This is a genomic window from Streptomyces sp. NPDC001100, from assembly GCF_053598575.1.
Map to the genome: position 1 here is coordinate 113,845 of NZ_JBSFKO010000006.1, position 227,611 is coordinate 341,455.

A 227,611-nucleotide genomic window follows, 5' to 3' on the forward strand; every position below is an offset into this window, starting at 1 on the left:
CTGACGTAGAACGCGACCATCGACGCCAGCAGCAGCGTGAGCAGCACGGCCGGGACCGCGATGATCAGCGTGTTGACGAAGTAGTGCGTCATGTCGGACTGCTGGAACGCGTTCTTGAAGTTGTCGAAGTTCAGCGTGTCCGGCCAGGAGACGTAGCCCTTGTTGCTGGTCTCCGAGTACGGGCGCAGGGCCGCGTAGATCGCCCACAGCAGCGGGGCGAGCCAGGCCAGCGAGGTGACGACGAGGAACGTGTGCAGCAGGACCCGGGCGGGGCGGAGCGGGGTGCGCTGCTTCACGCCGAGCGCGGCGGTGGGGGTGGTCATGCGCGCCGCTCCTTCCGGAAGGTCGCGATCAGGTACGGGATGATGACCGCGAGGGAGATGACCAGCAGGACGACGGCGATCGCCGACCCGTAACCGATCCGGCTGGACTCACCGATGATGTTGTTGGTGATCAGGATCGACAGCAGCTCGGTGCCCTGGGCGCCCTTGTTGAAGACGAAGACCAGGTCGAAGGCGCGCAGCGACTCGATGATCGTGACGACCAGGACGACCGTGTTGGTGGGGCGCAGCGTCGGGAAGATGACGTTCTTGAACGTCTGCCACTCGTTCGCGCCGTCCAGTGCGGAGGCCTCCCGCAGGGACGGGTCGACACCCTTGAGGCCGGCCAGGTACAGGATCATCATGTAGCCGGCGTGCCGCCAGGACGCGGCGATCAGGACGGCCCACAGGTTGAGCTTGGGGTCGCCGATCCAGTCGATGTAGTGGCCTGGCTTGTTGGCCCCGATGAGGCTGTTGATCAGGCCGGTGTCCGGGTTGTAGATCAGCTGCCAGACGAAGCCGGTGACCGCCAGCGACATGACGACCGGCAGGAAGAACGCGGTCTGGTAGATGCGGCTGAAGCGGATGTTCTTGTCCAGCTGCACGGCCAGGAACAGGCCGAAGGGCGTCGGCAGCAGGATGAGCACGACGAACCAGATGATGTTGTGCTCAAGGGCGGGCCAGAACTGCGGGTTGTCGGTGAACAACTGCTTGAAGTTGTCCAGCCCGACCCACTTGATCGAGTCGAAGCCGATGCCGTCCCAGCTGGTGAAGGCCAGGGCGATCGAGGCGAGGGCGGTGACCCAGACAAGGGCCACGTGCAGGACCGTCGGCACGCCCGCCATGAAGGCGAGCGTGATGCGGTCACGGCGGGTCAGCAGGCGCTTGGCGCCCTGCGGGACGCGCTTGTCGGCAGGCGCGGGGCCCGGAGGCGGAACGGCGTCCGCCTCCGGGCTCGTCGTAGTCGTCTCGGAGATCATGAGGAGGCGAAGATCGTCTTCTTCTGGCGCTCGATCGAGGACAGCAGACTGTCGACGCCCTTGGGGTTCTGGAGGAACTTCTGCAGACCGGGCTGCATCACCGTCGAGGTGAAGTCCGGGCGGGAGTCACGGTCCATGAACTGGGTGAGGCTCTTGGCGGCGCCGATCATCTCGAACGCCTTCTTCTGCAGCGGCGAGTACGCGGCGGTGGAGGCCTTGTTGGAGGCGGCGACCACGCTCGGGTCGGTCTTGAGGTAGAGCTCCTCGGCCGCCGGGCTGCCCAGGTACTCCATGAGCTTCACGACACCGTCGTGGTTCTTCGGGGCCTTGCTGACCATGAAGCCGTCGGTGGGCGCCTCGACGGTGTCCTGGCCGTACGCGGAGTTGATCTCCGGGAAGGCGAAGAAGTCGAGGTCGTCGAGGTCGGCCTTGTTGGTGAACTGCTGGGCCACGAAGGAGCCGAGGAGGTACATGCCGGACTTCTTCGACACCAGGCCCTGGGCGGCGTCCTGCCAGGTGCGGCCCATGAAGCCGTCCTGGTGGTACGGGAGCAGCTCGGCCCAGTGGTCGAAGACCGCCTTGACCTTGGGGTCGGTCCACGACTCGGTGCCCGCCATCAGCGCCTTGTGGAAGTCGTAGCCGTTGAGGCGGAAGTTGATCTGGTCGAAGGTGCCCATCGCCGGCCAGGCGTCCTTGTCGCCGAAGGCGATCGGGACCAGGCCGTCGCTCTTCATCTTCTTGCACAGGGCGACCAGCTGGTCCCAGGTGGTGGGGACGGTGTAGCCCTTCGCCGCGAAGACGCTCTTGCGGTAGAAGATCGCCCACGGGTACGTCGTCAGCGGGACGAAGTAGTACTTGCCGTCCTCGCCCTTGCTGAGCTTCTTCATGGCGTCGGGGAAGTTGTCCCCGATCTTCGCCCACACGTCGTCGATCGGGGTGGCGAGCTTCTTGGCCGCGAAGAACTGCATGCGGTACCCGGCGAACCAGTTGAACACGTCGTCCGGCGTGCCCTGGAGGTAGGAGTTGATCTGCTCCTGGAAGGTGTTGTGGTCCTTCGTGTTGACCTTGACGGTAATGCCGGAGGTCTTCTTGAAGTCCGCGTAGACGCTCGCGAACGCCTTCTTCGGCACGGCGTCGGACGCGTTGGACCCGAGCGTCACGGTCTTCGAGTCGGACCCGCTGCCGCTGCTGCCACAGGCGCTCAGCAGGGGTATACCGGCTCCGAGGACGGCGGCGCCGCCTATGCCGCGCAGGACGGAACGGCGGCTCGCGGCGGGGAGGGAGAAGTCGGGCATGAACGGCTCCTGACGGACAGGGTTCGGCCGGAATGCGCCACGCCCCAGGTCGTCGTAACCGACCAGAAACCAACGCGACCAAACACGGTGGCGTAATAACAGTCCCATGTCTGGTCATGCGTCAACACCCGCCGCCTTCATTTGTCGAAACGTAATCGACACGCACCAGCAAGAGAAGCGGACGTACAGCCAAGTGGCCATACGTCCGCTGCGGGGCGACTGGGGCCACGGGGGCCGCGAGGGGCTCCCGTGGCACACGGGGCGACTACTGCAAGGCGGAGAAGGCCTTGGAGAACGCGGAGGGGGCCTGCGCGACCGAACTGCAGGTCGCGTCCGCGGTGGGCCTGGCTCCGCCTGCGCACTCCTTGTCGCGCGTCGCGGACCACATCGAGATACCGCCGAGCCCCTTCGCCTTGGCGAAAGCCACGAGCTGGGTCGCGTCGTCGACCTTGAATACCTCCGATGACACGTCATTCACGCCGATCATCGGAGTGACGGAAACCGCTTTCCATGCAGCACTTTCAGAGAGCCCGAGAACACTCTTGACTTGGGCCTGAGTAGCGGTAGCCGCTTGCTCTGAGTACGTTCCCATATCTCCGCTGTAGGCCGGTCCGTAGTCCATCGCCATGATGTTGACCGTGGCGATTTTCACGCCGTTGGACTTGGCATTGGAGAGCAGGTTCACACCGTCCTGGGTAAGGCCCTCGGGCATTACCGGGAGGGTGTAGGAGACGTCCAGGTTCGGGTGCTGCTGCTGGAGCCTGGCTATCGCCTGGGCGCGGATCGTGTTGGCCGACGCGTTGGGCAGCGCGGCGCCCTCGATGTCGAAGTCGACCTTGGTGAGGCCGTACGCGTCCACGACCTTGCCGTAGGCGCTCGCCAGCGCGCTCGCCGAACCGCAGGTCGTCGCCAGCTCGGAGCCGGACGCGCCGCCGAAGGAGACCCGTACGTCACCACCCTTGGCGCGCAGCGCGCCGATCTGGGAGGCCACGCCGTCGCTCGCGAGGTCCGTCACCCCGCCCCACTTCGGGGTGCAGCCGCCGCCGTCGGTGATGAAGGCGAGGTTGTAGTTCTTCACGCCGGTCGCGGTGACGTTCCCGAGCAGGTCGAAGGCCGGGTAGAGGGAGGTGTCCACGTAGGGGGCGAAGCCTCCGGCGGCCGTGGTGCCGGTGCCGCCGCTCTGGGAGGGCGAGGGGGTGGGAGTGGGGGTCGGGGTCGGGGTGGGAGTGGGCGTCGACTTGGTAGGAGTCGGTGTGGGGGTCGGCGTGGGCGTCCCCGTCGGGCGGCCGGTCGGCTCGGGGGTCGCGGTGCCGTCGGCCGAGCACTTGGCGTTGTCGATGAGGCAACTCGTGGGCTGGCCCGTGCCGTTGACCACGAAGCCGACCGTGACCGACTCGCCGGCCGCGAGCCCGTCCGTGTCCCACTTCGGCGGCTTCACGGTGACGTGCTGCCCGCTCACGCTCGACTCGGCGTTCCACAGCGAGCTCAGCTTCGAACCGGACGGCAGGTCGAACTGCAGTGTCCAGTCCGCCTTTCTGGCCCCGGTGGTGTTGGTGACGACGTACTGGGCGGTGTACCCCGTCGACCACTCGCTGGTTCTGGTGTAGGCCGCGCCGACGCTCGCCGCCTGCGCGACGCCGGTCAGCAGGATCGCGCCGCCGCCGACCACCGCCGCGGCGACCGCTCCGCCGATCACCTTGTTTCTCTTGCTGATCCTGCGCCGGTGGGTGCTCATCGCGTGCCTGCCTTCGCCGTACGGGGGTGGAGTGCGGCAGCACGCTAGCGATTCGGAATCGGGCAAAGGGCCTGATCCGGGCAGGGGTTGGCGATCTTAGGGCGCGCTTAAGGAAGAGATCGGGAACGGTTAAAGGTAGAGACCAATCTGCCGCGCCGACGCCGTCGTACGGCCCCGCGATGCCCCCGGCGCTCCGGCTCCCGCCCGTCCAGCTGGATCCAGATCCGTACCTCCGTGCCGCCGAGCATCGAGGAGCCGATCCGGACGTCCCCGCCCGTCGACTCGGCGAGCCTGCGCACGATGTCCAGGCCGAGCCCGGTCGACCCGTCGCTGCCGGAGCCGCGTCCGCGCGCCATTGCCGCCTCGGGGTCCCGTATGCCGGAGCCCGCGTCCGAGACGAGCACGATCACCGCGTCCTCGCTGTTGTGCACGTCGACCGCGAAGGCCGTGCCCTCGGGCGTGTGCCGGAACACATTGCCGAGCAGGGCGTCGAGGGCGGCGACCAGGTCGGCGCGGGCCACGGGTATGCGCACCGGCCGCTCCACCCCGGCCACCCGCACCTTGCGGCCCTCGTCCTCGGCGAGCGCGGACCAGAACCGCATCCGCTCGCGCACCACCTCGGCCGCGTCGCACCCGGCGCCGGGCCCGGCCGCCACGGTCTGCGGCTTGGCCTCCCGCGCGGTCCGGATGATCGTGTCGACCTCCCGCTCCAGCTGCGCGACGGCGGTCCGCGTCTGCTCGGCGGCCGGACCGTCCCCGAGCGAGGCCGCGTTGAGCCGCAGCACGGTGAGGGGTGTGCGCAGTCGGTGCGACAGGTCGGCCGCCAACTCCCTTTCGTTCGCCAGCAGTTGTACGACCTGGTCGGCCATGGAGTTGAACGCCACCGCCGCCAGCCGCAGTTCGGTCGGCCCTTCCTCGGGAACCCGCGCCCCCAGCTTCCCCTCCCCCAGTTCGTGCGCGCCCTCGACCAGGCGCTGCGCGGGCTGCACCATCCGTACGCCCAGCCGGTCGGCGACCGCGACGGAACCGACGATCAGCGCGATGCCGACCCCGGCGAGCACCGCCCAGGCCGTACCGACGCCGTTGCTCACCTCCGACTCGGGGACGAAGACCTCGACGACGGATATCTCGCCGGAGCTGAGCGCGACGGGCTGGAGCAGGACGGAGCCGCCGGGCACCTCGGTGGTGGAGGCGCGGCCCAGCTTCCTCACGGTCGCGATGTCCTTGCCGGCGGCGCGCTGCCGCCCGAGGTCGAGGGCGGCCTTCCCCTCCCCCGCCGGTATGTGGATCGCCATCCCGGAGTCCGTGCCCGCCGAGGCGACGACCTTCTCCAGCTGGTCCCGGTCGGTGGTGATGGACAGCGCGGGGGCGACGGCGGCGGCCTCCCGCTCGGCGTTCGAGAAGGCGCGGTCGCGGGCCATCTCCTTGATGACCAGGCCCAGCGGCACCGCGAAGGCGACGACCACCATGGCCGCGATCGCGAGACAGACCCTGACCAGTGCCCACCTCATCGCGGCGGCTCCGCTCCCGGTGGCTCCAGCTTCACGCCGACGCCCCGCAGGGTGTGCAGATAGCGCGGCCGGGCCGCCGTCTCCCCCAACTTCCGGCGCAGCCAGGACAGATGGACGTCGATGGTCTGGTCGTCGCCGTAGGACTGCTGCCACACCTCGGCGAGGAGTTCCTTGCGCGGGACGACCACGCCGGGCCGGCCGGCCAGGAAGGCGAGGAGGTCGAACTCGCGGCGGGTGAGGTCGAGTCGGACGCCGTCCAGGTCGGCCTGGCGGCGCAGCGGATCGACGGTGAGTCCGCCGACGCGGAGGACCGAGGACGGGGGCGCCTCGCCGGTGGTGGCGCGGGAGCGTCGTAGCACGGCGGACATGCGGGCGGAGAGATGGTCGACCGAGAAGGGCTTGGTGAGGTAGTCGTCCGCGCCCGCGTTGAGCAGCCGGACGATCTCGGTCTCGTCGTCCCGGGCGGTGGCGATGATCACGGGGACATCCGTGATTCCGCGCAGCATCTTCAGCGCCTCGGACCCGTCCAGGTCGGGCAGTCCGAGGTCCAGGATGACCACGTCGAAACGGAAATGGGCGACCTCGCGCAGCGCCTCAAGTGCCGTACCGACACTGCGCACCGTGTGTGCGGCGTCGGTCAGATGCCGGATGAGGGCCGAGCGTACGAACTGGTCGTCCTCGACCACGAGCACACTTGCCATGCGCCGCACCGTAGCCCATGCGGGCGACCCGCATCCGGGCCTGTGGACAACTCCCGCCCGTGGACAAAGCGATGGCCGTCGCCGCGACACCCGTGGGGCGCGTGAGGCAGTATGGCCGCGATGCCCAGAGGACTCGTCAACGGATTCATGCACGTGCTGGCCTGGTCGCTCGCCACCGGCGCGGCGGTCACGCTGTCCTGGTGGGGCGTCCACACGGTCATGACGGGCACGGCCTACGACCCCCCGCGCGCCCTGCCCATCACGGCGGCCGGCGCGACCGCGCAGGAGGCGACACCGCCCGCCGAGCCGACGGTTCGGGCCGAATCGGTCCCGAGCCCGTCGAGCACCCCGACACCGACCCGCTCCCCGAGCCCGACCCCCACGAAGCCGGCGACGGCGAGCGCGTCCCCCTCTCCCTCCACCGGTTCCGGCTCCGGCCAGGTCAAGAGCTACGACACCGACGGCGGGCGGGTGGTGCTCGAACTCGACTACGCGCCGGCCTACGTGACGCTCGTGTCGGCCACGCCGGGTACGGGCTGGTCGATGCAGGTGTGGAAGACGGACTCGTGGCTCCGGGTGGAGTTCACCAAGGGCACGGGGAAGGTGTCGGTGATCTGCACGTGGCACGACGGGGCGCCGCGGGTGGATGTGGGGAACTACTGAGGTTTTTCGGGTGGGTTGTGCCGGCTAGCGGAACACCGACGGCGGCGGTGCCGGTGAGGCGACCGCCGCGGCGTCCGTCACCGGTACGGCGCCGCCCGTGAAGTCGGTGAGTTCGCTGCCGTGTTGGAGCCGGCCGGGGTGCGGGTCGGAGGCGGCGCGCCGGGTGAGTTCGGCGAGTGGCAGCGGGTGGTCGGAGGCGACGAGGACGGCGTTGCCGAACCGTTTGCCGCGCAGCACGGTCGGGTCGGCGATCAGCGCGAGTTCCGTGAACCGGGCGGCCACGGTGGCGATCTGGCCCCGCAGGTGGGCGAGCGGGGGGCCGTCGGCGAGGTTGGCGGCGTAGATCCCGCCCGGTCGCAGCGCGCGGCGGACCTCGTCGAGGAACTCGGTGGAGGTGAGGTGGGCGGGGGTCCGGGCGCCGCTGAAGACGTCCGCGACGACGAGGTCCGCCCAGCCCTCGGGCAGTTTCGCGAGTCCCGCGCGGGCGTCGGTGGAGCGCACCCGGATCCGCGCGTTCGGGTCCAACGGCAGCTCGCGGCGGACCAGTTGGACGAGCGCCCCGTCGAACTCGACGACCTGCTGGGTGGAGCGGGGGCGGGTGGCGGCGACGTAGCGGGCGAGCGTGAGGGCGCCGCCGCCTAGGTGCACGGCCTGGATCGGCTTGCCCGCCGGTGCGACGAGGTCGATGACGTGCCCGAGGCGGCGCTGGTACTCGAAGGACAGATACGCCGGGTCGTCGAGGTCGACGTAGGACTGCGGCGCCCCGTCGATCAACAGAGTCCAGGCGCGTGCGCGGTCCCGGTCGGGTATCAGCTCGGCGAGCCCACCGTCGACTGCCTCGACGACGGCTTCGGCGGAGCCGGCACCACCTCGCCGGGTGTTCCTGGACTTTCCCATTGGCCCATTATCGGGGGGCGTGGGTGGTCCGGCGCGTTCGGCCTCGGCGCGTGGTGGTCGGCGCTCAGCGACAGCCGTCCGCCGCCTCGATCAGGCGGGCCGCCTCGTCCAGCGCGGCCCGCAGGACCGCCGGGTCGGTCGCGAGGTCGGCGTCGCCGGGGGGCAGCAGCCAGTCGGAGCCCTCGACCGGGGGTTCGGGGTCGGGGGCGAGGCGCAGGCCCCGGCCGTGGGTCTCCGTGCAGGTGCTGCCCGGGACGTCCCAGGCCGCCGCAGTGCCCGGCGGGACCAGGAAGCCGAGGGTGTCGCCGCCGTCGTCGTGCAGGACGGGGCCGACCCCGTCGCCCGTGCCGCGTCGCAGGATGTCGACGGCCTCCAGGCCCTGCCGCGTCGGCACGGTCACCAGATCGCAGGCGGAGTCCGCGAACGGTGGCGCGCTGCACTCCGCGCTCGGCATTCGAGGATCGACGCTCTGACTGGTCTCCATCCCGGTCTCCACCACGGAACCCCTCCTTGGACGAGCGGGTCGGGAGTCGGGTGGCTCCCGGATCCATGGAGTTCAACGCGTCGAAGCGTCAACGGCTACGGCACAAGTCCGCCGCAAAGGATGGCAGTTCATGGCAGATCCCGGATGAGATATCCGGTTTGTAGCCAAACCCTGCGTGGCGGGTCGTGCACAGCAGGTACGTTCTTGCCCGCTGGAAACAGGGCGTCACTCACACAAGTCACCCTGAATCCGGCATGGTTCGACGGTTCGCACGAGAGGACCCGGCCATGGCGTCGTCAACGGTGCCCCCGCCCCAGTTCCCCCAACCACCGAGACCCAATCTCGCCTTCCGGCGGCTGCGCGGACAGCGCTCACCGGCGGAGTTCGCCGCGGCCGTACGCCGGTCCGCGCGCGAGATCGGCGAGCGGGTCAGCTGCGACGCGCGCTACGTCGGCCGCGTCGAGGCCGGTGAGATCCGTTGCCCCAACTACGCGTACGAACGGGTGTTCCTGCACATGTTCCCCGGCCGCACGCTCGCCGACCTCGGCTTCGCGCCCCGCTCGTCCGTACGCGGACGCGGGGCGCGCACCGCCGAGGACGCGCCCCCCGCACACCCCACGAGCCCGGGCTGCGCCCCGGGTGAGACGGGTGGGACGAATGAGACGCGAGGGGCGTACGAGCCGTATGACACACAGGACCCGTACGACACGCACGAGAACCACGAGGAGAGCGACGTGCTGCGTCGCGCATTCATGAGGGGCGGCACCGTCACGGTGGCCGCCGGCACGCTGGGCCCCCTGGGGCTCACCTTGGACGCCGTGGCAGCGGAACGTTCCGTCCGCCGCCCCGGTACGAGCGAGGCGGGCGCCCTGGAAGAGGCCGTCCGCAGAATCCGGCTGCTCGACGACCGGCACGGCGCCGACGGCCTCTACCGGCGCGCGGCGGCCCCGCTGCGCGCCGCGTACGCCCTGCTCGACGCGGGCACCACGCGGCAGTCCGTCGCCGAGCGACTGCACTCCGGAGCCGGTGAACTCGCCATCTCGGTGGGCTGGCTGGCCCACGACTCCGGCCGCTTCGACGACGCCCGCTCGCACTACGCGGAAGCCCTCGCCACCGCCCGCATGACCGGCGACGCGGGCCTTGAGGCACACGCCTTCTGCAATACGGCGTTCCTCGCGCGGGACGCCGGACGCCCGCGCGAGGCGGTGCGCGCCGCACAGGCCGCACAGCGCGTCGCCCGCCCCCTGGGCTCCGCCCGTCTGATGTCGCTGCTCGCGCTGCGCGAGGCGGGCGGCTGGGCGGGGCTCGCCGACCGCACCGGCTGCGAACAGGCGCTGGCCCGGGCGCAGGCCCTCTACGAGCGGGGCCACTCGGACGCCGACCCCGAGTGGATGAGCTTCTACGGAGAGGCCGAGCTGGAGGGCCTTGAGGCGCAGTGCTGGTCGACGCTGGGCGACTGGCCGCGGGCTTCGCGGCACGCTCGGCGTGCCGCCCGGCTTCAGGATCCGCACTTCACGCGGAACATCGCGCTGTACACGACGGAGCTGGCCGACGATCTCGCGCGCGGGGGGCGGCCCGACGAGGCGGCGACTGCGGGGATGCGGGTGCTTGATCTTTTGGATCTGGTGCAGTCGTCGCGGATTCAGACGATGCTGGCGGGGACTGCGCGGGTGTTGTTGCCTCATCGGCGGGCTTCGGGGGTTTCGACGTTTCTGGAGAGGCATTCGAGCTTGCCTCGTACTGCTGCGTAGTTCTTTGGCCGCGAGCCGGTGGGGGCTGGGCACGCCCACGCGGCGGAGCCGCAGATCAACACAGCCCCGCGCCCCTGAGGGGCGCGCCTGTCCCTACGCGACCAGATGGCCCAGGTCGTTCCAGCTCTCGATCGCCGGTTCGTCGTAGGCCCAGCCGAGTATCGACAGGGACGTCGGGTTGAGGCGTATCCGGGACGCGAAGTCGATCGGGAGGCCGAGCCAGCGGGCGCCGATCGAGCGGAGGATGTGGCCGTGGGCGAAGACCAGGACGTCGCGGTCCTCGGCGCGTGCCCAGGCGACGACCTCGTCCGCGCGGGCGGTCACTTCCGCGAGGGTCTCCCCTTCGGGGACGCCGTCGCGCCAGATCAGCCAGCCCGGGCGCAGGGCCGCGATCTCCTGCGGGGTGAGGCCCTCGTAGGCGCCGTAGTCCCACTCCATGAGGGTGTCCCACTCGGTGGCGCGGTCGCCGAAGCCGGCGAGTTCGCAGGTCTCACGCGCGCGTGCCAGTGGACTGGTGCGGACCTCGACCCCGGGAAGGCCGTCCAGCGGGGGCCGGTGGAGTCGCTCGCCGAGCACCTTGGCGCCACGCCGGCCCTCTTCGAGGAGCGGGACGTCGGTCCTGCCGGTGTGCTTCCCGGACAGCGACCAAGCCGTCTGTCCGTGCCGGGCCAGCAGGATGCGCGGTGCCATGGGGGACCTTTCCGGGAGATGTCCAGAGGCGGGTCACTCCATCATCCCGCACCCTGGAAAAGGGCAACCCGGGGGGCGATCTCTGCGTCTTTGAGGTCCAGGGGCGCCCGAAACGGGCCGCGCGCATACGCCGTAAAGTGTCCCGACCGAGCAACCGGGAAGCCGGAGCACCGGGCACAGCACCAGGACAGAAGGGGGAGGGCGATCGGATGCCGCAGACCGAGACACCAGGCATCGAGGCGGACCGGCGAAGCCGGCTGCGCTGGTGGACCGAGCTGCCGCTGATCCTCATGGTGTATGCCTCGTACTCGGCGGGCCGCCTGCTGGCCAGGGGCGACACGGCGAGCGCCGTGAACCACGGGCTGGCGATCCTGCGTATCGAGAAGCTCCTGCACATCAACGCCGAGCACCCGCTGAACCGGCTCTTCACGCGCGAGGCCTGGCTCGGTATCCCGGCCGACTTCTGGTACGCCTCGCTGCACTATTTGGTGACGCCCGCGATCCTGATCTGGCTGTTCCGGTCACGTTCACAGGTCTACCGCGCGGCCCGCACCTGGCTGATGACATCCACGTTCATCGGCCTGATCGGCTTCACCCTGCTGCCGACCTGCCCGCCCCGGCTCCTCTCCCCGGACTACGGCTTCGTCGACACGATGGCCAAGTACAGCTCGTACGGCTGGTGGGGCGGCGACGCGAGCGCGCCGCGGGGCCTCGGCGGGATGACCAACCAGTACGCGGCGATGCCGAGCCTGCACTGCGGCTGGGCGCTGTGGTGCGGGGTGATGCTGTGGCGCTTCGGCGGCACGCGGCTCACCAAGGTCCTCGGCGTCGCCTATCCGCTGCTGACGGCGATCGTGGTCATGGGCACCGCGAACCACTATCTCCTCGACGCGGTCGCGGGTGTGGTCGTGATGGGGCTCGGGTTCCTGCTGGCACCGCAGGTCATGAAGGCCGCGGACCGGATCGGGACGCGGTTCGAGGGACGTGGCTCACTTGTCGCGGCCCGTTCGCGTGACGCCGCTCCGGGCGCCTCTCTCGGCTCAGAAACCTCAATTGTCAGTGGTGGATGCCAGACTTCCCCGGGTGAGCGAATTCCACGGCAGCGCGAGTCACAGCTCGGTACCGGAGCCGAGCCGGGTGCCTCCCCCACGGACGCGGGGGACGGCGCTGCGGCACCGGCTCGCTGAGCTGCGCGGCCCTGACGTCCCGGCCAAGGCACTGGACGCGCGCGCCCTCGCGGCCCTGGCCGCGAACCCGGGTTGCGAGCGACGGGCGATCCTGGACGGCGCGGGGGTGAACAAGGCGGTGCTGGCCGACGCGCTCGGCTCGCCGTCCGCCTTCGGGCAGTCCCAGTTCGCCTTCATGCGGGGCAACGCGTTCGAGGCCCGGGTGAAGGCGGACGGCGGCGCGGAGCTGCTGCGGCTGGTGCACGAGAAGCTGGACCCGGGCGCCGAGCCGCCGACCCGCGCGCGGGTGCCCGAGCTGACCGCGGTCGGCCCCGAGGGGCGCGCGGCGCGTACGGCGCTGGCGCTGCGCGAGGCGACCGACGCCGCCGTCTGGACGCTGCTGGACCACCCGATGCTCGCCCTGGACGTGGCGGGCTCCCCTGCCTTCCTGGAGCCGGACGCGGTGGTCGTGCACCCGGACGGCGGCTGGACGGTAGTGGAGATCAAGTCCTTCCCGATGCTGGACGGTTCGGCGGACCCGGCGAAGGTCGGCGCGGCGGCCCGCCAGTCGGCGGTGTACGTGCTGGCTCTGGAGGAGGTCGCCGCCCGCCTGGACCCCGCGCCCCGAGTCCGCCACCGCATCCTCCTGGTCTGCCCGAAGGACTTCTCGAACCTGCCCACCGCGTCCGCCGTCGACGTCCGCAAGCAGCGCGCGGTCACCCGTCGTCAACTGGCCCGGCTCACCCGCATCGAGGACATCGCCGACACCCTCCCCGAGGGCACCTGCTTCGCCCCCGACCGCCCGGCCGCCGAGCTCACGGCCGCCGTCGAGTCGGTCCCTGCGGCCTACGCCCCCGAGTGCCTGGCCGCCTGTGAGCTGGCCTTCCACTGCCGCGACCGCTCCCGCGCGTCCGGCGCGGTCACCGCTCTCGGCCGTTCCCTGCGCGCCGAGTTGGGCGATCTGACCACGGTCGACGAGGTCCTGGCGGCGGCCCACGGCGAGGCCGGCGACCCGGACGACCCGGCGGTGGCGGCACTGCGCAGGGCGGCCGAGTTGCGGGCCGAGGCGCTGGCACACCACCCGGAGGGACCGCACGGCGGACAGGGAGTTCTGGACGCCCACCCGGAGGAGCCGCACAACCAACACGCAGTCCTGGACGACGCCCGGCCGGAGGGCGCCCCATGTCGCTGATCTCAACTCTCGCCCGGCTGGAGGCCGTTCACACCGGCCGCGCCCAGCCCGCCGCCACGGTCCGGCACCGGCACCTGTCCGAGCGCCCCCTCGTCCTGGTGCCGCTCACCACCGCAGGCGAGGCCGGCGCGCCCCTCGGCGCCCTCGTCGGTACGGACCGGGACGCGCCGCGGCTGCTCGTCGTACCGCAGCCGCGCGACCGGGACCTCAGGTTCGCGTTCCTGGCCGAACTCGCGGACGTGGTCCTGCCGTACATCGACACGTTCGCCGACGCCGTGGAGGCCGCCGAGCGCAACGAGACCGATCCGGAGACCGGCAAGCGGGTCAAGGTCGAGGTCGAACTGTGCGCGGACGCACCGCAGTTGATCGTGCCGAGCCGCGCGGGCATCGAGCTGGTGCGGCTGCTCGGCCGCTCGATGCGCTTTCGCCGTACGGCCGAGCAGGACCCGGAGACCCCGCATCCCGCGCCGCCGCACGTGCCGTTGCTCGGGCGCTGGCTGACCCACTTCGGGGAGCGGGCCAGGGTGCCGGGCTCCGCGCTGCTGCTCGCGCTCACCGAGGTGCTCGGCCGGCACTGGGCGACCGGTCAGTCCAGCCTGGAGGACCAGCACCTGGGCGCGCTCCTCGCCTGGATCGACCCGCCGGACGGTGTCTCCGGTGCCGAGGCCGCACTCGACGCGGAGCTGCGGCGGGACGCGCAGGGCCAGTTGGTGTGCCCGCCCGCGGGCCCGGCCACCGACCCGGCGTTCGACAACAAGCTGCTCGCCCCCGCCATCGAGCGCTACGACCGCGCGCGTACCGCCCTCGCCGCCGCCGAGGACGGCATGGAGGCCGACGACCGGCTCGGTGAACTCACCGCCGCCGAGCGGGAGATCAGGGCCCTCGTGGAGAGTCGCACCCGACCCACCTGGGACGCGGTGTGGCACGGGCTCGACCTGTTGCGGGCACTCCCGGAGGGCGCGCACGCCGTCGACCGGTGGACGCGCGACCGCTGGTCGTTCACCGGCCACCGCGACCGGATCACGGCCGGTGAGCCCCCGCAGCCACGCCGCGACGACGCGGTGACCGCGGCCAACAAGCTCGCCACGCGCGAGCGCGAACAGGCCCGTCTGGACGCCCAGGAGGCTCTGGACGACCCTCTGGTGATGGCCGGGCGGCGGCTTGCCGGGGAGGCCTTCGCGGGCGAGGTCACGGATGTCGTCATGGCGTACAGCGAGGGCAAGAGCCCCCGGCCGCGCCCGCTGGTGACCGTGCGCACGGACGACCGGCCGCATCTCGGGGAGCGGGTGAAGGTGTTCCGGTCGCTGGGCGGCAAGCCGCAGTCGGCGGAGTTCGTGGGCCACGAGGAGGACGGTGCCCTGGTCATCCTCCGGGTCGTCGACAAGATGGGGCGGGGCAAGGAGCCGGAGACCGGTTCGGTGCCGGAGAAGGGCGACCGGATCTGCTTCACGCTCTTCGAGCACGAGCAGCGGGGCGGGGCGAAACTGCCCGACCCGGAGGAGACACCGTGGACCCACGGCGGCCCGCCCGATGAGGAGATCGCCGTACAGGAGTCGGCGGATCCGGTGACCGAGGAGGACGTCCTGTGACCCCGGACCCGACCTTCGACCCCGGTGCCGAGGCCGGCCGGGCCACCGACGCGATCCTGCGCGACACCCTGCACGGCACCGCGCGCGGGGTCGTCGTCGACTCCCCGCCCGGTGCGGGCAAGTCCACGCTCGTCGTCCGCGCGGCGCTCGAACTGGCCGACGCGGGGCGCCCGTTGATGGTGGTCGCGCAGACCAACGCGCAGGTCGACGACCTCGTCGTGCGGCTCGCCGAGAAGAACGGCGAGCTGCCCGTGGGCCGGCTGCACAGCAGTGACGCGGACCCGTACGACAAGGCGCTGGACGACCTGCCCAACGTACGGAAGTCGGCGAAGGCGGGCGAGCTGGCCGGGCTCCCGGTCGTCATCTCGACGGCGGCCAAGTGGGCACACGTCAAAGTCGACGAGCCGTGGCGGCACGCGATCGTCGACGAGGCGTACCAGATGCGCTCGGACTCGCTGCTGGCCGTGGCCGGGCTGTTCGAGCGGGCGCTGTTCGTGGGCGACCCGGGGCAGTTGGACCCGTTCGCGATCGTCGGCGCGGAGCAGTGGGCGGGCCTGTCGTACGACCCCTCGGCCTCGGCGGTGACGACCCTGCTCGCGCACAACCCCGAACTGCCGCAGCACCGCCTCCCCGTGTCCTGGCGCCTCCCCGCCTCGGCCGCGCCCCTCGTCTCGAACGCGTTCTACCCGTACACCCGTTTCCGCAGCGGCACCGGCCACGGCGACCGGCGGCTAGCCTTCGGTGTCCCGTCGGACGGTTCGGGCCCGGACCGGGTGCTCGACGAGGCCGCGGAGTCGGGCTGGGGCCTGCTGGAACTCCCCGCCCGCCACACCCCCCGCACGGACCCGGAGGCGGTGCGGGCGGTGGCGACGGTCGTACGACGGCTGCTGGACCGGGGCGGCGCCGCCACGTCGGAGCGCTCGCCCGACCCCACCCCGCTGACCGCCGACCGGATCGCGGTCGGCACCGCGCACCGGGACCAGGCGGCGGCGGTCCGCGCGGCGCTGACGGAACTGGGCGTCACGGACGTGACGGTGGACACGGCGAACCGGCTCCAGGGGCGGGAGTTCGACGTCACGGTAGTCCTCCACCCCCTCTCCGGCCGCCCCGACGCCACCGCCTTCCACCTGGAGACGGGCCGCCTCTGTGTCCTGGCCTCCCGCCACCGGCACGCGTGCGTCGTGGTCTGCCGGGCCGGGGTGAGCGAACTGCTGGACGACCACCCGTCGACGGAGCCGGTGCAGCTCGGGGTGACGGTGAAGTTTCCCGATGGGTGGGAGGCCAATCACGCGGTACTGGCGCACTTGGCGGAACACCGGGTGCGCTGGAGACCGTGAACCGGCGTTCCGGCGCCGGGCCGGCGGGCACCCGACCACCTGCCCGCCGGACGGAGTCCGGCACGCCGCCGGAGGCGGCCAAGGGATACAACCCCGATGGGTGGGAGGCCAATCACGCGGTACTCGCACACCTGGCGGAACACCGGGTGGTGTGGAGACCCTGACGGCTGGGAAGCCCCTCACAGGCGCGGATCCCGTGCCCCGGTGGTATGCCGGGGGCCTCTTGCGCGGTCGGGAGACAATGGACGGTGGTCCGGCTCGTGAGGCGGGCCATCGGTGACGTACGAGAAGGAGAAGACATGGCGGAGCACACGCCGCGTCGCAACGAATCGCGGCTACGCCCCGCGCCCCTGCTCTTCGAGCCCGCGCAGGCGGCCGAGGACCCGGAGCACTTCTTCGACCTGGAGTCGATGGACGACCCGCGCGCGCTGCTGGCGCGGGCGACGGAGCTGACGCACGCGTTCCGTGCCGCGACGGACCGCGCGGTGGAGTTCCAGGCGATCGCGGCGGCCCAGCTCGCCGACCCGCGCCGCTTCGACCGGCTGACGCCGGCGGACATCGCCGAGCGGGCCGGATGGACCGAGGACTACGCGAAGAAGATGGTCGAGTTCGGGCGGGATCTGCTGCGCGGCACCGATGGGCGGGGCAGCGGGGGCGCCGACCCGGTGTGACCCGAGGGACACGGGAGTTTTCGGCAGAGCTCTTGGCATGGCGTTTGGCATATGCCCGGCGGGCAAGATACTCCCTCCCGCCCCCTCCTGTCCCGATTTCTGGCAACCCTCGGAGAGCGCGCGCTCACGGCCGGTAGATCTGTTCGCCATGAGCCGCACTCAGGACGACCCCTTCGCCGACCGCTTCGACATCTCGGGCGTGACCCCGGACGGTGCCGCCTGGCTCGCCTCGGCAGGAACGTATCCGCGCAGCACGCTCGCCCTGTGGCGGGAGCGGCCGGACGCCCCGGTCGTGCTGCCCTGCGGCTCCGCCTTCGACGTGGTGAGCGCTCCGGCGATCTTCGGCCGCCGTATGGTCGACCAGTTGTGGGACGAGGGTCCCGGCTCCGGGCCGGTCGCGACATACCGGGGCCGGATGCTCCTGTTCGCCACCCCCGGGACGGCTCAGCGACTGCCCTCGCTGCTGGGCTGGGAGGAGTGGGGCGCGGAGGCCGCGGAGCGCGGTCGTACGGGGTCGGTCCCGCCGCTGCTGTGCCACGGAAAGGGTGACGCGGTGACCGTCCCGGCGCTGGTCGGCGCGGCCGCTCCGGCACCGTTCGACTCCCGCTGGCTGGTCGCTCCCGACACGCGCCGACCCTGGCTCCCCGGCGCGGAAATCCTGCTCTGGGCGGCCGTGCGCGCCGCTCGCGCGACCGTGCGCATATCGATTTTTCCTCCCGCCGATCAGGATGCTAAGGTCTACGACGTCAGCAGGCGCCGCTAGCTCAGTTGGTTAGAGCAGCTGACTCTTAATCAGCGGGTCCGGGGTTCGAGTCCCTGGCGGCGCACGCTAGCGATGGCGAGGCATGTTCGCGGAAAGCGCGAACGGCCTCGCCATCGTTGTTTCTGCGCGGCTTCGCCGCGCGTTGTGGGCGCTTCGCCACCCACACCCCCACGACCGGTGGCCCGGAGTCTTCAGCTCGCGTCCCCCGGCGTGACGCTCACCGTCCACGCCCCCGAATCCGTCCGTCGCTCCACCGCCACCCGTACGTTGTCGCCGGGCACGGTGAAGGTCTCGCCGAGGGAGACCGGGGCGTCGGCGAGGGGTGGGTAGACCGAGGTCTCCCAGCAGGCCTCGGTACGGGGGTGGGCGTCGACGACCTCGATCGGGCCGTTTCCGGAGGCCGCGCCGCCGCGTACGCGGTAGACGAGGATGCCCTGTTTGCAGGCCGTGCTGTCGTTGCCGACGGGGCTGCGGGCCTCGAAGGCCAGCGCGCTGTCGGCGCCGGTGCGCACCACGGCCAGTTTGACGCCGAGCCCGAGGCCGAACGCGGGCGATCCGGCGTTGCCGGCCGTCGGGGGTTCGGCGGCCAGCGGTTCCAGGGTCAGCCGGGTCGGCCCGGCCCCCCGTACGCACACCACCTGGCGCGGGTCCAGCCAGCCCAGCTTCCACTTGTGCCAGGCGAACAGGTCGGGGGACAGGCCGAATTGACTGCCCATCAGATCCCAGTCGCCGACATAGGTGTCCCAGTCGCCCTTGCCGTCCACCGGCCGGTGGTAGAGGTCGGGAAGGTCGAAGACATGGCCCGTCTCATGGGCGAGGACGAGCCGGTCCGGCGGGTGCTTCTCGAAGACGGTGACGACCCGCCGGATGTCCGTGCCGTCGGCCCGCAGCGGGGTGTCCAGGTTGACGACCTTCGTCGCGTCCGAGTCCACCCCGGGCGCGTCCGGGTCGGCCACGAAGTAGACGACGTCGTAGCGGGAGAAGTCGACCCGGGGGTCGGCGGCGGCGAGCGCGTCGCGGAGATACGCGGCTCGGTCCGCCGGGTTCCAGTCGCGCTGTATGGCGTACGACGTCGACGGCTTCGGCATGCGGATCCAGTGCCGCAGCGGGTGCGGGCGGAGCGTGAACCGGCCGTAGGAGGCGCGTTCGTAGAAGCGGGTGGTGGCCGGGAAGTGGTCGGCGGCCAGTTCGGCGGGGGTGGTGCGCGGGGTCGCGTCGGGGAAGGAGAGGAAGATCATCACCGCGTCGAGCGGGCGGACGGGGCGCGGGTAGGCGGCGTTCCAGGTGTCCAGGCCCTCGGAGTGGTGGGCGTCGGTGCGCCTGAGGGCACAGGGGGTGGACGAGTAGGGCTCGGCGACCGACTGGCTGGACATGATGGAGGTCGCGGCGAGCGCGGACATCGTGGTGAACACGGCCGCGGTGCTGCGCAGCCGGGGGCGCGTCCGCCACTGGGAGAGCCCCTGGAGCGCCGTACGGGAGAGCCCCTTGAGGGGGAGCTGACACGGCACGAGGACCTCCGGGAGCGGTTCGCGGGACACCGACACCCAGCCTGTGATGGTTTGTTGGGGTATGCCTCGTTTATCTGCACCAGATGAGTGAGGGGGACGCCCGGGACGGCTGAGACACGCCCGGGCCGACATCCGGAAACACTCACGGAACGTCACATGTGGTCGGCCATTTGGCGAACCCGCCCAGGTGCGGGCGGAATCGATCTGCCGGAACGGGCCGTTGTTCCGGGACACTGGTGAGTGGCTGGTAGGGCCGGGGGCCAACCTCTATGATCGGCACACTTTCCTGCACGGACACGGCACGGCGGCCTCCCACCCGGTCGGCCATCCCGACGAGACCCATCCGAAGATCGAGTGCACTGCGGGAGCGAGCGGTGAGCGGAACGTCCGAAGGGCCGGCGCCCGCGGCAGACCTCGTCCGGCCGGCCGTAACAGAGAGTAATGACGAGGCATCGCCTCGTGTCAGTCTTCCCGCGGACGGCCGGCTCGGGTCCGCCTTCTCCGCGTCCCCCCTCGCCATGGCCGTCGTGGACCGCGACGGGCTGGTGGTGAGCGCCAACGACACCTTCGGCGCGCTGCTCGGCAAGGGCGGTGCCGCCCTGGCCGGGCTGGTCGCGGCCGATCTGGTGGACCTGAGGTCGGACGCCCGCACCTGGCACGCCTATCGCGAGGTGCTGCGCGGCCGGCAGGCCAGGCTGAGCCGGACCCGCCGGGTCAAGCACCCCGACGGGCACTCCCTGTGGGTGCAGGTGACCGCGGCTCCGCTGCCGGCCGCCGAGCACGGGGTACTGCTGTCACTCACCGACATCAGCGACCGGCGTGAACTCCAGGCGCGGCTACGGCACTTGGAGATGCACGACCCGGTGACCCGGCTGCCCAACCGCACTCTGTTCTTCGAACGGCTCTCGGCCGCGCTGGAGGCGGAGTCGTACGAGCAGGGCGGCACCGGGCGGATCGGCCTGTGCTATCTGGACCTGGACGGCTTCAAGGCGGTCAACGACACCCTCGGCCACCGCGTCGGCGACCGGCTGCTGGCCGCCGTGGCGGAGCGGCTGACGCGGTGCGCGGACGAGGCGGGCCTCGCCCGGGCCACCGCCCCGCTGGTGGCGCGGCTCGGCGGCGACGAGTTCGCGCTGCTGGTCGAGGACTCGACCGGCACCGACCAACTGGCCGATCTCGCCGAGTCGGTGCTCAAGGCGCTGCAGGCACCCTTCGATCTGTCCGGGCAGCGGCTGTCGCTGTCGGCGTCGATCGGGGTGGTCGAGCGGCAGGCGGCCGGTACGACGGCCACCGGTCTGATGCAGGCCGCCGACACCACGCTGTACTGGGCGAAGGCGGACGGCAAGTCCCGCTGGACACTGTTCGATCCGGAGCGCAACGCGCACCGGATGACCCGCCAGGCGCTGGCCTCCACCCTCCGCCCGGCCATCGAGCGGGGTGAATTCAAGCTGGAGTACCAGCCGTTGGTGGGCATGGAGAACGGACGGCTGCGCGGGGTCGAGGCGTTGGTGCGCTGGGACCACCCCCAGTTCGGCATGCTGACGCCGAATCGGTTCATCGGACTGGCCGAGGAGGACGGCTCGATCGTGCAGCTCGGCCGCTGGGTGCTGGTCACCGCCTGTCGCCAGGCCCGCCGTTGGCAGCTCGACCACCCGGACGAGCCGCCGATCTTCGTGAGCGTCAACGTGGCCGTGCGCCAGGTGTGGGACTCGGACCTGGTCGCGGACGTGGCGGAGACCCTCGCGGAGACCGGACTGGCCCCGCATCTCCTCCAGTTGGAGCTGACCGAGTCGGCGGTGATGGGCTCGGCGGGCCGGCCGTTGCAGACCCTCCAGGCGCTCAGCGACATGGGTGTGCACATCGCCATCGACGACTTCGGCACCGGCTACTCGAACCTGGCGTACCTGAGCCGCCTCCCGGTCTCCGTCCTGAAACTGGACGGCTCCTTCGTGCGGGGCTTCCAGTACGAGGGGGAGGGCGTCCCGCCGAACCCGGCCGACGAGGTCATCGTCGAGGCGATGATCCAACTCGCCCACCGGCTGGGCCTGTCGGTGACCGCCGAGTGCGTGGAGACCTCGGCACAGGCCTCCCGGCTGCGCCGGATCGGCTGCGACACCGGACAGGGGTGGCTCTACTCCCGCCCGGTGGCGCCGGATCGTATCTCCGTGCTGCTGGACACGAAGGCCTGCAATCAGGCCTCCTGACCGGCCGTCAACTCATAGGCGTCGGCGATCAGTTCGTACGAGCGCAGCCGCAGGTCGGCGTTGTGGGCGTGGGACGTGAGCATCAACTCGTCGGCGCCCGTGCGCTTCTGCAGGTCGTCGAGGCCGGTGCGGACCTCGTCGGCGGTGCCGTGGATGACGTTGGCGTTCCAGGAGGTGATGAACTCCCGCTCCATGGGGCTGAATTCGTACGCCTCGGCCTCCTCCGGGGTGGGCACGAGTCCCGGGCGGCCGGTGCGCAGCCGGACCATGTTGAGGGCGGCGGCCAGCACCTGGCGGCGGGCCTCCTTCTCGTCCTCGGTCGCGAGGGCGGAGACACCGATGAGGGCGTACGGCGCGTCCAGCACCGCGCTCGGCCGGAACGACTCGCGGTAGAGGTCGAGGGCCGGGACCGTGTTCTGCGCGGAGAAGTGGTGGGCGAAGGCGAAGGGCAGGCCGAGCATGCCGGCCAGGCGGGCGCTGAAGCCGGAGGAGCCGAGCAGCCAGACCGGGGGGCGGTGCGGGGACTGGACGCCGCCGGGCGAGGTCGACTGGATCGGGCCGGGGACCGCGTGGATGCGGGCGTAGGGGTGGCCGCTCGGGAAGTCGTCGTCCAGGAAGCGGATCAGCTCGGCGAGTTGCTCGGGAAAGTCGTCGGCGCCCTCGTTGAGACGCTCGGTCCGGCGCAGGGCCGCCGCGGTGGCGCCGTCGGTGCCGGGGGCGCGGCCGAGGCCGAGGTCGACGCGGTTCGGGGCGAGCGCCTCCAGGGTGCCGAACTGTTCCGCGATGACGAGCGGGGCGTGGTTCGGGAGCATGACGCCGCCCGAGCCGAGGCGGATGCGGTCCGTGTGGGCGGCGAGGTGGGCCAGGATCACGGCGGGCGAGGAGGAGGCGACGCCCGGCATCGAGTGGTGCTCGGCGACCCAGTAGCGGTGGAAGCCGCGCGACTCGGCGAGCTTCGCGATCCGCACGCTGGTGCGGAGCGCGTCCGTGGCGGTGCGGCCGGCGCCCACGGTCACCAGGTCCAGTACGGAGAGGGGGACGGGGGCGGTGCCCCGCGCCGTACCCCGGATCTCGTCGGTCGCGCTCCGGACCTCGTCGTCTGCCGCCACGGTGGGTGCCTCCTGCTATGAGCTGTGCGGTGTCCTTCCGGCGCAACAGGAGGCTGTCTCCACTTATTCCCGGAACCCGGCCGGGCCGCTCAGTCGACCTGTACGAGCGGCTCCCTCGTGAACAGCGCGCCCAGCTCCGGCGCGTTGACCCTCCGGTCCGCCAGCCGCAGCGCCTCCCACACGGTGACCTGGTTGGCCGTGAGGACCGGCTTGCCCAGCTCCTTCTCCAGGTCGGTGAGATGACCGGCCGTGTGCAGGGCGGTGTCCGGCAGGAGGACCGCCTCGATATCCGGGCCGTCCACGGACCGGGCCAGTGCCAGCACCTCGTCCCGGCCCCAGGTGCCGACCTCCGCCGCGGTGATGATCCCGGAGGCTCGCACCACGGCGGGCTCCACTCCCCCGGCCCGCAGGAAGTCCGCGAACAGGTTCGCCACGTCGTCCGGGTACGTCGCTCCTACGGCCACCCGTCGCACCCCCAGCTCCTTCGCCGCGTACACGAAGCCGAAGGACGTCGACGACGCGGGCAGTCCGGCCGCCCGGGCCAGGCCGCGCGCCTGCTCGTGGGCGCCCTCCCAGCCGTAGACGAAGCTGCCGCTGGTGCAGGCCCAGACCACCGCCTCGGCGCCGGACATGCGCAGCGCCTCGACGCCCGCCGTGAGGCGCTCGGGGGAGCCCATCTCCAGGAGGGCGTCCACGCGGTGCGCGTCCTCGCCGATGTCCGTGTGGACGAGGTCGAGGCGGACGTCGCTGCCGAGGAGCTGCTCGATGCGCGGGTAGTCGTCCTCGGCGGAGTGGCCCGGGTAGAGGAATCCGAGTGCGGTCATGACCAGCCTTCCTGGTGTTCTTCCGGCAGTACCGGCCCCCGGTGGCGCGCCGACTCTCCCCCACTACCCAAAAGGGTGTGGGAGGTGCCCCCAAGCAGCGCCTGATAGGGGCCCACGGCACACGTACCCAGTCGGCGCAGGGCTGCCCACATCGTGACCTGGTTGGCGGATATGACCGGTATGCGGAGTTCTGCCTCCAGCTGGGGGATCACGTCGTACGTCGGAAGGTTGGTGCAGCTGATGAAGAGCGCGTCGGCGGCACCCTTGACGGCCCGGCGGGCCATGTCGACGACGTCCCGGTACGGCACCTTCCAGATGTGCCGGGTCAGGCCCATGAAGGCGCGCCCCGTGACCTCCACGCCGGCCTCGGCGAGGTACTCCTCCAGGGACTGGGTGACGGACACCGTGTACGGCGTGACCAGGGCGATACGGCGGGCGCCGAGTTCGGTCAGGGCGGCGAGCAGGGCGCCCGAGGTGGTCAGGGACGGGACCTCGCCGGCCCGGGTCATCGCCTCGCACATCGCGCGTTCCCCGGCGAGTCCGCCGACGAAGCTGCCGGAGGTGCAGGCGTAGGCGACGACCTCGGGGGTGATCGCGTTGAGCGTGCGGACCGCGTCGTGCAGGGTCTCGTGCTCGCTGACCAGCCGGGCCAGGTCGAGGCTGACCTCGACGGGCACGAACGGCGTCCGCGTGAGGTGCAGCGAGATGTCGTCGGGGACCCAGCGCCACAACTCGCGGTCCAGCGCGAAGTCGAAGGGGGCGACGACACCGACACCGCGCTGCGGGCGGGGTCCGCCCAGGAAGGAAACGTGCATGGCAACACCGGCCTCACCAAGAGAAACGGGGTGACAACGGTCCGTGCGGGCGTCCGTGTTGACGAAGGTAGGTTCGAGTGCGAGCGTGGTCAATCCGCGCATGTCAGACCGCCGCACCCCAGTTGTTTCCCGCGAGAAACGGCTCCGCATGACCGCAACGCCCACCGCCCCGCCCACCCTTCTCGTCCTGGACGCCGACCCGCTCCCCCGCCTCGGAAAGCTCACCGGCCGCGTGCGCGTGAAGCACGCCGACGCGTCGACACTCGCGGAGCAACTGCCGTCCGCCGACGTCCTGTTGGTGTGGGACTTCACCTCGCACGCGGTGCGCTCCGCCTGGCCGGGCGGGGGCCCGAGACCGCGCTGGGTGCACACCGCCAGCGCGGGCGTGGACCACCTGATGTGTCCCGAACTCGCCGACTCCGACACGGTGGTGACGAACGCGCGGGGCGTCTTCGACGATCCGATCGCCGAGTACGTCGCCGCACTCGTCCTCGCGATGGCCAAGGACCTGCCGAGGACACTGGACCTCCAGCGGGAGCGGACCTGGCGGCACCGCGAGGCACAGCGGGTGGCCGGGACCCGTGCCTGTGTGGTCGGCTCCGGGCCGATCGGGCGGGCGATCGTCCGCGTCCTCAAGGCACTTGGCGTGACGACCGCCCTCGTGGGCCGCACTCCGCGTACCGGTATCCACGGCCCCGGCGAACTCGACCGGCTGATGGCCCGCGCCGACTGGGTGATCTCGGCGGCCCCGCTCACCGACGACACCCGGGGCATGTTCGACGCCCGCCGGTTCGGCTGTATGCAGCCCTCGGCCCGTTTCATCAACGTGGGCCGGGGACAGCTCGTGGTGGAGGACGCGCTCGCGGAGGCCCTCACCAAGCACTGGATCGCGGGCGCCGCACTGGACGTCTTCGAGACCGAACCCCTTACCCCCGACAGCCCGTTGTGGCAGGTCCCGGGGCTCATCGTCTCCCCGCACATGAGCGGTGACACGGTCGGCTGGCGGGACGAACTCGGCGCGCAGTTCGTGGAGTTGTACGAGCGCTGGGCGGCGGGCAAACCGCTGCGGAACGTGGTCGACAAGAAGCGCGGGTACGTACCGGGTCACTGAACTCCCAATCCTGGAGGGCCGGATGACGACCGAACTCACCGAGCTGACCGCCGTGGAACTCCTGGACGGCTACCGCGGAGGGGAGTTCAGCTCCGTGGAGGCGACCCGCGCGGCCCTGGAGCGGGCCGAGGAGATCCAGCCCGTCATGAACGCGTTCGTACGGCTGGACGCGGAGGGCGCGCTGGCTCGGGCGGCCGAGTCGGCGGAGCGCTGGCGGCGCGGCGAGCCTGCCGGGCTGGTGGACGGGGTGCCGGTCACCGTGAAGGACATCCTGCTGCAGCGCGGCACCCCGACCCTGCGCGGCTCCAAGACCATTGCCGCACAGGGCAGTTGGGACGAGGACGCGCCCTCGGTGGCCCGACTGCGCGAACACGGCGCGGTGTTCATCGGGAAGACGACGACCCCGGAGTTCGGCTGGAAGGGCGTCACGGACTCCCCGCTGTCCGGCGTCACCCGCAACCCGCACGACCCCTCCCGCACGGCCGGCGGTTCAAGTGGCGGCAGCGCGGCGGCCGTTGCCCTCGGCGCCGGCCCGCTGTCGCTGGGCACGGACGGCGGCGGCAGCGTCCGTATCCCCGCGTCCTTCTGCGGGATCTTCGGTCTGAAGCCGACGTACGGCAGGGTGCCGCTGTACCCGGCGAGCGCGTTCGGCACGCTGTCGCACGTGGGCCCGATGACCAGGGACGCGGCGGACGCGGCGCTGCTGCTGGACGTGATCGGGGTACCGGACGCCCGCGACTGGTCGTGCCTGGACCGCCGGCCGGGCTCCTTCACGGAGGAACTCGCGCACGGCATACAGGGCCTGCGGATCGCGTACTCCCCGTCCCTCGGCGGCCAGGTCGCGGTGCGTCCGGCGGTCTCGGCGGCGGTACGGCGGGGCGTGGAGCGGCTGGCCGCGCTCGGCGCGTACGTCGAGGAGACGGACCCCGACTTCACCGACCCGGTGGACGCCTTCCACGCCCTGTGGTTCGGCGGCGCGGCCCGGGTGACGCAGAAACTCGCCCCGCAGCAAAGGGAGTTGCTCGACCCGGGACTGCGGGAGATCCGCGCCGCCGGGTCCCGCCTCTCGGCACTGGACTACCTCGCGGCGGTGGACGTCCGGATGGAACTCGGCCGCAGGATGGGCCTGTTCCACGAGCGCTACGACCTCCTCGTCACCCCCACCCTCCCGATCACCGCGTTCGAGGCGGGAGTCGAGGTCCCGAAGGGTTCCGGGCACCGCCGCTGGACCGGCTGGACCCCGTTCACCTACCCCTTCAACCTGACCCAGCAGCCCGCCGCCACCGTCCCGGTGGGGAACGACGGCGACGGGCTGCCGATCGGGCTTCAGATCGTGGCGGCCCGGCACCGGGACGACCTGGTGCTGCGGGCGGCGCACGCGCTGTACGGCGCCGGGGCCCCGGGGGACGCCGGAGTCAGGCCCGCCGGAAGCTGAGCGTCTCCCCCGCCGCCCCCGACCGCCACAGGTCGTTGCAGGCCTCCGCCATCTCCGCCAGCCCCTCGACGACCTCGCCCCAGACGATGCCGGGCACCCAGCCCACATCGCCGTTGAGGAGCAGGTTGTTGCGTTCGTAGAAGAGGGCCAGGTCGACGACCGTCGTTCCGGCGCGGACCTCGCGGTCGTAGCCGTAGGCCTTCGTACCGAGTTCCGTACCGGCGAAGGCGAAATAGCAGAGATCGCCCGGTATGGGGGTGACCGTGGGGTTTTCCAGCGGGGGTTCCGTTTCTGCGAATGGCGGGAAGAGGGCGTAGATCTCGTTGCGGGCGTACTTGGCGTGGTAGACCTCGCCGGCCAGCGGAAGTGCGTTCCAGATCGCCGCACAGGTCAGCGGCGCACGTTCCACCAGCAGTTTTGCCCGGCAGTGGACGTTCCGTTTTGCGAGTGAAACCTCGATGAACTGATCCGTCATGCCTTCCAGGGTGCATATCCGCGATGCGGTCGGGTAGCTGCGCGCCCATGGCTCCACCACTTGGGAACGACAGACACACATCCGGTCACACGCCGGGTCACACCCGCAGGGCACTGCTCGCCGGGGTGGCGGCGGCCGGTGCCCTCGGCGCGGCCGGCTGCAGCCGCGTGGCCACCGCGTCGGCCACCAGCGGCGGTGATCTGCTCGACCGGCTGAAGGCGCAGGGCGTCGTACGGCTGGGGATAGCGGGTGAGATCCCGTTCGGGTACATCGACAAGGAAGGCCGGCTCACCGGTGAGGCACCGAAGCTGGCCGAAGCGATCTTCAAGCGGCTCGGGGTGGACAAGGTGCAGCCCGTGCCCACCGAGTTCGGCTCGCTCATACCCGGCCTGAACTCGCAGCAGTTCGACGTCGTGGCCGCCGGGATGTACGTGACCCCGGAACGCTGTCAGCAGGTCGTCTTCGCCGACCCCGACTACCAGGTGCTCGACTCGTTCGTCGTGCGCAAGGGCAACCCGAAGGGGCTGCACACCTACAAGGACGTCGTCGCGAAGAAGGCGAAGTTCGCCACCGGCACCGGCTACGCGCAGATCCAGCATGCCGTCGACGCCGGGTACAAGCAGGGCGACATCCTGATCGTGCCGGACCAGGTCGCCGGGCTGAACGCCGTGGAGGCGGGCCGCGTCGACGTCTTCGCCGGTACGGCGCTCACCACCCGCGCGGTCGTGCGGAAGTCGGCGAAGGCGGAGTCGACCCGGCCCTTCGCACCGCTCGTCGACGGCAAACCGCGGATCGACGGAGGCGCGTTCGCGTTCCGCCCGACCGAGACGAAGCTGCGCGACGCCTTCAACGTCGAGCTGCACAAGCTCAAGAAGAGCGGGGAGCTGTTCCGCATCCTGCGGCCCTTCGGGTTCACCAAGGCCGAGATGACGGACCTCACCGCGAAGGAGCTCTGCGGCGGATGACCTCAGGACTCTGGGAACTCGTCCTCAAGGGGATCTGGACCACCGTCCAACTCCTCGTCCTCAGCGCGCTGTTGGCGACCGCAGTGTCCTTCGTCGTCGGCATCGCCCGCACCCACCGGCTGTGGATCGTCCGCTTCCTCGCCGGTCTGTACACCGAGGTGTTCCGCGGCACCTCCGCCCTCGTCATGATCTTCTGGGTGTTCTTCGTGCTCCCGGTCGCCTTCGGCTGGCAGCTCGTCCCGCTGTGGGCGGGCACGCTCGCGCTGGGCCTGACCTACGGCGCGTACGGCACCGAGATCGTGCGCGGCGCGCTCAACGCGGTCGACCCGGCCCAGCAGGAGGGCGGGGTCGCCCTGAGCTTCACGCCCTGGCAGCGGATGCGGCTGATCCTGCTGCCGCAGGCGGTGCCGGAGATGATCCCCTCCTTCTGCAACCTGCTGATCGAACTGCTCAAGGGCACCGCCCTGGTGTCCGTCATGGGCATGGGCGATCTGACCTTCAGCGCCAACCTGGTGCGGCTCGCGCTGCAGCAGAGCGCGGAGATCTACACGTACATCCTGCTCATCTACTTCGTGATCGCCTTCACGCTCACCCGGCTGATGCGCGGACTGGAGAAGCGGCTGAAGGCCGGGATCGGCAAGGCGCCCGGCGACGAGAAGACCGCGCGTGAGCTGAAGCGCGCCCAGACCACGGGTGTCGGAGGTGGCGTCGCGTGAAGTGGAACTGGAACGCCGTGAGCGACTTCATGCCGTACTTCTGGGACGGCCTGAAGGTCACCCTGCAGATCCTGGTGCTCGGGTCGCTGATCTCGTTCGTACTCGGCCTGGTGTGGGCGCTGCTGATGCGGACGCCGTCGCGCTGGGTGCGCTGGCCGGTCGGGGTCGTCACCGAGTTCGTCCGGGACACCCCGCTGCTGGTGCAGCTGTTCTTCCTCTTCTACGTGCTGCCGGAGTGGGGGCTGACCTTCTCCGCGCTGACCACCGGTGTCTTCGCGATCGGGCTGCACTACTCGACGTACACGATGCAGGTCTACCGCGCGGGCATCGAGGCGGTACCCGTCGGCCAGTGGGAGGCGGCGACCGCGCTGAACCTGCCGGTGCGCCGGACCTGGACGGCCGTGATCCTGCCGCAGGCGATCCGCCGGGTGGTCCCGGCGCTGGGCAACTACGTGATCGCGATGCTCAAGGACACCCCGATCCTGATGGTGATCACCGTGCTCGAACTGATGGGCCAGGCCCGGCTCTTCTCCCAGGAGCACTACCAGTTCACCGAGCCCGTCACCGTGATCGGCGTGGCCTTCGTCCTCATCTCCTATCCCGCCTCCCTGCTGATCCGAGCCCTGGAGCGACGCCTTGTCCGCTGACACACCCCTGATCAAGGAAACCGACGCCAACGCCAACCCCCCGGTGGACGGCAGTGAGCTGATCCGCCTGGACCATGTGACGAAACGTTTCGGGTCCAACACCGTGCTCGACGACCTCGACTTCTCCGTGGAGTCCGGCAAGCACGTCACCCTGATCGGCCCCTCCGGATCGGGCAAGACCACGATCCTGCGGCTGCTGATGACCCTGACGAAGCCGGACGAGGGGACGATCACCGTCGACGGGGAGCAGCTCTTCCCCGCGCCCGAGAAACAGATCCGCGAGATCCGCAAGAAGATCGGGATGGTGTTCCAGCAGTTCAACCTGTTCCCGAACATGACCGTGCTGCGCAATGTCACCGAGGCACCGGTCACCGTCCTGGGCCTGCCCAAGGACGAAGCGGAGGCGCGCGCCCTGGAGTTGCTCGACCTGGTCGGCCTCGCCGACAAGGCCGGCGCCCGCCCGACGCAGCTGTCCGGCGGCCAGCAGCAGCGGGTCGCGATCGCGCGGGCGCTGGCGATGCGCCCGCAGGTGCTGCTCCTCGACGAGGTGACCTCCGCACTCGACCCCGAGCTGGTCGCGGGCGTGCTCGACGTGCTCCGGGACATCGCCCGCACCACCGACATCACCATGCTCTGTGTGACCCACGAGATGAATTTCGCCCGGGACATTTCCGACCAGGTCCTGATGTTCGACGCGGGCAAAGTCATCGAATCGGGCCCGCCGGAGCGGATCTTCGGCGATCCGGAACACCAGCGGACCCGGGATTTTCTCGGCGCGATTCTTTGACGTTTGTTCAACTACGCCAAGTGAACGACCGAACACCCAAGGTCTACGCCACGTGGCATGCCGTAGGCATATGCCAAGAGTCCCGCGTCCCAGTTGGGAGGGCATGAGGAGGGACAGAATCTCGCCAACAGCCGCTCCACATCGGCCGTTTGACAGCTATCGTGGAGAGGATTCGCTGTCCGGTATCACGGCCCAAGAAGCGAGCGCAGGGAGAAACACCGTGGCGCTGATGCACGAGCCGACCGCTCCCTACCACTCGGTACAGGACGCACTGCGCATCCTGGAGACCGTCGCGGGACACACCACCGGTGTCACGGACACCGAACTGGCCCGCCGCACCGGCCTCGGCGTCGAGCGCCTGACCATACTGCTGCGGACCCTGCGCCGCGAGGGCTACGTCGAGCAGCTCACCGACGGCGCCTACGTCACCGGCGAGGCCCTGGGCCGGCTCGGGTCCGCGGCCGGCCGCGACCAGGCGGTGCGCGAGCAGATCCAGCGGACCCTGGACCGGCTGCGCGACTCCCTGGGCGCGGCGGTCTACGTCAGCCGGTACGTCGACGGCGAGGTCACGATCACCCAGTACGCGGCCGGGCCCACCACCCCGGCGGTCAACGAGTGGGTCGACTTCCGCTTCTCCGCGCACGCCACCGCGCTCGGCAAGAGCCTGCTGGGCCAGCTCGACCACAACGGCCGCCGCGACCATCTCTCCCGCCACAAGATGGCCCGCCTCACCTCGCGCACCATCACCAGCGACAAGCTGCTGCTCTCCCGCCTGGAGACCCAGCCGCCGACGGTCCCCCACCTCGACCTCCAGGAGTACGCGCTCGGCACGGTCTGCGCGGCCGTCCCGATCACGGCGGGCTCCTCGGTGGGGTGCCTGGCCCTGTCCCTCCCGGTCGAACACGCCCACCGCCTGCGCCGGGCGGCGGACACCCTGAACCGCGAGGCGGGTCCGGTACTGCTGTCCCTGGCGATCTAGCCGCTGCCCCGGACCTGGTCCGGAGCACCCCTCCGGACCAGGTAGTATTTTCTCGTCGCCCTCCGCGAGACTCAGATCCAGCGGAAGGCGTGAGTCATGCGCCGCTAGCTCAGTTGGTTAGAGCAGCTGACTCTTAATCAGCGGGTCCGGGGTTCGAGTCCCTGGCGGCGCACAGTGTGTGATCAAGGGCATCCTCCTTCGGGAGGGTGCCCTTGGTCGTTGGCGGGCCGCTCACGAGGACTGACTCATTCAGGTGACCGCACCGAGTGATCCGCACTCCCGCGCCAGGCGCTCGCCGGACTCGGACCGGGCCTTTCGAAAGCAGTCCGCCTGATGCTCTCCGGCCCGCATGGAGCCATCGCTATGGTTCGCACGAGGGGGACTTTCCGCAGGCAGTTGCTCGTTTGGAGCCCGCCCGCGGTGTGCGTCGGCCTGGCGATCGCGTACAAACGACCTGTCCGCCCGCCCAGCAGGACGGGCTTGGGGCCCGCCTCGTGACGAGCGCGGCATGCGCTGCTGCACGAGCCACGAAGGGTACGGAAGGTCGCGGATGCCGCTCAGAGCGCACCCCTCCGCACGCCGCCAGAGACGAGCGGTTCAGCGTACGAATCCCAACGGCGTGCCGCTCAAGCCGAAATCGACCACGCCGAAATACGCGATGCCTTCGAGGAAGTCGCTGAATTCTTGGGAGTCCCTCAGACCTCGCATGAGAACGCAGAGCGAATTTCTTCCGCGGCCGTCGCCGCTGAAGGACTGACGGAAACCTTTGGATCGCTCGGCCCTCCCCCTCCCGGACCCACGGAGAAGTACAAAGGCGGCGGATCCGGATCGGACGACGGCGTAGGCGCCGGCCCGAAGGAGCGGAATGCCTGAAGGGACGGCGACGGGAGAACCGAGGAACTCGCGGTCTCCTTCGCCGGAGAATGGACGCAACTACCGGCTCCGCACCTCAGAGTGGCCCTCAAAGCGTGGGAGAACGAAAGGCAGCGGCAACACGAGCTGGCACTCGTACGCGAGAACAACAGGAACCGGCTCGACGCGCTCGGCATGATCACCGGATTCGTCGTCTCACTCGCGTCCATCGGGGGCGCCATGACTTTTGACGTGCCGGACGAAAGACAAAGATGATCACGACCGATCAATTGATCATAAAATCCATAGATATCACTCTTTGCACCGACTCGACTGGAACCATCGTGCGATACCAGTAAGCATCACGAAGAGGAGCACACCGAGTGAAGAACCGTGCAATGGAGCGGTCCGCGGTACGCCAATCCCCGCGACGCCGATGGATCGCCGCAGCGCTGGGTGCCGCAGTCGTGACCGCCCTCGCCGGCGGTCTGCTGGCCGGCAGCACCCAGGAGGATTCCAAGAAGGCGACCAGCCCCGTCGCGGCCCGGCAGTTCGCGGTGAACCCGCAAGGACCGACCTCTGCCGAGTCGTCGGAGTGGGAGCAGCTGACGGCGACCCGAGAGAGCCGGGCGCGGCTCATCAGCGAAGTTCAGGCAGCCTTCGCCGGTGTGGCCACGGTCCGCACCGATGCACCGGTACAGAACACCGGGAGCATCACCTCCGCGACGTCCACCGACAAGGGACACGCCGTCCAGGCACTGGCGACCGGTGTGACCGGGGACCACTTCTGGATCATCGCTTCGTACGGAGACATCGCCCGGGGAACGATCGCAGGCGCCGTGCGTGCCTGTTCGGTCAAGGTCCCGGCCTGGCTCTGCACGAACGCGGGCAACCTGTTGACTTCTTGGAGCCGGGGCTGGGGAGCCGCGGCAAACCACGGAATCTGGGCCGCCGTCTATTGGAGGCCCGCACACGTCACCGGTGGCCGCTGGTAGTCCACCGCCGGGGGCACTGAGTCCCTTCCGAGTCAGCGGCACCGGCGCGAGCCGAGTGCCTCCGCACGCCGACGAAGCTCCTGGCAGACGGGTTCCCGAGCAAAATCCCCCGTGTCCGCCAGGAGCTTCGTGTGTTCGTTGCCGGTCAGCGGTGGAAACCAGGTCTTCTCAGGGCGGCAACCAGCAGTCCCGGGAAAGTCCGAGGCGAGATCGCCCGAGTGCGTGCCTCGTGGGTGGGCGCAGGAATCGTGCCGTCGAGACCCTCGCAGCGATTCCGCTCGCAATGGTGTGCAGCGCGGAGTCAAGCACCGTCACACCGCGCCCGGAGGTCGACGCCGGACTCGTGATGGCCCGCGCCGGGGGGATATCCCCAGTCCGTTCCTGGGGTGCACCGGATCGCGTCCCGTCGAGGGCGAAAACTAGCGTTCGGTCATGGCTTTGACTCTGCGAAAGCATCTCGCCATGGCAGTCGGTGCCGCCACGCTGCTCGCCACCGGGGTGGCCCCGGCCGTCGCCCAGCCCAGCGGTCCCTCCCACAAAGAGCAGTTGCGCCAGGACATCGAGGCGATCCAGGCCCTCGATGTCAGCGGTGTGCAGGCCCGCGTGATCGGGCCCGACGGCCGGCAGTCGGTCGCTACCAGTGGCACCGCCGACCTGAACACCGACCGCCCGGTCTCCGCCGACGGCTACTTCCGCATGGCCAGCACGTCCAAGACGCTGGTCGCCACCGTGGTCCTCCAGTTGGAGGCCGAGGGCAGGCTGTCCCTGAACGACACCGTCGACCAATGGCTGCCCGGAGTGGTGCACGGCAACGGCAACGACGGCAGCCGGATCTCCATCCGCCAACTGCTCCAGCACACCAGCGGCATCCGCGGCGACCTGCCCGGATACACCACGCCGAAGGAGTACTACCAGCAACGCCACAACGTCTACGAACCCGAGCAACTGGTCGACCTCGCCATGGCCCACGAGCCGGAGGACTTCCCACCCGGCGAGGGCTGGGCGTACTCCAACACCGGTTACGTCCTGCTCGACATGATCATCCAGAAGGCCACCGGTCGCCCCGCCCACCAGGAGATCGAAACCCGCATCCTGCGCCCGCTCGACCTCGACCGGACCCGGTGGATGGGCATCGCGCCCACCCTGCCCCGGCCCCACGCCCAGGCCTACCAGCTCTTCGGTCCCGGTTCCCGGGTGGACGTCACCGACCAGATACCGGTGGACTACGAGAACCTTTCGTGGGTCACGACCACGCGGGACGAGAACCGCTTCCTCCGCGCGCTGCTCGACGGCCACCTGCTACCGGCACGGCAGCTGGCCGAGATGAAGCAGACCGTCCCCGTGAGCGCGGAGGTCCAACAGCTGTGGCCCGACGGCCGTTACGGGCTCGGCCTGGTCGAACGCCCCCTGGGCTGCGGCGGAACCTACTGGAGCCATGAAGGCGGGGACGGCGGCTACATCACCCTCAACGGCGTGACCGACGACGGCAGACGAAGTGCCGTGGTCTCCATGTCCGAGGCACGCGGCGACACCCTGAAGCACATACTGGACCAGGAGAACGCGGCCAGCGCCCTGATCGACCACGCACTGTGCGCCGAGGGTTCCAGCACCCCGTGAGCGGACCTCGCCTCCCGCGATCCCTGGATCCCAGTACCCGGCCGTTCGTGCAGGCATGGGGAGGCCTGGCCGCCGCGGCCGCGTTACTGGGCGACTTCGACACCGCCGAGGCGGCCGTGGTCCGGATGCGGACCTACCCGGTCATGGGCCACCCGGCGGGTGAGGAGCGCCTCGGCGAGGCGTGGCTCCAGGCCGCCCGCGGACACCTGTCCCGGGCCCGGGACGTCCTGGCCGCCGCGGCCTCGGCCGCCCGCGACACCGGCCAAACCACTTCGGAGATGCTGCTGTTGACGGACATCGCCCGCCTGGGCGGCGCGAAGGAGGTCTCCGCCCGGCTGGCCGAGCTGAGCGGGCACTGCGACGGAGATCTCGCGCCGGCCCGGGTCCGCCCGAGCAATGCCCTGGCCGTCGACGAGCCGGACCCGTTGCTGGCGGCGGCACGTGAACTGGGCGCCGTCGGCGCCCAGTTGCTCGCCGCCGAAGCCGCGGTGTCGGCCGCCGCGGCCTGGCGCCGGGCCGGTCATCCGCGCCGCGCGACCGCCGCGTCCCAGCTGACCCGCACCTTCACCGCCGGCTGCCCCGGGGTGCGCACCCCCTCCTCGTGAGCGCGGAGGCCACCTACGCCTTCACGGAGCGCGAACGCGAGATCGCCCTGCTCGCCGCGGCCGACCTGCGCAGCAAGGAGGTCGCCGAGGCACCGCACCTGTCCGTGCGCACGGTCGACAACCATCTCCGGCACGCCTACGCCAAACTCGGCGTCCGTACCCGCCGCGAACTGGCCGACATGCTCAGCCGATCCGACTGGTCCCCGCCGCTACGACGGCGTCCCGCGGAGTCAGTCGTCGATACGCCGCCTCCCCCGGCGGCCGCCACCACACCGGATCGGCGCACCGGATCCCCTCCCGCCGCAGCCCCGCGCGATGGATCTTGTTCGTCGCCGTGACCGGCATCCGCCGCACCACCCGTACGAAGCGGGGTGCCATCTTCGTCCCCAAGTCCGGCTGGGCCAGCAGGAATTCGGCGAAGGCGAGCGGGTCGAAGTGCCCCGCGATCGTGGCCATGACCTGGTCGCCGGTCACCGGGTCCGGCACCGCGTACACCGCCACGGCGTCGGCGCCCTCGTAGCGGGCGAGGATGTTCTCGATCATCGCGGCGGCGAGGTTCTCGCCGTCGACGCGGAGGCGGTCGTCGGTGCGGCCGGCGAAGTAGAGGTAGCCGTCGGTGTCCCGGTAGAAGAGGTCCCCGGTCCAGTACCAGCCTCCCCCACCCTCGGCTTCGCTCGAGCGGGGGGACCCCCACCGGCGGCGTTCCGCGTCCGCCTCCGGATTGCGCCAGTAGCCCTCGAAGGGGTTGGCGGCCCGATTCACCAACTCCCCTATTGCCTCCTCCCCGTTGAGCAGCCGTCCGGCCGAGTCGAAGACCGCCCGCGGGCACTCCGCCCGCGTCTCCGGATCGAGTACGGCGAGCCCGGGCGCCGCCCGTCCGACCGCACCGGAAGGTGTCCCGGGCGACCACTGCACCGCCGCCCCGCCCTCCGAGGACCCGTATCCCTCCACCAACCGCACCCCGAACCGCCGCTCGAACGCCGCCGCGTCCACCGCCCCCGCCTCCGTGCCGAAGCCCATCCGCAGCGGATTGTCCCGGTCGTCGGGGCGTTCCTCCGTGGCCAGGATGTACTGCACGGCCCGGCCGACGTAGGTGAAGTACGTGGCCCGGTACGCCCGTACGTCGTCCAGGAACCGGGACGCCGAGAACCTGCGGCGCAGCGCCACCCCCGCCCCGGCCGCCAGCGCCGGTGCCCAGTCGGCGATCACCGCGTTGCCGTGGAACATCGGCATGCAGATGTAGTGCACGTCGTCCGGGCGGACCCCGAAGCTGTCGACCAGCGAGGCTCCGGCGGCGGCCAGGCGGCCCTGGGTGCAGATCGCGGCCTTCGGGGCGCCGGTGGAACCGGAGGTGAAGTAGAGCAGGATGCGGTCGTCGGGGGTGGCCCGGGAGAAGGCGTCCGGTTTCGTGTGCGCGTACGGCGCGAGGAGGTCGTCGTAGGCCTGGGTGTCCGTCACCATCAGCCGCACACCGGGGAGTTCGAGGCCGTCGAGGAGCGGGAGGTGTGCCCGTCCGGTGACGAGGATCCGGCATTCGGTGTGCAGGATGTCGCGGGCCAGCTCGGGGCCCCGGCGGGTGGGGTTGATGCCGGCGACGGCCGCGCCCGCGAGGGCCGCCGCGCTCAACCACAGTGGGTATTCAGGGGTGTTGTCGAGCAGGACGCCGACGTGGGGTGCGGTGCCGGGTGGCAGGAGGTCGGTGAGGAGCGCCGCTCTGGCCGCGGCGCCGGCCGCCACCTCGTGGTGGGTGAGCGTCCGCCCCTCGCACCACAGTCCCGGGCGGTGGTCCTCCCACCGTGCCTGTACGAGTTCCGCGACGGTACGCCTCCTGGACTCCATGGGGGCGCACGGTAGTTGACGTACCGTCAGATGTGGAGAGGCGTGCCGGTCAGAACCCGTCTGGGCCCGAGCCCGCGAAGGTGGTGGCGTAGGAGGCCATGAAGCCGATGCAGAACACGACGATCACGCCGAGGAAGGCCAGGATGCCGAAGGTGGCCGCCGCCTGCTTGCCCCGGCTGGGCTCGTGCGCGGTGGCGACCACCTCGCGGCCGTCGGTGTAGTACACGGTGACGTAGTCGCCCTCGATGACGGTCCCCCGGCCGCCCCCCTCCTCGAACCGCACGGAGCGGCCGTCACGGGCGGTGAACTCGTACACGTGGTGCAGTGTCGTGCGCACGGAGGTGTCACCGTGGCCGCCGCTCACCGTCGTGTACGAGCGCAGGCAACGCCCCTCGGCCGTCAGGCCGCTGTTCCAGGCACGGCGCACCTGGAGCCAGCGGCGTGTCACGCGATACCCCATGAGGAGGGCGAAGGCCATCACGAGGCTTGGGATGAGGTAGAAGATCAGGTCCATGGTGCGTCCCCCGAGGTCGGATACCGCTTGGTGGAGGGAACCTACCCCCGGGGAACACCGGACTGTCTCAAGCGAAGCTCAGAACGTGACGTCCGAGCAGGCGTAGAACGCGTTGGCCGTGTCCGCGATCGTCCACACCGCGACGATCACATGGTGGCCGGTCAGGCCGGACGGAAGCGTGCCGCTGTGCGAGAGGGTGGCCGGCGGGCGCTGGCCGTTGTAGGGGACGGTGAGGAACGGCGTGGTGTTGAGGTCCGAGCGGGCCAGGTTGTGGTTCTGGTTCCAACCCTGCCTGGTGACGTAGTACTTGAAGTCCGTGGTGGCGTGCATGGCCGTGAACTGCCAGCGGAAGGTGTACGACTGACCACCCGTCACCTTCGTCGTCGGCCAGGCGCCGCCGGACGGGGTCGTCGGTGAACTGAGCTGACTGAAGCGGCTGATCCCGCCGCTGCAGATCTGTCCGTCGGCGGGACCGGCTGCCGGGAAGCCCTTGGGGCCCTCGACGCTCTGCGGCTCGTACTGGATGTCACCGCAGTTCGTCACCGTGCCGTTGGCACAGAGTTTCTGCCTGCTGATGGGGAGGTCGGTGTAGCCGTGGCTGCTCGCGGCCCCGGACGAGAGCACGATGGCCCCGGCCGTGGTGAGCCCGAGCACGCCCGCGTACCACTTGGTCTTTTTGCGCATGCTGCCGCTCCTGGAGAACGTGTGGGGAGTTCCGTGAGCCGTGCAGGTCTAGACCAAGTCCCAGATTATTGCCCTTACTTGACCGTGTCCATACCACTCACGGCGCGGCTTCTCCGCGCCCCGAACAGAACGCGACCGTCAAGTCCTTGACCAGCGCCTTGCGTTCGTAGTCGTCCAGCTCGACCAGCCCGCGCATGGTCAGCCGGGTGACGGTGTCCTCCACCGAGTCGACGACCGACGTGAGCATCGTCGCCCGCTGTTGCGCGTCCAGCGTGGCGATACGGCGCCGGGTCATCGCCGCGGCCACCTCCGGGGCGTACTCGACGCGCAGCGGCTGCACCGAGAACACCTCGATGCCGACCGGCCCCGCGTCCGCCGCGACCAGCCGGGTCAGCGCGTCGACGGCCAGTTCGGCCGCGCCCTTCGCGCCGCCGCCCGGCGGCTCCACCGGCACCCGGGTCAGCGCCGCCTCCACGCACTCGCGCAGATACGTCTCGTGGTCCTCGACCCCGAGCGTGGCCCGCGCGGTGTCCCGCACCCGCCACACCACGAGCACGGCGACCCGCAGCGCGACCCCGTTCGCGTCGGCGGCCGGCATCGGCTCGCTGCGCCAGTGCCGCAGCCGTACGTCGACCCGGCGGCGCAGCAGCAGCGGGTTGACCCACATCAGCCCGGTGCGCCGGACGGTCCCCCGGTACCGCCCGAACAGGCCGAGCACCCAGGCCCGTCCGGTACGGCCCCGGGCCAGACCGCCGAAGCCGAAAAGACCGAGCGCGCCGGCCCCGGCGTACGCGGCCCACTGCGCGGGACCGAGCCCGGCACCGGCGTAGACCGGCAGCCGTAGCGCGTCGGCCGCGTGCGGGGGCAGGACGCCCGCCCACCACGAGGTGGCGAGACAGCCGGCGAGTCCGCAGGAGCCGGCGAGCACGCCCGCCGTACCGGGCAGCACCCGGGCCGGCCGCTCCACCAGCTCGGGGTCGACCTCCGGTGCCGGGCGCGGCTTGGCCGGCAGGGGGCGGCGGAAGCGCGGCTGTTCGCCGGTGCCCTGTCTGCGTCCCACGACAGCGGGTCGGAGCGGCAGCGACACCGGGTCGGGGTCGTCGCGGAAGAGCAGGTGGACGGGGATCTCGGTGGTCGCCTCGTTCTGGATGAGGCGCGCGGGCCGGGTCGGCGCCGCCTCGGGCGGCCCCGCGGGTTCCTCGTTCTCGGGCGTCTGTGAAGTGGTCGTCGTACTCATGGTTGCCTCCAGCCTCCGCGCCAGATGCGTCACAACGGGTGGGGGTGTACGTGCCTACGAGAAGAGCCGGCGCCAGGTCTCCGGCCCCGGGTAGCCGTCCGCCGCGCCGCCGCGCCAGCCCTGGGCGCGCTGGAAGGCCTCGACGTTGCGCCGGTCCGGCTCGCCCCAGCGCGGTCCCGGGCCGGTCGTGTAGTACTTGCCGAAGCCCTTCTTGACCAGCTGCTTTCCGAGCTCGGTGACGTACTTGTTGGTCGCGCCGGGGCGGAACATGCCCCGGCCGGGATAGCCGGGGACACCGTGCGAGGCGGGGGTGGCGGCGGGCGGGCCGGCCGCTCCCACCACCGCGCCGCCGATGTTCCTGCCCTTGCCGGTGATCAGCAGTTCCCAGGTCAGCGGTCCCGGCAGGCCGTCCGCGTCCGCGCCGGTCCAGCCCTGGGCCTGCTGGAAGGCCTGGGTGGCCAGCCGGTCCGCGTCCGACCAGACCGGGCCGGGACCCGCGGTGTAGTAGGAGCCGGCACCCCGGGCGACGAGCATCGTGCCGAGCTGGGTGACGTACTTGTTGTTGGCGCCGGGGCCGAAATACGCCGGTCCCGGGTACGCCGTCTTCGGCGTGACCGCGCCGGCCGGCGTCACCGGGGGCACCGCGGGCTTCGAAGGCACAGGGGGCTTCGGGTTCACCTCCCCCGCGCTCACCGTCAGGCCCCTGTAGCGGTAGGGGACGTAGTTGGCGGAGTGGCTCCAGTACGCGTACGGCGTGGACTGGCGCCGGGCGTGCGAGGGGGTCTCCTCCAGGGCGATGTAGTAGGTGTGCGTGTAGTCGGTCCAGCCGCCGAAAATGACGACGTGCGAGCCCTTCTCGGGATTCTCCGGATTGTGGAACAGCAGAATGTCGCCGGGCTCCAGTTCCTCCTTGGAAATACGCGTCCCGTACTGGTCGAGACTGCCGGTCCATTCGTTCCCCGGCAGCCCCCAGGCCATCGAGACGAACCCCGAGCAGTCCTGCCGGTAACCGTCCGACCAGTATTCGTTCATGCTGTACGGCACCTGCGCCGCGATCCAGGTCTTGGCCCGGTTGATGATCTCGGCGCGGGTGGTCGCGGGCGCCTTGAGGACACCGGCCGGCTTCGCCGGTTTCCCGCTCGGGCCGTGCAGCGGGGCCTTGGTGCCCTGCGGGGTGGCGGGCTCGTCGCCCGTGTCACCTGCGGGGACGCCGGGGCGGGGCGAGGTGTGGGGAGCGGCGAGGGCCGGTACGGCGTGCCCGGCTGCGAGGGTCGCGGACGCGGCGGCGGCCACGACCAGGACCCGCCCGGCGACGGTGTGGCCGGTCGGGGAATGCGGCAGGGCGCGCCGTCGGCGAACACATCCTGGGCAATCACAATCGCTCGCGGGATCGAATTCCTCGAATACCGGAGTCTCCATGCGATGCCCCTCACACTCCAGGTGGAAAATTCCGCACTCGTGCACGTCCGCCAGTTTCTCAACTGTCTTCCGGACTCGCATGTTGACGGTCCGAATGATGTACAGGGGCCCGCCGGGGGCCGGAGGGGGTGGTCGGGAGCACCCCTGGGCATCCGGTACAGTTGTCCAGGTCAGCAGGCGCCGCTAGCTCAGTTGGTTAGAGCAGCTGACTCTTAATCAGCGGGTCCGGGGTTCGAGTCCCTGGCGGCGCACAGACAGCGAGGCCCTCCGCACTGCGGGGGGCCTTTTGCATGGACGGAACACAGGCCTCACCCCGTTTGGCCGGATACCCTCTCGCCATGGCAGCCCGTGACCTCCAGGAGCGGATCAAGAAGCTCATCCTCGACCGTCGGCTGCCCTCGGGGGCACCTCTGCCGACCGAGCCCGAGCTGATGGTGTTCCTCGGCGCGAGCCGGAACTCGGTGCGCGAGGCGCTCAAGGCCCTGCAGGCGATGGGGATCGTCGAGATCCGGCACGGGTTCGGGACGTACGTCGGGCCGATGTCGCTCGCGCCGATGGTCGAGGGTCTCGCGTTCCGTACGGTCGTCGGGCACTACCGGGGCGAGGACAGTCTGCTCCAGCTCCTCGAACTGCGGGAGGCGGTGGAGTCGGGGCTCGTCGCCCGGCTCGCGGGGCGGCTGCCGGAGCGGGATCTCGCCGAACTGGACGCGCTGGTGGGGCGGATGGAGCGGGAGGCCGCCGAGGGGGTCGGGCTCGCGGCCACCGACCGCGCCTTCCACGCCACCCTCTACCGGGGGCTGGACAACGCGCTGCTGAGCGAGGTCCTGGAGGCCTTCTGGGACGCCTTCCACCGCGTCCGCGCCGATCTCGCGGCCGGCCCGCAGGACCCCGAGGTCACCTGCCGCCAGCACCGGGAGATCCTCGACGCGGTCCGGTCCGGGGATGCGAAGCGCGCCGAGAAGGCCATAAGGGAGCACTTCGACAACGTGCGCACAAGGCTGTCCACAACGACTCCACCTGATCCCCACACGCGCCCCAATGAACGCGTATGACCGGTAAACACCGCGTTTCGTGTCTTGCGATCAAGATGAACACCGTAGAACCCTGGTTTTGAAGATGCTGTCGGTACACGGCAGTTGAGGGGGTAAGGAACCGGTTGTACGGTTTCGCGGGGAGGAGGGGCCCCGCCGGGGAACAGATGTCTGAGGGGGCATCGCGCAACCGGACGGTCGCAGTCGCATGTCTTTGTGAGTGGACTGTGTGGTGACTGTGGCCACCACTGACACGCCCGTCGCGGGTCGAGGGGGACCCTGACGGACGGCCGCGACAAACAGACACGCGCGTTCTCGCGTGTGGGGGGATGACTCATGACGTCGACGCCGACGGGCGCCCGACAGGGCTTCGACCCGTCACAAACCACCGAACTCAGAGTCCCGGGACACCGGACCGGCAGCTTCCGCCGGATCAAGAACACACTTCCGAGATACGACTACGAGCACTACAGCCGCCTTGCGGGACCCCTCACCGAGCCCGCCCCGGACCGGCCGTACAAGGTCCAGTACCGGTCGCTGCTGTCGCAGGAGACGCACCGCGTCCGCGCCGCGCTGATGCTGGGTGCGGCGCCGCTGCTCTCGCTGATCCTGCTGGGCTGGCTGCTGCAGCCGGGGCACTGGACCCAACGCGACTATCCCGCCTACGACTTCCTGCCCGCGCTGGACATCGTGATGCTGGTCGCGATCGGTCTGATCGAGTTCTTCCGCTGCATGAACGTGCTGTCCAACGCGCACGCCACGCTGGTCGCCCGCGACCCGGTCCCGGTGGTGCCCGAGACCGGCACGAGAGTCGCGTTCATCACGACGTTCGTGCCCGGCAAGGAGCCCCTGGAGATGGTCACGAGGACCTTGGAGGCGGCCGTACGGCTGCGCCACCGGGGGCTGCTCCACGTGTGGCTCCTCGACGAGGGCGACGACCCCGAGGTCAAGGCGGTGTGCGGGCGGCTCGGCGTACATCACTTCTCCCGCAGGGGAGTCGAGAAGTGGAACCGGCCCAAGGGACCCCACCGCGCGAAGACCAAGCACGGCAACTACAACGCCTGGCTGGAGGCGCACGGCGACGAGTACGACTACTTCGCCTCCGTCGACACCGACCACGTGCCGCTGCCCAACTACCTGGAGCGGATGCTCGGCTTCTTCCGCGACCCGGACGTCGGCTTCGTCATCGGCCCCCAGGTGTACGGCAATTACGACACCCCGGTCACCAAGGCCGCCGAGTCGCAGCAGTTCCTCTTCCACGCCCTGATCCAGCGGGCCGGCAACCGCTACGGCTCGCCGATGTTCGTCGGCACCTCGAACGCCGTACGGATCAAGGCACTTCAGCAGATCGGCGGGCTGTACGACTCGATCACCGAGGACATGGCCACGGGATTTGAAATGCACCGGGCCAAGAATCCGGCGACCGGGAAGAAGTGGAAGTCGGTCTACACGCCGGACGTGCTCGCGGTCGGTGAAGGGCCCAGCGCCTGGACGGACTTCTTCACCCAGCAGCTGCGGTGGTCGCGGGGGACGTACGAGACGATCCTCAAGCAGTACTGGAAGGGCTTCTTCTCGATGCCTCCGGGCAAGCTCTTCAACTACACCATGATGATCATCTTCTACCCGATGTCGGCCCTCAACTGGATACTGGCCGCGCTGAGTTGCGCCCTGTTCCTCGGTCTGGGCGCCTCGGGTGTGAACATCGACCCGACGGTGTGGCTGATGCTCTACGGCAACGCGTCCGCGCTGCAGATCGGCCTCTACATCTGGAACCGGCGGCACAACGTCTCCCCGCACGAACCGGAGGGCTCGGGCGGGGTCGCCGGCATGGTGATGTCCGCGCTGTCGGCACCGATCTACGCGCGCTCGCTCTTCGACGCCGTACTGCGCCGCAAGAGCAGGTTCGTCGTGACGCCCAAGGGCGACTCGGCCAGCCCCGACACGCTGTTCGGGACGTTCCGGGTGCACTGGTTCTTCATCCTGATCTTCGGCGGCTCGCTGATGGCCGGGTTCGAGAACGGGCACTCCCACCCGGCGATGATCACCTGGGCCACGTTCGCCCTGCTGATCACCGCGTCGCCGATCCTGGCCTGGCGGTACATGCTGCGCCAGGAGAAGAAGCAGCCGCCCGCCCTGATGGGCGAACCGCAGGACGCCGTCCCGCCGCAGCCGGTGCCGGCCGCGCATGTGCCCCAGCAGAAGCCCAGTTGGGCGGCCTCGGCCACCAACAGCGAGCAGACGATGCAGATCGCGCTCGGTGGACCGGGGGGACGTAAGGAATGAAGGAAGCCGGCCGGCGCCGTGCCCGTCGACTCGCGATCAGCACGGTGGTCGTCATCGCCCTGGCCGGGATGAACGGGCCCTGGCTGTACAGATTCAGCACCGAGAGATACCACCAGTACGTCATCAACAAGCCCGAGTACAAGGCCGACAACGGGCACTGGGACATCATCCGGTTCCCGAAGAAGTACCGGCAGGACACCATCCACGCGGCGCTGCTGCGCACCGGCAAGGTGCTGCTCATCGCCGGGTCGGGCAACAACCAGGACAACTTCAACGCGAAGAAGTTCGACACCCGGATCTGGGACCCGGTCAAGGGGACCATCAAGAAGGTGCCCACCCCGGCCGACCTGTTCTGCACCGGGCACACCCAACTCGCCAACGGCAACCTGCTGATCGCGGGCGGCACCCAGAAGTACGAGAAGCTGAAGGGGGATGTGAAGAAGGCCGGGGGCGTGATGATCCTCTACAACGAGAACCCCGACAAGCCGATGACCCTGCCCCAGGGCACCAGGTTCACCGGCAAGGCGAACGGCAAGTCGTTCGTGTCGACGGACTCGGTCCTCATTCCGCGCGCCACCAAGATCTTCGACAAGAAGACCGGCAGGTTCCTGCGGAACAACCCCGGTTACGCCCGGGTCGTCGTCGAGGCGCCCAAGGAGGGCACCAAGTACGAGACCGGCACCCAGGACAACTACCGCGTCCAGGGGCTGACCGGCGCCGACGAACGCAACACGTACGGCATCGGGAACAAGTTCGGGCTCGACAAGCGGGACTTCGAGGGGATCAAGAACGCGTACGAGTTCGATCCGGTCGCCGAGAAGTACATCAAGGTCGATCCGATGAACGAGGCGCGCTGGTATCCCACGTTGACGACGCTGTCCGACGGCAAGGTGCTCAGCGTCTCCGGGCTCGACGACATCGGGCAGTTGGTGCCGGGTAAGAACGAGATCTTCGATCCGGCGACGAAGAAGTGGACGTACACGAAGACGAAGCGGCAGTTCCCGACGTATCCGGCGCTGTTCCTGATGGAGAACGGGAAGCTGTTCTACTCGGGGTCGAACGCGGGGTACGGGCCGGACAACGTGGGCCGTGATCCCGGCATTTGGGACGTCGGCACCAATCGGTTCACGAAGATTCCCGGGCTGAGTGATCCGAACATGATGGAGACCTCGGCGACCGTGCTGCTGCCTCCGGCGCAGGACGAGAAGTACATGGTGATCGGGGGCGGGGGTGTCGGTGAGTCGAAGCTGTCGACCGACAAGACGCGGCTGGTCGATCTGAAGGACGCCGACCCCCGTTTCGTGGACGGGCCCTCGCTGGAGAAGGGGACGCGATATCCGCAGACGTCGATCCTGCCGGACGACACCGTGCTGGTGTCGGGCGGCTCCGAGGACTATCGGGGGCGGAGCGACTCCGACATCCTTCAGGCTCGGCTGTACCACCCCGACACGAACACCTTCGAGAAGGTCGCCGATCCGCTGGTGGGGCGGAACTACCACTCCGGGTCGATCCTGCTGCCGGACGGGCGGGTGATGTTCTTCGGGTCCAACTCGTTGTACGCGGACAAGGCGAACACGAAGCCGGGGGTCTTCGAGCAGCGGATCGAGATCTATACGCCGCCGTATCTGTACCGGGATTCGCGGCCGGATCTGTCCGGGGGGCCGGAGTCGATCGCGCGGGGGGCGTCGGGGACGTTCACCTCGCAGCATGCGTCGTCCATCAAGAAGGTGCGGTTGATCCGACCGAGTGCGTCCACGCATGTCACGGATGTGGATCAGCGGTCGATTGCGCTGGACTTCAAGACGGCCGGGAACAAGATCACGGTGACTGTGCCTAAGGGCAAGAACCTGGTGCAGTCGGGGTGGTACATGCTGTTCGTGGATGACGACTTGGGGACGCCGAGCAAGGCTGTGTGGGTCAAGGTGCCCTGATTGGTTGTGTTTTGACGCGGGGGTGTGGGGGCTGGATACGCAGTTCCCCGCGCCCCTTCAGGGGGTTGAGGCCCGCGCCAGTTTCAGGGCGTAGGTCGGCCACCATTGGCCTGCCTTCGGGCCGCCTTTGCAGGTCCCGTCCGACTCCCCCGGGCGTTTGATCCACAGGTAGGCGTCCACCAACGGGTCTGCCGTCTTTGTCGTCGGGGTTTCGCCCAGGGAACGGCCCGGCGGGTTGCACCAGTTCTCGTCCTCGTCGCCGGACGTATACGGTCCGTTGCCGTTGCGGCTGGTGTCAATGACGAAGTGTTTGTCGCCGGTCTTGGCCGAGAGTTGTTTGCCGTAGGTGATGGAGTCCTCGGTGGAGTAGAAGTTGGAGACGTTCACCGCGAAACCGTCGGCCTTGGCGATGCCCGCTCGCTGGAGGGGCTGGTAGATCTCGTCGGGGTGGCCCCAGCCGGCGTTTCCGGCGTCGAGGTAGACCTTCGTGTGCTTGAGGGACTTGAGCTTGGTGACGGCGTAGTTCAGGAGGTCGTAGCGCTCGTCCTGGAACTGGGCGGGGGTGCAGCCGTCCACCAGGTGGAGCACGGCGTCCGGTTCGAGGATCACCGTGGCGGAGCGGTCGGCGATGCCCTGGGCGACGGCGTCGATCCAGGCGCGGTAGGAGTCGCCGTCGCCCGCGCCGCCCTGGGAGTACTGGCCGCAGTCGCGGTGCGGGATGTTGTAGAGGACGAGGAGCGCGGTGCGGCCGGCCTTGTCGGCGGCCTCGGTGAAGCCCTGCGCCTCCGCCTTCGGGTTCTCCGGGCCGATCCACTCGCCGGTCGGCTGTTCGGCGATCTTCCTGATCTGTTCGGCGTCGGCGGTCTTGCCGGCCTTGGCGTAGGCGGCGAGCTGCCGGGCCGCGTTGGTGTCCGGGTTGACCCAGATCGGGTCGCTGCCGCCGGGCTGTTGGCCGATCTTCGCCCCCGCGTCGGGTTTCCTGCCGTCCCCGCCCCCCGAGGAACAGCCCGCGAGGAGCAGTGCCGCCCCCAGGACCAGTGCCGACGCCCGTGTGCCGAAGGGGACCGGGGTCCCCTGGCTGCCGTACATCCAACTCCCCCTTGGCTGTACCGATCCAAGGCTCAATCGTGACATACGTGGCGTGCCGCCCACGAGAACGCCCGGGATGTTGTCGGCCGGTTGTTACAGCACCGCCACGTTGGGTAGGCGCCCGGCCTATGGGCAGGGGAAGGTGGCCGTCATGCACCGAACGAACCGGGAGGGCCGGCTCGCCGCGGCGCTGGTGGAGGCGGCCGACACCCTCACCGAGACCTTCGAGACCGGCGACTATCTGCGCAGGCTGTCCGACCACTGCGTGGAGTTGCTGTCCGCGTGGACGGCCGGGGTGATGCTGATCGACGGCGGTCAGGCCGTGTCGCTGGCCGGGAGCAGTCACCGGGAGGCGGTGGCGCTCGATCTGCTGACGGCCCAGCACTCCGGCGGGCCCTGTCTGGAGAGCTACGGCTCCGGGCGGGCCGTGGCACCGGTGTCGATCGGGGTGGCCCATGCCGCCGCCCGCTGGCCGGAGTTCACCGAACGGGCGCTGCGGCACGGGATCGTGGCGACGTTCGCGGTGCCGGTGCGGCGGCGGGACACGCTGCTGGGCGCGCTCAACGTGTTCGCGCCGACGCTGCCCAACGGCGGCCCGGACGGGGAGCGTTGGGACTTGGTGGTGGCGCAGGCCCTGGCCGACGCGGCGGGACTCGGCCTGCAGAACCATCGCACGTACGCCCAATACCGGTCCCTGGCCGGGCAGTTGCAGGAGGCGCTGTCGAGCCGGGTGCGGATCGAACAGGCCAAGGGGATGCTCGCGGAGCGCTGGCAGGTCGATACCGACGAGGCGTTCATGGAGCTGCGCCAGTACGCGCGACGGCGTCGGCTGCCGCTGGACCGGGTCGCGCGGTCGGTGATCGAACGGGGCGTGGACGATGCCGAGTTGAGGGGTCCGTAGCAGCGCCGACGACCTGTGCATATGACAGGGTGCTACCGCATCGGGACATGGCGTCATTCACCCTCTAGGCCCGGGCGCTCATTCGTTCTACAGTCGACTCCAACGGCCCCGGTCCCCGGCCGGTTCATACCCTCCACCACGGTGTTTTCCCATGCCTCCCGCGCAGTTCGCCGGGTTACTCCCGCAGCCCGGGCACGCGCGGTCGAGGACCAGCCCGGTCGGCGGCTTCGGGGGGAGCGGGTCGCCGGCCGGGCCAGGTACGGTCAGGAACCGGTTCCGGTGAGGTACGCGGACACGACGACGTTCGCCGTGTAGCTGCGGTCGGCGCGGTCGAAGGTGCCGCCGCAGGTGATGAGGCGCAGTTCTGCGCGGCCCGACTGCCTTGTGCCGTAGGCCTGTTGGGCGTCGAAGTGGGCGCGGGTCAGCACGCGTACGTCGTCGACGGTGAAGTCGGCGACCTTGCCGTCGTCGCGGACGACGCGGATGGTGCGGCCCGGGCGCAGCGTGCTGAGCTTGTAGAAGACGGCGGGCCGGGTCTCGGTGTCGACGTGCCCGACCATCAGCGCGGTACCGGCGGCCCCCGGCCGAACTCCGTTCTCGTACCAGCCGACCACACCCGCCTGGTCGAACGGCGGTGCGTCGATCGCACCCTTCGCGTCGAGGCCGCGGGCCACGACCGGTGCCTGTACCGCGAGGTCGGGGATGTCGATGCGCTGCGGCAGGGCGTTGCCCAACGGCTTCGCGGCGGGCGGGAGTTCGGCCTCGGCGGGGCGGCCGACCGCGGCCACGTCGCCGGTGGTCGGCGCGGATATGCCCTGCCGTATGTCGGTCAGGTCCTGGCCCCACAGCCACAGACCGAGCAGCAGCATGGCCCAGGCCACCCCGGTCAGCAGCCGTCCGGTGCCGGTGGAGCGCTCGTGCTCGGCGGGCCGGTCGTGATCGAACATGGCCGGTCAGTCCGTCCGGCCGGGCCTACGGCTCCGGCGGGCGCTGCGCAGGGCCACGGCCGTCGCGGCGAGACCGGCCAGCAACAGCCCGACCACCGCCTGCGCGGTACCGGGACCGGCCGCACGGGCGTCCACGGCGGCGAGGTGCGCGGTGCCGCCACCGCCCGCGTGGACGGGGGCGACGGGCGAGGCGGGGGGCTGCGCGGAGGGGGACCCGGACGCGTTCTCCACGACCTTGATCGCGCCCTTCACCGTCACGCTCCCGCAGGTGATCTTCACGTCGTAGCTGCCCGGTTCCAGCGAGGAGCGGACCCGGGTCTCGCCGGCGAGGGTGCCGACCGTGCCGACGAGTTTCGCGTCGGCGACGAACGCGTCCGACGCCGCCGAGCCCGTCGTACCGGAGCAGCCGCTGATCCTGAGCGCCACGTCGGCGCCGGGGGCGGGGGACGCGGGGGTCACCGAGACCGTGCCTCCGTCCGCCGCGTACGCCGTCGGGGTGAGCGCCGCCAGGACCGCGGCACTTGCACAGAGAGTGACTTTCAGTGAGCCCATCGTGAACCTCCAGATATCTGGAGACTCCTCCTGGTCACCTGGTCGCGCATCCCTGGCGGGGCCCGATTGCTCCGTATGGGGGAGGTGACATCCGGAGTGCATAGCATGGTCGCCATGACAGAGCGCAAGCCCATCGAATCGTGGCTCACCGACATGGACGGGGTGCTGATGCACGAGGGCGTCCCGGTTCCGGGCGCCGACGCGTTCATCAAGAAGCTGCGGGAGACCGGGCGTCCGTTCCTGGTCCTCACCAACAACTCGATCTACACCGCGCGCGACCTGCACGCCCGGCTGAACCGGATCGGTCTCGAAGTACCGGTGGAGAACATCTGGACCTCGGCCCTGGCCACCGCCGCCTTCCTGGACAACCAGCACCCCGGCGGCACCGCCTACGTCATCGGCGAGGCCGGGCTGACGACCGCGCTGCACGACGCCGGATACGTGCTGACCGACTCGGACCCCGACTTCGTGATCCTGGGCGAGACCCGGACGTACTCCTTCGAGGCGCTGACCAAGGCGATCCGGCTGATCAACGACGGGGCCCGGTTCATCGCCACCAACCCCGACAACACCGGCCCCTCCCCCGAGGGCGCCCTCCCCGCGACCGGCTCGGTCGCCGCGCTGATCACCAAGGCCACCGGCAAGGAGCCGTACTTCGTCGGCAAGCCGAACCCCCTGATGATGCGCAGCGCGCTGAACACCATCGGCGCGCACTCGGAGACCAGCGCCATGATCGGCGACCGGATGGACACCGATGTGCTGGCCGGTCTCGAAGCCGGTATGACGACCTTCCTGGTGCTGACCGGCCTGACGACCAGGGCCGACCTCGACCGTTACCCCTACCGCCCGACGAGGGTCGTGGACTCCATCGCGGACATCGTCGACCTGGTCTGAGGCTCCGACCGGGCGAGCAGTGCGGGCAGTTCGGCGACCGAGCCGAGGACGTGCGTCGCGCCCGCGCCGCTCAGCGCGTCCCGCCGGTGTGCCCCCGTGAGCACACCGGCGACCACGCCCGCCCCGGCGCGGACGCCGCTGAGCATGTCGTACGAGGTGTCGCCGACCACGGCCGTCTGTCCTACGGCGTCGGCGGCGCCCGTCCGCAGGAACGCGGTGAGGACCATGTCCGGGTACGGGCGTCCCCGGCCACCGGCGTCGGCGGGGCACAGGGTGAGGTGCGCGAGGTCCTGCCAGCCGAGGGCGGCCAGGATCGCGTCCTGGGTGGTGCGGGCGAAGCCGGTCGTCAACACCACTGTGCGGCCCTGCGACTTGAGGGTCTCGACGGTCTCGCGGGCACCGGGGAGGGCGGCGACCCGGCCGCCGTCGACGAGGTCGGCGTAGGCCGACTCGAAGACCCTGTTGGCCTCCCGCGCCTTTGATTCCGTCCCGAACAGGTGCCGGAAGACGGAGATCTTGGACTCGCCCATGGTGGCGCGGACGTGGTCGAGCATCGCGTCGGGTTCCGCGCCCATGTGCCTGGCGGCGGCCGTGAACGCCTCCTCGACGAGGCCGTCGTCGGCGACGGTGGTGCCGGCCATGTCCAGGACGACCAGGCGGATGTCGTGGTTCACGGGGCTCATGGGGCTCATGGGGGTGTCACCAGTCCAGTTCGTTCGCGGTGGTTTCGGCGATCGCCGGGGAGCAGGTCATGCCGCGTCCGCCGGGGCCGGTGACCAACCACACGCCGTCGCGCACCTGTTGGCGATGGACGACCCGGGCGGGGTCGGTGCACTGCGCGTACACGCCGGCCCAGCGGCGGCGGATCTTCGGCAGGGGGCGGCCGAGCAGTGACTCGACGACCTCGGTTAGGTGGTCGTAGGGGTCCTCGACGGTGTCGAAGGCGAAGGGGTGCTCGTACTCGTGGGTGTCGCCGATGGTCAGGCCACCGTCGGCGCGCTGCACCATGAGGAGTTGCATGGCGTGCGCGGCCGCGGTCGGCAACTGCGGCCGGTGTGCGGCGAGTTGGTCGAGGGCGGGGCCGCGGTACGCGGGGTAGTAGCGGAAGCTGTCCGCGTCGGCGACCGAGGTGGGGAGGGGTTCGCCGAGCGGGTCGGTCTGCATCATCTGCAAGCGGACGCGGCGCACGGGGAGTTGGGGCCCGGCGAGTTCGCGGACGAGTCCGCCGAGCCAGGCACCGGTGCACAGGATCACCACGTCGGCGGGGTGCACGTCCCCGTGGTCGTCGCGCACCGCGTGCTCGCCGACGACCTCGCGGACCTCTCGTCCCGGCAGGAAGGTGTAGTGCGGGGACTTCGACAGCTGGGCGCGCAGGGCGAGTTGGGCGGTGCGGGGTTCGACGGCCGCGTCACGCTCGCAGTACAGGGCGGCCGTGAAGTCGCCGCGCAGGGCGGGGTTGAGGGCGCGGGCCTCAACGGGGGTGAGGAGTTTGTAGCCACGGGCGGCGGAGTCCTCGCGGGCCACGGCGGCCTCGGCGACGGCGAGTTCGTGCGGGCCGCGCACCGGGGTCAGTGAGCCGTTGGCCCGGAAGCCGAGCGCGGGGACACGGCGGCCGATCTCCTCCCACAACTCCCTTGCCCGCAGGGCGGTTTCGAGTTCCTCGCCGCCCGCCCGGCCGCTCACCCAGATCTGCCCGAAGTTGCGCAGGGACGCGCCGCGCGCCTCCGTCTCGCGCTCGATCTGTACGACCTCGTGGCCGCGTTCCACCGCTTGCCAGGCGTGCATGGTGCCGACCACGCCGCCTCCGACGACTGTGACTCTCACGTCTAGAGCGTGAACCAGGGCTACCATTTGGGCTAGACCCGTTATCGATTCGTTAGCTTGGTGACGAAAGAGAAGCGGTCGCCCCGGTACAGACCCCGCACCCGTTCCAGCGGCCGCCCCTCCGCGTCCCTCGACACGCGGTGGATCAGCAGCATCGGCAGGGCGGGCGGGGTGCCGACGAGCAGGGCCTCGCGCGGGGTGGCGAGCACGGTCTCGATGCGTTCGTCGGCGTCGCCGAAGCGGATGCCGCGGGCGTCGAGGTAGCCGTAGAAGGAGGAGCCGGGCTCGAAGTCCGTGTCCAGGTGAGGGAGTCGGGCGACGGAGACATAGGTGCTTTCGAGGCCGACGCGCTCCTCGTCGGCGAGCAGCAGGCGCTCCAGGTGCCAGACGGGTTCGCCGCGGGTCAGTCCGGTCTCGGCGGCCAGCGCGTCGGGGCACGGGAAGCGGTCGAGGGTGACGAGGCTGCGGCCCGGGGTGCGTCCCTGCCGCCGTACGCCCTCGGTGTAGCTGGTCAGGGACAGCGGCTGCTCCAGTTTGGGGCCCGCGACGACCGTGCCCCGGCCCTGCCGGCGCAGCCTGCCCTCCAGGACGAGTTCGCGCAGCGCCTGCCGGACGGTCTCGCGGGCGACCTCGTACCGCTCGGTGAGGTCGCGCTCGGTGGGGATCACCGCGCCCTCCCCCAACTCGTCGAGGAGCGCGGCGAGTTGGGCCTTCACCGCGTAGTACTTGGGGATGCGGCCGTGCTCCGGGATGCCGGAGCGGACGGGGGCGCCGGGGGCCTGGTCGTTCGGGTAGTCCACGCGGAGATGGTCGCAGAAACGGCGTCCCGCGTTATCGGCGTCTCCGGGCCAGCAGCAGGGCGCCGGCGGTGACGAGGAGGACGGAGGTGGCGGCGAGGACGAGGTGGGCGGTGCCGATTCCGGTGCGGGCGAGTTCGTCGGTGAACGAGAGGTCCGCGGGGGGCGGGGTCGCGGCGGGGGCCGTAGTGGGGGCGGTGGGTGTGCCGGCTCCCGGGGCTGCCGCTTCGACGTCGAAGCGGTAGTCGTTCGACTGGCCGACCCAGTCCCCGTCGTCGGCATGGCGTTGTACGACGGCCGCGTTGGCGGTGATCTCGTTCGGTCCGGTGTCCGGGGCGAGCGCGAGGCGGACCTTGACCGTGAGGGTCTTGCCGGGGTCGACGGTGAAGCCCGGGAAGCCGTCGTCGAAGGCACCGACGAGTTCGGCCTCGTCGGTCGTGGCGAAGCGGACGGGGTGCGGGCGCGGGCCGGTGCCGTCGTAGAAGTCGAGTCGGGGCTGGGACGGCTTCAGGGCGCGCTGCTGGTCGGCGAGGACGACGACCGGGTGGATCGCGGTGCAGCGGCGGGCGGTGGTGTTGGTGAGGTCGAGGTACCAGATGCCGTAGCCGCCGCCGGCCTCGTAGGTGTCGGGGCCGTCGTGGATGCGGGTGGTGAGGGGGAAGGCGCGGGCGTCGGAGGCGGCGCAGCCGGGGGTGGTGTCGGCCGCGTGGACCGGTGGGGCGGTGACGAGGAGGGGGGCGGCTGCGGCGAGGCAGAGGGACAGGGGTGTGCGCAGTGGGGTGCGCGGTCTCAGGGGCAGTCGCATAAGCACATGAGCGTGCCGGAGACGGGGGCCGATGGAGGGTGACGCGGCCGTCGATGTGCCTCGAACGGGCGCGGCGGGACCCCTGTTCGGCGGAAGTGTCACAGTTCTCGGGGGAAGTGACACACTTTTTCAGAACACCTCCCCCGCCGGACAGCCGGAGGGCCTACCCGTCCGCCCGCCCGAACAACGGTCCGAGCAGCAGCTGCGCCGCCCCCTCCGCGACACCCCGCGCCCCGCCGGAGGCGATCCGCACCGGTACGGCGGCCTCGCCCGCGCCCTCGCGCCGGGCGCGCTCGCCGAGGACGGCGGCGACTCCGCGTACGAAGGGCTCCGGGTCGGCGGCGACGGTACGGCCGCCCAGCAGCACGAGGTCGATGTCGAGCAGGCCCACGAGGTTCGCGGCGCCCGCGCCCAGCACCCGCGCCGCCTCCCCCACGTCCCCGCGCGCCACGGCGGCCAGGCACAGGGCCTCGATACAGCCCCGGTTCCCGCAGTCGCAGGGCGGCCCGTCCAGCTGGATGACCTGGTGCCCGAACTCCCCGGCCCCGGTCCGCGCGCCCCGGTGCACTCCGCCGCCGATCACCAGCCCCGCCCCGAGCCCCGTACCGAGATGCAGATAGGCGAAGGCCCCGCCCTCACCTCCGACGGCCAGCCCGAGCGCGGCGGCGTTCGTGTCCTTGTCCACGACGGCGGGCACCCCGAGCCGCCGCGAGAGTGCGTCCCTGAGCGGAAACCCGTCCCACTCGGGGAATCCGGTGACGCGGTGCAGCACACCGTGGATGTGGTCGAGGGGTCCGGGCAGGGCCACGCCGACGCCGAGCAGGTGACCGCGGGCGGCGAGCCCGGCAGGCCCGAGGCGCACGGGCGGGGCGGACGCGAGGCGCGCGGGGCCGCCGTCCCCCGCCTCCCCCACCAGCGCCTCGACCTCCCGGGCCACCCCCTCCACGACCACCGCGGCACCCGCCCCCAGATCCAGCGGAGCACCGCGCTCCCCGACCACCGTCCCGGTGAGATCGACGAGGACGACCCGCAGTTCGTCCCGGTCCAGGTGCACGCCGACCGCGTGGCCGGCCCCCGGGACCAGGCGCAGCACCGTGCGCGGTTTGCCACCGGTGGAGGCCCGGCGCCCCGCCTCGGTCACCAGCCCGGGCTCCCGCAGCCGGGCCGTGATCTTGCTGACGGCCTGGGGGGTGAGCCCGGTGCGGTCGGCGAGTTCGAGACGGCTGATCCCGTCCGGTCCCGCGGTCCGCAGCAGGTCGAGCACCAGCGCGGTGTTGTGACTGCGCACGGCGAGCAGATTCGCACCCACCGCACCCGCTGTCGTTCCGGCTCCGCTCCCGCTCCGCGCACTGTTCACTCCCCCATTCTCCCCACCACTTGCACTTTGGCAACAGCGTTGCGAAAGTGGAGGGCATGACTGGACGCACCACTCGCACACCCCTCCGCGTCGGCCTCGTCGGCTACGGCCTCGCGGGCTCCGTCTTCCACGCCCCGCTGATCGCCGCCACCGAGGGCCTCGCCCTCGACACGGTCGTCACCTCGAACCCGGAGCGCCAGGACCAGGCCAGCGCCGAGTTCCCCGACGTCCGCATCGCCGCGTCCCCGGACGAACTCCTGGACCGCGCCGCCGAGTTGGACCTGATCGTCATCGCCTCCCCGAACAGGACGCATGTCGCGCTCGCGACGAGCGCCCTGAAGGCCGGCCTGCCGGTCGTCGTGGACAAGCCGATCGCCGGCACGGCGGCCGAGGCCCGCGAGCTGGCGGCCCTCGCCGAGGACCACTCGCTCCTCCTCTCCGTCTTCCAGAACCGCCGCTGGGACAACGACTTCCTGACCCTGCGCAAGCTCCTGGCCGAGGGCGAACTGGGCGACGTCTGGCGCTTCGAGTCCCGTTTCGAGCGCTGGCGCCCGCAGCCCAAGGGCGGCTGGCGCGAGTCCGGCGACCCGGCAGAGATCGGAGGTCTCCTCTACGACCTCGGCAGCCATGTCGTCGACCAGGCGCTGACCCTCTTCGGACCCGTGGCCTCCGTGTACGCCGAGTCGGACATCCGCCGCCCGGGTGCGGAGGCGGACGACGACACGTTCATCGCGCTGACCCACGCGAACGGCGTCCGCTCGCACCTGTACGTCTCCGCGACCACCGCCCAACTCGGCCCGCGTTTCCGGGTGCTGGGCTCCAAGGCGGGCTACGTCAAGTACGGCCTCGACCCCCAGGAGGCGGACCTGCGGGACGGCAGGCGCCCGGGCGCAGCGGCCGGCTGGGGCGAGGAGCCCGAGTCGCTCCACGGCCGTGTCGGCGTTGGGGGTCCCCCCTCTGGGGGAGAGTCCCCGCTCACCGGAGGCGGCCGCCCCGAACCCACCCTCCCCGGTGACTACCCCGCGTACTACGCGGCCGTCGCCGCCGCCCTCCGCGACGGCGCCCCCAACCCGGTGACCGCCCTGGAGGCGGCCGCCGCCCTCGACGTACTGGAAGCCGCGCGCCGCAGCGCCCGCGACGGAGTGACGGTGACCCTGTGACCCAGCACAAGCCCGCGATCACCCAGCGGATCGCCCCCGAGATCACCCCGACGGTGGAGGAACTGGAGGCGCAGGAACGCCGGTTGGTGTTCCAGCACTTCACCCACGACGACGCCTGGGCGCTGGGTTCCCTCCTCGTGGAACTCGCCCGCGAGAGCCAGGCCCCGGTCGCCGTCGACATCCGCCGCGCCGGCCAGCAGCTCTTCCACGCGGCACTGCCGGGCTCGACCCCCGACAACGACGCGTGGATCGACCGCAAGCGCAGGGTGGTCGAGCGCTTCGGCGCCGCCTCCTACCTGGTCGGCACCCGCTTCCGCGCCAAGGGCAGCACCTTCGAGGACTCCTCCCGCCTCGACCCCGACGAGTACGCGGCCCACGGCGGCTCGTTCCCGATCAGGGTCGAGGGCGTGGGCGTCATCGGCACGGTGACGGTGAGCGGGCTGCCGCAACTGCAGGACCACCGGTTCGTGGTGGCGGCGCTGGAGCGGTTCCTGGGCGACGACCGGAATTAACCCCGGGCTCCCTCCGGTTGGCACTGTCCAGCACGTCCAGCGCATCCGACACCGGAGGGAACGGGACCGATGAGCAGTGCCCTGAAGGAGAAGGTCGGCCGGTACGGCATCTGGAGCGTGGCTCTGCGCTCCGAAGATCCGTCCCGGCAGGGCGAGTTGACCGAGGCCGCGGCCGAGCTGGAGCAACTCGGGTACGGCGCGGTGTGGTTGGGCGGCAGCAGCGCCGCGCGCAACGCCGTACCGCTCATCGAGGCGACGTCACGGATCGTCTTCGGGACCAGCATCCAGAGCATCTGGCAGTACCCGGCGGCCGAGAGCGCGGCGAGCTTCACCGAACTGGAGCGGGCCCACCCCGGCCGCTTCCTGCTCGGCCTCGGGGTGGCCCACTCCGCGAACACGGCCGGGTACCGCCGCCCGTACTCGGCCCTGGTCGACTACCTGGACGCCCTGGACACGGCCGGTGTACCCGCGGACCGCCGCCTCCTCGCCGCACTGGGCCCGAAGACGATCGAGCTGGCCCGGGACCGGGCGGCGGGCTCGATCCCCTACCTGGTCACCCCGGAGCACACGGCACGCTCCCGCGAGATCCTGGGCGAAACCCCGCTGCTGGCCCCGGAGTTGAAGGTGGTCCTGGAGACGGACGCGACCCGCGCCCGCACCCTGGCCCGCGAGGCCCTCGCCCCCTACCTCGCCCTCCCGAACTACACCGCCAACTTCCTCCGCAACGGCTTCACCGACAGCGACCTCACGAACGGCGGCAGCGACCGTCTGGTCGACGCGGTGTTCGCGTGGGGCGAGGAGACCCGGATCCGGTCCCGGATCGACGAGTTCGTCGACGCGGGCGCGGACCACGTGGCACTCCAAGTGGTCGACGGCGGCTCACGCGAGTCCCTCCCCCGCGAGGCGTGGCGCAGGCTGGCTTCTCTGCTGACGTGAGCGAGGACACCTAGGCGTCCTTGAACTCCTGCCGCTGCCTGCCCAAGCCCGAGATCTCAAGCTCCACGACATCCCCGGCCCGCAGGAACGGCTTCGGCTCCGGCTGTCCCAGCGCGACCCCCGCCGGCGTACCGGTGTTGATGACATCCCCGGGGTACAGGGTCATGAACTGGCTGACGTACCGCACCACTTCGGCCACCGGGAAGATCTGCTCCGCCGTGGTGCCGTCCTGCTTCAGCTCCCCGTTGACCCAGAGTTTCAGCGAGAGCGCCTGCGGGTCCGGCACCTCGTCGGACGTCACCAGCCACGGGCCCAGGGGGTTGAACGTCTCGCAGTTCTTCCCCTTGTCCCAGGTCCCGCCCCGCTCGATCTGGAACTCCCGCTCGGACACGTCGTGCGCGACCGCGTACCCCGCGACATGCGCGAGCGCCTCCTCGTGGGAGTCCAGGTAGCGGGCCGTACGGCCGATGATGACGGCGAGTTCGACCTCCCAGTCGGTCTTCACCGACTTCCGCGGGACGAGCACGGTGTCGTAGGGCCCGACGACCGTGTCCGCCGCCTTGAAGAAGACGACCGGCTCGGCGGGCGGCTCGGCGCCGGTCTCGCGGGCGTGGTCGTGGTAGTTCAGCCCGATGCACACGACCTTGCCGATCCGCGCCAGCGGCGGCCCGACCCGCAGCCCGTCGGCGTCCAGCGCGGGCAGCGAGCCCGCGTCGGCCGCCGCCCGGATCCGGCCGAGCGCGGCGCTGTCGGCGAGCAGCGGCCCGTCGATGTCCGGGACGATGCCGGACAGGTCCCGCAGGGTCCCCTCGGCGTCGAGCAGCGCGGGCCGCTCCGCCCCTGCCGTACCGACTCGCAGCAGCTTCATCTTCACCATCTCCATCGATCGCGCGGGCCGTCGACCGATGGGTGCAGCCATCGGAGGACTGGTCGATCCTCCAAGCTCAAGGTCCAGTCCGCAATACCCGGTTCACGGACTGGACCGTGAACACTGCCCCCTACTGCCCCGCTGCCGGGTCGCTCTCGAACGGCTGGAGCAGCCGCCTCGGCTTGAGGAGGGCGCGGCTGATCGGGTCCGCCGGGTTCGGGTCGAGTCCGGGGCCCGGGTCCACGAGGACGTCGGGGACGGGGACGACGACCGCGCAGCGCGGGCACTCGCCGTACAGGCCGAGTTCGGTGCCGCAGTCGGCGTGCCGGAAGTAGCGCAGCTGGGGTTCGTCGAACTGCTCGCGGCCCCAGCGGCCGAGCGAGCGGAGCGTGGGCCACAGGGCGAGCGCGCGGCCCGTGGGGACGTACTCGTCGCGCGGCGGGGACTCCTGGTAGCGGCGCTTTTCGAGGATGCCCTCGGCGGTGAGCGCCTGGAGGCGGGCGGCGAGGACCGCGCGCGGGATGCCGAGATGAACGAGGAAGTCGTTGTAGCGCCGTACGCCGTAGAGGGCGTCGCGGATGACGAGCAGCGTCCAGCGCTCGCCGACCACCTCCAGTGCCCGGGCGATCGAGCACTCCTGCGTCGCGTAGTCCTTGCCCAGTGCCATGCCGACCACCTTAGCCATTTTCCGACTCAAGGTTCAATGAACGAACCCACAGTGCTACGGTACTCCGCATGACTAGGTTCAATGAACGAACCCTCTCCCCGGTTTCCGAGAAGCACGAGCTCACCGAGGCCGACGCGCCCCGCCCGCGCGCCACCCTCGCCCTGACCAGCGCGGCCACCGCCGTAGCACTCATGACGTACACCGCGCCGATGGTCACGCTCCCCGACATCGCCGCCGCCCTGCACACCCCGCTCTCCGCCCAGGCCTGGCTGCTGAACGGCACCCCGCTGGGCCTCGCCGCGCTGCTCCTGGTCGCCGGCAGCCTCGCCGACGACTACGGCCGCCGCCGGATCTTCCTCGCCGGCACCTTCGCGCTCGGCATCACCACCGCGCTCTCCGCGCTCACCTCCTCGACCCTGCTGTTCACCCTGACCCGCATCGCGCAGGGCGCCGCCAGCGCGGCGCTCCTCGCCAGCAGCCTGGGCCTGATCGTGCACGCCTTCCCGACCCCGCGCGGCCGACTGCACGCGACCGGCGTCTGGGGCGCGTTCGTCAGCGGCGGCATAGCCGTCGGCCCCCTGGTGACGGGCGCGCTGCCCGACTGGCGCCTCGCCTACGCCGTCCTCGGCGCCGCCGCACTTGTCGTGGCCGCTCTCGGCGTCCGTACGTTGTCCGAGTCCCGCGCGCCCCGAGGCGGACGCCCCGACCTGGCCGGAGCGGTCACCTTCGGCCTGGCCCTCGTAGCCCTCGTGGCCGCCCTGACGCTCGGCCGCGACGGCTGGCTGCGGGCACCGGTGGGCCTGCTGGCGCTGGCGGCCGTGCTGCTCGTCGGCGTGTTCGCGCTGGTGGAGCGCCGGGTCGCGACCCCGATGATCGACCTCGGCCTGCTGCGCCACCGCCTCTTCCTGGCGTCGTCGGCGGGCGGCCTGTTCACGGGCTTCGCGGTGATCGGCCTGTTCAGCTTCCTGCCGGCGCTGTTGCAGCAGACGGTGGGGCTGTCCGCGATCGACACGGCCTGGCTGTTCCTCCTCTGGTCGGGCCTGTCCTTCACGGTCGCCCTCCAGGCCCGCCGCCTCGCCGGCCGCGTCTCCTCCCGCCACCAACTCGCCCTGGGATTCCTGTTTCACGCGGCCGGCGTCCTGACGATGCTCGGCGCGCTGGACTCCGGTTCCTGGCCCCGGCTGCTGCCGGGCCTGGTGATCGCCGGGGTGGGCAGCGGCCTGCTGAACGCCGCACTGCCCCTGCTGTCCGTCGAGTCCGTACCGGCGGCCCGGGCCGCGATGGGCTCCGGCGCGCAGCAGACCTTCCGCTACATCGGCTCCTGCGCGGGCGTCGCGCTGACGATCGCGATCGCCACGTCGGCGGGCAGCGGTCTCGCCCGCGGCGCGGACATCGCGATGGTGGTGTCGGCGGCACTCGCGGTGCTGGCGGCGGTGAGTGTGGTGGTCCTGCGCGAGCGGGCGTGACCCCTCACCGGGCCCTCATTGGCTCTCACCAGGCCCTCACCGGGGGCGCGTTGACGTGAGCGTGCCCCACACCGCCATGCGGTACCGGGAGGTGAACTCCGGGGTGCAGGTGGTGAGGGTGATGTAGTAACCGGGCCGGCTGTAGCCGTAGGACGGCTTGACGGTCGAGCGCGGAACCGGCCGGATGACGCCGGAGTCGGCGGCGGAGGTCTGCGGCAGGATCTTGTCGACCGTGTAGGTGTAGGTGGCCGTGCTCGTCTCGACCTGGACGGTGTCCCTGAGCCGCAGCCGCGGGAGATACCGGAAGGGTTCGCCGTGGGTGTTGCGGTGCCCGGCGAGCGCGAAGTTCCCTGCCTGGCCCGGCTGTTGGGTTCCCGGGTAGTGGCCGACGTACCCCTTGTTCAGCACGTTCCGCTTGCTGACGCCTTCCGCGATCGGGACACGGAGGTGGAGGCGGGGGATGGTGAGGATGGCGTAGGCCTGGGAGGGGTGGGGGGTGGTGGACCCTCCGGACCCGGTGCCGGTGGTGGTGGTCCGGTGCGGTGAACCGCCGTCGGCGGCATCCGTGCTGGCCGGTGTCGATGGCGTTGACGATGGCGATGTCGATGTCGGCGTCTGAGTCGCCCATTGCCGTTCCAGCGCCTGCACTTGGTGCTCCGCGCCCCGGCGGGCCTCCCGGTTGGTCCACCACAACTGCTGGACGACGAGAAGGAGCAGGACGACCCCCGCGGTGACGAGCAGCTCGCCGCCGGTCCACAGGGCGCGTCGGCGCAGCGCACGGCGCCGACGGCTGTGCTGCTGCACGACGGGGACCCGCATGGGCGGCACGATAAGGGCGGGTTCCCGAACTCACCAGAGCCGCGGCTCCTGTTGGTGCTCCCGTTGGGCTCCCGTTGGTACTCCCGATGGCGCTCCCGCCGGCGCGTGAAGGCCGCCGTTCGATCCTTCGTACACGGGTTTTAGAAAGGGGTGTCACAACCCTCGACAATCCCACACACCACACCCGATGCTTCCTGGTGGCACGAGCCGGGGGGATGGCCGACGCCGGTGGGACGACCGGCGTTTGAGCGAATCGGGAGTAGAGATGATCCGACGCAGAACCCTGCTGGCCGCGGCGGGCGGCGGCCTCCTCGGCACCGCCCTGGCGACCGGTACCGCACGCGCCGACGCGACGATCGCGGTCAACCCGGCTACAAAGTACGGCACTTGGGAGGGCTGGGGCACCTCGCTCGCCTGGTGGGCGAACGTCTTCGGCGCCCGGGACGACTTCGCCGACATCTTCTTCACCACCAAGTCGACGACGTACAACGGCACTTCGCTCCCCGGCCTGGGCCTGAACATCGCCCGCTACAACCTCGGTGCGTGCAGCTGGAACACGGTGAGCGGCGAGTCGATGGTCGCCTCCGCCAACATCCCCGCGTTCAAGCAGATCGAGGGCTACTGGCAGGACTGGAACAACGAGGACCCCACCTCCTCGGCCTGGAAGTGGACGGCGGACGCGACCCAGCGCGCGATGCTGGTGAAGGCGACGGCACGGGGAGCCACGACCGAGCTCTTCGCCAACTCCCCCATGTGGTGGATGTGTCTGAACCACAACCCGTCCGGCGCCTCGGGCGGCGGCAACAACCTCCAGTCCTGGAACTACCGCCAGCACGCCTCCCACCTGGCGTCCGTCGCCCTCTACGCGAAGAACAACTGGGGCGTGAACTTCGCGACGGTCGAGGCCTTCAACGAGCCCTCGTCGAGCTGGTGGACGGCGACCGGCACACAGGAGGGCTGCCACATGGACTCGACGGTCCAGGCGGCCGTACTCCCGTACGTCCGCAGCGAGTTGGACGCGCGCGGCCTCACCAGCACGAAGATCTCGGCGTCCGACGAGACGAGCTACGACCTGGCGCGCACGACCTGGAGCTCCTTCTCCTCCACGACGAAGGGCTACGTCAACCGCGTCAACGTCCACGGCTACCAGGGCTCGGGCGGCCGTAGGGACCTGCTCTACACGGACGTGGTGACGACGTCGGGCAAGGCCCTCTGGAACTCCGAGACGGGCGACAGCGACTCCACCGGCCTCACTATGGCGAGCAACCTGCTCTACGACTTCCGCTGGCTGCACCCCACGGCGTGGACGTACTGGCAGGTCATGGACCCGTCCTCCGGCTGGGCGATGATCGCGTACGACCAGAGCACGCTCACGGCCGGCGCGGTGCAGACGAAGTACTACGTGATGGCCCAGTTCAGCCGCCACATCCGCCCCGGCATGACGATCCTGGACACGGGCGTGAGCTACGCGGCGGCGGGCTACGACGCGTCGGCGAAGCGGTTGGTGATAGTGGCGGCGAACACGGGCTCGTCGTCGACGACTCTGACCTTCGACCTGTCCAAGTTCACGACGGTGGCGGGCGGTACGAGCGGCCTGGTCCCACGCTGGAACACGGTGACGGGCGGCGGGGGCGACCTGTACACCTCCCACTCGGACACGTATCTGAGCGGCAAGACGGTGAGCGCGACGTTCGCGGCCGGGGCGGTGCAGACCTTGCAGATCGACGGGGTGGTGATCTGACCGCGCAGCCCGAACTCCGCTACAGCGGTGGACAGTTGGGCCTGCCGGCGCTGGCGCTCGGCGGTTTCGGAATCGGTCTCACCGAGTTCGTGATCGCCGGGCTGCTGCCGCAGGTCAGCCGCAGCCTGAACGTGTCGACGGCTGCCGCGGGCTGGCTGATCTCCGGCTACGCGCTGACGGTCGCGGTAGGCGCGATAGGGGTGACGGCGGCGACGGCGGGCCTACCGCGCAAACCGGTCCTGCTCGGCCTGGTGGCCCTGTTCGTAGCGGGCAACCTGCTCTGCGCGATCGCTCCGAACTACCCGACCATGCTCCTGGGCCGCGTGGTGGCCGCCCTCTGCCACGGCACGTTCTTCGGCATCGGCTCGCTCGTCGCCCGCCGCCTGGTCGCACCGGAACGGGCCTCCCGCGCGGTCGCGATGATGTTCGCCGGCCTGACGGTGGCGAACGTCCTCGGCGTCCCGTTCGGCGCCCTCGTCGGCGAACGGTGGGGCTGGCGGGCGACGTTCTGGGCGATCACGGCGACGGGGGCGGTGGCGCTGGTGGCGATCGCGGTACTGGTCCCAGGCTGGGCGGGACGGGTAAGTGGGGGCGCGAGTCTGCGGACCCAACTCCACGCCTTCCGCTCGACCCAGGTATGGCTGACCCTGACGGCAACGGCCCTCGGCTACGGCGGCATGTTCGGCGCGTTCAGCTACCTCGCGTACACCTTCACCGAGGTCACGGGCTTCTCGACGACGGACGTCGCCTGGCTCCTGGTCGTCTACGGCACGGGACTGGTCGTAGGCAACATCGCGGGCGGGCGGGGCGCGGACCACAACAGGGACACGACGCTGATCGTCTCGTTGGTGGGGCTGGCGGCAACGCTGACGGCGTTCGGGCTGCTGGCGAGCAGCCGTCCGGCGTCGGTGATCCTGGTCTTCTTGTTGGGCGTGTTCGGGTTCGCGACGGTCCCCGGGATGATCACGCGCGTGACGGACGCAGCGGGCGGCGTACCGCTGGCGGCCAGCGCGAACGTCTCCGCGTCGAATGTGGGGAACGCGGTGGGGGCGTGGCTGGGGGGCTTGGTGATCAGCGCGGGGTGGGGGTATACGGCTCCGTTGTTCGTGGGGGCGGGGATTGTGGGGGCGGGGGTGGGGGTCATGGGATGGGCGGCAGGGGCGGTGAGGTCGGCAGGAGCTGCCGGGTCAGCAGGGGCTGCGGGGTCAGCAGGGGCTATGGGGTCAGCAGGGGCTATGGGGGCTACGGCGCCGGCAGAGGACACGGTGACGCGACGGTCGTAAACCTGCTGGAAGCCCAGGATCCACCCGGCGTTCCCGGTGACCCGGCCTCCCCACGCCTGCCCGACGTCTGCTCGACGCCTGCCCCACGCCTGCCCGACGTCTGCTCACGTCCGTCTCACACCTGTCCCACGTCTCTCTCACTGGCCGACCTGCGGATATCTCTCCCCTTGCCTCCATCTGCGTCGGCATCGGCAGTACCGTGTCGTTCATGCGCCCCGACACGCCCGCCGAGAACGTCGACCACCCCGCCGAAGCGGCCCGCCTGGAGCGGACGGCCGCCCGCTACCCCGAGGACGCCGAGGCCCTGCTCATCCAGGCCGCGGCCCACCTGGAACTGGCCGGCGACCGCCCCGCCGCCACCGCGCTCTACGACCGCCTGCTGTCGTCGCCGGACACCCTGGAAACCCCCCACCTGGTACGGGCCCTCAAGGCCTCGAACCTCTGGGAGTACGGCCACGAGGCCGAGGCCAGGGCGATCATCGACGGCGTGCGGGCAGCGTCCCCGCGCGATCCCGCCCCCTGGGTGATCGTCGCGGAGTCCCTGGAGTCCCACGACGAGCTGGAGGCGGCGCAGGAGACGTTCACGGAGGGGGTGCGTCTGCTCCTGACCGACGTACCCGAACCCCCGTACTCCACCCACCCGTTGCTGTTCGGCCGACACCGGGTCCGACGCATGCTGGGCGTGTCCCACGACGAGTGGGACACGCTGGCGGACACGCTGCACTCGTCGTCGGTGTCGCTGGACGAACTGCACGACCCGAAGCGGGTGTGGTCACTCGGTTCCGACAACCCGGCGGAACTTGAGGCCGAAATCTCACGGCTGCGGGCGGAGCTCGGGGCGTTCCGGGAGGCGCTGTCCCGCCCGTTCCCGGTGGCCGTACTGCACTGGCCGGAGGGGGAGTTGGCGGAACTGGTGGGGTCGTATGCCTCGCTGGCCGAGGAGTACCCCTCGCACGAAGAACACCTGGCGACGATAGAGGGGTCACTGCGGGAGCTGGCCGCTTCAGGCACCCCGAACCTCGGAATCGTGACGGGGACGGTGCCTTCTTATGAGGCGTTCGCGGCGTCCGAGGGGGCGTCACCGGGGGACGTCGACTTGCTGCCGCAGTATGCGACGACGCTGGCGGCGCGGGGGCGAGCTGTGGTGTGGCCTCCGCAGCGGGGGGCTTCTTGTTGGTGTGGGTCGGGGCGGGCTTATGGGGAGTGTCACGGGGGCTGAGGGGCGAGCGTGACGACTGAACAACACACGCCCTCTGAACGCCAGTTGGTGCTCCGCTACTTCGAGATGTGGAACACCGGCGATTCGACGGTCGCCGGTGAAGTGCTTCATCCGGAGTGGCGGGACCATGCGCATCCGGAGATCACGGGGCCGGACGATGTTCGCCGGGCGGTGGACCGCGTCCGGACCGCCCAGCCGGACCTGCGCTTCGACATCAGCGCGGTGTTGAGCGAAGGGGAACTGCTGGCCGCGGTTGGGGAGGTGAGCCGGGGAGCAGGTTCGGCGGCGGCGACGGTGAGCGGGCTGATCTGGCTGATCCGAGTCCGGGGTGGCTTGCTGGCGGAGATGTGGACTTACCGGCGCGACGAACGGGCGTGATCTGCGGCTCTCGACACAACGTCTCAAGTACGCCGGCACAATACGTTCGTGCCAGATGTCGTCCCCTCCTCCCCTGCCGTGTCCGCCCGCATGAGCCGACAGAGCTCCCGCGACACGGCTCCCGAGGTGGCGGTACGACGCCTCCTGCATGCCGAGGGCCTGCGGTACCGGGTGAACGTGCCGGTGCCTGGCATGCCACGTCGCACGATCGACATCGCGTTCCCGAAGGCCAAGATCGCCATCTTCATGGACGGTTGCTTCTGGCACGGCTGTCCGCTGCACGCGACGCAGCCCAAGTCGAACGCGGAGTGGTGGCGGGCCAAGCTCGACAAGAACATGGCGCGCGATGTCGAGACGACCGAGCATCTGCGAGCCGCGGGGTGGTCAGTCCATCGATTCTGGGAGCATGAGTCGGCTCAGGACGTCGCTCAACAAATCGCCACCAGCGTGGTGAAGTCGCCCGCTACTGCGCCTCACGGCGACGAAATCCGACAGCCTCGACGCTCAACCTGAAAGGGATCCCGTGGGTGGCCTATCCCTGAAGCTCGTCAGGCAGGCGCTCCAGATCGAACTGGCAAATCTCAATCTTGGAGCCATCAGGCGCAGGCGACTTGGACACGGCAGTGCGGACAGCTGTGATCTTGTACAAGCCGTCATACCTGTAGTCATCGGGCAGCGAGTAACGCGGGTCACCGCCATAGCCACGAATGACACGAACAGGATGATTGCGGTCATGGCTGCGCTTCAGAGCAGCGTTGTCCCGATACGTCCATGACTGACTCCGCAGAAGACTCCTGGTCTTCTCGTCCTTGTCTTTGTCCGGAGAAGCGCCCGTGTACCGCACCCAGGTCCAGTGATCCTCGTCGTCCTCGTACCCGCCGTTCAGAACGATGGCATCGCCGACCTCGCTACCGTCCTCGTCCGTGAGCCATGAGATGCCCTTCTGGTTGGTTCGGTGCAGCTTGGCGCGCATCACATCCAACCGCCGATGGAAGACCGCTCCCACGTCGACACCTTCGACATGACCGATAACTCGTTCGATTTCCACGACTCCATATTGGATCGAGCTCGATCACTCATGTCAAACATGATTTCGAGGTTGATCACTTTTGACGCATGGGCACTCTCGACCAGGCCCTGACCGTCTGACGTCAGAACCCTCTGTTAGACATGGGCGCAACTGTCTGCTGATCGGGGGAGCCGGCGTGTCCGAGCCACTGAGTGTTGCGCAACCGTCTACCGGCCTCTACGAGGAGCTCATCACGCTCCGGTTCGCGCAGCAGTTGAAGGAGCTCGCAGCCCTCGGCTGGCACCCGGTGACCGACCCAGTGGGAATCGAATCCGTGCCTCACGTCTTGACGCGGCACGTTGCTCAAACAGTCCGACGCGTGCTGCAAAACCTACCGGCCGACGAGCGGGTATATGCCGCCAATCACATCCTGGAGTCCATCGGCACACTTCAAGGTGCTCAGGAGTGGGTCGACCTGGTGGCTGACGGCCCTCGTCAACTCCTCGCGCTGACAAGGCAAGAGGCGCCAGGCGTCTTTGCCGTGCGCCCGGGCATTCCCCTCTCCGACACAGCCCTCATCACCAACTCGCCGGAGGACCCCAGTCTCGGTTTCGAACTGCGCGCCGAACTCGCCACCGCCGACCATGTGGACCTGCTCTGCGCCTTCGTGAAGTGGCACGGCCTGCGCATAATCGAACAGTCTCTGAAGGCTGCACACGACCGAGGCGTGCCGATACGAGTCATCACCACCACCTACATCGGCGCGACCGAGCGGCGTGCGCTGGACCGTTTGGTGCAGGACTTCAACGCGCAGGTCAAGGTCAACTACGAGACGCGATCGACACGGCTGCACGCCAAAGCCTGGCTGTTCCGTCGCAACAGCGGCTACGACACGGGATACGTAGGCAGCTCCAACCTCTCCAAGGCCGCGCTCCTCGACGGCTTGGAATGGAATGTTCGACTGTCCTCGATCGCCACGCCCGACGTCATGCGGAAGTTCGCGGCGACTTTCGAGGCGTACTGGAACGATCCGTCCTTCGAGACGTACGACCCCGACGCTGACGGAGCACGGCTCCAGGAGGCACTGGCCGTCGCCGGAGGCACCTCTTCAACTGCCGCCAAAGACCGCGGGATCACCCTGTCCGGTCTCGAAGTACGACCGTATCCGCACCAGCGCGACATGCTGGAGCGACTCCAAGTCGAGCGCGAGGTGCACGACAGACACCGGAATCTGCTTGTAGCAGCGACAGGTACCGGCAAGACAGTAATGGCCGCACTCGACTACAAACAACTCCGGAAGAAGCACGGCCGCGACTTGCGCCTGCTGTTCGTCGCGCACCGCAAGGAGATCTTGCAGCAGTCTCTACGGACGTACCAAGACGTGTTGATGGACGCGAACTTCGGGGAGTCGCTGCACAGCGGTGAGATCCCGGAACGTTGGACTCACGTGTTCGCCAGCGTCCAGTCGCTCAACGCACGAGCACTCGACCGCTTGCCCCGTGATCACTTCGACGTGATCGTGATCGACGAGTTCCACCACGGGACTTCACCGACGTACCGGAAAATCCTTGACCACTTCCAGCCAGTTGAGTTGCTCGGGCTCACTGCGACGCCCGAGCGCATGGACGGCAAGAACATCCAGGACGAGTTCTTCGACGGTCGGATCGCCGCCGAGATGCGACTGTGGGAAGCGCTGGAGAACGAACTCCTCAGCCCCTTCCACTACTTCGGTATCAGCGACACCACCGATCTGAGCACCGTGGAGTGGAAGCGCGGAGCGTATGAGGCCAGCGCTTTGAGCAACGTGCTGACCGGGAACACGGCACGAGCACGGCTGGTCGTGAAGGCCGTCAGGGACAAGGTCACCGACCCTGGGGCGATGCGGGCGCTGGGTTTCTGCGTCTCGGTTGCGCACGCACACTTCATGGCCGAGGCCTTCCGGACGGCCGGCCTCAATGCCGTAGCGCTGTCCGGGGGATCGTCTGCCGAGGAACGCGGACAGGCACTGGCAGACCTCAGGTCAGGGGCTCTGCAAGTGATCTTCTCGGTGGACCTCTTCAACGAGGGGCTCGACATCCCCGACGTGGATACGTTGCTCCTCCTGCGTCCCACCTCCAGCGCCACCGTCTTCCTTCAGCAACTCGGCCGAGGTCTGCGCCGCACCGAGGACAAGGCCGTGCTCACGGTGCTGGACTTCATTGGGCAGCACCGCAAGGAGTTCCGCTTCGAGAACCAGTTCCGCGCGCTCACCAACCTCACCCGCAAGCGTCTCCTGGACAACATCGAGCACGACTTCCCGCAACTGCCGTCCGGCTGCCAGATCATCCTTGAGGAGAAGGCGAAGAAAACCATCATCGCCAACATCAAGGATCAGATCGGCGTCAACGTCACGGTGCTGGCACGCGAGGTTGCCGACTATGCCGAGCCGAAGCTCAGTCGGTATCTGCACGAGAGCGGTCGCGAGTTGAAGGAGCTCTACCGAGGCAGCGGCAACTCTTGGACCGGGTTGCTGCGCCGCGCTGGCCTTCTGAAGGGTGAATCGCCGGAAGGGGAAGCGGCGCTTCTCAAGCGGGTGTCGGCGTTTCTCCACGTAGACGACCCGTTGCGGGTATCCGCCTACACGCGGATGCTGAAGGACGACGCTCCCTCTTACGGCGAACTTGACGAGCAGGGACAGGCCTATGCGCGCATGCTCTTCTTTCAGCTATGGCCTCTTGGTGGCGTCACTCGCAAAGGCTTCGCGGACTACGACGCCGGATTCTCAACTCTGCGCGAGCAGCGGGCGGTTCGCAGTGAGCTGCGCCAGGTTCTGGAGTTCAACCTCGCGCACACGGAGCACGTCCCGATCCCGCTGCTGGGCGTTGGCGGGCAGAACGGCGTTCCGCTGACCGTGCATGCCTCGTACAGCCGCGAGGAGATCCTCCCGGCCCTTGGCCAGTCCTACATCGGTGGCTTCATGCCGGGCGACTTCCGTGAGGGCGTGAAGTGGTGTGAGTCGATCAAGACCGACGCACTCCTCATCACTCTGGAGAAGGACGAGAAGGACTTCTCTCCCCAAACCCGTTACCACGACTACGCGTTGAGCGAGACTCTCTTCCACTGGGAGTCCCAGAATCAGACATCGGCAACCTCTCCCACAGGTCTGCGCTACCAGAACCACGTAACCGAAGGCAGCCATGTCCTGCTGTTCGTGCGTCGCTACAAAAGCACGGACATCGGGAGCGCCCAACCGTGGATGCTGCTCGGTCCTGCTGAGTTCGAAGACTCCGCAGGGAGCAAGCCGATGGCGATCAAATGGAAGCTGAAGCACGCACTGCCGGCGGAAGTCTGGACGTATTCGGCGATTGCCGCCGGGTGATGTGGTCTTCAAAGCGGAGCAACGCGACCCCTTGACGGGCCAGAGGGGACCAGTCCTGCAAAGTGTGACACTTGAGCACCAAGCGTCACACTTTCCAGCCCAGCCCACCCGGCACCGAGGATTACCGCACACCGCCCACCCTCGAAGAGCTGTCAGTCGCCCACGAGACCGAGGTCTGCCTCGAAACGCATCTGCGCCCGATCCAGAGCATCCTCCGGGTCACGCCCATGCACCCGAAGCCAGTGCAGGAGATCGGAGATGAGTTCGATCGCCGCAGCCTCGGTCACCGCCGCCCTCAGCCGGCTTGCGCGATGACACCCGCACTGCCCGCCAGACGCGTTCAGATCCGTGCCGAACTCACACCACGTCACCTTCCGATCAGCGAGAAGCTGAACACCCCAACGGTCAGTGGCGGCTGTCACGAGAGCCATACCCCGTCCCGTTTCAGCATCGTCGGTTGCGTCCACGAGCGTCGGTAGGGCGCGGGTGTCAGGGTCGTGGACTTCGATGCGCAGGCGGCTGCCATTCATAGAGACGGCGAGAGTGGTCGGAGTACCTGCGCCCACGTGAGTGATCACGTTGGAGACGAGCTCGCTGACGCAGAGCTGCACCACGTCGGTCAATTCCTGCAGCCCCCAGATCCTCAGGTGGAGCCGTAACACCCGCCGCAGAGCCGCTACTTCCACGGGTTCCGCCAGGAACGGGAGCTCCCACGCCTTCCTCGGTGTGCACGTAGTGCAGTCCATGCCCCAACCCCTCCACCTGCACGGCAGGTTGCGATGCGTAACTACCTTCACACTGAGGGTTGCACTGGAACTCCCGAAATGGAACTCTCATTTTGCGTGAGGAGGAGTGCACATCGACATCGCGCGCCCCCGGCGCGCGATGTCTTGCCGTCCGACTCGCGCAGGCAGCACGATCTGACAGATCGACATGAAGGGCTGAAAGCATGCCAGTTGGACCCACCACGCGCAGGCGCCAGCTGGGCGCTGACCTGCGCCGACTCCGTGAAGCCAAGGGCTTGACCCTGGAGGAGGCAGGCACCAGCGTCGGCATTTCAAAGGCAACGCTGAGCCGCTATGAGACGAAGGAGGGGACGGTCAAGTGGCCGGCCGTTGACGCCCTTTGCCGCGAATACGGGGCCTCCGACGCAGAACGCCTCGCCCTCGTCGAGCTGGCCAAGGGAGCCAAGATCCAAGGCTGGTGGCGATCACTCGCCGACCCCATCCCCGAGTCCATGAACCTCATGCTCACGCTTGAGGACGAGGTCGTACGCGAAGACCACTACGCGTGCATGTATGTCCCCGGGCTACTCCAGACTCGCGCCTACGCCGAGGCAGTTCATCGAGCGTCGGAGGTGCAATGCCCGGAGCGCGAGGTACAGCACATGGTCGACATCCGCATGAAGCGCCAAGAGCTCCTCGATCGAGACGAACCACCCCGCATCTGGTGCGTGATCGACGAGGCGGCACTCCGTCGCCAGGTCGGCGGTCGCGGAGTCATGCGAGAGCAACTCGGGCACCTGCTCGCCCTGACAGAGCGCCCCCACGTCACCATCCAAGTACTCCCCTTCTCAAAGGGCGCGCACGCAGCGGCAGTTGGAAGCTTCGCCATCCTGCGGGGACCGACTGCGGACCTGGACGTGGTGTACGTAGACCTACTCAGCGGCGGCCTCTTCATGGAGAAGCCGCAGGAACTGGGCCGTTATAGGTTGGCGTTCGAGTACCTCAGCGCACAGGCACTCGACCTTGAGTCCTCCACGGACATCGTCCACCGCATAAGCAAGGAGTCCTGATGCCAGCGCCCTCGACGCACCAGTGGTTCAAGTCCTCGTACAGCGGGGGCAGTGGGACGGAGTGTGTCGAATGCGCCTACACCAGTTATGGAGCCCTGATACGCGACTCAAAGGACCAAAGTGGTTCTTCGTTCGCCGTCCACAGACAGGCTTGGCTCGCATTTACCCAAGCGTTGCGGGGCGGCGCGATGGCGCAACACTGAGGGACACGGCGTCAGGCATGCCGCCCCCACTGCCCCCGATGAACAACATCCTCCACGCCCCGCCGCCGCTCCGCAATACGCCCGCTCTGCTCGGGAACATCCTCAGCCCGGTACCCGACCGTGATCCCGCCGATCGGGTCGTACTCCTCCGGCACCCCGAACTCCGTCCGGAACGGCTGGAGTTGCTCAGGCATGATGCCGAAGAAACAGGCACCCAACCCTTCGTCGACCGCGGTCAGGAGCATCAGCAGGGCGGCCATTCCCGTGTCGATGTGCCAGTACGGCGCGGGCCAGCGGGCCTCGGCGCGGTCCTCCCAGCCCTTGTCGGGTTCGGCGTAGCGCTCCAGGTAGGCGGCTTTGTGGGCCAGGGGTACCACGACCAGCGGGGCGTCCTGCATGGTCGGGGTCTTCTCGACCCGGGTGGGGACGAAGGGCCAGAAGCGGGCGCGGTCGGCCGGGTCGGTCAAGGCGAGGAACGCCCAGCCCTGGGAGAAGCCGGCCGAGGGGGCTCGTAGCGCGGAGGCGAGGATGCGCTCGGTCACCTCCGGGGGCAGGGGCTTGTCGGTGTAGTGGCGGATCATGCGCCTGCGACGTACCACCTCGGAGAATTCCATGGCGGCAGATCCTGTCACGAACCAATCGGTCACAGGGAGTTGCTGATCTGCCAATCTCGCGTCGCACGCCCAGGGTCACTGCGGCAGGCAGCGGCTCGACCGACAGTCAGACAGGCCTACCTGCGGTCGTGGGCGCGCTAAGAACAGACGGGTGCCGCCCCCGCACCCCGCCACGCCGGCCCCCTCAGGTCGATACCAACTCCCCAATCCCCACTGCCCCGTTACGCACTTATTGCACAAGAGATCTTCACCATTTCCGACCTGGGTCCATATGATGCGGAGATCAACAGGCCCGGCCAAGGCGAAACTTGGGCGGGCCTCTCAGGTTCCTGTGGGGGTTTCATGCGTATACGCGTTGCAGCCGGCGTTGTCTCCGGTGCCGTGGTCCTGTCCGCGCTCGCTCTTCCGGTTGCCGCTCAGGCGGCGGAGCGCAAGGGGGCCGCGGCGGGGCTAAGGTCCTTCGCCTCGGCGGCCGTTCAGCCCAGAGACTCCCTGGGCAACACCAAGTTCTCGCACGCCGTCATCAACGGGGGCAAGGACATCGTCCTCGGTACCAGCGGCACGAAGTCCGTCACCGTGACGTACACCGCGACCGACCAGAACGGTGTCGCGCTCACCGAGGCCTTCCTGTGGCAGGGGACGGACAGTTCGACCACGGACGGGATCACCGGTGGGCTGGGGACGGACGACGACCCCGCCTGCACGGAGACGGCGACGCAGGGGACGTACACCTGCAAGGCCGTTTTCAACATCCATCCCGCCACCGACATGAAGGACAACGGCGTGGCCGGGACCTGGAAGTTGTTCCTGGGGGCCTGGGATCTGTACGCGAACGCCAGTTACAACGACGACGTCGCCACCACCTCGATCAAGAAGGCCTCCACGCTGACCGCCGACGCGACGCCCGAGCCGGTCAAGAAGGGGAAGACCATCACGGTCACGGGGAAGCTCGCCCGTGCGAACTGGTCGACGGGCAAGTACGCGGGGTATGTGTCCCAGCCCGCGAAGCTGCAGTTCCGCAAGAAGGGCAGCAGCACCTACACCACCCTCAAGACGGTCAAGACCAACAGCACCGGCGTTCTGAAGGCCACCACCACGGCCACGGTCGACGGGTACTACCGGTACGTCTTCGCCGGTACCTCCACCACCGCTGCGGCGACCGCGCCCGGCGACTTCGTCGACGTACGGTAAGCGGCTCAACTCCGCTCGGTTCGGGTTCCGTTCAGGCTCGGTTCGGTCAGCCACAGCTCGCCGTTCCGCCCGCCCGTTCCTTCCAAGTAAGAGATCTACGTGAACCGGCGGGAGGCCCTCCCGCCGGTCCCGGTCCCGTGTGTACCGTCCTCCCTTGTGTTGATCGGTGATCACTCAACCACCGTTCTACGCGCGGAGATTCACCGCAGTTCACCACCGTCGGCGACATCCGCAGCACCCGCACCCCCTGTTCACTCCACTTCATTCCACCCCCACTCATGGAATCCCCCCACTTCACGGAGGTTCACCGGATGCTCAGCCTTGGCACGCTCATGTCATGTACGGCGCCCACGTCACGTCGTAGGCTCACCACCGCGCTCACCGTCCTCGGCCTGCTCGCCACCGGAGCCGTCGCCCAGGCCGCCACCGTCACCCCCGCCGCCGCAGCGACTACGCACCGCGTGCTGTTCGACGACGGGCACGCCGAGGAGGCCGGCAACGCCGACTGGATCATCTCCACGAGCAAGCCCGATCCGCTTGCCCAGGACTCCTCCCCCTCCTCCGACAAGGACTGGACGGGAGCGCTGTCGTCGTGGGGCATCGCGCTGCAGAAGACCGGTGACTACAGCCTCAAGACCGCTACCAGCGCGCTGACCTACGGGGGTTCGTCGGCGAACGACCTCTCGAACTTCGACACACTGGTCCTCCCCGAGCCCAACATCAAGTTCACCACGGCCGAGAAGACCGCCATCATGAACTTCGTGAAGGCCGGTGGCGGACTGTTCATGATCTCCGACCACACGGGGTCCGACCGGAACAACGACGGGTACGACGCGGTCCAGATCCTCAACGACCTGATGACCAACAACAGCGTTGATTCGACTGACCCGTTCGGGTTCTCGATCGACTCGCTGAACATCAGTTCCGGCTACCCGGCGGCCATCAGCGACAGCAGCAACCCGGTGCTGCACGGCTCCTTCGGTACCGTCACCAAGAGCCTGATCGCCAACGGCACGACCGCCACGATCAAGCCCGCCGACAACTCCGCCGCCAAGGGGCTGCTGTACCGCAGCGGTTACTCCGGCAACACCGGCGCCTTCTTCGCGACCAGCACCTTCGGGAGCGGCAAGGTGGCGTTCTGGGGCGACAGTTCGCCGGTCGACGACGGCACCGGGCAGTCCGGCAACACGCTCTACGACGGCTGGAACGACACCGGCGCCACCAACGCCGCCCTCGCCCTCAACGCAACCGAGTGGCTCTCCTCGTGAACCACTGAGTACGGGTACAGGTAGGGATACGGGTACAGGTACAGGTACGGGCCGGGGAGCACACACCCCGGCCCGCATCCGCCTCTACGTCACGAATCGCTACGTCGCTGTCCCCAACTCCGCCAGCTCGCCTCCACGTTGACTCCGGCGCTGACGTTGGCGTTGACGCGTGACCAGCATCCAGCCGACCGCCACCACCGCCCCCACCCCAAGCACCGTCAGCATCCCCGTCGTATGGGATCCGGCGCTGTCCGCCGCCCTCGCCACCGGGTTGGGCAGCCCCAGGCGGTCCGCCAGCCAGCCGATCGCCGCCGTGGCCGTGATCAGCGCGCCGGTCACCCGCAGGGCGGGCTGTACCCGAAGGCGGGCCAGTACCAGCAGGGAGGGCAACGCCAGGCAGACCAGAAGGAGTTGGACCAGTTCGATGCCGAGGTTGAAGGCGAGGAGGCTGGACGCCAACTGGCCTGTGGACAGGTGCATTTCGGCGAGGACGAAGGAGAACGCCATGCCGTGGCCGAGGCCGAAGACGCCCGCCACGAGGGCTTCCCTGCCGGGGAACAGCGGGCGGATCGCGTGGACCGCGCCCACGAGGATGCTCGCCGCGATGAACGCGTCGACCGGTCGGCCGGGGATCTGGAGGCGGGTCAGCGCGGAGGCGGCCAGCGCGAGCGAGTGGCCGACGGTGAAGGCGAGGGTGATCCGGGCGATGCGCGTGAGTGCCGTACGGGGGCCTGCCAAACCGCCGTTCCAGCGGCCGCCCGCCGCCAACAGCGGTGCGGGCAGCAGCAGGATGAGCAGGAACAGCAGGTGGTCGGTGCCGGTGAGGATGTGGTTGGCGCCCAGTTGGAGCATGGCCACGAAGCCTCGCCACGCGCTGCCCTTGCCGAGGTCGACGGTCAGCGGCGGGACCTTCATGTGGCGGACGTCGAGGCGGATGGTGCCGACCTGGGTGGCGCCGTCGCCGGTGACCCGGCCGGCCGCCCAGTCCTGACGTACCGTCACCAGAGTTATGTGGGTGACCACTTGGTGCACGATCACGTCGTAGTCGAAGGTGAAGTGCCGTACGTCGGCGCCGGCCGGCGGGGTGAGTACCGCCTTCGCGACCAGTTCGCGGTAGGGGCCGGTGGAGGTCTGTTCGGTGCGGCTGAGGCTCAGGGCGCCGATGGTGACCTGCCAGGCCTCGCCCTTGAGGGTGGTCGGGTGGATGTGGGCGGCGAGGTAGGTGCGGATGGCCCGAGCCCTGGTGGAGGGCGCCGTCGACTTGACGGTGTTGAGGTCGATGCCGCTTGCCGTCGTGAAGTCGCCTACCGGTAGGGCCAGTTGGGCGGTGACGGAGTCCTTGTACACGTCGAGCCGGACCACCGAGTGCGGCATCGGGTGCGCGGCGGCCGGCGACGCTCCGAGGAGGAGCGCCGCCGGTACCGCGATCGCGATCCCGGCCACCAGGCGAAGCGCTGTGGTCAGCCAAGTTCGCGGTCGGATCATGAGAAGGTGAACTCGCTGCCGTAGTCGCGGGTGTGGTCGCGGTACACGGTGTGGTAGTGGATCTGGTCCCGGTACACGACACCGTTCTGGCAGACGAACTCGACCCAGACGCCGGGGCCGTCGATGCGCACGTAGTCGCCCTGGGTGTCGAGGGCGGTGGTGCCGGAGTAGGCCACGTAGGTCTGGTTCAGCTCGTGCTCGTACGTCTTCATGAGCTTCTTCGCGGTGGCGTCGTCCACGTTGGCGATCCAGGGGTGGATGGCCTTGAGGACCAGCTGCTTCTGCTTCGGGGAGAGCGTGCTGACCTTGATGCCCTCCTTCGTCTCCGGGAACTGGCCGTCCTGGCCCGGGCCGAGGAGTACGTCGCTGAAGGACTCCGACAGCTTGGCGGTGGCCAGTTGCTCCGTGCTCAGGCTGCCGGTGAGGGCGAGCAGGCCGTCGCGCATGGTCGCGAGCGGGGAGTACGTGGTGCCGTCGTCGTCGGTCCAGGTGGTGGGCTCGACGCCGACGAAGAACGGGCTGGCGCCGGCCACCTTGCCGTTCTTGTAGGTGAGGTTGAGGGCCAAGTGGTGGCCGCCGAAGTGGAGTTGCCAGGTGCCGGTGGCCGAGGGGGTGCCGAGGAAGGCGAGGAAGTAGACCCCGCTGCCGTAGCCGAAGGCGCCGCCGCCGGTGCCGCCGGAGGGCGGGGTGCCGGTGGGGACGTCGGTCGGCGCGTCCGTCGCCGAAGAGCTGGGGTCCGCCGTGGCGGACGGGTCCGCCGAGGCAGTGCTCGACGCGGTGTCGGACGGTGCCGGGCCCGCGGAGCTGGTGCTCTGGGCCGAGTTGAGCACGTCGTCGGCCTTGATGATCTGGGTGATCTGGTCGTACCCGGTGTTCTTGCCGGTGCCCGTGGCGAGCTTCAACACCTTCATGGCGGCGGCCAGTTGGGTGTCCGTCAGGGAACCGAGCTGGATGCCGGGGCGGCAGGTGGAGCCGCAGGGGAGGTTCGACCAGGCGGTCGCGTTGGCCTGTGTGAGGTCGAGCAGGGTGGAGGCCTGCTGGTCGGCGTCCAGCGTGTTCAGGAACTCGTTGGCGGCGCTGACGACGGCGCCGACGCCGGTGGCCTTCTTGTCGACCGGGCGCTTGACGCCCGCCGCCGATGTGCCAGTCCCGGTGTCCGTCGAGGCATTCGCCACGGCGAAACCGCCGCCGACCAGCACAATTGCGGTAACGGCTCCGGCTATGCCGCGCCAGGTCCGTCTGGTGCGTATCAGACGGGTTCTGTCTCTGCTCACGAACGACTCCTTCGATTCCAGAAATTACAGGGATTCCGCTCGTCAGCGGAGCGCCGACCGGCCGTTCGCGCGATTGTTGACAACATTATCGATGTTCTTACCGAAATCTCAATGCACTGCCACGTGGATAAAATAAGTTTCAGGTTCCACAGCAATGCGGCCTGAATTCAGAGAATTCACTTAAGTATTTGACAGGCTATGCTTGTCGCGCGAATAGGGTTTTCTGCTATCGGAGAGGCACATCATGGCGAAGGTCCCGAACGTTCCCGGCGCGGTGGTCGCCGCGGGCGGGCTCGTGGGCGGGTACGGCGTGGCCCGCTGGACGAAGAAGCGTCAACTGGGCGGGGCCGTACTGGCAGTTGCCGGTGCTGCCGCCGCGCAGCAGTGGCGGCAGCGGGCCGGCGGGAAGGCGGCCGGGGCACTCACGGTCGCCTATGTCGCCGCGTTCGCCGGGTCCCACCCGCTGGCCAAGAAGGTGGGCGCCTGGCCCGCCGTCCTCGGCGTCGCGGGCGCCGTCGCGCTCGCGTCCTGGGCGGTGGCGGACCGGCACGCCTGAGTCGTTCGGCGACACCGGCGGGCCCGGCGAAAGCGTGACATTCCGCGCCGAAGCGTCACGCTTTCACGGAGAGGGTCCCCTCCCCCCTCCGGCGACCGCCGGAAAGGGCCGCGTCGCTCACGTTCGAAGACCCGCGCTGTCACCGGGAAGCGTGTCCGCTACGGCGGTTCAGCAGCCGTGGGCCGACAGCACGCCCTCCGCCGAGTCCTCCTCGCACGGGCGGAAACGTCGGCCCACCGCCGATGCCACCAGCACCCCCGCACCGATCACGAGCGTCGCGAACGCCCACTGCTGGGGCCATTCGGTCTCGTCGGGCCAGTTGGCATAGCCCCGCGGGTGGGTGACGTACATCAGGCCGGCCGGGGGCACCGCCACCAGCAGCACGGGCCAGGCCGGCTCGTCGCGGCGGCCGAGGTAGCCCGCCAGGAGCAGCAAAAGCGCCGCGAGGACCAGCACGCCGGGGACGGACGCCCCCGTCCAGGCGACGCACACGAAGTACGCCGCCGACGCGAGGGCGGCGCCGAGGGTGCGGGTCAGCCAGCGTTCCGGCCAGGGGCGGGTCCGCAGGGGGCTCAGCAGCTTCTCGGTCATGCGTACGAGGGTTCCTTCACCGGCCGGGGCGCGACAGAGTACGCGTACTCAGATCCGCCCGCCCTCTCACGCCGGGCGCGCGGCAGCCTCCGCCGCACGCCCCGACCCCACCGCCGTCAGCGGCGTGGCCACGTCCTCCAGCGACCGCCGCTCCGCGCGGACCGCCAGCACCGCCGCCACCAGCCCCGCCGCGCACATCAGCCCGGCCCCGATCCGGAACGCGAGCACCGTGTCGGCGACCTTGCCCGTGCCCGTGAGGTCCGCGAAGAGCAGCGGGCCGCTGATGCCGCCGGCGGCCGTGCCGAGGGCGTAGAAGAAGGCGATCGACATGGCGCGGGTCTCCATCGGGAAGATCTCCGACACCGTCAGATACGCGCTGGACGCGCCCGCCGAGGCGAAGAACAGCACCGCGCACCAGCAGGCAGTCAGCGTCCCCGCGCTCAGCGAACCCCGGTCGAACAGCCACGCCGTGCCGAACAGCAGCAGGCCGGAGAGCAGGTATGTCGAGGAGATCATCACCCGGCGGCCCAGCGTGTCGAAGAGCTTGCCGAGCAGCAGCGGGCCCATGAAGTTGCCCACCGCGATGACCGCGAAGTAGTAACCGGTGTTGCCCGTGGGGACGTCGAAGAACTTCGTCAGGATCGCGCCGAACCCGAACGTGATCGCGTTGTAGAGGAACGCCTGGCCGATGAAGAGGGAGAAGCCGAGGGTCGCGCGCCTGGGGTAGTCGCGGAAGATCGTGCGGGCGATCTCGGCGAAGGAGACCGTCTTGCGCTGGTGGATGGTGATCTCGCCCTCGGCGGGCGGGAGTTCGTGGCCCTGTTCGGCCTCGATCCGGCGCTCGATCGACGTCACCACCTCGTCCGCCTCCCGGTCCCGGCCGTGGATCAGCAGCCAGCGCGGGCTCTCCGGTACATGCCGCCGTACGAGAAGGATCACCAGGGCGAGTACGGCGCCCAGCGCGAAGGTCAGCCGCCAGCCCACGTCCGGCGCGAAGACGCTCGTGTTCAGCGCGAGGATCGAGAGCAGCGAGCCGCCCACCGCGCCCACCCAGAAGCTGCCGTTGATGATCAGGTCCACGCGGCCCCGGCAGTACGACGGGATCAGCTCGTCGATCGCCGAGTTGATCGCCGCGTACTCGCCGCCGATGCCGAAGCCGGTGAGGAAGCGGAACGTGAAGAACCACCAGGTGGAGAAGGAGACGGCGGTGAGCGCGGTGGCCGCCAGATACACCGCGAGCGTGATCATGAAGAGTTTCTTGCGGCCGTAGCGGTCGGTGAGGTGGCCCCAGAAGAGGGCGCCGACGCAGGCGCCCGCCACATACAGCGCCGCGGCGATGCCGGTGACCTGGCCGGAGCTGATCGGCAGGCCGCTGTCCGGCTCGGAGAGGCGGCCGGCGATGTTGCCGACGACCGTGACCTCCAGGCCGTCGAGGATCCAGACGGTGCCGAGGCCGACGACGATCGTCCAGTGCCAGCGTGACCAGGGGAGGCGGTCCAGGCGGGCGGGGATCGACGAGGTGATCGTCCGGCCGGTCCCGGCCGGGGTGTCGGCACTCGCGCTGGCACTCGCATTCGCACTCGCCATGGGGTCCTCCTCGTCGAGCGAACCCCCTCCGGGTGCCCCCGGGAATCGCCCCCTACACCCCGCCTACACGCCCACCACCCGCGACACCGTGTAGATCAGCAAGCCCGCCAACGACCCCACCACCGTGCCGTTGATCCGGATGAACTGCAGGTCGCGGCCGATGTTCGCCTCGATCTTGCGGGTCGTGTGCTCCGCGTCCCAGCTCGCCACCGTGTCCGTGATCAGGGAGGTGATCTCCTTGCGGTAGGTGGTGACGACGTACACCGCCGCGCCCTCCAGCCAGCCGTCGACCTTTGCCTGGAGCTTCGGTTCGACCGCCATCCGGGCGCCGAGCGACAGCAGGGAGGCCCGCACCCGCAGCCGTAGCTCACTGCGTTCGTCCTCGGCGGCCGACACGATCATCGAGCGTACGGACGTCCAGGCGCTGGCGATCAGGTCCTGGACCTCGCCGCGGCCGAGGACCTCGCCCTTGAGGCGCTCCACGCGGGCGCGGGTGTCCGTGTCGGACTGGAGGTCGGCGGCGAAGTCGCCGAGGAAGCGGTCCAGGGCGCCGCGGGCCGGGTGGGAGGGCATGTCGCGCATCTCGGTGACGAAGCGGAGCAGTTCCTTGTAGACGCGCTCGCCGATCCGCTTGTCGACGAATCTCGGGGTCCAGCCGGGGGCGCCGCCCTCGACGGCGTCCATGACCTGCTCGTCGTGCAGGACGAGCCAGTCGTGGGCGCGGGCGACAATCAGGTCGACGACCCGCTTGTGGCCGCCGTCGGCGACGATCTTCTCCAGCATCTTGCCGATGCCGGGAGCGATCTCCTGGGCGTCCGCGCGGCGGGTGATCGCCTCGCCGACCACCGCCTGGACGTCGGAGTCCCGCAGCACGGTGAGGGCTCCCCGGAGGGCCGCCGACAGTTCCGCCGTCACCCGGTCGGCGTGGTCCGGTACGGCCAGCCAGGCGCCGAGTCTGCTGCCGATGCCGACGGAGCGCAGCCGCTGTCGTACGACCTCCTCGGAGAGGAAGTTCTCGCCGACGAACTCGCCCAGGGAGACGCCCAGTTGGTCCTTCTTGGTGGGGATGATCGCGGTGTGCGGGATGGGCAGGCCGAGCGGGTGGCGGAAGAGCGCGGTGACCGCGAACCAGTCGGCCATCGCGCCGACCATGCCGGCCTCGGCCGCCGCGGCGACATAGCCCGCCCAGGGGCCCGCGCCCGAGTTCGACGCCCATTTGGCGAGCACGTACACGACGGCCACGAAGAGCAGCAGGGCCAGCGCAGTCAGCTTCATCCGGCGTACGCCGCGCTGCTTCTCCTCGTCGGCCGCGCTGAACGTGGTCATCGTGCGGCGGGACCCGTCACTCTCGGTGCCCGCTTCTGTACGTTCCACCCGCTCCACCCGCTCCACCCGTTCGCCGGTACCGTGCATATTGTCCCTTCCTGACCGACTCCCGGGAGGGAACAGGAGTTCCCGACGTCACCCGAAAGGGCAAAATGGCAGGGCCCTGCCACTCACCCGAGGAGACCCGCACCGCGTGACCGAACGACCCGCCGGGGACGAGGGGGTGTCCCCCACCAAGCATCGTGCCCTGCTCTCCGCGATCATCACCCTGGTCGTGGTCCTTTCCGTCGGCATCTACGTCGGTGTCTCCGCCTCCGACGGCAGCGCCGGCGGCTCCCCCGCCGGAGGCCGCGCCCGGCACAACTCCGCCGACCCCGCCTCCGCCGGCACCTGGGTCGGCGCCTGGTCGGCCGCACCGGTGGGCGGTGAGCCCGGCACCGAGCCGGCCGGCATGGCGGGCCGCTCGGTGCGCAACGTCGTCCACACGAGCACCGCCGGGACGAGCGCCCGGGTCACCCTCTCCAACCTCTACGGCCAGTCCCCGCTGACCCTCACCCACGCCTCCATCGCCCTCGCCGCCGGCCACAACAGCTCCGCCGCCGCCCCCGGCACCATGCGCCGGCTGACCTTCGGCGGCGCCGGCTCCGTCACCGTCCCGGCCGGACAGCAGGTGCTGAGCGACGCCGTCCGCCTCCAAGTCCCCCAGGGCGCCGACGTGTTGGTCACCACCTACGCCCCCGCCGAGTCCGGCCCGGTCACCATCCACCCGTACGCCCGGCAGATCTCCTACCTGGCCGACGGCGACCGGGTCGAGAACCCGAGCGCCACGCCGTACACCCGACGCACCTCGGTGTGGCGCTACTTGACCGCGCTGGACGTGCTGAGCCATGACGCGAACGGCACGGTCGTCGCGTTCGGCGACTCGATAACCGACGGCTCCACCTCGACCGTGGGCGCCAACCGCCGCTGGCCGGACGCCTTTTCGCAGCGGCTGCGCGCGGCCGTGGCGGCCGGGCAGCAGGGCGTGCCGCGCTACAGCGTCGTCAACGCGGGCATCAGCGGCAACCAGATACTCGCCGACCACGCCGGCCGGCCCGCCGAGAACCAGAGCGGCCTGACCCGCTTCGCACGCGATGTGCTCGGCCGGCCGAACGTCAAGGTCGTCGTCCTCGACCTCGGCGTCAACGACACCCTGCACGGCGCCGACGCCGACCGGATCCTGACCGGTCTTCGCACCCTGGTCCGCGAGGCCCACGCCCACGGCGTCAAGGTCGTCGGCGCGACCCTGACACCCTTCGGCGGCTACCCCCGGTACACGGCCGCCCGGGACGCCGTACGGCAGCGGGTCAACGCGGAGATCAGGAGCGGCACGGTGTACGACGCCGTCGTCGACTTCGACAAGGCGCTGCGCGACCCGTACGCCCCGCGCAGGTACGCCCCCGAGTACGACTCGGGCGACCATCTCCACCCCAGCGACCGGGGCTACCGCAGGATGGCCGCCACCATCGACCTGACGGACCTCAAGGGCGCGGTCCCCGCCCGGTTGTGAGCCCGCCGATCAGTCCCAGTCGCGGTGCCTGCGCTCCCGCCGCTCCCGGTGCCGCTCGCGCCGCTCCTCGTGCCGTTCCCGCCGCTCCTCGTGCCGGCGGCGCATCGCCTCGCGGTGCTCCTCCATGGCCTCGCGGTGGGCGTCGTGCAGACCGGACAGGGCGTCGCGGTGGGAGCCGTAGAGCTCCTTCTTCGGCGAGCCGCCCTCCAGTTTCTGCCGGCGCCGCTCCTCCTTGAGCCGCTGGCGCTCGGCCCGGGGGAGCTTGCGTTCCACGCCGACCCCGCCCCAGAAGGCGAAGCCCGTGACGATCACGCGCGGGGCGCCCGGGTCGCCCGGCACGCCCTCCTGGCTGTGGTCGAAGCCGCCCATGATGCCGATGCCGCGCACGACGACCTCGACGCCCGGCGGCACGATGACCTGCGCACCGCCCATGATCGCGATGCAGTTGATCTCGACCTCGCGGTCCGCGAAGTTCGCCTCGCGCAGGTCGATCTCGCCGCCGCCCCAGAAGGCGAAGGCGGTGAACCGCTTGGGGACCGTCCAGCGTCCCTTGCGCTGGAACCCGGACATGATGGCCACGGCAGCGGTCGAGGACCCCTCGCCGCCGACGATCCGCGAGGCCCAACTCCCGCTCTCCACCAGCTCCTTGACCATGTTCACCGGCGGCGGGGCGACCCCGGGGGCCGGCAGGTCGGCGGTGATGGGCGTCAGTTCGCCGTACGTCCGCGCCTTGTACGTCGCCTCCAGACGCTCCTCGAACTCCTCCATGTCGAGCCGGCCCTCGGCGACGGCGTCGCGCAGGACCTCGGCGACCCGCTCGCGGTCGGCGTCGGATGCGCGGAGCTCCGGGACTGCGTCGTCGGTCATACAGGGCAGCCTACGAGACCGTTCGACGGAGGGCTACGAGGGACCGCGACGGACTACGAGACCGCTTTCTCCGCCTGCTCCGCGTACATCTTCGCGATGACCGCCTCGATGTCCGGCTCCCGCACCGACAGGTCCACCATCGGGTACTCCGCCGCGATCCGCGCCACCAGCGGAGCCGCCGACGCCGAGGCCGGGAACGTCAGCCACTGCCGCGGCCCCTCCACCTTCACCGTGCGCGCGTCCGGCACCTCGATCGGCGGCAACTCCCGCTCCAGGTCCACCACAAGGGTCCGCTCGCTGTCCCCCGCCTCGTGCAGCCCGGCGAGCGGACCGTCGTACATCAGACGGCCGTGGTCGATGACCATCACCCGCGAGCACAACTGCTCGATGTCCTGGAGGTCATGGGTGGTGAGCAGCACCGTGGTGCCGCGCTCGGCGTTCAACTCCCGCAGGAACTCCCGCACCTTGGCCTTGGAGATGACGTCCAGGCCGATGGTCGGCTCGTCGAGGTAGAGCACCTCGGGGTCGTGCAGCAGCGCCGCCGCGATGTCGCCGCGCATCCGCTGGCCGAGCGAGAGCTGCCGTACGGGGACGTCCAACAGGGCGCCCAGTTCGAGGAGTTCGACACAGCGGTCGAGGTTCTCGGCGTAACGGGCGTCCGGGATGCGGTACATGCGGTGCATCAGCTTGTACGAGTCGATCAGCGGGAGGTCCCACCACAGGGTCGTACGCTGCCCGAACACCACGCCGATGCGGTGCGCGAGGCGGGTGCGCTCGCGGGACGGGTCGATGCCGGCCACCCGCAGCCGGCCCCCGGACGGGGTGAGGATGCCGGTCAGCATCTTGATGGTGGTCGACTTCCCGGCGCCGTTCGGCCCGATGTAGCCGACCATCTCGCCCCGCGCCACGGCGAAGGAGATCGAGTCGACGGCCCGCACCTGGCGCCGTTCCCGTTTCATGAACCCGGTCTTCTTGCGCACGTCGAAGACCTTCTCGACGCGGTCGAGCTGAATGAAGTGCTCGTCCACCGAGCCGTCCGCGAACCCGTCCATTGTCCTCAACTTCCCGTGCTTCGGTACGACTTGAGCCCCGCCCGCCAGGCCAGCCCGGCCAGCGCGCAGCAGAGAAGCGCCACCAGCGGCGAGGCGAACTCCGCGCCCGGCGGCAGATCCAGCGGGTACGGCCGCCCCAGCACATAGGAGGCGGGCACCCAGTTGACGAAGGCGAGCGGCAGCATGAAGGTCACGCCCCGCACGAAGTCCTTGCCGAACACGACCGGCGGATACGACAGCAGGGTGTTGCCGCCGTACGTGAACGCGTTCTGCACCTCGGCCGCGTCCTGCGCCACGATCTGGAAGGCCGCGCCCGCCACGAACAGCGCCCCGAAGATCACCGCCCCGCAGACCAGCATCACCGGCACCAACAGCAGCTTCCCGACGGTCCAGTCGACGTCGACGGCGAACAGCGCGTACCCGAGGACCAGGCCGCCCTGGGTGATCCGGCCCAGCCGGCGCAGCGCGAAGTGGTCCGCGCCGATCTGCGCCAGCACCGGCGCGGGACGCACCAGGAGGGTGTCGAAGGAGCCGTCGCGGATGCGGGTGCCCAGCACGTCCATCGAGCCGAGGACCAGGTCGGAGATCCCGAACGCGGTCGCCGACAGGCCGTACAGGAAGGCGACTTCGGGCAGCGACCAGCCGCCCAGCGAGTCGACCCGCGAGAACATCAGCAGGATCGTGGCGAAGTCCAGACCGGTCACCAGCAGGTTGCCGACGACCGTGATGACGAAGGAGGCGCGGTAGGTCATGCTCGACCTGATCCACATCCCGGCGATCAGCCCGTAGGCGCGCAGCCCCTCGCGCCAGCGCGGCAACTCCCGTGCACTGTCCCGCAGTTGGAGATTCTCGGTCACCGTCTCAGCCACCCTGCACCACCACCCTCCGCGTAGCCACCGACTGCAGCAGCCGCCCCGCCGCGAGCAGCGCAACCGCCCAGGCCGCCTGGAAGACGTACGCGTGCAGCGGATCGGTCTTCCCCATCAGCACGTCCGCTGGCATCTGGATCTGCGCCGCCCACGGCAGGGCCCGTACGACCTCGCCGAGCGCGCCCGGAAACGCGTTCAGCGGAAGCACCATGCCCGAGCAGAAGATCCCCAGGATCATCATGGCCTGGTTGACGCCGGTGCCGTCCAGCAGCCAGAACGTGCTCAGCGCCGCCAGATAGCGGATGCCGAAACTGACGAGCACCGCCAGGAGCAGCGCCACCAGCAGAGCCGCCCAGGAGCCGACGTCCGTGGGCAGCGCCATCGGGAAGAACAGCGCGCCGACGGCGAACGGGATCACCCCGCGCCCCAGCATCTGGAACATGGCCCGCCCGAAGTCGCTTGCCAGCCACCACAGTTGGAGATCGGCCGGCCGGTACAGGTCGACGGCGATGTCACCCGTACGGATGCGCTCCATCAGGTCCTTCTCGAACCCGCCGCCCTGGATCGCCAGCGTCGCGTACAGACACTGCCCGAGCCACACATAGGTCACCGCCTGCGCCTGGTCGTAGCCCCCGAGATGCGGGCGCTCGTCCCACAGCGCCAGATAGGTGTAGACGAGGACCACGCCGAAGACCGTGTTGGTGAACACCCCGGCGAGCGTCGCCGCCCGATACGTCGCGTACCGTCTGAAACCCCCCGCCGCGACGGCCGCGTACAACCGACCGGCACCCACCAGAAACCCACCCTCCGCGACCTCTTGACACCGAAGCGCAGGAGCCTAGTGCGCAGGTGGTGACGCACGCCACGCATTTTCCGGGCAAGTGCGTGCCGATGGTCGGGAACGGAACGCATGGTGCGAGAGTCTTCGTCTGGGGGCGCAGAAGCGCACAAGGCCGTACAGGAACATACGCGACCGTATGGGAACATGCGGGGCCGTACGGGACGGTACGACGCGAAACAGGAGTCCGTGCACGACATGAGCGACCAGCCGCAGCCGCGACAGCCCGAGCAGGGCTGGGCACCGAGAGAGCCGGAAGCGGCTGCCGCACCCGAGGCGCCCGGGGCATCCGGGGGCGAGAAGCCCAAGAAGCCGAAGCGGCCCAAGCGCACCGGGTGGCGGCGGATCATCCCGACCTGGCGGATGACGCTCGCCGGGGTCGTCACGCTCGTGGCACTGCTGATCGGCGCGTTCTACCTCGGCTACTCGCTGGTCAAGATCCCGCCCGCCAACGCGCTCGCCACCAAGCAGTCCAACGTGTACCTCTACGCGGACGGCACCCAACTCGCCCGCGACGGCGAGGTCAACCGCGAGAACGTCGGCCTCGACCAGGTCTCCGCCAACGCCCAGCACGCCGTACTGGCCGCCGAGGACCGGGACTTCTTCTCCGAGTCCGCCGTCGACCCCAAGGCGATGGTCCGCGCCGCCTGGAACACCGCCACCGGCAAGGGCACCCAGTCCGGCTCCACGATCACCCAGCAGTACGTCAAGAACTACTACCTGGGCCAGGAACAGACCGTCACCCGAAAGGTGAAGGAGTTCTTCATCTCGATCAAGCTGGACCGCGAGGAGTCCAAGTCCCAGATCCTGGAGGGCTACCTCAACACCAGCTACTTCGGCCGCAACGCCTACGGCATCCAGGCCGCCGCCCAGGCCTACTACGGCAAGGACGCCATCGACCTCGACGCCGGCCGCGGCGCCTACCTCGCCGCGCTGCTGAACGCGCCGAGCGAGTACGACGTCGTGGCGCATCCCGAGAACAAGGCCGCGGCGGTGGCCCGTTGGAACTACGTCCTCGACGGCATGGTCAAGAAGGGCTGGCTCACCGAGGCCGCGCGCACCGGCATGAAGTTCCCGATGCCGAAGGAGGCCACGGCGTCGACGAGCATGTCCGGGCAGCGGGGTTACATCGTCACCGCGATCAAGGACTACCTCGCCACCAACAAGATCATCGACGCGGACACCCTCGAAGCCGGCGGCTACCGCATCACCACCACACTCCAGAAGAGCAAGCAGGACGCCTTCGTGAAGGCCGTCAACGACCAAGTCATGTCCAAACTCGACAAGAAGAGCCGCAAGGTCGACAACTACGTGCGCGCGGGCGGCGCTTCGGTCGACCCAAAGACCGGCAACATCGTCGCCATGTACGGCGGCATCGACTACGTCAAGCAGTACACGAACGGCGCCACCCGCGGCGACTTCCAAGTCGGCTCCACCTTCAAGCCGTTCGTCCTCGCCTCCGCGATCCAGAACGGCTCGCAGACCCAGGACGGCCAGACCATCACCCCCAACACCTACTACGACGGCACCGACAAGCGCCCCGTGGAAGGCTGGAGCGGCGGCTCCTACGCCCCCGAGAACGAGGACGGCGTCTCCTACGGCGACATCACCGTCCGCACCGCCACCGACAAGTCCGTCAACTCGGTGTACGCGCAGATGGCCGTCGACGTGGGCCCGGCCAAGGTCAAGCAGACCGCGATCGACCTCGGCATCCCCGCCGACACCCCCGACCTCACCGCCACCCCGTCCATCGCGCTCGGCCCCTCCACCGCGAGCGTCCTCGACATGGCGGAGGCCTACGCCACCCTCGCCGACCACGGCCGGCGGCACACGTACACGATGATCTCGAAGATCACCAAGGACGGCACGGACCAGATCAAGCTGCCGGACCGCAAGACCACCCAGGCCGTGACCCGCGAGTCCGCCGACACCACGACCAACGTCCTGGAGAGCGTCGTCGACAACGGCACGGCGACCGCGGCCCAGGGCGCCGACCGCCCGGCGGCCGGCAAGACCGGCACGGCCGAGAAGGACACGGCGGCCTGGTTCGCGGGCTACACCCCCGACCTCGCCACCGTCGTCTCCGTCATGGGCCAGAACCCCACCACCGCCGCCCACGAGCCGCTCTACGGCGCGATGGGCCTCCCCCGCGTCAACGGCGGCGGGGCGCCCGCCGAGATCTGGGCCCAGTTCACCAAGTCCGCCCTCAAGGGCACCCCGGCGAACGACTTCGACCTCCAGCTCCAGGACGGCGCCGAGACGGTCGCGCCCCCGAGCATCCAGCCCTCCCGGCCGTCCACGACCGACGGCCAGGGCAACGGCGGCACGACCACCACCGGCGGCCAGGGCGACCAGGGCCAGACCCAGGGCGGCACCACCGACGGAGGAACGACCGACGGCGGCACCACCGGCGGCACGACCACCACCGACGGCGGCACCACGACGACCGGCGGCACCACGGGAACCACCACGGACGGCGGTACCACCACCACCGGCGGCACCACGGGCACGACCACGGACGGCACGACGACCACCGGCGGCACGACGGGGACCACGACCGACGGCACCACCGGCGGCACGACGACCGGAGCGACGACGGCGGGGCCGCAGAGCACCGCACGCAAGAAGGAATGACCGCAGACCGCTGAACGGGGCACGGCGAAGGGGCTGGCGACCACGGTCACCAGCCCCTTCGAAGCTTCGTACTGCAGATACGGGCCTACGCGTACAGGCTTACAGATACAGGCCCGTCGAGTCCTCGGAGCCCTCGAACCGGTCCGCGGCGACCGCGTGCAGGTCGCGCTCCCGCATAAGGACGTACGCGATCCCGCGCACCTCGACCTCGGCACGGTCCTCCGGGTCGTACAGAACCCGGTCGCCGGGCTCGACGGTCCGTACGTTCTGACCCACCGCGACGACATCGGCCCAGGCCAGCCGCCGCCCCACCGCGGCCGTCGCCGGAATCAGGATCCCGCCGCCCGAACGCCGCTCGCCCTCGCTCTTGTCCTGCCGCACGAGCACACGGTCGTGCAGCATCCGGATGGGCAGCTTGTCGTGCTGGGTGCTCTGCTCGTCTCTCTTGGCGCTCACGCCCACGAACCTACCTGCCTCGGACCCGTCGGTACGCCGCCGGGTGCCCTGCGAAATCAGCCCTTACGACCCTTGCCGCGCCGGGACCCGAGGACGAACAGCCCCACGACCCCGACGGCGACGAGAGCGACGGGCACGATCCGCTCCACCCGCGGCGCGCCCTCGTCGTCCACGAACTGCCCCTTGACCTCGCTCACGACCCGGTTGACGCCGACGTACGCCTTCCCAAGGGTGTGATCGACGCTGGACGCGACCTTGGCCTTCGCGTCGCCCACGATGGTCTTCGGGTGCACCCGCACCCCGATCTCGTCGAGCGTGTCGGCCAGGACATCGCGGCGACGCTTGATGTCCGCCTCGATCTGCGCCGGGGTTCTGGTGTCCGGCGTGTTCGACGTGTCCGTCACCGTACGGCCTCCGAAGTCTGCTGGTACTTGTGCCGGACAGTCTGTCAGCTCTCGCGCGGAGTGCACTGTCAGCACCCCCGGTTACGCTAGCGCGATGAGTGAACGACTCCAGCCCGGGGACGTTGCCCCCGCCTTCACGCTCCCCGACGCCGACGGCAACGAGGTGTCCCTCGCCGACCACAAGGGCCGCAAGGTCATCGTCTACTTCTACCCGGCGGCCCTCACGCCCGGCTGCACCAAGCAGGCCTGTGACTTCACGGACAACCTGGAGGTGCTGGCCGGCGCCGGGTACGACGTCATCGGCATCTCCCCCGACAAGCCGGAGAAGCTCGCCAAGTTCCGCGAGAAGGAGAACCTCAAGGTCACCCTCCTCGCGGACCCCGACAAGCAGGTCCTCGACGCCTACGCGGCCTTCGGCGAGAAGAAGAACTACGGCAAGACCTACATGGGCGTGATCCGCTCCACGATCATCGTGGACGAGGCCGGCAAGGTCGAACACGCGCTGTACAACGTCCGCGCGACGGGCCACGTGGCGAAGATCATCAAGGATCTGGGGATCTAGACCTCCGGCACCTCCGCGTACCTGAACGAGATCCACACATCGGGAGGCAGGTCGGCCCGCCCCGGCACCGGCCTGCGCTCCTCGCTCCACTCCCCCGGGGCAAGGTCCTCACCGACCCGCCGCCAGAACGCCACGGCCCCCGGATTGGCGTCCTGGAACGCGATCTCCCAGTGCCCCGGATGCCGCGCGACGACCTCCCGGACGGCCCGCAGTCCGACCCCGCCACGCCGGGCTCCCCGCACCACGAAGAAGCTGTTGAGCACCCGAGTGGGCCCACTGAGCCCCCGCACGAACGCGAACCCGACGGGCCGCTCCCCGCACACGAAGAGATACGGCGCCCAGTCCTCCCCGCCCCCACCGAACGCCGCGTCCACCCGCTCACTGCGGAACGTGCCGTCCGGACGGGGCAGTTGAGGCTCCGCCGCGGTGCCGAACTCGGACAGGTCGTGCCGGAACATCAGCCAGAGGCGCTCGATCGTGGGGCGGTCGGCGGGGGTGGCTGGGCGTATGTCCACGGTCGTGGATGAGGTTCTGGTCATGAAAAAAGCCTCCTGGGAGGACAACAGTCCACACCTGGGGAGGCTTCGGCGATCTGCAGTCTACCAATCCGCTTTTACAGTTCGGGCGTGACTGTCCGACAACCCGCTCGTTACTCCATTCGACACAGCGAACACGCGGTCGGTTTCGGAGGGGAACGTGGCTGCCAGATACACCCGCCAGTTGCTGGAAGAGGCGGCCCGCCGCACAACGCACATCGACGACGCGGTCCGGTGGTGCGGGGGCCTTCCCACGCCTGGCAGCAGGCGTTATCTGCGCCGGAAGATGGCGGAAGCGGATGTCGACATCTCACATTTCGCGACGAACCAGGTTCGGCACACCGAAGAACGGCTCCGGGCGGCCGTGGCCATGTCGACCAGCGTCAACGACGTCGTACGTCACCTCGGAATCAGCCAGGTCGGTGGAAACCAGACCCACATCAGCCGACGCATAGCCGCTCTCGGAATCGACACGAGCCACTTCCTGGCGGTACGGCGAGGGCGCCCCAAAGGTTCGCTCGGGAGCGTTCTCCAGCTCCGCTCCGCAGCGGACGGAAGAGTGCCGGGCAGCCGCCTGCGCCACGCACTGCTCCACACCGGAGTCGAGGAACGCTGCGCCATGTGCAGCACGGGCCCGGAGCGGAACGGTCTGCCACTCAGGTTCGAAGTGGATCACATCAACGGCGACTGGTGGGACAACCGCCCGGCGAACCTCCAGTTGCTGTGCCCCAACTGCCATGCGGTGACGGACACTTACCGGGGTCGCAGGCGGAGGAGCCGAGGATGAGCTCCCCGAAGTACACGCACGACCGCCTCACCCGTACCGCGGCCGCCGCCTCAAGCCTGGTCGACCTGATGCGCAGGCTGAACGTTCCGATGGGCAGCGCGCCACGCAACTACCTGCGCGGCAGGCTTGAGCACTACGGGATCGACACCTCGCACTTCGTCGAGGAGCCGATGCCCGAACGAGAGCGGCGAAGCTACTCGAAGGAGCTCCTGCAGGAGGCCGCGGCCCGTTCGTCCAGCATCCGGGAGATGGTGGAGCACATGGGCCTCGATCCCCGGGACAGCCCGTACGGCCACATTCGCAAGAGACTCGACCAGTTCGAAATCGACACCTCGCACTTCACCAGCGGGCGCAGATACGGCCCGGGAGTCCTGCCCTACGACCGACTCGCACCAGCCGTGGCCTCCTCCCGGAGCTTCGCGGGTGTCCTGAAGCGGCTCGGCATCGTCGACAACGGAGCAGCGCGGGAACGCCTCAAGAGAAGTGCGGCGGCCCACACCCTGTCGACCAGTCATTTCGTCGGTCAGGGGCACCGCCGTGGCGTTCCCGGCCGAGACCGCAAGTCGGCTGCCCAGATTCTGGTACGGCTGGAACCGGGCTCTTCCCGCACCAAGACAGTGCAACTGCGCCGGGCACTCGACGACCTGAATGTCCCACACCTCTGTGAAACCTGCGGTGTCGGGGATGTCTGGCAGGGCAGACGACTCGTCCTGGAGATCGACCACATCAACGGAGACCGGTTGGACAACCGTCGGGAAAACCTGCGGTATCTGTGCCCGTCCTGCCACAGCCAGACGAAGACCTTCTCGAATCGATCTCCACGTATGCCCTCGTAGCCGCGCACAGTAGAGTAAGCAGCGCTGCGGGCCCGTACCCCAGCTGGCTAGAGGGCGCCGGTTTAGGTCCGGTGTGTCGTGGGTTCGAGTCCCACCGGGCCCACTTCCCGAAAGGGCGCGCCACAGGTGGCTGAGCGCGCCCTCGCCGTCTCAGCCCAACAACTCCCGCACCACCGGCACCAACCCCCGAAACGCCTTCCCCCGATGAGAGATCGCGTTCTTCTCCTCCGCCGTGAGCTCCGCGCAGGTCCGCGTGTCCCCCTCCGGCTGGAGGATCGGGTCGTAGCCGAAGCCGTTCGTGCCCGTCGGCGCATGCCTCAGTACGCCCCGCAGCCGGCCCTCGACCACCCGTTCCGTGCCGTCCGGCAACGCAAGCGCCGCCGCGCAGGCGAAGTGGGCGCCCCGGTGTTCGTCGGCGATGTCCGAGAGCTGGGCCAGCAACAGGTCCAGGTTGGCCTTGTCGTCGCCGTGGCGGCCTGACCAGCGGGCGGAGAAGATGCCTGGCGCGCCGTTGAGGACGTCGACGCACAGGCCCGAGTCGTCGGCGACCGCGGGGAGGCCTGTTGCCCGGGCCAGGGCGTGGGCCTTGAGCAGCGCGTTCTCGGCGAAGGTGATGCCCGTTTCCTTGACGTCGGGGATCTCGGGGTACGACTCGGCGCCGATCAGTTCGTGGGGCAGTCCCGCGTCGGCGAGGATCGACCTCAGTTCGGCGATTTTCCCGGCGTTGCGGGTGGCGAGGATCAGGCGTGTCATGGCGTTCAGTATCCCAACGTCCGCCACCCGCCTGCGCGACGTCTACGACGTGCACACCTTCGTCAGTTCGCCCGCCGCGTCCGTCACCGGACTGATGTCGGGGGTGTTGTCGCCGTTCTTGACCGCCGTGCGGACGTTGTCGACGGCCTTGTTCAGGTCGTCCACCGCCTTGTTGACGTCCGCGTTGTCGGTCTTGTCGCCGATCTTGTCGAGGTCCTTCTCGATGGAGTTGAGGGACTGGTCGGTCTGGGTGGGGTCGTTGGCCGCGTTCTCCACCGCCTGTTGAAGGCCGGTGACGCTGTCGGCGATGGTGTCGGCGGTCTGGACGCAGTCGATGGCCTTGTCGACGGCGTCGCAGCCGGTGGCGAGTCCGGCCGTGAGGCCGATCACCGCCACGGTGGTGGCCAGGGCGATGCGGCTACGACTGCGGCGTCGGCTTGCGGCGGCCATGGTTCGGTTTCCTCCCCGTGGGGGTGGGCTGCTGCGGCCACTCCCCGTTTCCGTTCCGTATGCGTAGGGACGCGAGTGCGGGCTGCCGGGTTGACCCCGCAGCCCGCTTCTCTTTGTACGTCCTTTACTGACCCCGGTCCGTCCAGCCTCCTACTTCTCCAGCGCGGCCTCAAGTGCCTTTCGCTGTACGGCGGTCAGCTCGCCGCAGCCGGCGACCGCGAGGTCGAGGAGGGCGTTGAGTTCGTCGCGGGCGAAGGGTTCGGCCTCGGCGGTGCCCTGGACCTCGACGAAGCGGCCGTCGCCGGTGCAGACGACGTTCATGTCGGTCTCGGCGCGGACGTCCTCCTCGTAGCAGAGGTCCAGCAGCGGGACTCCGCCGACGATGCCGACCGAGACGGCCGAGACCGTGCCGGTGAGGGGCTGGCGGCCGGCCTTGATCAGCTTCTTGCCCTGGGCCCAGGTGACGGCGTCCGCGAGCGCGACGTAGGCGCCGGTGATGGCGGCCGTACGGGTGCCACCGTCGGCCTGGAGGACGTCGCAGTCGAGGACGATGGTGTTCTCGCCGAGGGCCTTGTAGTCGATGACGGCGCGCAGTGAGCGGCCGATGAGGCGGCTGATCTCGTGGGTGCGGCCGCCGATCTTGCCGCGGACGGATTCGCGGTCGCCGCGGGTGTTGGTGGCGCGGGGCAGCATGGAGTACTCCGCGGTGACCCAGCCTTCGCCGCTTCCCTTGCGCCAGCGGGGGACGCCTTCGGTGACGGAGGCGGTGCAGAAGACCTTGGTGTCGCCGAAGGAGACGAGGACGGAGCCCTCGGCGTGCTTGCTCCAGCCGCGTTCGATGGTGACGGGGCGGAGCTGTTCGGGGGTGCGGCCGTCGATTCGAGACATGGCGAAGAGCCTAGTGGTAGACGGGGAAGGGGCTCCTCCCGGATCGGGAAGAGCCCCTCAGTACGCGAAGCCGGGGATGATCCCCGCGCTTCACATCAGGTCTTCGATGTCCGCCGCGATCGGGTCCGCGTCGGTGCCGATGACGACCTGGATGGCGGTGCCCATCTTGACGACGCCGTGGGCGCCGGCGGCCTTCAGGGCGGCTTCGTCGACCAAGCTCGGGTCCTTGACCTCGGTGCGCAGGCGGGTGATGCAGCCTTCGACCTCTTCGATGTTGTCGATGCCGCCCAGCCCGGCAACGATCTTCTCAGCCTTGGTGGCCATGGTGTTCTCTCCCTGATCCGAACCGCTTTGTCGCAGTAACCCACAGTTGGCCCAGCTTCGCGAGCGGTCATGTCGTGCGTGCCGAATGATGGTGACGATCACGTCGCCAACTGGTCTACACCACATTACCGAGGGGCGTCCATGAGTGCCGACAGTGCCGCCGCCGGTCCCGGGCGCGTCTCCTGGAGCAAGATGTTCCAGGGGCTGCAGAAGATGGGCCGCAGTCTCCAACTCCCCATCGCCGTACTGCCGGCCGCCGGCATCCTCAACCGGCTCGGGCAGCCGGACGTGTTCGGGGCCGACGGGCTGGGGTGGACCAATGTCTCGAAGGTGATGGCGGGTGCGGGTGGCGCGCTGCTGGACGGGCAGTTGGGGTTGCCGATGCTGTTCTGCGTGGGTGTCGCGATCGGGATGGCGAAGAAGTCGGACGGGTCGACGGCGCTGGCCGGGGTTGTCGGTTTCCTCGTGTACTACAACGTGTTGCGTCAGTTCCCCAAGGACTGCACGGGCGGGACGACCGTGGTGCCCGGGATCGGGTGCCAGGCCGCGGACAACTCGGTCGCGGCGTTCACTTACCAGAATCCCGGGGTGTTCGGCGGGATCGTGCTGGGGCTGCTGACCGCGTTCTTCTGGGCGCGGTACCACCGTACGAAGCTGGTGGACTGGCTGGGCTTCTTCAACGGGCGGCGGCTGGTGCCGATCATCATGTCGTTCGTGGCGATCGCGGTCGCGGCGGTGGCGCTGTGGATCTGGCCGCCGATCGGTACCGCCCTTGAGCACTTCAGCGACTGGCTGAGCGCCCGGGGTGCGCTGGGCGCCGGGGTGTTCGGTCTGGCCAACCGCGCGCTGCTGGTCGTGGGGCTGCATCAGTTCCTGAACGTACCCATCTGGTTCCAGTTCGGCAGCTACACCAAGCCGGACGGGACGGTGGTGCACGGTGACATCAACATGTTCCTGGCGGGCGACCCGAACGCGGGGCAGTTCACCTCGGGCTTCTTCCCGATCATGATGTTCGCGCTGCCGGCGGCGGCGCTCGCGATCGCACACTGCGCGAAGCCGAGTCGTCGCAAGGAGGTGGGCGGGCTGATGCTGTCGGTCGCGCTGACGTCCTTCGTGACCGGTATCACCGAGCCCATCGAGTACTCGTTCCTGTTCATCGCGCCCCTCCTCTACGCCGTCCACGCGGTGTTGACGGGTGTGTCGATGGCGGTGACCTGGGGGCTCGGGGTGCACGACGGGTTCAGCTTCTCGGCGGGGCTGATCGACTACGCGATCAACTGGAATCTGGCGACGAGACCGTGGGCGATCATTCCGATCGGGCTGTGCTTCGCGGCGGTGTATTACGTCGTGTTCCGTTTCGCGATCACGAAGTTCGATCTGAAGACTCCGGGGCGGGAGCCGGAGGAGGAGCAGGAGGACGTCACAAAAGCCTGACGCCGTACGTGAGTTGGGCCCCTGGATCATCGATCCGGGGGCCCTTCGCCGTGCCTGCCCCGTGTACGTCGCGTAGCGATTCGGTCGCAGGTTTTGCGGGTTCCTTTATGCGGACTTCATCTGCTACAACAGGTCTACACCACTGAGTGGTGTAGACCACCACCCGATGGAGGAAGTCTATGTCCACCGCCACCGCGCCAACGGCGGCCCCCGCGAAGAAGTGGGGATCCGGCCTGTTCCAGGGTCTGCAGAAGATCGGCCGCAGCCTTCAGCTCCCGATCGCCGTGCTTCCGGCGGCGGGCATCCTGCTCCGGTTCGGCCAGGCCGACATCCACGACAAGCTGCATCTGCCGGACAAGGTGACGGCGGTCTTCGCCACCGCCGGTGGCGCGATCTTCGACAACCTGCCGCTGCTGTTCTGCATAGGTGTCGCGATCGGCTTCGCGAAGAAGTCCGACGGTTCTACGGCGCTGGCGGCGCTCGTCGGCTTCCTCGTCTACAGCAATGTGCTCAAGGCCTTCCCGGTCACCGACGCCAAGATCCTCAAGGGCGCGGACGTGGCCGCGACCTACAACAACCCCGGTGTCTTCGGCGGCATCGTCATGGGTCTGCTCTCCGCGGTGCTGTGGCAGAAGTTCCACCGGACCAAGCTGGTCGACTGGCTCGGCTTCTTCAACGGCCGCCGCCTGGTGCCGATCATCATGGCCTTCGTCGGCACGCTCATGGGTGTCTTCTTCGGCCTGGTCTGGAAGCCGATCGGTGAGGGCATCTCGAACTTCGGCGAGTGGATCACCGGTCTCGGTGCCTTCGGCGCCGGTCTCTTCGGTCTGATCAACCGCGGGCTCATCCCGGTCGGCATGCACCAGTTCGTCAACTCCGTGGCCTGGTTCCAGATCGGTGACTACAAGGACTCCACCGGTGCGGTCGTCCACGGTGACCTGACCCGCTTCTTCGCGGGTGACCCGTCCGCCGGACAGTTCATGTCGGGCTTCTTCCCCATCATGATGTTCGGCCTGCCGGCCGCCGCGCTCGCCATCGCGCACTCCGCCCGCCCCGAGCGCCGCAAGGCCATCATGGGCATGATGATCTCGCTCGCCCTGACGTCCTTCGTGACCGGTGTGACCGAGCCCATCGAGTTCTCGTTCATGTTCATCGCCCCGGCGCTCTACGCGATCCACGCGGTGCTGACCGCCCTGTCCATGGCGATCACCTGGGCGCTCGGCGTCCACGCGGGCTTCACCTTCTCCGCGGGCTTCATCGACTACGCCCTCAACTGGAACCTCGCCACCAAGCCCTGGCTGATCATCCCGATCGGTCTGGTCTTCGGCGCGATCTACTACTTCGTCTTCCGCTTCGCGATCACCAAGTGGAACCTTCCCACCCCGGGCCGCGAGCCCGAGGAGGAGATCGAGGACCTCACCAAGGCGTGAGGCCATAGCCCGCACAACACCCGATGCCCGCCCCGGAGTTCACTCCGGGGCGGGCATCGTTGTAAGTCACCCGCCCCTCACACCGTGAGCACGATCCTCCCCCGCACCGACCTCGCCTCACTCCTCCGGTGCGCCTCCGCCGCCTCGGTCAGCGGGAGGGTCAGGCCGGCGCGGGCCTGCTTCTTCCCGTCGGCGAGGTCGGCCGGGATCTGCGCCGGCAGCGCGCCGTCCGACTGCGCGCTGCCCCGGCGTACCTCGACACCGCGCTCCGCGTCGGGCTCCGGAACGACCGCGATGACGACGAAGACACCGCCGTCACGCACGGCGTGGATCAGGTCGCCACCGATTCCGGCGGGGTCCACGACGAGGTCGACCCCGCCGGGCACCGCCTTCCGTACCGCGGCGGCGAGTTCACCCGCGTGGCCCGCCCGGCCGAGGACGATGTCGGCGCCGAGGCCCTCGACGTACTTCTCGTCGCCGTTCGACGCTGGAGTGGGAGACCGTCGGCCTCGCGGACTGGTGGCGGATCCAGGCCGTCGACGTCGAGTCGGTGCTGCTGCCGGCGCAGGCCTTCACGCCCGGGACGCGGGAGCGCGGGTTCGGCCGGATCGTGCTCATCACCTCCGACACCGTGTGGCGGCCGCCGCGCCCCGACCTGCGCGGATACATCACCAGCAAGGGGGCGCTCACCGCGTTCGGCCGCACCCTGGCCGCCGCGCCGGGCAAGGACGGAATCGCCGTGACGTCCGTCGCCCCGGGGCTCACCCGCACCCCGGCCACCGCCTACCAGCCGGACGATGCCTTCGACGCGGCCCTGGCCACCCAGGCGCTCCCCCGCCCGCTCGTCCGCGACGACGTCGCCGCGACCGTGGGCTTCCTGGCCGGTGACGCGGCCGAGGAGCTGACCGGCCAGGTCCTGACGGTGGACGGCGGCAGCCTGCTGCGCTGAGCGGAGCAGGCTGCCGAAGGATTCCGTACGGTGCGGACGTCAGATCTCGTACGACGCTCTCGGCGCCGCCAGTTCCACCGGGCCGGCGAAGACCTCGCGGGCGTCGGCCAGGTTGGCCTGGGGGTCGGTCCACGGCGGGATGTGGGTCAGCACCAGCCGCCTGACCCCCGCCCTGGTCGCCGTCTCGCCCGCCTCGCGGCCGTTGAGGTGGAGGTCGGGGATGCTCTCCTTGCCGTGCGTGAACGCGGCCTCGCACAGGAACAGGTCGGTGTCCCGGGCGAGTTCGTCCAGGGACTCGCTGACGCCTGTGTCACCGGAGTAGGTGAGGGACCGGCCGCCGTGCTCGACGCGGATGGCGTAGGCCTCGACGGGGTGGCGGACGCGCTCGGTGTGCACGGTGAAGGGGCCGACGTCGAACGTGGACGGCTTCACCGTGTGGAAGTCGAAGACCTCGCTCATCGAGGAGGCGGTGGGGGTGTCGGCGTAGGCCGTGGTGAGGCGGTGCTCGGTGCCCTCGGGGCCGTAGACCGGGATGGGGTCGCAACGGCCGCCGTCGTGGCGGTAGTAGCGCGCGACGAAGTACGCGCACATGTCGATGCAGTGGTCGGCGTGCAGATGGCTGAGGAAGATCGCGTCGAGGTCGTAGAGACCGCAGTGGCGCTGCAGCTCGCCAAGGGCGCCGTTGCCCATGTCGAGGAGCAGCCGGAAGCCGTCGGCCTCTACGAGGTAGCTCGAACAGGCCGATTCCGCGGACGGGAACGACCCCGAGCAGCCGACGACGGTGAGCTTCATAAAGCAGAAACCTCCGCTGGCGGTAACTTCTGGAGTTGGGGGGACGGGGGTCGTGCGGTCCGTCGAGCGTAAGGCGCAAAAGGGCCGGTCGCTCCTCCGCCAAGGGCTGTTGTGGGGGAACTCACCTGTGGTGTCACCGGTTCGGCTGGAACCGGGGCGTGTGGGGTGTGCGAGAGGCGCGCAGCGGGGATTGCGCGCCGGTAACGTCGTCCCATGGACAGGTTCTGGTGGCTCGTGCTCGCGGCGGTGATGTTGCTGGCGCTGGTCGCCACGCTGGTCGACGGATGGGGGCGGGGGCGGCGGCCCGCACGGAGGGCGCGGGGGGATCGGCCGCAGCCCGCCGAGATCTGGTGGGCCAATGTTCCCTACGAGGATCAGCCGGGCGCGGCCAAGGACCGGCCGTGTCTGGTGCTCGCGGTGCGCGGGCGGACCGCGACGGTCGCGAAGATCACCAGCAAGTACCACGACGAGCGCGGCGGGGTGATCGCGCTGCCCCCGGGGTCGGTCGGGGACGCGCGCGGGCGGGCGAGCTATCTGGAGACCGACGAGTTGCGGTCCGTGCCGGTGGCCGATTTCCGACGCCGGGTCGGGGTCGCGGACCCGGTGCTGTGGGATCAGGTCCGGCATCTGACCCGGTAGGCGCGCACTGCGCAACGGCCCCTGGATCCATGGCAATTGGGGTGGTGCGCGACGGGGTCGTTCCTGGCACCTGCGTGCCCGCCGGACCGCGCGCCCGGCGACGGAACCGTACGACCCGGGCCAGGCCAGGTGCGGACGGCGGTCGCGCTCTGCGGCTTCGCGGTGCTCGACTGCGTCGACGCGAGGATCGAGGACGACTGGGCCCGCGAGACGGTCGTCTGCTGGGGCCCCGGGGAGTGACCGCCCGGGGCGCTCGCGTCAGGCCCAGAGCTGACCCTGAAGGGTCTTGATCGCTTCCTCGGTCGTCGCCGCCGTGTACACGCCGGTCGACAGGTACTTCCAGCCGCCGTCCGCCACGACGAACGCGATGTCCGCCGTCTCCCCCGCCACTACGGCCTTCCTGCCCACGCCGATCGCCGCGTGCAGGGCCGCGCCGGTGGAGACGCCGGCGAAGATGCCCTCCTGCTGGAGGAGTTCGCGGGTGCGGGTGACCGCGTCGGCGGAGCCGACCGAGAAGCGGGTGGTGAGGACGGAGGCGTCGTAGAGCTCGGGGACGAAGCCCTCGTCGAGGTTGCGGAGGCCGTAGACGAGGTCGTCGTAGCGCGGCTCGGCGGCGACGATCTTGACGTCCGGCTTGTGCTCGCGGAGGTAGCGGCCGACGCCCATCAGGGTGCCGGTGGTGCCGAGGCCCGCCACGAAGTGGGTGATGGAGGGGAGGTCGGTGAGGATCTCCGGGCCCGTCGTGGCGTAGTGGGCGCCCGCGTTGTCCGGGTTGCCGTACTGGTAGAGCATGACCCAGTCGGGGTGTTCGGCGGAGAGTTCCTTCGCCACGCGTACGGCCGTGTTGGAGCCGCCCGCCGCCGGGCTCGGGATGATCTCGGCACCCCACATGCCGAGCAGGTCACGGCGTTCCTGCGAGGTGTTCTCGGGCATCACGCAGACCATGCGGTAGCCCTTGAGCTTGGCGGCCATCGCGAGGGAGATGCCGGTGTTGCCGGAGGTCGGTTCCAGGATGGTGCAGCCGGGGGTGAGACGGCCGTCCTTCTCCGCCTGTTCGATCATGTGCAGGGCCGGGCGGTCCTTGACGGAGCCGGTCGGGTTGCGGTCCTCCAGCTTGGCCCAGATGCGGACTTCGGGGGACGGCGAGAGCCGCGGCAGGCGCACCAGAGGGGTGTTGCCCACCGCGGCCAGCGGGGAGTCGTAGCGCATGGAGGATCAGGCCATACCGCCGGCCACGGCCGGCAGGATCGTGACGCTGTCGCCGTCGGTCAGCTTGGTGTTGATGCCGTCGAGGAAGCGGACGTCCTCGTCGTTCAGGTACACGTTGACGAAGCGGCGCAGTTCGCCGCCGTCGACGATGCGGGCCTGGATGCCCGCGTGCCGGGTTTCGAGGTCGGCGAAGAGCGCGGCGAGGTTCTCACCGGCACCCTCGACGGCCTTCTCGCCGCCGGTGTAGGTGCGGAGGATGGTGGGGATGCGGACCTCGATGGCCATGGCAAGGGGCTCCTGTCGGAAGCGGGAGGGGTCTGGTCTCGGTGGGCACATGCCTGACTGCCGCGGCGCACAGCCGTGCGGCGACAGCGCGCTGTCAACAGATGGCGCTGTTCAGCCTGCACAGGTCGACGTGCAGCCGCGCAACGAGCAGCATGCCCGGCGCCTTGTCGCTCACGTCGAGAAGAACCATGGGCTCATCGTATCGATTCCCGGTCCGGACCTCGGTATGTGATCTCACATTTCGGACGAATTTCGGTCGGGGGGTGAGACGGCGCAGCTCAGGCGGACTGCCGGACCACCAGCCGGGTGGGCACGATCGCCGACGGCAGGTCCTGCCCGGGGTCCGGTTCCGTGCGGCTGAAGAGCAGCCGGGCCAGCAGGCGGCCCATCTCGGCGACGTCCTGGTGGACGGTGGTCAGCGGCGGGTCGGTCGACTCGGAGATGGCGGTGAGGTCGTCGAAGCCGACGACGGCCACGTCCCGCGGAACCCGGCGGCCGCGTTCGCGCAGGGTCTGGAGGCCGCCGTCAACACCATCTCCGTCACGGCGAGTGGGCTGTCGCGTACGCGGCCGGTATGCCGCTCAGTACGCCTCTACGACCTTGACGTCCTCCTCCGTGATCTCGCCCTCCACGATGCGGTAGGAGCGGAACTGGAAGGGGCCGGCGTCGTCGGTGTCGGCGGTGGAGACGAGGACGTAGTGGGCGCCGGGCTCGTTGGCGTAGGAGAGGTCGGTGCGGGAGGGGTAGGCCTCGGTCGCGGTGTGGGAGTGGTAGATGATCACCGGCTCCTCGTCGCGGTCGTCCATCTCGCGGTAGAGCTTCAGCAGGTCATGCGAGTCGAACTCGTAGAACGTGGGCGAGCGGGCCGCGTTCAGCATCGGGATGAACCGCTCGGGGCGGTCCGTGCCCGCCGGGCCCGCGACGACTCCGCACGCCTCGTCGGGGTGGTCCGCGCGCGCGTGGGTGACGATCTGGTCGAAGAGGGCCTGGGTGATGGTCAGGGTCGACATGGTCGTCAGGATAAGCAGAAGGGCCGCCGCGTACCGAGTGGTGGTACGCGGCGGCCCAAATGCCGGGATCGGGCGGGTCAGCCGACCTTCTCGAACTCCGGCTCGCGGCGCTCGGTGACCTGCGGGTCGCGGACCTTGAGGGCGATCCAGCCGCCGATCAGGGCGAGGGTCCAGCCCGCCATGACGTAGAGGCAGACGCGGGAGTCGGGGTCGTAGGCGATGAGGCCGGTGACGAAGAGGAGGAAGGCGATGGCCACGTACGAGAACTTCGCGCCGCCCGGGGCCGGGAAGGGCGAGGCCGGGAGGCGGCCGGCGGTGACCGCGCGGCGGTAGAGGACGTGGCTGATCAGGATCATCAGCCAGGTCCAGATGCCGGCGGCGGTGGCGACCGAGGTGACGTAGCCGAAGGCCTTCTCCGGGACGACGTAGTTGAGGACCACGCCGATGGCCATGAAGGCGACGGAGACGGTGATGCCGAGGGCCGGGGTCTTGGAGGCGGAGAGCCTGCCGAAGGCCTTGGGGGCCTCGCCGTTGTCCGCGAGGGTGCGGAGCATGCGGCCCGTCGAGTACATGCCGGAGTTGCAGGAGGACAGGGCGGCGGTGAGGACGACGAAGTTGACGATGCCCGCGCCCGCCGGGATGCCGATCTTCGCGAAGGCCTCGACGAACGGGCTGACGCCCGGGGCGAATTCGGTCCACTTCACGACGCAGAGGATGACGGTGAGGGCGCCGACGTAGAAGAGGGCGATGCGCCACGGGAGGGTGTTGATCGCCTTGGGGAGGGTCTTCTCCGGGTTCTCGGACTCGCCTGCGGTGACGCCGACCAGCTCGACGGCGAGGTAGGCGAACATCACGCCCTGGAGGGTCATCAGGGAGGAGCCGATGCCCTTGGGGAAGAGGCCGTCGAACTGCCAGAGGTTGGCGACGGAGGCGGTGTCGCCGGCGCTGCTGAAGCCGAAGGTGAGCACGCCGAGGCCGATCACGATCATGCCGATGAGCGCGGTGACCTTGACCATCGAGAACCAGAACTCGATCTCGCCGAAGAGCTTCACCGAGATCAGGTTGGCGACGAAGAGGATCACCAGGAAGGCGAGCGCGGTCACCCACTGGGAGACGGACGGGAACCAGTAGTTGACGTAGATGGCGGCGGCCGTGAGTTCGGCCATGCCGGTGACCACCCACATCAGCCAGTACGTCCAGGCGGTGAAGTAGCCGAAGAACGGGCCGAGGAACTCGCGGGAGTACTCCGCGAAGGAGCCCGACACCGGGCGGTACAGGAGCAGTTCGCCCAGGGCCCGCATGATGAAGAAGATGATCACGCCGGCCAGGGCGTACATGAAGATGAGGCTGGGTCCGGCCTTGGCGATGTTCGCCCCGGCTCCCAGGAACAGCCCGACGCCGACGGCGCCGCCGATCGCGATCATCTGGACCTGACGGCTGCCGAGCCCGCGCTCGTACCCCTCCTCGGGGGCCTTGTCCGTCTCGACCTGAGCGGAGGTCATGTGTGGTGCGCCTTTCTCCGAATCCCCCCATGGACTGGAGCTGCCCGGCCGAGGTCCGTCGGCCGCATGGCGAACCCGGCCGGACATGGGTGGCGTCCGCCGGGCGGTCGTGAAGATCTATCACGGTCGCAAGCGTGATCGACGGGGACTTTTGTGGCGCACACCACAGGAAGAAGCGGACAAAAATGAGCGACGGCCGGCATTCCCGGCCGTCGCGGTGACGCGATCGTTATCCGGATTTGAGCGTCCGCTGAGCGAACGGGACGGGCGCTTCGCTGGGAGTGGGGGGTGGGGGTTGTCGGTCCGCCGCGGCGCCGTTGCGGCTGGTCGCGCCCGCGCGGCGGAGCCGCGTATCGATGCCGTCCAGCGCCCCTGTCGGGGCGCTGTAGCCGGTCAGCGGAGCAGTGTCGTGACCAAGGTCTCCTGGAGGCCGCCCAGCCAGAGGTAGGCCATCACCATCGGCTTGCGGGGGTCCTCGTCCGGGAGGCGGTAGAGGTCGTCGGTGTCGTCCTCGTCGGTGATGTCGAGGCGTGAACCGATCGCCAGGCGCAGGTCGTTGAGGGAGCCGAGCCACTGGCGGGACTCCTCGGCGGTCAGCTTGAGGACCGCGCCGCCGTCGCCGCCGGGGGTGAGCGCGTCGAGGGTGCGGATCACCGCGAGGGCGTTCTCGCGCTTGCCGGCGCGGAGGTCGTTCTCGGTGAAGCGGCGGAACTCGGCGGAGTGCGCGAGCTTCTCCTCGGCGTCCTGCGGGGAGTCCGGGGCCTGCTCCGGGTCCGTGTAGGCGTCCGGGAACAGGCGCCTGAGCACCGGGTCGGAGGGCGGTTCGCTCGGGCCCTCGGCGAAGAGTTCCGCGAGGGGGTCGTCGGGGGCGTCCTCGCCCGGGCCCGGGCCGATCAGCTCAAGGAGCTGGACGGCCAGTGACCGGATGATGGAGATCTCGACGTCGTCGAGGGCGACGGCGGCACCGCCGCCGCGCAGCGGTTCGAAGTGTCCTGGCATCGGGCTGAGTCGCTACTTCCGGTCCTGCTGGAGGGTGGCCCACAGACCGTAGCCGTGCATGGCCTGCACGTCGCGTTCCATCTCCTCGCGGCTGCCGCTGGAGACGACCGCGCGGCCCTTGTGGTGGACGTCCATCATGAGTTTGGTGGCCTTGTCCTTGGAGTAGCCGAAGTACGTCTGGAAGACGTACGTCACATAGCTCATGAGGTTGACCGGGTCGTTGTGCACGATCGTGACCCAGGGGACGTCGGGCTCGGGTACGGCGAAGACCTCCTCCGCCGACTCGGTGCGTTCGATCTCCAGGGGTGCGGGTGACGTCACAGCGCCCATGCTGCCACCAGAAGGGGGTGCCCGCACAAATGGACCCCACAAATCGTCAGAGTGACGAGATGGGAGTACGATCCATCGTCATGCGGCACACACCGGGGGACAACCCCCGGACCCCCGGCGGACCTCGGGGGACCCGGAACATCACGACCAGGAGAGTTCAGTGGACGTAGCGGACCTTGGGCTGCCGGTGGACGTTCCCTCGACGGCGCTCTTCACCGACCACTACGAGCTGACGATGCTGCAGGCCGCCCTCAAGGCGGGTACGGCCGACCGGCGTTCGGTCTTCGAGTGCTTCACCCGGAGGCTGCCCGAGGGCCGCCGCTACGGCGTCGTCGCGGGCACCGGGCGCGTCCTGGACGCGGTGGAGAACTTCCGCTTCGACGCGGACGTCCTCGGCTTCCTGCGCGAGCGGAACGTCGTCAACGAGGAGACCCTGGAGTGGCTCGCCGCCTACCGCTTCAGCGGTGACGTCTGGGGCTACCCGGAGGGCGAGGTGTACTTCCCGGGCTCGCCGATCCTGCGGGTCGAGGGCTCCTTCGCCGAGTGCGTGCTGCTGGAGACCGTGATCCTCTCCATCCTCAACCACGACTCCGCGATCGCGGCCGCCGCCTCCCGCATGGCCTCCGCCGCCGGGGACCGCCCGCTGATCGAGATGGGCGCCCGCCGCACCCACGAACTCGCCGCCGTCGCCGCCTCGCGCGCCGCCTATGTCGGCGGTTTCGCCACCACCTCCGACCTCGCGGCCGGCTTCCGCTACGGCATCCCCACCGTCGGCACCTCCGCGCACGCCTTCACCCTGCTCCACGACAACGAACGCGACGCGTTCCAGGCCCAGGTGGACTCGCTCGGCCGCAACACGACCCTGCTCGTCGACACCTACGACGTCACCGAGGCCGTCCGTACGGCGGTCGAGGTCGCCGGGCCCGAGCTGGGCGCCGTCCGCATCGACTCCGGCGACCTGCTGCTCGTCGCGCACCGGGTGCGCCAGCAGCTGGACGAGCTGGGCGCCGTCAACACGAAGATCATCGTGACCTCCGACCTGGACGAGTACGCGATCGCCTCGCTGGCCGCGGCGCCCGTGGACGCGTACGGCGTCGGCACCCAGCTGGTGACCGGCTCCGGGCACCCGACCTGCTCCATGGTCTACAAGCTGGTCGCCCGCGCCGAGTCCGCCGACCCGAAGGCGCCGCTGGTGCCGGTCGCGAAGAAGTCCAGCGGCGGCAAGACGTCCATCGGCGGGCGCAAGTGGGCCGCGCGGCGGCTGGACGCCGACGGGATCGCGGAGGCCGAGGTGATCGGCACCGGGCCGGTCCCCGCCGGACTGGCCGACCGGCAGCTGCTCGTCGAGCTGGTCAAGGGCGGCGAGGTCGTGGCCCGCGAACCGCTGGACGTCGTACGGGACCGGCATGCCGTCGCGCGGGGCAACCTGCCGTTGTCGGCGACCCAGTTGTCGCGCGGGGAGGCCGTCATTCCTACGGAGTACGTCCAGCTGCGCTCGGGTAGTTAAGACCCGCCACTTACGTCTCGCGAGTTAAGACCAGTACGAAAATCAGGAGTGCGCCCTCCCGCGGTGGCGCCGAAGTCCCTAGGCTCGAATCTCACTCTCCGCGAAGGACACCACCATGCGCCGCGCCTTGATCGTCGTTGACGTGCAGAACGACTTCTGCGAGGGAGGCAGTCTCGCGGTGGCCGGTGGTGCCGACGTGGCCGCCGCCGTGACCGAGCTGATCGGGCAGGCGCCCGCCGGCTACCGGCATGTCGTGGCCACCCGCGACCACCACATCGCGCCCGGCGGGCACTTCGCCGACAACCCCGACTACGCCCACTCCTGGCCCGCGCACTGCGTCGCGGGCACGGAGGGGGTCGGGTTCCACCCGAACTTCGCGCCCGCGGTCGCCTCGGGCGCGATCGACGCCGTCTTCGACAAGGGGGCGTACGCGGCCGCTTACAGCGGGTTCGAGGGGCAGGACGAGAACGGGGTCGGGCTCGGGGACTGGTTGCGGGCTCGGGAGATCGACGAGGTGGATGTTGTCGGGATCGCCACGGACCACTGCGTGAAGGCGACCGCGTTGGACGCGGTGCGGGAGGGGTTTCGTACGCAGGTCCTGCTTGATCTGACGGCTGGGGTGGCCAAGGAGACCACCGACCGGGCGTTGGAGGAACTGCGGGCGGCCGGGGTTGAGTTGACCGGGAAACCGGTCGTCTGAGTAGTTCTTTGGCCGCGGGTCGGTGGGGGCTGGTCGCGCCCACGCGGCGGAGCCGCAAATCGATTCAGCCCCGCGCCCCTGAGGGGCGCTGCAGCCGCCGCGGGCCTTCGCGACAGCGCCCTGAGCGTTGTCAGGGGCCTCGTGCCCCGTCAGGGGCGCGGGGAACTGCGCGACCAGCCCCCACGGCCCGCAGCCGACGCACTACCCCTCACGCAGCCGCCGGAGGCCTCCGCAGCAGTGCCCTGATCGGGTGCCACAGCTCGTGCGGGAGCTCCGCGCCCGGGGGCACGACAGCGTTGTCAGGGGCCGTACGCCATATCAGGCCGTCGGGGTGGTGCAGGACCGCGGTGATCTCGTCCGGGGTCGGTGGTTCCGCGTTGCCGCGCAGGTAGACGGCCCGCATGCCGAGGTTGCGGAGCCGGGTCAGGGCCCGGGCGCGGTTGCGGGCGTGGACGAGCACGCGGACGCAGCCGTCACCCTGGGCGGTGGGTCTCGGCAGGTTCAACGCCACCACCACGCTGCCTGTGGGCAGCTTGCAGAAACCTCCTGCGGACAATGCGGTCACACCCCCGTGCGAGTCGGTGTCGATGTCGGTGTCAATAAGACGGGCACAGGACGCACCTAAACACGGATCGGCGGCGACCCGCCAGGGGGGCGCCGCCGATCCGCTTCTGACCTGCTGTTTTACCGACTACTTCGCCGAGGGGCCGACCTGGACGCCGATCGTCGAGCCGTTCAGCGGCTCCTTGACGATCTTGATCCGGGTGTTGGTGTCAGTGATCTTGACACCGGCCGTCGGGTTCGACGTGTCGTAGTAGGTCGACCTGCCGTCGTCGAAGACGGGGACGCCGGGCTGCGACTTGACCTTGGTGGCGACGTCCGCGTTGTGGAGCGTCATCGAGTCCGTCGGGTACCAGCTGAACGGCGAGTCGTAGGCCTGGACGCGGTTGCGCATCAGGGTGCCGTTGGACCACTTCAGCTGTGCGGGGTGGGAGTCGATCGGCAGGATCAGGCCCTCACCGGCGTGCGCGCTGGTGTTGTTGTCCGCCTGCGAGGTGTCCCACTTCCAGATCAACAGGCCGTTCTGGTAGGCGTAGTGCTCCACCCAGTCCGGACGGGTCGTCGAGAAGCCGAAGTTGTACGGGCCGACCTTCAACGTCTTGTCGTACGACACGTACTGACGGTTCTCGGCGATGTAGTACTGCGCGTAGTCGTCCGTGAAGGACGCGCCGATGCGCGAGAAGCCCTTCGCGGTCCAAGCGGCGTCGGCGGACTCGGCGTTGTCGGAGAAGAGGGTGGCGCCGTCGGCGGTCACCGTGATCTCGTCGGCCGCGAAGCCCTTCTGGGCCACGCCGCTGTCCGTCTGGTAGCGGAAGCGGACGTCGATCTTCTGGCCCGCGTAGGCGTCCAGCGGGTACGTCAGCTTCTGGTACGCGGCGGCCGTGCCGGTGAGGGCGGGGTTGCCGCTGCCGTCACGCGGGATGGCGGAGCCGTCGGCCAGGGTGCCGTCGATGGGGGTCCAGGTGGCGCCGCCGTCCTTCGACACCTCGGTGTAGAGGTAGTCGTAGTCCTGCTCGGCGTCGTACCAGCCGTCCAGCGTGAGCGCGGCCGACGACTTGCCGGTCAGGTCCACCGTGCGGGAAAGGGTGTTGCTCAGGTCGTTGCCGCTGCCGCTCCACCACTGGGTGGCACCCTGCGCCGGGGTGACCACGGTCGTGGTGACCGCCTTCTCCGGCAACTGCACCACGAGGGCCTGCGGGTTCTTGGTGTTGTACTCCGCGACGCCCAGCGTGTGCTTGGACTTGACGCCGGCCTTGGCGACGTCGTAGTCCAGCCAGCCCAGTTGGAGCTTGTCCCAGGCGTTCATGTCGCCGGGCAGGTCACCGATGGCCTCCTTGCCCGTGCCGAGCCAGGAGCCGGACGACATCAGCGTCCAGAAGCCGGTGGAGTTCTCGCCGCCCGCGGTGTCGTACTCGTCGGGCAGGCCGAGGTCGTGGCCGTACTCGTGGGCGTAGACGCCGAGTCCGCCGTTCTCCGGCTGGATCGTGTAGTCGCCGACCCAGACGCCGGTGTCGCCGACCTGGGTGCCGCCGAGCCTGTTGGTGTCCGGTCCGGTGGAGCCGGCGTCGGTGCCGAAGGCGTACCAGCGGTGGGCCCAGATCGCGTCCGTGCCCTGCGCGCCGCCGCCCGCGGACTCGTCCTCGCCGGCGTGCACGATCTGGAAGTGGTCGATGTAGCCGTCGGGCTCGTTGAAGTTGCCGTCGCCGTCGTAGTCGTAGCGGTCCCACTGGTCGAACTGGGCCAGCTCCGTCTTGATCTCGGCGGCCGTGTCGCCGGCCGCCTCGCGCTGGGCGACCCAGGCGTTGACGCCGTCCTGCACCGCGTACCAGGCGCCGGTGGAGGCCTTGTTGGAGCCGTAACGGGCCTCGTTGTAGGGGACCTTGACCCAGTCGGTGACCTCGCCGTCGACCGAGTAGCGGCCCGAGGACTGCTTCTCGTAGTACTTCTTGAGCGACTCGGTGTTCTTGCCGGTGCCGAAGTACAGGTCCTGGAAGTGCGCCTGGTTGTAGTCCGCCTGCCAGGCCGTGGAGTTGTCCTTGGTGCGGTCGGGCGCGGCTATCTGGTTGTGCAGCGGGCCGACGGTGCCGCCGTAGCGGCTGTCGACCTGGTCTCCGAACTCGACCAGGATCGTGAAGATCTTGTCGGTCTTCTCCCGGCTCAGTTCGACGTACTTGCTCTTGCCGCCCTTGCTCTTGAGCTGGACGACCTTCGAGCCGTTGCGGTCCTTGACGGACGCCTTGCCGGCTATGACCTCGTTGAGGGCCTCCTGGCGCTGGGCGTCCTGCGTCTTGCTCAGCGGGCCGTCGAGGTCGTGCTCCTTCTGCGCGACCGGCGCGGGGTCGTGCCGGTCGACGGCTGCGGACTCGGCCGAGGTGTTGGCCTCCGCCACGGCGAACGTCGAGAACGTGGCCGTGGCCGCCGCGAGGGCGACACCGATCGCGGCCGCTCTGAACGTCCAGGGTCTGCTGGTCACTTGAGGTCCTCCCCTGCGTACCCGACCGCGCGGAAGGGGGGGTCCTGGAAGTCATGGAAGGTCCGCGCGCGGTGTACGCGTGATAGTCAAGTGACGTTATTTGACTAGAGGTTTACGAGAAAAGACAGACCTTGACTTGAGCAGGACAAGTGCACTATGCGAAGCAGGGGTCCGCTTTACGGACACCCGGAGGCCACTCGTGGATCGCTCAACAGGCGCGCGGGTCCGTCCACTTCGTGGACGGTATGACTCCGTGCGCCCCCCATGCTCCGGAGCTGTGTGTTAGGTCATGCTTACTGCTCGTTCCACTCGGGCATGCAGGCGAATAGAGTCTCTTGGCGGAACGCCCGGAACCCGGCGGAAAGCCAGGCCGACATCCTTGTCGCACCCCCCTTTCACAGCTCCCCTCCATCGCCTAACGAGGACTCGATTGCCATGCCTCGTCCGACCGCCGCACAGCTCGCCTACGGTTCGTTCACCGTGATCTTCTCGACGCTCGCCATGCTGCTGCTGTCACAGACGAGTTCGGGTCTGGGGATCGCGGTCGTCGCCTTCGCGGCGCTCGCCCTCGGGCTGCTCGTCTCCCTGACGGTGCCACAGCCCAGGTCCCGCACCGCAGCCGCGGCCCGCGCGGCGGCCGAGGCCGCGCCCGCACCCGCCCCGGCCTTCGTTCCGCAGCGCAGGCGGGTGCCGGTGCGGCGGGAGACCGTGTCCGCCGCCGTCTCCTCGGCGGAGCCGGTACGGGAGCGGAGCACTCCCTAGACCAGGCACAGGCCCAAGCACACGCTCAACCACGCGAATCGGCGGGTCCGTTGACGACGGACCCGCCGATTCGCTGTGTACGCCCGGGTGTTGACCCCGGGTCGCCTCAACGCGTGCTGACCACCACGGTCTTGGCGGCCTTGTCGTGCAGCCCCTGCTTGTACGGCTTGTCGAAGAAGCTCCAGCCGCCGCAGATCACCGTCCAGATGCAGGCGCAGCAGAACGCGAACGGGATCCACAGCACGGCCGCGCGGATCAGGTTGGTCTGCACGGAGGGCGTCGACCCGTTGTCGAGGTCGGCCACCCTGAGGCCCAGCCACTTCTTGCCCAGCGTCTGGCCCGACTTGGCGAGCATCACGGTGTCGTAGCCCATGTACAGCACGGCCGCGGTGAGCGACTGCCCGAGCGACTTGGCGTACGACACGCGGTCGGAGTTGATGTTGTACTCGTGCACGCCGAAGGCCCAGGTCAGCAGCCACACCACGATGCCGACGAGGATCATGTCGATGATCCGGGCGAGGGTGCGCCGGCCGCTGTCGGCGAGCGGGGGCATGCCGGCGAGGGGGTCGGTGGGGTAGGAGCCGCCGCCGTAGGGAGGGGGTTCGCTGCCGAAGGGCGGCGGCTGACTGCCGTAGGACGGCGGGTCGTACGGTGAGCCCGATCCCTGGCCAGGAGGGGGCTGCTTCCTGAACGGGTCGTCTTCCGGCGGCTGCTGGCCGGAGCCCGGAGGCGGTTCGGTACTCATGGCCCGAGTCGACCGCGAACGCCACGGCTCCGCATCCGGCGAGCGGCCGTCCGGGGTACGGAATCAGGTACCCCGGATGCCGTACCCCGCTATCCCGCTACGAACGTATGTGCTGCCTTGTCGTGCCAGCACTGGTGCCAGGGCCGGTCGAAGAGACACCAGACGACACCGACGATCCCGATGCCGAGCAGGCCCGGGACGCTGTAGACGAGCCAGCGGCGCAGCGCCCCGCCGAAGCCGGGCGGCTCGTGGCTCTCGATGCCGCGCACCTCAAGACCGCAGAGCTTCTTGCCCAGGGTGCGGCCCCACTTGGCGGTGGGCAGCGCCTCGTAGAGGACGCCGAAGAGGAGGAGTACGGCGAGGACGATGCCGAGGTAGGCGGCCGTGGTGCCGTCCAGCAGCCAGACCGTCTCGGCGCGGCCGGAGAGCTTGGCCGCGTCGATCTTCTCGTTGATGTGGTCGGCCGCCTTGGTACCGAGCGGTACGGCGGCCACGGCGGTTACCGCGCCGAGCACGAGCGTGTCGACGAGCCGCGCGACCAGCCGCTTGCCGAGCCCCGCGGGCCGGGCCGCCGACTGCCGCCGGGCCGCCGCCTGGAACACGTCCTCCACGGGCGGCTTCCAGGGCGCCACGGGCCCGTCCTCGTCCCCCGCCAGCCGGTGCACCTGCTGCGCCCAGGAGGGCTGGCCGCCACCGGAGCCGGTGGCCATGGGGGTGCCTCCGGCGCCCGCCTGGGGCTGCACCGGGCCGGACTGCTGGGGCACGCCGGGGGCGGGCTGCGGGGGGCCGGAGAGGGCCGTGGAGGCGGCGGGCGCGGTGGCGGGCGCCCGGCCCGCCTGCGCCTGGGCGGCGGGCGTTCCCGTCCCGGTGCCTGCCTGGCCCGCCTGGGCCTGGGCTGCGGCAGCCCGCGCGGCGGCCGCCTTTCCGGCACCGAAACCGGGGCCGGAGGAGTCGGTGGCGGACGGATTCCCGCCGGGCCCCTGGCCACCGGCGACGGGCGGATTCCCACCGGGCCGCCGGCCATCGCCGACGGGCGCCCCACCGGCACCGCCGAGGCCGCCTGCGGCGGAGCCGGTCCCGGCAGAGCCCCGGGCGCCGTAGTCCCCGGCGGCGGAGCCGGCCCCGGCGGGCCCGTAGCCCCCGGCGGCCGAACCTGCCGAACCCTGCGATCCGTAGCCTCCGGCAGCCGAATCGGAGCCGCCCGAGCCCTGAGCGCCGGAGCCCGCCGAACCCTGCGGGCCGAAACCGCCGGCACCCGAGGCGGTCCCGGCGGAGGACTCTGCCGACGCGCTGCCCGTGTTTCCCGCGCCCCCGGTCTGCGCCCCCGGCGCCCCGCCCTGTTGCGGGGTGCGCGGGCTCTGGCGGCGGAAAGTGGTCGTGCCCTCGTCGGGGGTGTCCTGGCCCGTGGGGCGGCGGAAGACGAAGGTGCCGGAGTTGGGTGCTTCCTCCGGTTGGGCGGGGACCCTCGGGTCCGGGGCGCCCCAGGACACGTGGCGGTCCTGGGCGCCGCCGAAACCGCTCTGGTGGGCGCGGTCCGCGCCCCAGGCCGACGCCGGCTCCGGGTGGGCCGGCGCGGGGTCCTCGTCGAAGAAGTGCGGTCCGGTCTCCTCGACGGACGGGCCACCCGCGCCGGGCGCGGCGGGCGAGAGCCCGTCCGACGGCGCCGGGCGGCTGGTGCCGGGCACCCAGGCCGCGCCGTTCCAGTACCTGACGTATCCAGGAATGGAGGGGTCCGGGTAGTACCCCTCGCGGGGCCTGTCGTCACCGGGTGCCGGCGTTGGGGCGCTCATGTCCGTCGTCCCGTATCTGCTCGGAGGTCAAATGAGGGTGTCCACATCTATCAGACCCGTGCGAGCGCCACTGCCCGTCCCGCCGGACCCACCCCTTTCCGGGCAAGCTCGTGCACGGAGTCCACACGCCCCGAAGCCCCGTGACGCCTTCGCGAAGCCTCGCGGAAAAAAAGTTTCCCGAAGTCGCGTAATGCTTGCGGCCGCACGCCCTCTCCACTCGTACGGGCCCACCGCGGGGCCCCGTGAGCGCGAGAGGACACACGTCATGCACACAGTCGTAGAGCGGGAGTTGGAGCTGAAGCTGATCCTGTCGCCGGAACGGAGCATTCCCGTTCCGGCCCGGCTCAGCTACCGCACGGACGACCCGTACGCCGTCCACATCTCCTTCCACATCAACTCCGAGCACCCCGTGCACTGGACGTTCGCCCGCGAACTGCTCGTCGAGGGGGTGTTCCGGCCGTGCGGGCACGGGGATGTGCGGGTGTGGCCGACGAAGGTGGAGGGGCGCAGTGTCGTCCTGATGGCGCTGAGTTCACCCGACGGGGACGCCCTCCTGGAGGCCCCGGCGGCCCAGGTGTCGGCGTGGCTGGAGCGGACCCTGCGGGTGGTGCCCCCGGGCTCTGAGGCCGAGCAGCTCGGCATCGACGCCGGCCTGGCCGAGCTGCTCGCACCGACCCCGGCCGACGACCTGTGGCTGCGCGACCCGTGGCCGTCGGACGAGTCGCGGGACGGGGAGTGATCTCAAAAAGTGTGTCACTCCCGGTGAAACCGACACACTTTTCTGGGACAGGTACCCCGTACCCCCCTCAGAACAGCTTGCCGGGGTTGAGGATGCCCAGCGGGTCGAAGGTCGCCTTGACCGCCCGCTGCATCTCCACGCCCACCGGCCCGATCTCGCGGGCCAGCCACTCCTTCTTCAGGACGCCGACACCGTGTTCGCCGGTGATGGTGCCGCCGAGCTCCAGGCCGAGCGCCATGATCTCGTCGAAGGACTCGCGGGCCCGCCGGGACTCGTCGGGGTCCTGTGCGTCGAAGCAGACGGTGGGGTGGGTGTTGCCGTCGCCCGCGTGCGCGCAGACGCCGATCGTCAACTGGTACTTCTCACCGATCCGTTCCACCCCTTCGAGCATCTCGCCGAGCCGCGACCGGGGCACGCACACGTCGTCGATCATCGTCGTGCCCTTGACCGCTTCGAGCGCGGTGAGCGACAACCGCCGCGCCTGGAGCAGCAGTTCGGACTCGGCCGCGTTCTCGGCGGGCACCACCTGGGTGGCTCCGGCGGCCTCGCAGAGGGCCCCCACGGCGGCCAGGTCGGCGGCGGGGTCGAGCGTGTCGAAGGCCGCGAGGAGCAGCGCCTCCGTCGTCTCCGGCAGTCCCATGTGCGCCAGGTCGTTCACGGCCTTGACGGTCGTACGGTCCATCAGTTCGAGGAGGGACGGCACGTGCCCGCCCTCCATGATCCGGCACACGGCGTCGCACGCGGCCGCCGCGGACCCGAACTCGGCCGCCAGCACCAGCTGTTGGGGCGGCTGCGGCTTCAGCGCCAGGACCGCCTTCACGACGATGCCGAGCGAGCCCTCCGAGCCGACGAACAGCCGGGTCAGGTCGTACCCGGCGACCCCCTTGGCCGTACGACGGCCCGTGCTCATCAGCCGGCCGTCGGCGAGGACGACGTCCAGGCCGAGGACGTACTCGGCCGTCACCCCGTACTTCACGCAGCACAGCCCGCCCGAGGCGGTGCCGATGTTGCCGCCGATGGTGCACGTCTCCCAGCTGGAGGGGTCGGGCGGGTAGTACAGGCCGTGTTCGTTGACCGCGCGGGAGAGGGTCGCGTTGACGACGCCCGGCTCGACGACCGCGATGCGGTCGACCGGGCTGATCTCCAGGATGCGGTCCATCTTGACGAGCGAGAGCACGATGCAGCCCTCGGAGGCGTTCGCCGCGCCCGACAGGCCGGTGCGGGCGCCCTGCGGGACGACCGGGACGCGCAGTTCGGTGGCGACGCGCATGACGTGCTGGACCTGTTCGACCGTGCGCGGCAGCACGACCACGGCCGGGGTGCCGGACGGGCAGAAGCTCGCCATGTCGTTGGCGTACGAGACCGTGACGTCCGGGTCCGTGAGGACGGCCTCGGCGGGCAGCCCGGTCAGCAGGCGGTCGAGAAGGGGTCCGGTGTCGTGGTCGCGAGGCGCTTCGATACGGCTCATGATCACAGCGTCGCACTCGCGGCCATCGGTGTGAACCCCGTCCGCGCGCGGCTTCGGCTGCCGGGGTGTGGTCGTCGTACTGACGCAGAGTGAGCGCCATGGAGAACGAACAGCGGAGCCCGGGTACGTCCCTGGTGGCGGAGCCTCGCAGGCGCCGCTCCCCCGTTCTGCGACGGGTGCTGATCGCCTCGGTCGCCGGGTGTGCCATGGTCGGCGGGCTGCTGTGGCTGCTGCCCGAGGAACCGCGCCGGGTGCCGCCACCCGCGCCGGGACCCAAGACCCAGGCGCTGACCGCGGTCACCGCGGGGGTGCCGGCCGCGCTGCCCGACCTGGCCGCGCTGATCGGCGACCGCGAGGCCCGGGTGCGGGCCAATCCGCGGGACGCGCGCTCCTGGGCGGTGCTCGGGGTGGCCTATGTGGAGCAGGGACGGCGGACCGGCGACGCCCTGTACTACCCGAAGGCCGACGACGCCCTCCGCACCTCGCTGAAGGTCCGTGCGAAGGGCAACGACGCGAGCGCCGTGGCGATGGACGGCCTGACGGCCCTGGCGAACGAACGGCGGGACTTCCGGGCGGCCCGGACCTGGGGCGAGGCCGCGGTGAAGCTGGCGCCGAAGCGGTGGACGACGTATCCGCTGCTGATCGACGCGTACACCGGCCTCGGCGACTACAAGGCGACCCGGCGGACCCTCGAAAAGCTCCAGGAACTGCACTCCGGGCCGGCCGTGATGGCGCGGGCCGCCGAGGTCTACCGCGACCGGGGCTGGCGTGAGGACGCCGCCGCCCAGCTCGCCGACGCGGCGGCCGGGGCGACCGCGCCCGCCGAACAGGCGGCCTGGTGGCAGCGGGCCGGGGAACTGGCCTGGGAGCGCGGGGACCGGGAGGTGGCGCTGCGGCACTTCGAGGCGGCCGTACGGATCGATCCCGACCAGCGGGAGGCGCTCGCCGGTGAGGGCCGCGCACTGGCGGCACTGGGCCGCACCTCGGAGGCCCTGAACGCCTACCAGGTCGCCCTCGCCAAGCAGCCGACCCCCCAATACGCCCTGGAACTGGGCGAGTTGTACGAGTCACTGGGCCTCACCCAGGCGGCCCGCGTGCAGTACGACACCCTGCGGGCCCTGGTGACCCGGGACACGGCGGGCGGCGTCGACGACGAGTTGGTGCTCGGCCTGTTCGAGGCGGACCACGGGGACGCGCCGGATGCCGTACGACGGCTGCGCGGCGAGTGGGCCAGGCAGCCGGGGATCCCGGTGGCGGACGCACTGGGGTGGGCGCTGCACCGGGCCGGGCAGGACGCGGAGGCACTGAGGTTCGCGTCGGTGGCGACGGACAAGGTGCACGGGGGCGGGGTGCGGGACGCGCTGTACGCGTTCCACCGGGGCATGATCGAGCGGGAGTTGGACAAGACCGCGTCCGCGCGCCGGCATCTCCAGGAGGCGCTGCAGATCAACCCGTACTTCTCGCCGCTGGCGGTGCCGTTGGCGCAGCAGGCGCTGGCGGCACTGGGCGAGCCGCCGGCCGAGCCGCTGCCCTCGGACAAGGAGACCCAGGACAAGGAGCCGCAGGAGAAGACGGGTTGAGCCGTCGTGTCGCACGGCCGCCGCGTCACACGGCGGCCGTGCCGATCAGCGCGTTGCGGGTGACGAGTGCGGCCAGTTCGTCCTCCGTCAGCGACTGGGTGCCAGCGGGCCTGCGCGGCAGCACCATGTAGCGGGTCTCCGCGCTGGAGTCCCACACGGTGATGTCCGTGGTCGTGGGCAGGGTCAGGCCGAACTCGGCCAGTACGGAACGGGGTTCGCGGACCACGCGGGAGCGGTAGGCCTCCGACTTGTACCAGCCGGGGGACGGGCCGAGGAGAGGAAGCGGGTAGCAGGAGCAGAGGGTGCAGACGATGACGTTGTGGGTCGCGTCCGTGTTCTCGACGACCCGCAGCCGCTGGAACGAGCCGTCCATGAAGCCGAGTTCCTGGACGGCGGCCGTGCCGTCCGTCAACAGCCGTGCCCGGTAGGCCTCGTCGGTCCAGGCGCGGGCCACCACGCGTGCCCCGTTCACCGGTGACGCGCCCGAGAGGAACGCGTCGAGCACCTCGTCGACCGCTCCGCCCGGGACGACCCCCTTCTCCTCCAGCAGGGTCTCAAGTCGCCGCACCCGCCGGGAGATCGAGGCGTCCTCGTGGTGGTCACCGCTCATCGTCACGATCCTCTTCGTGTTCCGCTCCGCACGCTTCCAAGTAGCTTTCCCACAGGTCCAGTACGACGTGGTGGTCGCCCTCGCCCCACAGGTCCCGGGCCGCGAACCGCACCGCGTACACCTGCTCCACCGGCGCGTCCCCGCTCCCCCGCGCACTGACGTCGGCCAGCTCCGCGCGCCCCTCCGGTTCGACCACGACACCGCACTTGCCGCGCGCGTAGCGGGGCAGACGGGTGTGGTGCGGCGGGTCGTGCCGGAAGGTCCGGACCCGGGTGCCGGGCGGGAAGCGGTCAGTCATCCAGCTCACCCGGTTCGAGCACGCCCTTGCGTTCCAGCAGGGCGGTGATCGCGGTGAACCAGCGTTCGTAGTACGACATCGAGAGGTACGCGGTGGGCGGGATGGCCTCGATCGCGTCCCGGAACTCGTTGGTGTTGAAGATCCCCTGCGCGCGCAGGGCGTTGAACAGCCCGACGACCCGCGCCTCCCAGTCGGCGTGGAAGGGCTCGGGGTCGTCGGTGGTGTCGATGGCGCCGAAGCCCTCGGTGCCGCCCACGTCGTTGATCCTGGCCATGCCCGCAGCGTACGGCTACGGCTACGGCTTGTGGCAGAGCGAGAACCGGCGTGCCCCCGCCTCCCCGGACGCGAAGCCCAGGCACAGTCGGGTGCCGGGCTTCGTGCGGACCGCCAGGCCCTCCGGTTCCCGGTAGGTGAGGGTGTAGCCGGCTTCCGTGCGGGACTGCTGGAGGAGTTCGCCGGTGCGGATGTCGAGGCAGGAGACGTAGGCGTTGCCGTGTTTCGCCGGCGGGTTGGTGGTGGAGTCGTAGGCGGTGCCCGCGAGTTGGTAAAGGTGGTCGCCGTCGAGGGCGTAGCCCTGGAACGGGATCGCCGGGTCGGGGTGGGCGCCGGTCTGGGGTATGTCGGCGAGCGGTGTGGCGTAGTCGCGGGCGACGAAGGCGTCCAAGTCCCATATCCGGTACCGGGGTTTGTTGGCGAGGCGGTAGCGGACGGCGATGCGGTGGGAGGCCATGCAGACCGTGGGCTGGTTGTTGGTGGAGTTCGCGATCGGCTTGCGGATCGCGACGTCGGCGGCGGTGCGCACCGCGCCGTCGGCGAAGTGGAAGCGGGTGACGGCCTGGCCGTAGGCGCCCCCGGAACCGGCCTTCGCGGCGGCCTCGGTCCAGATCCAGACGTCGCCGTCGGCGGTGTTCTGCACGCCCATGCTGACGCCGTGCCCGAAGCCCTGGAGGTGCATGTGGCCGAGCAACCTGCCCGTGTAGTCGAGCTGGTTGAGGCAGAGGTTGCCCTCGTCGGCGCCGCCCTGTCTCAACTGGATGACGTACAGGCGCTGGTGGACCTCGTCGAGGGCGAACGACTGGAGGACCGTGGGTTCGTGCAGGGTGCCCTTGTTCCACAGCCAGCGCACCGCCGGTGCGGACAGGTCGATGGGCGCGTCGGCCACGGTCCTCCCAAGTCCCTTGCGGGACCCGTGAGTTACAGGTTGCCCCGCTTTTCCTGCTCCCGCTCGATCGCCTCGAACAGGGCCTTGAAGTTGCCCTTCCCGAAGCCCATCGAGCCGTGCCGCTCGATGAGTTCGAAGAACACCGTAGGACGGTCCTGGACCGGCTTGGTGAAGATCTGGAGAAGGTACCCGTCCTCGTCGCGGTCGGCGAGGATCTTCAGCTCGCGCAGGGTCTCGACGGGGACGCGGGTGTCGCCGACCCACTCGCCGAGGGTGTCGTAGTACGAGTCCGGGGTGTCGAGGAACCTGACCCCGGCCGCGCGCATGGTCCGTACCGTCCGCACGATGTCGTTGGTGTTGAGCGCGATGTGCTGGACGCCCGCGCCGCCGTAGAACTCCAGGTACTCGTCGATCTGGGACTTCTTCTTGGCGACGGCCGGCTCGTTGATCGGGAACTTGACCTTCAGGGTGCCGTCGGCCACGACCTTCGACATCAGCGCGCTGTACTCGGTCGCGATGTCGTCGCCCACGAACTCCTTCATGTTCGTGAAGCCCATGACCTTGTTGTAGAAGCCGACCCACTCGTTCATGTGGCCGAGCTCGACGTTGCCGACGCAGTGGTCGATGGCCTGGAACGTGCGGTGGGCGGGCGCCTCGACGAGCGGGTCGGCCGGATCGAAGCCGGGGAGGTACGGGCCGTCGTAGTCGACGCGCTCGACCAGGGTGTGGCGGGTCTCGCCGTAGGTCGCGATGGCGGCGAGGACGACCGTGCCGTGCTCGTCCTTCAGCTCGTACGGCTCGGCGAGCGAGCGGGCGCCGTGTTCGACGGCGTAGGCGTGGGCGGCGCGCGCGTCCGGCACCTCGATGGCGAGGTCGACGACGCCGTCGCCGTGCTCGGCCACATGGCGGGCGAGGAACTCGCCCCAGGGGGTCGCGGGCCTGATGACGGAGGTGAAGACGAAGCGGGCGGAGCCGTTGGTGAGGACGTACGAGGCGGTCTCGCGGCTGCCGTTCTCCGGTCCGGAGTAGGCGGCCAGCGTCATGCCGAAGGCCGTGGAGTAGTAGTGCGCCGCCTGCTTGGCGTTGCCCACGGCGAAGACGACCGCGTCCATTCCCTTGACCGGGAAGGGGTCGGCCTGCCGGGCGGTGTCGGGAGTGTGGTGAGTGGTCTGCGTCATGGTCGAAGGCTCTCCCCCCTCCGCAAGGTGCGCAATAGTTTGCGTATCCGCTGGGCATTCTGTTCAGTGGCACGACCGTTTCGGCGGCCTTTCTGTACAGGATGACCATCCTCGGAGGCGGACACCATGGGGATCGACCAGCTCGACGGCCGGATCATCGTGCTGCTGGCCGAGGAACCGCGCATCGGCGTGCTGGAGATGTCCCGGCGGCTGGGGGTCGCGCGGGGGACGGCGCAGGCGCGGCTGGACCGGCTTCAGTCGAATGGAGTCATCCGCGGCTTCGGCCCGCAGGTCGATCCGGCGGCGCTCGGCTATCCGGTCACGGCGTTCGCGACGCTGGAGATCCGGCAGGGACAAGGGCCCGACGTACGGGCGCACTTGGCAACGGTCCCGGAGGTCCTCGAACTGCACACCACCACCGGCAGCGGGGACATGCTGTGCCGGCTGGTGGCCCGCTCGAACGCCGATCTCCAGCGAGTCATCGACCGGGTTGTCGGTTTTGATGGCATTGTCCGGGCCGCCACCGCGATCGTGATGGAGAACCCCGTTCCACTGCGGATCATCCCGCTGGTGAAACAGGCGGCGGACGAGCCGGAAGGGACGACCTGGCCGACGTAGGGGTGTGGGCATGTGAGCTTCTGGGAGTACGTGGGCAACCAGCACCAGCAGCTGCTCGCCGACGCCTACCAACACGCCAGCGCGGTCTTCCAGTGCATGGTCGTGGCCACGCTGATCGGCGTGGTGATCGGGGTCGTGACGTACCGGAGCGAGTGGGCGGGCAACCTCGCCACCACGGCCACCTCGACCATTCTGACCATTCCGTCGCTCGCCATGATCGGTCTGCTCATTCCGATCGTGGGGCTCGGCGTCCCGCCCACGGTGATCGCGCTGACGCTGTACGGCCTGCTGCCGATCGTCCGCAACGCGATCGTGGGGCTGCGCGGGGTCGACCCGTCCCTGGTGGACGCGGCGAAGGGCATCGGGATGTCCCGGCTGATGCGGCTCGCGCGGATCGAACTGCCGCTGGCCTGGCCGCCGATCCTCACCGGCATCCGCGTCTCCACGCAGATGCTGATGGGCATCGCGGCCATCGCGGCGTACGCCTCCGGGCCCGGCCTCGGCAACGAGATCTTCCGCGGCCTCGCCTCCCTGGGCAGCAAGAACGCCCTCAACCAGGTGCTCGCCGGCACGCTCGGGATCATCGTCCTGGCGCTGCTGTTCGACGCCGCGTACGTCCTGCTGGGACGGCTGACCATTCCCAGGGGGATTCGTGCCTGAGCAAGCCACGACCACCTCCGGTGCCTCCATCGAGCTGGAGAACCTGACCAAGAGATATGCCGGTAGCCCGCAGCCCGCCGTCGACAGCGTCAACATGGAGATCAAGGCGGGCGAGCTGGTCGTCTTCGTCGGGCCCTCCGGCTGCGGCAAGTCGACCACGCTCAAGATGATCAACCGGCTGATCGAACCGACCGGCGGCCGGATCCGCATCAACGGCGAGGACGTCACCGACATCGACCCGGTGAAACTGCGCCGCAAGGTCGGTTACGCGATCCAGTCGAGCGGTCTCTTCCCGCACATGACCGTCGCCCAGAACATCGCGCTCGTCCCGAGGATGATCGGCTGGTCGAAGTCCCGGATCAGGGACCGGGTGGAGGAGATGCTCGACCTGGTCGGGCTCGACGCCGGTGAGTTCCAGGGCCGCTATCCGCGCCAGCTCTCCGGCGGCCAGCAGCAACGCGTGGGCGTGGCACGGGCGTTGGCGGCCGATCCGCCGGTGCTGCTGATGGACGAACCGTTCGGCGCGGTCGACCCGATCACCCGCGACCACCTCCAGGACGAGTTGATCAGGCTCCAGCACGAACTGCACAAGACGATCGTCTTCGTCACCCACGACTTCGACGAGGCGATCAAACTGGGCGACCGGATCGCCGTGTTGCGCGAACGCTCGCACATCGCGCAGTTCGACACCCCGGAGGCGATCCTCACCAACCCGGCGGACGACTTCGTGTCCGGGTTCGTCGGCGCCGGGGCCGCCCTCAAGCGCCTGAACCTCACCCGCGTACGGGACGTGGAGATCACCGACTATCCGACGGTGACCGTCGACGACCCGCTCCAGAACATCTTCAACAGGCTCCGGGACAGCGGCACCAACGAGATCCTGCTGCTCGACAAGCGCGGCCGGCCCTACAAGTGGCTGCGGCGCGGCGACATGATGCGCGCCAAGGGCTCGCTGGCCCGCGCGGGCACGCTGGTCAGCGACACGGTGACCCGGGACGCGACGCTCCGGGACGCGCTGGAGGCCGTCCTCACGGACAACGCGGGGCGGGTCGCGGTGACCGGGCGGCGCGGCGAGTACATCGGTGTCGTCGACATGGAGACGCTGATGAACTCCGTGCACGAACTCCTGGAGGCCGACCGGCTGGAGGCGATGGAGGCCCAGCACGAGCTGGAGGAGGCCCGGGCCGTCCAGACGCACGCCGAGCAGGAGGGCGCCGGAGGGGAGGAGAAGGCGTGAGCATCACTCCCGAACTGGAAGAAGAGGAGGAGGAGACGCAGGCCGCCGTGCCCCCGACTCCCCCGAAACGCCGGATCACCTGGCAGAAGCTGACGATCCTGCCCGCGTTCCTGGTGGCGCTCCTGCTGGCGACCTGGCTGTGGTTCGACCAGGCTCAGCTGGACGCCATTTCGGAGAGCGCGCTGTCCAACGGGCAGGTGAGCAAGGCCCTTTGGCAGCACGTCCAACTGACCGTGATCTCCACGTTCTTCGTGCTGATCATCGCGATCCCGCTGGGCATCCTGCTGACCCGCAGGGCGTTCCGCAAGGCCGCCCCGGTGGCGATGACCTTCGCCAACATGGGCCAGGCGACCCCGGCGATCGGCCTGTTGGCCCTGCTGGTGATCTGGCTGGGCACCGGCGAGAAGGCGGCCCTGATCGGCATCATCGCCTACGCCGTCCTGCCGGTCCTGTCCAACACCATCGCGGGCCTGAAGGCCAACGACCCCACGCTCCTGGAAGCGGCCACCGGCATCGGCATGTCCCAACTCGGCGTCCTGAGACGGGTGGAGCTGCCCCTCGCGGTCCCGCTGATCCTGGCCGGCGTCCGAACGGCCCTCGTCCTCAACGTCGGCACGGCGACCCTGGCGACCTTCGGCGGGGGCGGCGGCCTCGGCGTACTGATCACCACCGGCATCACCACCCAGCGGATGCCCGTCCTGGTCCTCGGCTCGATCCTCACGGTCAGTCTCGCGCTGCTGGTGGACTGGCTCGCCTCCCTGGCCGAACTGCTGCTGCGGCCAAGGGGATTGGAGGCCGACGCGTGAAACCCACCTGTCTGGTGACGGTCGGCGCGCTGATCGTCGTCTCCGGCTGCGGGCTGACCAGCGGCTCCCCGATGGTCGACGACGTCAGTCCCGGCACGATCGGACGGGGCGAGCCCCTCAAGGGCGCCCATCTCACCGTCACCTCGAAGGAGTTCACCGAGCAGCTGATCCTCGGCGCGATGATGGGCATCGCTTTCGAGGCGGCCGGCGCGGACGTCCTCGACCGGACCGGCATCCAGGGTTCGATCGGGGCGCGGGAGGCGGTCAAGTCCGGTGACGCGGACGGGATGTACGAGTACACCGGCACCGCGTGGATCACCTACCTCGGCAACAGCAAGCCGATCACCGACCCGATGAAACAGTGGCAGGCGGTACGGGACGCGGACCTGAGGAACGGCCTGACCTGGCTGCCTCCCTCCGCCCTCGACAACACCTACGCGCTGGCCATGAACCAGGCCAACTTCGAGAAGTACGGCACGAAGACGCTCTCGGACGTGGCCGCGCTGGCGAAGAAGGACCCGGGCGCGGTGACGGTGTGCGTGGAGAGCGAGTTCGCCAACCGTGCGGACGGCCTGCCCGGCATGCAGAAGGCGTACGGCATGAGCATCCCGGCGAAGAACATCACCCAGATGGACACCGGGATCATCTACACCCAGGTGAAGAAGGGGAGTTGCACCTACGGCGAGGTCTTCACCACCGACGGCCGCATCAAGTCGATGAACCTCGCGGTGATGGCCGACGACAAGAAGTTCTTCCCCAACTACAACGCGGCGCCCGAGATCAACACCAAGGCCCTGAAGAAGTGGCCGGCGATCGCGGAAGTCCTCGCGCCGGTCACGGAGAAGCTGAACAACACGGTGGCACAGGCGCTGAACGCCAAGGTGGATGTCGACGGGGAGGACCCGCATCAGGTGGCACTGGACTGGATGAAGGCGGAGGGGTTGGTCAAGTAGGGGCCGCGGACGGCAAGTTACAAAGAACTGGATGCAAAAGAGACGTTGCAAAGGATCCTTTGCAACGCTATCTTTGGACGCATGCCGGAGCCAGAGCCCACAGAACGCCGGATCCACCATCTCGACGCCCGCTCACTGCGCGGGCTGGCCCACCCCCTGCGCATGCAACTGCTCGACTCACTGCGCTTCCACGGACCCGCCACCGCGTCCCAACTCGCCGAAAGACTGGGCGAGTCGAGCGGAGCCACCAGCTACCACCTGCGCCAGCTCGCGGCCCACGGCTTCGTCGAGGACGCCCCGGAGCACGGCAAGGGGCGGGAGCGGTGGTGGCGGGCCGCGCACGACGGGACGATGTTCGACGACGCCCTGTTCAAGGACGCGACTCCCGCTGTGCGCGGCGCCCTCGACATGATCATGTACGAGGTGGCCACGAAGCATGCCCAGGAGCTCACCACCTGGCTCGGCAACCGCCACACCTGGTCCGAGGACTGGGTGGAGGGCAACGACATGAGCGACATGACGCTCCGGCTGACACCCCGACTCGCCCGCGAACTCATCGAGAAGATGCACGACCTCGTCGAGAGCTACCGCGACCTGCCCGAGATGGCGGACGCACCCGACGCCGAGCGCGTCCGCATCCACACGCACGCCTTCCCGATCGCCACGGACTGACGGACCGACGGTCCGACCGACCCCAGAGAGGCAACGTCCATGCATCCCGAGACCCACCTCGCGCTGCACCACGCCCGCACCGCCGACCTCCAGGCCCAGGCCGACGCCCACCGCCTCGCCGCCGAGGCCAGGGCGCCCCGGCCCGAGCTCCGTACGCGCGTCGGCTGGACCCTCGTAGAACTGGGTCTGCGGCTGGCCGCCGCGCCGAACAACCCGAAGCCGGCCGTGGCCTAGAACCGGGACAGGCCCTAACAGCCCGGTACGGAACCCTTCCCCGACTCCAGCGCCTCCAGCGCGCTCACCGCGCCCTTCAGCGAGGTGACCGCCACCAGCCGTAGCCCCTTGGGCAGTTCGGACTTGGCGTCCGAGCACTCGGCCTTCGGCACCAGGAACACCGTCGCCCCGTCGCGGCGCGCGGCCTGGGTCTTGAGTGCCACTCCCCCGACCGCGCCGACCGTTCCGTCGGTGCCGATCGTCCCCGTGCCGGCGATGGTGCGACCACCTGTCAGGTCACCCCCGCTGCCGTTGCCGTTCAGCTTGTCGATGATCCCCAGGGTGAACAGCAGCCCCGCGCTGGGGCCGCCGACATCCGCCAGCCTCAGCGTGACCTTGACCTTCTTGTCGCTGAGGTTCAGATACTTCAGCGCGGCCGTGGTCGCGTCGTCCTGCGACTCCTGCATCTGCTCGGTGTTGTGCTGCTCGATCTCCTTGACGCTGTTGCCGCTCGGATAGACCGAGTCACGGGGCATGACCGCCCGGTCGGTGCGGAACCAGCTGTCGATCACATCGCTCAGCGAGACCCGCTGGTCGGGCCCGGTCGCCTCGATCGTCGTCATGCGCAACTGACCGCTCGTCGTGCGCACCGGCGCCCCGGTGATCGTGATGACCGGGGTGCCCTTGTTCTCGCCGAGCACGTTCGCGGTCAGACCGGGCTGCGTCAGCGAGAACGGAAGCGGCGCGAAGGCCGCCGTGGCGAGCAGCGCCACGACGGGCAGGGCACAGACGGCTACGGCCCAGGGGCGCGTGAGGCGAGAGAGGAGCACGGGATCAATCTAACGCGACGGTCACTTTCGGCCGTGCGCCGGTCACCCGCTCGTCATGAACGCCTCAGCGCAGGGCTTCGGCCACCTCGCGGGCCGCGTCCACGACCCTCGGCCCCACCCGCTCGGGCACCGCGTCGGCCAGCATCACCACGCCGACGCTGCCCTCGACCCCCGTGACCCCGAGCAGCGGTGCCGCGGCGCCGCTCGCTCCGGCCTCCAACTCGCCGTGCGTCAGGGTGTATCCGGGCTCGTCCGCGCCCTGGTGCCGGGCGGCGAGAATCGCGCGGCCCGCGGCGCCCCGGTCCAGGGGGTGGCGGAAACCGGCCCGGTAGGCCACGTGGTAGTCGGTCCAGGACGGCTCGACCACCGCGACGGCGAGGGCGTCCGCCCCGTCGACGAGGGTGAGATGAGCGGTCGCCCCTATGTCCTCGGCCAGCGACCGCAGCGCGGGCAGCGCCGCCTCCCGTACGAGGGGGTGCACCTGGCGGCCCAGCCGCAGCACCCCGAGCCCCACCCGGGCCCGGCCGCCGAGATCACGTCGTACGAGAGCGTGCTGTTCCAGAGTGGCCAGCAACCGGTACACGACGGTCCGGTTGACGCCCAGTTTGTTGGACAGTTCGGTGACGGTCAGCCCGTGGTCCGTATCGGCCAGCAGTTTGAGGACGCGCAGTCCCCGGTCGAGCGTCTGGGAGGTCTCCGCGGTCACGACGCCCACTCCTTAAGTGGTGAGGTCGGCGGCCCCCTCGCGGCGGATGCGTCACCGAGTCCCGTCAGTGACGCGCTTCAGAGGCCGCCGATCGGCGAGGCGGCCCGGCGTGTCCGGGCCCAGTCGCTTCACGGCTGCGCTCCGCGGCGGCGCTGCCACGGGGCGTGTGCGTAGCGGGACACTAGCGAAGCCGGTTCGCTGAGCGGAAGTCTCCGTCCAGAATCCGGGCACCGACTGGTACGGACCGGTTCGCTTCACGCCGATATGTCCTGACCTGGGGATCACCCGTGCACAACTTCCGTACAGATGTCCGGGGTTGGCGGGGTGAGTCACCTCATCCGCGTGGCCCACTCCTGGACCTTCGCGATGCGCTGCCGCAGCTGCCCCGCCGTGGCCTCGGCGCTCGGCGGCCCGCCGCAGGTGCGGCGCAGCTCGGTGTGGATGACGCCGTGCGGTTTGCCGGTCTGGTGGACGTACGCGGAGACCATGGTGTTGAGCTGTTTCCGCAGCTCCATCATCTCCTTGTGGGAGACGACGGGCCGCCGCTCGGCGGGCAGTTCGAGCAGATCGGCCTCCTCGTCCGGCTTCTTGCGGCTGTGCGCGATCTGCCGGGCCTGCCGCTTCTGCAGCAGCAGCTGTACCTGGTCGGGTTCGAGGAGCCCGGGGATGCCGAGGTAGTCCTGCTCCTCCTCGCTCCCCGGGTGCGCCTGCATACCGAACTCGGCACCGTCGTAGAGCACCCGGTCGAAGACGGCCTCGGACTCCAGCGCCTCGAAGGCGAACTGCTCCTGCTCGCCGGTGTCCTCGTCCTGCTCCTTGTTCGCCTCGTCCATCTCCTTCTCGGACTCGGCGTACGGGTCCTCCTCGCCCTCCTTCTTGGGCTTGTCGAGGGCGTGGTCGCGCTCGACCTCCATCTCGTTGGCGAAGGTGAGGAGGTCGGGGACGGTCGGCAGGAACACGGAGGCGGTCTCGCCGCGCCGCCGGGACCGCACGAAACGCCCCACGGCCTGGGCGAAGAAGAGGGGCGTGGAGATGGTGGTGGCGTAGACCCCGACGGCGAGCCGCGGCACGTCGACGCCCTCGGACACCATCCGCACCGCGACCATCCACCGGTCGTTGCTCGCCGCGAAGTCGTCGATGCGCTTGGAGGCACCGGTGTCGTCGGACAGGACGACGGTCGCCTTGGAGCCGGTGATCTCGCGGATCAGCTTGGCGTAGGCGCGCGCGGAGTCCTGGTCGGAGGCGATGACGAGCGCGCCGGCGTCCGGGATGCCCTTCCTGACCTCGGTCAGCCGCTGGTCGGCGGCGCGCAGCACGCTCGGCATCCACTCGCCGCGCGGATCCAGCGCCGTACGCCAGGCCTGGCTGATCGCATCCTTGGTCATCGGCTCGCCGAGCCGGGCGGCGATCTCGTCGCCCGCCTTGGTCCGCCAGCGCATGTTGCCGCTGTAGGAGAGGAAGATGACCGGCCGGACGACGTGGTCGGCGAGCGCGTTGCCGTAGCCGTAGGTGTAGTCGGCGGAGGAGCGCCGGATCCCGTCGTTGCCTTCCTCGTACGTCACGAAGGGAATGGGATTGGTGTCGGACCGGAACGGCGTACCGGTCAGCGCGAGCCGCCGGGTGGCCGGTTCGAACGCCTCCAGGCACGCCTCGCCCCAGGACTTCGAGTCACCGGCGTGGTGGATCTCGTCGAGGATGACGAGGGTCTTGCGCTGCTCGACGCGGTTGCGGTGCAGCATGGGCCGCACGCCGACGCCCGCGTACGTGACGGCGACCCCGTCGTAGTCCTTGCCGAGCGGCCCGGCGCTGTACTCCGGGTCGAGCTTGATCCCTATCCGCGCGGCGGCCTCCGCCCACTGCTTCTTCAGGTGCTCGGTCGGCGCGACCACGGTCACCTGCTGCACGACATGGTGGTGCAGCAGCCAGGAGGCGAGGGTGAGCGCGAAGGTCGTCTTGCCGGCGCCGGGCGTCGCGACCGCGAGGAAGTCCCGCGGCTGCTCCTGGACGTACCTGTCCATCGCCCCCTGCTGCCAGGCGCGCAGCTTGCTGGCGGTGCCCCAGGGGGCGCGGCCGGGGAAGGCCGGGGAGAGGTGGTGGGTGCTGGCGGAGGAGGCGGCGGTGGTAGTCACGGTCTCCGTTTGGTTGGTAGGGCGGCTCGGCTACGTATGACAACCGGGCCACCTTACCGGCGGGCCGGCGCTGTCCACGTGCGGACGACGCCGGGGTGGGCGGGGATGGGACTGAGGTCACAGACCCCGGGAGTGGTCAGCGCCGCGCGTAACGCGGCAGTCGGGCGGCGATCCCGGGCACGTCCAGAGCGCCCTGGCAGACGTCCAGTACGAACTGCTCCGCCTCGTCCACGTCGAAGTCCGCGTCCAGGGGGTGTCCGTTCATGTGCAGGAAGACCCACGTCGCGTACCAGGCGATGCGCTTGTTCCCGTCCACGAGGGCGTGGTTCCGGGCCAGGGACTCCATGAGCGCGGCGGCCTTCCGCCATACGTCCGGGTAGGCGTCCTGCCCGAAGACACTCGCCCGGGGGCGCACGAGCGCCGAGTCGAGGAGGCCGTAGTCGCGCACTTCGTCCGCTTCGAGCCGCTTCGCGAGGTTCAGCGACTCGGGAAGTGCGAGGTAGTGCATCAGGCGAGCCTCCGGTTCAGCTCGGCGCTGGCCTTCAGTACATGGTCGGCCGCCTCGTCGAACAGTCGCGCGTGCTCGTTCACGGCCGCGATCACCGCGTCGTGCGCGAAGGCCTGCATACTGCGCCCCTCCGCCGCGGCGCAGTCGCGCAGGGCGTCGAGCTCCTCGTCCGTGAACCGCAGGTTCAGTCCAGCCATGCCTCAACGGTACCGAGCGGTACCACGTGGTGTCACCGCGATTCCTTCCGCACCCGCGTGGTCACCCACGCCCCCACCAGCGCCACCCCCGCCATCGGCAGGAACACGGCGGCGAAGGCGGCCGGATGCGAGGTGCCCGCCCCCGCCGAGCCGACCACATGCGTGACCGTGCCGCCGCCCAAGGCGCCGAAGGCCGCGCCCCCGACGGACAGCAGCACGACATTGGACAGCCCGTCGGAGATCTGCAGCGCGGCCGAGTTGGAGCCCGCCTCCTCCGGCGCGGAGAGCTGGAGCAGCAGCACGCTGGTGGAGGACATCACCAGCCCCATCCCGAAACACCCGAACCCCCAGGCGACGGCCACGATCCACACGGGAACCGCATGGACGAGGACGCTCGGAGCCGCGGCGATGGCACCGGCCACCAGCACCATCCCGAACGTCATCAGCCGTTCCCGGTACGGCTCGACCCGCGCCCGCGCCTGCACCCACGACCCGAGCGCCCACGTCCCGCCGCCCGCCGCGAGCGAGAACCCGGCCAGCGTCGGCGACAGCCCCCGCTGGGTCACCAGCATCAACGGCACGAAGGACTCGGCCGAGATGAACGCCCCGGCCCCCAGCCCCCGCAACAGCACGACCGAGGGCAGCCCCCGCGCCGCCCGGTACGTACCGCGCGGCAACAGCCCGAGTACGGCCGGCACGAGCAGCGCGACGCCCGCGGCGGCCGGGACCAGCGAGAACCACCGCAGATCCTGAGCGGCGTACTGAAAGAGTCCGGCACCGAGCGAGATCCCGAGAGCGAGCCGAATACGACGCCGGTCGAAGGAGCCGGGCGAGCCGGACGGCTGCCGGCCGCTCTCGGACACGGGCCCTGCCGCCCGGCGCCGTATCTGCGGAAGGGCGAGCGCGAGCGGAAAGACGACCAGCACCGGAATCCCGACGAACACCCAGCGCCAGCCCAGCTGTTCGGTCACCGCGCCGGCGGCGAGCGGCCCGACGACGGACGGCACCACCCAACTCGCGGCGAACGCGGCCACGATGCCCGGCCGCAAACGCTCCGGATAGGCCCGCCCGATCACCACGTACAGAGCGACGATGACCAGCCCACCGCCCAGCCCCTGCACGGCCCGCCCCAGAATGAACACCCACATGACCTGGGCGGTCCCCGCGACCAGCAATCCGGCCGCGAACGCCCCGATCCCGGTGGTCAACGCCCCGAGCGGCCCCCGCCGGTCCGACCACTGCCCGGCGAACACCATCCCGAACAGACTCGTCGTGAAGTACCCGGAGAACGCGAACGCGTACAACGCGACCCCGTCCAGCTCCCGAGCCGCAACGGGCATCGCCGTCCCCACGGCGGTCGCCTCGAAGGCGATCAACAGCACAACGGACACGATCCCGACGCTGAGCGCCCGATACGACCGCCCGAGCACCCCGCCACGACACTCGTCGGCCAGGTCAGAGGCAGCATCCGTGACATCGGCGTCACGCGGTTCGAGGACGGTCATGCGGGCCAGCGTAAGGCTCATCCTCCGCGTTGACCCCTGTCGAAAGACGGTCCACCACCAAGACCTTGGTCGTACGACCGCTGCCCCCACCCCGCCATTCATGAACGCGGTATGGCATTCCCGTTGCACGCCCCCCGGCCCCCTTGTCCCGGCCCAGCACCCGGCCCTACGGTCAACTCACCGAACACGGCCGTGTGCCCGAGTGGTTCAGGGACTCGCCTGCAAAGCGAGTTACGCGGGTTCGATTCCCGCCACGGCCTCCAGAGTTGGAAGGGCGGCATCCCATCGGGGTGCCGCCCTTCTGTTCGGCCGCGCTGCTCGTAGGTGTACCGTCCCGGAGCCGTGCCCCGGATGCGGGGCTCCAGGTCTGTGCAGGGGGGATTGTGAGTCAGGAGCCCGGTTCGGGGTCGAGGGTGTCGCTGAGCAAGGGGAAGAAGGTCGCTGTCGGGGTCGGGGGGCTGGTCGCGGCTTCGTTGGTCGTCCTCGGCGTGGTCTACGGGGGCGGGGGTGCCTCCGGGCACAGCACCTCGGCGGCGGGCTCGACGCCCGGAGTGAGCCGCGACGGTCCGGCCGCGCAGACACCGGCCGCCCACGCGTCCGCATCGGCATCGGGGCCGGCGCAGAAGCTGGCCGATCTGGACGGGACCGGGCGGCCCGCCGCGCAGTATCAGCAGGTTCTCGACGCGTTGGCGCCACGCTGCAAGGAGGACCGCCCGCGTCTCGCGGTCGTCGTCGGTTCCACGCTCGGAGGAATGAAGAGGCACGGTGTGGACGACGAGGACGCGTTCGGTGTCCTGCAGCAGCTGGAGCAGTCGGTGCCCGCCGGCAGTCCGCGGGTCGACTGCGCGTCCGCGGCGGCGGCTTACGCCACCCAGCGCGAGGGAAGCTAGCGCAACCTGCGCGGGCCTCCGGGCGTCCTGTCGGGCGTGGAGGTGGGTGGTGAACCTGGACACCGTGGTGACGTGGGTCGACGTGCGCGACGGGCTGCCCCGGAGCGGTGTGCCGGTGGCGGCGGCGATCACCGGGCGGTATCCGGCGGACAGTGCGGACAGTGCGGACAGTGCGGATAGGGCGGATAGGGCGGACAGTGACGCCGAGGGTGATGGCGCGCCGGGTGAGGAATTCTGGCTGGTGCGGCCGATGTATTTCACCTCTCTGCACTTCGGTGCGGACGGGGCGGAGCACCGGGACTGTTTCGTCGACTCCGACGGGGTCGTCCGGCTGCCCTACGGGCTCGACAGCGCCGAGACCGTGACACATTGGGCCGAACTGCCCACGCTCCCCGGTGAGATGACGACACGCGCGGTTCTCGGGGAGGGGGTGCAGGCGGCTCTCCAGCGCGCCTGGAGCGCTCAGCCCGGTACTACCCGGTACTAGCGACTCGCCTCACGACCTCGCCCGCCACAGGTCCCGCAGCAGTGCGATCTCCGCCATGTGGTGGATGAATTCCAAGTTGGCTCCCGCCACCACGGCGATGTAGGGGTCGTCGGGGTCGGAGCCGTACGGGTATTGGGAGAAGCCGACGGTGTCGAGTTCCTCTTCCGTCACGGTCGCTACGGCTGCCCGCCAGCGGTCGATCACCGGCCAGAACCGGTCCAGGGTCAGGGCCGCGGAGGGGCTGAAGTCGACCATCTGCCTGGGATCGTGCCGTCGATCGCCGAACGTCCACTCCCACGCCCCCGCGAACTGGAAGTGCAGGTGGCCCAGGCGCCAGGCGATCGTGGTGATCGGTGTCGAGTCCGGTTCGGGCTCGCCGGTGTGGGCGAGGACCTGCTCGACCCGTTCGACGGTCACGCTCCAGTCCTCGGCGATCTTGTCGACGGTCATGCCGTCGGCGGCCTGGCGGGCGACCTCGGCGTACTCGCTCGCCGGAATGTCCGGCGCGCCCAGGTCGAGGACCCACTCGCCCGGTCCGAACGCCCTCGGTGTCACCGCCTCGCTCCGGCGGCGGAGGGACCAGCATTCGGGCGCCGGCTCCCAGAGGTACTCCTCGTCGCCGAGTCCCGTCAGCCGGACCTGGGCCATCTCCCGGGCCTTGTCGAACTGCTCCAGCAGCACGCCCAGTCGGCCGGTCGGGGTGTGCTCGGTGTCCATGTCCCGTTCCCCCTCGCCGTGTTGCGGTCGGGCGGACGGTAGCGGCTCACCTCGCATCGGCGCGAGCGAATTCCGCAGCGGCTCGCATCCGTATCCGCGTCCGCACTCGCACTCGCACTCGCGTCAGAGCACCCCTCCCGCCTCGTCCTGGAACGCCTCCGTCCAGTAGTGCGGGTGGCGCCGGCCGGCCGCTCCGGTCTGTCGGCCCGTCGGGTCCACCGTCGACAGGGTCTGGAGCATCGTCGTGGCCAACTGGTCGTACGCCTCTGCCGTCAGCTCGCCCGAGAGGCTCGCGTCGATCGCCCTCTCCCGGTGGAGCAGCCAGAGGGTGAAGGCGAGGGTGGAGACGTCCGTGTTGAGAGGAGCCAGCGTCGCTTCCGGCTCGCTCCAGGTCAGGATCTCGCCCGTGGCGCCGTCCACCACCAGGCTGTTGTCCTCGACGAGATGGCCGAGGCGGATCAACTCGTCGGCGCGGGAGGGGAGTTCGTCGGCGGGCTCGTCCTCGTAGAACTCGGCCAGGGTCGGGAGCGGAACGTCCGTGTCCAGCTGGAAGAGGATCGCGTCCTCGGGCAGGCCCGTCTCGCGCAGGAAGCGGCGGGTCGGCTCGTGGGTGAGTGTGGCGGGGAAGTCGACCTCCTCGAAGCGGGCCACCGTGCCCTGGCCGAACTCCTGGTCCAGCAGGCGGGCCGGGATGTCGAGGGTCAGGCCCGATGTCGTGCCGGGGCCCGCGACCAGGGCCAGTGGGCGGATCAGGGCCGCCGCCTTCCAGAACGGGGGCACCTCGCCGTCCGTCTCCGACTCGAAGATCGAGAGCAGGTGACGCGACGCCTCCGCCGCTGTCTGCGCGCCGTGGCGGCCCTCGTAGGACGCGAACTGGCCGCGCAGGGCGGTCAGTTCGTCGGTGGTCGTGGTGAAGCGGGCCAGTGTTTCGACCGACGGGGCCAGCGGGTCGGCCTCCATCAGGTCCGGGCGGTCGTGGAGAAAGTACGTCGTGGCGATCTCGCCCGTCCCGCCGTCCAGCAGGATCGACTCCGCCTCGCCGCCGTCGGGTCCCCAGAGCGCGCCTATCACCAGCTGGTCCCGGAGCTCCGCCGCCAGCGGGTCGGGATCGCTTAGCGAGTCCGCGACCGTCCGCAGGCCCTCCCTGCGCAGCTCCTCGAACGTCAACAGGGCGCTGTCACCCGGCAGTCCGGGGCCTGTCAGCCAGCGGCGCGTGGACGCGTGGGTGACGTACGGATCGAGGTCGTCCTCGGTCAAGGTGATCGTGGTCGCCGTGGAACCGGCGTCGGTCCTGCTCATCGTTCCCCCGTGCATGGTTCCCCCGTGCGTGAATCTTCCCCGTGCGGCACCGGTGTTCCGCGGTCGTCCCCACTGCCCAGAACACTACGCGGCACCACTGACAATGGCTCTGACCGGCGAAAACACGACGAGGCCGCGGTGAGGACGCCTCGCGGAGCGCGGGCGGACGCGAAACGTCCGAAACACCCTCACCCCATCAGACGTCAGACCCCCCGTGAACGTTCCCGTCCCTCGACGACCGCGCCCACCGTCAGCCGGGAGTTGTCCAGCCAGAGGCCGATGCGCGGGGTCTCCGTCCGCAGCGCGCCGTCCAGTTCCTCGACCGTCCGCGCGCCGTATCCGGTCTTCGCCCGGCCGGCCTCCCGTGCCGACACGGCCGCCGGGGTCGGTGCGAGGACGACCGCGTGCAGCGGGCGGGTGCGGATCAGGCCGGCATACGCCGTCAACTCGGCGTCCAGCACCACGTCCTGGACGACAGCCGTGAACCCGGCCTCGGCGTACGCGTCCGCCGTCGCCGCCGACAGCCGGTGACGCAACCGGAGTTGGGACTCCCCCTAGCCGTCGGCGCCGGGAGCGTACTCCTGACGTCCCGACCCGATCATCCGCCGGACCCCATCACCGTGGACGTGCGCCGCCCTCGGCAACCGCTCGGCCAGCGCCTGCGCGACCGTCGACCTGCCCGCGGTCATCACACCGGTGATGAGGACGGCACCCTCGAACAGCCCTTCAGGCACGCGCCTACTGCCCGTACTGCCCGTTCGTGACAACCGCCGCCTGGGGGCGGATCGGGAGCCGGTTGACCGGGCGGCCGGTCGCGGCGCGTACCGCGGAGGCGATGGCCGCCGGGGAGGTGACGACCGGTACCGCGCTGACCGCCTTCGCTCCGAAGGGGGCGACCACGTCACGTTCCTCGACGAGTTTCACGATCTTGATGTCGGGGGTGTCCAGGGCGGTGGGGAGGGCGTAGCCGGTGAGGTCGGGGTGGCGGATCAACCCGCGCGCGGTGCGCAGGTTCTCCGTCAACGCGATGCCTACGCCCTGGGTGACGCCGCCTTCGATACGGGCGACCAGTTGGGTCGGGTTCAGGATGCGGCCGACGTCCTGGGCGAGGGCCAGTTCGACGACCCGTACGGAGCCGAGTTCGATGTCGACGTCGACCACCGCGCGGATCGCGCAGAACGCGAGGCCTACGAAGGCGTCGCCCTGTCCGGCGTCGTCCAGGGGCTCGGTCGGGTGCGGGCGGCACTGGGCGGTGGCCCACAGTTCCTTGCCGTCCAGGGCCTCCGTGACGGTCGTCGAGAGGACGCCGTCGTAGGAGGTGATCTTGCCGTCGGTGATCTGGAGGAGTTCGGTGGACATGCCGAACTTGTGCGCCAGGGGCTGGAGGAGCTGGGTGCGGACCATTTTCGCGGCCCGTTCGACCGCGCCGCCCGAGACCCAGGTGTGGCGGCCGCGGCAGCCGGGGCCGGCCGGGGGCTGATCGGTGTCCACGGGGGCGACGTGCACCTCGTCGATGCCCAGGGTCTCCTGGACGATCTGGCGGGCGAGGGTGGTGAAGCCCTGGCCGGTCTCGACGGCCGCGCACAGGACGGTCGCGATGCCGTCGTGGACCTTCACGGTGGCGGTGGAGACCTCGTCGGCGCCCTCGGCGCCGAGCATGTGGACCATGCCGAGGCCGTAGCCGACGCCCCGGCGCACCGCGCCCGGTTCGCCCGCGCCCTCGGGGCCGCCGGGCAGCAGCCACTCGTCCTCGGGGGTGTCCTTGGGGAGCTGCGGCAGCGGGAAGTCCCGTACGGCCTGGAGGAGTTCGGCGACGGGTGCCGGGCAGGTCACCGTCTGGCCGGTCGGGAGGACGTCACCGGTGGCCATGGCGTTGCGCAGGCGCAGCTCCGCCGGGTCCATGGCGAGCTTCTTGGCGAGCTTGTCCATCTGCGCCTCGTAGGCGGCGCAGACCTGCATGGCGCCCTCGCCGCGCACGTGCCCGGAGGGCGGGTTGTTGGTGCGGACGGCCCAGCCCTCGATGAAGGCGTTCGGGACGACGTAGGGGCCGCAGGCGAAGGAGACGGCGGCGGCCAGGGCCTCCGAGGAGGTGTCGGCGTACGCGCCCGCGTCCAGGAGTACCTGGGCCTCGACCTTCACCAGGCGGCCGTCCTCGTCGGCGTGGTGGCGGTAGCGCAGGAGCGTGGGGTGGCGGTGGGTGTGGCCGAGGAAGGACTCCTCGCGCGTGGCGGTGAGTTTGACCGGGCAGCCGGTCTTCAGCGCGAGCAGCCCGAGCGGGAGTTGGAAGCCCTGGTCCTCGCGGTCGGCGGTGGCCCCGGGGACGCCGGTGACGACGACCTTGACGCGGTCGGGCTCCAGGCCGTAGCAGGCGGCGGCCGTGTCGCGGTCGGTGTGCGGGTCCGTGGAGGCGATGTAGAGCTCGACGCCGCCGTCGGGGCGGGGCACGGCGAGGCCGGCCTCGGCGCCGATGGGGGCGGGGTCCTGGCGGCCGATGCGGTACAGGCCCTCGACGACGACGTCGCCGGCCGCGTCCGGGTCGCCGTGGCGCAGCGGGATGTGCCGGATCAGGTTGCCGTCGGGGTGCAGCGGCTCGGCCTCGAAGGCCTGCTCGGGGTCGGTCACCGGGTCGAGTACCTCGTACTCGACCATGATGGCGGCGGCGGCCATCCGCGCGGTGTCCGGGTGGTCGGCGGCTACGGCGGCGATGGGCTCCCCGTGGTGGCGCACCACTTCGGAGGCGAACACCGGGCGGTCGGCGGTGCCCCGGCCGTAGCGGTCCTGGCCCGGCACGTCCTCGTGGGTGATGACGGCCCGTACGCCGGGCATGTCGCGCGCGTGGGACGTGTCGACGGAGACGATGCGCGCGTGCGGGTGCGGCGAGCGCAGGACGGCCGCCCACAGGAGGCCCTCGGCCCACAGGTCGGCCGCGTACGGGAAGGTGCCCTCGGTCTTGGCTCGGGCGTCGGCGGCCGGGAGCGAGGCGCCCAGGCCGTGGCCCGGATGCTCCGGGGCGGGCGTGGCCTCCGTGGTCGCGATGGCGGCTTCGTTGCTCACGCCTGACCTCCGTCCTGGCCGTACACCTGGTCCTGCGTGCGCGGGGACTCGAACGCCGACTGGTGGACCCCACCGCCCCCGGGACCCGCCTGGTGGGGAATACGTGCCTCGTCGCCGTCCGACTCAGGTTCGGCGGCAGCGGCGTGCGCCTCCCGTTCGGCGACGACCTCCTGTACGGCGTCCAGGACGCCCCGGTAGCCGGAGCAGCGGCACAGGTTGCCGCACAGGGCCTGGCGCGCCTCCAGTTCGGTGGGCGCGGGGTTGCCCTCCAGGAGGTCGTGCACGGTCATCGCCATGCCGGGCACGCAGAAGCCGCACTGGACGGCACCGCACTTGGCGAGCGCCCGCTGCACGTCGGAGGGCTGTCCCTCGACGGCGAGACCCTCGACCGTACGGACCTCGGAGCCGGCGGCGGTGACGGCGGGCACCAGGCAGGAGGCGACGAGCCGTCCGTCGACCTGGACGTTGCAGGCCCCGCACTCGCCCTGCGAGCAGCCGTCCTTGGCGCCGGCGAGGCCGAGGCGTTCGCGCAGCACGTAGAGCAGTGACTCGCCGATCCAGGCGTCGGTGACGGGCCGGTCGGCGCCGTTGACGCGCAACACGTAGGAGGCGAGCGGGTGTTCGTCGCCGGGGAGCTTCGGGCCGGGCTCGGCGGCCTCGTCCGGCGCGTCGGCGTCCGCGGCCGTCACGGGCGCCTCAGCGGCCTCCGGGGCGGCTTCGGCACCGTCGGACGCGTCGGCCGCCGCAGAGGGCTCAGCGGGCCTCTCAGTGGCCCCCTCGACCCCTTCGGCATCGCCGCTCGCCGCGCCGTTCTCGTCGGCCGACTGCGTGTCGGCGGCGGCCGGTTCGGCGGTGGCGTCGTCGTGGCGGTCGCCGCGCGCGTCCCCGTAGGAGTCGGCGGCGGCCTCGGTGCGGGCGTGCGCGTACGGGTCGCTGCCCTGGGGTTCCTCGTACGGGCGGCGGGTCGACTCGGCGGCCGGGTGCGCCTCGGACCGGTCGGCCGGCTGCGCCACGCCGCGCCCGTCGGTGTCCGTCGCCGGGTACGCCGCGCCCCGGCCGTCGGTGCCGTTGGCGGGGTAGGCCGTGCCGCGCCCGTCGGTGCCGCTCGCGGGGTACGCCGTACCGCGCCCGTCGGTGCCCGTCGCCGGGTAGGCCGCGCCCCGGCCGTCGGTGTGCTCGGCCGGGTGCGGGTCGGGCCGGCCGGGCCGCTCCGTCACGCCCGTGCCGGACGCCTGCTGTGCCCAGTTCTGGCCCGCGCCGTCCGTCGCCCAGGGCGCGGGCGCGCCGCCGGGCAGGGTGGCGGGCGGGGTGCCGCCCCACTGCTCGACCAGGGCCGAGGTGGTGAACTCACCCGATTCGTCCGGGAGATCGCCCCCGGCGACGGGGATCGACCACTCCCCGGTCACGTCGTGACCGGGTGCGGCGCCCGCGTCCGGGGCGTTGGTGTCCCGGAAGGTCCACTGGCCGGTGGCCCCGGGGTGGTACGCGAACTGCTCGCCCCCGGCCGTCCCCTGCTGCGGTACCGCGTTCGGGTCGGGCCACTGGACGCCCTCGGCGGGCACGGCCCAGGAGCCGGTGCCCGACGGGTCGCCGTCCGGGGCGGGGCCGGCCGCTATGGGCGGCGGCACATAGCCGTGGCCCGGGGCGGCGAGCAGGGCGTCGATGCCCCCTTCGGGGAGTTTCACGAAGGCGGTGGCGCCGTCGTCGTAGTCGCCCTGGGGCAGCGGGTCCCAGCGTCCGCCGCCCTGGGGGGTGCCCTCTGCGTGCTGGTCGTCGGTCACGACAGCGCCCTCCCGAGTGCTCGTCGGGCAAGTGCGGCGACGGTGCGCCGCAGGTGCAGTACCGCGGGCGGAAGCTGTTCCACGGAGCCGTCCTCGGCCGGGGCCGGGTCGGGGATGCAGGCCGCGGCGACGTACTCCCCGAAGGCGGTCAGCGCCTCGGGGACGATCGCGCGGCCGTTGTCCCAGTCGATCAGCCGGGCCACCCACTGCTCGGCGTCCAGGGGTCTGAGCGGCATCGGCGCTATGGCGCCGACGGCGCACCTGACACCGCGCCTGGCGGGGTCGAGGACGACCGCGACGGACGCGACCGAGCGCCCGGGTCCGGTCCGGCCGGTCGCCTTCAGGAAGACCTGCGGGGCGTGCAGCAGGGGCACGCGCACGAAGCCGATGAGTTCGCCGCCGCGCAGCATCTCGACGCCGGCCAGGAGGTGCGACACCGGGATCTCCCGGCGGGCTCCGCCCGGGCCCGCGATGATCAGCGTCGCCTCCAGGGCGGCCAGTACGGGCAGCGCGTCCCCGGTGGGCGCGGCCGAGGCGATGTTGCCGCCCAGGGTGCCCGCGTTGCGGATCTGCGGCGGGCCCGCGGCGCGCGCGGAGGCCGCGAGCGCCGGGATGAGGGCGGCGAAGTCGGGGCGGCCCATGCGGGCGTGGGTGAGGCCCGCGCCGAGCAGCGCGTGACCGTCCTGGTACTGCCAGCCGCGGATCTCGCTGATCCGCCCGAGACCGACCAGCGCGCTGGGCCTGAGCTGCCCCGAGTTGACGGCCGCCATGAGGTCGGTGCCGCCGGCCACGGGAACGGCCGTGGGCAGGGCCGTGAGCGCCACCACGGCCTCGTCCAGCGTTGTGGGCAGCGTGACGGACTGCCCCGCCTGCGGTGCTTGCGTGGTCAAACCGGCTGCCCCTTCCCGCTGCCCCACCTGGTCCCACCTGTTGCTGCCGTACGGTACGTGCTGACAGGGCGGACGTGGCAACTCTGGCACATCTTCGCAAGACCCGAACGCGGGGGTCCGCTAGGAGGCATTCGCCCGCCTCATCGGCGAGATGGTCCGTTTTGGTACGGCATCACCGACATGCGGGAATTGCCACTTATCGGTGACTCCTGGGGGCTTTTTCCCTTCCGTGGTCTAGGCGTTCGGGGGCGGGCCGTCCTTGGGGCGTCCGAGCACTCCGGGGCGGCGCTGCCACGGCAGGGGTCCGCTGGGCGGGCGGTAGGCGACCCCCAGGGCGTCGAGTCGCGGGTAGTGGGCGGTCATCCGGCGCTCGAAGTCGGCGAAGTCCCGTTCCCCGGACGCGGGAAGGGCGCTCCAGGCGACCTCGGCGAACGCGGCCAGCCTGGGGAACGTCTGGTAGTCCACGCGCGCGTGATCCTCCATCACCTCGGTCCACACGTTGGCCTGCGTGCCCAGCACATGGCGGGCCTCGGCCTCGGTGAGCTGCGCGGGAACGGGCTCGAAGCGGTAGACGTCCTCCAGGGTCCGTACATGGGCGATCGGCACCGGTTCGTCCTCGCCGCCATCCTGCCGCCAGTCCAAGTACACGTGCTGTTCAGGGCACATGACGACGTCGTGGCCCGCGCGGGCGGCGGTGATCCCGCCCTCGTAGCCGCGCCAGGACGACACGACTGCCCCTTCCGCGAGACCGCCCTCCAGGATCTCGTCCCAGCCGACGAGCCTTCTCCCGCGCGCGGAGAGCCACGCGTCGAAGTGCCCGATGAACCACGACTGCAACGCGTCCTCGTCCGCGAGCCCGAGTTCCTGGATGCGTGCCTGCGCGGCCGGTGACTGCTTCCACTGGTCCTTGGGGCATTCGTCGCCGCCGACGTGAATGAACTCCGAGGGGAACAGGTCGAGGAGTTCCTCGAACACCCCCTCGTAGAAGCGCAGGGTGTTGTCAGTGGGGGCGAGTACGTTCGGGTTGATGCCCCAGTTGTCCCAGACGGAGAGGGAGTCGGTGTCGATGACGTCCGTGTTGCCGAGTTCCGGATACGCGGCGATGGCCGCCTGCGAGTGTCCCGGTACGTCGATTTCCGGGACCACGGTGATATGCCGCTCGGCGGCGTAGGCGACGATCTCGCGGATGTCGTCCTGGGTGTAGTAGCCGCCGTGGGGCTTGTCGTCCCACAGGGGGGAGGCGCGGTGGCCGAATTTCGTGCGGGCCCGCCAGGAGCCGATCTCGGTCAGCTTCGGGTACCGCTTGATCTGTACGCGCCAGCCCTGGTCGTCCGTCAAGTGGAAGTGGAAGACGTTGAGTTTGTGCGCCGCCATGAGATCCAGGTAGCGCAGGACGCCTTCCTTGGGCGTGAAGTGCCGGGCGACGTCGAGCATGAGGCCGCGCCAGCGGAAGCGGGGCGCGTCGCGAATGCTGACCGCGGGGAGTTCCCAACGGCGCTTCGAGGTGACCGGAGCACGGCGGAAGGCCTCGGGGCCGAGCAATTGACGGAGGGTCTGGGCGGCGTAGAACAGCCCGGGTTCATCGGCCCCCCAGAGGTGGACCAGATACCCGTCGACGATCACGGTGTACGCCTCGGGGTCGTCGGACTCCCCCGGGCCGACGCGCAGCATGATGCGGTTTCCGCTGTCCTTGTGCGGCGTCAGGGGCAGTCCGGTCGCCGCGCCGACGGTGGCCCGCAGCCACTGCGCCACCCGCTCGGTGCCGGGGCCCGCGTCGATCTCGGTCCCGGCGTCGAGGACGTAGCCCACGCCTCCGCCGGGGAGTGCCGGCGCGACACTGTTCGGCGCCGGAATCAGTTCCGTCTCTGAAGTCACGTCAGTCCTTAACCGCTCCGCCCAGCCCCGAGACCAGACGTCGCTGTACGAGTACGAAGAACACCAGCACCGGAACCGTCATCACCGTGGAGGCCGCCATGACCCCGCCCCAGTCCGGATCGTCGGGCTTGTAGAAGACCAACAGGGCCATCGGCAGGGTCGACTGGGAAGTGTCGCTGATGATGAAGGACTTGGCGAAGAGGAAGTCGTTCCAGGCCGAGATGAAGGAAAACACGCTCGTGGCCACCAGCCCCGGGAAGACGAGCGGGAAAAGGATCTGCCACAGGAATCGCGTCCGGCTCGCGCCGTCGATGTACGCGGCCTCCTCCAGCGCGTCCGGTACGGCTTTCACGAACCCCCGCAGCATCCAGATCGCGAACGGCAGCGAGAACGCGATCTGGGGCAGGATCAGGGACCCCAGGGTGTTCAGCAGGCCGAGCCCTCGCATGGTGAAGAACAGGGGGATCGTCAGCGCTTCCACGGGCACCATCTGGGCCACCAGGAACATGATCAGGAGGGTGGTCCGGAAGCGGAACCGGAATCGGGTCACGGCGGTCGCGGCGAGAAAGGCGATCAGTGCCGAGACGATGACCACCGTGCCCGCCACGACAAGGCTGTTGACGAAGTATCGGCCGAATTCCTGCTGCCCGAAGACCCGTCGGAAGGAGTCCAGGGAGGGCGCGAGCGTCCATGGCCGGGGCTCGCTCGACTCGATTTCCCCGGCCGGTTTGAAGGCGCTGAGCACCATCCAATAGAGGGGGAAGGCGACGACGACCGCGATCAGCAGCGCCGAGGCCTCGGCCGCGAGCCGCCAGGGCCGTCGTACGAAACCGCGGAGCATGCTCACAACTCCTCCCCCTGCCTGCGGAGCAGGCGCAGATAGACCAGCGTGACGGCGAGCAGCATCAGCAGCATGACGACGCCGACGGCCGAGCCGAGGCTGTATTTCGAGGACGCGAACGCCTGTTGGTAGGCGTACACGTTGAGGACGAGGTTCTGGCCCGCGATGCCGCCGCCGTTGGTCATGACGTAGATCTGGGTGAAGACCTTGAAGTCCCAGATGACGGACTGGATGGTGACGACGGTCAGGATCGGGCGGAGCATCGGCGTGAGGACCGACCGCCAGATGCGCCACTGCGAGGCGCCGTCCAGGGCGGCGGCCTCCAGGACCTCGGAGGGTACGGCGCGGATGCCGGCGTAGACCGTCACCATCACGAACGGGAAGGAGCACCACACCACTTCGAGCAGGACGAGGAAGAACGCGCTGAGGCGTCCGTACGTCCAGGAGTGGTCACCGAGGCCCAGGACGCGGTTCACCGGGCCGAAGTCCGGGTCGAACAGCAGCAGCCAGACCGTCGAACCCGTCACCGCCGGAGTCGCCCACGCCCCCAACGCGGCCAGCATCAACGCCAGTCGGGGCAGGGCCCGTACGCGGGTGAGCAGCACGGCGAGCGCGCAGCCGACCGCGAGCGTCGAGACCACACAGGCCCCGGCGAACAGCACGGTCGACAGCAGCACCTGCCAGAACTGGCTGTCGGAGAACAACTCCGCGTAGTTCCCGAACCCCTTGAAGGTGGTCGGCTCGCCACCACTCACCTGGGCCTGCGTGTACTGGAAGAACGAGATCAGGCCGAGCTGGTAGATGGGATAGACGAGCAGACCGCCGAGGACGGCGACGGCGGGGGCGAGATAGAGCCAGGGGGTCCAGGTCGTTCGCGTACGCATTCGCTCAACCCGCGGAGCTGAACGCGTCGTTCATCTTCTTCGCCGCGTCCTTCGAAGCCGCCGCCACGCTCTTCTTGCCGCTGATGACCTCCTGGAGCATCGTCGGCAGCACCAGCGAGGAGTCGATCTCGGACCAACCCGGCGACGCGGGAACGAACTTGGTGCCGGCGGCAAGGGTCTGCACGAAGGGCTTCTCGAACGGGACCTTCGCGGCGGCGGCGGCGCGGACGTCCGTGAACGTCGGCAGGAAGCCCATCGCGTCGAACATGGAGGTCTGTGTCGCCTTCGAAGTGAGCTGCTCCATGAGGTCCACCGCGAGCGTGCGGTGCGAAGTGCTCTTCAGGACACCGATGTTGTTGCCGCCGGCGAACGCGGGGGCGACCGAGCCGGACGCGACACCCGGCAGCGGGACGACCGCGTACTTGCCCTTGACCTTGCCCGCCTCGACCGCGCTGTGGCTGAAGTCGCCGCCGATCGCCATGCCCGCCTTGCCTGCGGCGAACGCGGTGATCGTGTCGTTGCCGCCCATGACCGCGCACTTGGCGGCGGGACAGTTGTCGCTCGTGAAGAGGGAGGTGTAGGCCTTGATGCCCTTCTGGGCGGCGGCGCTGTCGATCGCCGAGGTGTACGAACCGCCCTTGGCGGTGGCGAGTTCGCCGTCGTTGGCCCAGACGAAGGGCATCGCGCCGTAGGTGTAGGCACCGCCGACGACGAGGCCGTAGAGGTCGGACCTCGCCTTGTGGATCTTCCGGGCGGTGGACGCCAACTCGGCCATGGTCTTGGGGGGTTGGAGGCCGAGGTCCTTGAAGACGTCGGTGCGGTAGTAGAGGGCGCGGACGCCGACGTAGAACGGGGAGCCGTACTGCTTGCCGTCGACCGTGACGGACTGCTTCGCGGTGGGGTCGGTGTCCTTGGCCTCGCTCCAGATGCCGAACTCCTTGGTGACGTCGAGGAGTCCGCCGTCCTTCACATAGCCGGCCGTGTCGGTGTTGCCGTACTCCATGACGTCGGGCGCGGACTTCGGGTCGTTGAACGCGGCCTTGACGCGCTGGGCGCGGGTGTCGATCGGGATGTACTCGACGTCGACCCTGGTGCCCTTGTGGGCCTTCTCGAAGGCGCTGACCACGGAGTCGACGACCTTCGCCTTCGGGTCGTTGCCGACCTCCTGGAAGAGCCACACCCGCAGGGTGCCGCTCGTCTCGTCCTTGTCCGAGGACGAGTTGTCGGAGGTCTGGGGCGCGCAGCCCGCGACGACGGCGGCGGTGGCCAGGAGTACGGCGAATCTGGGGGCGAGCTTCATGGAGCGTTCCTCCGGGGAATCCGGGCGTGCGTTGCAACATATGCAATGGGCGTTTCGCTCTGCACAACACCACGGAGATTAAGGAGTAGATGAACGCGGCCACAAGAGGTCTCAACCACTTCGTGACACGCAAAAGGCCCTCGGGGCACGCAGAAGCGCGCCCCGAGGGCCTTCAGACAGTCAGAGGGAGCGAGCGGCTACTTGTCGCCGCCCTTGCCCTTGTCGCCGTCCCCGCCCGAGCCCATGGACTCGTAGATCTCCTTGCACATGGGACACACCGGGTACTTCTTCGGGTCGCGGCCCGGAACCCAGACCTTCCCGCACAACGCCACCACGGGAGTGCCGTCCAGGGCGCTCGCCATGATCTTGTCCTTCTGGACGTAATGGGCGAAGCGCTCATGGTCCCCGTCGCCGTGCGACACCTGGGGCGTCGGCTCTACGAGGGTCCCCGTACCAGTCCCGCGCTCGGGCTCAAGAGTGCTCATACGGCCAAGGGTACTGAAGCCCACCGGCATCGGTTCCGCGAAGGGTCGATCAGTTCGTCGATCAGTTCAGGGAAGGGTCGTCCGGATACGTCGCCACCATCGCCAGCTCGCTGCGCTGGCGGCGCAGCACCTCGCGCCAGAGCCGCTCCGGGGACGGCGAGGAGACGTCACCGGGCTCCGACTCCACGACGTACCAGGCACCGTCCACGAGTTCGTCCTCCAGCTGACCGGGGCCCCAGCCGGCGTACCCGGCGAAGATTCTCAGGGAGCCGAGCGCCGAGGCGAGCAGTTCCGGCGGGGCCTCCAGGTCCACGAGGCCGATCGCGCCGTGCACCCGCCGCCAGCCGAGCGGGGCGCGCTCGCCGGCCGACGCGCCGCCCGGGATGACGGCGACACCGAGGGCGGAGTCCAACTGCACCGGGCCGCCCTGGAAGACGACCCCCGGTTCGCCGGCGAGGTCCGCCCAGCCCTCCAGGATGTCGCCGACGTCCACAGGGGTCGGCCGGTTGAGGACGACACCGAGGGAGCCCTCCTCGTCGTGGTCGAGGAGGAGCACCACCGCGCGGTCGAAGTTCGGGTCCGCCAGGGCGGGTGTTGCCACGAGCAACCGCCCTGTGAGCGAGGACACCTCGGTCATGCCAGACATGATCCCGCATCTTCCGCGTGATGGGGGAGGCAATGCGGGTACCTGAGTGAATGCAGCTCAGGGCGCACCGAAGCGTCCGCCGCGCACACCCCCGCCCGGTGACCCCATGTGCCCGATTGAGAACGGTTCGTGTTGTGACACAGCTATGACGTGGCTGAGTGCTCTTCGGGCTTTCTGAAGGGGGGTGGGCGGCCATTACGCTTACGTCTTCGGCCCCTGCCCAACTCCACGGAACGCGAGATTCATGACCGTCAACGGCTCAGACGACGTACTGCTTGTCCACGGCGGAACCCCGCTGGAGGGCGAGATCCGTGTCCGCGGTGCGAAGAACCTCGTACCCAAGGCCATGGTCGCCGCCCTGCTGGGCAGTGAGCCAAGTCGACTGCGCAACGTACCGGACATCCGAGACGTTCGGGTCGTACGCGGACTGCTGCAACTGCACGGGGTGACGGTCCGTCCGGGTGAGGAGCCGGGCGAGCTGGTGCTCGATCCGTCGCACGTCGAGAGCGCCAACGTCGCCGACATCGATGCCCACGCGGGCTCGTCGCGCATCCCGATCCTGTTCTGCGGTCCGCTGCTGCACCGGCTCGGGCACGCGTTCATCCCGGGGCTCGGCGGCTGCGACATCGGCGGCCGGCCGATCGACTTCCACTTCGAGGTGCTGCGGCAGTTCGGCGCGAAGATCGAGAAGCGGGCGGACGGCCAGTACCTGGAGGCCCCGCAGCGGCTGCGCGGTACGAAGATCAAGCTGCCGTACCCGTCCGTCGGCGCGACCGAGCAGGTGCTGCTGACCGCGGTGCTGGCGGAGGGCGTCACCGAACTCGCCAACGCGGCCGTGGAACCGGAGATCGAGGACCTCATCTGCGTCCTGCAGAAGATGGGCGCGATCATCGCCATGGACACCGACCGCACGATCCGCATCACCGGTGTGGACTCGCTCGGCGGCTACACCCACGCGGCCCTCCCGGACCGCCTGGAGGCCGCGTCGTGGGCGTCCGCGGCGCTGGCGACCGAAGGCAACATCTACGTCCGGGGCGCGCAGCAGCGCTCGATGATGACGTTCCTCAACACCTACCGGAAGGTGGGCGGTGCCTTCGCGATCGACGACGAGGGCATCCGCTTCTGGCACCCCGGCGGGCAGTTGAAGTCCATCGCGCTCGAAACGGACGTGCACCCGGGCTTCCAGACGGACTGGCAGCAGCCGCTCGTCGTCGCCCTCACACAGGCGACCGGCCTTTCCATCGTCCACGAGACGGTCTACGAGTCCCGGCTCGGCTTCACCTCCGCGCTCAACCAGATGGGCGCCCACATCCAGCTCTACCGCGAGTGCCTCGGCGGCTCCCACTGCCGCTTCGGCCAGCGCAACTTCCTCCACTCGGCGGTCGTCTCGGGCCCCACCCGCCTCCAGGGCGCCGACCTGGTCATCCCCGACCTCCGCGGCGGCTTCTCGTACCTCATCGCGGCGCTGGCGGCCCAGGGCACGTCCCGCGTCCACGGCATCGACCTCATCAACCGCGGCTACGAGAACTTCATGGAGAAGCTCGTGGAGCTGGGCGCGAAGGTGGAGTTGCCGGGCAAGGCGCTCGGATAAGCAGTCGTAGGAACGCTTGAGCAGCCGTCCGTACGACGATGGGGCGGCCACCCTGACCGGGTGGCCGCCCCATTCGCGTTACTGACCCTCGTACGCAATCCCGTCGCGTACGCGAAGGCCTACTTGCCCTTGGCGGCTTCCTTGAGCTTGCTGCCCGCGGACACCTTGACGCTGTAACCGGCGGGGATGTTGATGGGGTCGCCGGTCTGCGGGTTGCGCGCGGTGCGAGCGGCACGGTGAGTGCGCTCGAAGGTCAGGAAGCCGGGGATGGTGACCTTCTCGTCGCCCTTGGAGACGATCTCGCCGACGGTCTCGGCGAACGCGGCCAGAACGGCGTCGGCGTCCTTGCGGGTCACCTCGGCACGGTCGGCCAGCGCGGCCACCAGCTCACTGCGGTTCATGTTGTTACTCCCGTGTTCTTCTTGCCGTTTGAGGCGTGCCACGCGGCGGAGCCGCATATCGGGCACGGTGAAGCCGATGCTGCCAGGGTCCTCGGTGAGTCCCCGGACCCGGGTCCGTCGTCCAGACCCTCGCGCCCGAAGACGCATCCTGCCCCTACCTGCGGCGGGAAAGCCAATCCGGCACCCGTAGGAGTCGCGAGAACACCCGTGGGAGTCACACGAAGAGCGCCACTGCATCAGTGTGGTGACGCTCCGTCGGCTCCCGGCAGCGAGGGCCGGGCCTGGAAAGGCCCGAAGCCTGGCCGCCACGATAAACGGCCGCCGAAGGCCCCGGGTTCCGCGACGCGCCGATGTACGGGCGGCCGTGGCGATCCTCACAGCCGCCGCACACACGTCGCCCGACGGGCTACGAGGCAGAGGGTGTCGCGGAGGGCGCCGCGGCTCCCGCCGCCTTCGCGGCCTCGCGGACCGCGCCGGCCACCGCGCCGGCGACCTTGTCGTTGAAGACGCTGGGGATGATGTAGTTCGCGTTCAGCTCGTCCTCGGACACGACGTTCGCGAGTGCGGTCGCCGCGGCGAGCATCATCTCGGTGTTGACGGTGCGGGACTGCGCGTCCAGCAGGCCACGGAAGACACCCGGGAAGACCAGCACGTTGTTGATCTGGTTCGGGAAGTCCGAGCGGCCGGTGGCCACGACAGCGGCCGTCTGACGGGCGATCGTCGGGTCGACCTCGGGGTCCGGGTTCGCGAGCGCGAACACGATGGCGCCGTCGGCCATCGCGGCCACGTCGTCGCCGTCGAGGACGTTCGGGGCGGAGACGCCCACGAAGACGTCGGCGCCGCGCACGGCCTCCTTCAGGGTGCCGGTGAGGCCGTCGGGGTTGGTGTTGTCGGCGATCCAGCGCAGCGGCGAGTCGGCCTTGGCGTCGACCAGGTCCTCGCGGTCGGCGTGCACGACACCGTGGATGTCGGCGACGACCGCGTTCTTGACGCCGGCGGCGAGCAGCAGCTTGAGAATGGCCGTACCGGCCGCGCCCGCGCCGGACATGACGACCCGGATGTCGCCGATGCCCTTGCCGGCCACCCGCAGCGCGTTGGTCAGCGCGGCGAGGACGACGATCGCGGTGCCGTGCTGGTCGTCGTGGAAGACGGGGATGTCGAGGGCCTCGCGCAGCCGGGCCTCGATCTCGAAGCAGCGCGGCGCGGAGATGTCCTCCAGGTTGATGCCGGCGAAGCCCGGGGCGATGGCCTTGACGATCTCGACGATCGCGTCGGTGTCCTGGGTGTCCAGGCACAGCGGCCAGGCGTCGATGCCGGCGAACCGCTTGAACAGGGCCGCCTTGCCCTCCATGACCGGCAGCGCGGCCTTGGGGCCGATGTTGCCGAGGCCGAGCACGGCGGAGCCGTCGGTGACGACCGCGACGGAGTTGCGCTTGATGGTGAGGCGGCGCGCGTCCTCGGGGTTCTCCGCGATCGCCATGCACACGCGGGCGACGCCCGGGGTGTAGATCATGGAGAGGTCGTCACGGTTGCGGATCGGGTGCTTGGACTGCATCTCGATCTTGCCGCCGAGGTGCATGAGGAAGGTACGGTCGGAGACCTTGCCGAGGGTGACGCCCTCGATGCCGCGCAGCTGCTGGACGATCTCGTCGGCGTGGGCGGTGGAGGACGCCGCGATGGTGACGTCGATCCGGAGCTTCTCGTGGCCGGAGGCGGTCACGTCGAGGCCGGTCACCGAGCCTCCGTGGGACTCCACGGCCGTGGTGATCTGGGAGACCGCCGTTCCGCTGGCGGGCACCTCCAGACGGACCGTGATCGAGTAGGAGACGCTGGGCGCCGTAGCCATGGCCGACTTCCTCTGCTTTCACCGTTGAGCTGAGTACGCGCTCCGATGGTCGCACCTACTGCCCGGTAGGCGTTAGCCGCCCCCGATTGCGAACGTTTTGTTCGCAAGAAAAAGAGGCCCCCGTCACGGAGGCCTCTTTCACGATCAATGACACCGACCCGCCATGCTCGCCTCGCGGCAAGTGGTCGCTCTAAGCGACGAAGGTTGGGCCCGGGGGCTTGGATCGGGCCGGTGTCACACCCAGGCTAACAAACGGATCCCGTAAGGCCATTCCCATCCCGAGAGTTCATAGGAAGCACTCTCCCGATCAGTCCCGCAGAAGGTCCGGCACCCCGTTCGCGTCCGGCTCGTCCCGCTCGGCGGAGACGACCGTGAGCTGCTGGGTCGCGCGGGTGAGGGCGACGTACAGGACGCGCAGGCCGGCGGGCGACTCGTCGGCGATCTCCGCCGGCGACACGACCACCGTCGCGTCGTACTCCAGGCCCTTGGCCTCCAGGCTGCCGAGGGCGACGACCCGGTCGCCGAGACCGGTGAGCCAACGGCGGGCCTCCTCACGGCGGTTCATGGCGACGACCACGCCGACCGTGCCGTCCACCTGGTCGAGCAGCCGGGCGGCCTCCGCGCGGACGGACTCCGACAGCGAGTTCCGTACGACGGCGAAGCGGGGCCTCACTCCGGTCGAGCGGACCGCGGACGGGGACTCGGAGCCGGGCATCGCGAGGGCCAGGACCTTGGCCGCGAGCTCGGCGATCTCGGCCGGGTTGCGGTAGTTGACGGTGAGGGTGAAGCGGCGGCGGGGGCGGGAGCCGAGGGCCTCGTCGCGGGCCTCGGCGGCCTCGTCGGGGTCGGACCAGGAGGACTGGGCCGGGTCTCCGACGACCGTCCAGGTGGCGTGCCTGCCGCGGCGGCCGACCATGCGCCACTGCATCGGGGTGAGGTCCTGGGCCTCGTCCACGATGACGTGCGCGTACTCGACGCGCTCCTGGGCGAGCCGCTCGGCCCGTTCGCGCTGTGTCTCCTCGCGTACGGGCATCAGCTCTTCGAGGCCGGTGAGCTGGTCCAGCGGGTCCAGGTCGCGCCGCTTGCGGGGGCGGGCCGGGGTGCCGAGGATCGCCTGGAGTTCGTCGAGGATCGCCACGTCGTGGACGGAGAGTCCGTCCCGCTTGAGGGCGCGGGCGACCCGGCGGACCTCGCCGGGGTTGAGGATGCGCCGGGCCCAGCGCCCGAGTCTGCGCTCGTCGGACATCGCCTCCAGGACGGCGCGCGGGGTGAGTTCGGGCCACCAGGCGTCGAGGAACGCGATGAACTCGTCCTCGCTCGCGACGTCCTCGTCGAAGGAGGAGCGCAGTTCGGCGGCGAGTTCGGGGTCGGTGTGCCGGCTCGCGGAGCCGGAGCGCTCCCACAGGGCGTCCAGGAGGAGCTTGCGGGCGCGTGGGCGCAGCATGTTGACCGGGGCCGTACCGCTGAGGGCGTTCTGCCGGACGCGCTCCAGGTCGGCGGCCTCCAGTTCGAGCCGGCGGCCGAAGGCGACGACCCGCAGGCGGGCCGGTGACTCGTTCGCTTCGAGGGCGCCGCGGGCGGCCTTCCGCAGGACGCGGAGCATGCGGTACGAGCCCTTGGTGCGGGCGACGGCCGGGGAGTCGTACAGGGTGGCCTCGGCGCCGTCGACGAGCGAGCCGATGGCGCGGATGGCGACCTGGCCCTCCTCGCCGAGGGACGGCAGGACGCCCTCGGTGTACGCGACCAGCAGCGGGGTGGGCGAGACGATGAGGATGCCGCCCGCGTAGCGGCGCCGGTCCTGGTAGAGGAGGTAGGCGGCGCGGTGCAGCGCGACGGCCGTCTTTCCCGTCCCCGGGCCGCCCTCGACGTAGGTCACCGAGGCGGCGGGGGCGCGGATCACCAGGTCCTGTTCGGCCTGGATGGAGGCCACGATGTCGCGCATGGTGTGGCTGCGGGCCTGGCCGAGCGCGGCCATCAGGGCGCCGTCGCCGATGACGGCCAGCTTGTCGCCGTCGAGGAAGGCGGTCAGCTCGGGGCGCATCAGGTCGTCCTCGACACCGAGGACCCGGCGGCCCTTGGAGCGGATCACCCGGCGCCGTACGACCCGGCCGGGGTCGACCGGGGTCGAGCGGTAGAACGGGGCGGCCGCGGGCGCCCGCCAGTCGATGACCAGGGGCGCGTACTCCGTGTCGAGGACGCCGATGCGGCCGATGTGCAGGGTCTCGGCGATGTCGGCCGTGTTGTCGTCGCGCACCGAGCCGTCGGCGGGTTCGACGGCGGTGTAGGCGCCGTCGGGCCCCTTCTGGCCGTCCTTGCCGAGCAGCAGGTCGATCCTGCCGAAGAGGAAGTCCTCGAACTCGTTGTTGAGCCGGTTGAGGTGGATACCGGCGCGGAACACCTGCGCGTCGCGTTCGGCGAGCGCGCCGGGTGTGCCGACCTGGCCGCGCTTGGCGGCGTCGTTCATGAGGAACTCGGCCTCGCGGATCTTCTCCTCGAGACGCCGGTACACCCGGTCCAGGTGTGCCTGTTCGCCGCTGATCTCCCGGTCCCGTAGCGAATCCTGGGCGGATTTGTCGGACACCGCATCGAGCGCGGTCTCCTGTTGAGCCTGTGCGGCCACCGGGCCCCCTTCTGACGTGCTGGGCAGCCGTCAACCGTACGCGAAGGGAGGCCGCCGAGGCGAGGGGCCCGCCCGGCGGATCCTGACAAAGACGCGGGGCCCGGTGCGCGCGTGCGCGTCCCGGACCCCGTCGAGCACAGTGGACCAGCTGCTAGGCGTCCACTTCCACGAGCTTCTTGCCGTCGAAGGTCATGACCTCGAAGTGGTCGATCTGGTTGGGCGAGAGGGCCGCTCCGCCCTGGGCGTAGAGCGGCGCCTTGGCCTCGGCCTTCGTGGCGTTCGCGATGCCGTAACCCCAGGCCGGGACCGACCAGGAGCTCATGGTCTCGCGCTCGCCGTTCTTGCCGACCGCGATCAGGGAGCACTTCAGCGGGCCCTTGACGTTGCTGAGCTCGACGACCCCGAGGGTGCCCCAGTCCTTCTTGGTCATCGCCACGGTCGCGGAGACCTTGGTGGTCTTGTCCGTGGCGGAGACCTTGTCGGACAGAGTTTCGAAGGTGGTCTTGGCCGTGGCCACGGCCGGGGCGTCACCCGAGCTGTTGCCGCCGTTGGCCGCGATGACCGCCAGTGGTCCGGCGATGATCAACGCTGCCGCCGCGGCGATCATGTAGAAGCTGCGCCGGCGCTTCATCGCCCGGCGTTCACCGACGTCGTCGACCAGCCGCTCCACCAGCCGCGGGCTCGGCTTGGCGGACAGGGACTCGCCGATCGCGGGAGTGCCGGAGCCCGGCAGGTCCGCGAGCGCCGCGAGCATCGGTTCCATCCCGGCCAGCTCGTCGAGCTGCTGGGCGCACCACTCGCAGGTGGCGAGGTGTGCCTCGAAAGCGGTTGCTTCGGCGTCGTCGAGAATCCCGAGGGCGTAGGCGCCGACGGTCTCGTGTTCGTTCGAGCCCTGAGATCCCTGCATGGAACCTGGACTACCCGTTCCGTATCCCCCGTAAATGCTCATGCCGTCACCCCCCGCTCCTCCAGAGCAAGCTTCATCGATCGAAGGGCGTAGAACACCCTTGAGCGCACCGTGCCACTGGGGATGCCAAGCGTCTCGGCCGCCTCATTGACGGTACGCCCCTTGAAGTACGTCTCGACGAGCACCTCCCGGTGGGCCGGGGTCAGGTCGTCCAACGCGTCCGACAGTGTCATCAGCCACAACGCCTTGTCGATCTCGTCCTCCGCGGGGATGACCTCCAGCGGCGACGGGTCCACCTCCTGCGGCCGGGCCTGCCGGCTGCGGTGACCGTCGATGACGATGCGCCGTGCGACCGTCACCAGCCAGGGTCGTACCGATCCGGTCGCCCGGTTGAGCTGGCCGGCGTTCTTCCAGGCCCGGATGAGCGTCTCCTGCACCACGTCCTCGGCACGTTGCCGGTCACCGGCGACGAGCCGCAGCACATAGGCGAGCAAGGGTCCGGCGTGCTCTCGGTACAGGGCACGCATCAGCTCCTCATCAGGTTCCGAGGACTGGGACATGCGATGTCGGGCCCTCGGCGCTTGTTCATTGGCCACGACGGAATCCTTGCGCACGCCCACCTCCGGTGTCCGGGGGTTGCCCCGGTCGGTCGCTCATGGAGAGGTACGCGAGAGGGCGGGCGGGTGTTCAACGTGAGGCGACAGTTTTCTTCGAAGTGACGTGACGACCGGGACATGAGTGCACATTCCAGCCGTACGATCTTTACATTTCCACCACATAAGCAAGATCACGCGGGTTGCCCGTGCGGCGGCTGAGTGAAACGCGCTGTTGCCAAAATCACGTCCCCGATTGACGGTCCATCACTTCACAGAAGCCGCATATGGGATTCTCAGGCTCGGGCGAGGGCCGCGCGCCGTCGGTGCCGGGCCACTCTTTCGCGGTTCCCGCAGACCTCGCTGGAGCACCAGCGCCTCCTGCGTCCCCGTGACGTATCCAGGTACACGATGGGGCAGTTGTCGCCTTCGCACTCCCGGAGCGAGGCCCGCGCGACCGGGTCGGTGAGCAGTTCCACGGCGTCCCTGGCGATCACCGCGAGCAGCGCCTCGCACTCCGGCGGACCGGCCAACTCCCGCACCAGCGCCCCGTCTTCGGCGTGTACGGCACGGGGTGCCGGGGGCGCGACGCGGGCGCGGTCGTTGAGGTGGGCGAGCGCGAGGTCGTAGGACCGGGCCTCGGTTGATGGCCTGCTGCGCACCAACTGTCCGATCCGTCCCCTCAGTTCACGGAAGCCGACGAGCCAGGTCGCGTCGACGTGCGCGAGGTCGGTGGCCGCCGGGACGAGTCCGGAGCGGACGATCCACGCGCGCAGTGGCTCCGGCGCGTCGAGCCGTTCCTCGGGATGCGTGGTCGCGAGCAGATCCAGGCAGATCCGCCCGGCGTCGAAGCGCAGCTCGTACGGGGCCATGGTCGTACCCAGTGCCATGTGCCTGTCACCGCCTAGGGACTACCCCGGTCGGGAAACCGTTGCCTCTACAGTGCCTGCCCGCCCGCGCGGCCGGAACCCCTCGTACCGAGTGCGCGTGGGGAGTGCGTGTGGGGAGTGCGTGTGGACGGCCGCGTATGCGCGTGCGCGTCTCGGCGATGTCGAGGGCGGGGCCGGGTCCGTTGGCTGAACGCATGACAGAGAACAGGACAGAGAGCAGGACTGCCAGGACTGCCAGGACTGCTGCCGGGACTACGACGGGTTGGGTTCTGGGTGCGGCCACGGTCGCGACGGGGCTGATCGCCGGGGCCTTCTACGTCTTCGCCTGCGCGATGTCGGCGTGGCAGGCACGCGGGCGCCCGTACCGGGGGTGGGTGTGGGCGGGGGTTGGTGTTGTACGGGGCCCACCAACGCCGGTGAAAGTCAGCAACGCCCGCACCAATCACCTGCTCAACCGTCGGAGTACTTCTCGTCCGCCGCCGGATCCAGCGCCAGCCGGTATCCCCGTTTCACCACCGTCTGGATCAGCTTCGGGGCACCGAGTGCCGTACGCAGACGCGCCATCGCCGTCTCTACGGCGTGCTCGTCGCGCCCGGCGCCGGGGAGGGCGCGGAGGAGTTCCGCGCGGGCGACGACCCAGCCGGGGCGGCGGGACAGGGCGCGGAGCAGGGACATGCCGGCCGGCGGGACCGGTCGTAGCTCGCCGTCGACCAGGACCGCGTGGCCGCGGATCTCCACCCGGTGGCCCGCGACGGGCAGGGTGCGGGCGCGGGCGGGGAGTTCCTGGCAGAGGAGCTGGACGAGCGGGCCGAGGCGGAAGCGTTCGGGCTGGACCGTGGTGATGCCGTGGTTCTGGAGCGGGAGCGCGGTGACGGGGCCGACGCAGGCCGGGAGGACGTCGTGGTGGAGGGCGGCGAGGAGTTCGGGCAGCAGGCCCCGGGTCTCGGCGCGGTTGAGGAGCGAGGCGGCGGCCGGCGCGCTGGTGAAGGTCAGCGCGTCCAGGCCGCGCGAGACCGCCGCGTCCAGCAGGCGGTCCACCGGGGCGATGTCCTCGGGCGGCATCCACCGGTACACGGGGACCACCACGACGTCCGCTCCCCCGGCGCGCAACGACTCCACGAACCCGGGCAGCGGTTCCCCGTGCAGCTGTACGGCGACCCGGCGGCCGTCGACGCCCTCCTCCAGGAGCCGGTCGAGCACCTCGGCCATGGACTCGGAGGACGGTGACCACTCCTCGGTCAGACCGGCGGCCCGTACCGCGCCCTTCACCTTGGGCCCGCGGGCGAGCAGTTCGACCCCGCGCAGCCGGTCGAGGAGGGCCTCGCCGAGCCCCCACCCGTCGGCGGCCTCGACCCACCCCCGGAACCCGATCGCGGTGGTGGCCACCACGACATCGGGCGCCTGGTCGATCAACTCCTTGGTGGCGGCGAGCAGTTCGCTGTCGTCGGCGAGGGGCACGATGCGCAGCGCGGGCGCGTGCACGACCATCGCGCCGCGCCGCTGGAGCAGGACCCCCAGCTCGTCGGCACGGCGTGCGGCGGTGACGCCCACGGTGAACCCGGAGAGAGGGCCGTGGGGCACGCTCTCCGGTCGCTGCGGTTGTTCGTCCATGTCTCTCGTCCCGAACGTAGTCGTACGTGCAGTAGTGCAGGGATGGTGCGGCGGTGCCTACATGCCGAACGAGCCTGTCAACGGTGCGTGACAGGCTCGGTTCGACTTCATGTCAGCGGTGTTACGTCACACCTCGGCATAGCTGAGCTGGGGCTTCGCCTCCGATGCGGAAGCTTTGGCCTGCGCCTGCGCGGTCGGGCGGCGAAGGTATACGGCCCAGGTGGCGGCGAAGCAGAGGCCGTAGAAGGCGAGGAAGGCGACGAACGCGCCGGTTCCGGAGCCGTAGGAGAGGAAGGACTGCCGGAAGGCGAGGTTGATGCCGACGCCGCCGAGCGCGCCGACGGCCCCGATGAGGCCCATGGAGGCCCCGGAGAGCCGACGCCCGTAGGCAGCCGCCTCCTCCCCCTCCAGTCCCTTCGCGAGGGCCTTGGTCTGGAAGATGCCGGGAATCATCTTGTACGTCGACCCGTTGCCGAGCCCGCTGAGCACGAACAGGACGACGAAGACGGTCACGAACAGCGGGAGCGACTTCTGCATGCTGGCGACAACCAGGATGGCGGTGGCGGCGGCCATGGCGACGAAGTTCCACAGGGTGATCTTCGCGCCGCCGTAGCGGTCGGCGAGCCAGCCGCCGACGGGGCGGATGAGGGAGCCGAGCAGCGGACCGATGAAGGTGAGATACGCGGCCTGCAGCGGCGTACGGCCGAACTGCACCTGAAGCACCTGTCCGAAGGCGAACGCGTAGCCGATGAACGACCCGAACGTGCCGATGTACAGGAACGCCATGATCCAGGTGTGCCAGTCCCGCGCGGCGTCCTTGGCGGCGCCGGTGTCGTTCTTCACGGAGGTGAGGTTGTCCATGAAGAGGGCGGCGAGGGTGGCGGCGATCAGGATCAGCGGGATGTAGATCCCGAGCAGCACGCGCGGCCCTCCACTGGCCCCGATGATCGCGAGGGCGATGAGCTGGATGACCGGGACGCCGATGTTGCCGCCCCCGGCGTTGAGCCCGAGCGCCCACCCCTTCTTCTTCAACGGGAAGAAGGCGTTGATGTTGGTCATGGAGGAGGCGAAGTTGCCGCCGCCGATACCGGCCAGCAGGCCGATCCAGAGGAAGGTGTCGAAGGAGGTCCCCGGCTTCATCACCACGAACGCGGCGATGGTGGGGATGAGGAGGAGGCTCGCGGAGACGATCGTCCAGTTCCGTCCGCCGAATATGGCGACCGCGAAGGTGTACGGCACCCGGACGACCGCGCCGACGAGCGTGACCATCGAGGTCAGCAGGAACTTGTCGGCCGGGGTCAGCCCGTACTCCGGGCCCATGAAGAGCACCAGCACGGACCACAGGGTCCAGATCGAGAAGCCGATGTGCTCGGAGAGCACGGAGAACAGGAGATTGCGACGGGCGACCTTCTCTCCGGTCTCCCGCCAGAAGGTCTCGTCCTCCGGATCCCAGTGCTCGATCCACTTGCCAGTGGCTGTCATGACGCCTCCACGGTCCACTACGGGGTAACGAGCGGTGATGCATCCCGAAGGTAGGGAGGGCGGGTTTCCACGCTGTGGCTGTGAGTGACCGGAAGGGAACGTTGCTCTCACCGGCGGAGAGTGGCCGCGGTGAGGTCGTGCCGGGGTCCTCAGGGCACCATGCGCCGACCGTGACGCCAAAAGGCACTCTGTCGTCGGCCACGTGTCCCCCTGGGCCGGTGGCGATCGTGGTGTGTCGGTGCGTCGGTGTCTCGGTGTCAGGGGGTGGGGTGAAAAAAGTGTGACACTCCGCGCGAAAGTGGCTCACTTCTGGGGGACCACTCCCCTGTGGGTACGCTCGCGCGTGACGTCAGGGCTGCCTGGACGACGTGGATACGGCGGCCCCGCCACGGTCCGTGGCCAACTCCAGCGCCTGCCGGTCTGCGTGTCCGGCGCCGCCGCTACAGGCGCCGTCCGTCTCCGCGAAAGCGACACCCGCACACCATCCTCACCACCCCACCCGCCGGCCCGCGGCACCTGGTCGGCACCCTCAAGTACCCTTCCGCCGACTCCCCCCACCGCTGACCCCGTTCGGCCACAGCCTCGGCGCCCGCTTCGCCGCGATGTCCTCGATCCACCCGAACGCCAGGATCGCCATCGCGATGAGCGGCCAGATGAGGATGAACATCAGGAACGTGTCCGCCTTGTCGAGGAGGGCGGTCGCGCTGTCGCTCTCCATGAACGGCAGGTTGTACAGCTGGTCGATGATGGGGACCGTGGCCATGATGAGGAGGTTGTGCCACAGGTAGATCGTGACGGCACGGTTGTTGGAGAGGGTCACCAGCTTGTCCCAGCGGGCCAGGCGGCCCGGCAACTCCTGCCAGGACGGGGCGTATTGGAGCAGGATGACCACGATCCCGAAGGACCACGTCGCCTGTGCCAGCGGGATGTCGTTCAGGTCCCAGCCGTCCGGGCCCAGATGACCCGAAGCCCACCACAGGCCGAAGCCCATGATCACCGTCGCGCCCGACACCGCGAGATAGCGCGGGACTTGCTTCAGCACGCCCTCGTGGTGGGCGAAGCCCAGGACCCAACACCCGCCGTACACCGCGAAGTCGGACACCGCGTTGCCCGTCTCACCCGGGATCGTCACAAGACCTGTGCCTACGACCGCCGTCAACGCCAACGGCGCCAGCAGCGTCGCCCACGGCACCCTGCGGAACGCCCACAGCAGCAGCGGTGACGCGATCACGAACCACAGATACGCCCGCAGGTACCAGAGCGGGCCCGCCGCCTGGTCCGCCCATGTGCTCTCCAGCAGGCCCGATTCGGAGCCCAGGTGCTCGGGGTACGGCGGCGCGCCGACCGGCACGAGGTAGTCGAGCACCTTCGCCGCACCCCACCAAGTGCCGCCCAGGTCAGGGTCCTTGAGCGGGTTCCAGTCCATCGCGAACATCAGCGCCAGCACCACCGCGCTGAACGCCCAGAGCGGGGGCAGCAGTCGCCGTAGCCGGCCCCTGATCACGCCCAGCGCGGGACGGTTCAGCGAGCGGGCCATCAGGGAACCCGCCAGCGCGAACATCACGCCCATGGACGGGAAGAGGACCGACAGCCAGGCCCAGCCGAAGAGGTGGTAGACGACCACCCGGACCAGGGCGATCGAGCGGAGGAGGTCGAGGTAGCGGTCCCGCCCGCCGCCGGCCGACTTGGCCTTAGCCTGTGCCTTTGCCGGATCCGGTGCCAACTCCGTTTCCTGTTGGCGCTGTTGGGGAATCCCGTAGGCCGGTGTCGACTCGGGGTCCGGGGTCGTGCCCGTGCCCGTCGTGTATCCGTGGGTCATGCCACAGTCCTCCGATCGTCACTGCCACTGCGGCTGCGCTGGGTCGGTACCGGCCCGCCGGGCGCCTCCACGACTCCCGTGCGCCGCAGCTTCTGCCAGCGCAGGCGGCCTCCGGTGAGCGCGGTGATCCAGGACTGGAGCAGTACGACGTACATGAGTTGGCGGTAGAGGATCTGCTGGAGCGGCAGCGAGACGAGGTGGGTCATGCGTTCGCGGTCCAGGCGGAACGCGTACGCCGCGCAGAACGCCTGGATGGCGAGGACGCCCAGCCAGGCCAGGAAGGTCTTCTCGGTCGGGCCGAACACCAGGCCGTAGAGCAGGAACACGTCGATCAGCGGGGCCAGGATGGGGGCGATGACCATGAAGAGGGCCACCAGCGGGAGGCCGACGCGGCCGAAGCGGCCGGACGGGCCGCGGTCGAGCAGCGCGCCCCGGTGCTTCCAGATCGCCTGCATCGTGCCGTACGACCACCGGTAGCGCTGGGACCACAACTGCTGGACCGTCTCCGGGGCCTCCGTCCACGCCCGGGCCTTCTCGGCGTAGACGACGCGCCAACCGTCGCGGTGGATCGCCATAGTGATGTCGGTGTCCTCGGCGAGGGTGTCCTCGCTCATGCCGCCGACCCGCTCCAGCGCGCTTCTCCTGAAGGCCCCCACGGCGCCCGGGATCGTCGGCATGCAGCGGAGGATGTCGTACATCCGGCGGTCGAGGTTGAAGCCCATCACGTACTCGATGTGCTGCCAGGCGCCGATGAGCGAATCCCGGTTGCCCACCTTCGCGTTGCCCGCCACCGCGCCCACGCGCGGGTCGCCGAAGGGCTGGACAAGCTCCCGTACGGTGGCCGGTTCGAAGACCGTGTCGCCGTCCATCATCACGATGAGGTCGTGACTGGCGTTCGCCAGGCCGCGGTTGAGGGCGGCCGGCTTGCCCGCGTTGAGCTGGCGTACCACCCGGACGTTGGGCAGGGCCATCGCCTCGACGATTCTCGCCGTGCCGTCCGCCGAGCCGTCGTCGACGACGATCACCTCGACGGGGTGTTCGCTCGCCATGAGGGAACGGACCGTGTTCTCAATGCACTTGGCCTCGTTGTACGCCGGGACGAGGACCGTGACCGGTTCGGTGACCGGCGGGCCCCAGGCGAAGTTCTTGCGGCGGACGCGGCGGGCGTGGATCACCGAGAGCAGGAGCATCAGCACGAAGCGGGCGATGACGAGGGAGCCGGTGATCGCCAGGCCGACCACCAGAACGTCGGTGATGTTGTCGGAGGCCTGGACCAGGAAGATCCACGCCTTGCCCTTCCACAGGTTGAGGCCGGTCACCGGGGTGAGCGCGCTGGGCGCGCCGAGCGCCTCGGTGAGGTTGTCGAACCGGTAGCCCTTGGCCTGCATCTCCGGCAGGAACTTGTCGAGCGCCTGCACGGTCTGGTGACGGTCGCCGCCCGAGTCGTGCATCAGGACGATCGCGCCCTTGCCGTCGCGCGGGGTGGCGTTGCTGATGATCTTCGCGACGCCGGGCTTCTGCCAGTCCTCGCTGTCCGTGTTGTTGACGGCGGTGATGTAGCCGCGGGTGCCGATGTACTCGGTCACCGGCCAGGACAGGTTGTCCATCGCGTCGGCGGAGGACGAGTACGGCGGCCGGAACAGCGACGTACGGATGCCGGCCGCGCCGGTGATCGCCAGCTGGGTCTGCGACAGCTCCCAGTCGATGCGCTTCTTGGACTGGAAGGAGAGGTCGGGGTGGCTGAAGGTGTGCACGCCGACCTCGTTGCCCTCGTCCACGATGCGTTTGACCAGGTCCGGGTAGCGCGAGGTCATGGTGCCGGTGACGAAGAAGACGCCGTGCGCGTGATGCTTCTTCAGCACGTCCAGGACCTTGGGGGTCCAGGTCGGGTCGGGGCCGTCGTCGAAGGTGAGGACGATGTCGTGGTCCGGCACGTCCAGACTCGTCGTACGGCCGCTGCGGGTGTCGATGACCGGGCCGCCGTCGAGGATCTTGTCCGGCACCGTGTTCGTGGCCGCCTCGGGGCGGATGCGGTGGTCGGCGAGGATCTCGCTGTGCACATAGCCGCGCAGCATCAGCATCGCGAGCATCGCGACAAGGAGCAGCATCGGCAGCAGGAACCGCATGGAGATACGGCGCCGCCGGGAGCCGCGTGCCGTTTTGGGCATGCCTCCGTGACGGCCGCCCGGGGCCGTGTTCGTGGCTGCGGGGCGGCGGTTGTGCGATGCCATCAGACGATGTGCTCCGAGGTCATGGAAGGTGCCGGTGCCGGTGCCGATGCCGATGCCAGGGCCGATTCGGAGGGCGCGGCAGGCCCCTGTGCCACGGGCGACGGCGAGTTCGGGGCGTCGGCGACCGTGCCGGTGCCCGCAGTCGGGGTCGGGGTGGGCGTCGTCGGCTGCGCCGGGGCGCTCGTACCGCCCGTCGGTGTGCTCGGGCCGGCGGACGGGGTGTCCTGCGGGTGCGAGGGCTGTACGACGGGATTGCTCACGGTCCCGCCGGCCGGGGCCGCCGTGCTCTTGCTGGCGGACGGCTTGGCGGACGCGGACGTGGTCGCCTTGCTGCCAGGGGCTTTGGACGCGCCGCTCGCGCTCGCGCTGGCGTCGGCGCCCGGCGAGGGTGTCGTACCGTCACTCGCCGTCGGGATGTTCCCCGGCGCCACGCCGCCGCCGGCGGACGGCCGGCCCGACTCGGCGGGCAGCGGCGAGGTGTCGACCTTGCTCGCGGGCGGGTCTTCCTTCTGCCCCGGCATCGGGAGCCACGGCGCGTCCGAGCTGCCGGACAGCAGCGTGGCGACGATGACGACGGCGTACACCGCGCAGGCGATGCCGACGGCCATGCCGATCCGGCGGTACCTACGGCTGCGGCGCCCGGACTCGTCGACGAAGACGGGCCCGTCCGATCCGTCGTGACCGGCGCCCTTCGCTCCAGGATCGCCGTCCAACTCCTCGGCGGGGCCGTCGAGTTGGACGGTCACCTCGTCGGGGTCGTTCGCCGCGGGCACGCCCCAGGGATCGGCCAGGGCACCGGACGGACCGATGGGCGGACCGACGGATGGACCGAGGGGCGGACCGACGGGCGGACCGTTGAGCGGCCCTGCCTGTCCCTTGCGTACTCCCTTGGGCACGACCGGCCAGGACGACCCCGGCGGCCCGGACGACTGGGACGGCTCGGTCCGTACACGACCGGCGGCATGACTGGCATGACCGCTGTGGCGGCCGCGCCCACCGCCCTCGATGATCTCCGACCCTCCGGATGCTTCGGTCTCCGGGAACGCCTGGGCCTCTCCGCCTACGACCGGTACGTCTCTGGTCGCGGATGCAGCCTGAGGCCATTCCAGTTGGGCGTCTTCTCGCCACTTTTCCACGCGCACGCACATCCCCCCACGGAACTGTTCCGGGGGCGCAGACGACCCTGAGCACACGCCGTCGAACCGGGCCCCCACCCGGTCCACGCACCCCCTGTACCACACCGTGCCCAGGTCACCGAAGGTAGCGTAACTGGACCACCACATGTGACGGGATGCGTAATTTCTACGTCTTTAGCATGTCCACGTCCATGGCTGGAATCCATCCATCTGCGGGCCGCCGAAGCCATCCCTCGGCACCGCCGATCTCCGCCGCAGCGCGTCGAAGCGCGTCGAATCCGGGGTGCACCAGCCCCTTTCGCCACACGAGCGACACGGGCGACAAAGGCACCGGCTTCACCAGAGGCCGCAGCACGGTCCGGCGCATGGCCGGAAAGCCCACTACAGCGAGAATCGGGTTCCTCGTCCTGCCCATCACCCGTTCGAATTCCTCTTCCCCTACGGCCATATGTGCGGGCGCCGCAACCTCGATGTCACGCCCCTCGAACAACCGCCGCGCGAGATCCGTCCACTCCGGGGTACGCGGATTCCCGGCCCCCGCGTACACGGCCTCCCCCTTGAGCGCGTCCACCGGCACCTCCGCGAGCGACGCCAGCCGGTGGTCCTCGGGCAGGACGACCGCCATCGGCTCGTACCGCACGAGTTGGTGGTCGAGCCCGGCCCGCAGCGCCCGGTCGAGCCCGGCGAACCTCCCGAACGACACGTCGAGCCGCCCCGCCAGCAACTCCCCCGCGGCTCCCGTCAGTCCGCTCTCGTAGCGGGCCATCAGCTCCTGCTCCGGGGCGAGTTCACGGGCCCGGTGCAACACCCGGCGCCCGGTGCCGAGCCCCGGCGAGTTCAGATCCACGAGCAGTGGCCGGGCCTGCCGGAACGCGGCGAGCAACTCGTCGTGCGCGGCCAGCACTTGCCGGGCATACGGCACCAGCCGCGCACCGTCCGCCGTCAGCGTCACCTGCCGGGTGGTCCGCACGAACAGCTCGGCCCCCAACTCCCGCTCCAGCCGCCGCACATCACGACTCAGCGCCTGCTGGGCGACGTAGAGCCGGGTGGCGGCACGGGTGAAGTGCAGTTCCTCGGCGACGGCGAGAAAGGCACGGAGGAGTCGGGGGTCCACGTGGGCCGGTGTCCGGGGCATCCGGCGAACTTACAACGCAGGTGCGTGAATCGGCGCGGAACAGGTGTTGGACCCCTTGATCGTCCGGGGGTGACGGTGGGAGCCATGTACCGCCACCTCTTCTCCCTCCCCGGCACCCGTGCCTTCACCGCCGGGAACCTGATCGCCCGCCTGCCCGCGGGCATGTTCAGCGTGAGCGCGGTCGTGATGATCGCCGGTTCACGGGGCTCGTACGCCCTCGCCGGCGCCGTCACCGCGACCGGCCTCGCGGCGACGGCACTCGCCGGCCCGTGGATCGCGCGCCTGACCGACCGCCACGGACAGTCCCGAACGGCCGTACCGGCAACGGCGGTTGCGTTCCTGGGCTCCCTGTCCCTACTCCTCTGCGTGCGCTGCGGCGCCCCCGACTGGACCCTGTTCGCCGCGTACGCGACCACCGCGACGACCCCCAACACCGGCGGCCTGTCCCGCGCCCGCTGGGCCCACCTTCTCGCCGGCGACACCGAGGCCCTGCACACCGCGAACTCCTTCGAGCAGGCGGCCGACGAGCTGTGCTTCATGCTGGGCCCGGCACTCGCGGCCTTCCTGTGCGGCACGTTCTTCCCGGAGGCGGGGACGCTGACCGGGGCGGTACTCCTGCTCACCGGCATCCTGATCTTCACGGCCCAGCGTTCGACGGAACCACCGCCGAACCCGGCCCCGAGGGGCGGTCCGCCCCTGCGCGTGCCCGGCATCCCTCCCCTCCTCGCCGGTTTCGTGGCGACGGGCGCGGTGTTCGGTTCGATGGAAATCGCCACGCTCGCGTACGCGAACGCGACGGGTCACCGTGCGGCGGGCGGTGCGGTATTGGCCCTCCAGGCGGCCGGCTCGTGCGCGGCGGGCCTGCTGTACGGGAGGCTGAAGCCGACGGGGACGCCGGAACTCCGGCTGCGGTGGTGCCTGTTGGCGATGACGGCTCTGATGGCTCTGCCGCTGCTTGCCACCACGACACTCGGTTCCCTCCCGGCACTCGCGGCGGCCTTGCTGGTGGCAGGCATGGCAACGGCCCCGACGATGGTCACCGCGACGACCCTGCTCCAACACCGCACACCGGAAGGCCGGTTGAACGAGGGCATGAGCCTGGCGGTGACGAGCTTGCTGTTGGGAATCGCGTCCGGGTCGGCGGCGGCCGGCTGGGCGGCGGACCACACGTCCCCCGCGGCGGGCTTCGCGGTACCGGTCGCGGCGGCGGCGACGGCGCTGCTGACAGCGGCACCGGCCAGGGCGGTCCAGCGTGGCAGGGGAAGGCCCCACCGTCCGATCTAGCGCTGCACGCTCTTGGACAGGTACATGGACGACACGTCGTACCCGTTGTGTCGATAGAGGGCGATGGCCGCCTCGTTGGTTCCGACGACGTTCAGGCCGAGCGATGTCCTGCCCTCACGAGCGACGAGTTCTTCGGCGGCGTGGAGGATGGCGGATCCGTAGCCGCGGCGCCGGAACGGGGCGAGAACGTTGATGTCGTAGAGCCAGGCCGAATCGGCGGTGCCCGCGGCCCGGCGCGGGTCCGGACCGATCCACGCGTTGCCCACGACCTCGCCCGAACCGTTCTCCGCCACCACGAGATGGTGACCGGCCGTGTCGCGCCCGTCCGGGAGGAACTGGGCGGTGCCCTGGCGGGTCCGCTCCCACGCCAGCTCCTGCGGCATGAACTTGCCGAGTTCACGGGCCGTCTCGGCTTCACGGCGCTCGGTCGCCGCGTCGTACTCCGACGGCGTCATTTTCCGCAAGGTCACCTTCCGCGCGTCCATACCGCCCCATTCAACCGGCTGTCGGCGCCGACGACACCACGCGCTCCCGATCCCGGCTCATGCGGCCCACCGTTCATCGAATCGCTTGCGCCAATCTCCGCCTAACCCATTGACGCACCAGCACCGCCTACGTACGTTCCTCCATCGAAGCGCTTCGACACCCATCCGACTCCCCCGGAGGCCCTGGATGTTGACGACCCGAAGGCGAACGATGACGGCCGCAGTGATCGTGACAGGAGCTCTGCTCCTCACGTCCTGCGGCAACTCGGACAGCGGTACCTCAGACGGCAAGACCCTGAAGCTCTGGCACTACGAGGGCCCCGACAGTGCGATGGGCGTGGCCTGGAACGAGGCCATCAAGGAGTTCGAGGCCCAGCATCCGGGCGTGAAGGTGAAGTTCGAGGAGAAGGGTTTCGAGCAGATCCAGAAGACGGCCCCGATGGTCCTCAACTCCTCGGACGCGCCGGACGTCATGGAGTACAACAAGGGCAACGCGACCGCAGGCCTGCTCTCCAAGCAGGGCCTGCTCACCGACCTCACCGCCGAGGCGACGAAACGCGGCTGGGACAAGAAGATCCCCACCAGTGTCGGCACCACGGACATGTACGACACCAACGGAGTCATGGGCTCCGGCAAGTGGTACGGCGTGACCGACTACGGCGAGTACACGATGGTCTACTACAACAAGGACCTCTTCAAGAAGTACAAGATCGCCGAGCCGAAGACGTTCGACGAACTCACCGCCGCCATGGACCAGTTCGTGGCGAAGGGCATCACACCGCTCGCCAACGCGGGCGCCGAGTACCCGGCCCAGCAGTACCTCTACCAGCTCGCGCTGTCGAAGGCCGACCGTGCCTGGGTCGACAAGTACGAGCTGTACAAGGGCAAGACGGACTTCCACGACGCGGCCTGGACCTACGCGGCGACCACCTTCGCCGACTGGGTGAAGAAGGGCTACATCGCCAAGACCTCCAGCTCCACCAAGGCCGAGGACGCCGGTGTCTCCTGGATCCAGGGCAAGGCACCGATCCTGTTCTCCGGCAGCTGGTGGTACGGCCGCTTCCAGACGGAGGCCAAGTTCGACTGGGGCACGACCCTGTGGCCCGGCTCGAACCTCACCCTCGGCTCCGGCGGCAACATCTGGGTCGTCCCCAAGGGCGCCAAGAACAAGCAACTCGCCTACGACTTCATCGACATCACCCTGTCGAAGAAGATCCAGAACCTGATGGGCAACAAGGGCGGCATCCCGGTCGCGGCCGACACCTCCGCGATCACCGACCCCAAGTCCAAGGAACTCATCGCCAACTTCAACACCCTCACGGCCCGCGACGGTCTGGCCTTCTACCCGGACTGGCCGGTCCCCGGCTTCTACGACGTCCTCGTCTCCGAGACCCAGAAGCTGATCACCAGCAGCGAGAAACCGGACGCCTATCTCAGCAATCTCCAGAAGGCGTACGACAAGGGCGTTCCGTCGACATGACGGTCACCGTCGAGAAGGGCGCGCGGGCCGGCACCAGGCACCACACCACCGGCCCGCGCAGCCCCCGCCCCCGCACCTCGTACGCCCTGTTCCTGCTCCCCGGCGCCCTGGCCGCGCTCGCCGTGATCGTCGTCCCGTTCCTGATGAACACGGCCGTGAGCTTCACGAACTGGCAGGGCGTCGGCGACCCCAAGTGGACCGGCCTCGCCAACTACCGTGACCTGCTGGACGATTCCGAGTTCTGGGCGTCCTTCCGGCACAGCCTGTTCATGGTCGTGGCGATGGCGGCCGTACCGACGATCGTCGGACTCGTCCTCGCCGCCGCCCTGTTCGACTACGTCGGCAAGCACTTCGGCAGCCGTATCGCCTCGATCCTCCGCGCCTGCTTCTATCTCCCGCAGGTGCTCCCGATCGCGGTCGCCGGCATCGTCTGGAGCTGGATCCTCGCCCCCGACAACGGCTCCCTCAACACCCTGCTGAAAGCGGTGGGGCTGGGCTCCTGGCAGCAGGACTGGCTCGGCGACCCGGACATCGCGCTCTACAGCGTCATGGGCGTCATGGTGTGGGTCCAACTCGGCTTCCCGCTCGTGGTGTTCATGGCCGGGCTGCAACGCGTCGACCCCCAGCTCTACGAGGCCGCCGAGCTGGACGGCGCCGGCTGGTGGCGCCGCTTCTGGCACATCACGCTGCCGCAGATCCGCCCCGAGATCTACGTCGTCCTCACCTGGTGCACGATCGCCGCGCTCAAGGTGTTCGGCGCGGTGTACGTCCTCACGAAGGGCGGCCCGGGCGGTGCGACCGACGTCCCGTCCTACTTCTCCTTCACCACGTTCTTCGAGAAGACCCAGGTCGGCTACGGAGCCGCGATCTCAACGGTGTTGACCGTGATCATCCTCGTGCTCTCCCTCGCCTTCCTCAAACTCCAGACCCGCGCGGAGGAAGGTGACCGCGCATGACGACCGCCCTGCGCCGCTACCCGGTGCTCATCGCCCTGTGCATCGCAGCCCTCTTCATGGTGATCCCGTTCCTGATCGTCCTGATCAACGCCGTGAAGTCACCGGCCGAGTACTCCGAACACGGTCCGCTCAGCCTCCCCAAGGGCCTCTACCTGGACGGCCTCAAGGACTTCTGGCAGCGCGTCGACTACGGCCAGAAACTCTTCAACTCCGTTCTGATCAGCGGGTCGGTGGCCGTCCTCGCCGCCGTGCTGTCGGTCCTCAACGCGTACGCGATCGGCATCGGCCGTATCCGGGGCCGCACGTGGGTCCTGGCCTTCTTCGTCCTCGCCAACATGCTGCCGCAGGAGACGCTGGTCTACCCGATCTACTACCTGAGCAAGCAAGTCGGCCTGTACGACACCAGGTTGAGCGTCGTCATCGTCTTCACGGTGATCCAGGCCGCGTTCGGCACGTATCTCCTCTCCTCCGTGCTCGGCCAGTTCCCCCGCGAGATCATCGAGGCCGCCCGGATCGACGGCGCCAACAAGTGGCAGGTGCTGTGGCGGATCGTGGTCCCGGTCAGCCGCCCCACGATCGGCGTCCTGCTGGTCTTCTTCTTCATCTGGACCTGGAACGAGTTCCTGCTCCCCCTGGTCATGCTGATCTCCAACGACAACCAGACCGTGTCGGTGGCCCTCGGTGTCCTCCAGGGCCAGCGTCTGATGGACGCCACGATGACCAACGCGGCTGCCCTTCTCGGTGTGTTGCCCGCCATCGTCTTCTTCCTCGTCTTCCAGCGGACCCTCACGCGCGGTATCGCCGTGGGTGCCGTCAAGTAGTAAGGGGACCCCCACATGAAGTTCACCGACGGCTACTGGCTGCTGCGCGAGGGCGTCACCGCCGCCCACCCGGTCGAGGTCCTCGATGTCACCGCCCCGGACGGCGCGTTGGAGATCCACGCGCCGACCGTGCCCATCCGCCACCGCGGCGACCTGCTGAAGGGACCGGTCGTGACGATCAGCGCCCACGCCCCGATGCCCGACGTCATCGGCGTCACCTTCACCCACTTCGAGGGCGAGCAACCACGCGGTCCCCAATTCGACGTGCGGAAGGAGGAGTTCGCCGTACACACCTCCTACGACGACGAGCGCGCGACGCTCACCTCCGGCGCGCTGTCGGTCCAAGTGGCGCGCACCGGGCCCTGGCACGTCGACTTCCTCGCCCACGGCCGCACCCTCACCAGCAGCGGCCCCAAGGGCATGGGCATCATGCGGGACGCGACCGGCGCCCACTACCTTCGCGAGCAGCTGGGGCTCCAAGTGGGCACCTCCGTCTACGGACTCGGCGAACGCTTCGGGCCGCTCGTCAAGAACGGCCAGGTCGTCGACATGTGGAACGCCGACGGCGGCACCGCCACCGAACAGGCCTACAAGAACGTCCCCTTCTATCTCACCGACGCGGGCTACGGCGTCTTCGTCGACCACCCCGGCCGGGTCTCCTTCGAGGTCGGCTCGGAGGCGGTGTCGCGGGTCCAGTTCAGCGTGGAGAGCCAGCAGCTGACGTACTACGTCATCTACGGCCCGACCCCCAAGGACATCCTCCGCAAGTACTCCGCCCTCACCGGCCGCCCGGCCCTCCCGCCCGCCTGGTCGTTCGGCCTGTGGCTGTCGACGTCGTTCACCACCTCCTACGACGAGGAGACGGTGACGTCCTTCATCGAGGGCATGCGGGAGCGTGAACTCCCGCTGTCCGTCTTCCACTTCGACTGTTTCTGGATGCGCGAGTTCAACTGGTGCGACTTCCAGTGGGATCCGCGGGTCTTCCCCGACCCGGAGGGCATGCTCGCCCGGCTGAAGGACCGCGGCCTGCACATCTGCGTCTGGATCAACCCGTACATCGCGCAGCGCTCGCCACTCTTCGCCGAGGGCAAGGCGCTCGGGCATCTGCTGCGCCGCCCTGACGGCAGCGTCTGGCAGTGGGACCTGTGGCAACCGGGCATGGCCCTGGTCGACTTCACCAGCCCGGCCGCCCGCGACTGGTACGCAGGCAAGCTGGAGGCGCTGCTCGCGCAGGGCGTCGACTGCTTCAAGACCGACTTCGGCGAGCGGGTCCCGGTCGATGTCGCCTACGCGGACGGCGCGGACCCCGAGCGGATGCACAACTACTACACCTACCTCTACAACCGCACGGTCTTCGACGTCCTGCGCAAGCACCGGGGCGAGGGCGAGGCGGTCGTCTTCGCCCGCTCGGCCACAACCGGCAGCCAGAAGTACCCCGTTCACTGGGGCGGTGACTGCGAGGCGACCTACGAGTCGATGGCGGAGTCGCTGCGCGGCGGCCTCTCGCTCGGCCTGTCCGGCTTCGGCTACTGGAGCCACGACATCGGCGGCTTCGAGGGCACCCCGACCCCCGCCCTCTTCAAACGCTGGCTGGCCTTCGGCCTGTTGTCCTCCCACAGCCGCCTGCACGGCAGCTCCTCGTACCGGGTCCCGTGGCTCTTCGACGAGGAATCCGTGGACGTACTACGGCAGTTCACCCGCCTCAAGCTGAGCCTCATGCCGTACATCTACGAGACCGCGCGCACCGCCTCCGCCGAGGGCGTGCCGATGATGCGGGCGATGGTGCTGGAGTTCCCGGACGACCCGGGATGCGCGCATCTGGAACGGCAGTACATGCTCGGCACCGATCTGCTGGTCGCGCCCGTGTTCAGCGACGACGGCGACGTCTCCTACTACGTCCCCGAGGGCACCTGGACCCACTACCTCACCGGCCGTACGGTCACCGGGCCGCGCTGGGTGCGCGAGAAGCACGGTTTCGACAGCGTGCCGCTCCTCGTCCGACCGGGTGCGGTGATCCCGGTCGGCGCGGTGACCGACCGGCCCGACTACGACTATGCCGACGGGGTCACCCTGCGGGCGTACGGCCTGGAGCGGGGCGCGCAGGTGACGGTGCCGGTCGGCGACGTGACCTTCACCGTCGTACGGGAGGGGGACACGCTCCGGGCGTCCTGCAGTGACCCGTCCGTGGCGTGGGCGCTGGCCTCCGGGGAACGGTCGAAGTCGGGCAGCGGGTTCCTGACCCTGGAGCTGGGCTGATGGTGAAGATCACCGATGTGGCCCGGCACGCCGGGGTCTCCCCCAGCACCGTGTCGTACACGCTGAGCGGCAAGCGCCCGATCTCCGAGGAGACCCGGCAGCGCGTCGAGGCGTCCGTCCGCGAACTGGGCTACCGGCCGCACGCCGGTGCCCGCGCCCTGGCCAGCAGCCGGTCGAACGTACTGGCCCTCGTCATCCCCTTACGCACCGGCATCCACGTCCCCGTGGTCATGCAGTTCGCGATGTCGGTGGCTACCACGGCCCGCCGCCACGACCACGACGTCCTGCTGCTCACCCAGGAGGAGGGTGAGGAGGGCCTGCGGCGGGTCGCGGACTCGGCACTGGTCGACGCGATGATCGTGATGGACGTACAACTCGACGATCCCCGGCTGCCGTTGCTCCGCTCCCTGGACCGGCCGTCCGTGCTGATCGGCTTCCCCGCCGAGGCGGACGGGCTGACCTGTGTCGACCTCGACTTCAAGGCGGCCGGTGAGCTGTGCGTGGAACGGCTCGCGGGGCTCGGGCACCGGGTCGTCGCCCTCGTCGGGTCACCGCCCGAGGTGTACGTCCGCCGAACCGCCTTCGCCCAGCGGGTCGTTCAGGGCTTCACGGCCGCCGCCCGCCGCAACGGGCTCGTCTCCTGCGTCCACCCCTGCGAGCCGGCGCCCGCCGCGGCAGCCGCCGTCGCCGAGCAACTGCTGCGTGAACAGCCCGCGTTGACCGGAGTCGTCGTCCACAACGAACCGCTCCTGGAACCCCTCGTCGACGCCTTCGAGCAGCTCGGTCTGCGCGTCCCCGGCGATCTGTCGGTCACCGCGATCTGCCCCGACGAACTCGCCGAGTCCGTACGGGTCCCGGTCACCTCGGTCGCGCTGCCCGCCGCCGAACTCGGCTTCCGCGCCGTCGAGTTGCTGATGAAGAAGCTGGGCGGCAAGACCGTGCCCGACGCGACCCTGCTGGCACCCCGGCTGACCGAACGCGCGAGCACGGCACCTCGCAACGCGCCCTGACACCACCACCGTTGGAGCAAGGCCCTACCCGAAGGAGCCGCGACATGAAAGGCAAGAGAAGAAGTCAAAGAACAGGCCACAGAACCACGCTCGCCGTGGCGTTCGCCCTGATCGTCGGCCTGGGAGCGACGGTCCCGGCGACGGCCGACACCCCGGACCCCTTCCGCGACCCGACTCTCCCCGTCAGCAAGCGCGTTGACGACCTCCTCGGCCGGCTGACCCTCGACGAGAAGATCTCCCTCCTCCACCAGTACGAGCCCGCGATCCCCCGCCTCGGCATCCAGTCCTTCCGCACCGGCACCGAGGCGCTGCACGGGGTCGCCTGGCTCGGCAAGGCCACCGTCTTCCCGCAGGCCATCGGACTCGCCTCCACCTGGGACCCGGCGCTGATGGAACAGGTCGGCTCCGCGGTCGGCGACGAGGCCCGTGGCTTCCAGCAACAGCGCCCGGACGGCTGGGGGTTGAACCTCTGGGCCCCGGTGGTGAATCTGTTGCGCGACCCGCGCTGGGGCCGCAACGAGGAGGGCTACAGCGAGGACCCCGAACTGACCGGCGCCCTGTCCACGGCCTACGGCGAGGGCCTGACCGGCGGCGACCCGAACCACCTCAAGACGGCCCCCACCCTCAAGCACTACCTCGGCTACAACAACGAGGCCGACCGCGCGACCACCTCCTCCGACCTGCGCCCACGGGTGGAGAAGGAGTACGACGAGGCCGCCTTCAAACAGGCGATCGCGGCGGACGCGGCCACGGGCGTGATGACGTCGTACAACCTGGTCAACGGCCGCCCCGCCACGGTCAATCCGGACCTGGACAGCGTGGTGAGGACCTGGACCGGCCAGGACCTGCTGAACGTCACCGACGCCTTCGCCCCCGGCAATCTGGTCGCTCCCCAGCAGTACTACCCCACGATCGCGGAGGGCGACGCGGCGGCGCTGAAGGCCGGTGTCGACAGCTTCACGGACAACAGCGCGGACCCGGGCCCGACGACTGCGGCGATCAACTCGGCGCTGCAACAAGGCCTGTTGAAGGTCTCGGACATCGACAGGGCAGTGTCCGACATCCTCTCCGTCCGCGTCCGGCTCGGTGAATTCGACCCGGGCGGCGGCAAGTACGGCTCGATCGACGCGTCGATCATCGACAGCCCGGCGCATCGGCAACTGGCGCGCAAGGCGGCGGCCGAGGGGACGGTGCTGCTCAAGAAAAGTGTGTCACTTCCGCTGAAAACGACACAGAAAAACGTGGCAGTGGTCGGCCCCCTCGCCGACACGCTCTACACCGACTGGTACTCGGGCACGCTCCCCTACGCCGTCACCCCCGCGCAGGGCATCGCCGCGAAACTGAAGGCACCCGTGACCACCAGCGAGGGAGTCGACCGCATCGCCCTCCGCGACACGACCACCGGCAAGTACGTCACGGCCGGCACCGGCGACACGGGCGCCCCCTTGCGGGAGACCGCCGACACCCCGACGACCGCCGCCCAGTTCGACGCGTTCGACTGGGGCTCGGGCATCGTCACCCTGCGCTCGGCCGCCAACGGCAAGTACGTCGGCTACAACTGGTCGAACTTCGTCAACGACCAGACACAGCCCAACGGTTGGTACGTCCAGCAGCAGTTCAAGCTGGAACAGCAGGACGACGGAACGTCCTTGCTGAGGTACGCGGGCTACGAGACGGCCGAGTCCTGGTGGTCGAACCCCGTCTACCTCGGCCCGACCGACGCGAACGGCACCCTGGGCCTGGTGCCCAAGGACCAGGCGGCGCACTACGCGAAGGACGTGGTCCGCGACGGCATCGACGACGCCGTGGCCGCGGTGCAGGGCAAGGACACGGCGGTCGTCGTCATCGGCTCCATGCCGTCGATCAACGGCCGCGAGGCCCACGACCGCACGGACATGTCCCTGGCCCCCTCGCAGGAGGCCCTGGCCAAGGCGGTCCATCGGGCCAACCCGAAGACGGTGGTGATCGTCGAGAACAGCTACCCCACCACGCTGGGCGCCGTGCAACAGGAAGTCCCGGCCCTCCTCTGGACCTCCCACGCCGGCCAGGAGACGGGCAACGCCCTCGCCGACGTCCTCTACGGCGACGTCAACCCGTCCGGCCGTCTCACCCAGACCTGGTACCGCTCGGACGCCGACCTCCCGTCGATCCTCGACTACGACATCATCAAGTCCGACCGCACCTACCAGTACTTCCAGGGCACCCCGCTCTATCCCTTCGGCTACGGCCTCTCGTACACGACCTTCCGCTACGGCACCCTGAAACCCGTCGCCGGCGGCTACGAGGTCACGGTCACCAATACCGGTACACGAGCGGGCGACGAGGTCGTCCAGCTCTACACGCACCAGCGCACGTCCCGCGACAAAGAGCCCCTGAAGCAGCTCAAGGCTTTCCAACGGGTCTCGCTCAAGCCCGGGGAGACAAAGACGGTCCACCTGAAGATCCAGCAGAAGGACCTGGCCCACTGGGACGTCACGCGCTCGAAATGGGTCGTGGAATCCGGCACGTACGACGTCATGGCCGGAGCGTCGTCGGCCGACATCCGCACCCGTACGACCTGGCAGGTCCACGGGGAGACCATCCCGCCCCGGAACCTGTCCCGGACGACCCGCGCCGAGAACTTCGACGACTACTCCGCCGTCCACCTCGTCGACGAGTCCAAGGCGAGCGGCACCGCGGTGGGCGCGGCGGCGGACGGCGCGTGGCTGAAGTTCGCTGACACCCAACTGGGCGCGGGGGCAACGAAGTTCACGGCCCGGGTGGCGGGTACGGCCGCCGGCACGATCGAGGTCCGGCTCGGCTCCCCGACGGGAAGGCTCGTGGGGACGGTTCACACGACGGCGACTTCGTCGTCGTACGACTACGAGACGGTGACCGCGGATCTGTCGGGTGCGGCGAAGGGCCGTACGGACGTGTATCTGGTGCTCACCAACGGGTTGCGAATATCGAGCTTCACGGTGAGGTGACAGGAAAAAGCCCCCCACCGCCGAAGCGGTGAGGGGCTTTACCCACATGGGATGAGTGGAGATGGCGGGAATCGAACCCGCGTCCACCGGTGCAGAATCAGGGCTTCTCCGTGTGCAGTTCGCTGTGCTTTTCTCGGCCCCGGCAATCACGCGAACAAGTCGCCGACGGGCCCAGTCACTGTTTGATTTCCCACCGGACCCCGTGACCGGGCCCGATGGTTTAGTTCCCTAGATTATGCCAGGGTCCGGGTCGGGAACATCCCCGGTCTGACACCCTTTTAGGGTCCTTCAGTCGCTGTTATTAGGCAGCGAGGGCGAAGGACTGGGAATCGCTCTTGGAATTGGCGATTATTGGTTGCGACATATGGTTAACGAGATCATTGCCGCTTCCTCGACACGCTTCACCTGCTTCGACAGCCGCTGTCGAAACCGATCATCCCCATGTTGTTTTTTCAAGCCCCTCCGAGGAGGGTCACACACCCGCTGTGGGGTGCAGTAGCCATCGTACGTGACCAACGCACGCCGATGCCACCGTATTCCCCGTGGCTACTGGCCCCGCTGCTTCCGCTTCGCGGCGGCGATCGCGCGGTCCGACTCCCGGCGGTCCTGCTTCTCGCGCAGGGTCTGCCGCTTGTCGTACTCCTTCTTGCCTCGCGCGAGCGCGATCTCGGCCTTCGCCCGGCCGTCCTTGAAGTACAGGGCGAGGGGCACGATCGTGTGACCCGTCTCCTCCGACTTCGACGCCAACTTGTCGATCTCCTCGCGGTGCAGCAGCAGCTTGCGCTTGCGGCGGACCGTGTGGTTCGTCCAGGTGCCCTGGCTGTACTCGGGGATGTGGGCGTTGTGCAGCCACGCCTCACCCCCGTCGATCTGGACGAAGCCGTCCGTCAGCGAGGCGCGCCCCTGGCGCAGCGACTTGACCTCGGTGCCGGTCAGGACGAGCCCGGCCTCGTAGGTGTCGACGATCGCGTAGTCGTGCCGGGCCTTCTTGTTCTGCGCGACGATCTTGCGCTTGCCGTCCTTGGCCTTCGCGGCCCCGCCGCCCTGCTTGGGCTGGGACTCCTTGGGTACGTACATTCCCTTGCTCATAGTGCTGACCATTTTCGCACTACCAGGGGCCATGAGGGAAAGGCGATTACGAAGCGTCCCCGAGGCCGCTCAATACGGTCTCCGCGCGTTCTACGGCCGCCTGCCCCTGTGCGGTGACATCGAGGTCGGGGGTGATGCCCCGGCCGTCGACGGTGTGGCCGGAGGGGGTGCGGTAGTGGCCGACGGTGAGTTCGGCGACGACGCCGTCGGGGAGTCGGCTCGGCATCTGGACCGAGCCCTTGCCGAAGGTCCTGGAGCCCACGACCACCGCGCGGCCGCGGTCCTGGAGGGCGCCGGTGAGCATCTCGGCCGCGCTCATCGTGCCGCCGTCGACGAGCGCGACCAGCGGTCTGGTGGTGTCGCCGCCGGTCGCCGCGTGCAGGACCTGCTGCTCGCCGTCGACGTCGTACGTCGCGACGAGGCCGCCGTCCAGGAAGGCGGAGGCGGTGGTGACGGCCTCGGTGACCAGGCCGCCGGAGTTGCCGCGCAGGTCGAGGATGAACCCGGAGTCGGCGGGGGCCTGACGGACGGCGGTGCGGACGATGTCGCCGACGCCCTTGGTGAACGCGGAGATCTTGATGACGGTGACCTCGTCGTCCGGCCTGGTGACGGTCACGGAGTCGGTGGAGAGGCGGGCGCGCCGTACGGTCTCGCTCCACGCGTGCGTGCCGCGCTCCAGGCCGAGGGTGACGGTGGTGCCGGCGGCGGCGTCCTGGGCGTCGCCGCGCAGTAGGGCCACGACCTCGGTGACGGGCTGCCCGTCGACGTTCTCGCCGTCGACCGTGCGCAGCCGGTCGCCCCTGCGGACCCCGGCGGTGGCCGCGGGCGACCCGGACTGCACCTTGGTCACCTCGATCCGGCCGTCGCGCTCCCGGCGGGCCCAGAGCCCGACGCCGGTGTACTGGCCGTCGAGGGCCTCCTCGAACTCCTCGTACTCCCCCTGGGAGTACACGGCACCCCACCGGTCCCCGCTGCGGCTGACGGCGCGTTCGGCAGCCTCCATGGGCGACTTGCCGTCGGCCTTCGCCTCGGCGGCGGCCTTCGCGACGTCCTCGTGTTTGGCGACGGGCGCCGAACGGGCCGTACCGGACGCCGATTTGCGGTCCGCGCGGCCGGGTTCCTCGAACGAGCCGGTCGCCGCACCGGCGACGAGCACGCTCGCGAACACCAATGTCAGGGCGGCCCCGCGGCGGATGCGGCGGGGCTGACAGAACAGGTCACGGCCTGACATGGCGGTGAGTCTAGGACAACGGGAAGGGCCGCACGGGCGGTTGCCCGTACGGCCCTCTTGGCATGTGTCACACCTTCAGGTACTTGCGCAGCGCGAAGAACGCCGCAAGCGCGGGCATCAGGAGGCTCGTCGCGAGGATCAGTGGGAGCTTGGTGAGGACGGCGTCCCAGCCGATGAAGTTGATCAGATTGAGTTTGTGGGACAGGTCCAGGCCGTGGTCGATGATGAAGTACCGGCCGATCACCAGGAATCCGCAGGCGACCGTGCCGCCGATGAGGCCGGCGACGGCGGCCTCCATGATGAACGGGGCCTGGATGTAGAAGCCGGACGCGCCGACCAGCCGCATGATGCCGGTCTCACGGCGACGGCTGAACGCCGAGACGCGCACGGTGTTGACGATCAGCATCAGGGCGACGACGAGCATGAGGGCCATGACCGCGCGGGCGGCCCAGTTCATGCCGTTCAGCAGGCCGAAGAGGTTGTCCAGGATGCCCTTCTGGTCCTGCACCGACTGGACGCCGTCACGGCCGTCGAAGGCGGTCGCGATGACCTGGTACTTCTGCGGGTCCCTCAGCTTGATGCGGTACGACTCCTGCATCTGGTCCGGGGTGAGCGAACTGGCCAGCGGGGAGTCGCCGAACTGCTGCTTGTAGTGCTTGTACGCCTCGTCCTGGGACTCGTACGTGACCTTCTGGACGACCGACATCTTGTCGAGGTCGGACTTGATCTGCGCCTTCTGGTCGTCGGTCACCGCGCCCTTGGCGCAGTTGGGGTCGGACTCGGCGTCGCTCTTGTTGCAGAGGAAGATCGAGACGTTGACCTTGTCGTACCAGTAGCCCTTCATGGTGGTGACCTGGTCGCTCATCAGCAGCGAGCCGCCGAAGAGGGCCAGGGACAGGGCTACGGAGACGACGACCGCGAAGGTCATCGTCAGGTTGCGGCGGAGACCGACACCGATCTCGGACAGTACGAACTGGGCGCGCATGGCGGCTTCTTCAGGCCTTTCCGTGGACGGACATCAGACGGCGGTCGAACGGCGGTCAGTGCTGGTAGCCGTAGACGCCACGTGCCTGGTCACGGACGAGGCGGCCGCCCTCCAGTTCGATGACGCGCTTGCGCATCTGGTCCACGATGTTCTGGTCGTGCGTCGCCATCACCACGGTGGTGCCCGTCCGGTTGATCCGGTCGAGCAGCTTCATGATGCCGACGGAGGTCTGCGGGTCGAGGTTGCCGGTGGGCTCGTCCGCGATGAGGAGCTTGGGCCGGTTCACGAAGGCTCTCGCGATGGCCACGCGCTGCTGCTCACCACCGGAGAGCTCACCGGGGCGCCGGTCCTCCTTGCCGCCCAGCCCGACGAGGTCGAGCACCTGGGGCACGGACTTGCGGATCTCGCCCTTGGACTTGCCGATGACCTCCTGCGCGAAGGCCACGTTCTCGGCGACCGTCTTGTTGGGCAGCAGGCGGAAGTCCTGGAAGACGGTCCCCAGCTGGCGGCGCATCTGCGGCACCTTCCAGTTGGAGATGCGGGCGAGGTCCTTGCCCAGCACGTGCACCTGGCCCTGGCTGCACCGCTCCTCGCGGAGGACCAGCCTCAGGAAGGTGGACTTTCCGGAGCCGGAGGACCCCACGAGGAACACGAACTCGCCCTTCTCCACTTCCAGGGAGACGTCCCTGAGAGCGGGGCGGGTCTGCTTGGGGTAGACCTTGGAGACACTGTCGAATCGGATCACGGGAGCACCACGGGTAGCCGGGGGTAGGTGAGCGTGACCATACGCGACCCTGGTGTGCCCGCGCAGTCGCCCTCCGGGGTTGTGCGAGGCTTGCACGTTTTGTCGCGGATTTGAAGGGCTGGAACGCGCAAGGTCGGGGCAGGATAAGGCGAGCCGCGCCGAATCCCGCGGAACCTGGCACAGTGGAGGGGGAACGTTCTAGTTTCCCGAGGCGTTGTGTCTGTGGAAGCCGGTGCAAGGAGGGCGAGCGCATGACGTACGACCGGTTGGTGTGCGCGAACTGCGCGGCGCCCGTGAACGAGGGCCGCTGTCCCGTCTGCCGCGCGAACCGCGCGCGGCTGCAGCAGGAGAACCCGTGGGGCAATCTCAACCCCATGGCATTGATCGCCCTGCTCGCGGTGCTGATCGCGGCGCTGGCGCTGGTGGCGCACCAGACCGCGTAGGCGGCCTGGACAAGGACACACAGAAGGGCCCGGAGCGACAAGCTCCGGGCCCTTCGTGGTACGACGTGCGTACGGTCCGTACGGGGACGGCTACCGTCAGGCGATCGTGCCGCCGCGGTTGCTGCTCGCGAGGCGCGGGAGCACGCGGAAGGCGATGCCGCCGGCGATCATCGTGGCGGCGCCGATCAGCAGGAACGCGGTCTGGCCTGCACCGGTCTCGGCCAGCTCGTCACCGCTGCCCTGGGCCGAGGTGTCGGAACCGGTGTCGGTGAGGGCGGAGGTGCCGGCCTCCTGGGCCGAGGAGCCGCCGTCGGGGTCGGTGTTGTTGCCGCCGGTCGAGCCGGTGCCGGAGCCGCTGGTGCTGCCGTCCGACGGGCTGTCGGTCGTGGGCTCGTCCGTCGGCTCGGTCGGGTTGTCCGTGGGCTCGGTCGGCTCGTCGGTGGGAGGCGTCGAGACGGGCGTGGACGGCGGGGTGGCCGGCGGCGTGCTGTCCGGGGCGGTCGGGACGCCCGTGTCGGTCGGAGTCGCGGGCGGAGTCGAGACCGGGTCGGTCGTCGGGTCGTCGAGGTTGACGTCCGCGCTGACCCCGTTGCCGTCCACGGTCACGCCCAGGTCGAGCGCCGATGCGGCGCCCGCGGCGGTCAGCGAGGCGCCGGCGGCGATGATCGCGCCCGCCGCTATGCGCGCGACACGGATCCGCGTCTTCTTCGTCATTAGGTTGCTACCCCCATGTAGCTCGTCGTCAGTGGTGCGTCGGTGTCCGGGGCCGTGATCGACAGGGGTAGCGGCTGGCGAAAGCTCGACTCCCCCGGTTCACATGCGCCCCGGAGACACGCATGCCACGCTTCACCCTTCCCATTTTTCACAGCAACGTCAAGGCCGTTGCGAGCGCAATGTCCAACTAAGCGCTCTTTGCTGGGGGATGGAACCTGTGAGTGTGATGTAAAACCCAGACATCCGGATACGCGAAAGGCAACTGCCGCCCGGTGGACGGCAGTTGCCTTGTCGACAAAGTCACCCGGAAGCAACTCGCGGAGTTATTGGCGGAGTTACTTCTCCTGCTGCTTGCGCCAGCGAATTCCGGCCTCCAGGAAGCCGTCGATCTCGCCGTTGAACACGGCCTCGGGGTTACCGACCTCGTACTCCGTACGCAGGTCCTTGACCATCTGGTACGGGTGCAGGACGTACGAACGCATCTGGTTGCCCCAGGAGTTGCCGCCGTCGCCCTTGAGGGCGTCCATCCGGGCCTGCTCCTCCTGGCGGCGGCGCTCCAGCAGCTTGGCCTGGAGCACGTTCATCGCGCTGGCCTTGTTCTGGATCTGCGAGCGCTCGTTCTGGCAGGAGACGACGATGCCGGTGGGGAGGTGGGTGAGGCGGACCGCGGAGTCGGTGGTGTTGACGCCCTGACCACCTGGCCCGGAGGACCGGTAGACATCCACCCGCAGCTCGGACTCGTCGATCTCGATGTGGTCGGTCTGCTCGACGACCGGCAGGATCTCGACACCGGCGAAGGAGGTCTGACGGCGCCCCTGGTTGTCGAAGGGCGAGATCCGGACGAGCCGGTGGGTGCCCTGCTCGACCGAGAGCGTGCCGTAGGCGTACGGAACGTGCACGGCGAAGGTGGTCGACTTGATGCCGGCCTCTTCGGCGTACGACGTCTCGTAGAGCTCCGTCTTGTAGCCGTGGCGCTCGGCCCAGCGCAGGTACATGCGCTGGAGCTTCTCGGCGAAGTCCGAGGCGTCGACGCCGCCGGCCTCCGCGCGGATGGTGACGACGGCCTCGCGGGAGTCGTACTCGCCGGAGAGAAGGGTGCGGACCTCCATCTCGTCCAGCGCCTTCTTGACGGCGGTCAGCTCGTTCTCCGCCTCGGCGAGGGTGTCCGGGTCGTCCTCCTCCTCGGCCATCTCGAAGAGGACCGAGAGGTCGTCGATCCGGCCGCGCAGGGCCTCGGTCTTGCGGATCTCGGCCTGGAGGTGACTCAGCTTGCTGGTGACCTTCTGCGCCGCCTCCGGGTCGTCCCACAGGGAGGGCGCCGCGGCCTGCTCCTCAAGGACGACGACATCTGCCCTCAGCTTGTCCAGGTCCAGGACGGCCTCGATCGACTCCATGGTCGAGGAGAGGGACTTGAGCTCTTCGGAAACATCGACGACTGCCACGCCTCCAGCGTAACGGCTCCGCCAAGCGGGGAGTGCCGTGGCTGTGACCGGGGCTCCGACTCACCGGCGCCTGGTGCGGGCGTCCTGGGGGCTCCGCCCCCAGACCCTTCCCGGCCTGTGCCCACCCACCACCCGACTCGGTGGGACGAGAAGTGTTGAAACGCCGGTCCGCGTCCCTCAGCCCGTCCGGCGTTTGAGGACGAGGCCGTTCAGGCCGAAGCGGGGGGGCTGGGGGCGGCAGCCCCCAGGGACGGGACGGGCAGAGGCGGCGGGGGCGAGAACCCTCAAGGCGAAGCCGGTGACGAGTTCTTCGTGTCCGGGGAGTTCGCGCCCGAGTCGTCCCCCGACGTCGCCGCCCACGTACCGACCCCCACCGCCGCGACCAGCACCACCGCCGCCGCCCCGAGCGTCAGCCGCCGACGCCGCGTCGCCGCCCGGTGCCGGGCCGAACCGGGCCGCGGGGCGCCCGCCGCGCGCGGGGCACGGGCCGTGCCACGCGCCCCACCGGCGAGTTCGTCCGGCGCGGGCACCCGCATCGAGGTGTGCGTGTCCCGGTTGGAGTCGGCGGGCTTGGCCCCCGGCACCAGCGGTACGGCACCACGCCGTACCCGCTCGCCGCGCGCGGGCGTGGCCACCGGAGCCTCCTCCGGCTCCGCGTCCTCCTGCTCGGTGTCCGGCTCGTCGACGTCCAGCGGGGGCATCCCGGCGAGCAGCGGCAGCTGTTCGCGCAGCCGGGCCGCGAGTTCGGAGGCCCGCAGCCGGGACGCCGGGGCCTTCGCCAGGCACTGGACGAGCAGCGCCCACAGCTCCTCGGGGATTCCGGGCAGCGGTACGACGGTCTCGGTGACATGGCGTCGTAGCACCGCGCCGGGGTGGCCGCCGCCGAACGGCGTGAATCCGGCGAGGAGTTCGTAGAGGACGGTCGCCAGGGCGTAGATGTCGACGGCCGCGCGCGGGGGCAGGCCCTCGACGATCTCGGGGGCGAGATAGTCCGGCGTACCGATGATCTTCGTGGCGCGGGTGCGGCGCGGGGAGTCGATGAGTTTGGCGACCCCGAAGTCGGTCAGCAGGGCGGGGTGCGCGCCGCCGGGGCCGAGCGGGCCCTGCATGTCGAGGAGCACGTTCTCCGGCTTGACGTCCCGGTGCACGACGCCTGCCGCGTGGGCCGCCGCGAGCCCGTCCGCGATGTCGGCGACGATCGCGACCGCCGCCTCGGGGGCGAGCCGGCGTTCCCGGTCGAGGCGGGTGCGCAGGTCGGTGCCGCGGACCAGGTCCATGACGAGGGCGAGGTCGTTGCCGTCGACGACCAGGTCCCGTACGGACACGATGTTCGGGTGCTCCAGGCCGAGCAGGGCGGTGCGCTCCTGCACGAAGCGGCCGACGAGCTCCTGGTCGGACGCGAGGTCCTCGCGCAACAGCTTGACGGCGACGGGCCCATCGGGACCCTCGCCCAGCCACACCGTGCCGGCGCTGCCCCGCCCCAGGATCTGGTTGGCGGTGTACCGGCTGCCGATCTTCCGTGCCAAGACTGCTCCTACCGACGCGTGTGTCGCTAAAACTACGCGTCAGATGAGCCAACCTTCACCGCCAGGGCGGAAATCACCCACTGGGTGTCGACAAATCACCAACACGACGCCGGACTTGGGGCATTGCGCCGCCAATGGAGGGTCAGTTGTTCCCGCCGGAACTCAGATCCTTGACCCAGCCACTCACCTGTCCGACGACGTGGCTGATCTCCTGCCAGTAGCTCTTGCCGGTGCCGATCCAGTCCTGCAGCGGGGTCAGTTCCCAGACCAGCCAGCCCGCGACGAACAGCAGGATGATCGTGAAAAGGCAGCCCTTCAGGCAGCCGAGGCCGGGGATCTTCATCGGGTTGGCGCTGCGCTGCCGCGGCTGGCGGGGCTCGCGCGCCGGTTCCTGGGGCCGCTGCTGGGGCTGCTGGGGCCTCGGCGGGGCGTACTGCTGCGGCTGTTGCTGCTGCGGATAGCCGTAGCCCTGCTGCGGTTGCTGGCGCTGTGAGGGCCGCTGCTGCGGGCGCTGCTGGGCGGCCTGTCGGGGCTGCTGCGGCTGCTGCTGGGGGCGGGAGACCTGGCGCTGGGGGCGGCGGCGCAGCGGGTCCTCGCCCGGGTCGAGGTAGGGCTGGAACTGGGTCTGTTCGTTGCGGTCGCGGGCGGCGCGCAGCTGGTTCTGCCAGGGGTGCGGCTGCTCGGGACCGGGGCCACCGGGCTGGTTCTGCTGGCCCTGCCCGCCCTGCTGGCCGTACGGGTTCTGCGGCATGACCGTCGTCGGATCGGCCGCGCCCCGGTTCGGCATGACGGTGGTCGGGTCGGCGGCGCCCAGCGGGCCGCCGGTGTGCGGGAGGACGCTGGTCGCCGCGTTCGGGTCGAAGCCGCCCGCGCCGTGCGAGAGGACCTGCGTCGGGTCGGCGGCGCCGGGTACGCCCGGTACGGCCGCGGGGGCCGGGTCGGGGGCGAGCAGCCTGCCGACGTTCTCGGCGGCGGCGATCTGCGCGGAGTTGGCGTGCACGCCGATGCCCTCGGCGACGGTGCGCAGGCCGCGGGCGAGGTTCTCGGCGCTGGGCCGTTCGTCCGGGTTCTTGCGCAGGCAGCGCTCGATGACCGTCCACAGCGGGTCGGGGACCGTCGAGGGGCGGCGCGGTTCGGCGCTGAGGTGCTGGTGCAGGACTTCGAGGGCGGAGCCGCCGGAGAACGGCGGGTGTCCGGTGACCAGCTCGTACATCAGGATGCCGGCGCCGTAGATGTCCACGGCGGAGGTCTGCGGGCGGCCCTCGGCGGACTCCGGCGCGATGTACGCGGGCGTGCCGACGAACTCGTGGGTGCGGGTCAGGCCCGGGGAGTCGGCGAGGCGGGCGATGCCGAAGTCGGTGAGCATCGGGTGCATCTGGCCGCCGTCCTGCTTGAGCAGGACGTTCGCCGGCTTCAGGTCGCGGTGGACGACGCCGTCGGCGTGGCTGGCGGCGAGCGCGTCGGCGATCTGTGCGGTGAGCAGGGCGGCGCCGACGGGGCTGAAGGGGCCGTTCTCGCGCAGATAGCGGTGGAGATCGGGGCCTTCGACGATGTCCATGACGAGCGCCAGGAGATCGCCCTCGACGACCAGGTCGCGGACCCGGACGATGTTCGGGTGGGTCAGGCGCAGCAGCACCGACCGCTCGCGCAGGAACCGCATCACGATGTCGGGATCGCTCGCGAGTTCTTCCTTGAGGACCTTGATCGCGACGGTCTCACCGGGCTGACCCTGGACAGCCGCCTCGGCGCCCGCGGTCTCACGCTGGCGGGCCCGCCAGACGGTGCCCGTGGCGCCGCGTCCGAGCGGCTCCTCCAGGAGGTACTTGCTGCCTACCGGCCGCACGTCTGCGCTCCCTGCTGCTTGCCTGTGTTCCGGTCCACTGTAGTGCCGCCCCTCTTGCGGCTACCTACGTAAGCATCGCCGTACATGTTCGAAGGAAAGACGCTCACCCCGGTCTCCCGGTTGCCCCAATGGTCACCGAAGCCGGACATGACCGGTCTCACTCGATCACCGGCGCGGCACTGGTCAGGCACTTTTGGGGACAGAGCTGACCAATCAAGATCACTTGCTGCCGGGCCCCGGGCGCGTTGTCAGTGGCAGGTGCGAGGATGCGTGCAGAACTGGCCGATGTGCTCGCGCGGGGTGGGGGAATATTCCGCGCCCGGGGCAGAAGGGACCGCTGACGGCGATGCAGATCCGGCTGACCGTCGTAGACCCGCTGGGGCCGCCCGCGCAGCCGCGGGGCCGCTCCGCGAGCTGCGATGTGCTGGTCACCGCGCCCGCCGGCACGGCCCTGGCCGCGGTGGCCTCCGCGCTGGCCTCGGCGGTCTCCGCCGACCCGTCCGCGCCCGAGCGGAGCCGTGAGTCCGGCGCCCCGGTCGTGCTCTACGCGGGCGTGGAGCGCCTGGACACCCAGCGCTGCACGCTCGGCGAGCCGCCGCTGACGGACGGCGCGGTGCTGTCCCTGGGCGCCCCGGCCGAGCCCGAGGCGCATCCCGAGCTGGACGACGCCCCGACCCAGCTCCATGTGGTCGCGGGCCCGGACGCGGGCGGGGTGCACCTCCTGCACGGCGGCCAGATCCACATCGGCCGCTCCGCCGACGCCGACGTCCCGCTGGACGACCCGGACGTCTCCCGGCTGCACTGCGCGGTCACGGTCGACCCCGGCGGCCGGGTCTCGGTCGCCGACCTGGGCTCGACGAACGGCACCACACTGGCGGGCACGCGCGTGGGCACCCGCCCGGTCCGCTTCGCCCCGGGCGCGCTGCTGCGGATCGGCGAGTCGGCCCTGCGGCTGACCCCGTCCGGCGGCCCGGGAGCACGCACCGAGACGACCCCGGACGGCGAGGGGCACGTGCGCGTGTCCCCCGGCACCCCCGCGGTCCCCCGCGCGCAGCCTCCCGTGGTGCCCGGCCAGGGCACCGCCCCGAGCATCGAGCACCGCACGGTCCCCGACGGCGGGGACACCCACGCCGGCCGTTTCGGCGCGCTCGGCGAGGACCCCGAGGGCGAGCGCGCCGAAGAATCGTTCTCCGCGCGGACGACGACCTCGCACATCCCCGCGCGTGACGAACCCGGCGACGACGACGGCCGCAAGGGCACCCCCCTGCGGGGCACCGAGGTGCCGCAAGGCGTGCGCAGGCGCGGCGGCATCGGCAAGTGGGCCCGCCGTCTGACGGGCGGCCGCGGCGAGTCGGCCGGCGAGGACCCCGAGTCGCCGTACGACACCGCGTACGGCGATTCCCACGACTCCTACGACGGCGAGGGCGCCGGCAAGAACGCGCAGACCCCGCCCGTGCCCGCCCAGCAGCCGGACACCTGGCCCGATCCGGCCGCCCTGCTGCTCACCGCCCTGGGCCCGGGACCCCGGCTGTGGGAGCGCGGCCCCGGTCACCCCGAGGCGCTCACCGTGCGGCTCGGCACCGCCGACCGGGCGACACCGGACGGTTCGGCGCTGCTGCCCGCGGTGCCGGTGACCTCCGGGCTCCGCGAGGTCGGCGCGCTGGGCCTGGCCGGACCGCGCACGCGGCTGGCGGGGCTCGCCCGCGCGGTGGTGGCCCAGCTCGCCGCGCTGCACTCCCCGGACGCCCTGGAGATCGTGCTGATCAGCACGGACCGGGCGCGTCCGGTGGCCGAGCGCACGGCCGAGTGGTCCTGGCTCGGCTGGCTGCCCCATCTGCGTCCGGGGCACGGCCAGGACTGCCGCCTGCTGCTGGCCTACGACCGCGAACAGGCCACGGCCCGCACCGACGAACTCCTGCGGCGCCTGGAGGACCACACCACGGACCCGTACGGCGGAGCCGGGCCGAGGGCCGCCCACGGGAGCTCTCCCGACGCCGGCCGGCGGACTCCGGGGATCGGCGCGCAGCGCGGTCCGGCCGACGAGCGTCACCGGCCGGGCGCGGGTTCCCCGTCGAGCGCACCCATCGCGTACTCCACCGCCGACGAGGCCCATCACGACCGTTCCGGCGCACCCGGCCCGCACGCCCTCGACGACCCGGACTCCGGTGCCGCCCGGCCCCGTTCGTCCGACACCGCCGACCCCGTGCGCGGGGCCGTACACCGCCCCGCCTGGGCCCGCACCGACGACGGCGACGGCTCGGCGGACGGGTTCACGGGCCCGTACACCGTGCTGGTGGTGGACGGTGACCCGGGTGGCGCCGATGTGCGCGAGGCGGTGGCGCGGCTGGCCCACGACGGGCCCCGGGCCGGTATCCACGTCCTGTGCCTCGCCGAGACGGAGGCGGCCTCGCCCACGTCACCGGTGGCGCAGACCTACGAGGCGGCCTGCGCGGCGGCGCCGACCTTCCGGGAGTGCGGCGCGGTCGCGCTGCTCAGCGGTGACGTGGCGACGGCGCTGCGGCTGCTGCGGGTCGCGCACGACGGGGCCCGGCAGCCCGGTACGGCGGAGGGACGCCCCGGTACGCCCGCCTCGCGCGGGTCCGATCCCCGCTCGGCGGACTCCACTCCCGTGGGCCCCGTGGGCGAAGGCACCGTAGCCGCCGTGGACGCGGTCTCGCTCGCGTGGGCCGAGCGGTTCGCGCGGGCGCTGGCGCCGCTCAGGGCGGACGGCGCGACGGGTGAGCGGCACGTGCGCGTGTCGGCGCCGTTGCCCCAATCGGCGCGGCTGCTGGACGAGTTGGGGCTGGCGCGGGCCACCCCGGCGTCCCTGCTGGCGCGTTGGGCGGACGCGGGGGACGACAAGGACGCGCTCGGCGGGCGGGCCTGGGCGGTGCTCGGGGCCGGACCGCGCGGGCCGGTCAGCGCGGACCTCGCCGCCGAGGGGCCGCATCTGCTGATCGAGGGCCCGCCGGGCAGTGGGCGTACGGAGTCGCTGCGGGCGGTGGTCGCCTCGCTCGCGGCGGCCGAGCGTCCCGACCGGCTGGGCATCGTGCTGATCGACGGCCGGGACAGCGTCGGCGCGAGCAGCGGTCATGGCGAGGGCCTGCGGGTCTGCACGGACGTACCGCATGTCACCACCCATCTCACGGCCAACGATCCGGTGCGGATGCGGGAGTTCGCGCAGTCGCTGAGCGCGGAGCTGAAGCGGCGGGCCGAGTTGCTGGGCCGGATCGGGTTCGCCGAGTGGCACTCCCGGCACGAGGTGTCGGGCCGGATCGTCGCCCAGCGGGGTTCGTCCGCTGCCGGGGATCTGGAGAGTCCGACGAGTTCGACGATCCGGCTGCGCCCGGCGGCGGCCCGGCAGCAGACGGAGGCGGCACCGCCGCTGCCCCGGCTGGTGGTGGTCGTGGACGACCTGGACGCCCTGGTGAAGCCGCCGTTGGGCTCGCCCGGCCGCCCGGCCGCCGGTTCGGTCATACGCGCGCTGGAGGCGGTGGCCCGCGAGGGCGAGCGGCTCGGCGTGCACCTGGTGGCGGCCGCCGCGCTGGACGCCCGTACCGCCGAGACGGAACCCGCCCGGCACGCCACCCTCCGCGTCACCCTGGACCCGACGACCCAGGGCCCGGAGGAACCGGCGCCCGGCCGGGGCCGGCTGACCCTCGCGGACGGCCGGAGCACCCCGTTCCAGGGTGGTCGCGTGACGGGCCGTATCCCGCGCACGGCGACGCTCCGCCCCACGGTCGTCCCGCTGGAGTGGCAGCGCATGGGCGACCCCCCGGCCCGCCGCCCGGTCCGCGAACTGGGCAACGGACCCACGGACTTGGCGCTCCTGGCCAGCGCGCTGGAGCGGGCGACGCGTTCGGTGTCGGCGGCGGAGGTCCCGTCACTCCTCTGATCGTTCACAGATTGCCCACACAACCCCACGTCACGACCCAGTCACGATCCCGGTCTTGACAGCGGACGCCATCTTGCCGCGTTCAAGTACCGGGCGTAGACCAGTGCGCACGGAAGCGTTCGAGCGTTCGACGAGGAACGAAGAACGGGGCAGTGATGCGCAGCACGAGCAGCACAATCCGGACACGCACCACCGTACGTACAGCGGCAGTTGTCGCCGCGGGGGCACTGGCGCTCTCACTGACCGCCTGTGGAGGCAGCGGCAACAAGAGCGACAGCGGCAAGTCCAGCACCCCTTCGGAGAGCACCGGCACGGTGACCCTCCCCAAACTGAACGGCCAGAGCCTCGAAGTGGCCGCCGTGTGGACGGGTGCCGAGCAGAAGAACTTCAAGGCGGTCCTCGCGGAGTTCGAGAAGCGCACGGGTGCCAAGGTCACCTTCGTGCCCGCGCAGGACCCGATCATCAACTTCCTCGGCTCGAAGATCGCGGGCGGCCAGCCGCCGGACGTCGCGATGCTCCCGCAGCCCGGCGCGATCAAACAGGCCGTCGACAAGAAGTGGGCCAAGCCTCTGGGTGCCGAAGCGCTCGCGGAGTTGCAGAAGAACTACTCGCAGGGCTGGCAGGACATCGGCAAGGTCGGCGGCAAGCAGTACGGCGTGTACTACAAGGCCGCCAACAAGTCGCTGATCTGGTACAACGCCAAGGTCTTCGCGAACGCGGGCGCCAAGGAGCCCAAGACCTGGCAGGAGTTGCTGACCACCGCGCAGACGGTCTACGACTCCGGGGTCACCCCCTTCTCGATCGCGGGCGCGGACGGCTGGCCGCTCACCGACTGGTTCGAGAACGTGTATCTGTCGCAGGCGGGCCCGGAGAAGTACGACCAGCTCGCCCAGCACAAGATCAAGTGGACGGATCCCTCCGTGAAGGAGGCGCTGACCACGCTGGCACAGATCTGGGGCAAGAAGGCGTACATCGCGGGCGGCCAGAACGGCGCCCTGCAGACCGAGTTCCCCGCGTCCGTCACCCAGACCTTCACCGGCGGCGACCAGCCGAAGTCCGCGATGGTCTACGAGGGCGACTTCGTGCAGGTCAACATCGGTGAGACGAAGGCGAAGGTGGGCACCGACGCCAAGGTGTTCCCGTTCCCGTCGGTGGGCTCGACGGCGCCGGTGGTCTCCGGCGGCGACGCGGCCGTCATCCTGAAGGACTCCAAGGCGGCCCAGGCGCTGGCCACGTTCCTGGCCTCGCCGGACGCGGCGACGATCCAGGCGAAGCTCGGCGGCTATCTCTCCCCGAACAAGAACGTGCCGGACTCGGCCTACCCGAACGCGGTGCAGCGGACGATCGCCAAGTCGCTGATCGCGGCCGGTGACGACTTCCGCTTCGACATGTCCGACCAGGCCCCGCAGTCCTTCGGCGGTACCCCGGGCAAGGGCGAGTGGAAGGACCTCCAGGACTTCCTGAAGAACCCGACCAATATCGCGGGCACGCAGGCGCAGTTGGAGAAGGACGCGGCGGCGGCGTACGCGAGCGGGAGCTGAGCCCGAGATGGCATCGGCAGCGGCGGAGGCCCCCGGGGCCTCCGTCCCTCCCCGCAACCGCAAGAGCGTGACCGGCACCCGCAGGACCGTGGCAGTGCTGTTCCTGCTGCCCGCCCTGGTGCTGCTGGGCGCGCTCGTGGTCTACCCGATCGGGTACTCGCTGGTCCGCAGCTTCGGCAACCAGGCCGGCGACGGTTTCGCCGGATTCGACAACTACAAGGCCCTGTTCACCGACGACGGCATCCGCACCGCCCTGAAGAACAACGTCATCTGGGTGATCTTCGCGCCGACGGTCGCCACCGCCCTCGGCCTGATCTTCGCGGTGCTGACCGAACGGGTGCGCTGGGGAACGGCGTTCAAGCTGGTCGTCTTCATGCCGATGGCGATCTCCATGCTCGCCGCCGGCATCATCTTCCGGCTCGTCTACGACCAGGACCCGCACAAGGGTGTCGCCAACGCGGTCTGGGTCGGCATCCACGACACGTTCGTCTCGTCGTCGGCGTTCCCCAACGCCCACCCGGGCCGCCAGTCCCCGCTGAAGGCGGACCACGGCGGCTTCGTCACCAGTACGACGGTCCACACCGGCCAGACCGTCACGCTCCCGCTGGTCGGCGTCGCCCCCGACCAGATGCCGGACAGCGCGAAGAAGGCCGCGGCGGCGAAGCCGGAGCCGGGGAAGATCACCGGCACGACCTGGCAGGACTTCACCCGCGGCAAGGGCGTCGGCAAGCTCGGCGCGGTCGACCCCTCCGAGCTCGGCTACGGCGGGATGCGCGTCGAGGCCGTCAAGGACGGCAAGGTGGTCGCCTCGACGAAAGCCGCGGGGGACGGCACCTTCACGCTGCCCGCGAGCGCCGACGGGGCCCAACTCCGGCTCCCGGCAAGCAACTTCAAGCAGCCGTACAACGGCGTGGAGTGGCTGGGCCCGTCGCTCGTGACGCCGGCCATCATCGGGTCGTACGTGTGGATGTGGGCCGGGTTCGCGATGGTGCTGATCGCGGCCGGACTCGCGGGCGTGCCAAGGGAGTTGCTGGAGGCGGCTCGCGTCGACGGAGCCAACGAGTGGCAGGTGTTCCGGCGGGTCACGGTGCCGCTGCTGGCGCCGGTGCTCGCGGTCGTCGTCGTCACGCTGATGATCAATGTGCTGAAGATCTTCGACCTGGTCTTCATCATCGCCCCGGGCTCCTCCCAGGACGACGCCAACGTGCTCGCCCTGGAGCTGTACCGCAAGGGCTTCTCGGAGGGCCAGCCGGGGATCGCCAGCGCGATTTCGGTGTTCCTGCTCCTGCTGGTGATTCCGGTGATGCTCTTCAATGTGCGCCGGCTGCGGCGGGAGGTGCGGCGATGACGGCGGATGCCGGAACTCTGGGAAAGACAGGGCCTGTTGAGGTCGTGAAGGCGCGGGAGTCGCTCGGCTCGCGGCTCGCGGCGGCGGCGAGCGGAGGTCTCGTCCGCGTGTTCCTGATCCTCGTCGGCCTGTTCTGGCTGGTGCCGACGATCGGGCTGCTGCTGTCCTCGCTGCGCAGCCCGGAGGACATGAACGCGAGCGGCTGGTGGAAGGTCTTCAGCCAGCCCTCCCAACTCACCTTCCACAGCTACAAGACGCTCCTGGAGAACAGCGACATCACCAGCTCGCTGTGGAACACCGTCCTGATCACCGTCCCGGCGACGGTCCTGGTCGTGGTGATCGGCGCGCTCGCGGGCTACGCGTTCGCGTGGATGGAGTTCCCGGGCCGCGACTGGTGGTTCCTGGGCGTGGTCAGCCTGTTGGTCGTGCCGGTGCAGGTCGCGCTGATCCCGATCGCCGAACTCTTCGGAAAGATCGGCCTGTTCGGGACCATCTTCGGGGTGATCCTGTTCCATGTGGGGTACGGGCTGCCGTTCGCGGTGTTCCTGCTGCGGAACTTCTTCGCCGAGATCCCGCGCGAGTTGCTGGAGGCGGCACGGCTGGACGGCGCCGGTGAACTCCGGCTGTTCGCGCGAGTCGTGATGCCGCTCGGCGGGCCCGCGATCGCGAGCCTGGGCATCTTCCAGTTCCTGTGGGTGTGGAACGACATGCTGGTCGCGCTGGTGTTCACCAAGTCCAGCACGCAGCCGATCACGGTCGCACTGCAGACCCAGGTACGCCAGTTCGGCAACAACATCGACGTGCTGGCACCCGGCGCGTTCATCTCCATGGTGATCCCGCTGGCCGTGTTCTTCGCATTCCAGCGGCAGTTCGTGTCCGGTGTGATGGCGGGCGCGGTCAAATAGTAATAAACCGCACATAGTTCAAGGGGTGGGCCGTCACCGGCCCGCCCCTTCGCGTTCACCGTGCGTCCCCCGTATGCCGTACGCGGCGTAACCAAGTCACTCCATCGGCCGTTCCCGGGCAGAACGCCCGCGCCGACCGACCCATGGATGTCCCTTGCCCAGGTTCAGTGTCATTGTCCCCGCGTACAAGGTCCAGGCGTACCTGCACGAATGCCTGGAATCGGTGCTCTCCCAGTCGTATCCCGATCTGGAGCTGATCGCGGTCGACGACTGCTCGCCGGACGCCTGCGGCGCGATCATCGACGAGTTCGCGGCCCGCGACGCCCGCGTACGCGCCGTCCACCTCCCCGAGAACCAGGGCCTCGGCCGCGCCCGCAACGCCGGTCTGGAACAGGCGACCGGCGACTATCTGGTCTTCCTCGACAGCGACGACACACTCACGCCCGACGCGCTGCGCTCGATCGCCGACCGCCTCAAGGAGACCGGCGAACCCGACGTCCTCGTCTTCGACTACGCCCGCACCTACTGGTCCGGGGAGGTCCAACGCAACAAGGTCGCCGCCCAGTTGACCGAACAGGGACCGGCGCCGTTCCGGCTGGAGGACCGCCCCGGGCTGCTGCGGGTCATCATGGTCGCCTGGAACAAGGCGTACCGCCGGGAGTTCGTCGAGCGCGAGGGCTTCGCCTTCCCGCCCGGCTACTACGAGGACACGCCGTGGACCTACCCGGTGCTGATGGCGGCGGAGACGATCGCGACCCTCGACCGGGTCTGCGTCCACTACCGCCAGCGCCGCCAGGGCAACATCCTCGGCACCACCAGCCGTAAGCACTTCGACGTCTTCGACCAGTACGACCGGGTCTTCGCGTTCGTCGACGCGCGCCCCGAACTCGCCCAGTGGCGGCCGGTGTTGTTCCGCCGCATGGTCGACCACCTGGCGACGGTGTTCACCAAGCCGGACCGGCTGCCGCGCGGCACCCGCGCGGAGTTCCTGCGCAAGGCCCGTGCCCACTACCGCCGTTACCGCATCCCGGGCACCTCGGTCCCGCTGCGCACCCGGATGCGGCACACCTTCGTGCACTTCGGCGTGCACCGCACGTTCCGGGCTGTGCAGAAGGCGATGAGCTGGCGGCGCCGGGCGGTCAAGCTCACCGCCAAACTCCTGCGCAACCTCAAGGCGGCGGTCCTCCAGCTGCACTACAAGGTCCAACTCCGGCTCCCGCTACGGGATCGCGCGGTGTTCGCCGCCTACTGGGGGCGCGGCCACAGCTGCAACCCGGGCGCGCTGGAGACCGCGTTCCGCACCCACGCCCCGCACATCCGCACCGCGTGGATCGCCCGCCCCGAGCACCACCACACGATCCCGGCCGCCACCCGCAGGCTGCGCCCGAACACGGTCGCCTACTGGACGGCGCTGGCCCGCTCCAAGTACCTGGTGAACAACGTCAACTTCGACCGCCGGCTGGTCAAGCGCCCCGGCCAGGTGCTGATCCAGACCCAACACGGCACCCCGCTCAAGCACATGGGCCTCGACCTCCAGGAACGCCCGGCCGCCGCACGGGACATGGACTTCGGCGAACTCCTCAAGGGCGTCGACAAGTGGGACCACGTCCTGTCCCCCAACCGCCACACCACCCTGACCTGGGAGCGGGTCTACCCCGGCAGCTACACCACGCTCGCCTACGGCTATCCCCGCAACGACGTGTTCCAGCAGGCGACTTCGGCCGACGTGCACCGCCTGCGCGAGTCGCTCGGCATCCCGCAGGACGCGATCGCCCTGCTCTACGCCCCAACTCACCGCGACTACCGCCGCGTCCAGCGCGCCCACCTCGACCTCGACCGCGTACTGCGCCGCCTCGGCCCGCGCTTCGTGGTGCTGGCCCGCGCCCACTACTGGCACGAGGGCCCGCTCGCCACCGCCGCGTCCGGCCGGATCATCGACGTCACCGACCACCCCAGCGTCGAATCGCTCTGCCTGGCCTCGGACGCGCTGGTCACCGACTACTCGTCCCTGATGTTCGACTACGCCAACCTCGACCGCCCGATCGTCATCCACGCCGACGACTGGGAGGCCTACGAGGCGGCCCGCGGCACCTACTTCGACCTGCGGGCCTTCCCGCCGGGCGCGGTCGCTCGCAGCGAGGACGAGCTGATCGACATCTTCGCGACCGATCACTGGCGCGGCTCCCGCTCGACCCAGCTGCGCACCGCGTTCCGCGAGCGTTTCTGCCCCTACGACGACGGCCGCGCCGCCGAACGGGTCGTACGCCACGTGGTGTTGGGCGAAACCGACCTCCCCCCGGTCGTCCCGCTCGCCGACCGCCACCCGGTCCCCTCGGCCGCCGCGAGCCGCACACACGCCCCCCTCACCACCGTGCCGCAGCCCACGGCGTCCCGACCCGTCACCGACCGCCTCTGAACGCCGTTCCCACACCGGGGAGTTCGCATGCCATCAAGTCCCTCGCGGCCGACACCGACCCGGCCGTCGACCTGGCGTCCGACCGGGCGCCCCGGCCGCCGCGCGCACTGACCCGGAACCTCCCCTCCGGACCACTGGAGAAAGAACAGAATGCCCCGCTTCAGCATCATCGTCCCGTCCCACGGGGTCGCCGGCCGGCTCTCCCAGGCCCTGGACTCGGTCCTCGCGCAGTCCTACGGCGACTTCGAGCTGATCCCGGTCTGCGACGCCCCCGGCTCCCCGGCCGCCGAGGTCGCCGACGCCCACGCCGGACGGGACTCCCGGGTGGCCCCGGTCCACTCACCCCCCTCGGCAGGCCTGAGCGGGGCACGCAACACCGGCCTGCGGGCGGCGACCGGCGCCCACGTCCTGTTCCTGGACGGCGACGACATCCTCGCCCCGGGCGCGCTGGCCGCGCTGGACGCCCGCCTCACGGAGACCGGCGACGTCGACGTCCTGTACTTCGAGCACGAGCGCACCCCGTGGTGGGAGGGCGAGCCGACCAACCCGGCGGCCCCGCTGCTGGCGAAGACCCCGGCCGGTGCCTTCTCCCCCGCCCAGGCACCGCAGCTGACGGGTGTTCAGCTCCCGGCCTGGAGTGCGGCCTACCGCCGCGCCTTCCTCACCGACCACCAACTCACCTTCCCCGAGGGCCCGTTCACCGACCTCGGCTGGGGCGGCCTGGTCACCCTCGCCGCCGAGCGGGTGGCGGTGCTGCGCTCGGTGGTCGTACGGCATCTGCTGCGGCGGCAGGGCAGCCGGCTCAACCTGCCGGGCGCGCACCACCACCAACTCCTCGACCAGGTCGACATGGTGCTGACGCGTGCGGCCGACACCGCTCTGTCCGGCGCCCTGTTCGAGCAGCTCTTCGCGGTGGTGCTGAAGACGGCCTCCCGCCCCGAACGCCTCCCCTCCGGACACCGCGCCTTCTTCCGGCGGGCGGGGCGGCTGTACCGCACGCACCGGCCCGCCGGTTTCCGCGCGCCCGGCGGGAGTGTGGGGGTGCAGCACCGGCTGCTGGCGTCGGGCGCGTACTCGGCGTTCCGGGCGCTGCGCGGCGTCAACCGCTCGGCCTCGGAGGCGGCCGAGCGGGTCCCGCGCCCCCGGATGCTCCGCACCCGCCTGCGCTACGCCCGCGACCTGCGCCGCCCCCTCGACCCCAACCTGGCCGTCTACTGCGCCTATTGGGGCCGGGGCTACGCGTGCAGCCCGGCCGCGATCGAGGCCGAGGCGCGCCGACTCGCCCCGCACATCCGCTCGGTGTTCCTCGTCGAGCCGGACGCCGTGGACGCCGTACCGAAGGGCGTCGAGCACGCCGTCATCGGCAGCCGGAAGTACTGGGAGGTGCTGGCGCGGGCCAAGTACCTGGTGAACAACGCCAACTTCGCGGAGGGCGTCGTCAAACGCCGCGGCAGCGTGCACGTCCAGACGCAGCACGGGACCCCGCTGAAGAAGATGGGCGTCGACCAGTCGACGTACCCGGTGGTGGCCGCCGCGACCGGCAGCTTCGCCAAGTTGCTGGGCCGGGTGGACCGTTGGGACTACAACATCTCCTCCAACCGGCACTCCACCCAGATGTGGGAGCGCGCCTTCCCCGGCTCGTACGAGGCGCTGGAGTACGGCTATCCGCGCAACGACGTCTACTACACGGCGACCGCCGACGACGTGGCCCGTATCCGGCGGGAGTTGGGCGTCCCGGAGGGCAAGACGGCCGTCCTGTACGCGCCCACCCACCGCGACTACCGGACCGGCTTCGACACCGGGCTCGACCTGGAGGCCTTCTGCGCGGCGGCCGGCGAGGACGTGGTCGTGCTGCTGCGCGCCCACTACTTCTACGACCAGGGCCGCGCCAGGAGCGGCGGCCGGATCATCGACGTGACCGGGCACCGCTCCTCCGAGGACGTGTGCCTGGCCGCCGACGCGCTGGTCACGGACTACTCGTCGATCATGTTCGACTACGCCAACCTCGACCGGCCGATCGTCGTGTACGCCGACGACTGGGAGGTCTACCGGGAGACGCGGGGCGTCTACTTCGACCTGATGGAGGCCCCGCCGGGCCCGGTGACCCGCACGCCCGAGGAACTGGCCCAGGTGTTCCGCGACGGCTCGTACGCGAACCGGGCGTCCGCCGCCCTGCGGGCCGAATTCCGGTCCCGGTTCTGCGAGTTCGACGACGGACTGGCCGCCGAGCGGGTCGTACGCCGGGTGTTCCTCGGTGAGCCGCCGGAGGCGGTCCCGCCCGTGATCCCGCTCGCGGAGCGCGTCCCGGCCCCCGCCGCCACCCTCGTAAGGAGCTGAACCCGAAGTGCCCCGCTTCAGCGTCATCGTCCCCGTCTTCAAGGTGCAGGGCTTTCTGCGCGAGTGCCTCGACTCGGTCCTGGAGCAGTCCTACCGGGACATCGAGGTGATCGCCGTGAACGACCGCTCGCCGGACGGCTGCGGTGCGATCCTCGACGAGTACGCGGCCCGCGACCCACGCGTACAGGTGCTGCACCTGCCGGAGAACGTCGGCCTCGGCCGCGCCCGCAACGCCGGAATGCCCCTGGCCACCGGCGACTTCCTGTTCTTCCTCGACAGCGACGACACCCTCACCCCGGGCGCCCTGCGCGCGATGGCCGACCGGCTCGACGCGAGCCGCGACCCGGACGTCCTGGTCTTCGACTACGCGCGCACCTACTGGTGGGGCGGCACCCGGCGCAACGTCCTCGCGCACGTCCTGACGGAGGTCGACGACACCTTCACGGTCGCCGAACACCCGGAGATCCTCGACCTGTTGATGGTCGTGTGGAACAAGGTGTACCGCCGGGAGTTCGTGCACAAGCACGCCTTCGAGTTCCCGCCGGGCTACTACGAGGACACGCCCTGGACGTTCCCGGTGCTGCTCAGCGCCGAGCGGATCGCCACCCTCGACCGGATCTGCCTCAACTACCGGCAGCGGCGGCAGGGCAACATCCTGTCCACCACCAGCCGCAAGCACTTCGACATCCACGACCAGTACGACCGGGTCTTCGCGTTCGTCGACTCCCGCCCGGAGCTGGCGAGTTGGCGCCCCTACCTGCACCACAAGATGGGCGAGCACTGTCTCGACATCCTCGGCAAGCCGGACCGCCTGCCCCCGTCCGACAAGGCCGAGTTCTTCCGCCGTACGGCCGAACTGTTCGCCAAGCACAAACCGGCCGGCGTGACGGTGGACGCCGAAGTCCGTGTCCTGGAAGGGAGTTACGCGCGGTACCGGGTCCGGCGGCAGGCGGGAGGCGCCGGTCGGCTGCTCGGGCGACGGGCGTTGCAGGCGCGCAAGGCGGCGGCCGGGCGGGTCAAGAGCGGCTGGGGCGCCCTGCACGCCCGCCGCTCCCTGGACCCCAACCTCGTCGTGTACTCGGCCTTTTCGCATCGCGGGGTCCTCGGCGACCCGGCCGCCGTCTACTACAAGGCGCGGGAGATCGCCCCGCACCTCCGGGGCGTGTGGGTCGTCCAGGACGCCGAACAGGCCGCGCTGCTGCCGCCGGACGTCGACCACGTCCTCCTCAACACCCCGCGCTTCCACCAAGTCATCGCACGCGCCAAGTACTTCGTGAACAACGTCAACTGGCCCGGCACCCTCACCAAGCGGCCCGGCAGCGTCCACATCCACACCCACCAGGGCACCCCGCTCAAGTACATGGCGGCCGACCTGCTGGACAGGCCCGGCGCCCGCTACGGCGTCGACGTGCCGCAGATGCTGCGCCGCGCCGACCGCTGGGACCACAGCCTGGTCGCCAACCGGCACTCGGAGCTGGTGTGGGAGCGGGCGTACCCGTGCCACTTCGCGTCCGCGCGGACGGGCAGCCCGCGCAACGACGTCCTCGTCGGAGCAACTCCGGCAGCTGGTGCGGCGGTTCGGGAGCGGCTCGGCATCCCCGACGGGAACACCGTCGTGCTGTACGCGCCGACCCGCCGCGAGTACGTGCGGAGCGGCCACGTCGACCGCCTCGACCTGGCCCGGTTCGCGGAGGATCTCGGCCCGGACCACACCCTCGTCGTACGCCTGCATCCGTCGCTGGCCACCGGTCCCGCGCGGGGCATGGGTCTCGCGGATCTGCACCGGCGGGGTGTGCTGGTCGACGCGACCGACGAACCCTCCGTGGAAGACGTCATGGTGGCGTCCGACGCCCTGGTCACCGACTACTCGGCCCTGATGTTCGACTACGCCAACCTCGACCGCCCGATCGTCCTCCACGCCGACGACCGGGAGGCCTACGAGGCGAGCCGGGGCACGTACTTCGACGTCACCGCCGCGCCACCGGGCCATGTGTCCGGTTCCTACCGGGAGTTGGCGTGGCTGTTCGCCTCGGGCGCCTGGCGGGACGAGGACTCGACGCGGTTGCGGGCCGAATTCCGGTCGCGCTACTGCGAGTTCGACGACGGGAACGCCGCCGAGAGGGTCGTACGGACACTGCTGCTGGGTGAGGACGACTGGCGGCCGCCGGCCGGATCCGTCACGCGCGTGCCCTCCCCCGCCGCCGGTCACGACCAGTTGGCGTCCTCATGAGGCCCCGCACGTGGGTGCTGGTGCTGGCCGCCGTGTTCGCGGTGCTCCAACTCGCCAACGTCACCGGCCGGGACACCCCCGACACCAAGAACTACCTGTCGTACGCGCTGAGTCTGAGCGGTGAGAGCAAGCGCACGGCGGCGACCGTCACCATCGACTACTACTGCGCGAGCAGGGGGGACACCGCGCGGCGCGACCAGAGCGTGGACGTGCTGAACTTCCACGGCAAGGACCCGGCCGCGCGGGTCGCGAAGAAGTGCCGGGCCGACCAGTGGCGGGTGGTGGACGCGCAGGTGCGGGCCGGGAACAGCGGCGGGTTCATCACGCCGTTCATGCCCGAGCGGTTCATGCGGATCTTCGAAGTGCGGCCCGGGTACCCGGTGTTCCTGGTCCCGTTCGTCACGCTGCTGGGGCCGGTGTGGGGGCTGTGGACGTCGAGTGTCGCCCTCACGGTCGCGGGCGGGATCCTCGTGTTCCTGATCCTGCGCACGCTGTCCGTATCGGTACCGCTCGCGCTGACCGGACAGGCCCTCTACTACGTCCTGCCGTGCGGCACGACCGCGATGCGCCCGATGACCGAGGGCCTGATGATGGCCCTGACGCTGGCCGCGGTGTGGGGCTGCGCGCTGGTGTCGACGGGCCGCCGTACGCGCGCCGCTTTCGCTCTCGTCGGCGGTTCCCTGCTGCTCCTCTTCACGGTCAAGCACTCGCAGGCCCTGTTCCTCGGGCTGTGCCTGGCCGGGGCGGGCGCGCTGGTCGCCGTACGGCAGCGACAGCGGTGGCGGGCGTGGGCGGTGGTCGCGGGACTCGGCGGGGTGGCGGCCGTAGGAACTCTGCTGTTGGCGGGACTTCTGCACTACCCGTCACAGACCGACAGCCTCCAGGACCTGCTGACCGATCACTACGCGCGCCCCGACCGTGCCCGGCTGTACCCCGAATTCCTGCACCTGGAAGCCAATTTCTGGCTGGAGTGGACGCGGCAGCAGCTGTGGCAGCCGGTGCTCGCGGCGGCGCTCGGTGCCGGTGTGTGGGGTGCGCTGCGGCGGCCGGTGTTCGGGGCGTTCCTGATCGCGGCCGCGTTCACCGGGATCCTCACGCAGGCCGCGCACCCGGACATCAGTGTGTGGGGCGGGCGGCTGATCGTGCTGGTGTGGCTGTTGCCGGTGGTGGGGGTGCCGTTGCTGCTGGAGAGCGTGGTGCGGGGGAAGGCGGTCGTCGCGGTGCCGGTGCAGGCGCACGGGCAGCAGACGCAGCCGGTGCGGTGACGCGGGCGACCCCGGCGACGAGGTGATCAGCACTCGTCGCCGGGGTCGTGGAGGCGTCGTATCGACTAGTTCATGTTGACTAGTTCGTATTCACTACTCGATGACGAGGTCGACCTCGACGTTGCCGCGGGTGGCGTTCGAGTAGGGGCAGACCTGGTGGGCGGTCTCGACCAGCTTGCGGCCGGTCGCCTCGTCCACGGTGGCGGGGAGTTCGACGCGCAGCGTCACCTTGAGGCCGAAGCCCTCGCCCTGCTTGCCTATGCCGACCTCGGCGGTCACGGCGGCGTCGGTGACGTCGACCTTCGACTGCCGGCCGACGAGGCCGAGGGCACTGCCGAAACAGGCGGCGTAACCGGCGGCGAACAGCTGCTCAGGGTTGGTGCCCTGGCCGTTGCCGCCCATCTCGACCGGAATGCCGAGCTGAAGGTCGATCTTGCCGTCGTTGCTGACCGCGCGGCCGTCACGGCCGTGGGTGGCGGTGGCTACGGCGGTGTAGATCGCGTCCATTGGAAACCATCCCTCTCGGAAGTCTTGGTGGGGGGTGACCGGTCCGGGTGTCCGGACCGCCTCACGGCGACAAGTAGAGCACACAATTCAATTGCACACAACTAAATGGCCCGCTAGCGCTATCCTGGAACCATGACCACCACTCCCGCCGACACCCCCACCAGCGACTGGCTCCGCCTGGACCAGCAGATCTGCTTCTCCCTGAACGCCGCGTCCCGCGCCTTCGGCGGCGTCTACCGCGTGCTCCTCAAGGATCTCGGGCTCACCTACCCGCAGTACCTGGTGATGCTGGTGCTGTGGGAGCACGGCGAGCTGCCCGTCAAGAAGCTCGGCGAACACCTGCGGCTCGACTCCGGCACGCTGTCCCCGCTGCTCAAGCGGCTGGAGACGGCCGGTCTGGTACGGCGTGAGCGCAGCGCCCGCGACGAGCGCTCGGTGGAGGTACGGCTCACGGACGAGGGCGTCGCCCTGCGCGAACGCGCCCTAGACGTGCCGCGCCGCATCCTCGGCGCGACCGGCTTCGACGTCGACGAGATCCGCGCGCTGCGCGCCCGCCTCGACGAACTCACCGACGCGCTGGACTCGGCGGCACTGGAGCAGGCGTGACCATGTCCTGCGGGGGCGTTCGGCGGATGTAGAGGGCCAGCTTCACGCGTCCGCTCACAAACTGCCTCCGGCGCGCGAACTCCCCGTCCACGACGTCGAGTTTGACCCGGTCGACCGGATCGCCCGGCACCCACCGGGACGGCAGCAGATTCGACTGCGCGACGATCCACACCCGGTCCACCCCGGCGAGCCCGGCCTCCAGCTCGGCCGGCGCCACCTCACGCCCGCTCAGCGTCCCGGACCTCGCCCCCGACTCCGCCAGCGCCAGGTCCCGCACCCCGGCGAACGGCCCCGGATACGCCAACGCCGTCACCCGCCAGAACGACGGCAGGAAGAGGACCGGGTCGCCGGGGCGCAGTTCGCGACCGGCGAGTGCGGAGACCTCGGCGAGGTTCTCCGGGCGGTGGGCCGCCAGGCGGTCGTTGCGGTAGGCGGGGAGGCCGTGGAGGAAGGGGACGGCCAGGGCCAGCGCGCCGGCGAGGGTGACGAGGTGGGTGCGAGCGAGCCGTTTCGGGGGGCTCGGTGGGGGGCTCGCGGCTTCGGTAGTGCGGTCGATTCCGGCCAGCGGTGGGCGGGTTGCGGCTCCGGGGTGGTGGCCGCTCGCGGTCAGGGCGCCGACCAACTGGGGGCGGCGCTCGACCACAGCCGTCCGGCCCGCCTCATGGGCCGCGTCACGGCCCGCTTCATGGGCGACTTCCGGACTCAGGAGACTGCTCAGCCACAGCCGTCCCGCCATCCCCACCAGCCAGTCCGCCCCCGCCGCCACCAGCAACGGCGCCCCCGCCAGCGCGTACAGCACATACCGCTCGTGGAACAGCGGACGGAACTGCGAGACCGTCAGCAGGATCACCGGTGGCACCACCAGCAACGGCAGCGCGACCGACGCGAGCCGTCCCGCACCGAGTCCCAGCAGGATCAGCAGGACCGAGGTCCAGAAGACGACTCCGGTCGGGGTGACGGCCAGGAACCCCCGGGCCAGCCGCTCGGTGGTGTCCCGGTCCGGCACCCGCAGCCACGCCACCTGCCCCGACTGCCGCTGGGACACCCACGCCAACGGCAGCAGCACCCCCACCGCGGTGCCCGCCGCACGCGCCCAGCCGGCCCACACCGCCCTGGGCACCCGCGCCGCCAGCAGCGTCAACGCGTGCGCGCAGAGCACCAGTACGGCGAACTCGTGCAGCAGAAAGGTCACGGCGAGGACAGCGCCGTACGGCCACCACGAGCGCCCTTCCAGCGCCCGCACGAGGAGCAGCGTCGCCCCGGCGACTCCGGCCGCGACGATGGCGTACGACCGGCCCTCCTGCGCGTAGTGGCCGGTCAGCGGGGTGATCGCGTAGAGCAGGCCGGCCCAGAGGCCGACCCGGGGGCGGGCCAGGCGGACGCCGAGGGCCGCGACCAGGCCGGCCGTCGCCGCCGCGCCGCACACCGACGGCAGGCGGAGGGCGACCTCGCCGGGGTGGACGGCGAGGACGGCGTGCATGAGCAGGTAGTACAGGCCGTGCACCGCGTCGACGCCGTGCAGCAGGTGCCAGATCTGCGGCACCGTGCGCCGCGCCACCAGGAACGTGACGCCTTCGTCGCCCCACATGCCGCCGCGGTCGAGCCCCCACAGGCCCAGCGCGAGCATGACGGCCACCGGCACGACGACGGCCACGACCTCCGCACGCGTCCGTCGGCCGGGCCCGTACTCGCGCTCACCTTGGCTGTCCACGTGGCCGATTTTGTACTGTAAGCGGGCTCTTACCAACGATTGACGGTGTATTAGCATTCATGCGGCATTCACCCGGCTTACGATCCGCTGTGATGAACGCCGTCCGCAGACACCGCCTCCTCGCCCTCACGCTCGCCTGGCTCGCCACCCGCGCCGGAATGCTGCTCCTCCTCGCGTACAACGGCCTGCCCCTGCTCGGCCGGGGCGCGGTCGCCCGGGAGGTGTGGCGCCTCTACCACCACTGGTACGGGGTCCTGTCGCAGGGCGCGTTCCCGGCCAACGACCACCTGTGGCAGTACCCGCCGGGGGCAGGACCGATCCTGCTGGCCCCGGCTCTGCTGCCGGACCTGACGTACTTCCAGGCGTTCGTCGCCTTCACCCTCGCCGCCGACGCGCTGATCACCGCGGTCCTGGCCCGCGCGGGCACCCGCCCCGGCCACAGCCTGCGCGGCGCCGCCTACTGGATCGGCTGCCTCCCCCTCCTCCTGGACATGCCGCTCGTCCGCTACGACGTGCAGGTCACGGCGTTCGCCGTCATCTCCCTGTTGACGTTGTCGCGCTCCACGCGTGCGTGCGGCGCGTTCGCGGCACTGGGCGCGCTGGTGAAGGTGTGGCCGGCGCTGGTGCTGCTGGGGGCGCCGAGGGGGCGGGCGACACGGTCGGTGTGGTCGTGGGCGGTGGGGACGGGGGTCTTGTCGCTCATGATGCTCGTAGCCTTGTTCAACAATCCTTTCGCCTTCTTGCGCCAACAGGGCGGCAGAGGCGTACAGATCGAGTCACTGGGCGGCACGTTCCTCGGCCTGGCGACCCACGCCGGCTGGCCGGGCCGGGCGCGCTACCAGTACGGCGCGATGGAGTTCACGGGACCGCACGTCGCCGCCGTCGCCGACGCCTCCCTCGCGTTCACGGCGGTCGCCTTCGGGTTCCTGCTGCTGTGGCGGATCCGGGCCCGCCGCTGGACCGACGCGACCCCCTACGACGCCGCGCTGAGCGCCGTCCTGCTGTTCACCGTGACCAGCCGGGTGATCAGCCCCCAGTACATGATCTGGCTGCTCGGCCTGGCCGCCGTCTGCCTGACCTCCCGGCACACCGTGCAGCGCCCGGTGGCCGCGCTGATCGTGGCGGCGACCGCGATCAGCGCCGTCGAGTTCCCCGCCCTCTACGGAGACGTCATCCACAGCACGTGGACGGGCTGCGGCCTGATGGTCGTACGCAACGGTCTGCTGGCCGCCGCGGCCGTCCTCTCCTTCGTCCGGCTGTGGCGGTCGTCGCGGGCCGTTCCGGCGACGCCGCACGCGCGCGTGCGGCCCTCCGGCCCGCACGGGGAGTCCCAGCAGTTGACCGCGGCACACTCCGGCGCCTGATTGACTGAGGCCCGGGGAGCGTGAGGGACGCGCCTCCAGTGATCGAGTGACGGAGGGGACTGCCGCACATGACCTGGCTGATCACCGGCGGAGCCGGCTACATCGGGGCGCACGTCGTGAGGGCGATGACCGAGGCGGGCGAACAGACCGTCGTCTACGACGACCTGTCCACCGGCATCGCCGCGCGCGTGCCCGACGGCGTCCCCCTGGTGCAGGGTTCGGTCCTGGACGCGGAACTCGTGGCCCGCACCCTCGCCGACCAGGACGTCACCGGAGTCGTCCACCTCGCGGCGAAGAAGCAGATCGGCGAGTCGGTCGACCGGCCGCTGCACTACTACCGGGAGAACGTCGAGGGCCTGCGCGTCCTTCTGGAGGCGGTGACCACGGCCGGTGTCCCGTCCTTCGTGTTCTCGTCCTCGGCGGCCGTCTACGGCATGCCGGACGTGGAGGTGGTCACCGAGGAGACGCCGTGCGTGCCCATGTCGCCGTACGGCGAGACCAAGCTTGCGGGTGAGTGGCTGGTCCGCTCGACGGGCCGGGCGACCGGTCTGTCCACGGCCTCCCTGCGCTACTTCAACGTGGCCGGGGCCGCCGCCCCCGAACTCGCCGACGTCGGGGTCTTCAACCTCGTCCCCATGGTCTTCGAGAAGCTGACCGAGGACGCGCCCCCGCGCATCTTCGGCGACGACTACGCCACCCCGGACGGCACCTGCGTCCGCGACTACATCCACGTCGTCGACCTGGCCGAGGCCCACGTCGCCGCGGCCCGCGCCCTCCAGGCCTCCCCCGGCCGCGCCCTCACCCTCAACATCGGCCGCGGGGAAGGCGTTTCGGTCCGCGAGATGATCGACCGCATCAACGCGATCACCGGCTACGACCGTCCCCCGACCGTCCACCCCCGCCGCCCCGGCGACCCGGCCCGCGTCGTCGCCTCCGCCGACCGCATCACCACCGAACTGGGCTGGAAGGCCAAGCACGACGTCCAGGACATGATCACGTCGGCGTGGGAGGGGTGGGTACGGCTGCATCCGGGGGCGGCGCGGGCCTGATGGACCGTGGCTCCAGGGAGGAGCGCGCCGTGGGCGCCGTCCTCGGCTCCGCCGTCGGCGACGCGCTGGGCGCGCCCTTCGAGTTCGGACCCGAGGGCGCCTTCTCCGCCCGGTTTCCGGCGCCCGGCGACGGCGGCGAGATGTGCGGCGGCGGGGGCTGGGACCCGGGCGAGGCCACCGACGACACGCAGATGGCCGTGCTCGTCGCGGAGTCGCTGCTGGAGTGCGAGGGACTCCGACTCCCGGACATGTACGGGCGGTTCCGGCGCTGGGCAGCCGCCGATCCGAAGGACATCGGCCTGCAGACCGAGGCCGTGCTGAGCAGCGGCGACCCCTGGGACCTGGCCGCCGCGCTGCACTTCCAGACCAGTCAACGGGGTGCCGGGAACGGTGCGTTGATGCGTGCCGCGCCCTCGTCGGTGTACTTCGCCCGCGCGGGCCGTGACGCCACGATGGACGCCGCCCGCCGCATCTCCGCCCTCACCCACGGAGACCGCGCGGCCTGGGAAGGCACCGCCGTCCTCCACGAGGTGATGCGCGTCGCGCTGGACGGCGGCGACCCGCTCGGCGCCGTCGAGGCGACCCTCGGGTACGTCCACCCCGACCACCGGGAGCGGTACGCCGTCGTCCTCTCCCCCGACTGGCACCCCGATCTGGCAACGGAGTTCAACGGCGCCGTCTGGCCCTGCCTCGGCTCCGCCCTCTGGGCCGTACGCACCACGTCCTCCTACGAGGAGGCCCTGCGCGCCGCGATCGACCTCGGCGGCGACACGGACACCGTCGCCGCCGTGACGGGCGGGCTCGCCGGGGCGGTGTACGGGAGCGCGGCGATCCCCGAACGCTGGAGCGCGGCCCTGCGCGTACCGTTGCCGGGGTTCGGCGGGCGGGTGCTGCTGGCGGCCGAACTCGGTGAACTGGCGCGGCGGTTGGACCGGGCGGGAGGGTGACACGCCGGCCGGCCGGTGAGCCGTGCGCGATCGCCGTCGGCCGCGGGGCCGCAGAGCCCTACAGCGCCTTGAGCCCCTCTGTGGTGGCCCGGGCCAGCGCCCCCAGGTATCCCTTCGGCAGCTTCGGGCTGCGGATCACCACGGCACGCCAGTACAGGGGGCCGGAGATCAGGTCCAGGGCCAGGTCCTCGTCCATGCCGGGGCCGAGCTCACCACGGCGTTCCGCCGCCGCGAGGATCTTGCTGGCCACGCCCTCCTGACCCTCGCGCAACGCCTTCTGCATGGCGTCGGCGATCTCCGGGTTCCGGGCCGCCTCGGCCTGGAGGTCAGGGATGATCTGTGAGGCCACCGGGTGGCGCAGGGCCCGCGACGTCACCTCGTACAGCATCCGGAGGTCACCCTCCAGCGAACCGGTGTCCGGCGTCGGCAGTCCCATCACCGCGATCGCCGAGACGACGTCGAGCACCAGGTGCAGCTTCGAACGCCAGCGGCGGTACACCGCCGTCTTGCCCACCCCGGCGCGGCGCGCGATCCCCTCGATCGACATCCGGGCATACCCGACCGCCGCCAGCTCCTCGAAGACCGCCGCGCGGATGGCTTCGGTCACATCCTCGCGGAGTACGGCCGCCCCGGCGGGGGTTCGGCGGCGCTGACGTGTTGCGGGCTCGTCGGCGTTGGTCGTCATAGCTCAAGCATAGGGGCGTTGCGACGAAACGGTTGCGTTCCGACGCGGGTGGGGCGCGTCGCGACGAAACGGACCCGTCCCGCCCGGCACGTACCGACGCAACGGGCCCGCCCCGGCGCAAACCCGGCGACCCTAACGACCCGATCACATCCGTGACGACGAAACGGTTGCGTTCCGACGCCGAATCGGCCTACGCTCACGTTGCGACGATACGGTCCCGTCCCGACGTAAGAGAACGTAAAGAGAAGCGTAAGGAAACGCCGGGCAACGGGACACCGCAGCCGGACGCACGCATTCCCCTCCCCCCGAGCGAAAGCAGCGGATGTGAGCCAGGTCCTCCACACACCGCCCCATTCGCCGGCCCCGGCCGACGAAGACGACCTCGCGGCGCTCGCCGCCCGCCACGGCCTCACGGTCAGCGGCGCCCGCCCCTCCCTGCCCGAGTACGTCCGGCAGTTGTGGGAGCGGCGCCACTTCATCACCGCGTTCGCCACCGCCAAGCTGACCGCGCAGTACAGCCAGGCGAAGCTGGGTCAGATCTGGCAGGTGATGACGCCGCTGTTGAACGCGGCGGTGTACTACTTCATCTTCGGTGTGCTGCTGGGCACCAAGAAGCACGTGCCCGACTACATCCCGTTCCTGGTGACGGGCGTGTTCATCTGGACGTTCACGCAGAGCTCGATCATGGCGGGCACCCGGGCGATCTCCGGCAACCTCGGCCTGGTCCGGGCGCTGCACTTCCCCCGGGCCGCGCTGCCGATCTCGTTCGCGCTGCAGCAGCTCCAGCAGCTCCTGTTCTCGATGGCCGCCCTGGTCGTCATCCTGATCTGCTTCGGCGTGCCGATCAGCTTCTCCTGGCTGCTGGCGATCCCGGCGCTGATCCTGCAGTTCACGTTCAACGCGGGCGTCTCGATGGTCATGGCGCGGATGGGCGCGAAGACTCCGGACATCGCCCAGCTGATGCCGTTCATCCTGCGCACCTGGATGTACCTCTCCGGCGTCATGTGGAGCATCTCCAAGCTGACCAAGGGCGACAACCTGCCGCACGGGGTGACGATCGCCCTGGAGACCAACCCGGCGGCCGTCTACATCGACCTCATGCGCTACGCGCTGATCGACAGCTTCCACTCCAGCCAGCTCCCCCCGCACGTGTGGGCGGCCGCGACGGGCTGGGCGCTGGTCGCCGGCGTCGGCGGCTTCATCTACTTCTGGAAGGCTGAGGAGACGTACGGCCGTGGCTGAGCAGACCATCGAGTACCACACCGAGCGGACCCCCGTGGCCGCCGACAGCACCATCCCCACCGTCGTCTGCGACGGCGTCGACATCATCTACCGGGTCAACGGAACCGGCGCCGGACGTGGCTCCGCGACCGCCGCCCTCAACCGCATGCTGCGCCGCGAGAAGGCCGAGAAGGCGGCGGGCGTGCGCAAGGTGCACGCGGTCAAGAAGGTGTCGTTCGTCGCCTACAAGGGCGAGGCGATCGGCCTCATCGGTACGAACGGTTCCGGCAAGTCGACCCTGCTGAAGGCGGTCGCCGGCCTGCTCCCGGTCGAGAACGGCCGTATCTACACCCACGGCCAGCCCTCCCTCCTCGGCGTCAACGCGGCGCTGATGGGCGACCTGACCGGCGAGCGCAACGTCTACCTCGGCGGCCTGGCCATGGGCATGTCCCGGGAGCAGGTCAAGGAGCGCTACCAGGGCATCGTCGACTTCTCCGGGATCAACGAGAAGGGCGACTTCATCACGCTCCCCATGCGGACGTACTCCTCCGGCATGGGCGCCCGGCTGCGGTTCTCCATCGCCGCCGCCAAGGACCACGACGTACTGCTCATCGACGAGGCGCTGGCCACCGGCGACCGGTCGTTCCAGCGGCGTTCCGAGGAGCGGATCCGCGAGCTGCGGCAGCACGCGGGCACGGTCTTCCTGGTCAGCCACAACAACAAGTCGATCCGCGACACCTGCGACCGCGTGCTGTGGCTGGAGCGCGGCGAGCTGCGGATGGACGGGCCGACGGAGGAGGTCCTGGAGGCCTACGAGAACTTCACGGGCGGCGCCGACAAGCCCAAGGAGAAGGCCGCCTAGAAGTCCTTTTGGACGTCCTCGTCCTGGAACACCCAGGTGCGGTAGACCAGGAAGCGGAACGCGGACGCGAGCACGATCGACAGGGCCTTCACGAGATTCGCCCCGAGCGGACCGTGGAGGCCCAGCCCGTGGTACCCGACGTAGAAGAGCCCGCTCTCCATGAGGACGCCGATGCCGCTGAAGGCGAAGAACAGCGCGATACGGCGGGCGCCGGGGGCGTCGCGGTCGCGGTAGGTGTAGTAGCGGAAGCCGAGGTAGTTGGCGCCCATGGCCACGCAGCTGGCCAGGACGGTCGCGAGCATCGCGGGCCAGCGCAGGCCGTGCAGCAGGGCGTTGAAGACCGCGAAGTTGACGAGAACGCCGCTGCCGCCGACGATCCCGAATTTCACGACTTCCAGCACGACCTTCCGCACCGGCCGTACGGGGGCGGCGGTCGCGCGTTCCTCGGTGAGATTGAGAGTCACATCACCAGGCTTAGCGGGGCTGGGTAAGCGCTCCCCCTGATTACCCCTAAGGCACCCCGTGAAAAAGCGCCCCGAGCCATTGCGGCCCGGGGCGCCTGTGCCGTCGTAGGAACGGCGACGGCATGGTCGTACGTACTACGAATGCGTCCGCAGCAAGGTGCGCATCGTCCGCATCGCCACGGACAGGTTGGCGAGGTCGAACATCTCCGAGCCCTGGATCTCGTCCAGGGTGGTGCGGGCGCGGCCGAGGATCGCGGCGTTCTTCTTCTCCCAGGCGGTGAAGCGCTGCTCGGGGGTCGAGGTGCCGTTGCCCGCCGTGAGGATGTCGGCGGTCAGGGCGGCGTGGGCCGCGTACAGGTCCTCGCGGATGGAGGCGCGGGCCATGGACTGCCAGCGGTCCGCGCGGGGCAGCTCGATGATGCGGTCCATGAGCTGGGTGATGTGCAGGCGGTCGGCGAGGTCGTAGTAGACCTCGGCGACGTCCATCGGGTCCTTGCCCGTGCGGTCGGCCACCGAGACGATGTCGAGCGCCGGGAAGGCGGAGGAGAAGCCGGCCACGTGGGTGGCGAGTTCGGCGGGGACGCCGGCGCCGGTCAGCTCGTCGTAGATCTGCTGGTACCACTCCAGGTCCGCGCCGCGCAGCAGCTTGGGCAGCTGGGACCAGACCTGCTCGACGCGCTCGCCGAAGAACTCGACGGTCTCGGTGAGCTGGAGCGGCTGCGGCCGGTTGTTGAGCAGCCAGCGGGTGCCGCGCTCGCACAGGCGGCGCGAGTGCAGCCGGATGCGGGTCTGGACGGGTGCCTCGACGGTGTTGTCGAGGGCCTCGACGCCGTCCCACACCTCGGCCGCGTGGAAGATCGCGCGGGCCGCGGTCTGCGCCCGGACGATCTCCTCCAGGGAGGCTCCGGTCTCCTCGCGCAGGCGGTGCAGGAAGCTCGTACCGCCCGTGTTGACCGTGTCGTTGACGAGGACCGTGGTGACGATCTCGCGGTGCAGCGCGTGGGTGTCGATCTGCTCGGCGAACTTCTCGCGCAGCGCGCTCGGGAAGTAGGCGTGCAGCAGGGTGCGCAGGTAGGGGTCGTCGGGGAGCGTGGTGTGCAGCAGCTCGTCCGAGACCGTGATCTTCGTGTACGCCAGCAGGACGGCCGTCTCGGGGCCGGTCAGCCCCTGTCCCTGGGCGAGGCGTTCGCGGATCTGGCGGTCGGTGGGCAGGAACTCCAGGGCCCGGTCGAGGTGGCCCTCGCGGACCAGGGTGCGCATGAAGCGCTGCTGGGCGTGGAGCATGTCCTTGGACTGGGCCAGCGCGTTGGCGATCGCGGTGTTCTGCGCGTAGTTGTTGCGCAGGACGAGCGCGCCGACCTCGTCGGTCATCTCGGCGAGGATCTTGTTGCGCTGCTTGACGGTCATGTCGCCGTCGGTGACCAGGCCGTTGAGCAGGATCTTGATGTTCACCTCGTGGTCGGAGGTGTCCACGCCCGCGCTGTTGTCGATCGCGTCCGTGTTGATCTTGCCACCCTGCTGGGCGAACTCGATCCGGCCGAGCTGGGTCAGGCCCAGGTTGCCGCCTTCGCCGACGACCTTGACACGCAGGTCGGCGCCGTCGACGCGGATCGCGTCGTTGGCCTTGTCGCCGACGTCCGCGTGGGACTCGGTGCTGGCCTTGACGTACGTCCCGATGCCACCGTTCCACAACAGGTCGACCTGCGACTTGAGGATCGCCTTCATCAGGTCTGCCGGCGTCATCTTGGCGACCTTGTCCTCGATGCCGAGGGCCTCGCGGACGTGTGCGTTGACGGGGATCGCCTTGGCCGTACGGGGGTAGACGCCGCCGCCGGCCGACAGCAGGTCGGTGTTGTAGTCGGCCCAGCTGGAGCGCGGCAGCTCGAACATGCGGCGCCGCTCGGCGTACGAGACGGCCGCGTCCGGGGTGGGGTCGAGGAAGATGTGCCGGTGGTCGAAGGCGGCGACCAGGCGGATGTGCTCGCTGAGCAGCATGCCGTTGCCGAACACGTCACCGGACATGTCACCGACGCCGACGACCGTGAAGTCCTCGCTCTGGGTGTCGACGCCCAGCTCCCGGAAGTGCCGCTTGACGGACTCCCAGGCGCCGCGCGCGGTGATGCCCATCTTCTTGTGGTCGTAGCCCGCGCTGCCGCCGGAGGCGAAGGCGTCGCCGAGCCAGAAGTTGTAGCTCTCGGCGACCCCGTTGGCGATGTCCGAGAAGGTCGCGGTGCCCTTGTCGGCGGCGACCACCAGGTAGGTGTCGTCCTCGTCGTGCCGGACGACGTCCGCCGGGGGGACGACCTCGCCGGCCACCAGGTTGTCGGTGATGTCGAGCAGGGCCGAGATGAACATCTTGTAGCTGGCGATGCCCTCGGCCAGCCACGCGTCCCGGTCCACGCTCGGGTCCGGGAGCTGCTTGGCGACGAAGCCGCCCTTGGCGCCGACCGGCACGATGACGGTGTTCTTCACCATCTGCGCCTTGACCAGCCCGAGGATCTCCGTACGGAAGTCCTCCCGCCGGTCCGACCAGCGCAGCCCGCCGCGCGCGACCTTGCCGAAGCGCAGGTGCACGCCCTCGACGCGCGGCGAGTACACCCAGATCTCGTACGCCGGCCGCGGTGCGGGCAGGTCCGGGATGGCCTGCGGGTCGAACTTCATCGAGACGTACGCGTGCGCGTGCCCGCCGCGTGCCTCCTGGAAGAAGTTGGTGCGCAGGGTCGCCTTGATGACGGTCAGGAAGGAGCGCAGGATGCGGTCCTCGTCGAGGCTCGCCACCTGGTCGAGCGCCGCGTCGACCTCTTCGAGGAGGGCGTCCACGATCTCGCGTCCGGCGCGCTGCCGGTCCGGCGACATCCGCGCCTCGAACAGGGAGACGAGCAGCCGCGTGGTGTGGACGTTGTTGCGGAGGGTGTCCTCCATGTAGTCCTGGCTGAAGGTCGAACCGGCCTGCCGCAGGTACTTGGCGTACGCCCGCAGCACCATCGCCTGCCGCCAGTCGATCCCGGCGCTCAGCACCAGCGCGTTGAAGCCGTCGTTCTCCGCCTGCCCGGTCCAGGTCGCGGCGAACGCCTCCTGGAACCGCTCGCGGCCGTCGTCGCCGAGGTAGTCCCCGTTCCCGTTCTGCGACTTGGGCATCCGCAGCCCGAAGTCGTAGATCCACGCCGTCGTACGGTCCGAGCAGCGCAGTTCGTACGGCCGCTCGTCGACGACCTCGACGCCGAGGCGGCTGAGGACCGGCAGGACGGCGGAGAGGGAGACCGACTCGCCCTTGCGGTAGATCTTGAAGCGGCGCTCGTCGGGGGCGGCGCCCACCGGTTCGTAGAGGCTGAGCGCGAAGGCCTGCTCCTCGGTGAGCTGTTCCAGGTGGACCAGGTCGGCGACGGCGGCGCGCGGGTTGTGGTCGGCCTTGTAGCCCTCGGGGAAGGCGTTGCCGTAACGGCGGATGAGTTCGGCCGCGCGCTCCTCGCCGCACTCGGCGTTCAGCGCCTCGCCGAAACCGTCGGCCCAGGAGCGGGCGGCCTCCACGAGGCGGGCCTCGATGCGGTCCTTGTCGGCGTCGGACAGCTCGGGCAGTTCGGTGCCCTGCGGGACGCGGACCACGAAGTGCAGCCGGGAGAGGATCGACTCGGTGTTCCAGGCGGTGAAGTCGACGCTGGTGCCGTCGAGTTCCTCTTTGAGGATGTCGATGATTCGGAGGCGTACGCCCGTGGTGTAGCGGTCGCGCGGGAGGTATACGAGGGCCGAGTAGTAGCGGCCGTACTCGTCCTGGCGCAGGTAGAGGCGCAGCCGGCGGCGTTCCTGGAGGTAGAGCACGGACGTGACGATCGAGCGGAGTTCGTCGACCGGGGTCTGGAACAGCTCGTCGCGCGGGTACGTCTCCAGGATCTGCAGCAGGTCGCGCCCGTCGTGGCTGTTGGGCGAGAAGCCGGCGCCCTCCAGCACCTCGTCGACCGTGCGCCGGATCACCGGAACCCGGCGGACGGACTCGGTGTAGGCGGCGGAGGAGAACAGGCCCAGGAAGCGGCGCTCGCCGACGACCTCGCCGTTCTCGTCGAACTTCTTCACGCCCACGTAGTCGAGGTACGACGGCCGGTGCACCGTGGAACGGCTGTTGGCCTTGGTCAGGACGAGGAGCTTGTGCTCGCGGGCCTTGGCGCGGGCGTCGGCCGGGAGCCGCTCGAAGGACGGGCTCACCGGGTGGTGGTCCTCGCCGGCGTGGAGCGGGTCGGAGCGCAGGATGCCGAGGCCGGTGCCGGGGACCGCGGCCAGCGAGTCGTCCTGGCGGAGCTGGTACTCGCGGTAGCCGAGGAAGGTGAAGTGGTCGGCGGCCAGCCAGCGCAGCAACTCGCGGGCCTCGCCGACCTCGCTGGAGGGCAGGTCGGAGGCGGTCGGCTCGGCGGGCAGCTCGTCGGCCATCCGCAGCGCCAGGTCGCGCATCTTCTCCCAGTCCTCGACGGCCTCGCGGACGTCGGACAGGACGCGCAGCAGGTCGGCGGTGATCTGCTTCAGGTCGGCGCGATCGGTCTCGCGGTCGATCTGGACGTGGATCCAGGACTCGGTGTGCGTGTCGTGCGGCAGCTCGCCGGTGGGCGGAGCGGTGAGCACCTCGATGAGCTTGCCGGTGAGGTCGCGGCGGACGACGACCTGCGGGTGGATCACGACGTGGATGCCCCGGCCCTGGCGGGTCAGTTCGTTGGTCACGGAGTCGACGAGGAAGGGCATGTCGTCGGTGACGACCTCGACGACGGTGTGGCTGCACGTCCAGCCGTTCTCCTCGACCGTCGGGGTGTGCACCCGCACGTTCGCCGTGCCCTGGGGGCGGGTCTCGGCCAGCCGGTAGTGGGAGTAGGCGGCGCCGAAGACGTCGACCGGGTCGCGGTCGGCGAGGTCCTCCGGGGCGGTGTGCAGGTAGTAGCGCTGGAGGAACGCGAGCACGGTGTCCCGGTCCGGGGTGCCCTCGTCCGTCTTCCCGGTCGGTAGGTGCCCCCCGACCGGGCTGTTCTCAGCTACCCGGGCAGCCCGTTCGAGCAGCTCGGCCTTGGCTTCGTCCAGCTTGGTCTGCATTGTCCTCTGGCTCCTGTCGCGCGCCGTTGCGTGACGTAGAAGGAAGTTCGATGTCTTCCCCTGCGGCTCGACGCCACGGCCCGGGGTGTCCGGTCTGCTCAGACGCTATGCCGCAAGGTGAGATGAGCGGTGGGTTATCAGCCATTTTCGGCACGCCCGAAGGGTGTGACACTGCTCTCTGCAGCGCCGGTACCCGGGGTGTGCACGGCGTCCTGGGAGCCCTTGGAGCTCCGTCCCGCCCGCGCGGACCTGTGAGACAGGCCCTGGGACCAGCGACCGCCGCCCGGTCACGGATGTCGTCCGTGGTCGCCGGGCGCGGAGCAGGGGCGACGATGCCCCCGCGAAATATCGCGCTGATCACGCCACAAGGCTATCGCTCCTCACCGGGGGCTCGTCATGAGCCGGTTGTGTACAAAACAGAGGGTGGAACTTTGACGTTGTGCACAGGGGCGTAGAGAGTGAAATCGTCGTATTCACGGGCAGTCGGGACGGTGTCGGCGTCCGCGCGACGAGGGCCCTTGGCAAGCGCTCCGGCGCGCGGGACGTTGCTCATGAGCCGTTGGGCTCCAGAGCTTCCGGGCTCCTGGACCTCCGGGCTCTCGGGTCCACGGCGCCCGGCGAAGACACCCGCCACGGCCACGGAGGAGCGCACCGACATGACAGCGAAGATCCTCATCGTCACCGGCGACGCAGCGGAGTCGCTGGAGGTCCTCTACCCCTACCAGCGCCTGCGCGAGGAGGGCTACGACGTCCATATCGCGGCCCCCGAGCGCAAGCAGCTCCGTTTCGTCGTCCACGACTTCGAACCCGGCTTCGACACGTACACCGAGAAGCCCGGCTACACCTGGCCCGCCGATCTCGCCTTCTCCGAGGTCGACCCCGGCCAGTACGCGGCCCTCGTCATCCCGGGCGGCCGGGCCCCCGAGTACCTCCGCAACGATCCCGAACTCCGCAAGATCCTCAAGTCCTTCTTCGACACGGACAAGCCCGTGGCCCAGATCTGCCACGGCCCCCTGCTCACCGCCGCGATCGACGGCCTGCGCGGCCGGCGCGTCACGGCCTACCCCGCCCTCGAACTCGACATGCAGTCCGCCGGCGCGACCTTCCAGGACGCCGAGACCGTCGTCGACGGCACGCTGGTCTCCGCCCGTGCCTGGCCGGATCACTCCAGCTGGATGCGGGAGTTCCTCACGGTGCTGCGGGCGAAGGCGCCGGTGACGTGAGCTCGGGCGCGCGGCGGCCATTGAGGTACCGGTGTCCTTGAGCAGCGGTGTCCTTGAGCAGCGGTGGCCTGTGAGGCACCGTGCCCCCGTGAGGCGCGGTGCCCTCGGCCCCGTGAGGCAGCATGCACCGTGGGGCGTCGCGCCGTTCCCGGGCGTCGCGGCGTTCCGTCACACCGGCCGGCAGGTCACGGCTCAGGCCGCCGCCAGTCGCTCCGCCTCCGTGACGGCCTCCGCCAGCGAGTCCACCACGGGCACGCCGACCACTTCGAGGCTGGCCCGGCTGTGCGAACCGCCGGTGTACAGCACCGCCCGCGCCCCCACGTGCAGAGCGGCCACGGCGTCGTCGGCCGCGTCGCCGATCACCACCGTGCGCGCGGGGTCCACGTCGGCCAGCGCTTCGAGGTGCCGCACCATGTGCTCGGCCTTGCTACCGCCGGAGGGGCCGGTGCGCCCGTCGACCCGTATGAAGTGCGGCTCTATCCCGAACTCCCGCACCAGCGGGACGAGTTCGTCATGGACGTACATGCTCAGGATCGACTGGCTGCGCCCCGCCGTCCGCCAGCCCGCGAGCAGGTCTGCCGCGCCCTCGGTCAGCCCGCAGACGACCCGGTGCTCGGCGTAGTACCGGTGGAAGGTGTCGTCCATGACCTCCCACTCGGCGTCGGTGGGCAGCCGCCCCAGCAGCCGCTCGTAGAACTTCGGCACCGGCACGCAGTACAGCGTCCGGTACTCATCCATCGTGATCGCCCTGAGCCCCAGCTCGGCGAACGCGGCGTTCGTCGCCCCGATGATCGCGTCATTGTCGTGGAACAGCGTGCCGTTCCAGTCCCAGACGATGTGCGCGTTTGCTTGCATCCCCATGCCAAAAACGTACCCGCCGCCACTGACAATCAAGATAACCGCAGGTCAACAGCCATATGCGGCTGGCTGACCGCCCCTGGACGGACTCAGTCGGCGAGCCCGACGAGGTTCGGGATCTCCTGCGTCGCGTACCAGAGCAGCTCGTGGTCCTCGGCCCCGTCCACGACGAACTGCGCGTCGTCGTCCCCGCGATCCGCCGCCGCGAGCGCGTCGGCCGCGGCGCTCACGTCGTTCTCCGCGTCCCCCAGATCCACGTGCACGGCCGCCGCCTTGGCCAGCGCCACCGTTCCGCTCACCCGCACCTCGCCGAGCGCCGCCGGGTCGAGTCCGCGGTCGGGGTCGGCGTGCGCCGTGCCGTCGGGTACGTCGACGGCGACCACGACCCGCCGCCGCGGCGCGTGGGCGTCGGCCGCCAGCAGCCGCAGCGAGGCCAGCGCGGCCCGGTTCAGCGCCGCGTACTCCAACTCCTCGATGTCGTCGGAGAGATACCACTCGCGCAGCGCGGGTGTGACGGCGTACGCGACGAAGGGTCCCGTCCCCAGCTCACCCGTCTTGTACGCCTCGGCGAGACCGGGGAGGGTCAGGGGGACGTAGACACGCATGGCTGGCCGCTTTCGTAGTCGGAGAGTGCCTCGCGGAGGACGGTGCCCTGCCTCCGGAAGGGCCTCCAGGATACGTGCGCGCGTCCCCCATCGAGTCCCCACCCGCACCACTGGGGGCGTCCACCCCACGCCGGAAATTCACCCGGGGCGCCCCCGCGCTGACGGGCCCGGAGGCCCACTGATCACTCGGATAAGTGAACAATCCGGCCCCTCCGACCCGCCCCTCACCGTCCTTGCCACCCCCGTCCACGGCCCCGTACAAGATCCCCAAGCAGCAAGTTACTTCCCGGTACATACCGGGCCGACCACACGGGGACCCCCATGCACAAGGTCATGACCAGGACCGCCCAGCACACCCCGACCCGCCCCCCGACCCGCCGCGACCCACGCCGCCCGGGCACAGCTTCGCCGCGCGGACAGGGCGGGGGTGCGTCCCGTACGACGACCGGCGACGCCCTGACGATCGCGGCGGACACCGTCAGGGACCCACGTCTCGCGGCGCCCGGAACCGAGGCGGCCCACGACGCGACCCCGGTGGCCCGCACTGCCTCCTCCTCCGCGACGACAGGCCGGAGCGCGACCCGCACGCCCTCCGGGGACGGTCGCCCACCGGCCGCTCCGGGCCGCAGCCTCCGTACGTCGGCCGCGGGCTCAACAGGCCGGGGCGCAGCCCGTACGACACCCACAGCCACGTCCGACCGGGGCTCGGCCCCGACGGCTCTCGCACCGGCGCCAGGCCGCAGCACAGCCCCTGCCACGCCTCCCGCCGCAGGCCGCACCGTGCCCGCCCAGGCCGCACCCGGCCGCGTTCCGCAGCCCCGCCCCACCGATCTCTTCGCCGACCGCCTCCTCGCCGTGCTGAGCGGCCAGCGGCCCGTCCACTGGATGCTCCGGCACACCGCTGGCCGCGCCTACGACGAACTGATCCGGCTCGCCGAACACGGCCCCCTGCGTGCCACCCGGGGCACTCGCCCGGTGGTCCGCGACATCGGCTACTACGTAGCCCGCCCCGGCGCCGTGGAGGCCTTCGCCCGGATCAGCGCCGGTGACCAGGTGCGGGCGATGGCCTTCCGGCTGGAACGGGGCACGGACCTCCGCTGGCGCTGCACGGCGGTGGAACTGGGCGGACCTCGCGCTCCGCGCAGCCCGGACGAGGACTGAGGAGGGCTGACGGCGGACCGGGGCTTGCGGCAGCCGACGGCGACCCGGGGCCGAGGGCAGAGTGGCCGCCCGGGCCGGGAACAGGGCGACCGCCCGCCGGGCCGGTCGCACCCACCGCACCCGGCCCGGAGCCGAGGGCAGGGCAGCCACCCGCCGCACCGGTCGCACCCACCGCGCTCCCGCGCCCCCGCATCTCATCCGCCTGGCACGCACGCCGAAGGGCCGGGCACCTTTACGATGCCCGGCCCTTCAAGGTCTCTCCACGGGGAGCGGCCCCGACGGACTCCGCCCCTCGTTCAGGGGCGTCTGTCGCGCCTCGCCGCCCGCCCGCGCGGAGCGACCGTCACTTCTTGCGGCGGCTGCCCCGGCGCCCCTGCTTGCGGCGCTCCGCGCGCGTGAGGCCGTCCGCCTCGGAGCGCACCGGCTCGTCGTCGCTGGTGAAGTCGCCCTCGACGATGCCGCCCTCGCCGTCCACGCTGGGCGCGGAGAAGTGCAGCCGGTCCGGCCGCTGCGGAGCGTCGAGCCCCTTGGCGCGGATCTCGGGGCGGGCGCTCGCCTGCGCGGGAACCGTGTCCTCCTTGTCGAGGGAGGTCGGCTGCGCGTCCTCCACGGGGACCTCCTCGACCTGCTGCTCGACCTGGACCTCCAGGTTGAACAGGTAGCCGACGGACTCCTCCTTGATGCCGTCCATCATGGCGGTGAACATGTCGAAGCCCTCGCGCTGGTACTCGACCAGGGGGTCCTTCTGGGCCATCGCGCGCAGGCCGATGCCCTCCTGGAGGTAGTCCATCTCGTAGAGGTGCTCGCGCCACTTGCGGTCCAGGACCGAGAGCACGACCCGGCGCTCCAGCTCACGCATGATCTCGGAGCCGAGCTGCTCCTCGCGGCCCGAGTACTGCTCGTGGATGTCGTCCTTGATGGACTCGGAGATGAACTCGGCGGTCAGACCGGCCCGGTCCCCGGCCGCCTCCTCCAGCTCCTCCACGGTGACCTTCACCGGGTAGAGCTGCTTGAACGCGCCCCACAGCCGGTCGAGGTCCCAGTCCTCCGGGAAGCCCTCGGTGGTCTCCGCGGTGATGTACGCGTCGATCGTGTCGTCCATGAAGTGCACGACCTGGTCCTGGAGGTCCTCGCCCTCCAGGACGCGGCGGCGCTCGCCGTAGATGACCTCGCGCTGCCGGTTGAGGACCTCGTCGTACTTGAGGACGTTCTTGCGGGTCTCGAAGTTCTGCTGCTCGACCTGCGACTGGGCGGACGCGATCGCGCGCGTGACCATCTTGTTCTCGATCGGCACGTCGTCCGGGACGTTCGCCATGGACATCACGCGCTCGACCATCTGGGCCTTGAACAGCCGCATCAGGTCGTCGCCGAGGGAGAGGTAGAAACGGGACTCGCCCGGGTCGCCCTGACGGCCGGAACGACCGCGCAGCTGGTTGTCGATACGACGCGACTCGTGCCGCTCGGTGCCGAGGACGTAGAGGCCGCCGAGGTCCTTGACCTCCTCGAACTCGTCCTTGACCGCCTGCTCGGCGTTCTCCAGGGCGGCAGGCAGGGCCTGGGCCCACTCCTCGATGTGCTCCTCGGGGTCGAGGCCGCGCTGCCGCAGCTCCGCCTCGGCGAGGTCGTCGGGGTTGCCGCCGAGCTTGATGTCCGTACCGCGGCCGGCCATGTTGGTGGCGACCGTCACGGCGCCCTTGCGGCCGGCCTGGGCGATGATCGGCGCCTCACGGTCGTGCTGCTTGGCGTTCAGCACCTCGTGCTGGATGCCGCGCTTGGCGAGCTGCTGCGAGAGGTACTCGGACTTCTCGACCGACGTCGTACCGACGAGGATCGGCTGCCCCTTCTCGTGCTTCTCGGCGATGTCGTCGACGACCGCCTCGAACTTCGCGACCTCGGTGCGGTAGATCAGGTCGGACTGGTCCTTGCGGACCATCGGCCGGTTGGTCGGGATCGGGACGACGCCGAGCTTGTAGATCTGGTGGAACTCGGCGGCCTCGGTCATCGCCGTACCGGTCATGCCGGAGAGCTTGCTGTAGAGGCGGAAGAAGTTCTGCAGGGTGATCGTGGCGAGCGTCTGGTTCTCGTCCTTGATGTCCACCCCTTCCTTCGCCTCGATCGCCTGGTGCATGCCCTCGTTGTAGCGACGACCCGCGAGGATACGGCCGGTGTGCTCGTCGACGATCATGACCTCGCCGTCGATGACGACGTAGTCCTTGTCCTTCTTGAAGAGCTCCTTGGCCTTGATGGCGTTGTTCAGGTAGCCCACCAGAGGGGTGTTCACCGACTCGTAGAGGTTGTCGATGCCCAGCCAGTCCTCGACCTTGGAGACGCCGCCCTCGTGGATGGCGACCGTGCGCTTCTTCTCGTCGACGTCGTAGTCGCCCGTCTCCTCCAGGCCCTTGAGCGGGTTGCCGGCCTCGCCCTTCTTCAGGCGGGTGACCAGCTTGGCGAAGTCGCCGTACCACTTGGTGGCCTGGTCGGCCGGGCCGGAGATGATCAGCGGCGTACGGGCCTCGTCGATGAGGATCGAGTCGACCTCGTCGACGATCGCGAAGTTGTGGCCGCGCTGCACCAGTTCGTCCTTCGACCACGCCATGTTGTCGCGCAGGTAGTCGAAGCCGAACTCGTTGTTCGTGCCGTACGTGATGTCGCACGCGTACTGCTCGCGGCGCTGGGCCGGGGTCATGTTGGCCAGGATGCAGCCGACCTCCAGGCCCAGGAACTTGTGGACGCGCCCCATCATCTCGGAGTCGCGCTCGGCCAGGTAGTCGTTGACCGTGATGAGGTGGACGCCGTCCCCGGAGAGGGCGTTCAGATACGCGGGCAGGGTGCCGACCAGGGTCTTGCCCTCGCCGGTCTTCATCTCGGCGACGTAGCCGAGATGCAGGGCCGCGCCGCCCATCATCTGCACGTCGTAGTGGCGCTGGCCGAGGACGCGCTTGGCGGCCTCGCGCACGGTGGCGAACGCCTCGGGCAGCAGGTCGTCCAGGGTCTCACCATCGGCGTAGCGCTGCTTGTACTCCTCGGTGAGGGCCTTCAGCTCGGCGTCGGAGAGGTCGACGAAGTCCTCTTCGATGGAGTTGACCTGGTCCGCGATGCGGTGCAGCTTGCGCAGGATCTTGCCTTCGCCTGCACGCATGATCTTCGAGAGGACGGACACGGGGGTTGGTCTCCTTGCCGGTCGGGCCTGGGACGGTCGGTTTCCAATGACATGGCTGAGCAACGGCCATCGTATGCGAGGACCCCGCCACGCCGGGAGCCTGCCGGGGACGCCGACCGTCCACTACTTCAAAAACGCTTCAAAGGGGACAACGGCCGGGAGTCGCCGATGGTGCCGTGCCACTCCGAGGAATTGCGCGAAATGTGATCACCCGCTCACGCAGCGCAAAAGCATGGCGCCTTTGTGCGCCTCCGAGCAGAATCGGCCGATGGAACCCGTCACGCTCACGACCGACCGCCTCCTCCTGCGCAGCGTCGGCCCGCAGGACACCGATGTCGTGTACTCCGCGGCCCAGGATCCGGATATCCAGCGCTGGACGACGATCCCTTCGCCCTACCTCCCGGAGCACGCGCGGAGTTTCACCGAGCAGCTGGTCCCCGAGGGCTGGGCGAACTGTTCGATGTTCACCTTCGGTGTCTTTCTCCCCGAAGGGGAGCTCGTCGGCATGCTCGGCATCACGATGCGCTCCCTGGGCGTCGGCGAGGTCGGCTTCTGGGCCACCAAGCAGTACCGGGGCAACGGCTACATCACGGAGGCCACCGTCGCCGTCTCCCGCTGGGCCTTCACCCGGCTCTCGATCGACCGCGTGGAATGGCGCGCGGAGGTCGGCAACAAGGGCTCCCGCGCGGTCGCCGAACACGCCGGCTTCACCATCGAGGGCACGCTCCGCTCCGCGATCAACAACAAGGGCGTACGACGGGACTGCTGGGTCGCCTCCCTGCTCCCGTCGGACCTGGGCCTGCCCTCGACCGCGCCGTACCTGCCCGGCCAGTCGTAGAGCGGTAGATCCGCAGGTCAGCGCGGGCTGTCAGTGGCACCCTCTATCGTGCGGAGACATGACGAGTGCCCCGCGCCCCACGACCGACCTGTCGGCAGCCGACGCCCGCCGCATCGCCCTGCGCGCACAGGGTTTCCTCGGCGCCCCCGACCGCCGCGCGGGTGTGCGCGGCGTGCTCCGCCATCTCGGCGCGGTCCAGCTCGACACCATCTCGGTCCTCGCCCGCTCCCACGAACTCATCCCGTACGCCCGCCTCGGCGCCGTCCCCCGCAGGACTGTCGAGGACGCGTACTGGACCCAGACGCACGCCTTCGAGTACTGGTCCCACGCGGCCTGCATCCTCCCCGTCGAGGAGTGGCCCCACTTCGCCTTCCGCCGCCGCGCCTACCGCGGCCGGCCGCACTGGAACCACGACCTCCCGGACGGCACCTACGACCAGGTGATCAAGCAGCTCCGCGCCGAAGGCCCCCTCACCTCCACCGAGTTGGGCGGCGCCAAGCGCACCAGCGAGTGGTGGGACTGGTCCGGCGCCAAGGTCGCCGTGGAGCGCGCGCTCATGTACGGCGAGGTGGTGTGCGTGGAGCGCCGCGGCTGGAAGCGGGTGTACGACCTCGCGGAGCGCGCGATCCCGGATCGGCTGCTGCACGACGAGCTGGATGACACCGAGTGCCTCCGCCGTCTGGTCCGGCTGGCCGGCCAGTCACTGGGCGTCGGCACCCGCGCGGACATCGCCGACTACCACCGCCTCAAGGGCGAGCAGGTCGACGCGGTGATCGCCGACTCGGGCCTGGTCCCGGTCACGGTGGAGGGCTGGGGCAAGCCTGCCTGGGCCGACCCCGCGGCCCTGGAGACCGCCCCGCGCGGTCGCC

At 70.0% G+C, this 227,611-nt stretch carries 202 protein-coding genes, 5 tRNA genes, 1 other RNA gene and 4 pseudogenes (2 of these 212 running past the window's edge); 95 read left to right on the top strand and 117 right to left on the bottom strand.

Translation table 11 applies throughout. The annotated features are described in order from the left end of the window. The 6 genes from ACWDEW_RS10685 to ACWDEW_RS10710 all read right to left on the bottom strand — a co-directional run. Positions 1–323, bottom strand: partial view of a carbohydrate ABC transporter permease gene (locus ACWDEW_RS10685; RefSeq protein WP_450511570.1) — the start only. 571 nt of this gene lie to the left of the window's left edge; only the first 323 of its 894 coding nucleotides appear in the window; it begins with the start codon at positions 321–323; the stop codon falls past the left edge of the window. Beyond that, entirely contained in the window at positions 320–1,300 is a 981-nt protein-coding gene (locus tag ACWDEW_RS10690) for a carbohydrate ABC transporter permease (protein ID WP_450511572.1), read from the bottom strand. Before ACWDEW_RS10690 ends, ACWDEW_RS10685 begins: the two co-directional genes overlap by 4 nt. Then, complete coding sequence (locus ACWDEW_RS10695; protein WP_450511574.1) at positions 1,297–2,595, bottom strand: ABC transporter substrate-binding protein; 1,299 nt, start codon at positions 2,593–2,595, stop codon at positions 1,297–1,299. Before ACWDEW_RS10695 ends, ACWDEW_RS10690 begins: the two co-directional genes overlap by 4 nt. A gap of 265 nt (positions 2,596–2,860) precedes the next feature. Further along, positions 2,861–4,330 (bottom strand): glycoside hydrolase family 18 protein, encoded by a 1,470-nt coding sequence (locus ACWDEW_RS10700; protein ID WP_450511575.1) that lies wholly within the window; start codon positions 4,328–4,330, stop codon positions 2,861–2,863. A gap of 107 nt (positions 4,331–4,437) precedes the next feature. After that, positions 4,438–5,841, bottom strand: a complete 1,404-nt coding sequence (locus ACWDEW_RS10705; protein WP_450511577.1) for an ATP-binding protein — start codon at positions 5,839–5,841, stop codon at positions 4,438–4,440. Beyond that, a complete protein-coding gene (locus ACWDEW_RS10710; protein ID WP_450511579.1) occupies positions 5,838–6,542 on the bottom strand; it encodes a response regulator transcription factor in 705 nt (234 codons plus the stop codon). Before ACWDEW_RS10710 ends, ACWDEW_RS10705 begins: the two co-directional genes overlap by 4 nt. Positions 6,543–6,653: 111 nt before the next feature. On the opposite strand from ACWDEW_RS10710, the gene ACWDEW_RS10715 reads away from it, so the two are divergent. Next, a complete protein-coding gene (locus tag ACWDEW_RS10715; RefSeq protein ID WP_450511581.1) occupies positions 6,654–7,205 on the top strand; it encodes a hypothetical protein in 552 nt (183 codons plus the stop codon). Positions 7,206–7,229: 24 nt separating this feature from the next. On the opposite strand, the gene ACWDEW_RS10720 is transcribed toward ACWDEW_RS10715, so the two are convergent. Further along, positions 7,230–8,102: a spermidine synthase gene (locus ACWDEW_RS10720; RefSeq protein ID WP_450511583.1), complete on the bottom strand. Its 873-nt coding sequence runs from the start codon at positions 8,100–8,102 to the stop codon at positions 7,230–7,232. 64 nt (positions 8,103–8,166) lie between these two features. Then, on the bottom strand, positions 8,167–8,601 hold the full coding sequence (locus ACWDEW_RS10725; RefSeq protein ID WP_450511585.1) for a hypothetical protein: 435 nt from the start codon (positions 8,599–8,601) through the stop codon (positions 8,167–8,169). Between the two features lie 272 nt (positions 8,602–8,873). On the opposite strand from ACWDEW_RS10725, the gene ACWDEW_RS10730 reads away from it, so the two are divergent. Then, positions 8,874–10,337, top strand: a complete 1,464-nt coding sequence (locus tag ACWDEW_RS10730; protein WP_450511586.1) for a hypothetical protein — start codon at positions 8,874–8,876, stop codon at positions 10,335–10,337. A gap of 93 nt (positions 10,338–10,430) precedes the next feature. Here ACWDEW_RS10730 and ACWDEW_RS10735 read toward each other — a convergent pair whose 3' ends face one another. Continuing rightward, positions 10,431–11,027 (bottom strand): histidine phosphatase family protein, encoded by a 597-nt coding sequence (locus ACWDEW_RS10735; RefSeq protein WP_450511588.1) that lies wholly within the window; start codon positions 11,025–11,027, stop codon positions 10,431–10,433. Between the two features lie 209 nt (positions 11,028–11,236). Between ACWDEW_RS10735 and ACWDEW_RS10740 the strand changes: the two genes are divergently transcribed. From ACWDEW_RS10740 to ACWDEW_RS10770, 7 genes are all read left to right on the top strand, one after another. Next, the gene (locus ACWDEW_RS10740; protein WP_450511590.1) at positions 11,237–12,214 is read left to right on the top strand and encodes a phosphatase PAP2 family protein; all 978 of its coding nucleotides are present in this window, start codon (positions 11,237–11,239) and stop codon (positions 12,212–12,214) included. Next, positions 12,165–13,385: a hypothetical protein gene (locus ACWDEW_RS10745; protein WP_450511592.1), complete on the top strand. Its 1,221-nt coding sequence runs from the start codon at positions 12,165–12,167 to the stop codon at positions 13,383–13,385. Before ACWDEW_RS10740 ends, ACWDEW_RS10745 begins: the two co-directional genes overlap by 50 nt. Further along, positions 13,376–14,974, top strand: a complete 1,599-nt coding sequence (locus ACWDEW_RS10750) for a hypothetical protein (protein ID WP_450511593.1) — start codon at positions 13,376–13,378, stop codon at positions 14,972–14,974. Before ACWDEW_RS10745 ends, ACWDEW_RS10750 begins: the two co-directional genes overlap by 10 nt. Continuing rightward, positions 14,971–16,311 (top strand): AAA domain-containing protein, encoded by a 1,341-nt coding sequence (locus ACWDEW_RS10755; protein ID WP_450511595.1) that lies wholly within the window; start codon positions 14,971–14,973, stop codon positions 16,309–16,311. Before ACWDEW_RS10750 ends, ACWDEW_RS10755 begins: the two co-directional genes overlap by 4 nt. Before the next feature lie 299 nt (positions 16,312–16,610). Beyond that, entirely contained in the window at positions 16,611–16,982 is a 372-nt protein-coding gene (locus tag ACWDEW_RS10760; protein ID WP_450511597.1) for a hypothetical protein, read from the top strand. 148 nt (positions 16,983–17,130) lie between these two features. Beyond that, positions 17,131–17,745 carry a bifunctional DNA primase/polymerase gene (locus ACWDEW_RS10765; protein ID WP_450511599.1) on the top strand — a complete coding sequence of 205 codons (615 nt, stop codon included), beginning with the start codon at positions 17,131–17,133 and terminating at the stop codon, positions 17,743–17,745. After that, positions 17,736–17,809: transfer RNA gene (locus tag ACWDEW_RS10770), tRNA-Lys, on the top strand. Before ACWDEW_RS10765 ends, ACWDEW_RS10770 begins: the two co-directional genes overlap by 10 nt. A 127-nt stretch (positions 17,810–17,936) precedes the next feature. On the opposite strand, the gene ACWDEW_RS10775 is transcribed toward ACWDEW_RS10770, so the two are convergent. Next, positions 17,937–19,253, bottom strand: a complete 1,317-nt coding sequence (locus ACWDEW_RS10775) for a M6 family metalloprotease domain-containing protein (RefSeq protein WP_450511921.1) — start codon at positions 19,251–19,253, stop codon at positions 17,937–17,939. 374 nt (positions 19,254–19,627) lie between these two features. On the opposite strand from ACWDEW_RS10775, the gene ACWDEW_RS10780 reads away from it, so the two are divergent. Next, positions 19,628–21,457, top strand: a complete 1,830-nt coding sequence (locus tag ACWDEW_RS10780; RefSeq protein ID WP_450511601.1) for a putative bifunctional diguanylate cyclase/phosphodiesterase — start codon at positions 19,628–19,630, stop codon at positions 21,455–21,457. On the opposite strand, the gene ACWDEW_RS10785 is transcribed toward ACWDEW_RS10780, so the two are convergent. The 3 genes from ACWDEW_RS10785 to ACWDEW_RS10795 form a co-directional block, all read right to left on the bottom strand. After that, complete coding sequence (locus ACWDEW_RS10785) at positions 21,445–22,566, bottom strand: LLM class flavin-dependent oxidoreductase (RefSeq protein ID WP_450511610.1); 1,122 nt, start codon at positions 22,564–22,566, stop codon at positions 21,445–21,447. The genes ACWDEW_RS10780 and ACWDEW_RS10785 overlap by 13 nt on opposite strands. Positions 22,567–22,655: 89 nt before the next feature. Beyond that, positions 22,656–23,390, bottom strand: coding sequence for a maleate cis-trans isomerase family protein (locus ACWDEW_RS10790; protein WP_450511612.1), 735 nt, complete (start codon positions 23,388–23,390; stop codon positions 22,656–22,658). After that, complete coding sequence (locus ACWDEW_RS10795) at positions 23,387–24,205, bottom strand: maleate cis-trans isomerase family protein (protein WP_450511614.1); 819 nt, start codon at positions 24,203–24,205, stop codon at positions 23,387–23,389. The genes ACWDEW_RS10790 and ACWDEW_RS10795 overlap by 4 nt, the downstream gene beginning before the upstream one ends. 148 nt (positions 24,206–24,353) lie before the next feature. Here ACWDEW_RS10795 and ACWDEW_RS10800 point away from each other — a divergent pair, with 148 nt between their 5' ends. Continuing rightward, on the top strand, positions 24,354–25,316 hold the full coding sequence (locus ACWDEW_RS10800) for a D-2-hydroxyacid dehydrogenase (RefSeq protein WP_450511616.1): 963 nt from the start codon (positions 24,354–24,356) through the stop codon (positions 25,314–25,316). 22 nt (positions 25,317–25,338) lie between these two features. Then, the gene (locus ACWDEW_RS10805; RefSeq protein WP_450511617.1) at positions 25,339–26,751 is read left to right on the top strand and encodes an amidase; all 1,413 of its coding nucleotides are present in this window, start codon (positions 25,339–25,341) and stop codon (positions 26,749–26,751) included. Here the strand turns inward: ACWDEW_RS10805 and ACWDEW_RS10810 are convergent. Beyond that, entirely contained in the window at positions 26,732–27,226 is a 495-nt protein-coding gene (locus tag ACWDEW_RS10810; RefSeq protein WP_450511619.1) for a DUF3830 family protein, read from the bottom strand. The genes ACWDEW_RS10805 and ACWDEW_RS10810 overlap by 20 nt on opposite strands. A 47-nt stretch (positions 27,227–27,273) precedes the next feature. Between ACWDEW_RS10810 and ehuB the strand changes: the two genes are divergently transcribed. From ehuB to ACWDEW_RS10860, 10 genes and pseudogenes are all read left to right on the top strand, one after another. Next, on the top strand, positions 27,274–28,191 hold the full coding sequence (gene ehuB, locus ACWDEW_RS10815) for an ectoine/hydroxyectoine ABC transporter substrate-binding protein EhuB (RefSeq protein ID WP_450511621.1): 918 nt from the start codon (positions 27,274–27,276) through the stop codon (positions 28,189–28,191). After that, positions 28,188–28,907 (top strand): ectoine/hydroxyectoine ABC transporter permease subunit EhuC, encoded by a 720-nt coding sequence (ehuC, locus tag ACWDEW_RS10820; protein WP_450511623.1) that lies wholly within the window; start codon positions 28,188–28,190, stop codon positions 28,905–28,907. The genes ehuB and ehuC overlap by 4 nt, the downstream gene beginning before the upstream one ends. Next, the gene (ehuD, locus tag ACWDEW_RS10825) at positions 28,904–29,554 is read left to right on the top strand and encodes an ectoine/hydroxyectoine ABC transporter permease subunit EhuD (protein WP_450511625.1); all 651 of its coding nucleotides are present in this window, start codon (positions 28,904–28,906) and stop codon (positions 29,552–29,554) included. Before ehuC ends, ehuD begins: the two co-directional genes overlap by 4 nt. Before the next feature lie 10 nt (positions 29,555–29,564). Continuing rightward, a complete protein-coding gene (gene ehuA, locus ACWDEW_RS10830) occupies positions 29,565–30,341 on the top strand; it encodes an ectoine/hydroxyectoine ABC transporter ATP-binding protein EhuA (protein ID WP_450511923.1) in 777 nt (258 codons plus the stop codon). A gap of 220 nt (positions 30,342–30,561) precedes the next feature. After that, positions 30,562–31,320 (top strand): IclR family transcriptional regulator, encoded by a 759-nt coding sequence (locus ACWDEW_RS10835; RefSeq protein WP_450511627.1) that lies wholly within the window; start codon positions 30,562–30,564, stop codon positions 31,318–31,320. A 98-nt stretch (positions 31,321–31,418) separates the two neighbouring features. Beyond that, positions 31,419–31,492, top strand: a tRNA-Lys gene (locus tag ACWDEW_RS10840). A gap of 1,063 nt (positions 31,493–32,555) precedes the next feature. Then, positions 32,556–33,167 carry a hypothetical protein gene (locus ACWDEW_RS10845; protein ID WP_450511629.1) on the top strand — a complete coding sequence of 204 codons (612 nt, stop codon included), beginning with the start codon at positions 32,556–32,558 and terminating at the stop codon, positions 33,165–33,167. A 462-nt stretch (positions 33,168–33,629) separates the two neighbouring features. Then, the gene (locus ACWDEW_RS10850; protein WP_450511631.1) at positions 33,630–34,784 is read left to right on the top strand and encodes a serine hydrolase domain-containing protein; all 1,155 of its coding nucleotides are present in this window, start codon (positions 33,630–33,632) and stop codon (positions 34,782–34,784) included. A gap of 47 nt (positions 34,785–34,831) precedes the next feature. Beyond that, positions 34,832–35,389 (top strand): hypothetical protein, encoded by a 558-nt coding sequence (locus ACWDEW_RS10855; protein ID WP_450511633.1) that lies wholly within the window; start codon positions 34,832–34,834, stop codon positions 35,387–35,389. Beyond that, positions 35,386–35,511 (top strand): annotated as a pseudogene (locus tag ACWDEW_RS10860) (LuxR C-terminal-related transcriptional regulator); the annotation flags it as partial. The gene ACWDEW_RS10855 and the pseudogene ACWDEW_RS10860, both read left to right, overlap by 4 nt. Before the next feature lie 61 nt (positions 35,512–35,572). Here ACWDEW_RS10860 and ACWDEW_RS10865 read toward each other — a convergent pair. The 5 genes from ACWDEW_RS10865 to ACWDEW_RS10885 form a co-directional block, all read right to left on the bottom strand. Continuing rightward, positions 35,573–37,228: a long-chain-fatty-acid--CoA ligase gene (locus tag ACWDEW_RS10865; protein ID WP_450511634.1), complete on the bottom strand. Its 1,656-nt coding sequence runs from the start codon at positions 37,226–37,228 to the stop codon at positions 35,573–35,575. 49 nt (positions 37,229–37,277) lie between these two features. Continuing rightward, positions 37,278–37,742: a hypothetical protein gene (locus ACWDEW_RS10870; protein WP_450511636.1), complete on the bottom strand. Its 465-nt coding sequence runs from the start codon at positions 37,740–37,742 to the stop codon at positions 37,278–37,280. 78 nt (positions 37,743–37,820) lie between these two features. Then, complete coding sequence (locus ACWDEW_RS10875; protein WP_450511638.1) at positions 37,821–38,426, bottom strand: lytic polysaccharide monooxygenase auxiliary activity family 9 protein; 606 nt, start codon at positions 38,424–38,426, stop codon at positions 37,821–37,823. 97 nt (positions 38,427–38,523) lie between these two features. Then, positions 38,524–39,663, bottom strand: coding sequence for an SPFH domain-containing protein (locus ACWDEW_RS10880; protein WP_450511640.1), 1,140 nt, complete (start codon positions 39,661–39,663; stop codon positions 38,524–38,526). A gap of 54 nt (positions 39,664–39,717) precedes the next feature. Continuing rightward, positions 39,718–41,082 (bottom strand): peptidoglycan-binding protein, encoded by a 1,365-nt coding sequence (locus tag ACWDEW_RS10885; protein ID WP_450511642.1) that lies wholly within the window; start codon positions 41,080–41,082, stop codon positions 39,718–39,720. Between the two features lie 177 nt (positions 41,083–41,259). On the opposite strand from ACWDEW_RS10885, the gene ACWDEW_RS10890 reads away from it, so the two are divergent. The 4 genes from ACWDEW_RS10890 (at position 41,260) to ACWDEW_RS10905 (ending at position 46,327) form a co-directional block, all read left to right on the top strand. After that, positions 41,260–41,333 (top strand) — tRNA-Lys (locus tag ACWDEW_RS10890). Between the two features lie 87 nt (positions 41,334–41,420). Further along, positions 41,421–42,134 carry a FadR/GntR family transcriptional regulator gene (locus tag ACWDEW_RS10895; protein WP_450511644.1) on the top strand — a complete coding sequence of 238 codons (714 nt, stop codon included), beginning with the start codon at positions 41,421–41,423 and terminating at the stop codon, positions 42,132–42,134. A 315-nt stretch (positions 42,135–42,449) separates the two neighbouring features. Beyond that, positions 42,450–44,396 (top strand): glycosyltransferase family 2 protein, encoded by a 1,947-nt coding sequence (locus ACWDEW_RS10900; protein ID WP_450511646.1) that lies wholly within the window; start codon positions 42,450–42,452, stop codon positions 44,394–44,396. After that, on the top strand, positions 44,393–46,327 hold the full coding sequence (locus tag ACWDEW_RS10905; RefSeq protein WP_450511648.1) for a galactose oxidase-like domain-containing protein: 1,935 nt from the start codon (positions 44,393–44,395) through the stop codon (positions 46,325–46,327). Before ACWDEW_RS10900 ends, ACWDEW_RS10905 begins: the two co-directional genes overlap by 4 nt. A gap of 57 nt (positions 46,328–46,384) precedes the next feature. On the opposite strand, the gene ACWDEW_RS10910 is transcribed toward ACWDEW_RS10905, so the two are convergent. Beyond that, positions 46,385–47,416, bottom strand: a complete 1,032-nt coding sequence (locus ACWDEW_RS10910) for a glycoside hydrolase family 6 protein (RefSeq protein WP_450511650.1) — start codon at positions 47,414–47,416, stop codon at positions 46,385–46,387. 151 nt (positions 47,417–47,567) lie between these two features. On the opposite strand from ACWDEW_RS10910, the gene ACWDEW_RS10915 reads away from it, so the two are divergent. Continuing rightward, positions 47,568–48,317 (top strand): ANTAR domain-containing response regulator, encoded by a 750-nt coding sequence (locus ACWDEW_RS10915; protein WP_450511652.1) that lies wholly within the window; start codon positions 47,568–47,570, stop codon positions 48,315–48,317. Between the two features lie 263 nt (positions 48,318–48,580). On the opposite strand, the gene ACWDEW_RS10920 is transcribed toward ACWDEW_RS10915, so the two are convergent. Next, positions 48,581–49,264, bottom strand: coding sequence for a class F sortase (locus tag ACWDEW_RS10920; RefSeq protein WP_450511654.1), 684 nt, complete (start codon positions 49,262–49,264; stop codon positions 48,581–48,583). 6 nt (positions 49,265–49,270) lie between these two features. Next, complete coding sequence (locus ACWDEW_RS10925) at positions 49,271–49,816, bottom strand: hypothetical protein (RefSeq protein WP_450511656.1); 546 nt, start codon at positions 49,814–49,816, stop codon at positions 49,271–49,273. A gap of 114 nt (positions 49,817–49,930) precedes the next feature. Here ACWDEW_RS10925 and ACWDEW_RS10930 point away from each other — a divergent pair, with 114 nt between their 5' ends. Continuing rightward, entirely contained in the window at positions 49,931–50,710 is a 780-nt protein-coding gene (locus tag ACWDEW_RS10930; RefSeq protein WP_399117962.1) for an HAD-IIA family hydrolase, read from the top strand. Here ACWDEW_RS10930 and ACWDEW_RS10935 read toward each other — a convergent pair. The 5 genes from ACWDEW_RS10935 to ACWDEW_RS10955 all read right to left on the bottom strand — a co-directional run bounded on the left by ACWDEW_RS10935 (position 50,656) and on the right by ACWDEW_RS10955 (position 55,493). Continuing rightward, positions 50,656–51,402 carry an HAD family hydrolase gene (locus ACWDEW_RS10935; protein WP_450511658.1) on the bottom strand — a complete coding sequence of 249 codons (747 nt, stop codon included), beginning with the start codon at positions 51,400–51,402 and terminating at the stop codon, positions 50,656–50,658. The two genes, ACWDEW_RS10930 and ACWDEW_RS10935, sit on opposite strands and share 55 nt — an antisense overlap. A 7-nt stretch (positions 51,403–51,409) precedes the next feature. Beyond that, positions 51,410–52,561 carry a TIGR03364 family FAD-dependent oxidoreductase gene (locus ACWDEW_RS10940; RefSeq protein ID WP_450511660.1) on the bottom strand — a complete coding sequence of 384 codons (1,152 nt, stop codon included), beginning with the start codon at positions 52,559–52,561 and terminating at the stop codon, positions 51,410–51,412. 14 nt (positions 52,562–52,575) lie between these two features. Beyond that, the gene (locus ACWDEW_RS10945; protein WP_450511662.1) at positions 52,576–53,334 is read right to left on the bottom strand and encodes a GntR family transcriptional regulator; all 759 of its coding nucleotides are present in this window, start codon (positions 53,332–53,334) and stop codon (positions 52,576–52,578) included. A gap of 31 nt (positions 53,335–53,365) precedes the next feature. Continuing rightward, positions 53,366–54,136 (bottom strand): hypothetical protein, encoded by a 771-nt coding sequence (locus ACWDEW_RS10950; RefSeq protein ID WP_450511664.1) that lies wholly within the window; start codon positions 54,134–54,136, stop codon positions 53,366–53,368. Between the two features lie 163 nt (positions 54,137–54,299). After that, positions 54,300–55,493, bottom strand: a complete 1,194-nt coding sequence (locus ACWDEW_RS10955) for an ROK family transcriptional regulator (protein WP_450511666.1) — start codon at positions 55,491–55,493, stop codon at positions 54,300–54,302. A 56-nt stretch (positions 55,494–55,549) separates the two neighbouring features. Between ACWDEW_RS10955 and ACWDEW_RS10960 the strand changes: the two genes are divergently transcribed. The 3 genes from ACWDEW_RS10960 to ACWDEW_RS10970 all read left to right on the top strand — a co-directional run bounded on the left by ACWDEW_RS10960 (position 55,550) and on the right by ACWDEW_RS10970 (position 58,101). Beyond that, positions 55,550–56,653: a Gfo/Idh/MocA family oxidoreductase gene (locus ACWDEW_RS10960; protein WP_450511668.1), complete on the top strand. Its 1,104-nt coding sequence runs from the start codon at positions 55,550–55,552 to the stop codon at positions 56,651–56,653. Beyond that, on the top strand, positions 56,650–57,165 hold the full coding sequence (locus ACWDEW_RS10965) for a heme-degrading domain-containing protein (RefSeq protein ID WP_450511670.1): 516 nt from the start codon (positions 56,650–56,652) through the stop codon (positions 57,163–57,165). The genes ACWDEW_RS10960 and ACWDEW_RS10965 overlap by 4 nt, the downstream gene beginning before the upstream one ends. Before the next feature lie 69 nt (positions 57,166–57,234). Continuing rightward, a complete protein-coding gene (locus ACWDEW_RS10970; protein ID WP_450511672.1) occupies positions 57,235–58,101 on the top strand; it encodes an LLM class F420-dependent oxidoreductase in 867 nt (288 codons plus the stop codon). 10 nt (positions 58,102–58,111) lie between these two features. On the opposite strand, the gene ACWDEW_RS10975 is transcribed toward ACWDEW_RS10970, so the two are convergent. Further along, the gene (locus ACWDEW_RS10975) at positions 58,112–58,969 is read right to left on the bottom strand and encodes a fumarylacetoacetate hydrolase family protein (RefSeq protein ID WP_450511673.1); all 858 of its coding nucleotides are present in this window, start codon (positions 58,967–58,969) and stop codon (positions 58,112–58,114) included. A 130-nt stretch (positions 58,970–59,099) separates the two neighbouring features. Continuing rightward, positions 59,100–59,636 (bottom strand): winged helix-turn-helix transcriptional regulator, encoded by a 537-nt coding sequence (locus ACWDEW_RS10980; protein ID WP_450511925.1) that lies wholly within the window; start codon positions 59,634–59,636, stop codon positions 59,100–59,102. Positions 59,637–59,704: 68 nt separating this feature from the next. Between ACWDEW_RS10980 and ACWDEW_RS10985 the strand changes: the two genes are divergently transcribed. Further along, positions 59,705–61,102, top strand: coding sequence for an MFS transporter (locus tag ACWDEW_RS10985; protein WP_450511674.1), 1,398 nt, complete (start codon positions 59,705–59,707; stop codon positions 61,100–61,102). A 36-nt stretch (positions 61,103–61,138) separates the two neighbouring features. On the opposite strand, the gene ACWDEW_RS10990 is transcribed toward ACWDEW_RS10985, so the two are convergent. Continuing rightward, a complete protein-coding gene (locus ACWDEW_RS10990) occupies positions 61,139–61,921 on the bottom strand; it encodes a class E sortase (protein WP_450511676.1) in 783 nt (260 codons plus the stop codon). Positions 61,922–62,186: 265 nt separating this feature from the next. On the opposite strand from ACWDEW_RS10990, the gene ACWDEW_RS10995 reads away from it, so the two are divergent. The 5 genes from ACWDEW_RS10995 to ACWDEW_RS11015 all read left to right on the top strand — a co-directional run bounded on the left by ACWDEW_RS10995 (position 62,187) and on the right by ACWDEW_RS11015 (position 67,055). Further along, on the top strand, positions 62,187–63,662 hold the full coding sequence (locus tag ACWDEW_RS10995) for a beta-1,6-galactanase (RefSeq protein WP_450511678.1): 1,476 nt from the start codon (positions 62,187–62,189) through the stop codon (positions 63,660–63,662). A gap of 35 nt (positions 63,663–63,697) precedes the next feature. After that, complete coding sequence (locus ACWDEW_RS11000; protein WP_450511679.1) at positions 63,698–64,945, top strand: MFS transporter; 1,248 nt, start codon at positions 63,698–63,700, stop codon at positions 64,943–64,945. A gap of 208 nt (positions 64,946–65,153) precedes the next feature. Next, complete coding sequence (locus tag ACWDEW_RS11005; protein WP_450511681.1) at positions 65,154–66,164, top strand: SEC-C metal-binding domain-containing protein; 1,011 nt, start codon at positions 65,154–65,156, stop codon at positions 66,162–66,164. Between the two features lie 48 nt (positions 66,165–66,212). Further along, on the top strand, positions 66,213–66,542 hold the full coding sequence (locus ACWDEW_RS11010; protein ID WP_450511683.1) for a nuclear transport factor 2 family protein: 330 nt from the start codon (positions 66,213–66,215) through the stop codon (positions 66,540–66,542). Between the two features lie 90 nt (positions 66,543–66,632). Further along, positions 66,633–67,055, top strand: coding sequence for a very short patch repair endonuclease (locus ACWDEW_RS11015; RefSeq protein WP_450511927.1), 423 nt, complete (start codon positions 66,633–66,635; stop codon positions 67,053–67,055). A 19-nt stretch (positions 67,056–67,074) separates the two neighbouring features. Here ACWDEW_RS11015 and ACWDEW_RS11020 read toward each other — a convergent pair whose 3' ends face one another. Further along, entirely contained in the window at positions 67,075–67,590 is a 516-nt protein-coding gene (locus ACWDEW_RS11020; RefSeq protein WP_450511685.1) for a YDG/SRA domain-containing protein, read from the bottom strand. Positions 67,591–67,747: 157 nt separating this feature from the next. On the opposite strand from ACWDEW_RS11020, the gene ACWDEW_RS11025 reads away from it, so the two are divergent. Further along, the gene (locus ACWDEW_RS11025; RefSeq protein ID WP_450511686.1) at positions 67,748–70,909 is read left to right on the top strand and encodes a DUF3427 domain-containing protein; all 3,162 of its coding nucleotides are present in this window, start codon (positions 67,748–67,750) and stop codon (positions 70,907–70,909) included. Between the two features lie 152 nt (positions 70,910–71,061). Here the strand turns inward: ACWDEW_RS11025 and ACWDEW_RS11030 are convergent, their stop codons facing one another. Beyond that, positions 71,062–71,655: an ATP-binding protein gene (locus ACWDEW_RS11030; RefSeq protein ID WP_450511688.1), complete on the bottom strand. Its 594-nt coding sequence runs from the start codon at positions 71,653–71,655 to the stop codon at positions 71,062–71,064. 203 nt (positions 71,656–71,858) lie between these two features. Between ACWDEW_RS11030 and ACWDEW_RS11035 the strand changes: the two genes are divergently transcribed. Further along, positions 71,859–72,704: a helix-turn-helix domain-containing protein gene (locus ACWDEW_RS11035; RefSeq protein ID WP_450511690.1), complete on the top strand. Its 846-nt coding sequence runs from the start codon at positions 71,859–71,861 to the stop codon at positions 72,702–72,704. After that, a complete protein-coding gene (locus ACWDEW_RS11040; protein WP_450511692.1) occupies positions 72,704–72,907 on the top strand; it encodes a DUF397 domain-containing protein in 204 nt (67 codons plus the stop codon). Before ACWDEW_RS11035 ends, ACWDEW_RS11040 begins: the two co-directional genes overlap by 1 nt. A gap of 11 nt (positions 72,908–72,918) precedes the next feature. On the opposite strand, the gene ACWDEW_RS11045 is transcribed toward ACWDEW_RS11040, so the two are convergent. After that, positions 72,919–73,521 (bottom strand): nitroreductase family protein, encoded by a 603-nt coding sequence (locus ACWDEW_RS11045; RefSeq protein WP_450511694.1) that lies wholly within the window; start codon positions 73,519–73,521, stop codon positions 72,919–72,921. Positions 73,522–73,863: 342 nt separating this feature from the next. On the opposite strand from ACWDEW_RS11045, the gene ACWDEW_RS11050 reads away from it, so the two are divergent. Next, positions 73,864–74,712: a hypothetical protein gene (locus ACWDEW_RS11050; protein WP_450511696.1), complete on the top strand. Its 849-nt coding sequence runs from the start codon at positions 73,864–73,866 to the stop codon at positions 74,710–74,712. Between the two features lie 332 nt (positions 74,713–75,044). Next, positions 75,045–75,974 (top strand): annotated as a pseudogene (locus tag ACWDEW_RS11055) (hydrolase); the annotation flags it as partial. 105 nt (positions 75,975–76,079) lie between these two features. Here ACWDEW_RS11055 and ACWDEW_RS11060 read toward each other — a convergent pair. Together ACWDEW_RS11060 and ACWDEW_RS11065 are read right to left on the bottom strand one after the other, a co-directional pair. Beyond that, a complete protein-coding gene (locus tag ACWDEW_RS11060) occupies positions 76,080–77,465 on the bottom strand; it encodes a HupE/UreJ family protein (protein WP_450511698.1) in 1,386 nt (461 codons plus the stop codon). Next, positions 77,462–78,739: a DUF3500 domain-containing protein gene (locus tag ACWDEW_RS11065; protein WP_450511700.1), complete on the bottom strand. Its 1,278-nt coding sequence runs from the start codon at positions 78,737–78,739 to the stop codon at positions 77,462–77,464. Before ACWDEW_RS11065 ends, ACWDEW_RS11060 begins: the two co-directional genes overlap by 4 nt. Before the next feature lie 244 nt (positions 78,740–78,983). Here ACWDEW_RS11065 and ACWDEW_RS11070 point away from each other — a divergent pair, with 244 nt between their 5' ends. Then, positions 78,984–79,295, top strand: a complete 312-nt coding sequence (locus ACWDEW_RS11070) for a hypothetical protein (protein WP_450511702.1) — start codon at positions 78,984–78,986, stop codon at positions 79,293–79,295. Between the two features lie 168 nt (positions 79,296–79,463). Here ACWDEW_RS11070 and ACWDEW_RS11075 read toward each other — a convergent pair whose 3' ends face one another. The 3 genes from ACWDEW_RS11075 to ACWDEW_RS11085 form a co-directional block, all read right to left on the bottom strand. Then, positions 79,464–79,886 (bottom strand): hypothetical protein, encoded by a 423-nt coding sequence (locus tag ACWDEW_RS11075; protein WP_450511704.1) that lies wholly within the window; start codon positions 79,884–79,886, stop codon positions 79,464–79,466. A gap of 66 nt (positions 79,887–79,952) precedes the next feature. After that, positions 79,953–81,473 carry an MFS transporter gene (locus ACWDEW_RS11080; protein ID WP_450511706.1) on the bottom strand — a complete coding sequence of 507 codons (1,521 nt, stop codon included), beginning with the start codon at positions 81,471–81,473 and terminating at the stop codon, positions 79,953–79,955. 63 nt (positions 81,474–81,536) lie between these two features. Next, entirely contained in the window at positions 81,537–82,886 is a 1,350-nt protein-coding gene (locus ACWDEW_RS11085) for a DUF445 domain-containing protein (RefSeq protein ID WP_450511708.1), read from the bottom strand. 106 nt (positions 82,887–82,992) lie between these two features. On the opposite strand from ACWDEW_RS11085, the gene ACWDEW_RS11090 reads away from it, so the two are divergent. Further along, positions 82,993–84,348 carry an SGNH/GDSL hydrolase family protein gene (locus ACWDEW_RS11090; RefSeq protein ID WP_450511710.1) on the top strand — a complete coding sequence of 452 codons (1,356 nt, stop codon included), beginning with the start codon at positions 82,993–82,995 and terminating at the stop codon, positions 84,346–84,348. A gap of 9 nt (positions 84,349–84,357) precedes the next feature. Here ACWDEW_RS11090 and ACWDEW_RS11095 read toward each other — a convergent pair whose 3' ends face one another. The 4 genes from ACWDEW_RS11095 to ACWDEW_RS11110 form a co-directional block, all read right to left on the bottom strand. Continuing rightward, positions 84,358–85,215 carry a DUF1707 SHOCT-like domain-containing protein gene (locus ACWDEW_RS11095; RefSeq protein ID WP_450511711.1) on the bottom strand — a complete coding sequence of 286 codons (858 nt, stop codon included), beginning with the start codon at positions 85,213–85,215 and terminating at the stop codon, positions 84,358–84,360. Between the two features lie 53 nt (positions 85,216–85,268). Further along, positions 85,269–86,267, bottom strand: coding sequence for an ABC transporter ATP-binding protein (locus ACWDEW_RS11100; RefSeq protein ID WP_450511713.1), 999 nt, complete (start codon positions 86,265–86,267; stop codon positions 85,269–85,271). A 5-nt stretch (positions 86,268–86,272) separates the two neighbouring features. Further along, on the bottom strand, positions 86,273–87,037 hold the full coding sequence (locus ACWDEW_RS11105) for an ABC transporter permease (protein WP_450511929.1): 765 nt from the start codon (positions 87,035–87,037) through the stop codon (positions 86,273–86,275). A 91-nt stretch (positions 87,038–87,128) separates the two neighbouring features. Next, complete coding sequence (locus ACWDEW_RS11110) at positions 87,129–87,929, bottom strand: ABC transporter permease (protein WP_450511715.1); 801 nt, start codon at positions 87,927–87,929, stop codon at positions 87,129–87,131. A gap of 243 nt (positions 87,930–88,172) precedes the next feature. Between ACWDEW_RS11110 and ACWDEW_RS11115 the strand changes: the two genes are divergently transcribed. After that, positions 88,173–90,608: a transglycosylase domain-containing protein gene (locus ACWDEW_RS11115; RefSeq protein WP_450511717.1), complete on the top strand. Its 2,436-nt coding sequence runs from the start codon at positions 88,173–88,175 to the stop codon at positions 90,606–90,608. A gap of 99 nt (positions 90,609–90,707) precedes the next feature. On the opposite strand, the gene ACWDEW_RS11120 is transcribed toward ACWDEW_RS11115, so the two are convergent. Both ACWDEW_RS11120 and ACWDEW_RS11125 read right to left on the bottom strand, forming a co-directional pair. Continuing rightward, positions 90,708–91,064, bottom strand: coding sequence for a GroES family chaperonin (locus tag ACWDEW_RS11120; RefSeq protein ID WP_026178110.1), 357 nt, complete (start codon positions 91,062–91,064; stop codon positions 90,708–90,710). Between the two features lie 56 nt (positions 91,065–91,120). Further along, complete coding sequence (locus ACWDEW_RS11125) at positions 91,121–91,468, bottom strand: DUF3618 domain-containing protein (protein ID WP_450511720.1); 348 nt, start codon at positions 91,466–91,468, stop codon at positions 91,121–91,123. Positions 91,469–91,562: 94 nt separating this feature from the next. On the opposite strand from ACWDEW_RS11125, the gene bcp reads away from it, so the two are divergent. After that, positions 91,563–92,030, top strand: coding sequence for a thioredoxin-dependent thiol peroxidase (gene bcp, locus ACWDEW_RS11130; protein WP_388114469.1), 468 nt, complete (start codon positions 91,563–91,565; stop codon positions 92,028–92,030). Here the strand turns inward: bcp and ACWDEW_RS11135 are convergent. After that, a complete protein-coding gene (locus tag ACWDEW_RS11135; protein ID WP_450511722.1) occupies positions 92,027–92,569 on the bottom strand; it encodes a GNAT family N-acetyltransferase in 543 nt (180 codons plus the stop codon). The two genes, bcp and ACWDEW_RS11135, sit on opposite strands and share 4 nt — an antisense overlap. Positions 92,570–92,726: 157 nt before the next feature. On the opposite strand from ACWDEW_RS11135, the gene ACWDEW_RS11140 reads away from it, so the two are divergent. From ACWDEW_RS11140 to ACWDEW_RS11150, 3 genes are all read left to right on the top strand, one after another. Beyond that, complete coding sequence (locus ACWDEW_RS11140; protein WP_450511724.1) at positions 92,727–93,353, top strand: HNH endonuclease signature motif containing protein; 627 nt, start codon at positions 92,727–92,729, stop codon at positions 93,351–93,353. Next, positions 93,350–94,189 carry an HNH endonuclease signature motif containing protein gene (locus ACWDEW_RS11145; protein WP_450511726.1) on the top strand — a complete coding sequence of 280 codons (840 nt, stop codon included), beginning with the start codon at positions 93,350–93,352 and terminating at the stop codon, positions 94,187–94,189. Before ACWDEW_RS11140 ends, ACWDEW_RS11145 begins: the two co-directional genes overlap by 4 nt. 28 nt (positions 94,190–94,217) lie before the next feature. Next, positions 94,218–94,292: transfer RNA gene (locus ACWDEW_RS11150), tRNA-Leu, on the top strand. A gap of 47 nt (positions 94,293–94,339) precedes the next feature. Here ACWDEW_RS11150 and rdgB read toward each other — a convergent pair. The 4 genes from rdgB to ACWDEW_RS11170 form a co-directional block, all read right to left on the bottom strand. Beyond that, the gene (gene rdgB, locus ACWDEW_RS11155) at positions 94,340–94,942 is read right to left on the bottom strand and encodes an RdgB/HAM1 family non-canonical purine NTP pyrophosphatase (RefSeq protein WP_450511728.1); all 603 of its coding nucleotides are present in this window, start codon (positions 94,940–94,942) and stop codon (positions 94,340–94,342) included. A gap of 42 nt (positions 94,943–94,984) precedes the next feature. After that, positions 94,985–95,392 carry a hypothetical protein gene (locus ACWDEW_RS11160; protein ID WP_450511730.1) on the bottom strand — a complete coding sequence of 136 codons (408 nt, stop codon included), beginning with the start codon at positions 95,390–95,392 and terminating at the stop codon, positions 94,985–94,987. 150 nt (positions 95,393–95,542) lie between these two features. Further along, positions 95,543–96,280, bottom strand: coding sequence for a ribonuclease PH (gene rph, locus ACWDEW_RS11165; RefSeq protein ID WP_019065907.1), 738 nt, complete (start codon positions 96,278–96,280; stop codon positions 95,543–95,545). Positions 96,281–96,370: 90 nt separating this feature from the next. Continuing rightward, positions 96,371–96,730 carry a PTS glucose/sucrose transporter subunit IIB gene (locus tag ACWDEW_RS11170; protein ID WP_281176105.1) on the bottom strand — a complete coding sequence of 120 codons (360 nt, stop codon included), beginning with the start codon at positions 96,728–96,730 and terminating at the stop codon, positions 96,371–96,373. Between the two features lie 15 nt (positions 96,731–96,745). Between ACWDEW_RS11170 and ACWDEW_RS11175 the strand changes: the two genes are divergently transcribed. Next, positions 96,746–98,038 carry a PTS transporter subunit EIIC gene (locus ACWDEW_RS11175; RefSeq protein WP_450511733.1) on the top strand — a complete coding sequence of 431 codons (1,293 nt, stop codon included), beginning with the start codon at positions 96,746–96,748 and terminating at the stop codon, positions 98,036–98,038. 179 nt (positions 98,039–98,217) lie between these two features. Beyond that, positions 98,218–99,468 (top strand): PTS transporter subunit EIIC, encoded by a 1,251-nt coding sequence (locus tag ACWDEW_RS11180; RefSeq protein WP_431250716.1) that lies wholly within the window; start codon positions 98,218–98,220, stop codon positions 99,466–99,468. Between the two features lie 77 nt (positions 99,469–99,545). Here ACWDEW_RS11180 and ACWDEW_RS11185 read toward each other — a convergent pair whose 3' ends face one another. Beyond that, on the bottom strand, positions 99,546–99,911 hold the full coding sequence (locus ACWDEW_RS11185; protein ID WP_450511931.1) for a zinc-binding dehydrogenase: 366 nt from the start codon (positions 99,909–99,911) through the stop codon (positions 99,546–99,548). Between the two features lie 44 nt (positions 99,912–99,955). Here ACWDEW_RS11185 and ACWDEW_RS11190 point away from each other — a divergent pair, with 44 nt between their 5' ends. Beyond that, positions 99,956–100,417: an SDR family NAD(P)-dependent oxidoreductase gene (locus tag ACWDEW_RS11190; RefSeq protein WP_450511933.1), complete on the top strand. Its 462-nt coding sequence runs from the start codon at positions 99,956–99,958 to the stop codon at positions 100,415–100,417. A 39-nt stretch (positions 100,418–100,456) separates the two neighbouring features. Here ACWDEW_RS11190 and ACWDEW_RS11195 read toward each other — a convergent pair whose 3' ends face one another. After that, the gene (locus ACWDEW_RS11195) at positions 100,457–101,209 is read right to left on the bottom strand and encodes an MBL fold metallo-hydrolase (protein ID WP_450511735.1); all 753 of its coding nucleotides are present in this window, start codon (positions 101,207–101,209) and stop codon (positions 100,457–100,459) included. Between the two features lie 213 nt (positions 101,210–101,422). Here ACWDEW_RS11195 and ACWDEW_RS11200 point away from each other — a divergent pair, with 213 nt between their 5' ends. Beyond that, the gene (locus ACWDEW_RS11200; RefSeq protein WP_450511737.1) at positions 101,423–101,848 is read left to right on the top strand and encodes a type II toxin-antitoxin system PemK/MazF family toxin; all 426 of its coding nucleotides are present in this window, start codon (positions 101,423–101,425) and stop codon (positions 101,846–101,848) included. A 258-nt stretch (positions 101,849–102,106) separates the two neighbouring features. Here ACWDEW_RS11200 and ACWDEW_RS11205 read toward each other — a convergent pair whose 3' ends face one another. From ACWDEW_RS11205 to clpS, 8 genes and pseudogenes are all read right to left on the bottom strand, one after another. After that, the gene (locus tag ACWDEW_RS11205; RefSeq protein WP_450511738.1) at positions 102,107–103,057 is read right to left on the bottom strand and encodes a PLP-dependent cysteine synthase family protein; all 951 of its coding nucleotides are present in this window, start codon (positions 103,055–103,057) and stop codon (positions 102,107–102,109) included. A gap of 6 nt (positions 103,058–103,063) precedes the next feature. Then, positions 103,064–103,342: a MoaD/ThiS family protein gene (locus ACWDEW_RS11210; RefSeq protein ID WP_019065920.1), complete on the bottom strand. Its 279-nt coding sequence runs from the start codon at positions 103,340–103,342 to the stop codon at positions 103,064–103,066. A 94-nt stretch (positions 103,343–103,436) separates the two neighbouring features. Beyond that, positions 103,437–103,532, bottom strand: a complete 96-nt coding sequence (locus ACWDEW_RS11215) for a putative leader peptide (protein WP_317774922.1) — start codon at positions 103,530–103,532, stop codon at positions 103,437–103,439. An 88-nt stretch (positions 103,533–103,620) separates the two neighbouring features. After that, a pseudogene (locus ACWDEW_RS11220) lies at positions 103,621–103,866 on the bottom strand (substrate-binding domain-containing protein); the annotation flags it as partial. Between the two features lie 57 nt (positions 103,867–103,923). Next, positions 103,924–104,352 carry a Mov34/MPN/PAD-1 family protein gene (locus tag ACWDEW_RS11225; RefSeq protein ID WP_450511741.1) on the bottom strand — a complete coding sequence of 143 codons (429 nt, stop codon included), beginning with the start codon at positions 104,350–104,352 and terminating at the stop codon, positions 103,924–103,926. A 77-nt stretch (positions 104,353–104,429) separates the two neighbouring features. Then, on the bottom strand, positions 104,430–105,854 hold the full coding sequence (locus tag ACWDEW_RS11230) for an amino acid permease (protein WP_450511743.1): 1,425 nt from the start codon (positions 105,852–105,854) through the stop codon (positions 104,430–104,432). A gap of 393 nt (positions 105,855–106,247) precedes the next feature. Further along, on the bottom strand, positions 106,248–106,853 hold the full coding sequence (locus tag ACWDEW_RS11235) for a DUF2017 domain-containing protein (protein WP_450511745.1): 606 nt from the start codon (positions 106,851–106,853) through the stop codon (positions 106,248–106,250). 12 nt (positions 106,854–106,865) lie between these two features. Beyond that, positions 106,866–107,183 (bottom strand): ATP-dependent Clp protease adapter ClpS, encoded by a 318-nt coding sequence (gene clpS / locus ACWDEW_RS11240; protein WP_043679478.1) that lies wholly within the window; start codon positions 107,181–107,183, stop codon positions 106,866–106,868. A gap of 160 nt (positions 107,184–107,343) precedes the next feature. Here clpS and ACWDEW_RS11245 point away from each other — a divergent pair, with 160 nt between their 5' ends. Next, positions 107,344–108,690 (top strand): nicotinate phosphoribosyltransferase, encoded by a 1,347-nt coding sequence (locus ACWDEW_RS11245; RefSeq protein ID WP_450511747.1) that lies wholly within the window; start codon positions 107,344–107,346, stop codon positions 108,688–108,690. Between the two features lie 115 nt (positions 108,691–108,805). Continuing rightward, positions 108,806–109,390 (top strand): isochorismatase family protein, encoded by a 585-nt coding sequence (locus tag ACWDEW_RS11250; protein ID WP_450511749.1) that lies wholly within the window; start codon positions 108,806–108,808, stop codon positions 109,388–109,390. Between the two features lie 208 nt (positions 109,391–109,598). Here the strand turns inward: ACWDEW_RS11250 and ACWDEW_RS11255 are convergent, their stop codons facing one another. After that, positions 109,599–109,946: a hypothetical protein gene (locus tag ACWDEW_RS11255; RefSeq protein WP_450511935.1), complete on the bottom strand. Its 348-nt coding sequence runs from the start codon at positions 109,944–109,946 to the stop codon at positions 109,599–109,601. 135 nt (positions 109,947–110,081) lie between these two features. Next, positions 110,082–112,424 (bottom strand): immune inhibitor A domain-containing protein, encoded by a 2,343-nt coding sequence (locus ACWDEW_RS11260; RefSeq protein WP_450511751.1) that lies wholly within the window; start codon positions 112,422–112,424, stop codon positions 110,082–110,084. Positions 112,425–112,859: 435 nt separating this feature from the next. On the opposite strand from ACWDEW_RS11260, the gene ACWDEW_RS11265 reads away from it, so the two are divergent. Further along, positions 112,860–113,186, top strand: a complete 327-nt coding sequence (locus ACWDEW_RS11265; RefSeq protein WP_450511753.1) for a hypothetical protein — start codon at positions 112,860–112,862, stop codon at positions 113,184–113,186. A 106-nt stretch (positions 113,187–113,292) separates the two neighbouring features. On the opposite strand, the gene ACWDEW_RS11270 is transcribed toward ACWDEW_RS11265, so the two are convergent. Further along, entirely contained in the window at positions 113,293–113,931 is a 639-nt protein-coding gene (locus ACWDEW_RS11270; RefSeq protein ID WP_450511755.1) for an RDD family protein, read from the bottom strand. A gap of 89 nt (positions 113,932–114,020) precedes the next feature. Beyond that, positions 114,021–115,721, bottom strand: coding sequence for an RDD family protein (locus tag ACWDEW_RS11275; RefSeq protein WP_450511756.1), 1,701 nt, complete (start codon positions 115,719–115,721; stop codon positions 114,021–114,023). A 265-nt stretch (positions 115,722–115,986) separates the two neighbouring features. Between ACWDEW_RS11275 and ACWDEW_RS11280 the strand changes: the two genes are divergently transcribed. Next, complete coding sequence (locus ACWDEW_RS11280) at positions 115,987–116,460, top strand: SsgA family sporulation/cell division regulator (protein WP_450511758.1); 474 nt, start codon at positions 115,987–115,989, stop codon at positions 116,458–116,460. 67 nt (positions 116,461–116,527) lie between these two features. On the opposite strand, the gene ACWDEW_RS11285 is transcribed toward ACWDEW_RS11280, so the two are convergent. After that, positions 116,528–117,934, bottom strand: coding sequence for an FAD-binding oxidoreductase (locus tag ACWDEW_RS11285; protein WP_450511760.1), 1,407 nt, complete (start codon positions 117,932–117,934; stop codon positions 116,528–116,530). A 92-nt stretch (positions 117,935–118,026) separates the two neighbouring features. Here ACWDEW_RS11285 and ACWDEW_RS11290 point away from each other — a divergent pair, with 92 nt between their 5' ends. Further along, positions 118,027–119,508, top strand: coding sequence for a tetratricopeptide repeat protein (locus ACWDEW_RS11290; protein WP_450511762.1), 1,482 nt, complete (start codon positions 118,027–118,029; stop codon positions 119,506–119,508). 25 nt (positions 119,509–119,533) lie between these two features. Here ACWDEW_RS11290 and nthA read toward each other — a convergent pair whose 3' ends face one another. The 5 genes from nthA to hppD are packed head-to-tail and all read right to left on the bottom strand — an operon-like array spanning position 119,534 to position 122,756. After that, entirely contained in the window at positions 119,534–120,118 is a 585-nt protein-coding gene (gene nthA, locus ACWDEW_RS11295) for a nitrile hydratase subunit alpha (protein WP_450511764.1), read from the bottom strand. Beyond that, positions 120,108–120,416 (bottom strand): SH3-like domain-containing protein, encoded by a 309-nt coding sequence (locus ACWDEW_RS11300; protein WP_450511765.1) that lies wholly within the window; start codon positions 120,414–120,416, stop codon positions 120,108–120,110. The genes nthA and ACWDEW_RS11300 overlap by 11 nt, the downstream gene beginning before the upstream one ends. Then, on the bottom strand, positions 120,409–120,690 hold the full coding sequence (locus ACWDEW_RS11305) for a hypothetical protein (protein WP_450511767.1): 282 nt from the start codon (positions 120,688–120,690) through the stop codon (positions 120,409–120,411). The genes ACWDEW_RS11300 and ACWDEW_RS11305 overlap by 8 nt, the downstream gene beginning before the upstream one ends. Positions 120,691–120,711: 21 nt before the next feature. Beyond that, entirely contained in the window at positions 120,712–121,578 is an 867-nt protein-coding gene (locus tag ACWDEW_RS11310) for a phage baseplate protein (protein ID WP_450511769.1), read from the bottom strand. 32 nt (positions 121,579–121,610) lie between these two features. Further along, positions 121,611–122,756, bottom strand: a complete 1,146-nt coding sequence (gene hppD / locus ACWDEW_RS11315) for a 4-hydroxyphenylpyruvate dioxygenase (protein ID WP_450511771.1) — start codon at positions 122,754–122,756, stop codon at positions 121,611–121,613. 126 nt (positions 122,757–122,882) lie between these two features. On the opposite strand from hppD, the gene ACWDEW_RS11320 reads away from it, so the two are divergent. From ACWDEW_RS11320 to ACWDEW_RS11350, 7 genes are all read left to right on the top strand, one after another. Further along, positions 122,883–123,374, top strand: a complete 492-nt coding sequence (locus ACWDEW_RS11320; RefSeq protein WP_450511773.1) for an Lrp/AsnC family transcriptional regulator — start codon at positions 122,883–122,885, stop codon at positions 123,372–123,374. A gap of 12 nt (positions 123,375–123,386) precedes the next feature. Then, on the top strand, positions 123,387–124,034 hold the full coding sequence (locus tag ACWDEW_RS11325; protein WP_450511775.1) for an ABC transporter permease: 648 nt from the start codon (positions 123,387–123,389) through the stop codon (positions 124,032–124,034). Further along, on the top strand, positions 124,027–125,271 hold the full coding sequence (locus ACWDEW_RS11330) for a betaine/proline/choline family ABC transporter ATP-binding protein (RefSeq protein WP_450511777.1): 1,245 nt from the start codon (positions 124,027–124,029) through the stop codon (positions 125,269–125,271). The genes ACWDEW_RS11325 and ACWDEW_RS11330 overlap by 8 nt, the downstream gene beginning before the upstream one ends. Continuing rightward, positions 125,268–126,077: an ABC transporter permease gene (locus ACWDEW_RS11335; RefSeq protein ID WP_450511779.1), complete on the top strand. Its 810-nt coding sequence runs from the start codon at positions 125,268–125,270 to the stop codon at positions 126,075–126,077. Before ACWDEW_RS11330 ends, ACWDEW_RS11335 begins: the two co-directional genes overlap by 4 nt. A gap of 71 nt (positions 126,078–126,148) precedes the next feature. Further along, positions 126,149–127,030, top strand: coding sequence for a glycine betaine ABC transporter substrate-binding protein (locus ACWDEW_RS11340; RefSeq protein WP_450511937.1), 882 nt, complete (start codon positions 126,149–126,151; stop codon positions 127,028–127,030). A gap of 81 nt (positions 127,031–127,111) precedes the next feature. Further along, on the top strand, positions 127,112–127,702 hold the full coding sequence (locus ACWDEW_RS11345; protein ID WP_450511781.1) for an ArsR/SmtB family transcription factor: 591 nt from the start codon (positions 127,112–127,114) through the stop codon (positions 127,700–127,702). 39 nt (positions 127,703–127,741) lie between these two features. Continuing rightward, complete coding sequence (locus ACWDEW_RS11350; RefSeq protein ID WP_450511783.1) at positions 127,742–127,936, top strand: hypothetical protein; 195 nt, start codon at positions 127,742–127,744, stop codon at positions 127,934–127,936. A gap of 14 nt (positions 127,937–127,950) precedes the next feature. Here the strand turns inward: ACWDEW_RS11350 and ACWDEW_RS11355 are convergent, their stop codons facing one another. From ACWDEW_RS11355 to ACWDEW_RS11380, 6 genes are all read right to left on the bottom strand, one after another. After that, positions 127,951–128,745 carry a S16 family serine protease gene (locus tag ACWDEW_RS11355; RefSeq protein ID WP_450511785.1) on the bottom strand — a complete coding sequence of 265 codons (795 nt, stop codon included), beginning with the start codon at positions 128,743–128,745 and terminating at the stop codon, positions 127,951–127,953. Between the two features lie 64 nt (positions 128,746–128,809). Further along, positions 128,810–129,451 (bottom strand): IclR family transcriptional regulator, encoded by a 642-nt coding sequence (locus tag ACWDEW_RS11360; protein ID WP_450511787.1) that lies wholly within the window; start codon positions 129,449–129,451, stop codon positions 128,810–128,812. A gap of 329 nt (positions 129,452–129,780) precedes the next feature. Further along, positions 129,781–131,580 (bottom strand): DEAD/DEAH box helicase, encoded by a 1,800-nt coding sequence (locus ACWDEW_RS11365; protein WP_450511789.1) that lies wholly within the window; start codon positions 131,578–131,580, stop codon positions 129,781–129,783. A gap of 136 nt (positions 131,581–131,716) precedes the next feature. Next, positions 131,717–132,088 (bottom strand): type II toxin-antitoxin system death-on-curing family toxin, encoded by a 372-nt coding sequence (locus ACWDEW_RS11370; protein WP_450511791.1) that lies wholly within the window; start codon positions 132,086–132,088, stop codon positions 131,717–131,719. Further along, on the bottom strand, positions 132,088–132,285 hold the full coding sequence (locus ACWDEW_RS11375; protein WP_450511793.1) for a hypothetical protein: 198 nt from the start codon (positions 132,283–132,285) through the stop codon (positions 132,088–132,090). Before ACWDEW_RS11375 ends, ACWDEW_RS11370 begins: the two co-directional genes overlap by 1 nt. A 32-nt stretch (positions 132,286–132,317) precedes the next feature. Beyond that, positions 132,318–133,790 (bottom strand): MFS transporter, encoded by a 1,473-nt coding sequence (locus ACWDEW_RS11380; protein ID WP_450511795.1) that lies wholly within the window; start codon positions 133,788–133,790, stop codon positions 132,318–132,320. Positions 133,791–133,978: 188 nt separating this feature from the next. Between ACWDEW_RS11380 and ACWDEW_RS11385 the strand changes: the two genes are divergently transcribed. The 3 genes from ACWDEW_RS11385 to ACWDEW_RS11395 all read left to right on the top strand — a co-directional run bounded on the left by ACWDEW_RS11385 (position 133,979) and on the right by ACWDEW_RS11395 (position 135,167). Next, a tRNA-Cys gene (locus ACWDEW_RS11385) sits at positions 133,979–134,053 on the top strand. 120 nt (positions 134,054–134,173) lie between these two features. After that, positions 134,174–134,680 carry a hypothetical protein gene (locus ACWDEW_RS11390; protein WP_450511797.1) on the top strand — a complete coding sequence of 169 codons (507 nt, stop codon included), beginning with the start codon at positions 134,174–134,176 and terminating at the stop codon, positions 134,678–134,680. Positions 134,681–134,726: 46 nt separating this feature from the next. Then, positions 134,727–135,167, top strand: a complete 441-nt coding sequence (locus ACWDEW_RS11395) for an AQJ64_40280 family protein (protein ID WP_450511799.1) — start codon at positions 134,727–134,729, stop codon at positions 135,165–135,167. A 9-nt stretch (positions 135,168–135,176) separates the two neighbouring features. Here the strand turns inward: ACWDEW_RS11395 and ACWDEW_RS11400 are convergent, their stop codons facing one another. The 12 genes and pseudogenes from ACWDEW_RS11400 to ACWDEW_RS11455 form a co-directional block, all read right to left on the bottom strand. Then, positions 135,177–135,884 (bottom strand): DinB family protein, encoded by a 708-nt coding sequence (locus tag ACWDEW_RS11400; RefSeq protein ID WP_450511801.1) that lies wholly within the window; start codon positions 135,882–135,884, stop codon positions 135,177–135,179. Between the two features lie 123 nt (positions 135,885–136,007). Then, positions 136,008–137,183 (bottom strand): SUKH-4 family immunity protein, encoded by a 1,176-nt coding sequence (locus ACWDEW_RS11405; RefSeq protein WP_450511803.1) that lies wholly within the window; start codon positions 137,181–137,183, stop codon positions 136,008–136,010. Positions 137,184–137,386: 203 nt separating this feature from the next. Continuing rightward, positions 137,387–137,872 (bottom strand): annotated as a pseudogene (locus tag ACWDEW_RS11410) (phosphotransferase). Positions 137,873–137,921: 49 nt separating this feature from the next. After that, the gene (locus ACWDEW_RS11415) at positions 137,922–140,237 is read right to left on the bottom strand and encodes a xanthine dehydrogenase family protein molybdopterin-binding subunit (RefSeq protein WP_450511805.1); all 2,316 of its coding nucleotides are present in this window, start codon (positions 140,235–140,237) and stop codon (positions 137,922–137,924) included. Next, positions 140,234–142,018: a 2Fe-2S iron-sulfur cluster-binding protein gene (locus ACWDEW_RS11420; protein ID WP_450511807.1), complete on the bottom strand. Its 1,785-nt coding sequence runs from the start codon at positions 142,016–142,018 to the stop codon at positions 140,234–140,236. Before ACWDEW_RS11420 ends, ACWDEW_RS11415 begins: the two co-directional genes overlap by 4 nt. Beyond that, positions 142,015–142,908, bottom strand: coding sequence for an FAD binding domain-containing protein (locus ACWDEW_RS11425; RefSeq protein ID WP_450511808.1), 894 nt, complete (start codon positions 142,906–142,908; stop codon positions 142,015–142,017). Before ACWDEW_RS11425 ends, ACWDEW_RS11420 begins: the two co-directional genes overlap by 4 nt. 234 nt (positions 142,909–143,142) lie before the next feature. Further along, on the bottom strand, positions 143,143–144,783 hold the full coding sequence (locus tag ACWDEW_RS11430; protein ID WP_450511810.1) for a beta-N-acetylhexosaminidase: 1,641 nt from the start codon (positions 144,781–144,783) through the stop codon (positions 143,143–143,145). A gap of 1 nt (position 144,784) precedes the next feature. Continuing rightward, positions 144,785–145,630 carry a carbohydrate ABC transporter permease gene (locus tag ACWDEW_RS11435; protein WP_450511812.1) on the bottom strand — a complete coding sequence of 282 codons (846 nt, stop codon included), beginning with the start codon at positions 145,628–145,630 and terminating at the stop codon, positions 144,785–144,787. Then, on the bottom strand, positions 145,627–146,508 hold the full coding sequence (locus tag ACWDEW_RS11440; protein ID WP_450511814.1) for a carbohydrate ABC transporter permease: 882 nt from the start codon (positions 146,506–146,508) through the stop codon (positions 145,627–145,629). The genes ACWDEW_RS11435 and ACWDEW_RS11440 overlap by 4 nt, the downstream gene beginning before the upstream one ends. A 4-nt stretch (positions 146,509–146,512) precedes the next feature. Next, positions 146,513–147,808, bottom strand: coding sequence for an extracellular solute-binding protein (locus ACWDEW_RS11445; protein ID WP_450511816.1), 1,296 nt, complete (start codon positions 147,806–147,808; stop codon positions 146,513–146,515). A gap of 197 nt (positions 147,809–148,005) precedes the next feature. Further along, a complete protein-coding gene (locus ACWDEW_RS11450) occupies positions 148,006–148,293 on the bottom strand; it encodes a DUF3039 domain-containing protein (protein WP_026178118.1) in 288 nt (95 codons plus the stop codon). 61 nt (positions 148,294–148,354) lie between these two features. After that, positions 148,355–148,930, bottom strand: a complete 576-nt coding sequence (locus tag ACWDEW_RS11455) for a YqgE/AlgH family protein (protein WP_431250756.1) — start codon at positions 148,928–148,930, stop codon at positions 148,355–148,357. 253 nt (positions 148,931–149,183) lie between these two features. Between ACWDEW_RS11455 and murA the strand changes: the two genes are divergently transcribed. After that, positions 149,184–150,530 (top strand): UDP-N-acetylglucosamine 1-carboxyvinyltransferase, encoded by a 1,347-nt coding sequence (gene murA / locus ACWDEW_RS11460; RefSeq protein ID WP_019065962.1) that lies wholly within the window; start codon positions 149,184–149,186, stop codon positions 150,528–150,530. Positions 150,531–150,649: 119 nt separating this feature from the next. On the opposite strand, the gene ACWDEW_RS11465 is transcribed toward murA, so the two are convergent. From ACWDEW_RS11465 to ACWDEW_RS11520, 12 genes are all read right to left on the bottom strand, one after another. Beyond that, complete coding sequence (locus ACWDEW_RS11465; protein ID WP_019056394.1) at positions 150,650–150,931, bottom strand: HU family DNA-binding protein; 282 nt, start codon at positions 150,929–150,931, stop codon at positions 150,650–150,652. Between the two features lie 406 nt (positions 150,932–151,337). Continuing rightward, positions 151,338–152,777 carry a malic enzyme-like NAD(P)-binding protein gene (locus ACWDEW_RS11470; protein ID WP_450511818.1) on the bottom strand — a complete coding sequence of 480 codons (1,440 nt, stop codon included), beginning with the start codon at positions 152,775–152,777 and terminating at the stop codon, positions 151,338–151,340. A gap of 307 nt (positions 152,778–153,084) precedes the next feature. Continuing rightward, on the bottom strand, positions 153,085–155,397 hold the full coding sequence (locus ACWDEW_RS11475) for a HelD family protein (protein WP_450511819.1): 2,313 nt from the start codon (positions 155,395–155,397) through the stop codon (positions 153,085–153,087). A gap of 151 nt (positions 155,398–155,548) precedes the next feature. Beyond that, complete coding sequence (locus ACWDEW_RS11480; protein ID WP_450511821.1) at positions 155,549–156,304, bottom strand: anti-sigma factor family protein; 756 nt, start codon at positions 156,302–156,304, stop codon at positions 155,549–155,551. Between the two features lie 38 nt (positions 156,305–156,342). Continuing rightward, complete coding sequence (locus ACWDEW_RS11485; protein WP_019056398.1) at positions 156,343–156,864, bottom strand: sigma-70 family RNA polymerase sigma factor; 522 nt, start codon at positions 156,862–156,864, stop codon at positions 156,343–156,345. Positions 156,865–157,193: 329 nt separating this feature from the next. Next, the gene (locus ACWDEW_RS11490) at positions 157,194–157,787 is read right to left on the bottom strand and encodes a CGNR zinc finger domain-containing protein (protein ID WP_450511823.1); all 594 of its coding nucleotides are present in this window, start codon (positions 157,785–157,787) and stop codon (positions 157,194–157,196) included. A gap of 450 nt (positions 157,788–158,237) precedes the next feature. Beyond that, complete coding sequence (locus ACWDEW_RS11495) at positions 158,238–159,398, bottom strand: uroporphyrinogen-III synthase (RefSeq protein WP_450511825.1); 1,161 nt, start codon at positions 159,396–159,398, stop codon at positions 158,238–158,240. 126 nt (positions 159,399–159,524) lie between these two features. After that, entirely contained in the window at positions 159,525–160,880 is a 1,356-nt protein-coding gene (locus ACWDEW_RS11500; RefSeq protein WP_450511827.1) for a nitrate/nitrite transporter, read from the bottom strand. Between the two features lie 529 nt (positions 160,881–161,409). Then, entirely contained in the window at positions 161,410–162,699 is a 1,290-nt protein-coding gene (locus tag ACWDEW_RS11505; RefSeq protein WP_450511829.1) for an acyltransferase family protein, read from the bottom strand. Continuing rightward, entirely contained in the window at positions 162,696–164,867 is a 2,172-nt protein-coding gene (locus ACWDEW_RS11510; protein ID WP_450511831.1) for a bifunctional polysaccharide deacetylase/glycosyltransferase family 2 protein, read from the bottom strand. Before ACWDEW_RS11510 ends, ACWDEW_RS11505 begins: the two co-directional genes overlap by 4 nt. A gap of 62 nt (positions 164,868–164,929) precedes the next feature. Continuing rightward, the gene (locus tag ACWDEW_RS11515) at positions 164,930–165,703 is read right to left on the bottom strand and encodes a hypothetical protein (protein ID WP_450511833.1); all 774 of its coding nucleotides are present in this window, start codon (positions 165,701–165,703) and stop codon (positions 164,930–164,932) included. A 529-nt stretch (positions 165,704–166,232) separates the two neighbouring features. Next, positions 166,233–167,201 carry a LysR family transcriptional regulator gene (locus tag ACWDEW_RS11520; RefSeq protein WP_450511834.1) on the bottom strand — a complete coding sequence of 323 codons (969 nt, stop codon included), beginning with the start codon at positions 167,199–167,201 and terminating at the stop codon, positions 166,233–166,235. Positions 167,202–167,285: 84 nt separating this feature from the next. On the opposite strand from ACWDEW_RS11520, the gene ACWDEW_RS11525 reads away from it, so the two are divergent. Next, complete coding sequence (locus tag ACWDEW_RS11525; RefSeq protein WP_450511939.1) at positions 167,286–168,485, top strand: MFS transporter; 1,200 nt, start codon at positions 167,286–167,288, stop codon at positions 168,483–168,485. Here the strand turns inward: ACWDEW_RS11525 and ACWDEW_RS11530 are convergent. Further along, positions 168,482–168,970: an N-acetyltransferase family protein gene (locus tag ACWDEW_RS11530; protein ID WP_450511836.1), complete on the bottom strand. Its 489-nt coding sequence runs from the start codon at positions 168,968–168,970 to the stop codon at positions 168,482–168,484. The genes ACWDEW_RS11525 and ACWDEW_RS11530 overlap by 4 nt on opposite strands. Before the next feature lie 211 nt (positions 168,971–169,181). Here ACWDEW_RS11530 and ACWDEW_RS11535 point away from each other — a divergent pair, with 211 nt between their 5' ends. The 6 genes from ACWDEW_RS11535 to ACWDEW_RS11560 all read left to right on the top strand — a co-directional run bounded on the left by ACWDEW_RS11535 (position 169,182) and on the right by ACWDEW_RS11560 (position 178,459). Beyond that, positions 169,182–170,450, top strand: coding sequence for an ABC transporter substrate-binding protein (locus ACWDEW_RS11535; protein ID WP_450511837.1), 1,269 nt, complete (start codon positions 169,182–169,184; stop codon positions 170,448–170,450). Beyond that, on the top strand, positions 170,447–171,406 hold the full coding sequence (locus tag ACWDEW_RS11540) for a carbohydrate ABC transporter permease (protein WP_450511839.1): 960 nt from the start codon (positions 170,447–170,449) through the stop codon (positions 171,404–171,406). Before ACWDEW_RS11535 ends, ACWDEW_RS11540 begins: the two co-directional genes overlap by 4 nt. After that, positions 171,403–172,227 (top strand): carbohydrate ABC transporter permease, encoded by an 825-nt coding sequence (locus tag ACWDEW_RS11545; protein ID WP_450511841.1) that lies wholly within the window; start codon positions 171,403–171,405, stop codon positions 172,225–172,227. Before ACWDEW_RS11540 ends, ACWDEW_RS11545 begins: the two co-directional genes overlap by 4 nt. A gap of 15 nt (positions 172,228–172,242) precedes the next feature. Then, positions 172,243–174,483, top strand: coding sequence for an alpha-xylosidase (gene yicI / locus ACWDEW_RS11550; RefSeq protein WP_450511842.1), 2,241 nt, complete (start codon positions 172,243–172,245; stop codon positions 174,481–174,483). Then, complete coding sequence (locus ACWDEW_RS11555; RefSeq protein ID WP_450511844.1) at positions 174,483–175,493, top strand: LacI family DNA-binding transcriptional regulator; 1,011 nt, start codon at positions 174,483–174,485, stop codon at positions 175,491–175,493. Before yicI ends, ACWDEW_RS11555 begins: the two co-directional genes overlap by 1 nt. A gap of 95 nt (positions 175,494–175,588) precedes the next feature. Continuing rightward, positions 175,589–178,459 carry a glycoside hydrolase family 3 C-terminal domain-containing protein gene (locus tag ACWDEW_RS11560; protein WP_450511846.1) on the top strand — a complete coding sequence of 957 codons (2,871 nt, stop codon included), beginning with the start codon at positions 175,589–175,591 and terminating at the stop codon, positions 178,457–178,459. Positions 178,460–178,512: 53 nt separating this feature from the next. Here ACWDEW_RS11560 and ssrA read toward each other — a convergent pair. The 5 genes from ssrA to ftsE all read right to left on the bottom strand — a co-directional run bounded on the left by ssrA (position 178,513) and on the right by ftsE (position 182,509). Further along, positions 178,513–178,900, bottom strand: a transfer-messenger RNA (tmRNA) gene (gene ssrA, locus ACWDEW_RS11565). Positions 178,901–179,005: 105 nt separating this feature from the next. Further along, entirely contained in the window at positions 179,006–179,548 is a 543-nt protein-coding gene (smpB, locus tag ACWDEW_RS11570; RefSeq protein WP_362983402.1) for an SsrA-binding protein SmpB, read from the bottom strand. A 46-nt stretch (positions 179,549–179,594) separates the two neighbouring features. After that, positions 179,595–180,779 carry a S41 family peptidase gene (locus ACWDEW_RS11575; RefSeq protein WP_450511848.1) on the bottom strand — a complete coding sequence of 395 codons (1,185 nt, stop codon included), beginning with the start codon at positions 180,777–180,779 and terminating at the stop codon, positions 179,595–179,597. 67 nt (positions 180,780–180,846) lie between these two features. Beyond that, entirely contained in the window at positions 180,847–181,764 is a 918-nt protein-coding gene (gene ftsX, locus ACWDEW_RS11580; protein ID WP_450511850.1) for a permease-like cell division protein FtsX, read from the bottom strand. A gap of 55 nt (positions 181,765–181,819) precedes the next feature. Further along, complete coding sequence (ftsE, locus tag ACWDEW_RS11585) at positions 181,820–182,509, bottom strand: cell division ATP-binding protein FtsE (protein WP_019065989.1); 690 nt, start codon at positions 182,507–182,509, stop codon at positions 181,820–181,822. Between the two features lie 251 nt (positions 182,510–182,760). Between ftsE and ACWDEW_RS11590 the strand changes: the two genes are divergently transcribed. Further along, positions 182,761–182,952, top strand: a complete 192-nt coding sequence (locus ACWDEW_RS11590) for a hypothetical protein (RefSeq protein WP_019056429.1) — start codon at positions 182,761–182,763, stop codon at positions 182,950–182,952. 96 nt (positions 182,953–183,048) lie between these two features. Here ACWDEW_RS11590 and ACWDEW_RS11595 read toward each other — a convergent pair whose 3' ends face one another. From ACWDEW_RS11595 to ACWDEW_RS11610, 4 genes are all read right to left on the bottom strand, one after another. After that, a complete protein-coding gene (locus ACWDEW_RS11595) occupies positions 183,049–183,666 on the bottom strand; it encodes a hypothetical protein (RefSeq protein ID WP_450511853.1) in 618 nt (205 codons plus the stop codon). A gap of 335 nt (positions 183,667–184,001) precedes the next feature. Next, positions 184,002–185,108, bottom strand: coding sequence for a peptide chain release factor 2 (gene prfB, locus ACWDEW_RS11600; RefSeq protein WP_431250781.1), 1,107 nt, complete (start codon positions 185,106–185,108; stop codon positions 184,002–184,004). Positions 185,109–185,392: 284 nt separating this feature from the next. Beyond that, positions 185,393–186,634, bottom strand: a complete 1,242-nt coding sequence (locus ACWDEW_RS11605; protein WP_450511855.1) for a serine/threonine-protein kinase — start codon at positions 186,632–186,634, stop codon at positions 185,393–185,395. Between the two features lie 142 nt (positions 186,635–186,776). Continuing rightward, complete coding sequence (locus tag ACWDEW_RS11610; RefSeq protein WP_450511856.1) at positions 186,777–188,477, bottom strand: serine/threonine-protein kinase; 1,701 nt, start codon at positions 188,475–188,477, stop codon at positions 186,777–186,779. A 346-nt stretch (positions 188,478–188,823) separates the two neighbouring features. On the opposite strand from ACWDEW_RS11610, the gene ACWDEW_RS11615 reads away from it, so the two are divergent. The 8 genes from ACWDEW_RS11615 to ACWDEW_RS11650 all read left to right on the top strand — a co-directional run bounded on the left by ACWDEW_RS11615 (position 188,824) and on the right by ACWDEW_RS11650 (position 204,414). After that, the gene (locus ACWDEW_RS11615; RefSeq protein ID WP_450511858.1) at positions 188,824–192,372 is read left to right on the top strand and encodes an FHA domain-containing protein; all 3,549 of its coding nucleotides are present in this window, start codon (positions 188,824–188,826) and stop codon (positions 192,370–192,372) included. A gap of 155 nt (positions 192,373–192,527) precedes the next feature. After that, positions 192,528–193,913 carry an ABC transporter substrate-binding protein gene (locus ACWDEW_RS11620; RefSeq protein WP_450511859.1) on the top strand — a complete coding sequence of 462 codons (1,386 nt, stop codon included), beginning with the start codon at positions 192,528–192,530 and terminating at the stop codon, positions 193,911–193,913. Positions 193,914–193,920: 7 nt separating this feature from the next. Next, the gene (locus ACWDEW_RS11625) at positions 193,921–195,261 is read left to right on the top strand and encodes a carbohydrate ABC transporter permease (protein WP_450511860.1); all 1,341 of its coding nucleotides are present in this window, start codon (positions 193,921–193,923) and stop codon (positions 195,259–195,261) included. Further along, complete coding sequence (locus ACWDEW_RS11630; RefSeq protein ID WP_450511861.1) at positions 195,258–196,166, top strand: carbohydrate ABC transporter permease; 909 nt, start codon at positions 195,258–195,260, stop codon at positions 196,164–196,166. Before ACWDEW_RS11625 ends, ACWDEW_RS11630 begins: the two co-directional genes overlap by 4 nt. Before the next feature lie 154 nt (positions 196,167–196,320). Further along, the gene (locus ACWDEW_RS11635; RefSeq protein WP_450511862.1) at positions 196,321–198,582 is read left to right on the top strand and encodes a bifunctional glycosyltransferase/CDP-glycerol:glycerophosphate glycerophosphotransferase; all 2,262 of its coding nucleotides are present in this window, start codon (positions 196,321–196,323) and stop codon (positions 198,580–198,582) included. 150 nt (positions 198,583–198,732) lie between these two features. Beyond that, positions 198,733–200,919, top strand: a complete 2,187-nt coding sequence (locus ACWDEW_RS11640; protein ID WP_450511863.1) for a bifunctional glycosyltransferase/CDP-glycerol:glycerophosphate glycerophosphotransferase — start codon at positions 198,733–198,735, stop codon at positions 200,917–200,919. Between the two features lie 7 nt (positions 200,920–200,926). Further along, the gene (locus tag ACWDEW_RS11645; RefSeq protein ID WP_450511865.1) at positions 200,927–203,149 is read left to right on the top strand and encodes a bifunctional glycosyltransferase/CDP-glycerol:glycerophosphate glycerophosphotransferase; all 2,223 of its coding nucleotides are present in this window, start codon (positions 200,927–200,929) and stop codon (positions 203,147–203,149) included. After that, the gene (locus ACWDEW_RS11650) at positions 203,146–204,414 is read left to right on the top strand and encodes a hypothetical protein (RefSeq protein ID WP_450511867.1); all 1,269 of its coding nucleotides are present in this window, start codon (positions 203,146–203,148) and stop codon (positions 204,412–204,414) included. Before ACWDEW_RS11645 ends, ACWDEW_RS11650 begins: the two co-directional genes overlap by 4 nt. Before the next feature lie 93 nt (positions 204,415–204,507). Here ACWDEW_RS11650 and ACWDEW_RS11655 read toward each other — a convergent pair whose 3' ends face one another. Then, positions 204,508–204,921 (bottom strand): organic hydroperoxide resistance protein, encoded by a 414-nt coding sequence (locus tag ACWDEW_RS11655; protein ID WP_450511869.1) that lies wholly within the window; start codon positions 204,919–204,921, stop codon positions 204,508–204,510. Positions 204,922–205,053: 132 nt separating this feature from the next. Here ACWDEW_RS11655 and ACWDEW_RS11660 point away from each other — a divergent pair, with 132 nt between their 5' ends. Then, positions 205,054–205,527, top strand: coding sequence for a MarR family winged helix-turn-helix transcriptional regulator (locus ACWDEW_RS11660; RefSeq protein ID WP_362983389.1), 474 nt, complete (start codon positions 205,054–205,056; stop codon positions 205,525–205,527). Here ACWDEW_RS11660 and ACWDEW_RS11665 read toward each other — a convergent pair. After that, a complete protein-coding gene (locus tag ACWDEW_RS11665; RefSeq protein WP_450511941.1) occupies positions 205,487–207,154 on the bottom strand; it encodes a glycosyltransferase family 39 protein in 1,668 nt (555 codons plus the stop codon). The genes ACWDEW_RS11660 and ACWDEW_RS11665 overlap by 41 nt on opposite strands. A gap of 176 nt (positions 207,155–207,330) precedes the next feature. Here ACWDEW_RS11665 and ACWDEW_RS11670 point away from each other — a divergent pair, with 176 nt between their 5' ends. The 3 genes from ACWDEW_RS11670 to ACWDEW_RS11680 all read left to right on the top strand — a co-directional run bounded on the left by ACWDEW_RS11670 (position 207,331) and on the right by ACWDEW_RS11680 (position 210,598). After that, positions 207,331–208,602, top strand: a complete 1,272-nt coding sequence (locus ACWDEW_RS11670; protein WP_450511870.1) for a glycosyltransferase 87 family protein — start codon at positions 207,331–207,333, stop codon at positions 208,600–208,602. A 68-nt stretch (positions 208,603–208,670) separates the two neighbouring features. After that, positions 208,671–209,651 (top strand): UDP-glucose 4-epimerase GalE, encoded by a 981-nt coding sequence (gene galE, locus ACWDEW_RS11675; protein WP_450511872.1) that lies wholly within the window; start codon positions 208,671–208,673, stop codon positions 209,649–209,651. Beyond that, on the top strand, positions 209,651–210,598 hold the full coding sequence (locus ACWDEW_RS11680; RefSeq protein ID WP_450511942.1) for an ADP-ribosylglycohydrolase family protein: 948 nt from the start codon (positions 209,651–209,653) through the stop codon (positions 210,596–210,598). The genes galE and ACWDEW_RS11680 overlap by 1 nt, the downstream gene beginning before the upstream one ends. Positions 210,599–210,656: 58 nt before the next feature. Here the strand turns inward: ACWDEW_RS11680 and ACWDEW_RS11685 are convergent, their stop codons facing one another. After that, positions 210,657–211,283 carry a TetR/AcrR family transcriptional regulator gene (locus tag ACWDEW_RS11685; RefSeq protein WP_450511874.1) on the bottom strand — a complete coding sequence of 209 codons (627 nt, stop codon included), beginning with the start codon at positions 211,281–211,283 and terminating at the stop codon, positions 210,657–210,659. A gap of 324 nt (positions 211,284–211,607) precedes the next feature. Here ACWDEW_RS11685 and ACWDEW_RS11690 point away from each other — a divergent pair, with 324 nt between their 5' ends. Together ACWDEW_RS11690 and ACWDEW_RS11695 are read left to right on the top strand one after the other, a co-directional pair. Then, entirely contained in the window at positions 211,608–212,525 is a 918-nt protein-coding gene (locus ACWDEW_RS11690; protein WP_450511875.1) for an ABC transporter permease, read from the top strand. Beyond that, positions 212,518–213,366 carry an ABC transporter ATP-binding protein gene (locus tag ACWDEW_RS11695; RefSeq protein WP_450511876.1) on the top strand — a complete coding sequence of 283 codons (849 nt, stop codon included), beginning with the start codon at positions 212,518–212,520 and terminating at the stop codon, positions 213,364–213,366. Before ACWDEW_RS11690 ends, ACWDEW_RS11695 begins: the two co-directional genes overlap by 8 nt. Here ACWDEW_RS11695 and ACWDEW_RS11700 read toward each other — a convergent pair. Both ACWDEW_RS11700 and ACWDEW_RS11705 read right to left on the bottom strand, forming a co-directional pair. Continuing rightward, the gene (locus ACWDEW_RS11700; protein ID WP_450511878.1) at positions 213,363–213,830 is read right to left on the bottom strand and encodes a GtrA family protein; all 468 of its coding nucleotides are present in this window, start codon (positions 213,828–213,830) and stop codon (positions 213,363–213,365) included. The genes ACWDEW_RS11695 and ACWDEW_RS11700 overlap by 4 nt on opposite strands. 135 nt (positions 213,831–213,965) lie before the next feature. Further along, the gene (locus ACWDEW_RS11705; protein WP_450511880.1) at positions 213,966–218,897 is read right to left on the bottom strand and encodes an NAD-glutamate dehydrogenase; all 4,932 of its coding nucleotides are present in this window, start codon (positions 218,895–218,897) and stop codon (positions 213,966–213,968) included. A gap of 656 nt (positions 218,898–219,553) precedes the next feature. Here ACWDEW_RS11705 and ACWDEW_RS11710 point away from each other — a divergent pair. Further along, positions 219,554–220,120, top strand: a complete 567-nt coding sequence (locus tag ACWDEW_RS11710; RefSeq protein WP_362983381.1) for a DJ-1/PfpI family protein — start codon at positions 219,554–219,556, stop codon at positions 220,118–220,120. Between the two features lie 192 nt (positions 220,121–220,312). On the opposite strand, the gene ACWDEW_RS11715 is transcribed toward ACWDEW_RS11710, so the two are convergent. Both ACWDEW_RS11715 and ACWDEW_RS11720 read right to left on the bottom strand, forming a co-directional pair. Further along, the gene (locus tag ACWDEW_RS11715; RefSeq protein WP_450511882.1) at positions 220,313–220,981 is read right to left on the bottom strand and encodes an HAD family hydrolase; all 669 of its coding nucleotides are present in this window, start codon (positions 220,979–220,981) and stop codon (positions 220,313–220,315) included. Positions 220,982–221,067: 86 nt separating this feature from the next. Continuing rightward, positions 221,068–221,583 carry a DUF6912 family protein gene (locus ACWDEW_RS11720; RefSeq protein WP_450511883.1) on the bottom strand — a complete coding sequence of 172 codons (516 nt, stop codon included), beginning with the start codon at positions 221,581–221,583 and terminating at the stop codon, positions 221,068–221,070. Positions 221,584–221,916: 333 nt separating this feature from the next. Between ACWDEW_RS11720 and ACWDEW_RS11725 the strand changes: the two genes are divergently transcribed. Beyond that, on the top strand, positions 221,917–222,744 hold the full coding sequence (locus tag ACWDEW_RS11725; protein ID WP_450511885.1) for an Rv3235 family protein: 828 nt from the start codon (positions 221,917–221,919) through the stop codon (positions 222,742–222,744). Positions 222,745–223,087: 343 nt separating this feature from the next. Here ACWDEW_RS11725 and secA read toward each other — a convergent pair whose 3' ends face one another. Then, on the bottom strand, positions 223,088–225,904 hold the full coding sequence (secA, locus tag ACWDEW_RS11730) for a preprotein translocase subunit SecA (protein ID WP_450511887.1): 2,817 nt from the start codon (positions 225,902–225,904) through the stop codon (positions 223,088–223,090). Positions 225,905–226,172: 268 nt separating this feature from the next. On the opposite strand from secA, the gene ACWDEW_RS11735 reads away from it, so the two are divergent. Then, complete coding sequence (locus ACWDEW_RS11735) at positions 226,173–226,742, top strand: GNAT family N-acetyltransferase (protein WP_450511889.1); 570 nt, start codon at positions 226,173–226,175, stop codon at positions 226,740–226,742. Positions 226,743–226,800: 58 nt separating this feature from the next. Further along, positions 226,801–227,611, top strand: partial view of a winged helix-turn-helix domain-containing protein gene (locus ACWDEW_RS11740; protein WP_450511891.1) — the 5' portion only. The gene runs 365 nt beyond the window's last position; only the first 811 of its 1,176 coding nucleotides appear in the window; it begins with the start codon at positions 226,801–226,803; its stop codon lies beyond the right edge, outside the window.

Excerpts from the sequence above, each read along its gene's own strand:
- ACWDEW_RS10690 (WP_450511572.1), bottom strand. The coding sequence starts at position 1,300 with ATGATCTCCGAGACGACTACGACGAGCCCGGAGGCGGACGCCGTTCCG.
- ACWDEW_RS10695 (WP_450511574.1), bottom strand. The coding sequence starts at position 2,595 with ATGCCCGACTTCTCCCTCCCCGCCGCGAGCCGCCGTTCCGTCCTGCGC.
- ACWDEW_RS10700 (WP_450511575.1), bottom strand. The coding sequence starts at position 4,330 with ATGAGCACCCACCGGCGCAGGATCAGCAAGAGAAACAAGGTGATCGGC.
- ACWDEW_RS10705 (WP_450511577.1), bottom strand. The coding sequence starts at position 5,841 with ATGAGGTGGGCACTGGTCAGGGTCTGTCTCGCGATCGCGGCCATGGTG.
- ACWDEW_RS10710 (WP_450511579.1), bottom strand. The coding sequence starts at position 6,542 with ATGGCAAGTGTGCTCGTGGTCGAGGACGACCAGTTCGTACGCTCGGCC.
- ACWDEW_RS10715 (WP_450511581.1), top strand. The coding sequence starts at position 6,654 with ATGGCCGCGATGCCCAGAGGACTCGTCAACGGATTCATGCACGTGCTG.
- ACWDEW_RS10720 (WP_450511583.1), bottom strand. The coding sequence starts at position 8,102 with ATGGGAAAGTCCAGGAACACCCGGCGAGGTGGTGCCGGCTCCGCCGAA.
- ACWDEW_RS10730 (WP_450511586.1), top strand. The coding sequence starts at position 8,874 with ATGGCGTCGTCAACGGTGCCCCCGCCCCAGTTCCCCCAACCACCGAGA.
- ACWDEW_RS10735 (WP_450511588.1), bottom strand. The coding sequence starts at position 11,027 with ATGGCACCGCGCATCCTGCTGGCCCGGCACGGACAGACGGCTTGGTCG.
- ACWDEW_RS10740 (WP_450511590.1), top strand. The coding sequence starts at position 11,237 with ATGCCGCAGACCGAGACACCAGGCATCGAGGCGGACCGGCGAAGCCGG.
- ACWDEW_RS10750 (WP_450511593.1), top strand. The coding sequence starts at position 13,376 with ATGTCGCTGATCTCAACTCTCGCCCGGCTGGAGGCCGTTCACACCGGC.
- ACWDEW_RS10760 (WP_450511597.1), top strand. The coding sequence starts at position 16,611 with ATGGCGGAGCACACGCCGCGTCGCAACGAATCGCGGCTACGCCCCGCG.
- ACWDEW_RS10765 (WP_450511599.1), top strand. The coding sequence starts at position 17,131 with ATGAGCCGCACTCAGGACGACCCCTTCGCCGACCGCTTCGACATCTCG.
- ACWDEW_RS10790 (WP_450511612.1), bottom strand. The coding sequence starts at position 23,390 with ATGACCGCACTCGGATTCCTCTACCCGGGCCACTCCGCCGAGGACGAC.
- ACWDEW_RS10795 (WP_450511614.1), bottom strand. The coding sequence starts at position 24,205 with ATGCACGTTTCCTTCCTGGGCGGACCCCGCCCGCAGCGCGGTGTCGGT.
- ACWDEW_RS10800 (WP_450511616.1), top strand. The coding sequence starts at position 24,354 with ATGACCGCAACGCCCACCGCCCCGCCCACCCTTCTCGTCCTGGACGCC.
- ACWDEW_RS10805 (WP_450511617.1), top strand. The coding sequence starts at position 25,339 with ATGACGACCGAACTCACCGAGCTGACCGCCGTGGAACTCCTGGACGGC.
- ACWDEW_RS10810 (WP_450511619.1), bottom strand. The coding sequence starts at position 27,226 with ATGACGGATCAGTTCATCGAGGTTTCACTCGCAAAACGGAACGTCCAC.
- ehuB (WP_450511621.1), top strand. The coding sequence starts at position 27,274 with ATGGCTCCACCACTTGGGAACGACAGACACACATCCGGTCACACGCCG.
- ehuC (WP_450511623.1), top strand. The coding sequence starts at position 28,188 with ATGACCTCAGGACTCTGGGAACTCGTCCTCAAGGGGATCTGGACCACC.
- ACWDEW_RS10850 (WP_450511631.1), top strand. The coding sequence starts at position 33,630 with ATGGCAGTCGGTGCCGCCACGCTGCTCGCCACCGGGGTGGCCCCGGCC.
- ACWDEW_RS10865 (WP_450511634.1), bottom strand. The coding sequence starts at position 37,228 with ATGGAGTCCAGGAGGCGTACCGTCGCGGAACTCGTACAGGCACGGTGG.
- ACWDEW_RS10870 (WP_450511636.1), bottom strand. The coding sequence starts at position 37,742 with ATGGACCTGATCTTCTACCTCATCCCAAGCCTCGTGATGGCCTTCGCC.
- ACWDEW_RS10875 (WP_450511638.1), bottom strand. The coding sequence starts at position 38,426 with ATGCGCAAAAAGACCAAGTGGTACGCGGGCGTGCTCGGGCTCACCACG.
- ACWDEW_RS10880 (WP_450511640.1), bottom strand. The coding sequence starts at position 39,663 with ATGAGTACGACGACCACTTCACAGACGCCCGAGAACGAGGAACCCGCG.
- ACWDEW_RS10885 (WP_450511642.1), bottom strand. The coding sequence starts at position 41,082 with ATGGAGACTCCGGTATTCGAGGAATTCGATCCCGCGAGCGATTGTGAT.
- ACWDEW_RS10895 (WP_450511644.1), top strand. The coding sequence starts at position 41,421 with ATGGCAGCCCGTGACCTCCAGGAGCGGATCAAGAAGCTCATCCTCGAC.
- ACWDEW_RS10900 (WP_450511646.1), top strand. The coding sequence starts at position 42,450 with ATGACGTCGACGCCGACGGGCGCCCGACAGGGCTTCGACCCGTCACAA.
- ACWDEW_RS10905 (WP_450511648.1), top strand. The coding sequence starts at position 44,393 with ATGAAGGAAGCCGGCCGGCGCCGTGCCCGTCGACTCGCGATCAGCACG.
- ACWDEW_RS10910 (WP_450511650.1), bottom strand. The coding sequence starts at position 47,416 with ATGTACGGCAGCCAGGGGACCCCGGTCCCCTTCGGCACACGGGCGTCG.
- ACWDEW_RS10915 (WP_450511652.1), top strand. The coding sequence starts at position 47,568 with ATGCACCGAACGAACCGGGAGGGCCGGCTCGCCGCGGCGCTGGTGGAG.
- ACWDEW_RS10920 (WP_450511654.1), bottom strand. The coding sequence starts at position 49,264 with ATGTTCGATCACGACCGGCCCGCCGAGCACGAGCGCTCCACCGGCACC.
- ACWDEW_RS10925 (WP_450511656.1), bottom strand. The coding sequence starts at position 49,816 with ATGGGCTCACTGAAAGTCACTCTCTGTGCAAGTGCCGCGGTCCTGGCG.
- ACWDEW_RS10930 (WP_399117962.1), top strand. The coding sequence starts at position 49,931 with ATGACAGAGCGCAAGCCCATCGAATCGTGGCTCACCGACATGGACGGG.
- ACWDEW_RS10935 (WP_450511658.1), bottom strand. The coding sequence starts at position 51,402 with ATGAGCCCCATGAGCCCCGTGAACCACGACATCCGCCTGGTCGTCCTG.
- ACWDEW_RS10940 (WP_450511660.1), bottom strand. The coding sequence starts at position 52,561 with ATGGTAGCCCTGGTTCACGCTCTAGACGTGAGAGTCACAGTCGTCGGA.
- ACWDEW_RS10950 (WP_450511664.1), bottom strand. The coding sequence starts at position 54,136 with ATGCGACTGCCCCTGAGACCGCGCACCCCACTGCGCACACCCCTGTCC.
- ACWDEW_RS10960 (WP_450511668.1), top strand. The coding sequence starts at position 55,550 with ATGACTGGACGCACCACTCGCACACCCCTCCGCGTCGGCCTCGTCGGC.
- ACWDEW_RS10970 (WP_450511672.1), top strand. The coding sequence starts at position 57,235 with ATGAGCAGTGCCCTGAAGGAGAAGGTCGGCCGGTACGGCATCTGGAGC.
- ACWDEW_RS10975 (WP_450511673.1), bottom strand. The coding sequence starts at position 58,969 with ATGAAGCTGCTGCGAGTCGGTACGGCAGGGGCGGAGCGGCCCGCGCTG.
- ACWDEW_RS10980 (WP_450511925.1), bottom strand. The coding sequence starts at position 59,636 with ATGGCACTGGGCAAGGACTACGCGACGCAGGAGTGCTCGATCGCCCGG.
- ACWDEW_RS10985 (WP_450511674.1), top strand. The coding sequence starts at position 59,705 with ATGACTAGGTTCAATGAACGAACCCTCTCCCCGGTTTCCGAGAAGCAC.
- ACWDEW_RS10990 (WP_450511676.1), bottom strand. The coding sequence starts at position 61,921 with ATGCGGGTCCCCGTCGTGCAGCAGCACAGCCGTCGGCGCCGTGCGCTG.
- ACWDEW_RS10995 (WP_450511678.1), top strand. The coding sequence starts at position 62,187 with ATGATCCGACGCAGAACCCTGCTGGCCGCGGCGGGCGGCGGCCTCCTC.
- ACWDEW_RS11005 (WP_450511681.1), top strand. The coding sequence starts at position 65,154 with ATGCGCCCCGACACGCCCGCCGAGAACGTCGACCACCCCGCCGAAGCG.
- ACWDEW_RS11015 (WP_450511927.1), top strand. The coding sequence starts at position 66,633 with ATGAGCCGACAGAGCTCCCGCGACACGGCTCCCGAGGTGGCGGTACGA.
- ACWDEW_RS11030 (WP_450511688.1), bottom strand. The coding sequence starts at position 71,655 with ATGGACTGCACTACGTGCACACCGAGGAAGGCGTGGGAGCTCCCGTTC.
- ACWDEW_RS11035 (WP_450511690.1), top strand. The coding sequence starts at position 71,859 with ATGCCAGTTGGACCCACCACGCGCAGGCGCCAGCTGGGCGCTGACCTG.
- ACWDEW_RS11040 (WP_450511692.1), top strand. The coding sequence starts at position 72,704 with ATGCCAGCGCCCTCGACGCACCAGTGGTTCAAGTCCTCGTACAGCGGG.
- ACWDEW_RS11045 (WP_450511694.1), bottom strand. The coding sequence starts at position 73,521 with ATGGAATTCTCCGAGGTGGTACGTCGCAGGCGCATGATCCGCCACTAC.
- ACWDEW_RS11050 (WP_450511696.1), top strand. The coding sequence starts at position 73,864 with ATGCGTATACGCGTTGCAGCCGGCGTTGTCTCCGGTGCCGTGGTCCTG.
- ACWDEW_RS11060 (WP_450511698.1), bottom strand. The coding sequence starts at position 77,465 with ATGATCCGACCGCGAACTTGGCTGACCACAGCGCTTCGCCTGGTGGCC.
- ACWDEW_RS11070 (WP_450511702.1), top strand. The coding sequence starts at position 78,984 with ATGGCGAAGGTCCCGAACGTTCCCGGCGCGGTGGTCGCCGCGGGCGGG.
- ACWDEW_RS11075 (WP_450511704.1), bottom strand. The coding sequence starts at position 79,886 with ATGACCGAGAAGCTGCTGAGCCCCCTGCGGACCCGCCCCTGGCCGGAA.
- ACWDEW_RS11080 (WP_450511706.1), bottom strand. The coding sequence starts at position 81,473 with ATGGCGAGTGCGAATGCGAGTGCCAGCGCGAGTGCCGACACCCCGGCC.
- ACWDEW_RS11085 (WP_450511708.1), bottom strand. The coding sequence starts at position 82,886 with ATGCACGGTACCGGCGAACGGGTGGAGCGGGTGGAGCGGGTGGAACGT.
- ACWDEW_RS11095 (WP_450511711.1), bottom strand. The coding sequence starts at position 85,215 with ATGACCGACGACGCAGTCCCGGAGCTCCGCGCATCCGACGCCGACCGC.
- ACWDEW_RS11100 (WP_450511713.1), bottom strand. The coding sequence starts at position 86,267 with ATGGACGGGTTCGCGGACGGCTCGGTGGACGAGCACTTCATTCAGCTC.
- ACWDEW_RS11105 (WP_450511929.1), bottom strand. The coding sequence starts at position 87,037 with ATGTGGATCAGGTCGAGCATGACCTACCGCGCCTCCTTCGTCATCACG.
- ACWDEW_RS11115 (WP_450511717.1), top strand. The coding sequence starts at position 88,173 with ATGAGCGACCAGCCGCAGCCGCGACAGCCCGAGCAGGGCTGGGCACCG.
- bcp (WP_388114469.1), top strand. The coding sequence starts at position 91,563 with ATGAGTGAACGACTCCAGCCCGGGGACGTTGCCCCCGCCTTCACGCTC.
- ACWDEW_RS11135 (WP_450511722.1), bottom strand. The coding sequence starts at position 92,569 with ATGACCAGAACCTCATCCACGACCGTGGACATACGCCCAGCCACCCCC.
- ACWDEW_RS11145 (WP_450511726.1), top strand. The coding sequence starts at position 93,350 with ATGAGCTCCCCGAAGTACACGCACGACCGCCTCACCCGTACCGCGGCC.
- rdgB (WP_450511728.1), bottom strand. The coding sequence starts at position 94,942 with ATGACACGCCTGATCCTCGCCACCCGCAACGCCGGGAAAATCGCCGAA.
- ACWDEW_RS11160 (WP_450511730.1), bottom strand. The coding sequence starts at position 95,392 with ATGGCCGCCGCAAGCCGACGCCGCAGTCGTAGCCGCATCGCCCTGGCC.
- rph (WP_019065907.1), bottom strand. The coding sequence starts at position 96,280 with ATGTCTCGAATCGACGGCCGCACCCCCGAACAGCTCCGCCCCGTCACC.
- ACWDEW_RS11170 (WP_281176105.1), bottom strand. The coding sequence starts at position 96,730 with ATGTGGTGTAGACCAGTTGGCGACGTGATCGTCACCATCATTCGGCAC.
- ACWDEW_RS11175 (WP_450511733.1), top strand. The coding sequence starts at position 96,746 with ATGAGTGCCGACAGTGCCGCCGCCGGTCCCGGGCGCGTCTCCTGGAGC.
- ACWDEW_RS11180 (WP_431250716.1), top strand. The coding sequence starts at position 98,218 with ATGTCCACCGCCACCGCGCCAACGGCGGCCCCCGCGAAGAAGTGGGGA.
- ACWDEW_RS11195 (WP_450511735.1), bottom strand. The coding sequence starts at position 101,209 with ATGAAGCTCACCGTCGTCGGCTGCTCGGGGTCGTTCCCGTCCGCGGAA.
- ACWDEW_RS11200 (WP_450511737.1), top strand. The coding sequence starts at position 101,423 with ATGGACAGGTTCTGGTGGCTCGTGCTCGCGGCGGTGATGTTGCTGGCG.
- ACWDEW_RS11205 (WP_450511738.1), bottom strand. The coding sequence starts at position 103,057 with ATGCGCTACGACTCCCCGCTGGCCGCGGTGGGCAACACCCCTCTGGTG.
- ACWDEW_RS11210 (WP_019065920.1), bottom strand. The coding sequence starts at position 103,342 with ATGGCCATCGAGGTCCGCATCCCCACCATCCTCCGCACCTACACCGGC.
- ACWDEW_RS11215 (WP_317774922.1), bottom strand. The coding sequence starts at position 103,532 with ATGGTTCTTCTCGACGTGAGCGACAAGGCGCCGGGCATGCTGCTCGTT.
- ACWDEW_RS11225 (WP_450511741.1), bottom strand. The coding sequence starts at position 104,352 with ATGTCGACCCTGACCATCACCCAGGCCCTCTTCGACCAGATCGTCACC.
- ACWDEW_RS11230 (WP_450511743.1), bottom strand. The coding sequence starts at position 105,854 with ATGACCTCCGCTCAGGTCGAGACGGACAAGGCCCCCGAGGAGGGGTAC.
- ACWDEW_RS11235 (WP_450511745.1), bottom strand. The coding sequence starts at position 106,853 with ATGCCAGGACACTTCGAACCGCTGCGCGGCGGCGGTGCCGCCGTCGCC.
- clpS (WP_043679478.1), bottom strand. The coding sequence starts at position 107,183 with ATGGGCGCTGTGACGTCACCCGCACCCCTGGAGATCGAACGCACCGAG.
- ACWDEW_RS11250 (WP_450511749.1), top strand. The coding sequence starts at position 108,806 with ATGCGCCGCGCCTTGATCGTCGTTGACGTGCAGAACGACTTCTGCGAG.
- ACWDEW_RS11265 (WP_450511753.1), top strand. The coding sequence starts at position 112,860 with ATGCCTCGTCCGACCGCCGCACAGCTCGCCTACGGTTCGTTCACCGTG.
- ACWDEW_RS11270 (WP_450511755.1), bottom strand. The coding sequence starts at position 113,931 with ATGAGTACCGAACCGCCTCCGGGCTCCGGCCAGCAGCCGCCGGAAGAC.
- ACWDEW_RS11275 (WP_450511756.1), bottom strand. The coding sequence starts at position 115,721 with ATGAGCGCCCCAACGCCGGCACCCGGTGACGACAGGCCCCGCGAGGGG.
- ACWDEW_RS11280 (WP_450511758.1), top strand. The coding sequence starts at position 115,987 with ATGCACACAGTCGTAGAGCGGGAGTTGGAGCTGAAGCTGATCCTGTCG.
- ACWDEW_RS11290 (WP_450511762.1), top strand. The coding sequence starts at position 118,027 with ATGGAGAACGAACAGCGGAGCCCGGGTACGTCCCTGGTGGCGGAGCCT.
- nthA (WP_450511764.1), bottom strand. The coding sequence starts at position 120,118 with ATGAGCGGTGACCACCACGAGGACGCCTCGATCTCCCGGCGGGTGCGG.
- ACWDEW_RS11300 (WP_450511765.1), bottom strand. The coding sequence starts at position 120,416 with ATGACTGACCGCTTCCCGCCCGGCACCCGGGTCCGGACCTTCCGGCAC.
- ACWDEW_RS11305 (WP_450511767.1), bottom strand. The coding sequence starts at position 120,690 with ATGGCCAGGATCAACGACGTGGGCGGCACCGAGGGCTTCGGCGCCATC.
- hppD (WP_450511771.1), bottom strand. The coding sequence starts at position 122,756 with ATGACGCAGACCACTCACCACACTCCCGACACCGCCCGGCAGGCCGAC.
- ACWDEW_RS11320 (WP_450511773.1), top strand. The coding sequence starts at position 122,883 with ATGGGGATCGACCAGCTCGACGGCCGGATCATCGTGCTGCTGGCCGAG.
- ACWDEW_RS11340 (WP_450511937.1), top strand. The coding sequence starts at position 126,149 with ATGGTCGACGACGTCAGTCCCGGCACGATCGGACGGGGCGAGCCCCTC.
- ACWDEW_RS11345 (WP_450511781.1), top strand. The coding sequence starts at position 127,112 with ATGCCGGAGCCAGAGCCCACAGAACGCCGGATCCACCATCTCGACGCC.
- ACWDEW_RS11350 (WP_450511783.1), top strand. The coding sequence starts at position 127,742 with ATGCATCCCGAGACCCACCTCGCGCTGCACCACGCCCGCACCGCCGAC.
- ACWDEW_RS11370 (WP_450511791.1), bottom strand. The coding sequence starts at position 132,088 with ATGCACTACCTCGCACTTCCCGAGTCGCTGAACCTCGCGAAGCGGCTC.
- ACWDEW_RS11375 (WP_450511793.1), bottom strand. The coding sequence starts at position 132,285 with ATGGCTGGACTGAACCTGCGGTTCACGGACGAGGAGCTCGACGCCCTG.
- ACWDEW_RS11380 (WP_450511795.1), bottom strand. The coding sequence starts at position 133,790 with ATGACCGTCCTCGAACCGCGTGACGCCGATGTCACGGATGCTGCCTCT.
- ACWDEW_RS11400 (WP_450511801.1), bottom strand. The coding sequence starts at position 135,884 with ATGGACACCGAGCACACCCCGACCGGCCGACTGGGCGTGCTGCTGGAG.
- ACWDEW_RS11405 (WP_450511803.1), bottom strand. The coding sequence starts at position 137,183 with ATGAGCAGGACCGACGCCGGTTCCACGGCGACCACGATCACCTTGACC.
- ACWDEW_RS11440 (WP_450511814.1), bottom strand. The coding sequence starts at position 146,508 with ATGCGTACGCGAACGACCTGGACCCCCTGGCTCTATCTCGCCCCCGCC.
- ACWDEW_RS11445 (WP_450511816.1), bottom strand. The coding sequence starts at position 147,808 with ATGAAGCTCGCCCCCAGATTCGCCGTACTCCTGGCCACCGCCGCCGTC.
- ACWDEW_RS11450 (WP_026178118.1), bottom strand. The coding sequence starts at position 148,293 with ATGAGCACTCTTGAGCCCGAGCGCGGGACTGGTACGGGGACCCTCGTA.
- ACWDEW_RS11455 (WP_431250756.1), bottom strand. The coding sequence starts at position 148,930 with ATGACCGAGGTGTCCTCGCTCACAGGGCGGTTGCTCGTGGCAACACCC.
- murA (WP_019065962.1), top strand. The coding sequence starts at position 149,184 with ATGACCGTCAACGGCTCAGACGACGTACTGCTTGTCCACGGCGGAACC.
- ACWDEW_RS11465 (WP_019056394.1), bottom strand. The coding sequence starts at position 150,931 with ATGAACCGCAGTGAGCTGGTGGCCGCGCTGGCCGACCGTGCCGAGGTG.
- ACWDEW_RS11470 (WP_450511818.1), bottom strand. The coding sequence starts at position 152,777 with ATGGCTACGGCGCCCAGCGTCTCCTACTCGATCACGGTCCGTCTGGAG.
- ACWDEW_RS11480 (WP_450511821.1), bottom strand. The coding sequence starts at position 156,304 with ATGCAGGGATCTCAGGGCTCGAACGAACACGAGACCGTCGGCGCCTAC.
- ACWDEW_RS11485 (WP_019056398.1), bottom strand. The coding sequence starts at position 156,864 with ATGTCCCAGTCCTCGGAACCTGATGAGGAGCTGATGCGTGCCCTGTAC.
- ACWDEW_RS11490 (WP_450511823.1), bottom strand. The coding sequence starts at position 157,787 with ATGGCACTGGGTACGACCATGGCCCCGTACGAGCTGCGCTTCGACGCC.
- ACWDEW_RS11495 (WP_450511825.1), bottom strand. The coding sequence starts at position 159,398 with ATGGACGAACAACCGCAGCGACCGGAGAGCGTGCCCCACGGCCCTCTC.
- ACWDEW_RS11500 (WP_450511827.1), bottom strand. The coding sequence starts at position 160,880 with ATGACAGCCACTGGCAAGTGGATCGAGCACTGGGATCCGGAGGACGAG.
- ACWDEW_RS11505 (WP_450511829.1), bottom strand. The coding sequence starts at position 162,699 with ATGACCCACGGATACACGACGGGCACGGGCACGACCCCGGACCCCGAG.
- ACWDEW_RS11510 (WP_450511831.1), bottom strand. The coding sequence starts at position 164,867 with ATGCCCAAAACGGCACGCGGCTCCCGGCGGCGCCGTATCTCCATGCGG.
- ACWDEW_RS11520 (WP_450511834.1), bottom strand. The coding sequence starts at position 167,201 with ATGCCCCGGACACCGGCCCACGTGGACCCCCGACTCCTCCGTGCCTTT.
- ACWDEW_RS11525 (WP_450511939.1), top strand. The coding sequence starts at position 167,286 with ATGTACCGCCACCTCTTCTCCCTCCCCGGCACCCGTGCCTTCACCGCC.
- ACWDEW_RS11530 (WP_450511836.1), bottom strand. The coding sequence starts at position 168,970 with ATGGACGCGCGGAAGGTGACCTTGCGGAAAATGACGCCGTCGGAGTAC.
- ACWDEW_RS11535 (WP_450511837.1), top strand. The coding sequence starts at position 169,182 with ATGACGGCCGCAGTGATCGTGACAGGAGCTCTGCTCCTCACGTCCTGC.
- ACWDEW_RS11540 (WP_450511839.1), top strand. The coding sequence starts at position 170,447 with ATGACGGTCACCGTCGAGAAGGGCGCGCGGGCCGGCACCAGGCACCAC.
- ACWDEW_RS11545 (WP_450511841.1), top strand. The coding sequence starts at position 171,403 with ATGACGACCGCCCTGCGCCGCTACCCGGTGCTCATCGCCCTGTGCATC.
- yicI (WP_450511842.1), top strand. The coding sequence starts at position 172,243 with ATGAAGTTCACCGACGGCTACTGGCTGCTGCGCGAGGGCGTCACCGCC.
- ACWDEW_RS11555 (WP_450511844.1), top strand. The coding sequence starts at position 174,483 with ATGGTGAAGATCACCGATGTGGCCCGGCACGCCGGGGTCTCCCCCAGC.
- smpB (WP_362983402.1), bottom strand. The coding sequence starts at position 179,548 with ATGAGCAAGGGAATGTACGTACCCAAGGAGTCCCAGCCCAAGCAGGGC.
- ACWDEW_RS11575 (WP_450511848.1), bottom strand. The coding sequence starts at position 180,779 with ATGTCAGGCCGTGACCTGTTCTGTCAGCCCCGCCGCATCCGCCGCGGG.
- ftsX (WP_450511850.1), bottom strand. The coding sequence starts at position 181,764 with ATGCGCGCCCAGTTCGTACTGTCCGAGATCGGTGTCGGTCTCCGCCGC.
- ACWDEW_RS11590 (WP_019056429.1), top strand. The coding sequence starts at position 182,761 with ATGACGTACGACCGGTTGGTGTGCGCGAACTGCGCGGCGCCCGTGAAC.
- ACWDEW_RS11595 (WP_450511853.1), bottom strand. The coding sequence starts at position 183,666 with ATGACGAAGAAGACGCGGATCCGTGTCGCGCGCATAGCGGCGGGCGCG.
- ACWDEW_RS11615 (WP_450511858.1), top strand. The coding sequence starts at position 188,824 with ATGCAGATCCGGCTGACCGTCGTAGACCCGCTGGGGCCGCCCGCGCAG.
- ACWDEW_RS11620 (WP_450511859.1), top strand. The coding sequence starts at position 192,528 with ATGCGCAGCACGAGCAGCACAATCCGGACACGCACCACCGTACGTACA.
- ACWDEW_RS11625 (WP_450511860.1), top strand. The coding sequence starts at position 193,921 with ATGGCATCGGCAGCGGCGGAGGCCCCCGGGGCCTCCGTCCCTCCCCGC.
- ACWDEW_RS11630 (WP_450511861.1), top strand. The coding sequence starts at position 195,258 with ATGACGGCGGATGCCGGAACTCTGGGAAAGACAGGGCCTGTTGAGGTC.
- ACWDEW_RS11640 (WP_450511863.1), top strand. The coding sequence starts at position 198,733 with ATGCCCCGCTTCAGCATCATCGTCCCGTCCCACGGGGTCGCCGGCCGG.
- ACWDEW_RS11650 (WP_450511867.1), top strand. The coding sequence starts at position 203,146 with ATGAGGCCCCGCACGTGGGTGCTGGTGCTGGCCGCCGTGTTCGCGGTG.
- ACWDEW_RS11655 (WP_450511869.1), bottom strand. The coding sequence starts at position 204,921 with ATGGACGCGATCTACACCGCCGTAGCCACCGCCACCCACGGCCGTGAC.
- ACWDEW_RS11660 (WP_362983389.1), top strand. The coding sequence starts at position 205,054 with ATGACCACCACTCCCGCCGACACCCCCACCAGCGACTGGCTCCGCCTG.
- ACWDEW_RS11665 (WP_450511941.1), bottom strand. The coding sequence starts at position 207,154 with ATGCTCGCGCTGGGCCTGTGGGGGCTCGACCGCGGCGGCATGTGGGGC.
- ACWDEW_RS11670 (WP_450511870.1), top strand. The coding sequence starts at position 207,331 with ATGAACGCCGTCCGCAGACACCGCCTCCTCGCCCTCACGCTCGCCTGG.
- galE (WP_450511872.1), top strand. The coding sequence starts at position 208,671 with ATGACCTGGCTGATCACCGGCGGAGCCGGCTACATCGGGGCGCACGTC.
- ACWDEW_RS11680 (WP_450511942.1), top strand. The coding sequence starts at position 209,651 with ATGGACCGTGGCTCCAGGGAGGAGCGCGCCGTGGGCGCCGTCCTCGGC.
- ACWDEW_RS11685 (WP_450511874.1), bottom strand. The coding sequence starts at position 211,283 with ATGACGACCAACGCCGACGAGCCCGCAACACGTCAGCGCCGCCGAACC.
- ACWDEW_RS11705 (WP_450511880.1), bottom strand. The coding sequence starts at position 218,897 with ATGCAGACCAAGCTGGACGAAGCCAAGGCCGAGCTGCTCGAACGGGCT.
- ACWDEW_RS11710 (WP_362983381.1), top strand. The coding sequence starts at position 219,554 with ATGACAGCGAAGATCCTCATCGTCACCGGCGACGCAGCGGAGTCGCTG.
- ACWDEW_RS11715 (WP_450511882.1), bottom strand. The coding sequence starts at position 220,981 with ATGGGGATGCAAGCAAACGCGCACATCGTCTGGGACTGGAACGGCACG.
- ACWDEW_RS11720 (WP_450511883.1), bottom strand. The coding sequence starts at position 221,583 with ATGCGTGTCTACGTCCCCCTGACCCTCCCCGGTCTCGCCGAGGCGTAC.
- ACWDEW_RS11725 (WP_450511885.1), top strand. The coding sequence starts at position 221,917 with ATGACCAGGACCGCCCAGCACACCCCGACCCGCCCCCCGACCCGCCGC.
- ACWDEW_RS11735 (WP_450511889.1), top strand. The coding sequence starts at position 226,173 with ATGGAACCCGTCACGCTCACGACCGACCGCCTCCTCCTGCGCAGCGTC.